Below are 226916 nucleotides of genomic sequence, written 5' to 3' on the forward strand. Positions count from 1 at the left end.
TGATGAGGCCGTGGGCCGTGATCAGCACGTTCCAGAGGTGATAGGCCTGATCGATCGTCGCATCGGGACCGTCCGCGAAGGTGGCCCAATGCTGGAGATACTGAATACCCGGCTCAGCCAGCTCGAGACGCATGAGGCCCGAGATGGCGCCGCCGATGACGCCGGCCATGATCGCGAAGATCAGGTAAAGCGTGCCGATGTCCTTGTGGTTCGTCGACATGAACCAGCGGACGAAGAAGCCCGGCTTGTGATCGGCATCATGATCGCCATGGGCGTGCGCCCCGTGGAAATCGTCTGCGGTTGTGGTGCTCATCTTGGAAGTCCTCAGGATGCAGTCGCGGGCGCCGCAGCGGGCGTCTCGGCGTTGGCGGGAGCAGGAGCGGCGGCGGGTGCTTCGGCGGCAGCGGCAGGCGCGGCTGCGTCACCCGGCATCTGGCCACCCTGTGAGCGGACCCACTGTGCGAACCGCTCGGGGCTCACCGCTTCGATCGAGATCGGCATGAAGCCATGGCGTGCACCGCACAGCTCCGAGCAGACGCCGTAATAGACGCCTTCCTTCTCGATGGTGAAGGTCTTCTCGTTGAGACGACCCGGCACAGCATCTTCCTTCACCCAGAACGCGGGAATCGAGAAGGAGTGGATCACGTCAGCCGCAGTGATGATCGCCTTGATGGGCACGCCGACCGGCAGGACGACGCGATTGTCGACGCCCAGCAGGCGGGGTTCGCCACGCTTGAGCGCTTCTTCGGGCGGCAGCATGTTGGAGACGTATTCGCCGATGCCGAGATCGGGATACTCATAACCCCAGTACCACTGATAGCCGGTCACCTTGAGGGTGATGGCGTTGGCGGGGGCCGGCTTGAACTGCTTGGCCAGCAGGTCGATCGACGGAATGGCGATACCGATGAGGATCAGCACCGGCGCCAGCGTCCAGACGATCTCGATCGCCGTGTTGTGCGAGGTGCGCGAGGGCACCGGGTTGGCGGCGCGACGATAACGCACCACGACCCAGAGCAGCAGCCCCAGCACGAACAGCGAGATAACCGTGATGACCGGCAGCAGAATCACATTGTGCATCCACAGCGCATAATTGCCTGTGGAGGTCACCTGCTTCTGGAAGGTCGTCTCGCCCACGGCAGGCTGACCGATGCCTTCGACCGGCGCGGCATGATCGAACGCCGGCGCGGCGGGAGCTGCGGGCGCAGCGGCGGCGGCCGGTGCGGCTTCCGCAGTCGACGCCGCGGGCGCAGCAGCCTGTTCTGCCTGCCCGAAAGCGGAAGATGGCGCGAGCGTGCTCAGTCCGAGCGCGATCGCCACCATGAAGCCATTGATTCTTCTAGTCATGCGGTCGACCTGCCTTCAATTTCAGGCCGCTAGCGAAAGACATCGACTGCGGCCCCCCTCATTGATCTTGCGGCCCCTATACGCAGCCAGCCTCCCAGCCTCAAGCGCAGAAATTGCCCGAATGCCAGCCGTTGATTGTCAGCCCGTCCGCCGCTATCTGCGCCGCTCTATATAAGAGGTCGGGGAAACATGACAGAATCGGAAGTGCTCGCTGAATTTCGCGCCTGTGACGCGCTGCTCCAGGGGCATTTTCTGCTGTCCTCGGGCAAGCACAGCGCCAACTATCTGCAGTGCGCGCGCGTGCTGATGAATCCCGAGCGCGCCGGCCGCATCGCCGTTGCGATCGCCCAATCTATCCCGCGCGATATTCGCGCCGCCATCGACGTCGTTGTCTCCCCGGCGATGGGCGGCATCATCATCGGCCACGAAATGGGCCGGGCGCTGGGCTGCGATGCGCTGTTTCTCGAGCGGCCGCAGGGCACCTTCCTGTTCCGTCGCGGTTTCTCGCTGACGCCCGGCCAGAAGGTGCTGATGGTCGAGGACGTCGTGACGACCGGCCTCTCCTCCCGCCAGGCCATGGAAGCGGTGCGCGCGGAAGGCGGCGAGGTCATCGCCGAAGCCGCCGTGGTCGATCGCTCGGCCGGCGAGGCCAATCTCGGCGTGCCCTTCTTCCCGCTCGTGAGCCTCAACTTCCCCGTGTACGACGCTGACGATCTGCCGCCCGAACTGGCCGCGATCCCGGCCACCAAGCCGGGCAGCCGGGCATGACAGCAATGGCGGACCAAGGCGGCCGCCACCTGCGCCTGGGCGTCAACATCGATCATGTGGCGACCATCCGCAATGCGCGGGGCGCCTCCTACCCCGATCCGGTCCGCGCCGCCCTGCTCGCGCAGGAAGCCGGCGCTGATGGCATCACCGCACATTTGCGTGAAGATCGCCGGCACATCACGGACAAGGACATTGCGCGCCTGTCCGCCGAGCTGGAGATCCCGTTCAATTTCGAGATGGCGGCGACGCAGGAAATGCTGGAGATCGCGTTGCGCCACAAGCCGCACGCCGTCTGCCTCGTGCCAGAACGTCGCGAGGAGCGCACCACCGAGGGCGGGCTGGACGCGGCCGGGTTGCACAATCACCTCGCGCCCATGGTCGATCGGCTCGGCGAAGCGGGCTGCCGCGTCTCGCTGTTCATCGAGGCCGATCCGCGCCAGGTCGATGCGGCGCTGCGCCTCAAGGTGCCGGTGGTGGAACTGCACACGGGCAAATATTGCGAGGTCGAAGGCCCCGAGCAGGCTGCGGAACTTCGGCGCATCACCGAAATGGCGGCGCTGGCTGCCAAGAACGGCATCGAGCCCCATGCCGGCCATGGCCTGACTTACGAGAATGTCACGCCAATCGCAGCGATTCCGCAGGTCGCGGAACTCAACATCGGCCATTTCCTCATCGGCGAGGCGATCTTCTTGAGCCTGCGCGACAGCGTGGCGCAGATGCGCAAGCTGATGGACGAGGCGCGCGGCCAGGCATGATCGTCGGCCTGGGCTCTGATCTTTGCAATATCGAGCGAATCCAGGCTTCTCTGGACCGGTTCGGAGAGCGATTCGAGCAGCGGGTGTTCACCGACCATGAGATCGCCCGAGCCAATCGACGCCCGTTTACGAAGGCCGGCACATTGGCCAAGCGCTTCGCGGCCAAGGAGGCCTTCAGCAAGGCAGTCGGCACCGGATTCAAGGCCGGCGTCTTCATGAAGGACATTGGCGTCGTCAATCTGCCATCCGGCGCACCGACGCTTGCCCTCACGGGCGGCGCCAAAGCGCGACTGGATGCCTTGACCCCGCCCGGCGCCAGCCTATTTGTTCACCTGACATTGACCGACGATCATCCCTGGGCGCAGGCGTTCGTCATTCTGGAGGCGCGCTTTCCGTGACGGATGAGGCATCGATCAAGGCGCAGGAAACGCGCCGGAAACGCGCTGACAAGAAGACCGATTGGGTCGGCGAGATCAAGAGCATCGTGCTGCTGCTCGCGGCGGTGCTGGCGTTCCACAGCTTCGTGGCCAAGCCTTTCTACATCCCGTCCGAATCGATGATGCCGACCATGTTGGTGGGCGACCGGCTCATTGTTTCCAAATATGCCTATGGCTGGTCCTACGTCTCCCCGACGATTCCCAATCCGGCCGCGATCCTGCGCACCACATTGCTGGGCGGACCGCCCGAGCCCTGGGGTGTCACGCTGCCGTTCATGAACGGGCGCGTTTGGGGCAAGATGCCCGAGCGCGGCGACATCGCGATCGTGACGCCGCAGAACAGCAACGAGGATTATATCAAGCGCGTCATCGGCTTGCCCGGCGATCTGCTGGAAGTGCGGGACGGCGTGGTGATCCTCAACGGCAAGCCGGTCAAGCAGGAGGCCCTGCCCGCCATGCGGATGCCGGTGGACGCCAATAGCCGGTGCGATCCGCGCCAGTTCCCCGGCGCGCTTGAGGCACAGCCGGATGGCACGCAGGTGTGCGTGCTCCCGGTGCTGCGTGAGACGCTGCCCAATGGGCGCAGCTACACGATCATCGACATGGGCACACGCGAGACCGACTGGTACGGCCCGGTGCGCATCCCTGCCGGCCATGTGTTCCTGATGGGCGATAACCGCGACAATAGCGCGGACAGCCGCGTCTCTGCCGCAATGCAGGGCCTTGGCGGCCCTGTGCCGTGGGAATCACTGGGTGGCCGCGCCGAGTTTATCACCTTCTCGCTCGACGGCTCGACGCGGCTCAATCCGGCCACCTGGATCAGCAGCTTCCGCAGTGGCCGGGCAGGGATGTCGCTGCATCCTGAAGAGACAGCAGGTTCGGCGCAGCGCTGAGCGCTTTTGCGGTAAGAGCGGCTCCTCACCGATAGCCGAGATAGCCGCGCACGGCCCGACCGACGCGTTCTTCCAGACCGGGCCTTTCCTGTTCTCCATGCGCGCCAGCCGTGTCGACCATGCCCTTGATGATCGCGAGCATGTCCTGCGCGGCGAACGCCGTGTCGGCTTGGGTTGGAAGATCCGGGCGCTGTAACACGCTGGTAACGATCTCGCGGAGCCGCACGCTCACCGCGTGAATTGCCGGATCGAGCGGCAGCCGGGCCTCCTCGATATCAAGAAGGCGCGCCAAAACGGGGCGCCGGAGTTGATGCGCGACCGCTGCTGCGATCAGCAGAGCCAGCGCCGCCTGCCCCGTCTCGGCCGTTGTCGCCGCCTCCCAATCGGCGATCAGCAGCGCGGTTTCCCGCAAGATCAGCGCGCCGATCAGGGCGTCCTTGCCCGGAAAGTACTGATACAGCGACCCGATGCTGACGCCAGCACGTTCAGCAACGGCATTGGTGGTCAGTCCGCCGAGTCCCTTTTCCTCCAGAATGCGAGCCGTCGCTTCGACGATGGCCTTTACCGTCTCCAAAGAGCGGCTCTGCCGCGGCGATTTTCTGGGGATGGAGCGCTGCTGGGAAGGGATGTTGGTCATGACGTCAATGCGAGTAGCCAATCTTGAGCATTTGCTCGCATTTAGTCCGCGCAGACACAGACTGACAAGGACCTATCATGACCAATGCAAGCCTTTCGTTCGAACCCGCCCTCACCGTCTTCATGCTGGTCAAGACGTCGCCAGAGTGGCTCGGCTTTCCCGTCGATCAGCGTTTCGCGCTGCTGAACGAGCAATTCGCGCCCATTCTGCGCAAGCACGCCGGCAAGGTTGCGCTGCGCTTCTTCGACGTGGAGTTCTACGCGACGCGCGTAACCGACATCTGGATGTGGGATGCGATCGACCACCACGCCTATCAGTTGCTGGTCGAGGACCTGCGGGAAACAGCCTTCTGGGACCGTTATTTCGATATCGTCGAAATTCTGACCGGTGTCGAAAATGCCTATGCCAAGAATTATGGCCGGCCGGTCATTAGCGGATGAGGCGTCTAACAGGATGACGGCCCAGATGCCGGGCCGGGAATGAGATGTGTGAAGCGGGCGCCGGATCGGCGCCCCTTCCCCATCAGGGCTGCGGCATCTCCGGCGCGCCCGGCGGCATCGCGCCCGGGCCACCCGGACCTCCGCCCTGCTGCTGCATCATCTGCTGCATCTGCATCATCTGCTGGGCCTGCATGACCTCGGCACGGGATTTGAACTCAAGCAGCTTGATCTCGAACTGCAAGGGCGTGTTCGGCGGGATGACGCCGCCCGGAGGGGGGCTGTCGCCATAAGCCAGCTCGGCGGGGATCCATGCGCGAATGCTGCCGCCGCGCTTGAGCAGGGTCACCGCCTCCGCAAAGCCGGGGACCAGCGACTGCAGGTCCATCGGCGCGCTCTCATTCTCGTCGAACACCGTGCCATCGGGCAGCGTGCCCTTATAGGCGACGAGCGCAAAATCATCGCGGGTGGGGCTTTCGCCCGACCCTTGCGTTATCATCTGGTAGCGCAGGCCGCTGGAGGTATGACCGAACTGGCGGCTGCCAGCCCAGGCCAGCACCGCCGCAACGGCCAGCACCAGCACGACCGCAAGCCAGAAACGACGAACCGAACCGCGCCGGATGGGCTGCAAGGGAACCGCCGTGACGGACATGGGCCGTGCCTCTTCTTATTGAAACCGGGAGAATCAACAGGGCCGCAAGCGCGGCCCTGAAAGTAACTTAACGGGCGCCGTCGCGCTCGGCGCGCTTGCGCTCCAGCTTGCGGGCACGACGGATGGCCGCAGCCTTTTCGCGCGCACGCTTCTCGGAGGGCTTCTCATAGTGACGACGGAGCTTCATCTCGCGATAAACGCCCTCACGCTGCAGCTTCTTCTTGAGCGCCCGCAGCGCCTGGTCGACGTTGTTGTCGCGCACGATGATTTGCATAAGCTCGTCAGTCTCCAGTTCTATCGCTTGTCCGCAGGGACCGGAGCACACTCCGGACGCGGTATCAATCTGCCTAAAATAACATACGCCGCGACAATCTGCCACGGCGGAACGGGCTGCCCTTATCAGGGTGACCTTACCGGATCAAGACCGGAAAGGCTTGGAAAAGGCCACAATCATTGCGGTGTGGCATTGCGGATGCGGTCCAGGGCAGGTGGGCCGCGATGCGAGTCGCTGGCGATATACACCTCCAGCGCGTCCACATCCACCGGCCCTTCGGCCAGCACCGGCGCCGGCGCGAACAGCCGCAGCCCATCACCGCCCTGCGCGATGAAATTGTTCATGGCGACCCGGTAAGTGCCCTCGTCGCGCAATGCCGCGCCATTCAGCCGGATGTTGAAGACGCGGGCGCCGGCGGGACGGCTGGCGTCGAATTCATAGCTGAATCCCCTGGAAACGCTGAGAATCGACGGGCGATCGCCACGGGTGAACTGCTGCTCCAGCGCGGCACGGATATCTGCGCCCGAGAGCTGCTTGACGAGCATCACATTGCCGAAGGGCTGCGCGGAATAGAGATCACCGAAGCGCACACTGCCATCGGCCAAGGGCGCGATGGGCGCGCGCAATCCGCCGGGATTCATGAGGGCCAGCTGCGCCCCGCCCCGCTCCGGCGCTTGGACGGAGGCCAGCTGCGCATCCGCGATGAAGTTGCCGAGCGTGCTCTGGCCGCTCGCATCGGCGATCTGGGTCAGGCTGCCGGCCAGCTTGCCGACGACTCGGTCGCTCACGCTGGAGGCCGCCGTGCGATAGCGGGCCACGAGATCGGTCAGCTCGGGCTGGGCGACAGGCGCATCCTCGCGCTGCTCCACAAGAAGGTTCTCGGCCCGCTTATCGACCAGCCGATGTGCGGCGACATCATAATCGAGCGTGATGCGGGTGAGCAGCGTGCCATATTGCCCGGCGCTGGTGGCAAGGAAGGGCCGAGCCGGATCGACCGTGCCATAGCGGCAGACATAGGCCTGATGGGTATGGCCGGAAATCACGAGATCGAAAGCAGGATCGAGCCGCGCCATGATCTGCGGCAGCGGTCCGGAAAGCGAGCCGCAATCGCCGGGATCGCCCTCCCCACCCGGATAGCCGCCTTCGTGGATCAGCAGCACCAATATCTCTGCCCCGGCCTGCTTGAGCGCGGCGACATAGCTGTTGGCCGCCTCCGCTTCATCGAGGAAGCGCAGATTGGCGACACCGCTGGGCGCCACGATCGCCGGCGTGCCCTTGAGCGTGACGCCGACGAAACCGATGGTCACCGTCTTGCCGCCAGCGAGGGCAAAGCGCTTGAGGCCATAAGCCGGGAACAAGGTCTGCCCATCGGCCTGCTGCACATTCGCCGCAAGAAAGCCAAAGCGCGCGCCCGGGAAATCGCTCATCACCTGGCAGGGCTGCAATCGTGTAAACTGCGTGCAACCGCCGGTCTGCATCCGCCGCAGCTCGTCCGGCCCGCGATCGAACTCATGATTGCCCACCGAGTTGAAATCAACGCCGACCGTGTTCATCACGCGGATCGTCGGCTCATCGAGGAAATGGCCGGAGATGAGCGGCGACGCGCTGATCATGTCGCCGGCGGAGACCACGGCGCTGTTGGGATTCTCGGCCCGCAGGCGGGAGACGGCCTGCGCAAAGTGGATCGCGCCGCCCGCTGCCGTGCGCGGCGCATCGGCAGCGGCGCCCGGTGGGAGCACGGTCTGTCCGACAGTATCGATATGGCCGTGAAAATCATTGAAGGCGATGATCTGCAGCCGCGCAATGCTGTCGCCAGCCGGGGATGCGGGCCGCTGCGCCGTCTGCGCGCAGGCGCCGAGCAGAAGAAGGCCAAGCGGGAGGCTGGCGCGGATCATCGAGGAAAATTGCATCGTCACTCGTCCATAGCTGGCGAAAAGCGGGTCTCTGTTAGCAGATGCTCCGGGTCATCGCAGTGACAGCGGCACAGGCCGCCGCCTTTCACTCGACAACCCGCCCTCTCCCGCGCATCATCCAAGCCATCGCCCCACGAGACCCAGGAGGGTCCGGCGCAAGGAGAGAGGATCATGGCCACAGCCGCCCAAACACACCCGATGAGCGATGCCGAATGGCAGGCCCGCCAGCAACTGGCCGCTTGCTACCGCATCTTCGCTCATATGGGCTGGGACGAACTGATCTATAATCACATCTCGCTGCGCGTGCCGGGCGAAGAGCAGGCGTTTCTCATCAACCCTTTCGGCCTCCATTATTCGGAGGTCAAGGCATCCAATCTCGTCAAGATCGACATTGACGGCAACACGCTGGATGGCAGCCCGCACCCGGTCAACCGCGCGGGCTTCGTGCAGCACAGCGTCTTCCACCGCCATGTGCCGGACGCGCATTGTATCATCCACACCCACACCACGGCGGGCATGGCCGTCTCGTCTACCCAGGAAGGGCTGCTGGCGACGAACTTCTATGCCGGCTTCCTGGTCGGCAACATCGCCTATCATGATTTCGAGGGCGTAACCGTGCGCACGGAGGAAGGCGCGCGCCTCGTCGCCAATCTGGGCGACAAGCGCTTCATGATCCTGCGCAACCATGGCCTGCTGGTGATGGGCCAGACGTTGCCGGAGGCATTCCTGCGCTATTTCGTATTCGAGCGGGCCTGCGAAATCCAGCTGGCGACCCGGCAGGCGGGCACGCCGCTGATCATCCCAGACGAGGTGCTGGCCGTGCATAAGCGCGACATGTTTTCGGCCATTCCGGCCGAACGGTTCGGGATGCTCGACTTTGCCGCGATGGTGCGCGTGATCGACCGGATCGACCCGAGCTGGCGCGACTGAGCATTGCTCCGGCACGCCGCTGGTGGCAATCAGGGGCGTGTTTCCGGGAAGATTCTCCATGAAGGTATTGGCAATGGCGGCTGCGATCACCCTCGCAAGCGGAACGACGGCGGCTACGGCAGACACTGTGGCGCAGGACGATCCCTTCCTCTGGCTCGAGGACTGGCATGGGGAGAAGTCCATGGCCTGGGTGGAGGCGGAGAATGCGCGCACCGTGAACGTGCTGCAGAACGACCCGAACTACCCCAGCATGGTGAAGGACGCGATCGCCATCGCCACCGCGACCGACCGCATTCCGATGCCGAGCCTGATCGGCGGGCGCATCTATAATTTCTGGCGGGATGCCGCGCATCCGCAGGGCATCTGGCGGCACACCAGCGCCAGCGAGTATGCGCAGGCCAGCCCGCGCTGGACGACCGCGCTCGATCTCGACGCGCTGAGCAAGGCCGAGGCGAAGAAATGGGTGTGGAAAGGCGCCACCTGCCTGGAGCCGGATGAGCGACGCTGCCTGATTTCGCTCTCTGACGGTGGCGAGGATGCCACCGACATTCGCGAGTTCGATCTTGCCACCGGCGCCTTCGTCAAGGGCGGTTTTGCGCTCTCCACATCGAAGCAGGGTGTCGACTGGGTCGATGCCGACACGCTCTTCGCCTCGCGCGACTGGGGCGAAGGCACGCTAACGGCATCGGGCTATCCGTTCGTCGTCAAGACGCTGAAGCGCGGTGCGCCGCTGAGCGATGCCACAGAGGTGTTTCGCGGCGCGAAGGAGGATGTCGGCGTTTGGCCGGCGGTGCTCAACGATGGCGCGGGCAATCGAGCAGTGATTCTGGTGCGCTCGCGGACCTTCTTCGAGAATGATTACATTCTCGTCACGCCGCAGGGCGTGCGCAAACTGCCGCTGCCGGCAAAGTCCACACTCTCGGGCATGATTGCCGGCCGAGTTATCCTCAAGACCAGCGAGCCATGGCGCAGCGGCGGCGTGAACGTGCCGACCGGCAGCGCGGTGGCGATCTCGCTCGATGATCTGCGCGCCGAGCGGACGCTGGTGCCCCAAATATTGTTCGCACCGGGCGCCCGGCAATCGGTCGAGCAGGTCGCCACGACCCGCGACCATGTCATCCTCGCCACCACCGACAATGTGCGTGGCCGCGCCGCCGTGTTGACGCCGACCGCGACGGGCTGGACATCGACTGCGCTGACGCTGCCCGACAATGCCTCCATCGGCATCGCGGCGGCCAGCGACCGGGACAATGCGGCCTATCTCTCCGTCACCGGTTTTCTCCAGCCGACGACACTCTGGCAGATCGATGCCGCCAAGCCGGCGCCGGTGCAGGTGAAGGCCCTGCCTGCCCGCTTCGATGCCAGCGGGCTGGTGGTCGAGCAGTTCGAGGCCAGCTCCACTGACGGAACGAAAATCCCCTATTTCATCGTCCACCGCGAGGGCATGGCGCGCGATGGCAGCACGCCCACGATCATGACGGCTTATGGCGGGTTCGAGGTTTCCTACACGCCGTCCTACTCCGCGCTGATCGGCAAGCTGTGGCTGGAGCGGGGCGGCAGCTTCGTCATCGCCAACATCCGTGGCGGCGGGGAGTTCGGACCAGCCTGGCATCAGGCGGGGCTCAAGACCAAGCGCCAGATCATCTATGATGATTTTGCGGCTGTGGGTCAGGACATCTTCGCGCGCAAGCTCTCAAGCCCCAAGAAGTTCGGCATCTTCGGCGGCTCCAATGGCGGGCTGCTGATGGGCGTGGAGTTCAACCAGCATCCCGAGCTGTGGAATGCGGTGGTCATTCAGGTGCCGCTGCTGGATATGCTGCGCTTCGAGCAGATCGCCGCCGGGCCAAGCTGGGTCGATGAATATGGCAGCGTCTCGGTGCCGGAGGAAAAGGCGTTCCTCAAGACCATCTCGCCCTATCATAATGTGGTGAAGGGCAAGGCCTATCCCGAGCCCTATATCTGGACGACGACCAAGGACGACCGCGTCGGCCCGCAGCACGCTCGCAAGTTCGCGGCGCGGCTCAAGGATTATGGCATCCCCTATCTCTTCTATGAGGACACAGCAGGCGGCCATTCGGGCGATGCGGACATCGAGCAAAGTGCCCGGCTGAAAGCGATGGAAATGGTCTACTTCACCCGCAAGCTCGTCGACGGCAAGTGACGCGGGGCCGATGACCAAGTTCACCGTCAACGACCGCCCGGTCGAGTACAAAATGGACCCGCAGACGCCCTTGCTATGGGCGTTGCGGGACGCCTCCAACCTCACCGGCACCAAATATGGCTGCGGCACGGGCGACTGCGGCGCCTGCACAGTCGACATTGACGGCCTCGCGATCCGCTCCTGCCAGGTCACGATCGCAGCGATGGAAGGCCGGTTCGTCACAACCATCGAGGCGCTGTCGCCCGATCGCAGCCATCCTGTGCAGCAGGCCTGGGCAGCGCAGATGGTGCCGCAATGCGGTTACTGCCAATCCGGCATGATCATGGCGGCCTCCGTGCTGCTGCGCCGGAACAGCAACCCGACCGACGCGCAGATCGACGCGGCGATGACCAATATCTGCCGCTGCGGCACCTATCCGCGCATTCGCGAGGCGATCAAGCAGGCGGGGCGCATCATGCGCGGTGAGGAGCGCGTCGCGGCCGCGCCGGCACCGGGCATCGCGCCGGCAGATGCCGCGCGCCATGTGCCCGCCATGACGCCGCCCAATGACGGGCGCTCGACCGCCGATTGAGCGTCCCGCGGCGAGACAAGCTTTCGCATCGCTGTCAGCAATGTTCAGCATGACGACAGCGGCCTTGTCGTAAACACATCCTTAATGGCGAAGAACCGCCTGCTTTGAGGATGTAACCACGATGAGCCGTCTTTTGACCTTCGGCCTGCTGGCTTCCACCATGCTGGCCACCGCGCCGGTTGCTGCGCAGGAGCGCAGCGCCAACCGGGGCGACTGGATCCGCAACCAGAACCAGCAGCAGCAGCAATCTGCACCGCGGCAGGGTGGCGGCGATCGCCGGCGTGACTGGTCGGGACAGCGCGGTGGACCGTCGCGTGGGGACGGCATGCGCCCGCAGCCGGCTCCGCAGCAGCGCGCGCCCGCTACGGTGACCACGACCCGCGTCGCGCCGTCCGATGCGCCCGGCCCCAATTGGCAGGACCGTCGCGCACCCGACCAGGCCGGACGGCCCGACAGGCCCGAGCAGCGCGAGCGTCCCCGGGATCAGCCGCGCAGCTGGAATGACACCAGCCGGAACAATGCCAACTGGCGTGACGATAGCCGCCAGCAGGCCGAGAACCGCGCCGAATGGGAACGTCGGCGCGAGCAGGCCAATCGGGATGGCAACCGCACCGACTGGCGAGACCGCGACGACGCGCGCCGCTGGGATGGTCGCCGCGACAATGACTGGCGACGCAATGACAGCACCAGCCGGGACCGCGCCGACTGGGAGCGGCAGCGCCTGAACGAGCGCCAACGCTGGGCCGACCAGCGCCGCTGGGACAATCGCTGGCGCAACGACCGGCGCTATGACTGGCAACGCTACCGTACGCAGTATCGCTCGGTCTACAGGATGCCGACCTATTACGCGCCCTATGGCTGGAACTACGGCTACCGCCGCTTTTCGATCGGCATCTACCTGAACGACATGCTGTTTGGGCGGAATTACTGGATCAGCGATCCCTACGAGTACCGCCTGCCGCCCGTCTACGGCTCGCTGCGCTGGGTGCGCTATTATGACGATGCGCTGCTGGTCGACACCCGCGACGGCTATGTCGTCGATGTGATCCACGACTTCTTCTGGTGAGCGGGTCGGAGCCCGCACCAAGCCCTTCCTGAGCGGCCTTCAGGAAAGACTGGGCCGGTTCCCGCTTCGGCAGGGGCCGGTCCTTTTTTGGGTGCGGGCGCACCGCCTCCCCTTGCTAAGCCCGGGATCGGGATGGCAGGAGACAGGCATGAAGCAAAATTGGCCAGATGACGCGGAACTTCCCTCGCAAGCCCGCGCGGAGATCGGCGTCCGCGTGCGCCAGCGCCTCTCCCGCAACCCGATGATCAGCCGGGTGCAGACCGAGCGGGCCGAGATGTTCCTGCGCCACGGGCTGGTGACGCCCAAGGAATGCACCGAGCTGATCGGCAAGATCGATGCCGGGTGCAAACCCTCCAAGCTGTTTTCCGGCACCGAGTCGGGGTACCGCACCAGCAGCAGCTGCAATCTCGACATCTACGATCCACTCGTGGTCGCGGTGACGAAGCGCATCGACGCGCTGATGGGCATCGAAGGCGACTATGGCGAGCTGCTGCAGGGCCAGCGTTATTACGAGTCCCAGCAATATCAGCTGCATTGCGATTATTTCCCCGCGAAGGTGCACTATTGGCCGGCGATGCGGGCGACCGGCGGACAACGCTGCTGGACGGCGATGGCCTATCTGTGCGACGTCCAAGCGGGGGGCGAGACGCAGTTTCCGCGCTTGGGCGTAACGATCCCGCCCCGCACCGGCACGCTGCTCATCTGGAACAATATGACCGCGGACGGCAGCCCCAATTACGATACGCTGCATGCGGCCCTGCCCGTTGCCAAAGGCGCCAAATATGTCGTGACCCGCTGGTATCGCGAGCGCCCGTGGGAACCGCGTAACAAGCCCTGACTCCGCGCTCCGCCACGCGTGGGAACCTCAGACAAATTGCGACACTTATGAGCGAAAGCTGACACAGGCGTTCGCGCGCCATTCAGCCCGTCGAGCCGATAAGGATCAGGCGACCAAGGCCGCAGAACGAGGCGCCTGGCCGGCACTGAAAGGAGTGTCACATGATGAAAAAGTTTCTGCTCGGCGGGCTTGCAGCCCTCACCCTCATCCCCACCACCGCGATGGCCCAGCCCTATCACGCCCAGGACCGGCAGGATGTGCGGGAAGCTCGTCGCGACGTGAACGACGCCCGTCGCGATGTTCGCGATGCCAAGCGTGACCTGCGCGGCGCCCGCTGGGACTATCAGCGCGAGGTGCGCGACTATAATCGAGAGCGCCCGTGGCGCGCGGCCCCGTTCAAATATCAGAGCTTCAAGGCAGGCGTCACCATCCGGCCCGCCTATTACGGCCGCAACTATGTCGTGAATGACTGGCGCCGCTTCCACTGGGATGCCCCCCGTGCGAACCAGGTCTGGGTACGCCATTATGACGACGCACTGCTCGTGAATACGCGCACCGGCAGGGTCGTGAAGGTGATCCACAACGCCTTCCGTTACCGCTGATCACGCTTCCCTTCTCGGGATAAGAATGAAGAGGGCCGCGCCGACATTCGGCGCGGCCCTTTTTATGCGCCTGAGCATGCTTCCCCGCGACGAAACGAGCCGGTCGAGCGTTGTGATGAACAGCGCGCGGCGCTACGCATCCATGCATGCGATCTTCTGATCGACCTTCCCGGAAAGGACTTCCCATGTTCCGCGCCCAGCGCCTTACCCGCAGCCTCTCGTTGCTGCTTGCCGCCACCGCTTTTGCCACGCCCCTGCTGGCCCAGACGCCTGCGGCGCAACCCGCCGGTCAGACCGCCTCGAGCGAGGATCAACGCCTGACCGCGCTGTTCGCCCGCGCCAACGAGGCCACGCTCGCCAACAACCCGCTCGACGCGCTGTTTCGGGGTGATATGCGCCATGCCGACCGCATGGGCGATTATATCAGCGACGCCTATTTCGCGACTGAGCGCAAAATCGCGCAGGACAATCTCGCCGCTCTCCATGCCGTCAACCGCGACCGGCTGAACGCCCAGAACAAGATCGCCTATGATGTGTTCGAGTGGGAAGTGCAGGACAAGCTGACGAAGCTCAGCCCTCCGCTGGTCAACATCAGCGCGGTCATCCCGATCAATCATTTCACGGGGCTGCACACCTTCTACCCGACCCTGTCGTCCGGCAAGGGCGCGGCGCCGTTCAAGACGCTCGCCGACTATGAGAACAACCTCAAGCGCCACAAGGACTATGTGCGCTATCTCGACCGCGCGATCGGCCGCTTCCGCGAGGGCATGGCGAGCGGCGTTGTCGAGACCAAGCTGACCATCGGCAATACGATCTCGCAGCTCGACGCCCTGCTGGCCCAGCCGGTGGACGAGTCGCCCTTCTACCAGCCGGTGAAGGATTTTCCCGAGGACATCGCGCCGGCTGACCGGCAGCGGCTGACCAAGGCTTATCGGGATGCACTGATCAACGAGATCAACCCCGCCCAGAAGCGGCTGCGCGACTTCCTGAAAGCGGACTATCTGCCGGTGGCACGCGAGGGCGTCGGCCTCAGCGCCATGAAGGGTGGCGCGGAGCTTTATGCCGCGCTGGTCAAGAGCATGACGACGCTGCCGCTCACGCCGGATTATATCCACAATCTCGGCCTTTCGGAAGTCGCGCGCATCCGCAGCGAGATGGAGCAGGTGCGGGACGAAGTGGGATTCAAGGGCACCCTCGGCGCCTTCTTCACCCATTTGCGCGAGGCCCCGGAATTTCACCCCAAGTCCCGCGAGTGGATGACGGAAGAATTCTACCGCATCGGCAAGATCGTTGATGAGAAGGTGCCGAGCCAGTTCTCGACGCTGCCCAAGGCCAAGCTGGAAATCCGGCCCTATCCCGAATTCCGCGAGAAGTTCGAGGCTGGCGGTTCCTACGAGAATGGCACGCCCGATGGCACGCGCCCCGGCGTGTTCTACTTCAACGCCTATGACCTGCCCTCCCGCAGCATTCCCGGCATGACGACGCTCTATCTGCACGAAGGCGCGCCGGGCCATCACTTCCAGATCAGCCTCGCGCAGGAAAATGCCAGCCTGCCCGACTTCATCCGCTTCGGCGGCAACACGGCTTATGTTGAAGGCTGGGCGCTGTATGCCGAGACGCTGGGCTATGATTTCGGCCTGTTCAAAGACCCGTATCAGCGCATGGGCCATCTCGACGATGAGATGCTGCGTGCGATGCGGCTGGTGGTGGATACCGGCATCCACGCCAAGGGCTGGACCCGCGATCAGGCCATTGCGTACATGCTCGACAACAGCTCGATGGGGAAGACGGACGCCACCGCCGAGGTCGAGCGATACATCGCCATGCCAGCCCAGGCCCTCTCCTACAAGATCGGCGCGCTGACCATCCAGCGGCTGAAGAAGAAGGCGCAGGCGGCGCTTGGCGACCGGTTCGACGTCAAGGCCTTCCACGATCAGGTGCTGATGACCGGCGCGCTGCCGATGAGCGTGCTGGAGCGCAAGATCGACGACTGGATCGCTCACGCCAAGGCTCGGTAATCAGCCGTGCCCTGAGTGCACCCGGTGGCCCCGCCCAAGCGAGAGCCACCGGGATTGACTCTGACATCGGCCTCAATCACTATTGCAATTCGTTCGCAATAGCATATCCTGCCAGCGTTCATTCTGCTGGAAGGGGTCGCCATGACCAGGGATTTATCCGCTCTTTTCGCCTTTCGGGACCTGCGGTCCTTTCCGTTGACGGCCATGCACCTCATCATGGCCGCGCGGCTGTGCATTATCTACGGCCAGTCAGGCCGTGATCCTGTGCCGGACCTCGCCGTCCGCTTGCGGTCCATGGATGCCGCCCGGCGCGTCATTCTGCTCGTGCGGGGATTGCAGGAGGGCTGGCCCGAACATTTCCTCGTGCATCGACCCTGCGCGATGTCGCTCAGCCCTGACGAGGCGCTGCTTGGCGATCTGGCGCTGACGGCGATCCAGGGCGACGAGGCGGAGGCCACGCGCCTGCTGCGCGAGACGCTGCCCTGCGATGTCACGCATTTCCTCTTTCACCAGACCGTCGCAGCCGTGGCGGCCATCCGGTCCGCGCAATTGCAGCCGCATCGCCCCGAGAACCGATGCGGCTGCTGAACGCGGGGAAAGCTGGAGGGGTAGCTTGCCCCCCGTTCTACCGATTATGCGGCTGCCAGATCCAGCGCCTGGGCAATCAGCTTGCGGCTGTTTGCAATGCCATAGAGCGCGATGAAGCTGCCCATGCGTGGCCCCTGCTGGGCGCCGAGCAAGGTCTCATAGAGTGCCTTGAACCAGTCGCGCAGCTGCTCGAAGCCGTAATGCGGGTCCTTGCCGATCTCGTAGACGATATTCTGGATGTCCTCAGCCGAGGCGTCGTCCGGCAAAGCGGCGAGCTGGGCATCCAGTTCGCGCAGCGCCAGCGCTTCGTTGGACTCCGGCGCGCGGCGCTTGAGCGTGGGGGCGACAAAATCGCGATTATAGGCCAGCGCATTACGCACGAGGCCGGCGACGCGCGGATAGCGCTCCACCGAGGCATTGGGCGCGTAGTTGCGCAGATAGGCCCACACCTGATGCTCGGTCGCATCGGCGCCCATGACGCCGACCAGATTGAGCAGCAGGCCATAGGTCACCGGCAGCGGATCGTCCGTCACCTGTCCGCCATGGACATGGTGGACGGGATTGCCGAGGCGCTTGTCCACGGCCTGCGTGGCATAGGCGGAGCGGAACTGCTCATAATCATCGACCGCGCGCGGAATGACGCCGATGTGCAGCGACTTGGCCGCCTTGGGCTCGCGATAGATATAGAAGGCCAGGCTCTCTTCCGAGCCGTAGGTCAGCCACTGCTCGATGCTGAGGCCATTGCCCTTGGACTTGGAGATCTTCTCTCCCTTTTCGTCCAGAAACATCTCGTAATTAAAGCCCTCGGGCGGGCGTCCGCCGAGCGCCCGAGCGATCTTTGAGCTTTGCGTGACGCTGTCGATCAGATCCTTGCCGGCCATCTCGTAATCGACGCCGAGCGCCACCCAGCGCATCGCCCAGTCGACCTTCCATTGCAGCTTGGCGCCGCCGGAGAGGATGCTCTGTTCGATCGTCTCGCCTTCGTCCTCGAAGCGGACGATCCCGGCATCGGCATCGACCACCTCGACCGGCACCTGCAGCACGATGCCGCTCTTCGCGCTGATCGGCAGCACCGGCGAATAGGTTGCCTGCCGCTCCTTGCGCAGCGTGGGCAGCATGATGTCCATGATCGCCTGATAGTTGCGCAGCACGTTGCGCAGGGCGTCATCGAACTGGCCCCCGCGATACATGTCGGTCGAGGAGACGAACTCATAATCGAACCCGTAGCGATCAAGAAACGCGCGCAGCATCGCATTATTGTGATGCGCGAAGCTCTCATATTTCTCGAACGGATCGGGCACTTGCGTCAGCGGGCGGCCGAGATGTTCGGTCAGCATGGCCTGATTGGGGACGTTGTCCGGCACCTTGCGTAGCCCGTCCATATCATCGCTGAAGGCAATGAGCCGCGTGGGCGCACCGGTCATTTCCTCATATGCGTGGCGGACCATGGTGGTGCGCTGCACCTCATTGAACGTGCCGATATGCGGCAGCCCCGACGGGCCATAGCCGGTCTCGAAGAGCATCGGCGCATCGCCGGGCTTGCCCTGCGGATAGCGCTTGAGCAGCTTGCGCGCTTCTTCATAGGGCCAGGCCTTGGAGACCTTCGCGGCCTCCCGCAGTTGAGCGGCATAATCAGCATCAGTCATGCGGCGAGCCTCTAGCGCCAAGAGCGCGCGCGCAACAACCAAAAAGGCCGGAGAGCAAAAAACAGAAATGCGACGAAACGAAAATTTTACCAATTGGTGTAAGACATCGTGAACGTCCGCCGGAGACGCAAAACCCCTGGGGAGGGGAGAATCGGGTGGGCTTGTGTGGGAGTCTCACCGTGGACCATAAGATCGACCGGCCGCAGCGCGTCTGCGTCCAAGTTCCTGTTATCATAACGACCGTGCTCGACGTGCAGGAGGCCACCTTGGTGGACCTGACCGAAGATGGCGGCCTAATTTCAGGATGCAGCCTGAGCGAAGGCACACGCTTCCAGATCGATTATATGAGCGAGACGATCTATGCCCAGTCCATCTGGCATGAGGTTGACCGCACCGGCTGCCGATTCATTTTCCCGCTAAGGGATGGCGCGCTCTATCAGCATCTCGAACTGGCCCGATCAGCCCTTTTCGCGGAAAGTGCGGCCTTCGCGGATGCCAGCGCTAGCCCAATTCGCGGTTTCGGGCGCCGCCTCGCCTGAATTCGGCCTACCTCAACATTCCTCGCCGACGAGCCGCCGGCCGTGGCGCCGGACCGGGGGGCCGGATTCTGGCTGGAGAATCTTGAGCAGAGCAAGCGCGAGCCTAACTTCCACGAAATCATCACCCTCGCCCGTCACCACGCGCTGAGCCTCTTCGGCAAAGCCGCTCTCGCGCAGATGCTGCGCTGCGGCCTTGCGGGCCAAATCGATGGGGGCAGTCGTCACGGCCGGTCGCCTGAAGGGGCCACCAGCGGGCCATCCGCGCCATAAGGGTGCCAGGGTTGCGACACCCGCCCTTCCCGCGCCTTGAAGAAATACTGGCTGCAGATCAGCCAGCCCTTGAGCGGCCGCAACGGCAGGATGCAGGTGGCCAACACCAGCGGCAGGGTGGTGACCAGATGCATCCACAGCGGCGGGTCGGCTTTTACCTGCAGCACGAGCGCGAAAACGACTGCCGGCACGCAGGCGAAGCAGATTACGAAGAAAGCGGGGCCATCGGCCGGCTCGGCATAATCATATGAGAGCCCGCAGACCTCACAGGAGTCGCGGATCGTCAGGAATCCCTTAAATAGCCGGCCCTGCGCGCAGCGTGGGCAGCGGCCGCGCAACCCGGTGCGCACGGGGTCATGCCGAGGCCCGTTTTCTTGCTCTTGCGTGGTCAGGTTAGACACGGCGATTGCTCCATTTCCTTTGGCAATCAGATAGGCGATATGTAGGCATCATCCTACCATACATAAAGCGGGCGCTTGCCATGCAGAACTGGGTTGCCCTGATCCGCGCCGAGAAATTCCGCGCGGACCATGGACCAAAATATGCGGCCATTGCCGATGCCCTCCGCGGCGCGATCCACTCCGGCGAGTTGCGACCCGGAGAACGCCTCCCCGCGCAGCGCGATCTGGCCGCGCAGCTCGGCGTGGACCTGACGACGGTCACCCGCGCCTACACGCTGGTGCGCGAGGCCGGGCTGATCGAAGGCGCCGGGAAGCTCGGCAGCTTCGTGCGCAATGACATTGCCCTGCCCCGCTTTGGCGAAACCGCGAGCGACCGGGGCATGAATGTGCCACCGCAGCCGGGCTTCAACCTGCTGCCACAGGCGATCCACCATGGCATGGCCAGCCTGCTGCGCGCCGGTCGCCATTCCCCGATCCTCCAGTATCAGCCGAGCCTCGGCAACATCGCGGACCGCGCGCAGGGGGCTGAGCGGCTGGCGGCGCTCGGCTTGCCGAGCGAGGCGGACCAGATCGCCATTACGGCAGGCGCCCAACATGCCCTGCACGGGCTGGTCCACACCATCTTGGAGCCGGGCGACCGCCTGTGCTGTGCGCCGTTCATCTATCCCGGCATGATCGCGCTGGTGCGGCGGCGGGGGCTGGTGCTCACGCCCGTCGATGTCGATGATGATGGGCTGATACCGGATGCGCTGGACGCTGCCCTGCGCGAGGGCGCCCGCGCAGTCTATCTCACGCCCACCAATGACAATCCCACCTGCATCACCATGGGATTGCGGCGCCGGGAGGAGATTGCCGCCGTCATCGTCACCCATGGCGCGACACTGATCGAGGACGACGCCTATGGGCAGCTCTGCCGCGCCGCCCATCCGCCCTGCGCGGCGCTGATCCCGGTGCAAAGCTGGTATATCGCCGGCACGTCCAAGCTCATCTCGCCGGCCTTGCGCGTCGCGCATGTTCGCGCGCCCTCCGCAGAGCAGAATCTGCAACTGGGCGCGGCGCTGGGCGACAGTGCCGTGATGGCGCCGCCGCTGAACGTCGCTCTGGTCAGCCACTGGCTGCGCGAGGGGCTGTTCGGTGCGCTGATCGATGGCGTGCGGGCGGAAGCGGTCACGCGGCACCGGCTCGTGACGCGCCATCTCGGCGGCCTGCCCTACCGGATGCAGCCCGAGGGTTACCATCTCTGGCTGGACCTGCGCGATACCAGCGGACGGGCGCCGGATATCGACGCGCTGATCGGTGTGTTAGGCGGCATGGGCCTTTCTGCCGTGGCCGGCAGTGCGTTCGCCGTTGAAGATGACTCGTCCACGCATATGCGTCTGTCCGTCGGCGGCGCGCTCGACCATGGGGCAATCGAACGTGCGCTGCGGCACCTCCGGGACCGACTGGTGCGCTGAGCCCGACCCCGGCGGGCGGTTATGCGGTAAAATGACCGAACGCGCGTTCCCCTTATGGACCAAGCACGCTATGGCTGCCGGGTGTCCCCATCCGATCCGATCCTGCCGGGCCTGCCACCGGCGCTCCATGCCAGCCATGCCGGCATCTGGCTGACCGATGGCAGCGGCGAGCAGACCATCGGGCTTGGTCGCGGCCAGGCCCTTGCGCGCGCCGCAGATACGCCGCTGCTGCTTGTCAATGCGCCGCTGCTGGGATCGCGATTGGGCTATGCGGATCTCTCTGGCCTCGACCTGCTGGAGCTATTTGCCTTCCTCTTCCCCGCCCAATTCGTGATTCCCACCGTCGCAGGACTGGCCCGGGCCATGGGTCTGGCGCCGCCGGCCAGCGATGCCGAGACGGCCCGGCTCATCCCGCAGATTGCCAGCTCCATGCTCGGCTGGACCGAGCGGGCCGACTGGGCGGAACGTGAAGGCGCCTGGACCAGCCTCAATCAGCTCGAGCGGCTGCGGTGGAGCTGGGCGCCGCTGCTGCGCCCGCGCATTCGTCAACCGGCTGAGGCCGAGCGATGGTTGTTCACGCGCCTGCCGCAATGGGAGGAGCAGGCGCCCCGCCCTGCCCCGCGCCCGGTGACCCTCGGCGAGGCGGATGTGTTGGCGCGCCTGCGCAGCCTCACCGGCAGCGGCGCCGAAACGCGGCAGGGCCAGCGCGATTTCGCCGCCGCCGCGTCCGGCAGCTTCGCGCCCCGGCCGCGTGAAGATACGCCCAATGTCGTGCTCGCTCAGGCCGGCACCGGCATCGGCAAGACGCTCGGCTATCTCGCGCCCGCGACGCTATGGGCCGAGCAATCCGGCGGGACGGTGTGGATCGCCACCTACACCAAGGCCCTGCAACGCCAGCTCGACCGCGAAACCCGGCGCCATTATCCGGACGATGCCGCCTTCCGCCGCCATGTCGTCATCCGTAAGGGCCGGGAGAATTATCTCTGCCTGCTCAACCTGGAAGATGCCCTGCAGGGCGGCTTCGCCGGGCGCGCGGCGGTGCTGGCGCAGTTCGTGGCGCGTTGGGCGGGCTATACGCGCGACGGGGATATGGTCGGGGGCGATCTGCCGGGCTGGCTGATGGCCCTGTTCCGCCGCGCGGGCGCGACAGCGCTCACTGACCGGCGCGGCGAGTGCATCTATGCAGGCTGCCCGCATTTCCGCACCTGCTTCATCGAACGGGCGACCCGCGCCAGCCAGAATGCGGACATTGTGATCGCCAATCACGCGCTGGTGATGATCAACGCTGCGCGCGGGCGGGAAGCCCAAGGCACGCCGACCCGGATCGTCTTCGACGAGGGGCACCATCTGTTCGATGCAGCGGATTCGACCTTCGGCGCGGCACTCACCGGGCGCGAGGCGATCGAGCTGCGGCGCTGGATCATGGGGCCGGAAAGCGAGCGCAAGGGCCGCCGGCGGGGCCTCGCCGCCCGTCTCTCCGATGTCGCAAGCTATGACGAGGAAGGCGCCGAGGCCCTCGACGCCGCACGCGAAGCCGCTCGCGCCCTGCCGGGCGAGGACTGGCTGCGCCGCGTCGTCGAGCATGGCGCCGAGGGAGCGATCGAGGCGGTGCTCGCCGCCGTGCGCGACACCGTCTACGCCCGCGCCGAACGGGACGGACGCGACACCGATCCGGGCTATGGGCTGGAAGTGGACCTGAGCGAAGCGGACGGCGCACTGATCGATGCTGCCACGGATGCCGCGCGCGCGTTGGAGGCGCTGCTGGGGCCGCTCCAGCGGCTGGGCAAGCGCCTCGTCGCCGTCATTGAGCTGGCGCCGGACTGGCTGGATGGCCCGGCACGCGCGCGCATCGATGGCGCGATCTCCGCCCTTGGCTGGCGGTGCGATCTGCTGCGCGCCTGGATTGCGCTCCTGCTGCGCGTCGGCGGGCCGCCCGAGCCGGCCTTTGTCGACTGGCTGGCGGTGGATCGCGTCGAGGGCAAGGAATATGACATCGGCCTGCACCGCCACTGGCTGGACCCGACCAAGCCCCTGGCCGAGACGGTGATGCGGCCGGCCCATGGCGTGCTCGTCACGTCGGCGACACTGCGGGCCGGCGGCGATACCCAGACGGCCGTCGAGCGATCGGGCGCGGTGCATCTGGGGCGCGCGCCTAAATGGTTCGAGGCGGCCAGCCCCTTCGACTATGCGCGGCAGAGCGAAGTGCTGATCGTCACCGACATCAAGCGCGGCGATCTGCCCGCGCTGGCCGGCGCCTATGCCCGGCTGATCGAGGCGGCGGGCGGCGGGACGCTGGGACTGTTTACGGCCATTCGCCGGCTGCGCTCCGTGCAGAAGCGCATTGCCGATCGGCTCGCCCGTGCCGGCCTGCCGCTCTATGCGCAGCACGTCGACCCGTTCGACCCGGCAACCCTGATCGACATGTTCCGGGACGATCCGCGCGCCTCCCTGCTCGGCACGGACGCGCTGCGTGACGGGATCGACGTGCCGGGCGATTCGCTGCGGTTGGTGGTGATGGAAGGCGTGCCCTGGGCCAAACCTTCAGTGCTGCACGCAACGCGGCGGCAGGCCAGTGGTGAGCCGACCGCCTATGATGATCGGCTGGTCCGCGCCCGCCTCGCCCAGGCATTCGGGCGGCTGATCCGCCGGGGTGACGACAGCGGCCAGTTCGTGATGCTCTCCTCGGCCATGCCCAGCCGGTTGTTGAGTGCTTTCCCAGCCGATGTCCCCATCCTGCGCATTCCGCTCGATGAAGCCATCGCTCGCGTGCGCTCACGCCTTGGTTCCTCGGCCGATATCGGGCAGAGACCGCTGGACGGATCTTATGAGACTAGGGTGTCCACCAAGGAATGAAGACGGTTATCGTTCTGCGCCATGCCAAGTCCGACTGGAGCGATGCCGCGCTGCGCGACTTCGACCGCGGGCTGAACGGCCGCGGCGAACGCGCGGCGGCCGTGATGGGCCAATGGGCCGCCGGTCACGGCGTGACCTTCGAGACGATCATGGCATCGCCCGCCGTCCGCGTGACGCAGACATTGGCGCGTTTTCGCGACGCTTATGGCCCCTGCCCCGAACCCATGCGGGACATGCGGCTCTATCTGGCTTCTGCCGGAACCATAGCAGAGGTGCTGAGCGAAACCGCGCCGGACCGGGCCTCGGTTCTGTTGGCCGCCCACAGTCCCGGCCTTGAGGATTTCATCCTGACGGCCAGCGGCCAAGAGCGGCTGGCCGGACTGCGCGCATCCGTCGAAACGAAATTTCCGACCGCCGCCATGGCCGTGCTGACCTTCGATGTGGCGGGCTGGGCGGACCTCGCCAGCGGATTCGCTGATGCGGCGACGCTTGAAGCCTTTGTACGGCCACGCGATCTGGATCCGAGTCTGGGGCCGGATCAGCGCTGATTCGCATCACCGGCAGGCCGCTCAACCGGGGTTGAGCGCCTCCTCGAGATTGTTGCGGATCACCCTCAGCCTTGCGATCACCGTGGAGATGTCCGGCGAGTCCGGCGCGCGCGGGCGGATCGGCTGATCGACGCCCGCCCCCAAAAACAGGTCGTCCATTGCGGTCCGTGCCGGACTGGAGCGCTCGTCGCTCGGTGCCTGCGCAGCGGCTCGCACGACCCGCTCGGCGGGTTGCGCCGCATCTGCCTCATGGAAGGAAGGCGCCGACGCCGCCTTGCGCACGCCGGCCAAGGCCCGCTGCGCACCTGGCACAGTAAAGCCTTCCTCGTTCAACAGTCGATGGATCCGACGCGCAAGTTCCACGTCAGCCGGCCGATAATAGCGGCGATTACCAGAACGCTGGAGCGGACGAAGCTGCGAGAACCGGGTCTCCCAGTAGCGCAAGATATGCTGCGCCACGCCCAGTTCACGAGCAAGCTCTCCAATCGTCAGAAACGCGCCGTCATCTTTGGCCATGCCTTATTCTGCAACGAGATACGCGCGCGGGTCAATCCGCGACCGACCGCACGAGCCCATCACGCGACAGTCAGCCGTGAGATATTCAGGCGCCCGCGACGCGTTCGCGCAGCGTCTGGCTCGGCCGGAAGGTGAGAACCCGACGCGGCGTGATCGGTACCTCGACACCAGTTTTCGGATTGCGCCCGACGCGCTCGTTCTTGTCGCGCAGCACGAACGTCCCGAAACCGGAAATTTTGACATTCTCGCCTTGCTCAAGTGCCTCACTCACAAGATCGAGCACCTGCTCGACAATCTGTGCGGATTCAGACCGCGAGAGGCCGATCTGGCGGTTGAGCCGATCAGCGATCTCAGCGCGGGTCAACGTGTCTTCTGAACTCATTTCGCCCCCAAATAACGAAACCAAGCGCGCCCTGTCCCCCAACAGGCCACATCGCCGTCTCTGCGGCAGAAACTCTTACAATGCAATCGGCAAGAATCGAAACAAGCCGCAGTTATTTCGCGATATTATTGAAAAATAAGATTATCAGAACACGGACTAAAACCGCAGAGCACTCGCGCCCCAGGTGAAGCCGCCGCCCATCGCTTCAAGCACGAGGAGTTCGCCCCGCTTGATGCGCCCGTCCCGCACGGCGGTATCGAGCGCCAACGGGACCGACGCGGCCGAGGTGTTGGCATGCTGATCGACGGTGACGATCACCCGCTCCGCTTCCAGCCCGAGCTTGCGCGCCGTGGCATCGAGAATGCGGGCATTGGCCTGATGCGGCACCACCCAGTCGATATCCTCGACCGCGATATCGGCCGCCTCCAGCACTTCGCGGAGAACCTGCGCAAGGTTGACCACCGCGTGGCGGAAGACGTCCTGCCCCTTCATCCGCAGCTTGCCGACCGTTCCCGTGGTCGAGACGCCGCCATCGGTATGGAGCAGGCAGTTATGCCGGCCATCGGCGTGGAGGCGACTGGCGAGAATGCCCCGACCGGTCTCCTCATCGGTATCCTGCCCGCGCAGCAGCACGGCGCCCGCACCATCGCCGAACAGCACGCAGGTGCCGCGATCTTCCCAGTCGAGCAGCCGGCTCATCGTCTCCGAGCCGATCACCAGCGCGGTCTTTGCCGCGCCGCCACGGATCATGTTGTCCGCGACAGTCAGCGCGTACAGAAAGCCCGAGCATACCGCTGCCACGTCGAATGCGACGCAATCATTGATGCCCAAACCGGTCTGAACGCGCGTGGCCGTCGCCGGGAAGGTCTGATCGGGCGTCGTCGTCGCCAGAATGATGAGATCGACCTCGGTGGCCGGGACATTTGCCGCCTGCAAAGCCTTGCGCGCCGCCTCGACCGCGAGCGTGGAGGTCGTTTCGCCCTCCCCGGCGAGATGGCGAGCATGAATGCCGGTCCGCTCGACGATCCACTCGTCGCTCGTGTCCACTGTCTGCGCCAACTCATGATTGTCGACACGGCGCCGGGGCAGGGCGGACCCGGTCCCTTCGATCACGGACCGCAAGGTCATTTGGCGACCAGTTCCTCTTTTCCAATAGGCCCAACGCGGGCGATGTCCTGCGCGATGCGGGCACTCAAATCTTCCTCCACCAGCCGCGCGGCGACGTGGACGGCATTGGCGATGCCCTTCTCGTCGGCACTGCCGTGGCTCTTCACCACCATGCCGTTGAGGCCGAGGAAGACGGCGCCATTATGATTGTTAGGATCAAGATGCACCTTGAGCAGGTGCAGCGCCGGCTTGGAGAGCAGGAAACCGGCCTTGGAGCGCAACGAGCTGGTAAAGGCACGGCGCAGCACGTCGGTTACGAACCGGGCGGTGCCTTCGGCCGTCTTGAGCGCGATATTGCCGGCAAAGCCCTCGGCGACGATCACATCCGCATCGCCCGAGCCGATCTTGTCTCCCTCGATGAAACCATCGAAGCGGAGCGGCAGGCCAATACCCTTGCGAAGGACCGCAGCGGCATCGCGAATTTCGTCAGTGCCCTTCAAATCCTCGGTGCCGATGTTGAGCAGGCGCACGCGCGGCATCTCGAGATCGAGCACGACACGGGCATAAGCGGCGCCCATGACCGCGAATTCGACGAGATTGCGCGCGTCGCACTCGGTGTTCGCACCGAGATCGAGCATGACGACATCATTGTCGCCCAGCGTGGGCAGGAATGCAGCCAAGGCGGGCCGGTCGATCCCCGGCAGCGTGCGCAGGGCAAGCTTGGCAATCGCCATCAGCGCGCCGGTATTGCCGGCGGAGACGGCAGCCTGCGCCTCGCCGTTCTTCACAGCCTGAATCGCCAAGCCCATCGAGCTCTGGCGTGACTGGCGGATCGCCTGACTGGGCTTGTCGCCCGCGTTCACCACCTTGTCGGTGTGAACGATTTCAGCGGCTTGCGAGAGATTGGGGTGGTTGGCGAGCGCGGCACGAATCCGCGTCTCGTCACCAAAGAGCAGAAATTGCAGCCCTTCATGCCGACGACGCGCCAAGGCAACGCCCGCGATCATCACGCGGACGCCCTCGTCACCGCCCATCGCATCAATCGCGATCCGCGGCGTCTTCACAGCATGATTCCCCGGTCGGGCCTCAGGCGCCGATCGCGATGATTTCGCGGCCGTTATAGTGCCCGCAAGCGGTGCACAGATTGTGGGGGCGCTTCAGCTCACCACAATTGGGGCATTCCTGATAGGATTCCACGCGCAGCGAGTCATGGCTGCGACGCATGCCGCGCTTGGACGGCGAAGTTTTTCTCTTTGGGACAGCCATGAGGGCACCTGTCTAAAAAACGCAAAACATCAATAACGGGTTCGCTTGCCTGGCCGCCTGCAAAGGCGTCTTGGCGGCCACAGAGGACCGCGGCCAACCGAGAGCCGGGCGTTCGCGAGAGTGAGCGCCTATAGCGCTTTTTCCTGATGGTGCAACCGATTCATTGGACAAACTGGGCGCTTGCGGGACCAGACCGGACATTGGGTGATAGGAAGGCCGCATCGCGCCATCAGTCGCGCACGCCCGTGATGCTGTCGCCCACAAAGGGGTTGCTTGCCCGCTCATGCGCAAAGCTGCTGGGCTGGCCATGGCCCGGCACGAAGATGGTCTCACCACCCAGCGGCCAGAGCTTGCGCGTAATCGAGGCGATCAGATCCCCATGATTGCCAAGCGGAAAATCGGTGCGGCCGATGGAGCCCTGAAAGAGGACATCGCCTACAATGGCGAGCTTTGACGGGCCATGATGAAACACGACGTGACCCGGCGTGTGGCCGGGGCAATGGATGACATCCAGCACCAGCTCGCCGACGGTGACCGTGTCCCCATCGACCAGCCAGCGCGTCGGCTCGAACGGCTCGCCGGGTACGCCCCAGCGCTTGCCGTCATCATCCAGCCGCGCGATCCAGAAGCGATCATCCTCATGGGGCCCCTCGATAGGCAGGCCCAATTCCTTGGCGAGCACGCCGGCCTGCCCGCAATGATCGATATGACCGTGCGTCACGAGCAGCTTCTCCAGCGTTACGCTGGCATCCGCCACCGCCTTCTTGAGCCGCGCCAGATCCCCGCCGGGATCGACCAACGCGCCCCGCATGGTTTTGGTGCACCAGATGAGCGAGCAATTCTGCTGGAGCGGCGTCACCGGGATCATCGCGGCGCGCATCGGCGGATTTTGGGGATCGGCAGTCATGAGCCTGATCTGGCAGTCGAACCCGCCCGGCGCAAGGGTTGCGCGGGGCAGCGCCGTTCAGGACGCCAGCATCTCCTCGACCCATGCCGGCACCAGCTGGCTCGCGGGGCCGAGGCGGGATTCGTCGAACCAGGCGCTGCCTTCTGACGGTTCGAGATTCAGCTCCAGCGTGCGCGCGCCGTAGGCCTGCGCCATGCGGACGAACCCGGCGGCCGGATAGACAGCGCCCGACGTGCCGATCGACACGAACAGATCGGCACGGGCCAGCGCCGCTTCGATCCGGGCCATCTGATAAGGCATCTCTCCGAAAAACACGATGTCGGGCCGTAGGTCGCGCGCGCCGCAGATAGGGCACGCCGCTGCAGGCGGGAGAAGACCGGTCCACGGCAGACGATGATCGCAGGCGGCACACAGCGCGCTGTTCAACGCGCCATGCATATGGAGGAGGTTGCGCGAGCCGCCCCTCTCGTGGAGATCATCGACATTCTGCGTGACCAGCAGGAGCTCGCCGTGCCAATGCGCTTCCAGCCGGGCGAGCGCCTCATGCGCGGGATTGGGCTCAACGCGGTCCAACGCGGCGCGACGCATATCATAGAAGCGATGGACCAGCGCAGGATCGCGCGCCAGCGCTTGAGGCGTGCAGACATCCTCGATCCGATGCTGCGCCCAAAGGCCACCCTCCGAGCGGAAGGTCTCCAAGCCGCTTTCTGCCGAGATGCCGGCGCCGGTGAGGATGACGATATTACCACGTTCCGTCATGACGTTTCGGAAAGCCACGGCTTCAGAAAGTCAAAGCGGATCCTTCTCATCTTTTTGCAGCGAGGGAGTTCACCCAGTCCAAGGTCGCTGGACCGTTTTTCAATTCAAGTCGGTGAGGCATAAATCGCGCGAATTCGCTACTTGGCTTTAATATCCCGGGCTGAAACTCAGAGGTTGTTGTGATGATCCCTTTGGACGCGCCATCATCTATCATCAACGCTCCCAGCATTCCTCGGACATCATCGTGTGTCACGCGATGTCCGGGCTTGTAAGCCTTCGTTTGCTCTAGAATTCTTATGGAGCCGTGGCCGCGTTTCACAGCGATCACGTCCCTGCCCTTGTCCCCCTTCTGAGGGGTCAAGGTGACCTCGTCGAAACCTGCTTTTTCATAACAGGCGGCGATGAACTCTTCAAATTTCCTTGGCTCCTGTACGAAACGGAAAAGAAAGTTGGGATCGCGCCCAAGCTCTTCAACAATCGCCAGCCACGGTAATCCGGCAGCACGGATCAAAACGCCTTCGTTGGTTTTGTCGCCACGGAAGATGAGCTCGGCCTGAAGAAGCAATTCCGGCGAGCCCCGCGGACGAATTGCCAACGATGGCCTCGTACCGAGATCCAAGCCCAGACCTAACCCCATCCCTACCATATCAAGACCATGCCCTTTGGTTGCCACTTTGGCAATCCGACATCCCCCAAGGGGAACGCCTCAGCCGGTGGGATGACAAGTGCGTTCGAGTCTGGCATCGGCGCGATGAGACAGATTTGGGGCGAAGGACGCAAGCATCATGACGGCGATCGGCATCTTTGGCGCGCGGGGGCGCATGGGTCAGGCGATCGCGGGGGTTGCTGCGGATGCCGGGATTGCGGTGGCCGGCGGAACGGACAGTCAGCCGGGCGGGACCATCGGCGCAGAAGGCGCGGCGATCACCAGCGACGCGATGGGTCTTGCAGACAGCGCGGACGTGCTGATCGACTTCTCGGTGCCCGGCGCGCTGCAGGCGCATCTCGATGCCTGCGTCGCGGCGGGGAAGCCGCTGCTGATTGGCACGACCGGCCTCGAAGCAGCGCATCACGCCGCCATCGACCGCGCGTCGGCGCACATCGCAGTGCTGCAGACGGGCAATACCTCGCTCGGCGTCAATCTGCTGGCTGCGCTCGTTCGGGAAGCGGCCGCGCGACTGGGCGACGATTGGGACATCGAAATTCTGGAGATGCATCACCGCCACAAGGTGGACGCTCCTTCCGGCACGGCGCTGCTGCTCGGCGAAGCGGCGGCGGCCGGGCGCGGGATCAGCCTTGCCGAGCATAGCGCGCGGGGGCGCGACGGGATCACCGGCGCGCGCAAGGCCGGCGACATCGGTTTTGCGGCGCTGCGCGGGGGATCGGTCGCGGGCGACCATCTTGTGGTGCTGGCCGCCGATCAGGAGCGGATCGAGCTGGGTCACCGGGCCGAAAGTCGCATCATCTTCGCCCGTGGTGCGGTGAAGGCCGCGCAATGGCTGATCGGCAAGGCGCCGGGACGCTATGCCATGACGGATGTGCTGGGGCTGTAGGTCTTGAGCCGCCAGCGCATTCTCAACCGCGACCAGATTTTCACGCTGTTCTCGCGACTGGCGGAACATAATCCCGAGCCGCGCACCGAGCTGGATTATGGCAATGATTTCCAGTTGCTGGTGGCCGTCGTCCTCTCCGCGCAGGCGACCGATGCAGGCGTCAACAAGGCGACACGGCGGCTGTTCGAAACGGTGAAAACGCCGGCGGACATGGTGGCGCTCGGCGAGGAGGCGCTCAAGGAACACATCAAGACCATCGGCCTGTTCAACACCAAGGCCAAGAATGTCATCGCGCTCTCGCAGGCCTTGGTGGAGACCTATGGCGGCGAAGTGCCGCGCGACCGGGACGTGCTGACCACCCTGCCGGGCGTGGGGCGCAAGACAGCCAATGTGGTGATGAACACGGCGTTCGGCGAGGAAACCTTTGCGGTCGACACGCACATCTTCCGGGTCGGCAACCGGACGGGGCTGGCCCCTGGCAAGACGGTTCTTACCGTCGAGAACGGCTTGGAAAAGCGCGTCCCTCAGCCCTTCCGACGTGATGCCCACCATTGGCTGATCCTGCACGGCCGCTATGTCTGCAAAGCCCGTAAGCCCGAATGCTGGCGCTGCATCATCAGCGATGTATGCCTATTCAAAGAAAAGACGCCCGCACCCTGATTTCACCATATAGGTAAATTTTCCCTGTCCTACAGCACCGATTCGGTGGCTTAAGGGCGCTGCGGCGATTCGGCCGCGGCACCTGCCACAGGAAAGACACGGACATGGCCGACCGCTTCGAAACCCAGACCGACACCCTCACCCAGCCGGCGCGCGAGGCCTTTGCCATTACGCCCCACGCCACCAACGAAATCGACCCGCTGCCCAAGGCCATTTATGTTGGAACAGGCGGCGCCATCACCCTGCGCGCGGCGGGATCCAGCACGGACGTGGTGCTCAAGAATGTCGCGTCAGGGCAGATCCTTGACATTCGCGCCCGCTTCATCCGGGCCAGCGGCACGACCGCGGCCGACATTGTGGGCCTTGCCTGATGGTCGGTCCCGGATTTGGATTCGGCGCTGCAGGGTCTGGGCGCCGCCATCGGCCCCTTGGCGTCTCCCCGACGCCCGCCCCCAGTTGGACGAGCAGACCCGCTATGACCGGCGCCGCCAGCCCTCCGCGCGTCGGCGATATGCTCACCGCTCTGGGCGGCATCATCGTGAACGGCGCGGCGACGGGCTGGCAATGGCTGCGCGATGGCGTACCGATCGCAGGCGCCACCGCCAACAGCTATGTGCTGTCCGCAGCCGATACGGGATCGATGATCGGCCCGCGCGAGCTGGCGAACGGGGCCAGCGGCAGTGGGTCGGCCGATGCGGACCCCGTCGGGCCGGTCGCTGCGGCGCTCATCGCGGCGAGTTACAGCGCAGGCTTCACGCTGGCGCAGTTTCCGAGCTACGAAGAGAAGCGGATTTACCAGCGCGCCACAACCAGCGGCGGTGGCCAGGGCAAGGGCACCGGCACGATCCGCGTGCCGCTGTCTGGCACCGTCACCGCCGGCACGGTCGGGGTGCGCATCCGTTCCGCCGATGATGGCACGACGATCCTGCAGGGGCCATGGACCGCCGGCACGATCGCAAGCGGCGCCACCTATGTCGACGTAACCGGCGTGGACGCGCGGCTTGGCTGGTTCTTCGTCGATCTGAAGGGCGCGGATGGCGCTTGGCAGCTCGGCACCGTCAAGGTCGGCATGGGCATGCTGACCGGCTTTGCGGGTCAATCGCTCACCGTGCGGATGCTGGGGCGCCAGGCCACCGATTCGACAGCGACCTTCGCCTCGCTGGGCATCGTGCCAGATCCTAACAGCGCTGTGCTGGCGCGATATGTGGATGGCAACACCTACAATCCCGCCTCCGCCACCATGCCCTGGCAGACGCCGGGCGACATGAGCAATAGCACCGGCCCCAATTCCGTCGGCGTCGGTGAATATCTCAACCGCATGATTGCGCTGACCGGCGTCAACTGTGGCGTTGTCGGCCATGCGGTCGGCGGCACCACTATCGCCAGCTTCTTTAGCGGGCAGAGCAACTGGACGGCGCTCACCGAGGTGATGAACCGGGCCGGCAATGGCTTCGAGGCCTTTGTCTGGGGCCAGGGCCATACCGAGGCCCTCTATGGCATCCCGCCCAAGGCTTATGGTCAGGCCCTGAGCACCCTCTTCAGCCAGCTGACCGCGCTCAACAGCCTGCCATCCTTCGCCCGTCTCGTCTGGACCATCCCCTCCATGGGGTTGCTGCGGAGCTGGGGCACGCCGTGGCAGGTGAGCCGCATCCGCAAAGGCGCGCAGGACTGGTGCGCGGCCAATGGTGCGACGTATGTCCACATGGACGATACGCTGATGAGCGGCGACGGCATCCACCAGACACAAGCCGGCTCGCTGACCATGGCGCGCCACCTGTATCGCGCGCTGCGCAGTTCTTATGGCGCGAGCGCAGGCCTTGGCCCCGCGCCCCTCTCCGCCACCCGATCCGGCACCACCATCACGCTTACGCTGAGCAATGTCGGCCAGAGCGCTCTCGTGCTGAGCGGCACGCCGGGCAACCGCTTGTGGGTGTTCCCGCGCGGCCGGGTGAACCCGATGGCCAACAACGCGACCGACAACCGCTTCCCGGTGGCATCGGTCAGCGCAGTGAACGCCACGACGCTCGCGATCACGCTCGCCAACGATCCCGGCCCCGGACATGAGCTCGACCTCTGGGTCTACTTCCCGAGCGGCCCTGCCAATGCAGCGACCGACACGATCCGCGATGACCGGACCGATGGAGACGGCATCACCACTGGACGCATCGTGCAGGGCAGCACGCTCCCCATCGCCATCGCGGCGCCGACGCCGGGCGGCGCGATCAATGCCCCGCCGAGCGGCTTCATCGCGCCGATCAGCCCGCTCAGCATGGCCGAGACAAGCACGACCTACGCCGCCAGCACCGGGGGCGCGGCGTTCGGCCAGCAGATCACCGGCGGCTCCGCCCGTGGCAGTTACAGCCCGGTCTTCGCGCCGATTACCGTGGAGGGCTTCTTCACCTGCCCGGACCCGCTCCCGGGCGCGATCCAGGTCCTGTTCGGCGGGTTCGGAAGCAACGGCTCCCGCTTTGTCGCCATCGATGGCGCCGGCAAGCTGCGGGTCTGGAGCGGCCTGACCGGCACCACCGTGCTGGCGCCCGGCAAGCGCTACCATGTCGCCTGCCAGGCCGGGCCGGGAGGGCTGGCGCTCTATGTGACCAACGTCACCGATGGCCTTCCCGGCACCCGCGAGAGCTATGCCGCGTTCGGCGAGACGATCGTGCCGGCCGCCTCGGGCTATTCGCTCCGCAACCATAACGGCGAATACGGGCTCACCGGCGGCGCGCTGGATGAATGGGCGGTGTTCAACAGCGAGCGCTACAGTGGCACGAGCTACGCCTGCCCGAGCGGCCCGTTCACCGGCGATGAAGCGGATATCGTCGCGCTCTATCGCTGCGATGGCGACGCAAAGGATGCGGTGACACGATGACCGGCCCGCAACTCGCGCGGAAGCTGGATCAACTGATCGGCAAGGTGGAAAGCCTTGCCGAGACGGTCGACCGGCAGGCGCAGGAAATCGGCCGCGCATCCGAACGGCTTGCGCTGGTCGAGCAGGACACCAAGCGGACCATGGAAGTGATCGAAGCCTGGCGCGCGGCGAAGCTTTGGCTGCGCTGGAGCCGATGGGTGGCGGGTTTCATCGCCTCGATGATCGCCGCGTTCGCGGCCTTCAAGGGCTTGAGCAAATGAACGCGCGGGACACGCTGCTGGGCGGCGCGGTCGGCAGCGCTTTCATCGGCCTCGCCATCATGATCGCGGCGCCGTTCATCGCGCGATGGGAAGGGACACGGACCGACCCTTATCGCGACATTGCCGGCATTTGGACGGTCTGCACCGGCGAGACCCGCGCGCCGATGCGGCGTTACACGCCCTCCGAATGCGCAGCGATGCTGGATCGAACGCTGGCCGCCGACTGGGCGCCCGCGGTGCTGCGCGCCGTGCCAGCGCTCAAGGATCGGCCTTACCAGTTCGCGGCAGCCATCTCGCTCACCTACAATATTGGCGAGGCGGCCTTTGCGCGCTCGACAGTCGCGCGGCGATTCAACGCGGGCGATTGGCCCGGCGGCTGCGATGCGTTCCGGCTCTGGGTGATGGTCGATGAGCGGCGCGTGCAGGGGCTGGTCAACCGGCGGGAGGCAGAGCGCCGGCTCTGCCTGACCAACCTGTGACGCCGCGGGGATGGCCCGCCGCCACCGGCGCGCTCGCCCTGGCTCTTATTCTCGCGCTGGCATGGGGGATGCGTGTAGACCATCTGCGCGAACGCCATGCCGCCGCACTCGCACAGGCTCGTCAGGATTATCGCGCCGCCCAGGCCAAGGCGCAGGCGGATTTCGACGCGCAGGTCGCCGCGCTACGCGTCCACAACAGGAGGCTCAACGATGCTGCCGAACAGAAGAGCGAGGCTCTCACCCTTGTCTATCGCGATCGCGTTGTGCGCCTGCCAGTCGCGCCCGCTGCCTGTGCTTCCAATCGCCCCGGCCTGCCCGCGTCCGGCGATGCCCAGCCTGTTGACCGATCCGGTCGCGATCCCATCCTTCTTGACCGCGCCGACGCCCTGATCTGCGCGACCAATACTGCCCGGTTGGAGGCGGCGCGCGCCTGGGCGCTGGAGATGCAGACCGGGCCGTGACCTTGCGGCCGAGCCTCATTGCGGATTGACCCCCGCGCGGCGAAATCATAGGGAGTTGCGACCTTGCCGGATTAGCACAGTGGTAGTGCAGCGGTTTTGTAAACCGAAGGTCGCGGGTTCAAATCCTGCATCCGGCACCATTTCCTCATGATGTGAGGGTGGATGCAAAACCTCGCCCTATTTCGCCTCAAAGCGCGCGGATGGATGTCCGGCGATCGTCGAGAGCATTCAGGTCGGCGCTCAGGTGCATTGCATCCGAGCGCTCATCGGGATGAAAACTGCGCGACAGTCCAGCAAAAACGCGCTGCTGTTTCGCTCGGTTGAGAGGCGCGTCTGCAGCAGTGTTGGAGACCTCGGGCTTGGTCTCGCCGGCCCACTTGTAGCCGGCAATTCCGTCCATCAATCGAACGACGGAATCCCTCAGCGAACCGGACGCCTGGAGCGCATCGCCCACAGGGTTGGCATAGGAGACGGGGCTCATGGAACGGCGACGCCAACCAACAATCACATCTTTGATCACGTAAAGTCCCCCGTCGACGCCCCGAAGCATTTACAGGCCGGTGCAACCTTCTGCTGCCTTGAGCGTTTACACCCTTTTTTGGGCGGAGCAATTGCCATCCGCGTGGGAAAAATCGCGCGCCGAGCGGCGCTGCGGGCACTCGATTTGAGGCAAAAAATGGATCGTTTGGCGCCGCGATGGAGAGTTCCCTGCGCCAACGGCGTTGAGCGCGGAAGTCCAAACCCCGCCAGAATGGCAGAAATTCTGGGATATGGCACGCTCCGACCGCGCTAGCGTTAGCGCGTCATGCCCAATTGATGACCGCAGAAGCACTGCCACCGGCATGCCTCTGCTCGACCGAAAACCGTATTAAAACGGCACGATGCATTTGACAGCGGGCTCAACTATTTGCACTTTATTTGTCGGAGTAAAACGCGTGATGATGCGCTGAGGCGCCGCAGACAGGCGAAGAGTGAAGGGAGCGGATCATGCGCGAGCACGCGGCCAGCGGAGTCACGCGGCGACGGCTGATGGGAGGCGCGGCTGCCGGGACGCTCGCTTTGCTCGGGTCACCACTCGCCGCGCGCACCGGGGCGCTGGGATTGGGAGCGCAAGCGCCCTTCCCGCTGATCCGCAGCGGCGTGCCGGCTGCGGTGATAATCGATAGCGAGGCCGACACTGCGGTGGGGCATGTCGCCACGCGATTCGCGGAAGATATTGGGCGGGTGTGCGGCACGGCTGCGCGCGTGTCGAAAGGCTATGGGAGCGCGCCTTCCGGCGTGGCTGTCATCATAGGCGTGCTGGGCCAAAGCCGATTGATCGACGGTCTGATCGCTGCCGGAAAGATCGACGTGGGCGATCTCGCGGGGGCCTGGGAAGCCTTTCGGCGAATCGTCGTGGATCATCCGGCCAAGGGGATCGAGCGCGCGCTGGTGATCGTGGGGTCGGATCGGCGCGGCGCCGTGTTCGGCACCTATGATGTCTCCGAGCAGATCGGCGTCTCGCCATGGCACTGGTTTGCCGATGTGCCGGTCAGGCGACGGCCGGACGTGTCGATCGCCGCCACGCCGGTGCGGGATCAGCCCAAGGTGCGCTACCGAGGGTTCTTCATAAACGACGAGGCACCCTGCCTGAGCGGTTGGGCGGAAAAGACATTCGGCGGCTTCAATGCCGCGATGTACGCCCATGTCTTCGAGCTTCTGCTGCGCCTCAAGGGCAATTATCTCTGGCCGGCGATGTGGGCGCCGCGCGCTTTCGCCGCCGACGACTCGCAGAACATGATCCTTGCCGATGAAATGGGCGTGGTGTTGGGCAATTCCCACCACGAGCCGATGCTCCGGGCGCAGGACGAGTGGCACCGCAATCATGAGGGCGGCGTGACCGGCGGACGCTGGGATTACACGACCAACGCCGACAATCTGCGCGAATTCTGGCGCGGCGGGATCGCCCGCATGATGTCGAAAGGGAACGGCGGGCGCTATGAGTCCGTCGTCACCATCGGGATGCGCGGCGATGGCGACGAAGCCATGGCGGAAGGCACCGCGATCCCGCTGCTCGAACAGATCGTGACGGACCAGCGCGCCATTATCGCCCAGGTGACCGGCCAGAGCGCAGACAATATCCTGCAGGTCTGGGCGCTCTACAAGGAAGTGCAGGATTATTACGACCACGGCATGCAGGTGCCCGACGATGTCATCCTGCTGTTCGCCGACGACAATTGGGGCCAAATCCGCCGCCTGCCCGATCCGGCCGCGAAACCCCGCAGCGGCGGCTATGGGGTCTATTATCACTTCGATTATGTGGGCGTGCCGCGCAACTATAAGTGGCTGAACACCAACCAGATCGAGAAGGTCTGGCAGCAGATGGACCTCGCCTATCAGCGCGATGCCCGGGCGATGTGGATCGTCAATGTCGGTGACATCAAGCCCATGGAACATCCGCTAAGCTTCTTCCTGGCGATGGCCTGGAATCCCGAGGCCATGACGCCGCAGGCGCTGGCCGCTTATCCGGCGCGCTGGGCGGCGGCGATCTTCGGCCCCGAACAGGCCGAGGCGATCGGTGCGATGATAACGGCCTACAGCCAATATGCCGCGCGGCGGAAACCCGAACTGATCGATCAGGACAGCTTCCCGCTGGGCGACATCACACCGCGAGCGCTGGACGGCGGCGTGTTCGGGGCGCTGGTCGCTGAGTGGGATGCGCTCGAACGCCGGATGCTCGCCACGCGGACGCGGCTACGCCCCGAGCAGCACGATGCTTATGATCAGCTCCTCGCCTATCCGATCAGCGCGATGGCCAATCTGTATCGGCTCTATTATGGCGCGGCGTGGAACAAGCGGCTGGCGCAGGACAACGACCCGCGCGCCAACCATTTCGCGGACATGGTGGAAACGAGCTACCAGCGCGATGCCGATCTGACCGCACACTATCATACGCTCAATGGCGGCAAGTGGGATGGCATGATGGCGCAGGTGCACATCGGCTATGTCATCTGGCAGCAGCCGACCCAACAGAGCATGCCCAGCATATCGCGGGTCGGCGATGGCACGACGAAGGGCGCCCCCCTCTTCGTCACGCCCCGCCCTGCAGACCCCCGCGTCATCACGATCGCGGCGAACGACTTCTCCCGCGCGCGCCATGCCAAGGGTCTGCGCTGGACCCCCATTGCCCATCTCGGCCAGGGCGGCAGCGCGATGGTGGCTCTGCCGCAAGGCAGGCCGGCGACCACCCCGACCGACGGGGTCGCGCTCGATTATGAGGTGGACGTCCCCCAGGCCGGGACCGGCCAGATCACGGCCTATCTCGTCCCCACGCTGGATACGATGGGACAGGCCGGAGTCGCGCTCGGCGTGTCTCTGGACGATGGCCCGGTCACGGTCTTGCGAGCCGTGCTGGAGCCGACGGGCGGCGCGCAGGACACATCCGCCAAGCAGCGCTGGGCCCAGGCGGTCATCGACAACAGCGTGCGCCTGACCGCCGATCTCGGCCCGGTTCAGGCCGGGCGGCACCGGATCAGCATCTGGCGGATCGACGACAATGTCGTGCTGGAAAAGCTGGTGCTGAGCATGGCCGGCGAAGAGGGCCGCGCGCCCGCTCCGGCATGACCCATGAAAAAGGGCCGGAAATCCGGCCCTCTCTTCATTTCGCTGCGAACGAAACCGGTCAGCCGAAGCTGACCGACACCTTGCGGCGGCGCATCATAATACCCACCAGCGCCAGACCGCCGAGCATCAGCGCCCAGGTCGCAGGCTCAGGAATGGGATTAGAGGCCGGCGGCGTCACAGGCGGATTATAGGCCGCCTCGCTCACCTGCACATAGCCGCCGAACCAGTCGCCCCAGCAATCGGGGCAGGTGTAGTTCGCCTTGAACTGCAGGGTTACCGACCCGGCATCGGCAAAGCCGGAGCCGATCAGCGCGTTGCTCCAGCCCGGCGTCAGATTGCTGGCGATGCTCGTGCCGTTGAGCAAAATGTCCGTGAACTGGAATTTCGGCGAACCGCTCAGAAACAGATCCACCTTGCTGTAGGTGGGCAGATTGAACGTGAATGTCTGGTCCACCGTCGAGAATTGGGAGACCTGGACGCCCCAATAATCGATGCCGGCCCACTGGCCTGCTGGGTTGTTGATCCCGTCGGTAATGGTCGAGGTCGCCAAAGCGGGGACCGACACCAAAGACAATGCGAGCGCCGCAGCGCCAAGCCTCACGTTCATCATGCTGTTCTCTCGAAGAAGATCGGGCTCCGTCCTGGTGCTTCGCTATCGACGATCCGGCCCTGTTGCAGCCATGATAATCGACGCGCATTCACCGAACAACTTCCTTAACCATCAATATCTTAAGGAATGGATAAGGCCTCTCCGCGCAGCGTTCCGTAGCGGCAATCCACCCGTTCGGTATAATTTGTGACAATTTGCGGCTGGACGAAAAATGCGCGCTCACCCATTCATCGGGCATGAACCGCGCATTCCTGCTGCTATCGGGCATCGTCCTGCTGCCATCCTGCACCATGGCTCCCGCTTATGAGCCGAAAAGCGCCTCCGCTCTGGGGGTGCCCGATCAGTGGTCCGTGCCGGCAACGCCGGACCGGGCGGACCTGACCCGCTGGTGGCTGAGCTTCGATGATCCGGTGCTGGGCCAGTTGGTGGAGCAGGCCGCGCAATCCAACCTCGACCTCGCACAGGCGACGGCGCGGCTGCGGCAGGCGCGCGAGGCGCTGGTGATCAGCCGCTCGAGCCTTCTCCCATCGGCCAGCGGCTCGGCCGGTTACCGCCGAACCGAACCGCTGCGGGGCGGCGACAGGACGACGACGCTGCCGGATGGCTCGGTCGTGACCGTCGGCGACGGCGGCACCGACAGCTTCTCGCTGGGGCTGGACGCCAGCTACCAGCTCGATCTCTTCGGCGGCGTGCGCAGCTCCGTGGCGACCAGCCGGGCGCAATATGAAGGCGCGGGCTTCGATTATGCGACCGTGCTGCTCTCGGTGCAGAGCGAGGTCGCGCGCAATTATGTGCTGGCGCGTGCCTATCAGGCGCAGATCGAGAATGCGCGGTCGAGCCTCGCGATCCAGGATGATAATCTGGAGATTGCCGGCTTCCGCGTGCAGGCGGGGCTGGTTTCTTCGCTGGATGCCGAGCAGGCGCGGGCAAGCCGGGCACAGACTGCCGCCAGCGTGCCGCAGATCGAGCAGCAGTATAATGCCGCCGTCTCCCGCATCGGCGTGTTGACCGGGCAGGCACCCGGCGCGCTCAAGGAGATGCTGGCAGCGCCCAAGCCGATCCCCCATGGGCCGGAGGAGATCGCTGCCGGCATCCCCGCCGACGTGCTGCGCCAGCGCCCCGACGTGCGTACCGCCGAGCGAAACCTCGCCGCCACTACCGCGCAGATCGGCGTCTCGCGCGCGCAGCTTTTCCCGGCACTCAGCATCGGCGGTAGCCTCAGCGCGGGCGCCACCAGCATCGGCAGCGTGCTCGATACGATCACCGGCAGCCTGTTTGCGAGCCTCAGCCAGCTCATTTTCGATGGCGGCCGCACCAGCGCCCAGATCCGCTCCGCGCAGGCGGGTGCGGAAGGCGCCTTCGCCAGCTATCGGTCGACCGTGCTGACCGCGCTGGAAGATGTCGAGAACGCGCTGGTTGCGCTGCGCACCGCCGGTGAGCGGGAACGACAGTTCGCCATCGCCTTCGATGCGGCCAACACCTCCGCTTTGCTCGCGCGGGACCAGTATCGCACCGGCCTAACTGACTTCACCACGCTCAACACGCAGGAAGCCTCGCTCATCTCGGCCCGCAACGGCCTGGTGCAAGCCCGCGCCGACAAGGCAACCGCCCTGATCGCTCTTTACACCGCACTGGGTGGCGGGTGGGATTCCACCGTCACGCCGACCGCGCCTCAATGACCGGAAGCACAAGCATGGCAGATCAGCAACTCGATGATTTCCTCGGCGTGAAGCCGCAGCCGGCCTGGCGTCGCCATTTCAAATGGGTCGCCATCGTCGCCGGCGCGCTGCTACTCATTCTGCTCGCCTGGCGCTTCTTCGGCAGCGCGGAGGCGCCCGGCTATGTGACCGCGCCGGTGCAGCGCAGCCACCTCGTCACCACTGTCTCGGCGACCGGCAAGCTGGCGCCGACCAATCAGGTGACGGTCGGCTCGCAGCTCTCCGGACTGGTGGTGCGCGTGCTGGTGGACGTGAACGACCGCGTGACGCAGGGCCAGCCACTCGCCGAAATCGACCCCGAGCAGATCGAAGACCAGATTCGCCAGGGCCGCGCGCAGCTTGCTGCCAATCAGGCGCAGGTGGCGCAGGCCAAGGCAACCCTCTCCGAATCGCAGGCGCAGCTTGCCCGGCTGGAAGAGGTCGCCCGACTTTCCGGCGGACGCGTCCCTTCCAAGACTGAATTGCAGACCGGACGCGCCAATGTGCAGCGCGCGCAGGCTGCGCTGCGGGTGGCCGAGGCCAATGTCGTCGCCAGCCAGGCCGCGCTTTCCCAGAACCAGACACAGCGGGCCCGCGCGATCATCCGCTCGCCCGTGGCGGGCGTCGTGCTCGCTCGTCAGGTCGACCCCGGCCAGACGGTCGCGGCCTCGTTCAACACGCCGACCTTGTTCGTGATCGCCGAGGATCTCTCCAAGATGAAGCTGGAAGTCGCCATTGACGAAGCCGATGTCGGCACGGTCAAGGAGGGCCAGAAGGCGACGTTCATCGTGGATGCCTTCCCTGAGCGGACCTTCCCGGCCGTCATCACCCGTGTCGACATCGGCTCCAATCTCTCGGCCAGCGCGGCCAGCACCTCCTCGACGTCGAGCACGTCCACGAGCGGCACCACGGGTCAGGTTGTCTCCTATGCCGCCGACCTCAGCGTCGATAACGAGAAGCTCGACCTGCGCCCCGGCATGACCGCGACGGCGGACATCGTCACGTCCGACAAGAAGGATGTGCTGCTGGTGCCCAACGCGGCGCTGCGCTTCTCCCCGCAGGCGCAGGGCGGCAGCCAGGCCGGCGGCGGGCAGTCCGGCATCACCGGCGCGCTCTCGATGGGGCCCCGCCGCAGAGGCGGCGGCAATGACCGCAGCGTCACCGTGGGTCGCGGGGCGCAGCAGCAGGTCTATGTGCTGGGCGACGATGGCAAGCCGAAAGCGGTGCAGATCACGACCGGCGACACCGACGGCTTCCATACCGAAGTGCTCTCCGGCGACCTCAAGCCCGGCATGAACGTCATCACCAGCCAGCTCAGCGGGGCCGCCAGCAGTGGCCGATAACGCCTTCATTTCCCTGCGCGGCATCACCAAGGTCTATGGCGAGGGCGCGACGGCGTTCCAGGCGCTCAAGGGCGTCGACCTCGACGTGGCGCAGGGCGATTTCGTGGCGGTCATGGGCCCGTCCGGCTCCGGCAAGTCGACGGCGATGAACATCCTCGGCTGCCTCGATGTGCCGACCTCCGGCGCCTTCATGTTCAAGGGCGTGCATGTCGAGACGCTGGACCGGGATCAGCGGGCACTGCTGCGCCGCAAATATCTCGGCTTCGTCTTTCAGGGCTTCAATCTGCTGGCGCGCACGACGGCGCTCGAAAATGTCGAGCTGCCCCTGCTCTACCGCGGCGATGCCAAGGATGCGCGGCGAGAGGCGGCAATGAGCGCGCTCGAGAAGGTCGGGCTGGACAAATGGTGGGACCATACGCCCGCCGAACTCTCCGGCGGCCAGCAACAGCGCGTCGCCATCGCGCGCGCGATCGTCACCAATCCCGATGTGCTGCTCGCCGACGAGCCCACCGGAAATCTCGATAGCGAGCGCTCGGTGGAGATCATGGAACTGCTGAGCGGCCTTAATCGCGATGCGGGCATCACCGTGCTCATGGTGACGCACGAGCCAGACATGGCCGAGTTCGCCCGCACCATCGTGCATTTCAAGGACGGGCTGGTCGACCGCATCGAGCAGGGCGCCGGCAAGAGGGCGATGCACTGATGCTGGGCACCACCTTCCTCCTCGCGCTCCGCTCGATCCTGCGGCACAAGCTGCGCTCCTTCCTGACGACGCTGGGCATCATCATCGGCGTGGCGGCGGTCGTCACCATGGTGACGCTGGGCAAGGCGACGACAGCCGCCGTGCAGCAGCAGATCGCGGCGCTTGGCACCAACATCCTGCAGGTGCGGCCCGGCCAAGGCTTCGGCCGGGGGGGCGGCGGGCCGCGTCCGCCCGAGTTCGAACCCTCGGACGTAACGGCGATTCAGCAGCAGGTGGCGGGCGTTACCGCGGTCGCACCGCAGGCGCAGGCCAGCGCGACGGCGATCTATGAGGGCGCCAATTGGTCGACGACGATCAACGGCACGACGATGGATTATTTCAAGGTGCAGCCCTGGCCACTAAGTGCCGGGCGCATGTTCACCCCGGCGGAGGAAACCGCCGGCAAGGCCGTGTGCATCATCGGCTCGACCGTGCAACGCAACCTCTTCCGGGGCGACGATGCCATCGGCAAGCGCTTCCGCATTGGCGATGTCAGCTGCGACATCGTCGGCACGCTGAGCACGCGCGGACAGGCCGGCTTCGGCGGCGATCAGGACGATGTCGTCATCATGCCGATCAAGGCCGTGCAGCGGCGCTTTACCGGGACGACGGATATCCGCCTGCTGATGGTGGGCGTCGATCAAGCCTATTCAACCCAGCAGGTGCAGGCCTCCCTCACCGACCTGCTGCGGGACCGGCGGAAGATCACCGGCGGCAAGGAAGATGACTTCAACATTTTCGACACCCGCCAGATTTCCGACACGCTGACCGGCACCACGACGCTGCTCACCCGCATCGTCGCGGCGGTGGCGGGCATCAGCCTTGTGGTCGGCGGCATCGGCATCATGAACATCATGCTCGTCTCCGTGACGGAACGGACCCGCGAAATCGGCATTCGCCTCGCCATCGGCGCGGTGCAGCGCGAGGTGCTGCTGCAGTTTCTTGTGGAGGCGGTGGTGCTCTCCTGCCTCGGCGGCGCGATCGGCCTGCTGTTGGCCCAAATCGCCATCGCGGTGGCGACGCCTTTGATGCAGGTGCCGTGGACGTTCGACGCGCAGATCAACGTCTTTGCCTTCTGCATTTCGGCGCTGATCGGGGTGGTATTCGGCTTCTTCCCCGCCCGGCGGGCGGCGGCCCTGAACCCCATCGACGCGCTTCGGCACGAATAGGGGGTCTAATCCTCCCCCGTTCGTGTCGAGCGAAGTCGAGACACGCCAGCGCTGTCCTAACGTGTCTCGACTTCAGCTTGCAGCTGAAGTTTATCCTGAGCGCCCGCCTGCGGGCAGTCGAAGGGCTCGACACGAGCGGGCAGGCAAAGGCTCACAATTCCGGCAAGCTCTGCGCCATCAATCCCCAGCCCCGCAGAGACTTGTCCCGTGACCGCTCGATCAACGCGTCCGCATCCGCGATGCTGAACGGATGCGCGTCCTTCGCATCCTCCAGCTCCTCCCAACTGATCGGCACCGCAACGGGGGCGCCGGCGCGGGCGCGGGCCGAATAGGGCACCACCGCCGTGCCGCCCCGCTGGTTGCGCAGATAATCGATGAAGATGCGCCCCTTGCGCTTGGCCTTGCTCATCGTGGCGACGAAGCGCTCCGGCTCGGCCATGCTCATCGCCTCTGCGAAGCGATGCGAGAAATCCTTGTGCGTGTCCCAATCATGCCCCGGCGTGAGCGGAACGACCACATGCACGCCCTTGCCGCCGGACAGCATGGCGAAGCTGACCAGCCCGATATCCTCCAGTCGCCGGCGGATATCCCGGGCCGCGCGGATGATCTCGGAGAAATCCAGCGCCTCATCGGGATCGAGATCGAAGATCATCTTGTCAGGATGCTCGACATCGCTGGCCCGCGCGGCCCAGCCGTGGAACTCGATAGTCCCCATCTGCACGCAGGCGAGCAGGCCCTCGCTGTCCTGCACGTAGAGATAATCCTCCGTGCCGCCATCCTTCTCGCGAATGGGCACATGATGCACATGGGCGCCGAACGAACCGCTATCATGCTTCTGGAAAAAGCACTGCTTCGCCCGGCCCTGCGGGCAGCGCACCAGGCTGATCGGCCGGTCCGAGACGAAAGGCAGCATGATCGGCGCGATCGCCGCATAATAATCGGCCAGATCGCCCTTGGTCTGCCCGCTCTCGGGGAAAATCACACGCTCCCGGTTGGAGATCGGCACTTCGCTCTTCGCCTTGGGTGCGGGGGCTTTCTTTTCGGGCGTCACGGCGGTCGCATCCTTGTCGCTGCGCAGCCCCAGGAAGCTGCCATGCCGAACCCGGCCGTCGCCGGTAAATTCCGCAAAGGCCACCTCGGCAACCAGGTCCGGCTTGATCCACTGCGCGCCGCGTGCCTCGGCCCGAGGCACATCGGCCGCCGGGGTCTTGCGCGCGCGCGTGGCGAAGCGGGCCGCGAGATCGTCCATCGTCGCCGCATCGAAGCCGGTGCCGACCTTGCCTTTGTAGACCAGCTCCTCCCCCTCTCGCTGGCCCAGCAGAAGTGAGGCAAACGGGCGCCCCTTGGCGCTGCTGCGGGTCCAGCCGATCAGCACGAACTCCTGCCGCAGCGTACATTTGACCTTGAGCCAGTTGCGGGTCCGCGCGCCGCGATAGGGCGCGTCGATGCGCTTGGAGATAATCCCCTCCCCACCCGCCTTGCACATGGCGGCAAACAGCTTCTCGCCCGCACCAATGACATGATCGGCGACATGCAGCGGCGCCTGTGCCGGGTGGAGCAGCGATTCCAGCCGCTCCTTGCGCTCGATGTTCGAACTGCCGCGCAGGTCCGCGCCCTCGAGGCTCAGCAGATCGAAGGCGAAGAAGCTGAGCGCGGCTTTCCCCTCGTCCTTGAGCGCGGCCTGCAACGTCGAGAAATCGGGGTTACCGCCCTTACCCAGCGCCACGATCTCGCCGTCAATCAGCGCGGGCGGTAGATCCAGCGCGGCAAGGGCATCGGCAATGGGCTGAAACTTGTCCGTCCAGTCGAGGCCGCTGCGCGTAAAGAGCCGTACATCCGCCCCGTTGACGGCTGCGAGTGCACGATAGCCGTCGAACTTGATCTCGTGCATCCACTCATTGCCCGTGGGCACCGCATCGACCAGGGTCGCCAGCTGCACGGACTGGAAATCCGGCCGCTTGGCTTTCGACTGAGCTTTCGACGCCCGGCGCTCAGGCGCCGCCGCCTTCTTGGCAGCCTTGTCATTATGCGCAGCGGCGGCCTCCATCGCTTGGGTAAAGGCCTTGCCCTTCTTGCCGGCCAGCGACTGCGCGCCCGCCGTATCCGCCGCGATCTCCGCCATGGTGCGGTCGGTGAGCACGGATGTCAGTGATTGCTCCACCAGAACGTCGCCGGTGCCGGCGAAGGCGTCGTCGATCTTGCGCAGCAGCCAATTCTCGCGCTTTTCGCCGGGGCGCGGCTTCATCCGCACCAACAGCCATTCGCCCTTCATCCGCTCGCCTTCCAGCCGGAAATGGAGGTGGCCCTTCTCGATATCCTTGGCGCTCTTGCCTTCCACCGGCGCCCAGCTTCCCTTGTCCCACAGCATCACCGTGCCGCCGCCATATTCGCCCTTGGGGATGATGCCCTCGAACGTCGCGTAGGAGAGCGGATGATCCTCCGTGCGCACCGCGAGGCGCTTGTCGTCCGGGTCCACGCTCGGCCCCTTGGTCACCGCCCAGCTCTTGAGCACGCCGTCCACTTCCAGCCGGAAGTCCCAGTGCAGCCGCGTCGCATCATGCTTTTGCACGATGAACAGATTGCCGCCGGGGCTGCGCTCCTGCTTGCCAGCCGGCTCGGGCGTCCGCGTGAAATCGCGCTTGGCGTCATAATCGGCAAGGGGGCTCTTGCGGGGCATCAGCTCTTCTCCTTTTCCTTGTCGAACGCCCTCTCTGCGAGGCGAGGCTCGATCCAGCGCCGCTCCACCAGCCGCAGAAAGGTCAGCATCACCACCGACACGATGCTCGCCACCCAAACCAGCGGCCACTGCGCCGCACCGCACGCAATGCCCACCACGGTCGCCAGCCAGATGTGCGCCGCGGTGGTGAGATTATGGACCTCGCCCTTGCTGAAGACGATGAGGCCGGCCGCGATGATACCGACGAACGTCCCCGTCGCTTCGAAGATACGCAGCGGATCCATGCCCGACTGGCCGGTCGCCAGCTGGCGATAGAGCGAGATCGAGCTCACCGTCATCACCGCCGCGCTGAAGCAGATGAGGCCATGGGTACGAAGCCCGGCAGCGTGTCCGCGCAATTCCCGGTCCAACCCCAACGCCAATCCCAGCAGGGCCGCGATGCCCAGCCGCAGCATCACCTCCCCATCGACCCAATGCAGCGGCGTTCCGGGGTTGAGATCCATGTCAGGCGCTCTTGCGGCGGCTCGACCGTGATGCGGTTGCCCGGCTTCCCGCCGCCTTCGAGGCCGGAGCCTTGACGCTCTTGCTGGCGGTTGCCCGGCTCTTGGCGGGCGCGCTCTTGGTTGTGCCGCCCTTCTTGGCAGCCCCACCATCGCCAACCGACTTCTTGAGCGCAGCCATCAGATCGATGACATTGCTGCCGCCGGGCCGGCTCGCCTCCTCGGCATCCTCGAGAATGCGCTTGCCGCCCTTCGCCTTGCGCTTTTTCTCGATCAGCCCCTCGAGAGCCTCAATGTAGCGATCCTGAAATTCGGCCGGGTGGAACGGCGCGCTTTTCTTGTCGATCAGCGCGGTGGCGAGATCGAGCAGATCGGCCTCCGGCTTGGTGTCTCCGATATCGCGGAAAAAGCCCTGTGCCTTAACCACCTCATCGGCATAGCGCAGCACTTCCATCACCAGCCCGCGCCCGCATGGTTTGATCGAGACGAGTTGCTCGCGCCCACGCACGGATAATTGGCCCAAGCCGACCTTCTTCGCCTGCCGCAAGGCATCGCGCAGGACGACATAGGCCTCCTCGGCGAGATCGTCCGCCGGCACGACATAATAAGGCTTGTCGTAATAGAGCACATCGATCTCGCTCGCGTCGACGAACTGGACAAGGTCCAGCGTCTTGCGGCTCTCGATCTTCACCGCCTCGATTTCCTCGTCATCGAGCAGCACATACTGCCCCTTGGAAACCTCGAAGCCCTTCATGATCTCGTCGCGATCCACCGGCCCAACGCCGGGCGCGACCTTCTCATAGCGGATGCGCTTGCCGCTCGGTTCATGGACCTGATGAAAGGCGATCTTGGCGCCCGAGCGCGTGGCGGAAAAGACTTCCACGGGGATCGAAACGAGCGCCAGCTTGATCTGCCCACGCCAATATGCACGCGCTGCCATGAGATACCTCCGGGAATGAACCCCGCGGCGCGGTGGTTGGTTCCCCGTTTAGCGCTAGGTGGCTTCGACAATTCCAAAGTTGGTAGAATGGCGGCTATCCCATTCCATTTCCCCGAAGCTGCCTTTCCGGACACGACGACATTGCGGCCGGTGTTAGATGGTGGGGCCCTTCTGCTTGGTTACGCCAGACCATCCAGGAGCTTCATCGCAAGCGCTCCGTGTCTTCCGACATTGGAGACGGCTTTCCATCATCTTTCTGACCCGAACTTTAGCGCTGCATTGCGCGTACTTCGAAGGACGGAAAACTGTGAGAACTTGCATGCGGAATTTTGTCGTGGCGAGAAGATATTTGTCGAGTGTTTTCCAATCAATAGCCGATCCGTTCCATCGAGGGGCCCCTGCTTTTGAGAGCGATATAATGTTAGCTCCTTGGTGCATCTGGGCTTCCCACCTATCACCCACCCAATGCTTGCTCGGAGCTGGGCAAACTTTTAGCGCCGCACTAGATGATGACGTGCTCAAGGCTGCAAGGCAGCAAACACCAATAGCAAGACTAGCGTGTTTCATAAGGCATGATTTGGATGGATTGATTGGTGTGTCAATGCCCGTTTCCCAAGCCTTTTCTGACTTGCATCTTCTCCCTGTCTCCGATCGAAGCGGATGCTTTCAGGTCGGACTTTGTCCACATAACTCTACCGCATAACCGTCATGGGGCTATGGTCCACGCCAATGCTGCTGCCAATGGTGCAGCCAGGCAGAGGAAAGTGCCAAACGGCAGGCGCAGGTCGCCGGACAGCGTCCGCCCCTTCAGGCGCAGGATGACGGCCCAGATCAGCCCGCCCATGCTGGCCAGCAGCAAGACGAACGGCAGCAGTTGCCAGCCGAGCCACGCGCCGATCGCGCCAAGCAGTTTGGCATCCCCCAAGCCCAGCCCATCGCGTCCGCGCAGGCGCCGGTAGCTCATGGCCAGCAGGAACAGGCCGATATAGCCGATGGCCGCGCCGATCATGCGATCCGCAAAAGGCGCGGGCACCAGCCAGTCGCCCAGCGTGAGGCCCAGCACCGCGAGCGGCAACGTCAACGCATCCGGCAACCAGAAATGGCGCGCATCCAGCACCGCCAGCGCCAGCAAGATCCACAGCGCCACCGCGACCAGCGCGGCAGCGGGCAGCGGCAGCATCAAGGCGCAGACGCCGCCGATCAGCGCTGCGCCCAGTTCCATCATCATATGCGCCGGATCGATCCGTGCCCCGCAGGTCCGGCATCGCCCGCGCGTCCGCAAGGCGCTGAGCAGCGGGATGAGGTCGATTGCGCCCAATGTGCGCCCGCAGGCATCGCAGGCCGAGCGACCGCGCATCACCGATTCGCCCCGCGGCCAGCGGGTGACGATGGCGCCGAGAAAACTGCCGGCGATGAGACCAAGGCCGCAGCCCAGCGCCACGCGCAACAGATCGGCCCCCAACATCACGCGATCAGAACCGGCCGACGGTCCGCAGCACCTGCTCGCCATTCACCGCCTGAAAGCCGTTGGCGCCCAGCGCCGCGCCGATCAGCGGATCGGTTGTGCGCATGCGCATCGTTGCCTCATAGCTGCCGTCCTGCTTGATCCGCACGAACAGTTGCTCCTGACCGGACTGGCTGACCAGCGGCAGTTCCACCACATCGCCCGCGCACCGCACGGCGCCGGCAAGGCCATTGGCGAGACCCAGCCCGCTCATGATCGCCGGCACGCGCGCGCGCACCCGCCCTTCCGCCTTGGTGCACATGCCGCCGGAGAAGTGGACGGTCATATCCTCGAACTCGACCCGGCTCACCGGCAGCGGCGCCAGCGGTGCGCCGAGCGCGACCGATCCGGTCACATCGTCAACACCGCGCCGGTTGAGCCCCAGCGTGAAGGCCCCGCTGATATCATCGCGGTCACCCAGCCGCCGCACGATGTCGATGCGCACGCGGCCCACGAACAACTGGATGGGACTGAGGAACACATCCACCGTGCCCAGCTGAACACCGCGGATCTGCAACTCCTCGGCGCCTCCCCACCAGATGGGCCCGCGCAGGGATCGGGCGGCGACGCCCATGTCCTTGAGGCCGAACAGCGCGAAAGCGGCATAAAGCGGCCATGTTACCAGCAGCGCGATCAGGAAGATCACGCCGAGCATTATGCGCGCCCGCGTCGTCTGGACCATCGCCATCATGGCTGCGTCTCCTGGAACACGGCCTGTACGGAGACGGTGCCTTCTGCCGCGCCGGGGACGATGCTGATCGTCTGGACCGCAACCCCGTCTGCCTCCAGCCGCGCGATCCATTGCAGCAACGGCCCGACGCGCGCCGAGGCGATATTCACCGACATGCGGCCCTGCCCCTGCTGGTCGGCGCGATCGAGCGTGAAGCCCGCTTCCGCTGCTGTCTGGCCGATGCGTTGATCGACCGCGAGGCGCTCGCCCTGCACGCGCTTTGGCGGCTTCTGGCGCAATTCCGCGACCATGGCCCGCACCGACGCATAGCGATCCAGCGCGGCGCCTTGTCGCTCCCAGCCGGCTGCCAGGCCATCATTGACCGGACGCCAGACGCCCAGCCACAGGAAGATCAGCAACGCCACGATGCCCAGCCCCGCCATGAAGCGACGCTCGGCCAGGCTGTGATTGGCCCACCAGGTCCGCAGCCCCTGCATCAGCGCACCACCGTGATATCGGCGACGATCCGCGCGCCGCGCTGCTGAACGGCGTTGGCGCTAATCCGCCAGCCGGCCTCCTGAATGGCGATCAGCACCTCATTGATCTCCTCGGCCTGATTGGCGGACAGTTGCACCCGCAGCGCGCCATCGCTGCCCTGATTGATGCTGGTGAGCGTGACATTGGCATTCACCTGCATGGCGCTCATCAGCCCGGCGACCGTGCCGGTGAAGCCGCCGCGCCCGCCCCGCGCGCCGAGCAAGGCGGTCACGCGCGCCTCTGCACCGGCCGCATCGGACACCGCAGGATCGACACTTTGCGCGATGGCCACGGTCTGGGCGTCCAGTCGGGAGGCCTCCGCATTCAGCCGAACGATGGTGATGAGCGAGACGATAAGGCTGGCCAGCAGAATGAGCCCGAGCATGATGGCCATGCGCCGCCAGCGATCCTTGCCGAACAAGGCCGGCGCGCGGCGAGCGAAGGCGCCCTGCCGCAGATCCAGCGGCGGCGTCGCCAGCGCCAGCAACAGCGCCTCATCGACATCATCCGGCGGCAGACGGGTCAGCGGCGCCTCGCCGATGATGAGCGGCGCGTGCGGCTCGCTGCCATCGAACGCGCTGTCGCGCCCGCGCACCACGTCCGCGCCGCCAATGGGCGCATGGACAAAGCCATCCTCAGGCGCCGGCAGCAGCAGCGCGGAAGGGACGAGGCTTGCCTGCGCGATGCCATGCTCTGTCGCCCAGTCCACCCAATGCGTCATGGCGCTGCGGCTGGTGACGGCCACGACATGCGGCGCATCGGGATCATCATTGGCGGCAGCGGCTGCGTGAAGCTGGTCGCTATCGCCAATGCTCGCCTCCAGCGCCATCAGCCGCGCGGCGGCGGCGCCTTGCTTTGGCGTCATGCCGGGGCAGGCGATGAAGTGGAGCGTCGTCACATGCGGCGGGAGCACCAGCATGGCGTGGCCGACGGCGGGCTCGGTCTCATTCGCCTGCTCGGGCGGAAACCACTCGGTCCCGCGCCCGCGCCGCACGATCTGCTCGTCCGCCACCCGATACCAGACCGGGGGCGTGTCGCTTTCGCGCGGGAGGACAATGACATAATCGTGCTTCAACTCTCGTCACCCCATTGGCGGCGCATCAGCCGGGCCGGCTGCGTCTCCGCATCGATCAGCACAATCTCACTCACCTGGTCTCCCCCGAGATCCGCCCGTAACGTCGCTTCGAACCAGCGCGTCCTGGCCACGGTCTGGTTCTTCACATCCTCGGGCAACGCAAGCCTGACAAGCTGCGGGAGAGACCAGAAGGCGTTCACGCTGCCATACCCATCCGCAGGGCGCTGCGCCAGCACCTGCCGCGCCTGTTCGAGCCCGAGACCGTCCGGCGCGAGCATGGCCAGCAGCACGGCCTGCCCCGGCAGCAGCGTATTGATGTTGATCGGCGAGAGCCGCGTCGTCGGCAAGGCGCAGACCCACGGGCGGATGCGCTGATAGACCTGCGGCGTCATGGCATTGACCATCAGCAGCTCGCTCGGATCGGCCATTAATGTGTTGGCCGCGCGATAGGGCGGATCGAACCCCGCATAATAATTGTCTTCCGCGCCGCCATTGCCCGGCTCTGAATCGCTGTCGATCCAGTCGGCTGCGGAAATCGCGATCTGGGTGGCGGCATTCTGATCCACGCCGAGCAAACGCATCAGTGCCGCGAACTGAGCGATGCCGACCGGCCGGGCAGCGAGTTGCATGGTGGAGGCATCCCCCTCTACCCCACCTGCCGGCTCCGGCCCCACGACCAGACTGTTGAGATTGAAGCAATTGCCGCGATCCACCAGCTGCACGGTCACCGCGCCGCCGGGCACAGAGATGGTCTGGTCGCGGCCCAGCCAGCCGCCCTGCAAGGTGGTGCGATCCGCATTCACCGCCACAAGGTCGCTCACCAGATTGGCCACCATCTGCTCGCCGGTGAGCAGATAGGCGCGGCCCTGATCGGCCGAGACAATGTTGCGGGTCATCCGGCTCGCCAACGTCAGCCGATCCAGCGCGACCGCCGTGACGACCGAGAGAATGGCCACAAGCAGCAGCACCGTGAGCAGCGCAGCGCCCCGCTCGTGGGCCGGCGTTGCCGCGCTGGCATGAAGGGGGTCAGGGCGCACTGGCAGCCTCCGCCCCCTCAGCCGGCGGCTGATACATGGCAGTGCCGACCGGAAAGCGCAGCGTCACCGGCGCGGCGCCCCGGCGCTCCACGCTGATCTCGACGACGGTCGGCAGTTCGGTCGGCCGGGCGGGCGCCCAGCGGTCCTGCCAGGCGCCATTGCGCGCCCGGTAGCGCAGGCTGAGCGTCGTCACATTCTCGAACAGCACGGATGGGGCCGGCGGCTGCGCGCCATCGAGCGCCGGGTAGCCGATGCGTTCCAGCCGCCCATCCCGCCACCAATATTCGATCTTCTGCAAGGTCGGTCGGCGCAATGTGGCAGGATTGCTCCAGCCCGCGCGCACGAACTGGATCAACGGCTCCTCGCTCTGCGCGGCGCGGCCGAAGAAGGCCGGTGCGAACGTCCCGGCCTCGGTCCGGCTGATCCGCGTCACAGCCTGCGAGAGATCGGCATCGAGCAGGGACACGCCGCGCTGCACATCCGCCAGCGCATCGAGATTGCGGCCGATGGCGGCCTGCCCGTCTACGCTGGTGCGCAGCAGCACGACACCGGCCGTCGCGAGCATGGCGAAGATCATCACCGCCACCAGCAGCTCGATGAGGGTAAAACCCTCCTCGCCCGCATGGGCATGGCCAATGGCGCGCGCGTCAGTCACCGCTGGTCACCTTGCCATCCAGCGTCATGCGCACCGGCAGTTTCTGCCCGTCACGCTCCAGCGCAAAATCAAGCGGCTGATCGGCCTGCCCGACGCTGTCGAACATCACCCGCAGGCGCGTCTGCTGGCCGAGCGCGGCGCGGGTCTCGCCGGACCAGTCATGCGCGGCCAGCGGTCCTTCCGTGATCGGCTCCCACTGCCCCTGCGCCCGCCGCTCGAAACCATAAGCGGTGGTGGAGACCCACAGGGCGACCGGGCGTCCGGCGATGACGGCACTGTCCCGCGCGGCGCGCACACGCCCGGCAAAGCGGTCCACATCGCCCGAAACCCGCCCGCGCGGATCGGCCATGGTGAGGACAACCGCGCCCGAGATCAGCCCGATAATCGCGATGACGACCATCAGCTCAACCAGCGTGAAGCCGGCCGTACCGCGCGTCACAGGCGAAGCAGGGGCCCGCCGCATCATTGCGCCGGCCGCCCGAAGGTGAGGACGGCAGGCGACTGGCCCGGCCCGGCATCCACACGCACCGTCACAATGAGCAGGCGCCCGTCTTCCCCCTTGTCGACCCGCTGAATCCACGGCCATTTGCGGCCGCCATTCTCGGCCACGCCGTTGCTCGCGCCCAGCGCCGGGGGCTGCGGATCGGTCATGCGCTCGATCATGAGGTTGCGCGCGACGATCTGCGCCATGGTGCGGCTGTTGAGATCGACCGAGGTCCGCGCCGAGACGCCTTGCAGGCGCACCAGCGCCAGCGCGGCGAGGCTGAAGATGGCAAGCGCGACCAACATTTCCAGCAAGGTGAAGCCGGCGGATGCGCATGCGCGGCGCGGCATGGGCAAGCCCTGCCGATGACCGGGCGTGCCCCGCCTCATGCCTCAATCTCCCTGACGGACCCGCGCCGGTGCGCTGCCCTTAAAGATCGCTCGAATAGATGTCGGCATTCTCGCCCTCGCCTCCTGTCTGGCCGTCGGCGCCCAGCGAATAGACGTCGAAGGCGCCGCGACGGCCGGGGGCGGCATATTGATAGGGCTTGCCCCAGGGATCGTTCGGCAGCTTCTTGACGTACCCGCCGACGCGATAGCGCTCCGGCTGCGCCAGGCCCGGCGGCGGCGCGGTGAGCGCATTCAGGCCATCGCTGGTGCTGGGATAAGTGAGGTTATCCAGCCGATACTGCTCCAGCGCCGATTCGATGACGGAAATATCGGCCTTGGCCTTGGCGACATTGCTGGTGCCGAGCGCGCCGAACACATTGATCGCCACGATGGTGCCGAGCAGGCCGATGATGACGATCACCACCAGCAGCTCGATGAGCGTGAAGCCCTGCTCGCTCGGCCGCTGCGGCCCCCGCAGGGCCGGCCCGAAGGATCGCGACCGCCGTGCCTTGCGGCGGAGGGAGGAAGCGAGAAAACGCGCGAACTTCATGAGTCAGACTCCGGCACCGGTGAGATTCTGCAGCTGCATGATCGGCAGCAGAATCGAGAGGATGATGATCGCCACGATACCACCCATGAGGATGATGATCAGCGGCTCCAGCATGGAGAGCGCCGCAGCGGTAAAGCTGTCGAACTCGCGCTCCAGATATTCGGCGGCGCGCTCCAGCATCAGGTCGAGCTGGCCGGCGCTTTCGCCGCTGGCCGCGAGATAGACGAGCAGCGGCGGGAATACATCGGCACGGCGCATCGCGGCGGACAGGCTGCCGCCACCGCGCACCGACTCCACGATCTCGCTCGTCGCGGCCCGTAACACGCGGTTGTGGATGGTCGGCACGGTGAGCGAGAGGCCTTCCATCACCGGCAGGCGGCTCTGCACCATCGTCGCCAGCGTGCGGGCCATGCGCGCGGCGTGGAGATCGCGCAGCAGCCGGCCGACGAACGGCACGCCAAGCAGCATCGCATCGGCACGCAGGCGCACATCCTCATTCTTGAGCGCCCGCCAGCCGATCAGGCCGAGCGCCACCAACAGGATGAGGATCGCCCACCACCAACTTGCCAGCATATTCGAGATGCCCATCACGATGCGCGTGAGCAGCGGCAATTGCTGGCCCAGCGTATCGAACTGTTCGACCACCAGCGGCACCACGAAGATCATGAGCGAAATGATGACGATGACCGCGAACGCCGCGAGAACGGTCGGATAAGCCAGCGCCGTCAGCAGCTTGGAGCGCATCACGGCCTGCCGTTCCAGCAAGACCGCCAGCCGCTCGGTAAGCATCGGAAGACTGCCGGAGCGCTCCCCCGCTGCGATCATCGCGCGATAGAGGCCGGGGAAGCTGCGCGGGTCCATGCCCATCGCCTCGCCCAGCGTGCGTCCCTCGACCACGCCCTGATGGACCCGCGAGACGATCTCGCGCACATGGGGCTTCTCGCTCTGCCGGGTGATCGTGCGCAGCGCTTCTTCCAGCGGCGAGACCTGCGCCAGCGTGGAGAGCTGACGCGTGAACAAGGTGAGATCTTTGTTTGAGAGCCGATTGCGCTCGAAGCTGAGCAGGCTGCGCGCCGGCCGGGCCTTGCCTTCGGCCTTGGTACCCGAGGAGCCCCGCCCCTCGCCGATGCGCACCACGAACAGCTTCTTCGCCGCCAGCGCGCTGCGCGCATCGGTGGCGGTTTCCGCGCGGATCAGCCCGCGCTTCTCCCGCCCGGCGCCGTCGATGACGACATAGTCGAACTCAGGCATGGCCGTTCTCAGGCATCACGACTTCAGGCATCGACCGCTTCACGCCGCGAGATGCGGATCGCTTCTTCCGCGCTCGTCTCGCCGCTCAGCACCAGCGCCCGCGCTGCGGAAATCAGATTGGGGGCATTGAGATAGGCGTGGCGGGCAATGCGCGATTCATCGCCGCCCTCGTTGATCATCCGGCGGATCGTCTCATCGACGCGAATGGCCTCAAACACGCCGATGCGGCCCTTATAGCCGCTATTGCCGCACTGGTCGCAGCCGCGCGGGCGATAGATCAACGTGCCCTCGTCAATGCCGAGTAGCGCGCTGACTGACTTGTCCGCCGGCACCTGCTCGCGGCAGTGCGGGCACAGCCGCCGCACCAGCCGCTGGGCGATGACCGCGCGCAGCGTTGAGGCAAGCAGGAATGGCTCCACCTTCATGTCGCGCATCCGGGTGATCGCGCCCACCGCATCATTGGTGTGAACGGTCGAGAGCACGAGGTGACCGGTGAGCGAGGCTTGCACCGCGATCTCCGCCGTCTCCCGGTCGCGAATTTCGCCGACCATCACCACATCGGGGTCCTGGCGCAGAATGGCGCGCAGACCGGCGGCGAAGGTCAGGCCGACCTTGGCATTGACCTGCGTCTGGCCGACACCCTCGATGGCATATTCCACCGGGTCCTCCACCGTGAGGATGTTGCGGCTGCCGTCATTCAGCTGGCGCAGGCCGGCATAGAGCGTGGTCGTCTTGCCGCTGCCGGTCGGGCCGGTGACGAGAATGATGCCGTTCGGCTCCTCCAGCGCGCGACGGAAGACGCCATCGGCCGTGCCGGCCAGCCCGAGCACATCGAGCGAAATGCCGGCATTCTCCTTGTCGAGGATACGCATGACGACGCGCTCGCCCGCCCGGCTGGGCAAGGTCGAGACGCGCACGTCCAGCAGCTTGCCCCCTAGCGTGAGGCCGATGCGGCCATCCTGCGGCACGCGCCGCTCGGCAATGTCCAGCCGCGCCATCACCTTGATGCGGCTGACGACGACCGGCGCGACATGCGGCGGCATCCGCAACGTCTCGGTCAGCACGCCATCCATGCGCATCCGCACGACAAGGCCGGTCTCGTAAGGCTCGATATGAATATCGCTGACGCCCTGCCGGGCCGCTTCGGCGAGAATGCCGTTGATCAGGCGGATCGCCGGGGCGTCGTCGCCGCTGTCGAGGAGATCCTCGGCGGTCGGCAGGTCGCCGGCGATGAAATCGAGATCGTCGCCGCCCATGGCGAGCGAGCCGGCCATCGCCGCTGCCGAGCCTTCCATGGCGTAATGGTTGGAGAGATGCTTGTCGAAATCCTTCTGGCTGACGATCGAGACATCGAAGCTGCGAGCAAGATGCCGGCGCACCTCCACCAGCACGCGCGGATCGGCGCCCTCCCGCATCGCGACGGCAAGGCGGGGCTGCGCGGCATCCGCATCGGCCTTGTCCGCCACCAGCACCACGCCATGCTTGCGCGCGAAGGCATAGGGAATATCGACCGGCAAGGTCTCGTGAACCAGCGGTGCGGGTTCGTCAGATGCCTGCACCGGCACAGCGGGTTCATCCAGTGCCGGCACCGGCAAGGGCGCGCCTTCGGCCTGAGCGGGGCGCTCGGGCTCGCTCATGGCACGTCCGTCGTCTTGACTGCGCCGGGCCGCACGACCTGCTGGGAGCGCACCTCCTGCCCGGTTGTGATCCGCCCGTCGACGACCTGATCGCCGGGCTTGGGCTCGGCGACCGGCGGCGTCGTGCCCAGATATTCGCGCACGAGCTGATCGATGGACGGCTCGACATCCGGGTTGGCGAGCATCTGCTGGCCGCGAATATAGCCATAGCGCTGGGCGGTCATCTTGCGCGCATCGGCGCGACTGCCGAGGATCGTCGGGCGGATGAAGACCATGAGGTTGGTCTTGGCCTTCGCCCGGCTGCGCGACTTGAACAGCTCACCGATCAGGGGAATGTCCCCCAGCAGCGGGATCTTCTCGATCGTCCGGCGCTCATTCTCGTCGAGCAGGCCGCCAATGGCGAGGATATCGCCATTATCGACCAGAACCGTCGTCTCGAACTCGCGCTTGTTGATGATGAGATCGCTGCTGTTGTTGGAGACCGGTCCGGCGACGCTGCTGACCTCCTGCTTGATGAACAGCTTGATCGTCCCTTCCGAGCTGATCTGCGGCGTCACGTCGAGCATGATGCCGACATTCTGCCGCTGCACGGTGCGGAACTTGTTATCGAAATTGGGGCTGAGCGCCTCGCCCGTCGCAACCGGCACTTCCTGCCCGACGAGCATCTTGGCCTGCTGGTTATCGAGCGTGGTGATGTGCGGCGTCGAGAGGATGTTGCTCTCGGTATCCGACTGGACGGCGTTGATGATCGCGCCGAACACGCCGTTGCTGCCCAGTTCCGTCGCGATGCCGCCAAAGCCGCCGCGCGCCGCCGCCAGCGAATCGACGGCCGCGCTCTGGAGCTGATTGGCAAGGCCGCTATTCTCGGTCGTGGTCGTCGTGGTGCGCGTGCCATCGGGCGCCACCACCACCGTTTCCGTCTGGCTCAGATTTCGGGCGGCAAGCGCGCCGGCCAGCGTCAGGATGTTCGGGCTGGCATTGGAATAGTTCGTCGCGGCAAAGCCGGTCGACGTGCTGCCGACAAGGAACTGCACGCCGAGTTGCCGCGCGGCATTGTCGCCGATTTCGACGATGATCGCTTCGACCAGCACCTGATCGCGACGGGTATCGAGCTGGCGGATCACTTCGCCAAGCATCCGCTGCGTGTCGCCATTGGCCGCGACGATCACCGCATTGGCGCCCTCGTAGCGGGTCACGACGGCGGGCCCGCGCCCGATGCCGCCCCCGCTCGAACTGCTCGCCGGTGTGGCGGCGGGGGCCGCGGGTGCGCTGCCAGCCCCGGCGGGCGCGCTGGGCGCATTCGAAGCGGTCGGCGTCTCCGACACCACCCCGGCCTGACCCAGCAGTTGCTGCAGCACCGGCAGCATCTTGTCGGCATCGGCATGCTGCAGCCAGTAGACGCGAATTTCCGTGCCCGAGGCGGCGCGCGCGTCGATATCCCGCACCATCGCGGCGAGGCGCTGCACGGTCGTCGCGTCACCGCGCAGGGCGATGCTGTTGGAACTGTCGATCGCGACGATACTGGCGCGGGAGGGCGCGCCTTCCTCACCGGCGAGCAGACCTTGCAGCGAGGTGGCGATCTCACGCGCGCCGGCATTTTTCAGCGTGATGAGCTGCGTGGTCGATCCATCCGTATCCACCTGCGCGAGCACCTGCCGGATGCGCCGGATATTGTCGGCATAATCCGCCACCACGATGGAGCGGCCGGAGCGGTTGGCGGTGATCGAGCCATCGCGGCTCACCAGCGGGCGCAGCGTTTCCAGCGCCGATTGCGCGTCGATGGAGCGCAGGCGGATGACTTCCGTCACGAACTGGTTGCTGTTAGCGGCCCGGCCCACCTGCCCCGGCTGGCCCGCCGCGCCCTCGACCGGCTGGATGCGGAACGCACCGCCCGCGGCAGGCACGGCGACCAGCCCGTTGGCGCGCAGCGTCGAAAGGAAAATCTCGAAATATTCCGAGCGCGACAGCGGCCGGTCCGTCACGACCGAAACCTTGCCCTGCACCCGATTGTCGATGATGAAGGTGCGCCCGGTCACCCGCGCCGCATCCTGAATGAAGGCGCGCACGTCGGCATCCCGCACATTCAGCGTCAACTGGCCGACCGCCGGCACGGCGAGCAGCAGCGCGATCATAGCGCTGCCGGCGAAACGGCGGAATTTGGGAAGCAGGGTCATTGGCGTTCCGGAAGATTGAGTGAGATGGGCACGGTGGAGGCACCGCGCTCGACCATGAGGGACAGGCGCGCACCGGGCCGGAGCGCCGCCTGCAACTGGGCGATGTCGCCCATGGATGTGACCGGCCGCCCGTTGATCTGCACGATGATGTCGCCGGGCCGGAAGCCGACCTGTGATAGTGCGCCGCTATCGCTGCCGGCGTTGAGGACGATGCCTGTGACTTTCCCGTCCTGATTGCGCGGCGCCATGTTAACCGCCTTCATCACCGAGTCGGGCGTCAACGCCGCGGCAGGCGCCTGCGGGCCGGCGCCGGTCGTCATCTCCGGCGGCATGGCAGGGCCGCCCTCGGCCGGCGGCGCGGGCACCACGGGCGCGTCGCCACCGGACTGATCGATGTAGAGCGTCTCGCCGACACCGCCGCGCTCGATGACGACATGATCGAACTGCACGGCCTTGAGGATGATGCCCGGGGCGATCTGATCGCCCACCGCATAGCTGGCCTGCTCGCCCGCTTCATTGGCGATAATCGCCGAACCCTGGCCCGACGCCTCGTTGAGACGGATGCCGAACAGGCGGAACGGCAGGGACGTGACTTGCTGCACGCCACCGCCCGCGCTCGCGCCGGTGCGGAAGAACGGATCGAAGCCGGCGAACAGGGCGCTCCGCGCATCGGCGGACACGAGCACGGGCTCACGCGCGCGCCAGTCGCCGAACAGGCCAACCGGCGTGCCGAGCGCCCAGAGCAGCCGGGTGATCTGAATAATGAGGACGACGAGCAGCACCGCCTCGATCCATTGACCGAGGCTGGAAGAACCGGCGGGCCGGCCCTGTCGCGCGCGCCGAATGAGATCGGTCCACCGCATCCTAGATTTGATGCCCTCCAGCAAAGCAAGCGCTGCCTATGCGCGGTGTATGACTGATCCGTTTCACCATGGTTACCAAAAAATGACAACCGACGCTGAGATGCGCTGAATGGCCGGTCGGACGCCGTCTACCCCGCAAAAATAATCGCCGTGGAGCGGTTGATCCAGCTCCGCTCCCGTTGCTAGACGCACCGTTCAGCCATGTCGATGCTCGACGCACCTCTTCTTGCCGGTCAGCCGGGCATTCAGCGCCTCCCTCGGCGCGACCTCACGCTGTTCGTGAAGAAGGGTTTTCTCGATTCGGACGAATGCGCAGGGCTGATCGATCGCATCGAAGCCAACCGCCGGCCTTCCACCATCGCCGATGATCTCGGCTACGAAGCCTTCCGCACCAGCGAGACCTGCGATCTGGAGGATAGCGACCCCTTCGTCGCCGCGATCAACGCCAAGCTCGCGGCCTATAGCGGCATCGATCCCGCGCAGGGCGAGCAATTGCAGGGGCAGCGCTACGCCGTGGGTCAGGAATTCAAGGCGCATACCGATTATTTCGAGCCGGGCGGCATGGATTTTGAGCGCTATTGCGGTCGCTCGGGCAACCGCACCTGGACGTTGATGGTCTATCTCAACCAGCCCGCCGCCGGCGGCGCCACGCGCTTCACCCAGGTCGACAAGATGATCCAGCCGGAAACCGGCAAGCTGGTCGCCTGGAACAATCGCCTGCCGGACGGGACAATGAACCCGGCCACCATCCATCACGGCATGAAGGTGCGCTCGGGCGTGAAGTACATCATCACGAAATGGTATCGCGAGCGCATCTGGGCGGGGTAAGCCCGGCGCGGTCCCCATCCCGATCAAGCCCGCGCGCGAAAAAGGGCGACCATGGGGCCGCCCTCCTTCGTTCACGCTATGGGTGCGTCAATCGGATCAGAAATTGACGCTGAACGATGCCTCGACGCTCGTGCCGGGCTTGTAGAGATTGTAGTAGACCCGATTCACGCCGTTATCCTGAAATTCCTTGTACTTGGTGCCTGTGATGTTGCGCACCTCCAGCTTCAGCTCGCTTTCAACCCGGCCGAGCTGGATGCCCTGCCGCGCCACGAAATCGACCGTGAAGCCCGGCTGCTCGACAATGTCCGGCTGGCCGGAGAAGCCGCGCCGCGTCACGCGCTGGCTGGCATAGTTGATGAGGAAGGTCTGCTGCGAAAGGCGCGACGTGTCCTCGAGCCCGATCTGCATGTTGAGCAGGTGATCGGACTGGCCGGTCAGCGACGCGCCATCGCGGAACACGTTGGTCGCGACCTGCGGTGGCACGCCGTAGATCAACACCTGATCGTCCGCCTTCACCTTCAGCTTTGAGCGCGAATAGGTGTAGTTGAGGATCGTCACCACGCGCCGGTCCGGCGCCATGCCCCCCAGCGACCAGTATTTCTGCGTCTCGAACTCGACGCCGTAGAGATTGGCCTTGGGCGCGTTGGCAAAGCTGGTGGTGAAGCTGTTGTCGCCGACGGGCGAGATATAGGTCTCGATCGGGCGGTCGATCTTCTTGTAGAAGCCCGCCAGCGAGATGCGCTGATCCCGCGCGAAATACCATTCGTAGCGCAACTCGGCGTTGAACAATTCGCTATCGACCAGCAGCGGATTGCCCTGGAAGGACGTGTTGGTCTCCGGATCGTAATAGGATTGGAAGATCAACTCGCGGAACTGCGGGCGGGCGATGGTCTTGGAGGCATTGGCGCGCACCTGCATATCGCCGAACGCGTAAGTGAGCGTGGCGGTGGGGAGCCAATAGTCCTTCTTGAGACCCGTCGAGGCATTGGAACTGCTCGGAACGCTGAACACCTGGATCGGCCGCACCGCTTCAAAACCACGCTCGTAGCGAACGCCGGCGTTGAGATCGAGGCCGTCCATGAGCGTCGCCTGGATCTGGCCATAGGCGCCATGCACTTTCATGCGGGCGCGGAAGGCCGGATCGGTCTCGGTCGTCTCGAAGAGCTGGTAGCCGAAATATTTTGCGAGGTCGCCGTCCAGCAACAGATCGGGACGGAGCGCACCAACGCCAGCCGGGAAGCTGCCCGGCGCCTGGATGCGGAAGTCGCGCCGCTCGGAGGTGCGGATCGTCTTCATATAGGCATAGCCCACAGTCGCCCGCACAGTCGACAGCAGCGGGTAGGACAGGTCGATCCCGCCCGAGAGCAGGTTCTCATTTAGGTCCGAGAAGGAGAAGTTGGCCGTACCCACCTGCCCGCTCAGGCGGTTGATGTACTGATCGCCGAACGGATCGATGCTGGTCGGCGCGTTGGTGCGGACATAGGTGAAGCCGAGCTCGTAGGGCGCCTCGCGCTGCGAATTGGCGTAGCTGCCGCGCAGATCGACCTTCAGCTCGCCAAAGCGCAGCTCGCCAACCAACTGGGTGTTGATGAGCTGGCGCTCATACCAGGCGGTATCCTGATTGAGGAAATCGAACCCGGCGGACGCCGCGATCTGGCCGTTGGAGAGCCGCGCCTGCTTGATCGTGTCGCGAATGTAGAGGTTGGTCCAGCGCAGCTTCTGCTCGCCAAATTCCAGGCCAAAGCCGAGCAGGCCGTTGACGACCACGCGGTTGTCGGTCGCGACCGTGTGGAAATCGCTTCCGAGCTGCGACAGGTCCAGGCTGGCGGCTGACTGCTGGAGAATGTCGCGCGTGCGCCACTTGCTGCTCCAGCCGGCGCTGGCAATGACGCCGAGCGTCGACCCGCCAAGATCCAGGCTGGTGCCGGCGCTCAACGCCACGCTGCCGCTCGGCGGCATGTTGAAGTTGCGCTGGACGATGGCGTTCCGGCCGTTTGCGATCTGGCCGATGATGGCTGCCTGATCGACGCCCACGTCGCTGATCTTGGCGCCGCTGGCGAAAAACTGGGCCAGCGCCGGCGGCGTATCGCGCGCGCCATTGTCAAAGCCCGACCAGTCGGTGCGCGAGCCATAATAGGTATAGCCCAGGCGACCCGTGGTCTCGCTGTTGAAGCTGAGCCCGCCCGAGATGCTGAGGAAGGAGTCATCCGGGATCGCGCGGGTCGTGAGGTTGATCACGCCGCCACCGAACTCGCCGGGGAAATTGGCCGAATAGCTCTTCTGCACCAGCGACGAGGCGACGAGGCTGGTCGGGAAGAGATCGAGCGGAACGACGCGCTTGAGCGGCTCCGGGCTCGGCAATGGCGAGCCGTTGAGCAGCGCCAGCGAGTAGCGATCGCCCAGACCGCGCACATAGACATAGCCGTTGCCGACCACGCTAAGCCCGGTCACGCGCCCGAGGGCGCCGGCAATGTCGCCCTCACCGGTGCGGGCAATCGCTTCGGCCGAGAGCAAGGAGACGACGGCGGGTGCCGATCGCTCGATGTTCGCGCCGCGACGGCCGGTGACGATGATGTCGCCGCCGCCGGGAATGGAAACCTCTGCGGCATCGGCGGGTGCAGCCGCCGCTTCGCTCGCGCCGTCGGCGGTCTGCGCGGCATCCATGTCCTGAGCCCAGGCGGCGGATGCGGTCAATGCGGTTGTCACGAGCAGCAGACCCGCGAAACGGAGCGGCGTCACCATCGATAGTCCCCTTAAATCACTGTGGAGAGAGGCGGGCGGGTGCGCTGCGCATCCACCCGCCTCCATTGTCATCTATTGTGTCAGGCGGTCGGCAGCGACGTGCAGGCGCGGGTGGTGTCCGAGCCGTTGTCAAAGGTCGCCGTGCCGGAATTGCAGGTCCAACCCTGGTACCAGCTGTCATTGGCGTCCTTCACCGCGCCGATGTAGTTCACCGCCGTGAAGAAGGAGCCGAGGGTCGTCACGTCGAAGGCGCTGACGCCATTCTCGGTGATGCCGTTGACGAACACGCTCACCAGCGACGGGGTATAGGCTGCGCTATTGTTTGTGCCGGCCTGGAAGATGGCCTGCACGTCAGCCGCCGTCACGCTGTTCTTCCCGAAGAAGGCACCGCTGGACGGGCACTGCATCTGCACCGAGCGGAAAACGGGCGCGCCGGCTTCGTCGGTTGCGGCATCGACCGTGGCAGAAGCCGTCGCCGCCTGGCTGATGCCGAGGCAGGGGAAGTTCGGGCTGATGACGATGCTGTTGACCAGCGTGTAGTCGGCCGCACCACGGATGTAGACTAGCGCGCCGTTGCTGTTGGCCGTCGAACGACCGATGAACGTGGCGTTGGACACCTTGGTGTTCTGGCGCGGCGTGTTGGTGGTGAAGGCATTGTCGCTGTCCGCCTCGATGAACGAGTCGCCGGCGCCGCCGCCAGCGCGGTGGATGCCGAGGACGAACTGGATGTTCGCCTTCACGCCCGTGTCAGTGTCGAGGATGTCGTCCTCAGCGCCCGTCGACACGAAGTGCTTCATATTCACCACGCCACCGAAAGCTTCGACCGCATCGTCCGAGCTGTTGTGGCTCTGGATGTGATCGAGGGTCGTGGCCGAGCCGACACCGCCCAGCGTGAGCGACTGGAGCTCCGAGTTCGCGCCCAGCACATAACCAGAGTAGCGGATCTGGACGTAACGCATCGTACCGCTGTTATCCGCCACGATCTGACCGCCGAAATAGGCCGGGTCAGCCGCGCCCTCGGTCTGACGATAGCAATCATTGGAGCCCGGGGTCGCGCCGCCGATGGCGCAATCGGTGGTCGGCGCACGGCCGAGCAGCACAACGCCGCCCCACTGACCCGACTTGGAGTCGTCATTCAGACCAAGCACATTGTCGCGGCTGGTGAAAATGATCGGCTTTGCGACGGTGCCGACAGCGTTGATCTTGTTGCCGCGATTGACCGCCAGCCAGGAGACGCCGGTGCCGCCATAGACGATCACGCCAGGCTCGATCGTCAGCGTAACCGCGGGGATCGTGCAGCCGGAGGGGACCAGCGCATCCGAAGGACCGCGATCGCAACCGACATCGACTCGCCCGGGGAGCTGATACAGCAGGCCGGCGAGCTTGGGCAAAGTCACGTTCGCACGAATTTGTGCCGGAAGGCTGCAAACGCGCCAGGTGCCCGTGGAGCCCGTGATCGTGCCTGCGTCGGTCAGTCCCTGCGGATCTGCAATCGTGGGGCACCCGGCAGCCGGCGTCACGCTCGTTGTCGGCGTAGGTGTGGGCGTCGGCGACGGGGTGGGTGTCGGGTTGACGATGACATTGCCGCCCGTGCCCGGTGACGCGATATCCTGCGCACCGCAACCGGCGAGCAGCGGCAGGGCTACGCCTGCCAGCATGAAGTTGATAGTCCGATTGATCAGTTTCATCGTCGTCTCCGCTGCCGGATGTTCCGGATTTCGATTGCAGGACGGCCAACGGGAGTAGCGACTCTGTGAAGTCCCCCTTGCGCCCTCGGCGCGGCAGCTAGGCGATGAGTGTGACAGCGGGATGCAATCCCCGCGTCATCCGCGTGACGGATTCATGTCAGTTTTATTGCAGGGGCTTGGGGCAGCGACCGACCACATGGACGAGGCCGCGAAGATCGGCCCAACTTTCGGAAGCGGGAGGACGTACGGCATTGGAGCTGCCGGTGGCGGGCGCGCCGTACCCCTCAATAGAAAAAGGTGCGCAAGACCTGCGTCCGCGCACCTTTTCGGGATGATGTCCGGCCGGAAGCCGGATCGGCCTCAATGCTGATCGAGGCGCGCCAGCAGGGTGCGGGCGACGGCGTGGCTCGAATAGCTGGCGCCATCGGCCAGATCGAGCTGCTCGGCGGGCAGCGACTGAACGCGCATCAGCGCCTCGCGCGCCTCAGCCTTGCGCTGCGTGCGCGCATAGACCGTCGCGATGTTGATGAGCCGCGCGGGATCCGCAGCATCGGTCATGCTGGCCGGCTGCAGCAAGCGCTCGGCTTCGTCCAGATTTCCGGCAGAAATGGCGGTGGCGGCATAGCTGCCCGTGGCGCCGCCGGTCTGAGCGATCGCGCCTGTGCAGCCCAGTGCCGCGAGCGCGGCGCCTCCTGCAATCAAAATCTTGAAATTCATGACAATTCCTCTCGTATCTTTTGAAATCTTACCGAGAGTATTTCAGTTTTATGACTCGCTATCAATATTCGAACAAAAATTTTTAAATTAACAAAATCATAAGGATAGTCATGATTTTTTGTATGTACGTACGAGAGTAACATTTTGTCATAATTCTGTAATATTCATGATTCTGGGCTTTGCAGCGACGCTTGGGCGCGAAACGCCAGAACCGCGCGAAGCAGCGCCCCAAAGAAGTCGGGTCTTCAAAAGCTGTGCGAGAAGGGCTGAGGTGGGGAGCTTCTGTTGCCCGGCGCTCCCCGTGCCGCTGGAATCCGATTCTGTTGCCCGGTTCGGTCCAACCGCGTTCTGTTAGGGTAATGTCAGGCCGTGAGGCCCTCAATTACGCTGCAAGAGCAAGTGCTTCGTTATCGTTGGCACTTATGGGTTTTGAGCCTTGAACGGGTTACTCAGCCCGGGCAAAAACAGCGTTTTTCAACACACGTCGATCCTAGTTCGGCCCCGTCAGGAACAGTTCTTCCTGAAAGGAAGAGCCACTTCTGGTGGAGCCGCCGGGTACCGCCCCCGGGTCCGCTGCGCCTATTACACGCCGCAGTTTATCGCCATAGCCGGACAAGCCGGCAGATCCTCATATAGGGATCAATTCGCGGTTGAGAAGCCCGCAGACGCAAACAGCCCGGCATAATCCCTGTGGACTATGCCGGGCCGGTCGAACCAAACGCTCAGCGAGCGTTCAGATCAATTGGCAATTCACTTGGCCGCGTCGATCGCGTCAGCCTTCTCGTCGCCCATGTTCCGCACGGCATCCGCACGATTTTCAAGACGATCCACGGCGTTTTCCGCGCGGTCTTCAGCAGCGCCGTTCATGTGGTCGCTCGCCTGCTCAAGCTGGTCAGCCTGGTTGTCAATCGCGTCCGCCCGGTTGTCATAGGCATCTTCGACGTTCTGCGCTTCCTTGGAATCGCATGCGGCCAGCGTCAGGGCTACGCCTGCAGCGGCAAGGATCATCATGGGTTTCACGCGTCTGTCTCCTGTTAGGTCCCGCCATCTGTCACGAGACTGCAAACAAAACCCCCGCAGCGACAAAGGTTCCCGGCTCGGCAACCTTTCGTTCACCCCAATGCGACGGACCGATCAGGGCTTCGCCTTCAGAACGTCGCGGATTTCCTTGAGAAGATCGACCTCAGAGGGGCCAGCGGGCGCTGCAACTTCCTCCGCTTTTTTCTTAACGAAGAAGCGGTTGGCCTGCCGCACGATCAGGAAAATGACGAACGCCAGAATGAAGAACTTGATCACCGCCGTGATGAACGAGCCATAAGCGAACACCGGCACCGCCGCAGCCTTCATGGCCTCCAGCGTGGGCTCCGTCCCGTCGGGGACGGCGGCCAGCGGAACGAAGTAGTTGGAGAAATCCAGGCCGCCGAGCAACGCGCCGATGATCGGCATGATGAGATCGTCCGTCACCGAACTGACGATGGCGCCGAAGGCTGCGCCGATGATGACGCCCACGGCGAGATCGAGGACATTGCCCCGTGCGATGAAGGCTTTGAATTCGGTCAGCATCGTGTTTCTCCCCTGCCGTCTGCGGGCTGCTGATGATGGATTTGGATGATGCGGGGCAGCTAAGCCCGTTGCGGGCGGGCAATCAACACCCTATTTAGCGTATCACTCAAGCGATACACCGCCTTATGAGGGGACAGACCGCCATGGCCACGCTTTCATCGCCATTCAAAGCACTGCGCATGTTTCTGCTGCTTGCCTTGCCGCTGGCGCTGGCGGCCTGCGGCATCAATTCGGTGCCCACCGCCGAGGAAAATGCCAAGGCCAAATGGGCTGACGTGCAGGCGGCTTATCAGCGCCGGGCCGATCTTATTCCCAATCTCGTCGCCGTCGCGCGCAATTCCGCGCAGATCGAGCGAGAGACGCTGGAAGGCGTGATCAGTGCCCGCGCGTCCGCGACGCAGGTGCAGGTCACTGCAGATCAACTGAGCGACCCGGCCAAGGTCCAGGCGTTTCAGGCCGCGCAGAACAATGTGAGCGGCGCCCTCTCCCGCCTGCTTGTCACCGTCGAGCGCTATCCCGACCTCAAGAGTCAGGAGCGCTTCGCGGACCTGATGACCCAGCTTGAGGGCACGGAAAACCGCATCAACATCTCGATCCGCGACTATAATCTCGCGGTGCAGGATTATAACACGCGCATCCGCACCTTCCCGGAGATGATCGGCGCCAAGCTGATCCATGGCGCCAAGCCGCTGACGCCCTTCGAGGCCAAGGCCGGCGCTGACACCACGCCGGATGTCGGCGCGATGTTCAACGGCAATTGACCCGTTCCCACCGCCCTGTCGCGCCGGCCATCGTGCCGGCGCTGATGCGCTTTATGCTGGTGCTGGTCGCGCTGCTCATGCTGCGGCCGGATGCGGCGCTTGCCCAGAGCTTTCCCGCGCTGACGGGGCGGGTGGTGGACGGCGCCGACATTCTCGACCCCGCCACAGAGGCAGCCCTTACCCAGCAATCCGAAACGTTGGAAAAAACCACCGGGCGCCAGCTGGTCGTGGCGACCGTGCCGGACCTCAATGGCTATGAGATCAGCGATTATGGCTATCGGCTTGGTCGCGCCTGGGGCATCGGCGAGAAGGACACCAACAGCGGCGTGTTGTTGCTGGTCGCGCCGAACGAGCGCCGGCTGACCATTCAGGTCGGCTATGGTCTGGAGCCGATCCTGACCGATGCGCTATCCGGCCGCATCATCCGCGATGTCATCACGCCGCGCTTCCGCGATGGGGATTTTCCGGGTGGCATCAGCGCGGGCGTCGCCGAGATCGTGCGCATTCTCGAACTGCCGCCCGAAGAACAGCGCAAGCTCGCCTCGGCCGCGGCCGAGCAGGACAAGCGCCAGGCGGGCAAGGGCTTCGGGCCGGCGATCTTCCTCGCAATCTTCATATTGTTCTTCGTCGTGCTGCCCATTTTCGGGCGGTTGCGCGGCGGCCGGCGCTATCGCGGCGGCATCCACCCCATCATCATCTGGGGGGCGGAAGCGGCCATTCGCAGCGCGCTCAACAGTCGCGACAATGATGGCGGCGGCTGGGGTGGCGGCGGTGGCTGGGGCGGCGGTGGCGGATTTTCCGGCGGTGGTGGCAGCTTCGGCGGCGGCGGCGCGAGCGGAGGCTGGTGATGGGCAGGCGGATTTCCATGAGCGAGGCCGATCATCGCATCGTCACCGATGCTGTGGCGAAGGCTGAACTGAAGACAGACGCGGAGATCGTGACCATCGTCGCGCGCCGCTCGGATGCCTATCATGATGTCGGGCTGCACTGGTCCTTGCTGTTCGTGCTGCTGGTGCCGCTGATTGCTGCCGCCTTCCCCGCAGCCTATGAGCGTGCCTTGATCGGCCTGACCGGCGGCTGGCATCATGAGTTGCCGCGACACCTGCTCTACCTGCTGATGTTCGGGCAGATGTGCCTGCACTTCCTCGTGATGCGCTATCTGCTGGCGATCCCAGCGCTGCGGATGCTGGCGACGCCCGGCGCGACCAAATCGCGGCGGGTGCGGCGGCGCGCTCTGCTGCTGTTCCGTACTTCGGCCGAGGCGCGGACCCGCCGCCTTACGGGCATGTTGCTCTACCTCTCGCTGGATGAGCATCGCGCGGAAATCGTGGCAGACGAAGCCATCGCCTCGCGCGTGTCGCCGGAAGTCTGGGGCGAAGCAATGGCTGCGATGATCGACGAAGTGCGCGCCGGGCGCATCGCGCAAGGCATGGCGCTCGCCATCGAGAAGGCCGGCCTCATCCTTGCCGAACATTGCCCCAAGAGCGCCGACAATCCCAATGAGTTGCCGGATCGGCCGATCGAACTGTGAGCGACGCCACCCCTGAAGACGAGTTCCGCTTCCCCGAGGAAGCCATGTGGGAGGGCCGGTTCATTACCGCCAAGAGGCGCGGGCGGTGGGAATATGTCTCGCGCGCTCGCGGCATCCGCGCCGCCGTCATCATCGCCATGGATGAGGGCACGGACGGGCGCCATATTCTGCTGGTCGACCAGTTTCGCGTCCCCCTCGGGCGGCGCTGCATCGAACTGCCCGCCGGGCTGGTGGGCGACGAGTCGGCTGGCGAAGAGCCGGGCCTCGCGGCCGCGCGCGAACTGGAGGAGGAAACCGGCTATCGCGCAGGCCGCATGGAGGATCTGGGCGAATATTGGAGCTCGCCCGGTATGGTTTCGGAAAGTTTCACCCTGTTCCGCGCCTTCGATCTTGAGAAAGTGGGCGACGGCGGCGGCGTTCCCGGCGAGGACATCCGCGTTCACCGCGTCCCGCTCGCCGGCTTCGCCGACTGGATCGCAGGCCGCCGCGCGGAAGGCTATGCGGTGGACGTAAAGCTACTCACGCTGCTCGGCGGCGCGATGATCCGCTGAGGCTGTTCCGCTGCGTTGCGCTGATAGCGATCCTCCCCTACCTAGCCCGCCAACCGGCTGCGAGCGCCGGCGACACCCAACCGGATGCCATTGTTCATGCCCAAGGTCGCCATCAAGATTTGCGGGGTCAAGACCGCCGAAGCTATCGATGCGGCCGTGCGGGGCGGCGCGAGCCATGTCGGCCTTAATTATTTCCCGCCCAGCCCGCGTTATCTCGCGCCCGATCGGGTGAGCCTCATCGCCGCGCGGGTGCCGGCCCATGTGAAGCGGGTGGGTGTTCTTGTGGATCCGAGCGATGATCTGATCGATACACTGGTCGCTGCCGGCGGCATGGAGATTGCCCAGTTGCATGGACGAGAGACGCCGGAACGGGCTGCGGCCATCCGCCAGCGCACCGGGCTGGAGGTCTGGAAAGTCATCTCCGTGAAGACCGCCGGCGATCTCGCGACCGGTGCGGCTTTCGCCGGCGCGGCCGACTTCCTGCTTTACGATGCCAAGACGCCCGACGGCGCGGTGCTGCCCGGCGGCATGGGCCTGCGTTTTGATTGGCGCCTCCTCGCCGGCCATCGCCCGCCCCTGCCCTGGGGCCTCTCGGGCGGGCTGGACGCGGAGAATGTCGCCGATGCCATTCGCCTGACTGGCGCGCCGCTGGTGGATGTCTCTTCCGGCATCGAGAGCGCGCCGGGCGTCAAGGATGTGGCCAAGATCTCTGACTTTTGCCGTGCGGCGCAGGCTGGCTGATTGGATCCCCCTGGCGGTTCGCGGACGCTGTGCGGGATCGAATGCACGTGATTGCGGTTGAGCTTTCATGCCGATGACGACCAACCCCGAATGGCTTCACCTTGCGCTCTATGCGGGCGGTGCGGCGCTGATCCTCATTCTGATCTTCAAAATCCCCTATGTGGGGCGGGCTTTGCGCGCCCTGTTTTCGTTCGCCTTGCTGGCGTTTGCCTTGTTCGTGCTGTTCCAGCAGGCGCCATTCGACCCGTCCCTGTCCCGATTCAGCAGCCGGCTCGGCGTCGACTCTCAGCAAGTCGTGGGCGACGAGGTGCGCATCCGGATGTCGCCCGACGGCCATTTCTGGGCGACAGCGCAAATCAATGGCGTCGACCGGCGGATGCTCATCGATAGCGGCGCCACCGTCACAGCGCTGTCCACGGGGACGGCGGACCTCGCAGGCGTGCCCCGCGGGGCCAGCCTGCTGCCGGTCGTGCTCCAGACGGCGAACGGTACGGTGCAGGCGGAAACGGGCACGGTCGAGCGCCTCGCGATCGGCCCGCTGACAGCCCGAAATCTCAAGGTCGTGATATCCCCCGCGCTGGGTGACATTGACGTGCTGGGGATGAACTTTCTCTCCCAACTGGCCTCCTGGCGCGTGGAGGAGCGAACCCTGATCCTCGTGCCCGCCCCGCCCGCCTGATGGATCAGGACCGAGGGCAAAACGGGCGCCGCTCGCGCAACTGCCCCAAAGGCCAGCCGCCGAATGCGTCAATGCGGTGGACAAGGCCGCGACCTTCTGCAAAGCGGTTGGGAATGATGACACTGCCTGCCATAGCCAGATGCATCGGGACACGATGGCGCTGATCGCTCGACCCTTTCGACGCGACCCGACCCCAGTGACCAAGAGAGACGCACAGTGACTGCTGCAACCACCCTCCCCAATTCCCGCCCCAATTCCTTGCGCGCCCTGCCCGACGAGCGCGGCCATTTTGGCCAGTTCGGTGGCCGTTATGTGGCCGAGACGCTGATGCCGCTCATCCTCGACCTGGAGCGCGAGTATCGCGCCGCCAAGGAAGACCCGGCTTTCGAAGCCGAGTTCAATGGCCTGATGACGCATTATGTCGGCCGCCCCTCGCCGCTCTACTTCGCGGAACGGCTGACCGCTTATTATCGCGAGCGCGCCAAGCCCGGTTTCGGCGCCAAGATCTATTTCAAGCGCGAGGAGCTCAATCACACTGGCGCGCACAAGATCAACAATTGCATCGGCCAGATCCTGCTCGCGATCCGCATGGGCAAGACGCGGATCATCGCCGAGACCGGCGCAGGCCAGCATGGCGTGGCGACGGCGACCGTTTGTGCCCGCTTTGGCCTGCCGTGCACCATCTTCATGGGCGCCAAGGACATCGAGCGGCAGCAGCCCAACGTCTTCCGCATGAAGCTGCTCGGCGCGGAAGTGCGCCCCGTCACCAGCGGATCGCAAAGCCTCAAGGATGCAATGAATGAAGCGCTGCGTGACTGGGTGGCGACGGTGGAGAACACCTTCTACATCATTGGCACCGCCGCAGGTCCGCACCCCTATCCAGAGCTGGTGCGCGACTTTCAGAGCGTGATCGGCAGGGAAACCCGCGAGCAGATGCTGGCTGCCGAAGGGCGCCTGCCCGATCTGCTGATCGCGGCCGTGGGCGGTGGCTCCAACGCCATCGGTATGTTCCACCCGTTCCTCGATGATCCCGATGTAGCGATGGTCGGCACCGAGGCAGCCGGCCACGGCATCGATACGGACAAGCACGCCGCCAGCCTCACCGGCGGCAAGCCCGGCATCCTCCACGGCAACAAGACCTATTTGCTGCAGGACGAGGACGGCCAGATCACCGAGGCGCATTCGATCTCGGCGGGCCTCGATTATCCCGGCATCGGCCCCGAGCACAGCTGGCTGCATGAGAGCGGCCGCGTGCGCTATGTGCCGGTAACGGATGTGGCCGCACTCGACGCGTTCCAGCTCTGCTCGCAGCAGGAAGGCATCATTCCCGCCCTCGAAAGCGCCCACGCGCTCGCGGCGCTGGAGGCGGAAGCCACGGCGATGCCGCAGGACAAGCTGATCGTCGTCAACGTCTCCGGCCGCGGCGACAAGGACATCTTCACCGTCGCCCAGGCGCTGGGAGCGAAGATATGAACCGCCTCACCTCCACCTTCGCCCGCACCCGCTCAGAAGGGCGCGCCGCACTCGTCACCTTCGTCACCGGCGGCGATCCGACGCCTGCTGACACGGCCTCTGTGCTCGATGCATTGGTCGCGGGCGGCGCGGATGTGATCGAGCTGGGGATGCCGTTCACTGATCCCATGGCGGACGGGCAGGCCATTCAGTCCGCCAATCTGCGCGCGCTGGCGGCGGGGATCAGCACGGCGAAGATCTTCGAGATCGCCGCCGCCTTCCGGGCCCGCCATCCGGAGACGCCGCTGGTGTTGATGGGCTATGCCAACCCGATGACCGTACGCGGCGCCGACTGGTTCGCCGCCGAATGCGCCAAGGCGGGCGTCGATGGCGTGATTTGCGTCGACATTCCGCCCGAGGAAGATGCCGAGCTTGGCCCGGCGTTGCGCGGCGCCGGCGTCTCGCTCATCCGCCTTGCGACGCCGACCACGGATGCCGCGCGCCTGCCGGCCGTGCTGGAGGGCGCCTCGGGCTTTCTCTATTATGTGTCCGTCGCCGGCATCACCGGCTTGCAGCAGGCAGCGCAGACCAGCATCGAGTCCGCCGTCGCCAAGCTCAAGGCCGCAACCGATCTGCCCGTGGCCGTTGGCTTCGGCGTGCGCACGCCCGAGCAGGCCGCCGCCATCGGCGCGGTGGCTGAAGGGGTCGTCGTCGGCTCGGCCATCGTCGAGCTGGTCGGCAAGCATGGCGCCCAGGCCGCTGGCCCGGTCCGCGACTTCGTGGCGACCCTGCGCGCCGCGCTCAATCAGAAGGAGAAAGCCGCATGAGCTGGCTGAACCGCGTTCGCAATGCCCTGCCCTTCATCGCCAAGAAGGCCGAGACACCGGACAATCTCTGGCACAAATGCACGAGCTGCGGCCAGATGATCTTCCAGAAGGAATGGGACGAGAATCTCTCGGTGTGCCCGCGTTGCGACCATCATGGCCGGATCGGCCCGCACACCCGCTTCGCGCACATCTTCGATGAGGGCACGATTCACATCCTGCCCGCACCGGTGGTCAAGGAAGACCCGCTCAAGTTCCGCGATTCCAAGCGCTACACTGATCGCCTGAAGGCCGCCCGCGCGCAGACCGGCGACCAGGATGCGCTGATCAATGCCTCCGGCCGGATCGAGGGCCAGCCGGCTGTTGTCGGCGTGCAGAACTTCGCCTTCATGGGCGGCTCGATGGGCACGGCAGTTGGCGCGGCCTTGGTCGCGGGCGTGCAGGAAGCCGTGCGCCAGTCCTGCCCTTATGTGATCTTCACAGCCGCTGGTGGCGCGCGGATGCAGGAGGGCATCCTCTCGCTGATGCAGATGCCCCGCGCCACCGTCGCCGTGCAGCAACTGCGCGCGGCTGGCCTGCCCTACATCGTGGTGCTGACCGATCCAACCACCGGGGGCGTCACCGCCAGCTATGCGATGCTGGGCGACGTGCAGATTGCCGAGCCCAATGCGCTGATCGCCTTCGCCGGTGCCCGCGTGATCGAGAACACCATCCGCGAGAAGCTGCCCGAGGGCTTCCAGCGGGCCGAATATCTGCTCGCACACGGCATGATTGACATGGTGACGCATCGCAAGGAAATGAAGGCGACGCTGGCCAAGACGATCGGCTATCTGACGACGAAGCAAGCGGCATAAAACCACCGATTTCCGTCCCGTCCGCGCCTGCCTGAGGACTCGCCGACCTGCGCAGCAGGGCGGGTCTCCCGGCAAGCAGGCCGGGCGGTACCTGACCCAGAGGCCTTGCGATGGCTGACCACGCCGTTTCCGACCACCCTGCTGTGCAGGCACAACTCGATCGCCTGATGGCGCTTTCGCCCGGCCGTGACGTGCTGGGGCTGGAGCGTATCAGCGAACTCGTCCGCCGGCTGGGCAACCCGCATCTGGAGATGCCGCCGGTCTTCCATGTGGCCGGCACCAACGGCAAGGGATCGACCTGCGCCTATCTGCGCGCGGCGCTGGAAGCGGACGGCAAGAGCGTCCATGTCTTCACCTCCCCCCATCTCGTGCGGTTCAACGAGCGCATTCGCCTCGCCGGTACGTTGATCGACGATGACACGCTCGCCCGCGCGCTGGAGCAGGTGCTCGACATCGGCGGCGATCTGAACGCCAGCTTCTTCGAGATCACCACCGCCGCAGCTTTCATGCTGTTCGCCACCGTGCCGGCGGATGCCTGCGTGATCGAGGTCGGCTTAGGCGGACGGCTGGACGCGACGAACGTGATACAGTCGCCGGTCGCCTGCGGTATCGCCTCGCTGGCGATCGACCATGAGAGCTTCCTGCTCGCGCCGGACCATGACGTGCCGGAAGACCCGCTGAGCCGCATCGCCTTTGAGAAGGCCGGCATCGCCAAGGCCGGGGCGCCATTGGTCACCCAGCATTATCGCCCGGCGATGAACGCCACGATCGCCCGCGTGGCCGACAAGGTGGGTGCCGCGCATCTGCCGCGCGGGCGGAGCTGGGACATCGCCGAATATCAGGGACAGTTGCATTATCGCGACGAAGCCGGGCGCATCGAATTGCCGATGCCCCGCCTCCACGGCGCCCACCAGATTTCCAATATGGGCCTCGCCATTGCGATGCTCCGTCACCAGCAGGCGGTGCCCCTGCCCGAGGCCGCGCTGCGCGCCGCACCGCTCTGGGCGCACTGGCCCGCGCGCATGCAGCGTCTGGAAGGCGGTCCGCTCAACGCGATGCTGCCCGGGCGGACGCTGATGCTCGATGGCGGGCATAATCCCGATGCCGGCAAGGCGCTGGCCGATGCGCTGACGGAAAGCCATCTGGCCGATGAGGGCATCGACCTGATCATCGGCATGCTCTCGAACAAGGACGTCGCCGGCTTCCTCAAGCCGCTCCGCCCCTTGATCCGCTCGATCCGCTCCGTGCCGGTGCCCGGCCATGAGCATCACGGGCCGGAGGTCTTCGCGCAAGTTGCCCGTGCCTGGGAGGTGCCGCATCGTAGCTTCACCACGATCCAGGAGGCGCTGACGGATGTCGCCGCCGGACCGCGACGCACGGTCCTGATGGCGGGTACGCTCTATCTGGCCGGGCAGGTGCTGGTCGCGAACAACCAGCCGCCGGTCTGAGGCGCGTCGCTAATCGTCCTGCGTGCTGGGCTGTCTAACGGACTCCACCACGAAGCCTTTCGTCCACATGATCCAGAGCAGGATCATGCCCGGGATCGCTGCCACGACGGTGAACGCCCAGAAACCGACCCAGCCCAGCCCCTCGGCGAGATAGCCCGAAGGCGTCGAGAGCCATGTCCGGCCGACTGCGGCGAAGGATGAGAGCAAAGCAAACTGCGTCGCGGTATAAGCCAGGCTCGACAGGCCGGACAGATAGGTGACGAACACCGTCAGGCCGATGCCGCTGGTGAAATTCTCCGTCCCCACCGCCAGCGCGAGCATCGGCGTCGAATGTCCGGCCACGGCCAGCGCGCAGAACAGCAGGTTGGAGAGCATCATCATCGCACCGGAGACGAACAAAGCACGCCCCATGCCCAGCCGGGCGATGAACGGTGCGCCCAGCGCCGACCCGGCAATCAGCGCGGCAAAGCCGACGAACTTGTTGACGGTGACATATTCGGTGTCGGTAAAGCCCAGCTCGACGATCATCGGCGCCAGCATCACCTGCCCCATGGCATCGCCGATCTTGTAGATCAGCACGAAGCCCAGGACGAGAAAGGCGCCGTGGCGGGAGAGGAACTCACGGAACGGATTGACGATGGTCTCCTTGAGCCAGTCGCCCATCGCCAGCCCTTCGCGGACCGCGCGGTGCTCCACATAGCGCCCCGGCCCCGCCAGCAGCGCGCCAATCGCTGCCGGGAGCACGCAAAAGGCAGTGATGCCATAGGCGACGGCCCAACCCAGCCCGGCGCCTTCAGTGGAGGCGAGGAAGATCGTCCCAGCGCCGGCCAGCAGATTGCCGGTGCGATAGCCGAACTGGTTCATCGCCGTACCGTGCGGCAGTTCCTGCTCGCTCAGGATTTCGATGCGATAGGCATCGATCACGATGTCCTGCGTGGCGGAGAGGAAGGCGACGGCGATGGCCCAGAGCGCAAAGCGCGCCAGATCGGTCGCCGGATCGCTGGCGCCCAGTTGCCAGATCGCGCCAAACAGCAGCGCCTGAATGAAGAACAGCCACGCGCGCCGCTGCCCGAACAAGCGGGTGAGCACAGGCAGCGGCACCTTGTCGACAAGAGGCGCCCACAGGAATTTGAGCGTGTAGGGGGTCGTCAGGCCGATAGCGAAGCCGATCGTGGACTTGTCGATGCCGACCTTGGAGAGCCAGAAGGTCATGGTCGCCAGCAGCAGCGTCAGCGGAAAGCCGCTCGATATGCCGAGCAGGAACGCGACGAACGGCATGGGCCGCAAATAGGGACGAAAGCTTGGAACGAAGAAGCCGCTCGCCACGACTGCACCGACAATCACGGCGAATATGAGGGTCTGCGACATGCACACTCCGACTGCTTGGGCCTGAACGCGCAGTCTTAGAGCGCTATGCCGGAATTCAAAGCATCGTTTTTGCCGGCGCGCCTCAGCGCAGCCCTCAGTTGCGCTTGAAGAGCTTCAGCCCCGCCGGCAGCCGGCCCGGCGAACGCCCGCCTATCACCCGCTCGCACACGCCAATGGCACGGATAAGATCGCGCGGCAGAAACGGCTTGGAGAGGCATCCCAGCGCAATGTCCTGATCGCGCGCTTCCTCCGGGCAGGTGGCCGTCGCGAACAGCACGGCGATGCCGAGTTCGCGGGCATGGCGGGCCAACTCGACGCCCGAGCGGACACCGGCAAGCCGCACATCGGTCACCACCAGATCGACCGCGCCCTGTTCGAGGATGATCGCCGTCGCTTCCCGGAAGCGATCGACCGTCGCGACCACCTCATAGCCGGCCGTCTGGAGTGTGTGTTCTTCATCGAACGCGAGCAGCGGCTCATCCTCGACGATCAGGATGCGGCGTATTCGCTGCGTCTCCTTCGAGAAAAACATTGCCGCCTCATTCCCGTTGCGCCAAACCGCAGACCGAAAACGGATCGATCCCGGCGCACAAAAACGCTAGGTCGCGCGGCTGCGATTCGCCAGTGCAGCGATGACACAGCCGCCCCAAAAACGGACACAGATTTTGTCGAACACTCGTGGACCTTCCGGACCTCGCCGTCCCCAGCGCCCTGTAGCCGGTGCTACCGATCGTCGAGCCCAGCCGCCCAGAGCGCGCCGGGGCGCAGGCCGCGTCGCGCCGCAGGTGCGCCAGGCCGCCGATGATGGCACCGCGCGAGAGGGCGAGCGCATTGCCAAGCTGATGGCCCGCGCGGGCGTCGCCTCCCGCCGGGATGTCGAGCGGATGATCGCCGAAGGGCGCGTGGCGCTGAACGGCACGCTGGTGGAAACGCCCGCAACGCTGCTCAAGTCGCTGCGCGGCGTGACGGTGGATGGTGTGGCGGTGAAAGAACCCGCACCGGCCCGCATGTTCCTGTTCCACAAACCCGCAGGTCTCCTCACCACCGCCAAAGACCCCGCCGGGCGTCCGACCATTTATGATCGCCTGCCCGCCGACCTGCCGCGCGTGATGCCGGTCGGCCGGCTCGATCTCAACACGGAAGGTCTGCTGCTGCTCACCACCGATGGCGAGCTGAAGCGGCAGCTGGAATTGCCCTCGACCGGTGTCGAGCGCACCTATCGCGCGCGTGCCTTCGGGGAGATCAGCCAGGCCCAGCTTGAAGAACTGATCGAGGGCGTCGAGATTGAGGGGATGCGCTATGGCCGCATCGACGCCAATCTGGAGCGGCGGACCGGGCGCAATCAGTGGATTGAAATGACGCTGACCGAAGGCAAGAACCGCGAAGTGCGGCGCGTGCTCGAACATCTCGGCCTCAAGGTCAGCCGGCTGATCCGGACCCGCTACGGTCCCTTCGTGCTGGGCGATTCCGCGCCGGGTGAAGTGGCCGAGGTGCGCCAGGTCGATCTCATCAAGTTCCGCAAGACGCTCAAATGAGGATCATCTCAGGACAATGGCGGGGCCGCCCCCTGGTGGCGCCAGTCGGCGAGGAAACGCGCCCTACAGCGGATCGCACACGCGAGACACTGTTTTCGATGCTGACCAGCCGGCTTGGTTCGTTCGAAGGGCTGGCGGTGGGCGATTTCTTTGCCGGCTCCGGCGCGCTGGGCTTTGAGGCGCTCTCTCGCGGGGCAGCGACATGCCTGTTCGTCGAGCGCGACCGGGCTGCGATCGCCGCCTTGCGTAAAAATGCCGAAAAGCTGGGACTGGCGCGTCCCGACATCCGCCAGAACGATGTTCTCGCGCTTGGCGCCACGTCAGCGCCGCTGGATGTGATTTTTATGGACCCGCCTTATGGCACCGGCGCGGGTGCCGTCGCCCTGGACAAGCTCGCCCGGCTCGGCTGGGTCGGCCCGAGCACCTGGGTGAGCATCGAGACCGAAAAGCGGGAAGAGATCGCGGTCAAAGGCTTCGATTGCGATGCCGAGCGCGTGGTCGGCAAGGCAAAATTGGTCCTCCTGAGGCCAGCGACCTAGACGGACGCCGACCTCAGCAGAAGCTCAGTTAATTATTGCCCGCCGGGGTTCTTGCACCCGTCCTTCACGGTGCGCGAGCAGACCGGATATTCTGCCGGGGGCTGCGGAGCGGTCTGCTCCACGGGCCGCTGCGGCATCATCTCAACCTGACCACCACCGGGGGGCGGAGGCGGCGGCGTCATCGTGCCGCCGGGTGCAGGGGGCCGCGGGGGAGCCGGCGGCGGCGGCGGCGGGTTCATGCCATCGCCGGGCATGGGGTTACCAGTCGGCGGGGGCATGGTGTCCGTCCCGCCCGGCATCGGCCCGGGTGTGTCGCCCGGCATCGGCGCGGTCGCGGACGGTGGGCCGACCGGCGCGCCACCCGGAGGCGGCATGTCTTGTGCGTGGGCAGCGAAGGCCAGTGCCGAAGCGGCACCGCAGGCGAGAATGGTTGAGAAGCGCATGATCGCATCCTCCTATGAGTGATCGTTCTTGTGGGATGGAAATCCCGCAACGGGACAGCCGTTCCGTGCGAACCATCCGCCGCAGACCGCCGGGGGCGTAATCGGGATGAAGCGGTCGGAACGCACGCCAAGGCCCTTGCCCCCGCCCCACCCGTTCCCTAGTTGTTCGCCTGTGACCGATCCTTTGCCAGCCCCCTCTCCTGCCGACCCGCCTTATATCCAGGGCCTCAATGCGCCGCAGCGCGAGGCCGTGCTGACCACGGAAGGGCCAATTCTGGTTCTGGCCGGCGCGGGCACAGGCAAGACAGCGGCACTGACCGCGCGCCTCGCGCATCTGGTGGCGACCCGCCGCGCATGGCCATCAGAGATCCTGTGCGTCACCTTCACCAACAAGGCCGCCCGCGAGATGCGCGAGCGCGTGGGGCGGATGATCGGCGAGGCGGTCGAGGGCATGCCCTGGCTCGGCACCTTCCACTCCGTCTGCGCCAAGATGCTGCGCCGCCATGCCGAACTGGTCGGGCTGCAGAGCAACTTCACCATTCTCGATACCGACGACCAGTTGCGCCTGATGAAGCAGATCATCGTCGCCGAGGGGATCGATGAGAAGCGCTTCACCGCCCGCGCGCTGGCCGGACTGATCGACAAGTGGAAGAACAAGGGCCTCACCCCCGGTGAAATCGACGCGGGCGAGAGTGAGACCTTCGCCAATGGCAAGGGCGCGGCGATCTATGCGCTGTATCAGGCCCGCCTGCGCGCGCTCAACGCATGCGATTTCGGCGACCTGCTGCTGCACATGCTGACGATCTTCAAGACCGATCGCGTGGTGCTGGAGCAATATCAGCAGCGTTTCCGCTACATCATGGTGGACGAGTATCAGGACACCAACACCAGCCAGTATCTCTGGCTGCGGCTGCTCGCCCAGCAGCGCAAGAATATCTGCTGCGTCGGCGATGATGACCAGAGCATCTATAGCTGGCGCGGCGCGGAAGTGGCCAACATCCTGCGCTTCGAGCGCGATTTTCCCGGCGCCGCGATCATCCGGCTGGAGCAGAATTATCGCTCGACGCCGCACATCCTTGCCGCGGCCTCCGGCGTCATCGCGCAGAATGGCGGGCGGCTCGGCAAGACCTTGTGGACCCAGGAGGCCGATGGCGAGAAGCTGCGCGTCATCGGCGTGTGGGACGGGCCGGAAGAGGCCCGCCGCGTCGGCGAGGAGATCGAGTCGCTGGAGCGGCAGGGCGTCGGCGCCGAGAAGATCGCGATCCTCGTGCGCGCCTCCTTCCAGACTCGCGAGTTCGAGGACCGCTTTATCCAGATCGGCCTGCCCTACCGCATCGTCGGCGGCTTCCGCTTCTACGAGCGCGCCGAAATCCGCGATGCGCTCGCCTATCTGCGCCTCGTCAACCAACCGGCGGATGATCTTGCCTTCGAGCGGATCGTCAATGTCCCCAAGCGCGGCCTTGGCGACAAGGCAGTCGAGAAGGTGCACCGCCTCGCCCGCGCCATGGGGGAGCCGCTCACCAGCGCGGCGGCCCGTATTCTCGACACGGACGAGCTGACCCCGCAGGCGCGGCGCTCGCTGGGACGGTTCATCGGCGATCTCGCCCGCTGGCGCGATCTCGCCAATGCGATGAACCACGCCGATCTCGCGCGTCAGATTCTAGACGAGAGCGGTTACACCGCTGCGCTGCAGGCCGAGCGTACGACGGAGGCCAGCGGGCGACTGGAGAACCTGCAGGAACTCACCCGCGCCATGGAGGAATATGAGACGCTCGGGGCCTTCCTCGAGCATGTCAGCCTCGTCATGGACAATGAGGCGCAGGCGGATGAAGCCAAGGTCACGCTGATGACCATCCACGCCGCCAAGGGACTGGAGTTCGACACCGTGTTCCTGGCGGGCTGGGAGGATGGCCTGTTCCCCTCGCAACGCGCGCTCGATGAGGGCGGCCTTGCCAGCCTGGAGGAAGAGCGTCGGCTGGCTTATGTGGCGATCACCCGTGCCCGCCAGCGCTGCTTGATCCTGCACGCCGCCAACCGGCGGGTCTATGGCCAGTGGACCAGTTCCATCCCCTCCCGCTTCATTGGCGAGTTACCCAAGGAGACGGTGGACGAGGAAAACACCATGTCCGGCGGCGCCAGCCTGTGGCGCGCCAACTGGTCCGAACGGGATGATCCCTTCGCCAATGTCGCGCGCGGCTCAGGACGCGGACCGGGCTGGCAACGCGCTCAAAGCCAGTTCTCGCGTGAGCCGACGCGCCTCGTCGAAGCGCGGCAGAGCGCTGTGAGTCTCGGCAACAAGGGCCGCAGCGACGTCAGCCTCGGCACCCGCGTCTTCCACCAGAAGTTCGGCTATGGGACGGTGACAGGCATTGAGGGCAACAAGCTGGAGATCGATTTCGAGCAGGCCGGCGCCAAGCGGGTTCTGGACAGCTTCATCAGCCTCGCCTGAGGTGCGGCACCTCAGGCGGCGCAATTGTGTTCCTGACGCCGCAGGTGCCCCAGGAAAAATGACAAGCTGCTTTATTTCCTGATGACTCATTAACCCTGTTTTCTTAGGGCGGAGCTGCGACCCGAAGGGCGCTGGTAGCCCCAGTGCTCAAACTCGGCCCGGCGGAGCGTGGGTTCCTGCCGGGCCTTTTTCGTTCCGCCCAAGCGAAGGCGCGCGGCAATCGAAAATCTTTGCCCTGCGCGCGTTTTGGTCCGTTGCGCCGTCGCCAGCCTTGCGCCAAGGAACATGCATGGTCAGCCCATCTTCTCGCGAGCCTGACGGCACCGCCGGGCGCAAGCCACCGACCCATCCCTTTCAGATCGGCGCCTTCCGCGCCTATCTGATGGTGCGCCTGTCGACGATCCTCGCGTCCAACGGCATGGCGCTCATCATCGCATGGGAAGCCTACAACATCGCGCGCCAGACCATGTCGCCCGGGCAGTCGGCGGCGCAGCTGGGACTGATCGGCCTCATCCAGTTCGTCATGGTCTTCATGCTGACGCCCTTTGCGGGGCTCGTCGCGGACAATTATTCGCGCACCCGCATCGCCATGGGCACGCTCTCGCTGCTGCTCTTCTCGGCAGGGATTTTGGCGCTTTCCAGCTATGAAGGGTGGATTAGCCTGCCACTGATTTTCGCCCTCGCCGCGCTGATCGGCTTCGCCCGCGCTTTCCAGGGGCCGGCGCTCGGCTCTTTGGGCCCGAACATCGTCCCCAAGGACCTGCTGCCCCGCGCCATCGCATTCAGCAGCATGTTCTGGCAGGCCGGCAGCATCGTCGGGCCGGCCGTCGCCGGCTATGCCTATGCGTTCAAGCCCTATTTCGCCTACATGTTCAGCAGCGCCCTGTTCGGCGTAGCGGTCATCGGCATGATCTTCGTCGGCAAGGTCCCGCAAGCGGCCCGCCAGCGCGACCGTCATCCCATCGGCCAGATCATCGACGGCCTCACTTATGTGCGGACCAACCGGCTGGTCTTCGGTGCCATCACGCTCGATCTGTTTGCCGTGCTGCTGGCCGGCACCACAGCGCTGCTGCCGGTCTATGCGCGCGATGTGCTCCATATCGGCTCGCAGGGCCTGGGACATCTTGCCGCAGCGCCCGGCATCGGCGCGGGTCTGACGGCGCTGTTCTTCTCGTTCCGGCCGCTGCGCCACAATGTCGGGCTGAAAATGATGCTGTCCGTCGGCATCTTCGGGTTGGCGACCATTGTCTTCGGCCTCACCGCCTTCATGCCGCAGCAGACCGCGATCATCGTCGCCCTGTTCGCCATGGCGACCTGGGGCAGCGCGGACATGTTCTCTGTGTTCGTCCGCCAATCACTCATCCAGCTCCACACCCCCGACGACATGCGCGGCCGGGTGACCAGCGTATCGATGATGACGATTTCCGCCTCGAACGAGCTGGGCGATGCCGAGTCGGGCTTTCTCGCCGCGCTCATCGGGCCGATCGCTGCTGTGATTGCCGGCGGCGTGGGTGCAATCGCCATCACCTTGTGGTGGTCGCGCCTTTTCCCTGAATTGCGGAACGCCCGGACGTTCGATCCGCCCGAGGTTCATTTACGACCTTCCCACGCGGGCGCCACTCCCGCAAAAGAAGGATAGAGTCCGCCCCTTGCAAATCTCTATCGATTAAGTTTTAATTGATCGATCGCCTTATGGAGGATTGCCCATGAAAGTCTCGTCCATTCTCGAAACGATCGGCGGCACGCCGCACATCCGCTTCAACCGCCTGTTTGGCGATGCGAATGTCTGGATCAAGTCCGAGCGCTCCAACCCCGGCGGATCGATCAAGGACCGCATCGCGCTGGCCATGATCGAGGCTGCAGAAAAGGACGGCAGCCTCAAGCCCGGTGGCGTCATCGTCGAGCCCACCTCGGGCAACACCGGCATTGGTCTTGCCATGGTCGCCGCCGTGAAGGGCTACAAGCTCGTCCTCGTCATGCCCGAGAGCATGAGCCTTGAGCGCCGCCGCCTGATGCTGGCCTACGGTGCCAGCTTCGACCTGACCCCGCGTGAAAAGGGCATGAAGGGCGCCATCGAGCGCGCGCTGGAGATCGTCGCGGCTACGCCGGGTGCGTGGATGCCGCAGCAGTTCGAAAATCCGGCCAATATCGATGTTCATGTCCGCACGACGGCGCAGGAAATCTTCAACGATTTCGGCGACGAGCCGCTGGATGCACTGATCACCGGCGTCGGCACGGGCGGGCACATCACCGGCTGCGCGCAGGTGCTCAAGGCAATGTGGCCGGGCCTCAAGGTCTTTGCCGTGGAGCCGACGCTCTCCCCGGTCATCAGCGGCGGCGCGCCCGGCCCGCACCCGATTCAGGGCATCGGCGCCGGTTTCATCCCGGCCAATCTGCACACCGATCTGCTGGACGGCGTGATCCAGGTCGATCCCGCCGATGCCAAGGACTACGCCCGCCGCGCTGCCAGCGAGGAAGGCGTGCTGGTCGGCATCTCCTCCGGCGCGACGCTCGCCGCTATCGCCCAGAAGCTGCCGGACCTGCCCGCCGACGCCAAGGTGCTGGGCTTCAATTACGATACTGGCGAGCGCTATCTCTCGGTGCCGGACTTCCTGCCCGAAGCCGGCTAATCCGGGCCGACCATCCCGTGCCGGCGAGCCGTTAAGACTTGCCGGCCGGATTTTCCCGTTATGGCACGGCCGTCCCTGTGGCCGGTCGGCTGGCCGTGCCGCTCTTGCCTAACGCGGCCTAAAGGCACACATACCGCCCCTCTCCGGCCGCGCATGGCGGCTTTGGCGGAAGGACGTATGGCAACCAACGGTCTGATTGCGCGAAAATCGGCATTCCCGGCGCTCTCTTCGCGCCAGGGCCGACTTGTGCTGGCCGGCCTTCTAGGGCTGATCCTCACCGGCGCTCTGGCGCTGCTCGCCATCGGCAATCGCACCAGCGTTACCGCGCTGTCCGGCAGCGAGGCCGTGAGCACAGCCCTGCCCAAGGCACCGGATAACAGCCCCGTGCCCGTCGTCGAGCCGCTGGTGCTCGACGCCTCCCACCCCGATCAGGCGCGGCAGCTGAACGCGCAGATCCCCTTCTCGACCGCGCCCAATCCTGCCGCGCGCCCCTTCACGTTCAAGGGCGACGCGATGGCGCTGGGTCGGGCAACCGACTGTCTTGCCGCCGCGATGATCTATGAAGCCGGCGACGACGCCAAGGGCCAGCGCGCCGTGGGACAGGTCGTGCTCAACCGCCTGCGCCACCCCGCCTTCCCCAAGACGGTGTGCGGCGTGGTCTTCCAAGGGCAGGAGCGGGCCACCGGCTGCCAGTTTACCTTTACCTGCGATGGTGCCATGGCGCGTCGCCCATCCCCGTCAGCCTGGGATCGCGCCCGGGGCAATGCGGCACGGATGCTCGCAGGCGATGTCTATGCGCCTGTCGGCTACAGCACCCATTATCATACCGACTGGGTGATGCCTTATTGGAGCAAGTCGCTCGACAAGGTCGCGGCGGTCGATACGCACCTGTTCTTCCGCTGGGAGGGCTGGTGGGGCACACCGCCGGCCTTTGCGCGGAGCCTCAGCATCGCTGCCGAGCCCGCCATCGCCAAGCTTGCCGCCTTGTCGCCCGTTCACGCCGATGATGGCGCGCTGGCCGGCACCTTGCCCGGCTCGCTGATCGACGACGCCACCGCACCGGCGTTGCTTGGTGCTGCGGATATCGGCAAGCGCATCGGCCCCGGTCGGCTGGCTGCCATCGAACCCGGCGGCACAGGGTTTGTGATGACACTCGATCCGGGCGGCGACCCAGCCCGCTATGCCGACGCCGCCGCGCGCCTGTGCGCCGGGCGCGCGCAGTGTCGCTTGCTGGCCTGGACGAGCGATAATGCGACGCCGCGCAGCTTCCCGGTCGCGGAAACCAGCCTCGCCTCCATGTCTTTCTCCTATATCCGCATGAAGGACAGCGGCATCGAGCGCACGCTCTACAATTGCGACGAGTTCCGCGACGTGCCGCGCGTCAACTGCATGGTCCGCCGCACGCCGAGCGCACCCGCGCCCAAGCTGCTGGCCGACGAACGAGGTGAAGGCTCGCGGATCAACCTGCCGGACGGCGCGCGCCCCGTTGCCGACATGCAGCGCGGCGAGCTGGTGCCGCTCAAGCCCGGCGACGCCGCGCTGTTCAAGGCGCCGCTGCGGGCTGATGCACCGGCATCTGCAAAGCCCTGAACCTCAGCCATCGACGTGAAAACGGCTCCCTCTCCGGAGAGAGGAAGCCGCTTCTTGATCCCGCAGGATAAGCCCGATCAGGCTGCCGTCAGGAACGCCTCCGGCGGCAGTTCCATCAGCACCTCGGCGCCGCCCTCGATCTTGCGACGCAGTGCGCCGGCTTCCGGCATGATGCGCTCGGCGAAGTAACGCGCCGTCACCAGCTTGGCCTTCATATAGTCGGGATTGCCCGTGCCGGCATTGAGCTGCGCCTGCGCGGCCATCGCCATACGCAGCCACATCATGCCCGTCGCGACGATGCCGGTGATGTGCATATAGGCATAAGCCGCCGCGCCGGCATTGTTCGGGTTCTGCATGGCATTCTGCATCAGCCACATCGTCGCGGCCTGCAGTTGCTGATTGGCCTTCTCCAGCGCCTCAGCAATAGCAGCCGTCTCCGGCACGGCCTTGCCGGCGGCGACATCCTCGGCGACCATCTTGAACAGCGCCTGCACCGCGCGACCGCCATTGGCGGGCAGCTTACGGCCGACCAGATCCATGGCCTGAACGCCATTGGTGCCTTCGTAGATCATGGTGATGCGCGCATCCCGCACCGCCTGCTCCACGCCCCATTCGCGGATGTAGCCATGGCCGCCGAACACCTGTTGCGCGAGGACGGCGACATCGAAGCCCTTGTCCGTGCCATAGCCCTTGATGACCGGGGTGAGCAGCGAGATGATGTCATCCGCCGCCTGACGCTCTTCCTCGGTCGGCGCATATTTGATGAGATCGACCTGCAGCGCGCCCCACAGAACCAGCGCACGCAGGCCCTCGGTGAGCGCCTTGCACTCCATCAGCATGCGGCGGACATCGGGGTGCACGAACAGCGTATCGGCGGGCTTGTCAGGCTCGGCAGCGCCGGTCAGCGCGCGGCCCTGCCGCCGGTCCATCGCATAATGGACTGCCTGCTGATAGGCCAGTTCACCTTGCGCAAGGCCCTGAAGGCCCACGCCCAGTCGCGCCTGGTTCATCATGATGAACATCGCGGCGAGGCCCTTATTCTCCTCGCCGATCATCCAGCCGGTCGCATCGTCATAGTTCATGACGCAGGTCGCGTTGCCGTGAATGCCCATCTTGTGCTCGATGGAGCCGCAGGTGACGGCGTTGTGCGCGCCCAGCGAGCCATCGTCATTGACCATCATCTTGGGGACGAGGAAGAGCGAGATGCCCTTGCTGCCTGCGGGCGCACCCGGCGTCTTGGCCAGCACGAGGTGGATGATGTTCTCGGCCATGCTGTGCTCGCCGGCCGAGATGAAGATCTTGGTGCCGGTGATCTTGTAGCTGCCATCATCCTGCGGCAACGCGCGCGTCTTGATGAGGCCGAGGTCGGTGCCGCAGTGCGGCTCGGTCAGGTTCATGGTGCCGCACCACTGGCCGGAGACCATGTTGGGCACATATTTCTGCTTGAGCGTATCGTCGCCCTTGGCGAGGATCGCGCTGACCGCGGCGCCGGTCAGGCCGTGATACATGTTGAAGCCGTGGTTCGACGCCGTGAAATATTCCTCGGCGGCGATCGCCAGCACGATAGGCAGACCCTGCCCGCCATATTCCTCCGGCGCATGCAGCGTGGTCCAGCCACCCGCGACGAACTGGTCGAAGGCCTCCTGAAAGCCCGGCGGCGTCGTCACCGTGCCATCGTCATTGCGCTTGCAGCCAATCTGGTCGCCGACGGCATTGAGCGGGCTGAGCACCTCGCTGGCAAACTTGCCGCCCTCTTCGAGAATGGCCTGAACGATATCGCTGGTCGCCGAAGCAAAGCCGGGATTGTTCGTCAGACGCTCCAGCCCGACGATCTCGTTGAGGATGAACATGGTGTCGGCGACGGGCGCCTTATAGCTGGGCATTGGCCTCTCCGTGGTAGAAAGTCTTAGTTGAGTTCGCCTGACAGGCGCTGGTTTTCTTCGACGAGCGCGACGAAATTCTTCAACTCTTCAATCGCTTCGTCGATATCCTGCCGCTGCCGCTGGAGCAATCCGATCCGCTCTTCGCATTTGGCGACGGTAAATTCGCGCTGGGTGCGCCGACCGTCGCCGGCATCGTACAGGTCGATCATGTCGCGGATTTCGGCCAGGCTGAATCCCACCCGCTTGCCGCGCAAGATCCAGGCGAGCCGCGCGCGATCGCGGTGGCTGTAGACCCGCGTCAGGCCCTGCCGGCGCGGCGAGATGAGTTCCTCATCCTCGTAAAAGCGCAGAGCGCGCGGCGTCACTTCGAATTCATCGCACAGGTCGGAGATCGAAAACTCTTCCCGCCCGTCCCGTTCCGGCTGGGGAATGCCGGCAATCATCTGGAGCTTCGTCATTGCATCCATCCTTCCATGAAGGTCAGATGCACTGTTTACGTTTACGTCAACGGAAAATCAACCCCTCCGCGCCTGTGCTCAGACGGGACTGAGCGACATATCCGTTACAGCTCAATGGGCGTGCGGCTCGCGATCGATCCACTCGAGCCCGTCATCCGTCACGCGGCGATAGAAGCAACTGACACGGCCCGTGTGGCAGGCCGGCCCTACGGGCTTGACCAGCAGCCAGATCGCGTCCTGATCGCAATCCATCCGCATGTCGACGATGTGGAGTTCGTTGCCGGACTCCTCGCCCTTGCGCCAGAGCTTGCCCCGGCTGCGGGACCAGAAATGGGCAACGCGCGTTTCGATCGTCGCGGCCAGGGCCTGCGCGTTCATATGCGCCAGCATCAGAAATTCGCCGGTATCGACATTGCTCGCCACGGCTGTGATCAACCCATCGCGGTCATAGCGAGGATTGAGCCGCAGCCCTTCCTCCCGATCATCGTCTGTTTTTGCCATGCTGTGCCTATAGGCTGCGCGCGACGGGCTGTCAGCCCCGCGCACGCAGCGCGGCGGCCAGTTATCCAAATCTCGGAGAAGAAAATGGGGCGATCGACGGGATCCGAACCCGCGACCTCTGGTACCACAAACCAGCGCTCTAACCAACTGAGCTACGATCGCCACAGCGTCCATCGACGCTATCGAGAGGCGGCCCATAATGCCCCGGGAGGACCGCCGTCAAGCATAGAGCGCGCCCCTTTCGGGATTAGCACGCTTTTCCCGGCAGACCGGGCATCCTCAGCCTTCATCCGGCTGAAAATCAAAAAGGCCAGGCAGAGCCCGGCCTTTGCCGCCATGGGACGTCGCGTTCCCTGTCGGCGATCCAATCAAGCGGTGCCCCGGCCGGAAAGCGCGGGGCAACGATCGATCGAGTTGATTAGTTGACGGCGTCCTTGAGACCCTTGCCGGCCTTGAACTTCGGCTGGCTGGAAGCCTTGATCGCCATGGTTTCGCCGGTGCGCGGGTTGCGACCGGTCGAGGCCTTGCGCTGCGAAACGGAGAACGTGCCGAAGCCAACGAGGCGAACTTCATCGCCCTTCTTGAGAGCGGCGGTGATCGCGTCGAACACTGCCTCAACAGCCTTGTTCGCATCGGCCTTGGTGAGGCCGCTCTGATCCGCGACCGAACTGATGAGATCCTGCTTGTTCATGCCTTGGGAACCCCCTTCTTGAGAAAACTTGTGGTGGGAATCATGCGACGAAGGCGCGCATAAAGGCTTGCTTCGTCGCAAGTGTCAAAGAGATTTGCGCCTCAAACCCGTTAAAAACCCTGATTTACGCTGTTTTTCACGATGATCGGTCCGGTCCGGGCGACGGACCGGCCCATTTACGACGATCCTTAACCGCCCTTAACTTCAAATCGGGCTGTTTTGGGCATCGGTGTCATGACGATCATCGCGAGACTCAGTGCCGCATCCGCTGCTCATGCTCGGCTGCCGAGCCGATCGGAGGCTGGGCGGCGAGATCATCTTCCTCGGACCAGTCGATCGGTGTCAGCGCCCCGGTGAGAGCGCGAGCAAGCACCTCGTCCACATGGCTCACCGGCACGATTTCAAGGCCTTCCTTGATGTTCGCCGGAATCTCCACCAGGTCCTTCTCATTCTCCTGCGGAATGAGCACGGTCTTGATTCCCCCGCGCAGCGCCGCGAGCAGCTTTTCCTTGAGCCCGCCAATGGGCAGCACCCGGCCGCGCAGCGTCACTTCGCCGGTCATCGCGACATCCTTGTGGACGGGGATGCCGGTCAGCGTCGAGACGATGGACGTCACCATGCCGATACCAGCGCTCGGCCCATCCTTGGGCACGGCGCCTTCGGGAAGGTGGATGTGAATATCCTTGCGGTTGAAGATGCTCGGCTTGATGCCATAAGCTGGGGCGCGCGCCTTCACATAGGAGAAGGCCGCCTGCACCGACTCGGTCATCACGTCGCCGAGCTTGCCGGTCGTCTTGATCTGGCCCTTGCCGGGGACCGTCACCGATTCGATGGTGAGCAGTTCGCCGCCCACTTCCGTCCAGGCAAGGCCCGTGACGGCACCGATCTGGTGCTCTTCCTCGGAAATGCCGTGACGGAATTTCCGCACGCCCGCATAATCGCCGAGATTCTCCGGCGTGATGGTCACGCTGGTTTCCTTGCCCTCGAGGATACGGCGGAGCGCCTTGCGCGCCAGCCGCGCGATCTCGCGCTCCAGCGTCCGCACGCCCGCTTCCCGCGTATAATAGCGAATGAGGTCGCGCAGCGCGGCCTCCTCGATGGCGAATTCGCCTTCTTTCAGCCCATGGGCCTCGATCTGCTTCTCGATCAAATGCCGCTGGGCGATCTCCAGCTTTTCATCCTCGGTGTAGCCCTCCAGCCGGATGATCTCCATGCGGTCGAGCAGCGCCTGCGGAAGATTGAGGCTGTTGGCGGTCGTGACGAACATCACGTCCGACAGATCGAGGTCGATCTCCAGATAATGGTCCTGGAACTTGCTGTTCTGCTCCGGGTCCAGCACCTCGAGCAGCGCCGATGCCGGATCGCCCCGGAAATCCTGGCCGAGCTTGTCGATCTCGTCGAGCAGCACCAGCGGGTTCATCGCCCCGGCCTTTTTGAGGTTGGACGCGATCTTGCCCGGCATGGAGCCGATATAAGTGCGGCGATGGCCGCGAATCTCGGCCTCGTCCCGTACGCCGCCCAGCGACTGGCGCACGAACTCGCGGCCTGTCGCCTTAGCGATCGAGCGGCCCAGCGAGGTCTTGCCGACACCCGGCGGACCGACGAGGCACAGGATCGGCCCTTTCAGCTTGTCAGAGCGCGCCTGCACGGCGAGATATTCGATAATCCGGTCCTTGACCTTGTCGAGCGCGAAGTGATCGGCATCCAGCACTTCCTGCGCCTTCACCAGATCCTTTTTAAGCTTGCTCTTCTTGCCCCACGGCACGCCGAGCAGCGCATCGAGATAATTGCGGACCACCGTCGCTTCGGCCGACATGGGCTGCATGGAGCGCAGCTTCTTCAGCTCGGCTTCCGCCTTGCTGCGCGCTTCCTTGCTCAGGCGTGTCTTCTTGATCTTCTCGGTCAGTTCGGAAAGCTCATCGCCCTCCTCGCCTTCGCCGCCGCCCAGCTCGCGCTGGATCGCCTTGAGCTGTTCGTTGAGATAATATTCGCGCTGGGTCTTCTCCATCTGGCGCTTCACGCGGCCACGGATTTTCTTCTCGACCTGCAACACGCCGAGTTCGCCTTCCATGAAGGCAAACACCATTTCCAGACGCTTGAGCGGATCGCCCTCGACCAGCAGCGACTGCTTGTCGGCAACCTTCACGGCAAGGTTGGCCGCGATGAAATCGGACAGGCGGCCAGCCTCGGTGATCTCGCGCAATTGCGCGGCAGCTTCCGCCGGCAACTTCTTGTTGAGCTTGGCGTAATTCTCGAACTGGTCGGTGACCGAGCGCATCATCGCCTCGACCTCAGCGCCGCCCACGACGATGTCGTCCAACGGCGCAACGGTGGCGACGATGTGATCCTCGGCATCCGTCAACGCGGTCAGGGAAGCGCGCTGCTTGCCTTCCACCAGCACGCGGACATTGCCGTCGGGCAGCTTGAGCATCTGCACGATGCTGGCAATGACGCCCATGTCATAAAGCGCTTCCCGGTCCGGATCGTCCTCGCTCGGGTCGAGCTGCGCGACGAGGAAGATGTCCTTGTCGCCCGCCATCGCCTTTTCAAGCGCCGTCACGCTCTTGTCGCGTCCCACGAACAGGGGCACGATCATCTGCGGGAAAACGACGATATCCCGCAGCGGCAAGAGAGGCAGATCAAGATCCATTGTCACTCCAATCCAGCCAGGGGGCCTTACCCCTGAGCCTGCGAACCGCCTTCGTGCAGAAGGGGCCGCTTCACAACCCGGTCGCTTTTCCCGCGCATCGCGAAAAACGATCAATGCATCATATCGTTCAGCCGCGCGCGCATTTCAACGGCGCGAAAAGCTACTGACTGCCGAACTGGTTAAGCACGGGTAAAAACTATCGCCTTTTTACGCCGATCAGAAGGGCATCTTGAAGCCCGGCGGCAGCGGCAGACCAGCAGTCATCTTGCTCATCTGCTCGTTGGCGGCTTCATCCGCCTTGGCGCGCGCATCATTGAAAGCGGCGACAATCAGGTCTTCCAGCATCGTTTTGTCGGCTGGCACGATCAGGCTCTCATCGACCGAAAGGCCAAGGATGCGCCCCTTGGCGCTCGCCCGCACCTTGACCAGTCCGCCGCCGGAAGCACCCTCGACCTCGATGTTATCGAGTTCAGCCTGCGCCTTCTGCATTTCCTCCTGCACCCGGCTGGCCATGCCGAGAATGTCGTTGAGGTCCTTCATCAGCCTTCACTCCTATATTGCTCATCTTCCGGGTCCACGAGCCGTGCTCCGGGGAATGCTTCCAGCGCGGCAGCCACGATGGGCGCAGCGCTGATCTGGGCAAGCCGCGCTTCCTTGGCGGCCTGCTCCTGCTCGCGCAGGCTTGGCTGGCCGTGGGCATCCGTCGAGCGGACATCCCAGACCTCGCCCGTCACCTCACGCAGCGCCGCCGCTACTTGCCGGGGGAAATCGGCGTCGAGCGGCTGGAGGATGCGGAAGGCCAGTTCCGGCGGAGCATAATGCACAAGGCTCACATAATCATGCAGCTCCGCGCTGAGCCGGGCATGGCGCGCCTTGAGCGCCTCGATCATCGCGGCAAAATCCGTCGGCAGCGCTGGCGTTGCCGCTTCCGACTCCGGCTCAGGCGCGGCTGGCGGCGCGGGCGGCGGCGGAGCGCTTGGGACCGGCTGGGCCGCTTCGCTCAACGTCCCACTGGGCGCAGGGGCCGGCATCGTCGGGCTCGCCTGCCCACCACCGGCACCGTCGCGGATGAGCCGCGCCAGTTCGGCCGGGTCCGGCATGGCTGAGGCGTGGATCAGCCGCAGCAGCGCCATTTCGCAGGCCGCGTGGGGCCGCGCGGCAGCGGCAACCTCGGCATGGCCCTTGAGCAGCAATTGCCACAGCCGGTGCAGCACGGCGAAAGACAATTGCTCTGCCCAACCGGCAATCGCGCCGCGCTCGGCCTCCGGCATGCGGTCGAGGCCGGCACCGCGGCCGGCCTTGGCGGTCGTCGCCGCATGGATGAGGTCGAGCAAGGCATTCACCGTGGCGAGCGGCTCAACGCCGAGCGCTTCCTGCTCGCCCAATGTCGCCAGCACCGCCGGCGCATCGCCATCGAGAATCTGGTCGAACAGCCGCCGCGTCGCGCCGCGATCCGACAGGCCGAGCATTTCGCGAACCTGATCGGCCTGCACGAAGGGCCGGCCATCCTCGCCAACCCCGGCGTGGGCAATCGCCTGATCGAGGATCGACTGGCCATCGCGCGCCGAGCCTTCCGCGGCGGTGGCAATGAGGCGCAGGGCATCGTCCTCGGCAACGACGCCTTCCTTGCCGCAAATCATGCGGAAATTATCGACCAGCAGCTCCACCGGGATGCGCCTCAGGTCGAAGCGCTGGCAGCGGGAGAGCACCGTGATCGGCACCTTGTTCACCTCGGTGGTGGCGAACAGGAACTTCACATGCTCAGGCGGCTCCTCAAGAGTCTTGAGCAACGCATTGAAGGCATTGCGCGAGAGCATGTGCACTTCGTCGATGATGTAGATCTTGAACCGCGCCGAGACGGCCGCGTAGCGCACCGCCTCGATGATCTCGCGCACATCGTCGACACCGGTATGGCTGGCTGCATCCATCTCGATCACATCGATATGGCGCCCCTCGGCAATCGCCTTGCACGGTTCGCATACGCCGCAGGGATCGATCGTCGGCCCGCCCTGCCCGTCCGGCCCGACGCAATTGAGCGCCTTGGCGATCAGTCGCGCGGTGGACGTCTTCCCCACCCCGCGCACGCCGGTCATCAGGAAGGCGTGGGGCAGACGCTCGCGCTTGATCGCATTGGCGAGCGTGCGCACCATCGCTTCCTGGCCGATCAGTTCGGCAAAGGTCTGCGGGCGATAGGCGCGGGCGAGCACGCGGTAGGCCGGTGCATCAGGCGCGGCCAAGGGCGGCCGGGGCGGCTCGCCGAGGTCGAAGCCCGGATCATCTAAGGAATCGGTCATTGCGTTCGTTCTAGCCGTACTCGCGCCGGAAGTTAATGCGCCATCGGGGCGCGGACGGATCGGCGCAGGAAGGGCAGCGCGATGCCAATGAAGATCAGGCCCATGCCGGCAAGATGGTAGCCATGCAGCGGCTCGTCCAGCAGCAGCGCCGCCAGCAGCGCGCCGAACACCGGCTGCAGGTTGATCACCTGACCAGCATCGCCCGCCCCGATCTGCTCCACCGCCAGGTTGAACAGAAAGTAGGCGACCAGCGAGGGCAGCAGGATGACATAGGCCACGCCCGCCGCAACACCCGGCGTCATGATCACCCGCGCGTGCGTCAGCTCATAAGCGGATAGCGGCGCCATGCACAGCACGCCGATAAAGGCAGTGATCGCCAGAAAGCTCAGGCCATGAATCTTGGGCCGCAGGCGCAGAAACACCGTGTAGAGCGACCAGAGCGTGACAGCGCAAAGCACGAGCAGATCGCCCCGGTTGAACACCATGGCGAACAGGGCCGACGGATTGCCTTGCAGGATGATCGTGAGCACGCCGGCAGCGGCCATGATCACACCCGCCACCTGCACGGCGCGGGGCCGATTGCGAAAGAACAGGAAATCGAACAGCAGAACCAGCGCCGGAATGGCTGCCTGGATGAGCAGGCTGTTCGCCGCCGTCGTATATTGCAGGCCGGAATACATGAACGCGTTGAAGCAGCCGACGCCGATCACGCCGAGGAACAGGATGATCTTCCAATTGGCTTTCGCCACGGGCCAGTCCTGCCGCAAATAGCGCCAAGCGACGGGCAGGGCTATCAGGGTCGCGCCGCTCCAGCGCCAGAAGGCCAGCGTGAAGGGCGGCATTTCTTCATGGATCGCCCGCGCGACCACGGAGTTGCCGGACCAGAGCAGCATCACCAGCACCAGCATGAGATAGACGATGGTTCGGGATCTGCCGGCCATGAACTCAGTCCTTTCACGCGCGCCGCTCAGCCACGAAAGCGCGGCCTGCCTATGACGCCATGCCCATGACGCCCTATCCTGCCCCCGGCAAGTCCGCGCGCAGGTTCGCAAGCAGAAGAGCGCTGCAGAACAAGGACATTGCGATGGGAGGTAGGTGGAAGCCGGAACGACCCGCAGCGAATTCGTTGTGGCTGCTTCCGTCAGGACCTGACCAGGTTGGCGAAGACTACGTCCGCCCGACTTCCGCGGCGCATATGGCGGCATGAGGCGGGAAATGCAAGCGGCGCGAGGCCAGCCGTGAGGTCACTTTCCCGTCAATCCCGCCAACGCGGGAATCCAGGAGCGGAAGAGCGGTTCAGCTGGTTCTGGATTCCTTGTTCACGAAGATGACGGAGAACGACGGGAGTGGCCAGCCTGCCCTGCCTCACGCCCCCTGCATGTTCCGGCTCTCGGCGGGAATGTGCACGGTCAGCGTCTCCAGCGCGTCACTCAGCACGATTTGGCAGGAGAGCCGGCTTGTCCGAGTGGTGGAGGCGGCCAGATCGAGCATGTCCTCCTCATCCTCGCTGGCGCGGGGGAGCTTGCTGAAGTGCTCCGCGTCCACGATCACATGGCAGGTGGAGCAGGCCATCTGCCCCTCGCAGGTGCCTTCCAGCGGCTGGCCGGCGGCCTGCGCTACCTCGAGCAGAATGTCGCCCGCGCTGGCCTCCACTTCCTGCACATGTTCGCCATTGGCGCTGATGAAGCGGACTAAGGTCATGCGGGCACTCCCTGTGCGTCGGCGGCCTTATTGAGCAGGCTCGCGGCTTCTTCCAGATCGGCCATGCTGGTGTAGCGCCCCATGCCGATCCGCAAGGAACTGCGCGCCTCTGCATCGCTAAGGCCCATGGCCTTGAGCACATGGCTCGGCCGGCCGGACCCGCTTGCGCAAGCAGACCCGAGGGAAACGGCCACCGTCCGCACGTCCGAGATCAGCCGCGCCGCGTCCAGCCCCGCCCGGCGGAGATTGAGATTGCCATGATAGCGCGCCTCGCCGGTACCATTGAGGTGCCAATCCGCAAACAGCTCCAGCGCGCGCGTCCAGAGCGCTTCGACATGGGCGAGGTCGGCATAGCGGCGCTGCGCCGCCAGTTGCGCGGCCACACCGAAGCCCGCGCACAGCATGGGCGAGAGCGTCCCCGGCCTCACCCCCTGCTCCTGCCCGCCACCATGCATGAGCGGCGGCAGGTCGAGCCCTTCGCGCAGCCACAGAGCGCCCACGCCCTTGGGGCCGTGGATCTTGTGGGCACTGATCGCGATCAGGTCCGCCTGAGGAGTCGCAAGTCGGCCAAAACCCTGCACGGCGTCGCACAATGTCGGCACGCCAGCCGCGCGCGCGATCACGAACAGCCGGTCGAGTGGCTGCACCACGCCGATCTCGTTGTTCGCCTGCATTACCGCAAGCAGGGCGGCTCGCTCGTCGATCGCCGCCTCGGCAATCTCCAGATCGACCAGCCCGTCGGCATTCACCGGCACGATCACCGGCTCGAAACCCTCGCGGCGCAAGGCCATCACCGTATCGAGCACGGCGGCATGTTCGGTCGCCACCGTCACCACCCGCCGCCGGCTGTGCGGAGCGGCCCGCGCGGCGCCGATAATGGCCATGTTCAGCGCCTCCGTCGCGCCGCTTGTGAAGATCAGGCGGCCATCCGCCCGGCCCAGCGCATCAAGGATGCGGCCCCGCGCCAGCTCGACATCCGCCGCCGCAATGCGGCCGATGCGATGCGCGCTGTTCGGATTGCCATAATGATCCATCGCGGCCACCATGGCATCCGCAACCTCCGGCGCCAGCGGCGTGGTGGCTTGGTAATCGAGGTAGATCATCGTCTTGCGTTCCCGTGCGCGATGGCCTGCCACTCAGTGAGAAAATCGTCAATGTCGGCCGCGCACGTGTCATGCCCCATAGTGACACGGATCACCTCGGCGGCCTCAGCCTGCGGCCAGCCCATGGCTGCCAGCACATGGCTGGTGCGCAAGCTGCCCGATGAGCAGGCGCTGCCTGCCGAAACCGCAATCCCGGCCATGTCGAAGCGGATGAGCTGCGCTTGCGCGGACACGCCGGGCATTCGGTAGCTGGCAATGGTCGGCAAGCGCGGGGAAGCGTCCGCCACGATCTCACCGCCGGCTGCGAGAATAGCCGCGTTCATCCGCTCGCGCCAACCGGCGACGTCAGCCAACCAGTCGCGCGGAGCTTCCAGCGCCGCCGCAAAGCCTAGCGCCAGCGGCATGGCCTCGGTGCCGGCGCGGTAGCCCTGCTCCTGTCCGCCGCTCGGCGCCAGCAGCGTCAGATCCCGTACCAGCAGCGCACCAATGCCGATCGGTCCGCCCAGCTTGTGCGCGCTCAGAACGATCAGGTCCGGACCTTTCGGAAGCGGCATCTTCCCAGCCGATTGGCTGCAATCGGCCAGCAGCAGGCCATTTTGCGCGTGGATGCGCTCGGCGAACGCCTCCAGCGGCTGGATCACGCCGGTCTCGCTATTGACCTGCTGGATCGCGATCAGCGTACCCGGCGCAATGGCATCGGGCAGGCACACGATCCCGTCATGATCGACCGGCAGCCGGCGATCCTCCGGGATGTGGCGCAGCACAGCATCATGTTCGCTCGCCCCTGCCAGCAAGGGAGACGCCTTTGCGCGCGTCAACGCGATAGCCAGCGCCTCGCTCGCGCCGGCGGTGAACAGCACATGCCCATCCCAATCGAGCGCCTGCGCCACGCGGCGGCGAGCATCCTCCAGCATGGCGCGCGCCTGTCGACCGGCAGCATGCGGCGACGAGGGATTGGCCCAAGCATCGAACCCGGCCAGCATCGCCGCGCGAGCCTGCGGCAGCAGCGGTGTGGTCGCGGCATGATCGAGATAGATGCGTCGGCTCATCGCCCCTTCCCTACAGGCCCGCCGCGCCGCGGCAAATGGATTTGCCCTCTGGTGCAATCAGCCATGTTGCGGCGCAGCACAGACCTGATATGCGAAGGCATGGATCCCGCCTTCGACATCATCCTCATCCTCATGGCGGTGGCGTTTCTCGCTGCGACCATCGACGCCATGGCGGGCGGCGGCGGCCTCGTCACCATTCCCGCGCTGCTGGCGGCGGGCATCCCGCCCGTGGCTGCGCTGGCGACCAACAAGCTCCAGAGCAGCTTTGGCACCTGCGGCGCCGTCATCGCCTTCGCCCGGCGCGGACATATTGATTTCCGCCGCTTCGCCTTACCGGCGCTGGCGTCATTTATCGGCTCTGCGGGCGGCGCGTTTCTGGTCACCCGGATCGATTCCGGCTTTCTCTCCGCGCTGCTGCCGATGCTGCTGATCGCGATGGTGCTATATTTCCTGCTCTCGCCACGCATGAGCGATGAGGACAGGCACAGCCGCTTCGGCCCGCTCGCGCTCATCGTCACAGCGGCGATCATCGGCGGCTATGACGGCTTTTTCGGGCCCGGCACCGGCTCCTTCTTTACCACCGCGCTGGTCGGACTGTTCGGCCTGGGCCTCATCCGCGCCGTAGCCCATACCAAGCTGCTCAATTTCGCCAGCAATTTCTCTAGCGTCATTGTCTTCATCATCGGCGGGCATGTGCTCTGGATCACCGGCCTTGCCATGGCGGTCGGCAGCATCGCAGGCGGGCAATTCGGCGCCTATCTCGCGATCCGCTTCGGCGCCGGAATCGCGCGGCCCCTGCTGATCGTCATGTCCCTCGCGCTCACCACCAAGCTGCTGCTGGACCCGACGAACCCCTTGACGGCCGCTGCTCTGGGCTGGCTCCGGGGCTGAAGCGGGCGCCCTCAACCAGAAACATTGCGAAAATCGCGCTTCCGCCTATATAAGCGCGCGTCCCGCGTCGTCGGCCAGTCTCGGTCGCCCGCTCCCATTTCAAGTCTCAGGTGCCATGCCCGACGTCATTTTTCCCGGTCCCGAAGGCCGTCTCGAAGGTCGTTTCAGCCCTCCGCCCCGCCCGCGTGCGCCCGTTGCGCTGATCCTGCATCCGCACCCGCAGGGCGGCGGCACGATGAACGATCGCATCACGCAAGCACTCTACAAGACCTTCGTGAAGCGCGGTTTTGCGACGCTGCGGTTCAATTTCCGGGGTGTCGGTCGCTCGCAGGGCGTGTTCGACAATGGCATCGGCGAGCTCTCCGATGCCGCCGCCGCGCTCGACTGGATCCAGAGCTTCCACCAGGAAGCGCAGACGACGTGGATCGCCGGTTTCTCGTTTGGCGCGTGGATCTCCATGCAGCTGCTGATGCGCCGGCCGGAAGTGCGCGGCTTCATCTCCGTCGCGCCGCCGGCGAACATGTACGACTTCTCGTTCCTCGCGCCCTGCCCCGCGTCCGGCATCATCGTGCAGGGTGTGAACGATGAGGTGGTTTCGGCCGCCTCCGTTCAGAAGCTGGTCGACAAGCTGCGCACGCAGAAGGGCATCACCATCCATCATGACGAGATCCGCAACGCCAATCACTTCTTCGAGCATGAGCTCGACCAGCTGATGATGAGCGTCGACAACTATCTCGACATGCGCCTTGCCCCGGATTCGCCGATCCGCTGATGCTGATCCTCGCCGGGACCGTTCGCTTGCCGCCGGAGAACTTGGCCGCAGCGCGTCTGGTGATCGCGCGGATGGTCGCGGCCAGCCGCGCGGAGCCGGGTTGCATCGCCTACAGCTTCGCCGAGGATCTCGAGGCACCCGGTCTTCTGCGCATCTTCGAGGTCTTTCGCGACCGCGAGGCCCAGCAGGCCCATGCCGCGAGCCAGCACATGAAGGACTGGCGCGCCACATGGGAAGACCTCGGCATCGGCGACAAGCAGATCACCCATTATGAGGTTTCGGCCACCTCGGAGGGCTGATACGGGCGGGTGCGTTCACACTGTTGCGGGCGGAGTCCGGCGGCGGCGCTTCAGCACGATCAACATGCCGGCGCTGCCGATCGTGAGCATTCCGATTATCGCCACCGGATCGGGCACATGCCGGAACACGATCCAGCCCAGCACCGTCGCCCACAGCACCTGCAGATACGTGATCGGCGCCAGAGTCGAAGCCGGGGCATGGCGAAAGGCCGCCGTGAACAGATAATGTCCCACCCCGCCCCACAGGCCCAGCGACGCCAGCAGCGCGCCTTCCAGCAGCGTCGGCATCCGCCCCGCCCAGTAGAAGGGCGCCACCGCGCCGAAGACGAGGCTGCCCACGGCGGCACTGTAGAAGAGCAGCGCGAAGGTCTTTTCGGTCGCCGCGAGCGTGCGGGACATCAGCTGATAGGTGCCATTGAGCATGGCGGCGCCCAGAGCGAGCATGACGCCCACGACATCCAGCCCGCCACCCGGCCGTGCAATCAGCACAACGCCGGCGAGCCCCAGCAACACAGCGCCCCAGCCCCGCAGCCCGACCTCTTCCCCGAGCAGCAGCCCCCCGCCCAGCGCGACCAGCGTCGGCGCCAGAAACATGATCGCCGTCGCTTCACCGACCGGCATGCGGGTGAGCGCCAGCGCCATCAGCACGGAGGCACAGGCGAGGCAGCAGCCACGCAGCCAAACGAGCGCGGTGCGCGTCGTGCGCACCATCTCCCGCCCGCCGCGCGGCGCCATGACGACGAGCATCAACAAGAGGTTGCCGATGAAACGCGCCGCCACGATCACCGGCGCCTCGAAATGCGCGGTGAGCACTTTCGTGGTCGTATCCAGCGCCGCGAACAGCAGCAGAGCGGCGGCGCAGAGCAGAATTCCCCGAATCGGTTGAGTGCTGGTCATCTGAATGCTCGTCGGCGACAACGTCCCCGCCGACCATGGCTGGGCACGTCGAAAATCTTGATCGGGGCGATCTGGTCAAAGACAGCCGAACGCCACGCAACCCTTGCCGGGCTCAACCCTGCAGGGCCTCGACCTGCTCGGCCAACTCCAGCCAGCGCTCCTCGGCCGCATCCTTTTGCGCGCGCGCCTTTTCGATCGTCGCGCTCAACTCGGCGAAGCGCTTGGGATTCTTGGCATAGAGATCGGGGTCGGCGAGCGCGGCTTCATCGCGGGCAATCGCCGCCTCGAGCGCCTCGATCTGACCCGGCAACAGATCATAATCCCGCTGGTCCTTGTAGCTGAGCTTCGCCGCCTTGGGCGGCGGTGGCGCCGCCGGCGTATCCGCCTTCGCAGCTGATCGCTTGCCGGCCGCATTGGGCTTTTGGCGCTTGGCTTCCCAGTCCGCATAGCCGCCGGCGATCACATCGATCCGGCCCGAGCCATCCAGTCCCAGCGTCACCGTCACCGTGCGGTCGAGGAAGTCGCGATCATGGCTGACGATCAGCACCGTACCGTCATAATCGGCAATCACTTCCTGCAACAGATCGAGCGTTTCCAAGTCGAGATCGTTAGTCGGCTCGTCCAGCACCAGCAGGTTGGATTCGCGCGCAAACTCCCGCGCCAGCAGCAGGCGCGAACGCTCGCCGCCCGAGAGCGTGCCGATCTTCGCCTCGGCCAGCGAGGGATCGAACAGAAAGTCCTTGAGATAGCCGTGGACATGCTTGCGCACGCCCCGCACATCGATCCAGTCGCCACCCTCGGCCAGCACATCCCGCACCCTTTTGTCCGGCTGCATGAGCGAGCGTTGCTGGTCGATCACGATGCCGTCCAGCGTCTTGGCCAGCGTGATGGTGCCGCTATCGAGCTGCAGATCGCCGGTCAGCAGGCGCAGCAGCGTCGTCTTGCCGGCCCCGTTGCCGCCGACGATGCCGATGCGGTCACCGCGCTGAATACGGATCGAGAAATCCTTGATGACCGCGCGGTCGCCGAACTGCTTGGTGACATGTTCGGCGGTGATGACGCTCTTGGTCTTGGTGTCGTTGGCGGTGACCTCCAGCTTGGCGCCGCCCTGCGGGCCGATCATCGCCGCGCGCTGGGCGCGCATCTCCCAGAGCTTGGCCAGCCGGCCCTGATTGCGCTTGCGCCGCGCCGTGACGCCGCGCTCCAGCCAGTGCGCCTCGATCTTCAGCTTCGCGTCGAGCTTCTCGGCCGCGCGGGCCTCGTCTGCATAGGCCTTTTCCATCCAGGCCTCGAACCCGCCAAAGCCGATCTCCTGCCGCCGCAGGCTGCCCCGGTCGAGCCAGAGCGTGGACCGGGTGAGGCGCGTGAGGAAGGTCCGGTCATGGCTGATCACGATGAACGCGCCATTGAAGCGCGTCAGCCAGTCTTCCAGCCAGGTGATCGCGGCGATATCGAGATGGTTGGTCGGCTCGTCGAGCAACAGGATATCGGGCTCGCTCGCCAGTGCCCGGCAAATCGCCGCCCGCCGGCGCTCGCCGCCCGACGCGGTCGCCGCCGCGCGGGAGAGGTCGATGCCGAGCTGGTCCGCAATCGCTTCCACCTCATGCGCCGCCGGCGCCTTGGCGCCAGACGTGGCGAAATCATGCAGCGTTGCGAAGGCGGAGACGTCCGGGTCCTGCTCCAGCATCACCACATGCCGTCCCGGCACGACCGAGCGCTTGCCTTCATCCGGTTCCACCGTGCCAGCAATCAGCTTGAGTAGCGTCGTCTTGCCGGCGCCGTTGCGGCCGATCAGCGCCAGGCGATCGCGCTCGCCGACATGAATATCCAGACTACGGAACAGCCAGCCGGCGCCCTGGATGAGACCGAGATTCTCGAAGGAAAGAAGTGGCGGGGCCATGGCAAGGCGCTAAAACAGATGCAGGCGGCGGGAGCAAGGGCTGAGGCGCCAGATGAACGGGAAGAAACTCGATGGGTCAGGATGCGTTCAGAAGCTTCAGCCCATTTCTATGGCCATCACACAAAAGGGAAAATGTTCCATGCGTCGTTTGCCAATTCTGCTCGCTGCAACTGCCGCTCTCATGACGCCGGCGATCGTCTCGGCCCAGCCGCAACCGCCGGCACCCCAGGCAGCCAAGGGCCCGCTGCTGAGCCTGAGCGTCAGTGAATCGGTGAACAGCGCGCCGGATATGGCGACCATCAACACCGGCGTGCAGACCCGCGCGATGTCAGCAAAGGATGCGATGGCGCAGAATGCCACCCAGATGGACAAGCTGATCGCTGCGCTTGTGAAGGCTGGCATCGCCCGCAAGGACATCCAGACCAGCGGCATCAACCTCAACCCGCAATATGATTATAGCGACCGCACAGATGGCAAAGGTCCGCGCTTCATCGGCTATGAAGCCAGCAACCAGCTCACCGTCGCAGTCCGCAAGCTGGATAGCGCAGGCGATCTGATCGACTCGCTGGTCGCAGCGGGCGCAACCAACATCAATGGCCCGAGCTTTGGCATTGCCGAGCCGGACAAGCTGCTCGATCAGGCCCGCACCAAGGCGCTAAAAACCGCGCAGGCCCGCGCAAACCTGTATGCGCAGGCGACCGGCTTCCGCACCGCGCGCCTGGTGAGCATCTCCGAAGGTGGCGGTTTCGCGCCGCCGCCGATGCCGATGATGGCTATGCGCGACTCTGCTGCAGCGGCGCCGCAGACCAAGATCGAGCCCGGTGAGATCGCCACCTCGATTTCCCTCAACGTCCAGTATATGCTGGAACCCTGAACGGGGGACAGATGGGACATTCAGCGCTTGTTCAATGCTTGATGGCTAACACGGCATCATGAAACATCTTTCATCCTCTCTTCTGCTCGGCGGGCTGATGGCACTGGCGGCCACCAGCCTCCCGGTTTCGGCGCAGAGCTTTGCGCGGGGCGATGACCAGCGGGCGGCGCGGCGCGCCATGCTCGACGGTGAGGTGATGCCGTTTTCGATCATCAAGCGTCGTGTCGAGCGCGAGATCAGCGACGCCCAATATGTCGGCGTCGCCCCATCCGTTCGCGAAGGCGTGTACCGGATGCAGTTCCTCCAGCAGGATGGCAAGGTCATCTGGGTTGATGTGGACGGCAAGACCGGCAATATCATCGGACGGACGCGCTGATCCGGCCGGATCGCCTGCGCACGCTCCCTCATTCGGAAAGGAAAAGCCATGCGTCTGCTGATCGTCGAAGATGAGCCGACCTTGGGCAAACAGCTCAAGTCCACGCTCGAAGGCGTCGGCTATGCCGTCGACTTGGCGACCGATGGCGAGGACGGCCATTTCCTCGGATCGACCGAGAGCTACGACGCGATTATCCTGGATCTGGGCCTGCCGGAAATCGACGGTCTGACCGTGCTCGACCGCTGGCGCAAGGAAGGCTCGGCGGTGCCCGTGCTTGTGCTGACAGCGCGGGATAGCTGGTCCGACAAGGTGGCCGGGCTCGATGCCGGTGCAGACGATTATCTCGCCAAGCCGTTCCAGAGCGAGGAACTGATCGCCCGCCTGCGCGCGCTCATTCGCCGCTCGTCCGGCAATGCCTCGTCCGAGCTCATCGCCGGCAGCGTGCGGCTGGATACCCGCTCGGGCAAGGTCACGCTGAACGGCGAGCCGGTGAAGCTGACCGCGCAGGAATATAAGCTGCTCTCCTACCTGATGCACCACAAGGGCAAGGTGGTGAGCCGCACCGAACTGATCGAGCATATTTACGATCAGGATTTCGACCGGGATTCCAACACCATCGAAGTGTTCGTCACGCGCATTCGCAAGAAGCTGGGTGCCGATGTGATCTCCACCATCCGCGGTCTTGGCTACAGCCTGGAGGACCCCGCTGGCTGAACCGGCGCCGCAAGACGCGGAGACGGCGCCCGCGCCAGCCTCCAGCCGCAGCACCGGATCGCTCAGCCGCCGCATTCTCGGCATCTCGGCCATCTGGATCGGCCTGCTGTTGCTCGGCGGCGCGCTGGCGCTCGACCGGGTGCTGGTGAGCACCGTCACGCGCACCTTCGATGACGGCTTGTCCTATGTGCTGACCGCCATGATCTCCTCGGCGGAGATCGGCCCGGAAGGCGAAGTGCTGTTCAATCGGCCGCTCGCCGACCAAAGGTTTCTGGAGCCGGCGAGCGGGCTCTATTACCAGATCAGCGGTCAGGGCCATGAAGACTGGCGCTCGCGTTCGCTGTGGGACCGGGCGATCCGCGTCACGCCGGGCATGACCACCAATCCCGGCGAGGGGATGGACAGCAACCAGTTCCCCGATGAGCCGCTGCGCCTGATGGCTCGCACCGTGATCCTGCCGGGCAGCAATACGCGGTGGATTTTCATCGTCGCGCAGGCCCGCGAGGGCCTGGACGCGCAGATCCACGCGCTGCGGGCCACGCTGTTCAACAGCTTCGTCATTCTTGGCGTCGGGCTGATCATATTGGCCGGCTTGCAGGTGTTCTTCGGCCTGCGGCCGCTGCGCCATATCCGCCGCGAAATCGCGCGCATGAGGGATGGCGAGAAAAGCCGCGTAACCGTGCCGCTCCCGCGGGAGGTCCAGCCGCTGGTCGAGGAATTGAACGCGCTGCTCGCCCATAACGAGCAGCAGGCGGAGGAAGCCCGCCGCCACGCCGGCAATCTCGCCCACGCGCTCAAGACGCCGCTGACGGTCGTGATGAACGCCGCGACGGCCCAGTCGCCCGACCTGGCCACGACAGTGGTGCGGGAAACCGGGACGATGCGCCGCCAGATCGACCACCATCTTGCCCGCGCCCGTGCCCTCGGCCGGCGCGGCGCGGCGCAGAGCCGCACATTGGTGTGGCCGAGCCTCGAAGCGGTGGAGCGCGCCGTCGAGCGCCTCTACCCGGATGTCCGCATCGACCGCGACGGCGCGCAGACGGCCGTCGTCCGCGTCGAGCGGCAGGATCTAGACGAGCTGCTCGGCAATCTGGTCGAGAATGCCGCCAAATATGGCGGCGGCAGCGTGTTCGTCACCGTGGTGCAGAGCACGCCCTGGGTCGACATTCTCGTGGAGGACGACGGCATGGGCATTCCCGAGGCCGCGCGCGAACGCATCTTCGATCGCGGCGTGCGGCTGGATAGCGGCAAGCCCGGCACCGGCCTTGGCCTCGCCATCGTGCGCGATGTCGCGGAAATCTACGGTGGCTCTGTCACGCTGGATGAGAGCGAGGACCTAGGCGGCCTGATGGTACGCCTGCGCCTGCCGGCCGGATAAGGCCTCACACGCCGAAGGATTGCAGGATCGGGCACGGCCCTTCTTCGGAACGGGCACAGGTCCGCGCGAGTTGGCGCAGCGAGGCGCGGGCCGCTTCGAGTTGCGCGATCCTTTCATCGAGCTGGACCAGCCGCTCTTCCGCCAGAGCGCGCGCGCGGGCGCGATCCTGCCCCGCGTCCAGCGACAAAAGCGTGCGGATTTCTTCCAGCGTAAAGCCGGCCTGCTGCGCCGCCCGAATGAAGCGCAGCCGCCGGACATCCTCCTCTCTATAGCGCCTTATGCCCCCGGACAGATCATTGCCGGCCTGTTTCTCAGGCGTAGGGAGCAGCCCCTTGCGCTGGTAGAAGCGGATCGTCTCGACCCCCACACCGCCGGCTTTCGCCAGACCCGAAATGCTGATCGCCGCCATGCTTGACTCCGTACCATGGTACAGACCCTATATGGGGTGCATGGACTTCTCAGCAAGGATGAGCGTCAATGCCTGAACCCCGAAACCCGAAGGGCCGCAAGGCTGTCCTCTATCGGATGGTCATGCCGACCCACATCTGCCCCTATGGCCTCAAGGCGCTCCACCTGCTGCGCAGCAAAGGCTATGATGTCGAGGATCGCTGGATCGAAACCCGCGCCCAGCAGGAAGCCTTCAAGGCCGAGCATTATGTGACCACCACGCCGCAGGTGTTCATCGACGGTCAGCGGATCGGTGGCCATGATGACTTGCGCCGCTTCCTGGGCCTCAGCGTCAAGGATCCGAACGCGACGAGCTATACGCCTGTTCTGGTCGTCTTCGCTGTTGCGGCGCTGATCGCGCTGACGATCGATCTGTTGACGGCCGCGCCGCTGCTCAGCCTGCTCACCCTCGAGCGCTTCATCTCCGTGACGATGATCCTGCTGGCGATGCTCAAGCTGCAGGATGTGGATCGGTTCGCGACCATGTTCCTGGGCTATGATCTGCTGGCCCGCAAATGGGTGCCCTATGCCTCAATCTATCCGTTCGCCCAATTGGGCGCCGGCGTGCTGATGCTCGCGGGGGCCCTGCCCTGGCTCTCGGTACCAGTCGCCGCGTTCATCGGCGGCATCGGCGCGGTCTCGATCTACAAGGCTGTCTATGTGGAGAAACGCAGCCTCAAATGTGCCTGCGTTGGCGGCGGGACCAATGTGCCACTCGGCTTCGTCTCGCTGACCGAAGACCTGTTCATGGTCGCCATGGCCCTGTGGATGGGCCTCAATGCCTGGGTGCTGCCCGGCGCGGCGATGTAAAGGCGCGGGAGCCGGGCGCCGCTGATGAGCGCCCGGCCCGAAACGTCTCTTACTTGCCGCGCTTCTTGCGGTGGCTCTCCAGATCGAGAACGTCGTTCTCAAGGCCCTCGGGCAGCAGGCCCAAGCGGCGCGCGACTTCCTGATAGGCCTCGACCTCACCGCCCAGATCGCGGCGGAAGCGGTCCTTATCCAGCTTCTCGTTAGTGGCCATATCCCACAAGCGGCAGCCATCGGGGCTGATCTCGTCGGCCAGAATGATGCGCGAGAAATCGCCATCCCAGATGCGGCCGAACTCCAGCTTGAAGTCGACCAGACGGATGCCGATGCCGGCGAACAAGCCGCTCATGAAGTCGTTTACGCGGATCGCCATGTCGGCGATGTCGTGCATCTCTTCCTGGCTCGCCCAGCCGAAGCAGGCGATATGCTCTTCGGTGATCAGCGGATCGCCGAGCGCATCATCCTTGTAATAATATTCGATGAGCGTGCGGGGCAGCTGCGTGCCCTCCTCAATGCCCAGCCGAGTGGAGAGCGAGCCAGCGGCGACATTGCGCACCACGACCTCGATCGGCACGATCTCGACCTGACGGATGAGCTGCTCGCGCATGTTCAGCCGCTTGATGAAGTGGGTGGGCACGCCGATGTTCGCGAGCAGCGTGAAGACATGCTCGGAAATCCGGTTATTCAGCACGCCCTTGCCGGAGATCGTCCCCTTCTTCTGCGCATTGAAGGCGGTCGCATCGTCCTTGAAATACTGGATCAGCGTGCCGGGCTCGGGACCTTCATAAAGGATCTTCGCCTTGCCCTCATAAATCTGGCGACGACGGGACATGTGCGGGTGCCTACTCATCAGTTGTAAAAATCAAGGCCCCGGCGGCGCGAATCAGCGAGGATCAGCGGACACCGGGGCTCTTCCCCAGCGCATAGCGCAAGGCACATGGCAGTGCAATTTTCAGACGAACCGAGCCGGGCTGGCCTGCTCGGTGCTTGCCGCCCCAGCCGCTGGAACATATAAAGAACAAATGAAACAGGAGACGATTACGGATCGGCTGGCGATCCTTGCGGACGCCGCCAAATATGATGCCTCCTGCGCATCGTCCGGCACGGCCAAGCGCAACAGTCGCGATGGCAAGGGGATCGGCTCGACCGAAGGCATGGGCATCTGCCATGCCTATGCGCCGGACGGGCGCTGCATCTCGCTGCTCAAGATCCTGCTCACCAATCATTGCATTTTCGACTGCCATTATTGCGTCAACCGCAAAAGCTCGAACGTGCGGCGGGCGCGCTTTACGGCGCAGGAAGTGGTCGAGCTGACGCTCAACTTCTACCGGCGCAATTATATCGAGGGCCTGTTCCTCTCCTCGGGCATCATCAAGTCCGCCGACCATACGATGGAGCAGCTGATCGAGGTCGCCCGTGCCTTGCGGGAGGATCATGGCTTCAAGGGCTATATCCACCTCAAGACGATCCCCGAGGCCGATCGCGCGCTGGTCGAGCAAGCGGGCCTGTGGGCGGACCGCGTCTCGATCAATGTCGAACTGCCGACCGAGCGCGGCCTGACCGATCTGGCGCCCGACAAGAATGGCGGGCAGATCGAAGGCGCGATGGCGCGGCTCGGTTCGGCCATGGTGGAGGCGAAGGATGCGCGCAAACGCTTCAAGCATGCGCCGATGTTCGCGCCCGCCGGCCAATCTACCCAGATGATCGTCGGCGCGGATGGCGCCAGCGACACGCAGATCATCGGCCGGGCCAGCGAATTGTACGACCGCCATCGCCTGCGCCGCGTCTATTATTCCGCCTTCAGCCCGATCCCCGATGCCAGCGCCGTTCTGCCGCTCAAGCGACCGCCCCTGATGCGCGAGCATCGGCTTTATCAATCCGACTGGCTGATCCGCTTCTACGGATTTTCGACAAGCGAGGTGCAGACCGCGACGGACGATGACGGGATGCTGGCGCTCGACATCGACCCCAAGCTGGCCTGGGCCTTGCGGCACCGGCAGGATTTTCCGGTCGACATCAATCTGGCCTCGCGCGAAAAGCTCCTGCGCGTGCCGGGACTGGGCACGCGGGCGGTGGCTGCCATCCTGCAAGCCCGCCGCCATCATCGTCTCCGGCTGGATGATCTCGCCCGGCTCACTCGCACGGTCACCAAATTGCGGCCGTTCATTGTCACGGCCGACTGGCGCCCGACTGGCTTGATCGACACGGCAAACCTGCGTGCCCGGCTGGCCCCGCCACCTCGCCAGATGGAACTGTTCAGGTGAAGCCGGCCCCGCTCCTGCGTCAGCCCGCGCTGTTCAATGCCGAGCTGGATGACGCCCATGATTTCGACACATGGCGCGATCTGGCCCGCGCCCTGGTCTTGCAGGGCGTCGGTCCGGAGCATATCCGCTGGGCAGCGGCATCGGACGGCGCGCGGGATTTGTTCGCGTCCAAAGACACGCCTGAGCCTGCTCCATCACCCCGCCCGGTCACGGCCAACAAGCGCTTCATCGAGTTGGCCCGCAAGGTGATCCTGCACAGCTCGGATACACGGTTGGCGCTGCTCTATCGCCTGTTGTGGCGCCTGCAAAGCGACCCGCACCTGCTTGAAAAGACGAGCGATGCCGATGTGCACGCCCTCACGCAGTTGGAGCGGCAGGTGCGCCGCGACATTCACAAGATGAGGGCGTTCGTGCGGTTCCGGCTGGCCCAGGATCCCGATGGAACGGACCGCTACGTGGCCTGGTTCGAGCCGGATCATGCCATCGTGCGCGCCAACGCCCCGTTTTTCCTCAATCGGTTCGCGAGCCAGCGCTGGTCCATCCTGACGCCCGATCTCAGCTTGCACTGGGATGGCGCTCAGCTCGCGGAGGGGCCGGGCGCCGACGCCCGGGATGCCCCCGGCGAAGACGAGATCGAAGGGCTTTGGCAGCGTTATTATGCCTCCATCTTCAACCCCGCGCGGCTCAAGGTGGCGATGATGGTGAAGGAAATGCCCCGGCGATACTGGAAGAACCTGCCGGAAGCCGCGTTGATCCCTGCGTTGATTGCCGGCGCCCAGGCCCGCGAGGCTCAGATGGTCGATCAAGGCGCCGATCCCTTCCAGCGCCCGCCCCCGACGTCCCTCAGTGAGATTGCCGAGGGCATCTCGACCTGTACGGCCTGCTCGATCGGCTGCAACGGCACGCGCGCCGTCGCTGGCGAAGGGCCCGGCAACGCGCGGCTGATGATCGTGGGCGAGCAGCCGGGCGATTTCGAAGAGCAGGAGGGCCGGCCTTTTGTCGGTCCGGCGGGGCAGTTGCTCGACGGGCATCTGGAGACGGCGGGGTTCGATCGTGCCGAAATCCGGCTGACCAACGCCGTCAAACATTTCAAATTCGAGCAACGCGGCAAGCGACGTCTCCACCAAAACCCGACCGCGGGGGAGATCGACCATTGCCGCTGGTGGCTCGATGCCGAAAGACGGATCGTTCAACCAACGATCGTGCTGGCCTTGGGCGCCAGCGCCGGGCGCGCCCTGCTAGGCCGGACACCCAGCATCGCCAAGGAGCGCGGCCGGCCCTATGAGCTCGCGGATGGCAGCCAGCTCTGGCTGAGCGCCCATCCCAGCTATCTGCTGCGCCTGAGCGGAGAGGCGCAAGCGCGAGAACAAAATTTGTTCGCGCGCGATCTGGCGGCGGTCCGCGTGGCGCTGCAAGGTTGAGAGCGCAAGAGACGCGGTGCGACGGCCCCTGATGTTGCGCATAGGCCTGCGGAGATCGCTTGGAATAAAAAGGGAGCGGCAGGCCATCGAACTAACCATCACCCGATCGCAGCGAACGCAAGCACCCAGGGGCGAAATCGGCAACGACGGAGGCGAGGGGCACGCGCCGTCGGCACCAGCGCTCATTTGTAAGTGGCGGAGAGGGTGGGATTCGAACCCACGGTACGGTTGCCCGTACACCGCATTTCGAGTGCGGCGCATTCGACCACTCTGCCACCTCTCCGCAGAGGTTTTCGCGTCGCAGTGCCCAAAGAGAGGGCGCCGCTGCGGTAGTCGAGCGCGCGCTGTTAGCGGATGATCAGGGCTTTGCCAAGCAGTCGGTGCGGGAAAACTTGCACTCGGTGCCGGCGACACTAAATCTGTCTCATGAATCAAGCCCAAGCCCGCAAGTCATTCTCTTCCGTGACGCACATTCCGACGATCAGTGCCGCCCATCGCGTGTCGCACGCGCATTTCGGCATTGGGGAGAAGGTCCGGCACCGCCTGCTGGGGTTTCGCGGGGTTGTGTTCGATATCGATCCGGTCTTTTCCAACAGCGAGGAATGGTATGAGGCCATTCCCGAGGCGATGCGGCCGGAGCGGGACCAGCCTTTCTACCATCTGTTCGCGGACAATGGTGAAGCGACCTATGTCGCTTATGTGAGCCAGCAGAATCTGGTGGCCGACGGAACCGACGAGCCGATCGATCATCCCGCTGTCACCGCCTTGTTCGGCGAGCATCGCGGCGGGCATTATGCGCTCGACCCGAGCTACTGGCACTGAACTGACGGGCGGCGCCTCGCCTGTTGTAGTCGGGGCTATGCCTGTCTTCAGGATTTGATCCGCCACCCCTGCCGTAGCCCGATGTAGCAGACGGCGGCCAGCACGAGGTTGAGCGCCAGCAGGAGCGCCGCGCCCACCGCGATGGGCGAATCGGCCGCGGCGAGGAAGCCATAGCGGAAGCCGGAAATCGCGTAGAAGAACGGATTGACGTGGCTGATCGCTCGCATGATCGGCGAGACATGATCCATCGAGTAGAAGGTGCCGGAGAGCAGCGACAGAGGCGCAACGAGAAAGTTGGTGACGGCAGCGGCATGATCGAACTTTTCCGCCCAGATGCCGGTGAGAATGCCGAGGAAGCCCAGCATCGCCGAGCCGGCAATGCCGAAATAGACGACGGCCCAGAGATGATGCGGGGCCACATGGACGCCAGGCCAGGCCAGCATCGCCAGCCAGATGGCGCCACCGACAAAGGCCGCACGGGTCACCGAGGCCGCGACGAGGGCGAACAGCAGTTCCCCGGCGGAGAAAGGCGGCATGAGATAATCGACGATGGTCCCCTGCAGTTTGCCGGCGAGCACCACGGTGGCGGTATTCTGGAAGCTGTTCTGCACCATCGCCATGATGATGAGGCCGGGCGCCACGAAATCGGCGAAGGGCACGCCCATCACCATCAGGCCGCCACGCCCCAGCGCGACGGTGAAGATGATCAGGAACAACAGGCTGGTAAGCGCCGGCCCCCAGATCGTCTGCAGATGCACCTTGAGGAAGCGGCGGACTTCCTTGAGGTAGAGCGCCTTCATCCCGGACCAGTTGACGCCGTGGATGACGGGAACGCCCGGTTCATGACGAATGAGCGGTTGGGTGTGCGAGGAAGCAGGTTCGGCCATGAAACCGCCCTATCGCGTCCCACCCGCAGCAGCAATGGCGCAGCGATACTGTGCCGCCCGGCTTTGTCGATGACAGGCCGTTTGACCTTTGGGCCATGGATGCCCATATGACCCGATCATTTGAAGGAATAGGCATGTCCTGGACAGACGAACGCATCGATCAGCTCCGGCAGATGTGGGAGCGCGGCATGACTGCGAGCCAGATCGCTGAAGAGCTGGGCGGCGTGAGCCGCAACGCCGTGATCGGCAAGGCGCACCGCCTTGGCCTGCAGTCGCGCCCCTCCCCCGTGAAGGCGGCGGACTCCAGCCGCGCTGCTGCGCCGCAAAGCCGCAAGGCCGCGCCTCCGCCGGCACCCGCCGCACCCAAGGCGGAAGCCGCGCCGGCGCCCGAGCCGCGCATCGCAAAGCCGCAGCCCAAGGCGCCGCCGGTGGTGGAAGCACGGCCGCAGCCGCCCGTCGCGGCCCAGCCTGTTGCCGACGCCCCTCCGCCGCCTCCCCAGCCCCGGATCGTCTCGGTTGGCCCCGGCGGCTTCCTGCGGCAGGGTCCGGGCGAGATGCAGCAGCCGATTCCGCCGGCACCGCCGCGCCGGCTGGTTCCGGCCAAGCCCAGCCCGGAAATCGCAGACAAGACTAGCCTGCTCGATCTCAACGAGAAGATCTGTAAATGGCCGATGGGCCATCCGGGCGAGCCGGACTTCCACTTCTGCGGTGAAAAGGTGAACCCTGGCTTCCCTTATTGCGTGGAACATTGCGGGCGGGCCTATCAGGCGCAGCTGCCGCGTGGCACGCGCCGTCCCCCGCCGCCCATGCCTTATGGCGGCCCACGGGTGCGCTGAGGCATCAAGCGATGACATAAAAAAGGGGCCGGTTTCGGCCCCTTTTCTGTATCTGGCATTCCAGTGCGACGTACACCCTCCCGCCTTATGAAGCGGGAGGGCGCAATCGATCTTAGAAGCGGAAGCTCGCCGTCGCGCGAACGGTGTGATGATCGAACACATCGTTGGTGCGCTGGATGTCGGTGAAGCCAGCCGGCGTAATCACGAACGGGTTCGTCAGCGAGGGCGGCGTGCCTTGGCCGGCGCGAACCGTGTAGCCATCCGTGTTGAAGCGGGTGTAGCGATACTGCACGCCGATCGAGAAGTTCTGGCTCACGCGCTGCTCGATGCCGCCGCCAGCGGTCCAGCCCCACTCGTCCGCGCTTTCGTTGGACTCGGTGAAGGTGTTGAACGTGTTGCTGGTGGCGAAGTTGTTCTTGATCTTGGCGTAGGCGACACCGCCGGTGCCGTAGATCAGCGTGCCGGTGCCGAGTGCCAGACCAGCGCGCAGACGGGCGTTGGCATCCCAGTCAATCCGACGCGACAGGACATAGCTGGCGGGAGTGGTGCTGAAGCCGCTGACCGAGTTACCGATCATCGTGCGACCGCCTTCGATGACAGCGCCGACGACAAAGTTGCCCATCTGCATGTCATAACCGGCATGGACACCCCAAGCGACGCGACGATCCTTGTCACCGGCACAGGAGCCGGGCGTGGCACCAAGCGCGCGGCCACGGCAGAAGCCGGGCGCGAAGGCATTGCCGGGGACAGCCGTAGAAACGGTATCGCCGTAATTGCCATCATTGTTGGTGTCGAAGGTCAGCGTCTCGAGCGTGTCGCGGTCATAATTGGGCTGCCAGGCCATGCCGAGCGAGCCACCGACATACGGACCGGTCCAATCACCCGCGCCATCCTGCGCCAGAGCCGGAGCGGCCAGCAGGCCTGCCATGGCGGTGGTGAGCGAAATGAGAGCGATCTTTTTCATACAATAAATCTCCTGCCTCTGAACTGGCTGGCCGCAATACGTTCACCCCCTCGAATTGGTTTCGCGAACTCGCTCACAAAATTCTGTTAACCACGACACCTGTCTCTTTTTTGTAACGCTTTGCCCGCGAATATTGCTGCCAGATGAACGAAACGGTCGCGATTATTGATTTTGCGTACTTCGTTGCTCGCTGAGCTGTCTGCATCTGCAAGCTATTCTATTGCATTTGGCCGCGGTGCGGCGCTGCGATGATCGATCCGCTAGAGCGCTCGGGGGCCGACATGGTTCCACCACCCGCCGGATAAGATCACGCCGCTTGCGCCCGTGACTCCGCTGGCCCTATAGTTCCCGCATGTCCGACAACCTGTTCGACCAGAACATCGCCCGCACAACCGAAAGCTACGACGCCTCCGCCATTGAGGTGCTGGAGGGGCTGGAGCCGGTGCGTCGCCGCCCCGGCATGTATATCGGCGGCACGGATGAGCGCGCCCTGCACCATCTCGCCTCCGAAGTGCTCGACAACGCGATGGACGAAGCGGTCGCCGGCCACGCCACCCGCATCGAGGTGACGCTGGAGGCGGGCAATCGGCTGACGATCACCGACAATGGCCGCGGCATCCCAGTGGACCCGCACCCCAAATTCCCCGGCAAGTCGGCGCTGGAGGTCATCCTCACCACGCTGCACTCGGGCGGCAAATTCTCGGACAAGGCCTATGCGACGTCGGGCGGCCTGCATGGCGTCGGCATCAGCGTGGTCAACGCGCTGTCCGTCGACACCGAGATCGAGGTGGCGCGTAATCGCGAACTGTTCCGCCAGCGCTTCTCCAAGGGGCACCCTGTGGGTCCGCTGGAGAAGGTGGGTGCGGCGCCCAACCGGCGGGGCACCAGCGTCAGCTTCACCCCGGATGGCGATATTTTCGGCGAGCTGAAATTCAAGCCCTCCCGGCTGCACCGCCTCGCCCGCTCCAAGGCCTATCTCTTTGCCGGTGTGGAAATCCGCTGGAAATGCGATCCGGCTATCATCACGGATGACACCCCCGCCGAGGCGGTGTTCCAGTTCCCCGGCGGCCTTTCCGACCATCTGCGCGAGCAGCTGGGCAATCGCGAATGCGCGACAGCGGAGTTCTTCCGCGGCACGCAGGATTTCCCGGACGGTGTCGGGCGCGTGGAATGGGCCATCGCCTGGCCGCTCTGGTCCGACGGTTCCACCAGCTGGTACTGCAACACCATCCCCACCCCGGACGGCGGCACGCACGAGACCGGGCTGCGCGGCGCGGTCACCAAGGGCATCCGCGCCTTTGGCGAGCTGGTCGGGCAGAAGAAGGCGAAGGACATCCAGACGGACGACATCATGTCCGGCTGCGAGCTGATGCTGAGCGTGTTCATCCGCGATCCGCAATTCCAGAGCCAGACCAAGGACCGGCTGACCAGTCCGGAAGCCGCGCGGCTGGTGGAAGCGGCCATGCGCGACCATTTCGACCATTTCCTCACCGACAATATGGACCGGGGCAAGGCGCTGCTCGGCCATGTGCTGGAGCGGATGGACGAGCGCCTGCGCCGCAAGCAGGAAAAGGAAATCAAGCGCAAGACGGCGACCTCGGGCCGCAAGGTCCGCCTGCCGGGCAAGCTGACAGATTGCTCGTCCGATGACCCCGAGGGCACCGAACTGTTCATCGTGGAAGGCGACAGCGCCGGCGGCAGCGCCAAGCAGGCGCGCGACCGCAAGACGCAGGCGATCCTGCCGATCCGCGGCAAAATCCTGAACGTCGCCTCGGCCACCTCTGCCAAGATCCTCGCCAATCAGGAAATCGCAGACCTGATCCTCGCCATCGGCTGCGGCACCCGCAAGGACTGCAACCCGGACAATCTGCGCTATGAGCGCATCGTCATCATGACCGATGCCGATGTCGATGGCGCACATATCGCCACCTTGCTGATGACCTTCTTCTTCCAGGAGATGCCGGAGCTTGTGCGCCGCGGCCATCTCTACCTCGCCCAGCCGCCGCTCTATCGCCTCGTGGCGGGCGGCAAGAGCTGGTATGCGGCGGACGATGCCGCACTCGCCAAACTGCGCAGCGGCGAGCTCAAAGGCAAGAAGCTGGAGGTCAGCCGCTTCAAGGGCCTGGGCGAGATGAACCCCATGCAGCTGCGCGAGACCACCATGGACCCCAAGAAGCGCAAGATGATCCGCATCACGCTGCCGCAGGAATATGAGGAGCGCGCGGGCGTGAAGGATCTGGTGGACCGGCTGATGGGCACCAATCCCGCGCATCGCTTCGCGTTCATTCAGGAGAATGCCGCGCAGGTCGATGAGGACGTCATCGACGCCTGAGCCGGGCGAACCCACGGAATTTCACGCCTGAAACCGCCCGTAACGGGAGCGTTATCCCGCGCCTCGCGTTTCCCTACCAAGCAGTCGGGAGACATATGTGCGCACTGGAATTTTTGGATCATCGTTGCTGGCGATCGCGCTACTTCTTTCGGGTTGCGATAAAACAAAGGACAATCATGATCAGGCCGGCCTCGCGCTGGAAGACATGCAGTGGAGCGACGAGGCAACCGATCAACTGACCGAAGCGCTGGCCCAGCGCGCCGCCCATGGTCTGGACCAGAAGGATTTCGGCCTCGGCGGCTCGGGTGAAAAGGCCGGCAATGCGGAGCTAACCAAGGCTGCGCTTGCTTATGCACAGGCACTGGCTCGGGGCGCGACTGACCCGACCAAGCTGTATGAAATCTATACCGTCCCCCGCCCCTCGCCCGATCTTCGCGCCGGGCTTGCGCAGGCGTTGCGGGAAGGCAAGGTCGGCGCATGGCTCGCCAGCCTCGCGCCGCAGGATGCAAGCTATCGCAAGCTGTCCGAGACCTATCTCGCGCTGCGCAAGCAAGGCAATGGCGCCAGCACCGAAATTCCGGCAACCAGCGCGCCGCTCAAGCCGGGTGAGAGCGACCCCCGCATCCCGGCCATAGCCCGGCAGCTCGTGGCGACGGGTTATCTCGACAAGGCGAATGCCAGCACGGACACGCGCTACACCCCGGCAATCGGCGCCGCCGTGCGGGCCATGCAGGCGGACTATGGCATCACGGCCGACGGGGTGATCGGGGATGATGCACTGAAGATCATCAACCTGTCAGACGCTGACCGCGCCCGCGCCATCGCGGTGAACATGGAGCGGATGCGCTGGCTCGAGCGCACGCCGCCCGCGACGCGCATCGATGTGAACATCGCGGCGGCCCGGCAGAGCTACTGGCGCGACGGCAAGTTGGCCGATGTGCGCCGGGTGATCGTGGGCGAACCGGACCATGAAACGCCGATGCTCGCATCGCCCATCTATCGCCTCGTCGCCAACCCGACCTGGACCGTGCCCCGCTCTATCGAAGAGAAGGAACTGGCCGGCAAGGGCGCGGACTATCTCCGCCGCAACAACATGGCGCGAAAGGACGGCTGGATCGTCCAGCAGCCCGGGCCGAAGAATTCGCTCGGACTGGTCAAATTCGACATGAAGAACGATCACGCCATCTACCTGCACGACACGCCGGCCAAGCAACTGTTCGATGAAGTACAGCGCCAGCGCAGCCATGGGTGCGTGCGCGTGCAGGATGCGCTAGGCTTTGCCGATATGATCGCGCGGGACGAAGGCGTGACAGCCGAATGGCAAAAGGCACGCGAAACCGGCAAGGAGAGCTTTGTCCCCCTGCCCCGCGAAATCCCGGTGCGGCTGCTCTACCAGACCGTGATCTTCGACGATGCCGGCGAGCCGGTGGTCCGCGACGATCCTTATGGGTGGAACAACCCCGTCGCCGCCGCACTTGGCTTCGGCTCGGGGTCGGAACGGCGGGTGCGGGGCGACCGCGGCGACATCGGGCCGTGAGCCGTGCGGTGCCGGGCGGTTGGCTTAGCCTTCCGCCCGGCGCCGGCCCGGCCGCAGCAGGTAACGCCACACCCCGACGAGATTGATGACGAGCAGCACGATGTTCTGCACGCCGATGCCTTCGCTCTCCGGCTGGAGGAAACCCCAGCCGATAAGCGCCATGGAACTGGTGACGAAAATCACCATCGCCCAGCCCGTCCATAGCCTGCCGAGATTGAGCGACACGATGAGCGCGGCCAGCGTCGCCGCGGCCGCGCCATAATATTGTAAGGCTGTCAGCAAGCCGTCAGACATGCAGGTCAGGCCGCATCGACATGACGACCTTCAGCAAATTCCTCGATGATCTTGGCGCAGAAGGCGTCCAGATCATCCGGCGTGCGGCTGGTGACGAGGCCGTTGTCGACGACCACTTCCTCATCCACCCAATCACCGCCGGCATTTTCGATATCGGTCCTGACGGTGGGGTAAGAGGTGAGCGTGCGCCCCTCGACCACATCGGCTTCGACCAGCAGCCACGGACCGTGGCAGATCACGCCGATGGGTTTGCCAGCCTCGGCGAAGGCGCGAACCAGATCCACGACATCATCATCGCCGCGCAGCTTGTCCGCGCCGACGCTGCCGCCGGGGATGATCAGACCGTCGAAGTCATCGACAGACACATCGGCAACCGCGCGATCGACGGTGTAGCTGCCGCCGGGGTCGAGATCATTATTGTTGGTCTTGGCTTCACCCGTCTCGATGCCGATCACTGTGACGGTGGCGCCCGCCTTGGTCACGGCGTCGCGGGGTTGAACGAATTCGGGCTCTTCCGTGCCGCGCGGCGCGATGAGGATCGCGATGGATTTTCCTTCCAGACTCATGGGGTCTCTGCCTTTCCTTGCGTTTGGGGATATTCCGGACAACGCACCGGCAGGCGTTCCGAGCCCGAAGGACGTGCAAGACAGGCTGAACCGAACCAATCATGCGCCGGCGGCGGAGCAATTCCTCCGCCGCCAGCGCTCTCATTCAGTCTCAGAAGCGGGCGCGAACGCCGCCGTACACCGCGCGGCGCTCGACCGGATAATAGATCGCTGACGCTCCAGTGGCAGCTATCACTGCCGAAATGTCGCCGATGGCCTTCTTGTCGGTGATGTTCCGCACGTCGAGGAACAGGTCGATCCCGCTGGTCAGCGTCGCGCCTGCTGTCAGGCCCAGCAGCGCATAGCCGGGCGTGCGCGTGCTGTTGGCGTAATCGGCAAATGCCCCTTGGGGCACCCATTCGAGATTGGGCGCGACATTGAGCGCCGCCGTCCCGATCCGAACTTCACTGCGCAGTACATTCAGCGGCACCACCGGCAGGCGGTTGTTCTGGAAAACCGCATCGTCGACGAAGTGGAAGTCCGAATATTGCCAGATCTGGCGCAGGCGCAGCCAGGGGGTCGGCGCGAGGCTGACGGCGGCCTCGATGCCACTGTGCCGCGTGCGATCCGCGTTGAAGGTGGCGGCCGGAACGGTGGTGCCATTGGGGGAATATTGCAGCAGCTCATCGCGCAGGGTGGCACGGTAGGCGGTGATATCCCAGCTCACCATGCCCGCCTGCCCGCGGGTGCCGATTTCCGCCGTCCAGGCCGTCTGCGGGGCGATGGCCGCAATGAGCGTGCTGACCGGCGGCGTGCCGACGCTCTGGAAAACCTCCCCGAAGCCCGGGAATTCCGCCGAGCGGCTGTAGTTGGCGAAGAGCTGGATGTCCGGCGTCGGCTCGATGAGCACGCCGAACTTGGGCGAGAATTCATTGAACGCCAACCGCCCGCTTTGCCCCGTGGAGAGCAGGACCGTGCGCTTGCGGAAGCCATCGGCATAAATGCCGCCGGCAATCAGCGTGACGCCCGGCACCGGCTGCAGGCGCGCCTCGCCATAGACATTGGCGGTGCGCGCGGTCTGATCGGCATCGAAGGTCAGCGCGCCGCGTTCCCCATTCACATTCCGATACTGGCGCGCCCGCGTTTCGCCGTGGCGGAACTCGCCGCCCAGCGTGAAGGAGAGAATGCCGGCATCATGGTCCAGCCGGGCGAAGACGCCCCGGTCGGTCGATTTCTGATCGATGACTTCATAGATGGGGTGGAACAGATCCTTCATGTTGAGGAAGGCCCCGACATCGAGCCGGGTCTGCCCCCAATCGAAGCGGGTGCGGTTCTGCAGGCGGATCGAGTCGATATCCCGCCCCTGATCGCCGCTGAAATTGCCTTTTTGCGGATTATTCAGAACATCCGTAGCGGTAAGCGCGCCGGGCAGATCCTGACGGATGCGGTTGAGGCTCGCATAGAAGCGCGTGCTCACAACGTCGGACAGAGCGAGGCCGACATTGCCATGGACGCGCATGCTCTCGCGATGGGCGTGCTGGCGGTCGCCATCCGAGGTATCGGCGCTCATGCCGACCCAATAGTCGGCCGGGCCACTGTTGCCGCCATAGGCCGCCAGCCCCCGGACTGTCTCGAAGCTGCCGGCATCGGCGCGCAAATACAGGCCGGGCGCATCCTTGCCGGTGGGGGTCACGCCATTGATCGCGCCGCCCAGCGTGCCCGAGCCGAAGCGCAGGGCATTGGCGCCGCGATAGACCTCCAGCCGCTCGAAGAAGATCGGGTCCAGTTCCTGAAAGTCGCCATTGTCGTCAGCGAGATTGATCGGCGCGCCATCCTGCAGCAGCGTGATGCCGCGCATGTGGTAGCCGCGCGAGAGGCCCGAGCCGCGAATGGAGAGGCGAACCTCCTGCCCATAGCGCGGCTGGGTGTAGACGCCGGGTGAAAAGGCGAGCGTATCGCGCAGTGAGACGATGGTCTTGTCGGCATAATCCTCGTGCCGGACGACATCGGTGCCGCCCGGCGTGGCGCGGGCGAGCCGCTCGGCATCCTGCGTTTGGGACTGGCCCACAACGATGATGGTGCGCTCGCCATCGGCGGCGGCATCAGCAGCCTCCTCGGCAAAAGCGGGCGTGGCCATGGCGAGCATGGTTGCGAGAGCGATAAAGGACGTTTTCATGATGATGTCTCCCCCCGTTCGGGGTCTGAAATATTGTGGGTCAGGCGATCAGGCGGCGAAGTTCGGCAAGGGCCGCATCTTCGCTATCCTGATCGCTCAGCAGGGATTGCAGGCGCCCGTCGCGACCCATGAGGATGACGAAGGCGCTGTGATCGATGGTGTAATCGCCGCCCTCGAGCGGGATCTTCTGGTAGAAGACCCGGAAGGACTTCGCCGCGTCGGCAATCTGGGTTGGCGAACCGGTGAGGCCGAGAATGGGCGTGCCGAACAGATCGACATAAGCACCCACATCAGCCGGCGTGTCATGGCCGCTGTCGACCGAGACGAAGACGATGCGGAACTTGTCCCCATCGGCCCCCATCGCCTTGCGCAGATGCGCCATGCGGCTGAGGGTGGTCGGGCAAATATCCGGGCAGCGGGTGAAGCCGAAGAAGATCGCATAGGGCGTGCCCTTGAGCGTCTGCGCGGTGACCGGCTTTCCATCCCTGTCGACCAGCGAGAAATGCTGGCCCACATCGGCCGGCGCCCCCGCTATCACTTGCGGCGGACCTTGGGTGACGAACCGCAGGGCCAACAGAATACCAAGGCCAAGGGCAGCGAGCGCCACCAGCAGCCAGAGCCACAAACGAATGCGAGCCAGCCGGCGCGGATCAGTGTCCGCCATGGCTGCCTCCATAAGTGACGGCCTCGACGGCGAACGAGACCTGCACCTTGCCGGCGCGGGCGAAGTCGAGCGTGACGGGAATGGTCTCGCCGCGCACCAGCGGGCGCTTGAGGCCCATGAACATGATATGGAAGCTGCCCGGCTTGAGCGCGACAGAGCCGCCCGCCGCGACCGGCAGGCCATTCTTGAGCGGCCGCATCCGCATGACACCGCCCTCCATGCTCATGCTGTGGATTTCGACGCGGGTGGCGACCGGCGTGCTACCGCCAGTGAGCCGCTCATCCGCACGGGCGCTGTTGGTGATGGTGAGGAAACCGCCACCCGCAGACTGCCCACGCGCGGTTTCCCGCGCCCAGGGTCGATCGATGGTGAGGCCGTCCTTCTTGACGCCCTGCGCGGTGGCAGGTGCCACCAAAGCTGCGGCGAAACCCGCCGCGATCACGATAGGAATTTGCATTGAGAAACACTCCGACATGCCCACGCGTGACGACGCGCCGGCAGGACCGACAAATCAGCTCAGATTGTCAGGCGTAGGCCGGAGGGCCGCGTAGGGGGGGTCGGAGATAGGTCTCATGCCGTGGCAGCCGCAGATCGGGCTGCAGCAGGGCCGTCGCGAAGATGAACGCCAGCGCGGCTTCAAGCACGACCGGATCGGTTGCGGCAAGCGCCTGAGCCGTCAGGCCGCCGAAGGCGCAGGTCTGATCCGATTGGGTCTGCGGCGTCTTGTCCTTGCCCTCGACGGGAATGTGCAGCGTGATCGGCCCCGCCCCGCCGGACGAGCATAGCTCGACGGTGAGCGTCTTACCGCTGACGACCGGCATGAAGCCCGCCGGCATCAGCGCCTTGAACAGCAACGCGAGGCCGAGCAGCGTGGCAGCCCAGCAGCGGTGCGAATGAACAAGGCGGCGCATATGCAACACGGCCGCGCTCCTAATCCCCTCCGCCGCATTTGTCACCCGCGAACGGATAAAACCTCACGGCGCGCAGGCAGGAGCGGATTTTCTAGAACAGATAGCTCAGGCTGTGCAGCGTGAGACCGACCAACCCGCCGACAAGGGTGCCGTTGATACGGATATATTGCAGATCGCGCCCGACCGCATTTTCCAGCCGCCCGGTGATCGTTCGCGCGTCCCAACTGCGCACGGTTTCGGAGACCAGCAGGACGATGCTGTCGCCGTAGCGCGCCGCCGTGCCGACCGCGACGCGCCGGGCGAAACGATTGACCACATGCTTGAGCGCGGGATCGTCGCGGAGCGTTTCGCCAAGCTGGCGCACCACCTCGCCCATCCGCCCGGCGAGCGCTGCCTGCGGATCACGTGCGGCGCGCAGCATGGCCTCGCGAGCGGCTTGCCAGATGCCATCCAGCCAGCGCTGCATGGCCGGGTTAGCGATCATCTCGTCGCGGATGCGGTCGACACGCGCCTGCATCTTGGGATCGGTCTGGAGATCGTCCGCAAGGGTCGCCAGCCCCTCCTCCACCTTGGAGCGCAGACGGTGCTCGGGGTCGTCAGCAGCCTCCTGCAGCAGCCTGTCCAGCCCGTCGATGATCTTGTTGGCCAAGGTCTCGTCGAGCCCCGTGAAGCGCATGATCTTGCCCGAGCGCTCATGCACGATCTGGCGGATGAGCTCGCGATTGGCTTCCAGCGTCCGCGCGCCCCAGCGGATCAGGGCGTCGAGCACCGGCTGGTGGCGCCCGTCCTTCATGGCGGCGGCGAGCAACTGGCCCAGCAGGGGCGCGGCATTGAGTTGGCCGATGCGCTGGACCAGCACGCCCTTGAGCATCCCGCCTAGCCGCTCATCATCCAGCGCTTCCAGAGAATCGGCCAGCAAGCGGGAGGCGCCACGGCGCAGCCGTCCATCGCCGGCGGCCGGCGCCGCCAGCACGCGCCCGGCCGCGCCGGCGACATCCAGCCGGCCCATGCGGCGAGCGACGACGGCGGGCGTGAGGAAATTGTCGCGCAGGAAGACGGCCAGCGTATCGCCGATGCGGTCCTTGTTGCGGGGGATGATCGCAGTGTGCGGGATCGGCAAGCCCAGCGGATGACGGAACAGCGCAGTAACCGCGAACCAGTCGGCCAATCCGCCGACCATGGCCGCTTCCGCAAACGCCCGAACGAAGCCCAAAGCCGGATGCAGGTCCTCGAACCGACGCGCCGACACATAGGCAATCGCCATCACGACCAGCAACCCGGTCGCAATGATGCGCATCTGCCGCACGCCGCTATGGACGGGAACCTTGATCATGCGACGTCTCTAGCCGAGTGCTGCCCCTGGGTCATCCGGCAAGGCATCGCGCAACAGGTCCATCCCCGCACGCGAACCAAGCCGCTGCCGGAAGAAGTCCCGCCAGCGACAAGAGTTCCTGAAACCCCTGCTTATTCGGCTGGCTGAGCGGCCTCGCCCTTGCCGTCATAGGTCAGCACCCGGCGGCGCAGCCACGGGCCGATCCGCTTTTCCACGCCATCAGCGAGGCTGAACGCCGCCGGCACGATCGCGAGGGTGAGCAGCGTCGAGAGGATGAGGCCGCCGATCACGGTGATGCCCATCGGCGAGCGCCAAGCGCCATCACCCGTGAGCGAGAGCGCGGTCGGCACCATGCCGGCGGTCATGGCAACTGTCGTCATCACGATCGGCTGGGCGCGCTTGTGGCCGGCTTCCATGATCGCCTCGAACTTGGGCACGCCCTTGTCCATCTCCTCCAGCGCGAAGTCGATCAGCAGGATCGAGTTCTTGCCGACGATGCCCAGCAGCATGAGCAGGCCGATATAGACCGGCAGCGAGAGCGGCTCGTTCATCACCAGCATCAGCAGCAGGCCACCCAAGGGCGCCAGCGCCAGCGAGCACATGTTCACCAGCGGCGAGATGAATCGCTTGTAGAGCAGCACCAGCACCGCGAAGACCAGCAGCACGCCAGAGGTCACGGCGATGACGAAGTTCTGGATCAACTCCTCCTGCCAGCGATCGCTGCCGACAGCCTGATTGCTCACGCCCTGCGGCAGGTTGCGCATGGTCGGCAGCTTGTTGATCGCCTCCATGACAGGACCCTTGACCGCGCCCTGCGCCAGATCCGCACCGACGAAGATGCGGCGCTGCTGGGCATAACGCTGGATGGAGGTGGGCCCGGAGCCGAAGCTGATCTCGGCGACGCGGCTGAGCGGCACGGTGCCGCCGCCCGCCGTGGGGACAGGCAAGTTCTCGATGTTCGAGAGATCGCGCCGCGCCGATTCCGGCAGCATGACCCGGATGGGCACCTGACGATCGGACAGCGAGAATTTCGCGCTATTCTGGTCGATATCGCCCAGCGTCGCGATGCGGATCGTCTGGCTGAGCGCGGACGTCGTGACGCCAAGTTGCGCCGCCAGATCGAGCCGCGGACGGATGATGAGCTCCGGCCGCTGCATGTCGGCATTGACGCGCGGCGCCACCACACCGGGCAGGCTCTTCATCTCTTCGGCAACCTTCGTCGCCGTCTCTTCCAGAAGCGCCGGGTCAGAGCCGGAGAGCATCACGGAAATATCGCGTCCCGTGCCGAACCCGCCCTGCTGGGACGCGAACGAGACGCGCGCGTCCGCTATTTCCGCGAGGCGAGGCGCCAGTTCGCGCTCGAACTCGATGCTGGTCCGCTTGCGGTCCTTCTTGAGCGTGATGAAGATACGGGCATTGCCTTCGCCGACGTTCGCCATGGCGGTATCGACTTCCGGCTGCTTGTTCAGCAGCTCGGTCACCTGATCGGCAATGGCCTCGCTCTGCCGGAGCGTGGTGCCCGGCACTGCCTCGATGTTGATCCGGCTGAAATCCTGATCGGCATTGGGCTCGAACTGCTTGGGCATCGAGATGAGCAGGATGACGGTCAAGGCGAAGGCTGCCAGACCAAAGCCCATCATCCAGACGCGATGATCGAGGAAGCGTGCGCGAATCCGCCGCCCCAGCCCGCCGCCACGGGCATAAGCCTTGGCCTTGCGATCATCGAGTGCCCAGCCAAGCAGGCTCATATAGCGGTCCATCAGCCAGCCTTCGCCATGCTTCTCCTCGCCATGATGTTCGAGGAAGTAAGCGGCGACCAGCGGCGTGATCATGCGCGCGACGGCAAGGCTGATCAGCACGGCGATGACGACCGTGAAGCCGAAATTCTTGAAGAACTGACCGGTGATGCCGGGCATCAAGGCGACCGGGAAGAACACCGCGACGATGGACATCGTCGTTGCAACCACCGCGAGGCCGATCTCATCCGCCGCGTCGATGGAGGCCTGATAAGCCGTTTTGCCCATGCGCATGTGCCGCACGATGTTCTCGATCTCCACGATCGCATCGTCGACCAGCACGCCGGCCACCAGACCGAGCGCGAGCAGGGACAGGGAGTTCAGGTTGAACCCCATCAAATCCATGAAATAGAAGGTCGGGATCGCCGAGAGCGGAATGGCGATGGCGCTGATCACCGTCGCACGCCAGTCGCGCAGGAAGATGAACACCACGATGACGGCGAGCACCGCACCCTCGATGAGAGCGTGCATCGAGCTGCTATACTGGCTCTTGGTATAGTTCACGCTGTTGAAGCGCTGGTAGAAGCGAATGCCGGGATTTTCCGTCTCAAGCTGCTTCAACACCTTGAGCGTTTCATCGAAGACGCTGACGTCCGATGCGCCCTTGGCGCGCTCGATGGAGAAGTTGACGACCTGCTTGCCGCCGACCTTGGCCAAGCGCTTCTGCTCGCCATATCCATCGGTCACGCTGGCGATGTCCGCCAGCAGGATCGTGCGGCCGTTGCCCAGCGATATCTGGGTCTGGCCGAGGCTGTAGGCATCCTGCGCATTGCCCAGCACGCGCACCGACTGGCGCGAGCCGGCGATCTCCGCCTGGCCGCCCGCCGCGTTGACGTTCACCTGACGCAGCGCCTGATTGACCTGGGACGCCGTGACACCGAGCGACTGCATCTTGGCCGGATCCAGCGTCACGCGGATCTCGCGATCGACGCCGCCGCCGCGCCCGACGCGCGCCATGCCTTCGATGCCGAGCAGGCGCTTGGCCACCGTATCGTCGACGAACCAGCTCAGCTGCTCGATCGTCATGTCCGAAGCCTGGACCGAGAAAAACGCGATCTCGGCGCCGCCGACTTCGACCTTCTGGACGAACGGTTCGAGAATGCCATCGGGCAGATCGCTGCGGATCTGGTCGACCGCGTTCTTCACTTCCTGGGTCGCGACGTTGGAATCGACGCCGATCTGGAACTGGACGAAGGTCTGGCTCGATCCTTCGCTGGCCGTCGACTGGATTTCATCGACGCCATTGATCGACCGCACCGCCGCCTCGACGCGCTGGGTGATCTGTGTCTCGATTTCCGTCGGCGCGGCGCCCGGCTGGCTGATCGTGACGTTGACGGCCGGAAAATCGATGTCCGGATTATCCACGACGGCCATGCGGCTGAACGCAATGATGCCCGCCAGCAGCAGGCCGATGAAGAGCACGATCGGCGGCACCGGATTGCGGATGCTCCAGGCCGATATGTTGCGAAGACTCATCTCGTCTGTCCTGCCAATCTAGCGTGTGACGGCCGCCACAAGCAGCGGCGCCCTGTTAGACGTCGCCTGTTAGACGTCGCCCTGTCAGGCGTCGCCGGTCAGCCGCCAGCCCTTCCGTCCGTTGCACTCTTCGCGAGCCGGGGCTTGACCGTCTCGCCCGGGCTGAGGAAGCCGCCGGCATAGAGCACGACGCGCTCCGAACCATTGAGCCCCTGCACCACCGCGATGCCCCGCGTTGTCACGGCGCCCGTCTTCACCGACCGGCGCTCGACCTTGTTATCCTTGCCGACGACGTAGACATAGCTGCCCTTCGGGTCGCTCTGAATCGCGGACTCCGGCAGGACCGCTGCCGACACGCGCTCCATAGCAATCTCCGCATTAGCGAAACCACCCGGACGCAGCGCGGCATTATAAGGCACGGCGATGCGGACGATGCCCTGGCGCGACGTCTGGTCGATCACCGGCGCGATCTGCCACACGCGGCCCTCGAAGCTCTGCGTCATGCCGACAGGCGTCACGCGTGCTACGGCACCTTCGGACAGCAAGGCCAGCTCATCTTCGGAGAGCAGTGCCTTCATTTCCATTTCGCCCGCGCGCGCGATGCGGAACAGCACGCCACTGCCGCCGGAGACGACCTGACCCGGCTCGACCGAACGCGTGAGCACCAGCCCTGCGGCCGGCGCGCGAATATCCAGCCGCCCGACCTGCGCGCGCATCTGGTTGAGCTGCGCCACCGCCACATTGACCCGGGCCACGGCAGCATCGCGCGTCGCGGTCTTCTGGTCGATGTCAGCGCGGGACACGAACCCGTCGCTCACCAGCGCCTTGGCGCGATCAAGATTGTTCTGGGCCAGCTTGGCGTCGGCCCGAGCGACCTGCACGGACGCTTCGAGCTGGGTAATCTGCTGGGCCTGCACCGATCGCTCGATGGTCGCGAGAATCTGATTCGCGCCGACCCAGTCGCCCGGCTGAACATGAACGGCGACCACGCGGCCACCCTCGCCAACCACGCCGACGGGCATATCCACCCGCGCTGCCAGCGAGCCGGTGGCATTGGCGGTGCGCGTCACGGCTTCCTGCGCGGGCACGGCGACGGTGACGATTGCCACCTGGCTGACCTGCTCGCCCTGATCGCCCGAACCGCCGAAGAATCGATAGGCCAGCATGGCGATGACCGCCAACGCGACCAGCGCGCCAACGACCAGCAGCAGGCGCCGCCGCTTCTGCCGACTCTCGGCCTCTTCCGGGTCCACACTGGACACGCCGTATTTCATGTTCGCTTCATAGTTCATGAGTTTCGCCGCCTAGGCGCCCCTTAGCTCGAACTGTATTACATGAATAAGTCACTATCGACAAGCGGGATTATACCCACCTTCTCGCAGCCGCAACACCCTGGGTTCACTTCGCTTTCTAAGCTGAAGACCTTACAGGACAGCAGCATGAATGAACGCTGAGCAAAAGCGATGCTCGGCGGATGCGCCTGCATGAAATCCGAGTGTCGCGGCGGTGCCGGCTTGTAGACTTCGTCTACTTGCTGTCAAACGAAATTGACCCGCGAAAAGTCTCCACCGTTTGTGAGGCTAGCGCCCCATTTTTCGCTGCGTCTTGCCATAGCGCATCTTGCGCGTACCGGGCTTGCCCTCCGTTGCGCGGCCAAGATAGCGCCCGGCATTGGCGGTGACTTGCTGATCGACGGGGAGCCCCAGTTCCTCGGCTTCCAGCTTGCGGATCTGGTCACGCAGGCGGCCGGCTTCCTCGAACTCGAGGTCGGCGGCAGCGGTGCGCATCTTCTTTTCGAGATCCTCGATATAGGCGCGCAGATTGTGGCCCACCATGTGCGGCGCATCGTCGAGGCCGGTGTCGACGGTCACCTGATCCTTGCTGGCGACATGGGCGATGATGTCGCCGATCTGCTTCTTCACGCTTTCCGGCGTGATGCCATGTTCCAGATTATAGGCGACCTGCTTCTCGCGGCGACGGTTCGTTTCGTTGAGCGCGCGCTCCATCGAGCCTGTCATGCGGTCGGCATAGAGGATCACGCGGCCATCGATGTTGCGCGCGGCGCGGCCGATGGTCTGGATGAGGCTGGTTTCCGAGCGCAGAAAGCCTTCCTTGTCGGCATCGAGAATGGCGACGAGGCCGCATTCGGGAATATCCAGGCCCTCGCGCAGCAGGTTGATGCCCACGAGCACGTCATAGACGCCCAGGCGCAAGTCGCGGATCAGCTCAATGCGCTCCAGCGTCTCGACATCGCTGTGCATGTAGCGGACCTTGAGGCCTGCCTCATGCATGAACTCGGTCAAATCCTCGGCCATGCGCTTGGTGAGCGTGGTCACGAGCGTGCGGTAGCCCTTTTGCGCGGTCAGCTTGGCTTCATGGATCAGGTCGTCCACCTGATCCTCGACCGGCTTGATCTCCACCGGCGGATCGATGAGACCGGTCGGGCGGATGACCTGCTCGGAGAAGGTGCCGCCGGTCTGCTCCATCTCCCAGTTGCCGGGCGTGGCGGAGACGCTGACCGTCTGCGGGCGCATCGCATCCCATTCATTGAAGCGCAGCGGGCGGTTGTCGATGCAGCTCGGCAGGCGGAAGCCATATTCGGCGAGCGTCACCTTGCGGCGATGATCGCCCCGCGCCATCGCGCCGATCTGCGGCACGGTCTGGTGGCTCTCATCCACGAACAGGATCGCGTTTTCCGGCAGATACTCGAACAAAGTCGGCGGCGGCTCACCCGGCAGGCGACCGGTGAGGAAGCGGGAGTAATTCTCGATGCCGGCGCAGGAACCAGTCGCCGCGATCATCTCCAGATCGAAATTGGTGCGCTGCTCCAGCCGCTGCGCCTCCAGCAACTTACCCTCCTCGAGCAGCTCCTTCAGCCGCTCGGTCAGCTCATGGCGGATCGCCTCCATCGCCTGCTTGAGCGTCGGGCCGGGGGTAACGTGGTGCGAATTGGGGAAGACCTTGACGTAATCGAGGCTCGCCGCCTTCTTGCCTGTCAGCGGATCGAACTCCACAATCTCCTCGATCTCGTCGCCGAAGAAGCTGATCCGCCAGGCATTATCCTCATAGTGGCTCGGGAAAATCTCCAGATTGTCGCCGCGCACGCGGAAATTGCCGCGCGCGAAGGCGGCATCGTTGCGCTTATATTGCAGCGCCACAAGCTTGCGGATGATCTCCCGCTGATCGGCGCTCTCGCCCTTCTTGAGGCTGAAGGTCATCGCTGAATAGGTCTCGACCGAACCGATACCGTAAATGCACGAGACGGACGCGACGATGATCACGTCATCGCGCTCCAGCAGCGACCGGGTCGCCGAGTGGCGCATCCGGTCGATCCCCTCGTTCACGCTCGACTCTTTCTCGATGTACGTATCCGAGCGGGGCACATAGGCCTCGGGCTGGTAGTAATCATAATAGCTGACGAAATATTCCACCGCATTGTCAGGGAAGAAGCTCTTGAACTCCCCATAGAGCTGGGCGGCGAGGATCTTGTTGGGCGCCAGCACCAGCGCGGGGCGCTGTACCGCTTCGATCACCTTCGCCATGGTGAAGGTCTTGCCCGACCCGGTGACGCCGAGCAGCACCTGATCCTTCTCGCCAGCCTCGGCCGCCTCGACCAGCTCGGCAATGGCGGTCGGCTGGTCGCCGGCCGGCTGATAATCGCTCACCAGCTTGAAACGCCTGCCGCCCTCCGCCTTCTCCGGGCGTGCCGGACGATGGGGAACGAAGGACTGGTCGGTTTGGGGCTCGGCTAGAGTCGTGCGGATCTGGATCGCCATAGGGGGAATATGGCGATTGTGGCCGCCGGCGGCAATGGGGCGGAAGAACAAAGCGGGATCGACGATGACTGGGCCCGCCATCATGATATGGGGTGAGCATCAGTCAGGCTTTACGGCCGATCCGACCCCCCGCGCCTTATTCTCGGGCTTGCCCCGCGCAGGCGAAACCTCCATCACCGGCCGGACGAGCTTGGACACACAGGTGCCGGGCCTTGCGACGAGGATATGCCCATGCGCGCCGTTTTTCTGATCACCCCTACCCTTCTTGTCCTCTCCGGCTGCGATAGCGGCCCGGATGTTTCGGCGACCAACGCGACGCCCGAGGAAGTGCAGCAGCAAGTGGCGGCTGCCGGCGGCGATGGCGTCATGGTCAGCCCCGGCCGGTGGGAAGGCCAGATGACGGTGCAGGAGATCGAGATGCCCGGTCTGCCGGCCGAAGCGCGTGATCACATGAAGGCGCAGATGGGCGCCGGGCGAAGCTTCACCAGTTGCGTGACCGAGGAGGATGTGAAGGAGCAGAAGGCCTTATTCCCCGGCGAGCACGACAAGAGCTGCAAATATGATCACTTCACGATGAAAAATGGTAAGATTTCCGCGCTACTCAAATGCGATGGCGGCGCGCAGGGCCGCATGGAAATGAAGATGGACGGCGAATATGCCCCCGACCGCTACCGGATGGAAATGGCCTCAAAGGCCCAAGGCGGGGACGCCGCAGGCGAGATGACGATGAAGATGACAGTAGATGCCAAGCGGGTCGGCGCCTGCAAGGGAGACGAGCAGGGCTGACAGCCTCGGTCGCCCTGCGGGCGATAGGGACCCGCCCATGCGAAGCGTTTCAATTCGGGGCGGCAGAACTAGCGTGGAGCGGGACCGGTTAGCACCAGCCGAATTCTACTGTATGGAGCCGCTGGTTCGCGCGGCGTTGAGTCGGGCAAGCGGTCCATCCCGGTGGAGAGGCACCCATGATCGGCTACACGACGGTGGGCACCAATGACCTGCAGCGCGCCATGGCCTTCTATGATGCGCTGTTCGGCAGTGTCGGCATCCGAAGGTTGCTGGAGCTGCCGCATATCGCGGCCTGGGGCGCCAGCTGGAGCAAACCGATGTTTGGCGTCGCCAAGCCCTTCAATGGCGGACCGGCGACCCCCGGCAATGGGGCGATGGTCGCCATGGGCCAGCGCACGCGGGAGAAGGTGCGGCGCCTACATGGCAAGGCCATCGAAATGGGCGGGGTGGATGAAGGCCCGCCTGGTCTGCGTAGTGCCGATGGGAGTCAGGCCTTCTACGCCGCCTATGTGCGTGATCTCGATGGGAACAAGCTCTGTTTCTACTGCGTCGGTCCCGGCGACGGCGATGCGGAGACGGCTGCGCTGGCCGGCTAGATCCGCAAACACACGCGGGCGGACAGAATTTTCCGGGCGACCTGCGCTGCGCTTGTGCTAACGGCGCGCCATGCTGACCATCAATGATATCACCGTGCGGCTGGGGGGCCGTGTCATTCTCGATGCCGCGAGCGCGGCATTGCCGCCCCGGTCGCGGGTCGGCCTGATCGGCCGCAATGGCGCCGGCAAGTCCACCCTGATGAAGACGATCATCGGCGACCTCGACCCCGATGGTGGATCGGTCGACATGCCCCGTGACACGCGGCTGGGCTATATCGCGCAGGAAGCGCCGAGCGGCAGCGCCACGCCGTTCGACACCGTGCTCGCTGCCGATACCGAGCGCGCTGCGCTGCTGGTGGAGAGCGAGACGTGCGAAGACCCGGACCGGCTGGGCGACCTGCACGATCGCCTGATCGCCATCGATGCCTACGCCGCGCCCGCGCGCGCGGGTCGCATCCTCACGGGCCTCGGTTTCGATGAAGAGATGCAGAACCGGCCGCTCGACAGCTTCTCGGGCGGGTGGAAGATGCGTGTCGCGCTGGGCGCCCTGCTCTTCTCCGAGCCGGACCTGCTCCTGCTCGACGAGCCATCCAACCACCTCGACCTCGAAGCGACCCTGTGGCTGGAAAGCTTTCTCAAAGAATATCGCGGCACGGTGCTGGTGATCAGCCACGAGCGCGACCTGCTCAATAATGTGGTGGACCACATCCTGCATCTGGAGGGCGGCAAGATCACCCTTTATCCGGGTGGCTATGACGCGTTCGAGCGGCAGCGCGCCGAGCGGCTCGCCCAGCTCGAATCGGCCCGCGAGAAGCAGGCGGCAGAGCGTGCCAAGCTGCAGGATTATGTCGCGCGCAACAGCGCGCGCGCCAGCACGGCCAAGCAGGCGCAATCGCGGGCCAAGGCCCTGGCCAAGATGCAGCCCATCGCCGCTGCCCTGGAAGACCCCAGCCTCTCTTTCGACTTCCCCGATCCCGAAGCGCTGCGCCCGCCGCTCATCACGCTCGATATGGCGTCGGTCGGCTACAATGAGACCCCGATCCTCCAGCGCCTCAATCTGCGCATCGACCCCGATGACCGCATCGCGCTGCTCGGCAAGAACGGCAACGGCAAGACGACGCTGGCCCGGCTACTGGCCGCGCAATTGCCGGCCATGGACGGCGCGATGAACGCCTCGGGCAAGATGAACGTCGGCTATTTCACCCAATATCAAGTGGAAGAGCTGGATACGGAAGACACCCCGCTGGAGCACATGACCCGGCAGATGAAGGGCGCCACCCCCGGCGCGGTGCGGGCGCAGCTTGGGCGGTTCGGCTTTTCGGGCATAAGGGCGACCCAGAAGGTCGGGTCGCTCTCGGGCGGCGAACGCGCGCGGCTGGCGTTGGCGCTGATCACCCGCCACGCGCCGCACCTGCTGATCCTCGACGAGCCGACCAACCACCTCGACGTCGATAGCCGCGAGGCACTGGTCCAGGCGCTCAACAGCTATTCCGGCGCGGTGGTGATCGTCAGCCACGACCGGCACATGATCGAGCTGGTCGCCGACCGGCTGGTGCTGGTCGATAGCGGACTGGCGCAGCCTTTTGACGGCAGCCTTGAGGATTATACCGACTTCGTGCTCGGGCGCGGTGCCAGTGCCCCGGCGAAGGAGAGCGGGTCCAAGAACGACCGCAAGGCCGATCGTCGCGCGAACGCCCAGGCACGGGAGCGCTACAAGGCGCTGCAGGCGGCTGTGAAGAAGACAGAGAAAGCGCTGGCCGATCTCACCGCCGAGCGCTCGCGGATCGATCTCGCCCTGTTCGATCCGGCAAAGGCTGGCCCGCAGGAAAAGGACCGGACGATGAGCGAACTGATGCAGCGGCGCGCCAAGCTGGACGGCGCCATCGAACAGGCCGAACAGAGCTGGATGGAAGCCAGCGAGGCGCTCGATAGCCTCGACGCGGCCTGACCGGGGCGAGCCTGCCATGACCGCCGCCGCCCGCCTCGACGCCTATCTGACCCGCCTCGGCCTTGAGTCCGCGCCGGCGCCCGATGCCGACGGCCTCGCCATTCTTCAGGCGGCGCAGCGCCGGCGCATCGCGTTCGAGAATCTGGATGTGCGCCTGGGCCGCCCGATCCTGATCGACGGGAACAGCGTGTTCGACAAGCTCGTCACCCGGCGGCGCGGCGGCTATTGCTTCGAGCAGAACCGGCTGTTTGCCGACATGCTGGGCACGCTTGGCCTGCCGGCCAGACCGCTGCTCGCGCGGGTGTTGCTCGGCGCGGCGCCCGGCGACATCCCGCCGCGCACGCATACTCTGTTGCTGCTTGAGATCGAAGGCCAGCCTTGGGTGGCCGATGCCGGATTTGGCGGCAGTTTCGTGCCGCCCCTCCCCTTGCAGGACGGCGCCGAGGCCCCGACGCCCGACGGGGCCAGCCATCGCCTGCGCCGGACCGGCCAGCCCGGCGACGTCCTCGGCGAATGGCTGCTGGAGCGCGCCGGCCCGACGGCCTCCACCGACGGGCGCAGCGTGGAGACCGACGACTGGCAACCGCAATATGCGTTCCACCTCGATCCGGTGGCACCCATCGATCTGGAGCAGTGCAACCACTGGACCTCCACGCGGGCGGCCTCGCGCTTTACGACCCTGCACATTGTCAGCATCGTCCTGCCCGACGGCTTTGCCGCGCTGACCGAGCGGAGTTTCTCGATCGCGCGGGGGTCTAACCGCGAAATCCGAGATATTGCCGCTCCGGAAGAGTATCGGGCAACGCTGGCGGAGGTTTTCGGCCTCACCCTTGCGCCGGATGACGTGGCCGCACTGCCCCTGTTTGCGCCACTTAACAGTTCGAGCGCGGCCGAATAATCGGCGTTACCTCTTACCGATGACGCGGTGCTCCTGCGGAAGCAGGAGCCCAGGGCGGCGGGGGACAGCGGTTGTGCCCTGGGTTCCTGTTTTCACAGGAACACAAGGCGGTTCCTAGGCTTGACCGCGCCTAGCTCAATGATCGCACGATGAAGATCAGCAGCATCCCACCGAGCACGGAGCCGATGAAGCCGACCGGGCGGAAGTTGCCGCTCTTGCCATCCATCAGCCCCGCGAAGAAGCCGCCGATGATGCCACCGCCGATGCCGAGCAGGATCGTGGCGATCCAGCCGAGGTCCACGGCGCCGGGATAGAAGAAGCGCGCGAAGACGCCAACGATGAGGCCGACGACGATATAGCCGATGATCCGGAACATAGATGCATCCTTCCTGCCCGCGGCGTCATGAGCGCGCCGCTGAGCGGTTATTGCGCGGATCGGCCCGCACCGCAACGGCGTCGAGCGCTTGCCTGCGCAGGCCAAAGGCGTATAGCGCGCGGCATCCAAACCGCCTTTCCTTGCCATTTGCCGGGAGTCTCACGCGCGCCATGACCGTGACCATCAAGACCGCCGACCTGATCGAAAGCGTCGCCGATGCGCTTCAATTCATCAGCTACTATCACCCGATGGATTATATCCGCGCGCTGGGCACCGCCTATGAAGCGGAGCAAGGGCCGGCGGCGAAGGACGCCATCGCGCAGATCCTCACCAACAGCCGCATGTGCGCCGAGGGCCATCGCCCGATCTGCCAGGATACTGGCATCGTCAACGTGTTCGTGAAGTGGGGCATGGATTGCCGCCTCGACGACACCAGCAAGTCGCTGCAGGAGGTCGTCGACGAGGGCGTGCGTCGCGCTTATCTCAACCCCGAGAACAAGCTGCGCGCATCCGTGCTGGCCGACCCCGCCTTCACGCGGCGGAATACCAAGGACAACACGCCCTGCGTGCTTCATGTCGAAATGGTGCCGGGCCATCATGTCCATGTCGATGTCGCGGCCAAGGGCGGTGGCAGCGAGAACAAGTCCAAGTTCAAGATGATGAACCCGGCTGACAATATCGTCGACTGGGTGCTTGAAATGCTGCCGCAAATGGGCGCCGGCTGGTGCCCGCCGGGGATGCTCGGCATCGGCATCGGCGGCACGGCCGAGCATTGCGTCCACCTCGCCAAGAAGGCGCTGATGGAGCAGATCGACATGGCGAGCCTCAAGGCGCGCGGGCCGCAGACGGACATCGAGGCGCTGCGCATCGAGATTTTCGACAAGGTGAACGCGCTCGGCATCGGCGCGCAGGGTCTGGGCGGGCTTGCTACGATCCTCGACGTCAAGATCCTCGATGCGCCCTGCCATGCGGCGGGCAAGCCAGTGGCGATGATCCCCAATTGCGCCGCCACGCGCCACGCGCATTTCTCGCTGGATGGCTCCGGCCCCGCCTATTTGGAAGCGCCCAAGCTCGATGAATGGCCCAAGGTGGACTGGAAGCCGAGCGCCGAAGCGATCTGCGTCGATCTCGATGCGCTCACGCCCCAGATGGTGCAGAGCTGGAAGCAGGGCGACCGCCTGCTGCTCAACGGCAAGATGCTCACCGGCCGCGATGCCGCCCACAAGCGCATTCAGGACATGCTGGCCAAGGGCGAGCAACTGCCGGTCGAGTTCAAGGGCCGCGTGATCTATTATGTCGGTCCGGTCGATCCGGTGGGCGAGGAAGTGGTCGGCCCGGCTGGCCCGACGACCGCGACCCGCATGGACAAGTTCATGCGGATGATGCTCGACGAGGGCCTGCTTGCCTGCGTCGGCAAGGCCGAGCGCGGCCCGGCGGCGACCGAGGCGATCAAGGAGGCCAAGAGCGCTTATCTGATGGCGGTCGGCGGCGCGGCCTATCTCGTCGCGCGGGCGATCAAGGGCAGCAAGGTGGTCGGCTTCGAGGATCTAGGCATGGAAGCGATCTACGAGTTTGAGGTGCAGGACTTCCCCGTCACCGTCGCGGTGGATAGCGAAGGCAACAACGTCCACCAGCTCGCGCCGCTCGTCTGGCAGGAGAAGATCGCCCGGGAAGGCCTGCTGGAGAAAGCATGAACCTGACCCGGCATAGGGCGCAGCGTTGATTTCTTCGCCGATCTGGCTGCCGGCGACGCTGCTGGCCGGCCTGCTTCAGGCGTGGCGGACGGCCGTGCAGCGGCGCGTCGGGCAGATGATGTCCGTGAATGCCGCTGGCCTTGTGCGCTATCTCTACGGCCTGCCCTTCGCGGCGGTGCTGATGCTGGGCTATCACGCCCTGCTGCGGGACGGGCTGTTCCCGGCCTTCTCCAGCGCCACCGTCATCTACAGCGCATTGGGCGGACTGGCGCAGATTCTGGCGACGAATCTGCTGCTGATGGCCTTCCATCATCGCAATTTCGTCGTCGGCACCGCCTACTCCAAGACGGAAGCTGCGCAGGGCGCCCTGCTCTCCATCCTGTTGCTCGGCGAGACCCTGAGCCTGCTGGCCTGGATCGGCATCGCCATTGGCGTCGTAGGCGTCATGCTGCTCTCGACCGGCGGCAAGCGGATGAGCGCGGGCGATTTTCTGCGCGCCCTCGGCCAGCCCGCCGCGCGCTACGGCATCGCGTCCGGCTTCTTCTTCGCGCTCACGGCGATTGCCATTCGGCGCGCGACGATGGACGTGGCCACGCCCGACCCCATTTCCGCCGCGCTGACGGTGCTGGTCATCACCGTTGCCCTGCAGACGGTGATGCAGGGCGGCTACCTGCTGTGGCGCGAGCCGGAACAGGTGCGCAGGGTGTTCGAGACATGGCGCGTCTCGGGCCAGGTCGGCTTTCTCTCCGCACTCGGCTCGGCCTGCTGGTTCACCGGCTTTGCGACGGCACCGGTAGCGCTGGTGCGGATCGTCGGCCAGAGCGAGGTCGTCTTCACGCTCAGCTTTGCGCATTTCTATCTGCGCGAGCGCCTGCGCCGGAGCGAAGTGATCGGCCTGCTGCTGGTGGTGAGCGCGGTGGTGCTAGCGCTGCTCGGCGCCCGAGATTAGGGCGGCGCGCCACTAATACCGCACTGCACAACGTCATTTTAACCGCTTGTTCCTAAACCGCCCTTTGAGCGGGAGACAAAAGCGCGTGAACATGACGAACCGGCTGGAAACGACGATCTTGCATGTCGCCGAGCATACCGGCGCGCTCGGCCTGCGCACGCTCGACCTGCAGGTGGACATTGCCGAGCTGGCCGACCGCGTCACCGATCAGGCATCCATGCTCGAAACGCTCGAAGATGCCGCGATCGCGCTCGGCCAGATGGGCGATGACGTAGGCGACAATGCCGATCAGGCCCGCGCGCAGGCCAGCACCGCGCGCAAGGTAGTCGATGATTCGAGCACACAGCTTGCCTCCGCCTCGCAGAATGTGCTGGATCTGATCGATCAGGTCTCCCGCATTCACGAGCGGCTGGACGGGTTCAATCTCGCCCTTGCCAGCGTGAGCGACACCAGCAAGGTGATCAGCGGCATTGCCGGCCAGACCAACCTGCTCGCGCTCAACGCGGCCATCGAGGCCGCCCGCGCCGGCGACGCCGGACGGGGTTTCGCGGTGGTGGCGGCGGAAGTGAAGAAGCTGGCGCAGGAGACGGCCCTCGCCACGCAGCAGATCGAAGGATCGATCCGCGAATTGCGCAACGAAGCGCAGACCATGCTCGATCGAATCGCTCAAGGCGCGGAAAAGGCCAACGGTGCCCACGCCGCCTCGGGCGAGATCGCCGCGCTGGTCGCGCGGTTGCGGGATCTGATCCTCGGCCTCTCCGGCAATAGCGAAGCGGTGTCGGCCAACATTCACGCGATCCTCGGCTCGGTCGGCGAAATCCGCACCGGGCTCTCCGACCTCGCCGATGCTTCCATCGACAATGCCATCGGCCTCCAGCGGCTATCCACGCGCGTCATCGACGTGAGCGAGGACACCAACCAGCTGCTCCAGTATCTCGCCGAAAGCGGTGTCGACATCCCGGATTCGCCTTATATCCGCTTTGCGTCCGAAGCGGCGGCGGCCATGGCCTCTGCCGTCGAGGAGGCCATCGCAGCCGGCGAGATCACGGCCGATCAGATCTTTACGGACGATTATGAGCCGCTGGCGGGCAGCAATCCGCCGCTGTTCAGCCATCCTGCCCAGCCTCTGATCGAGCGGATTGCGGCAGGCTGGCGGGAGGGTGCGCGGCAGCTGCCGGGCCCGGTTGGCTTCAACTGCCTCGACCGCAACGCCTTTTGCGCGCTTGCTCTGTCCATACAGGGCATGGAGCAACCCTCCGCAGCCCTGGAGCCAGCGAGCGATCAGGGCCAGCAGGGGCAGATGCTCAATGCGCCGCACATGCGCGCGCTGGCGCGGAACACGCGACCGTTCACCGTGCGGACGAGTCGCCGCCCGCTGGCGCAGGGCAGAAGCGGGCTGTTCAAGCAGGTGGTGGCGCCGCTCTCCATTGCGGGCCAGCATTGGGGCGTCATCGAACTGATCTATCAGCCGCCGCTGGCTGCGCCGCTCACCATCGCAGCCTGAAGGCTCAGCCGCGTTGGCGCGGCACCAGATGCCAGGCGCACACCGTCGCCATGCCGCCGCAAACCATCAGGGCCAGAGCGAGCGAAGCCGGCTCTCCCGCCGTCACGCGCGAGAAAATCGCCACGATCAGGCCGGCCAGCGCCAGTTGGACGAAGCCCAGCAAGGCCGAGGCCTGACCGATGCTGTGCGGATGGGTGGACAAGGCGCCCGCCTGCGTCTGCGGCTGCACGATGCCCCAACCCATGGTGTAGAGCATCTGCGGGATCACCAGCGCGACCCATATGTGCGGCCACGCAGAGACCGCCAGCAGCATGACCAGCGGCCCGGCCGCCTGGAACAGCACGCCGACCCGCAAGGTGCCATCCACGCCCAGGCGACGGACGAGACGATAGGATAGGAAATTGCCGGCGATGAACCCTGCCGTCGCCAGCGAAAGCATCGCGGCATACCCAGCGGCTGAGACGCCGAGATAGTCGATGATGACTTGCGGCGCGGCGGAAGAAAACAGCAGGATGCCGCTGTAAGCAAAGGCGTTCGCGATGATGTAGGCCATCAACGCGCGCGACCGGGCAAGGCCTGAGAGGGTGCGGAACAAGGCGCGCAGATCAAAGGGGAGCCGCTCTTCGCGCGCCAGCGTTTCCGGCAAGCGCAGGGTCGTCACGACGACCAGCACGCCGCCCATCACGGCCAGTGCCACCAGGGGCGCACGCCAGCCGCCTGTCGCCACCAGAACGCCGCTGATGAGTGGCGCCAGCGCCGGGGTGAACCCCATGATGATGCCGATCAGCGCCAGAGCGCGCGCGGCGTCCTCCCGGCCAAGCTGATCGCGGACCATCGTGCGGGCCAGCAGCACCGCTGCGGCTGCGCCGACGCCCTGCAGCGCACGAGCCGCGAGCAGCATCGGGAAGCTCTCCGCAAATGCACCCAACAGGCCCGCCAGCGTAAATAGCAGCAACCCGCCGATAACAACCGGCCGGCGGCCCAGCGCATCCGCGCACATGCCGCCCAGCAGCTGCGCGATAGCGAAGCTGATCACGAACGCGCTCATCGCCGTCGGCATATGAGTGGGGTCTGCCCCAAGGCCGCTCGCAATAGCCGGCAAGGCGGGCGACACGCCTTCGATGGCGGCCGGCAAGGTCGCCGTCAGCGCGGCCAGCAGCAGGACATGGCCGAGCGGGAGATGCGACGGTGCGGGCGCGCCGGGCGCCGCCTTGGAAGGATGATCGGTCAGAATGGGGGTCCGTTCAACTGTTGCCGGGGCCGTTCAGCTTGCCGAACCGCGCCTCGAAGCCGGCAGTGTCACCGCGCGCAAGGAAGCCGGCTTGCTCCACCCAATTGTCGCGCACGATGCGGCCTTTGAACGTGCCCAGATTGGCATCGACCGTCGCGATGTCCGCCGCGTTCCAGCCGGCGATCTGGTCGAAGCGGGTAATCCCGAGTTCCGTCAGCAGCGCAGCCAGCTTCGGCCCGACGCCCTTGAGCAGGCGCAGATTGTCCGGCGCGCCCACGGCGGCAGGAATGCCGATGGCGTTGGGCGTTGTCGCCGCCGGGGCCGGGGCTGCGAGGGAGTCATCCGGGATCGGTGTCGTCTCGGCTGCGGCCGTCTGCGGCTCAGACTTGCCCTCGAACTTATGCGCGACCTCTTCGGCGATGTTGCGTGCCGCTTCCGTCACCGCGCCCACGGCGGTGGCCGAGGTATCGATATGGTCCGCCGCTCCGAATCGTGACCGGAAAACCCACACCAGCAGAATGATGAGCGCGATTGCGCCGATGATCATGATGATGCCTTGGGACATGCCGACAATCCTCTGTGCCTGACTCTTCGCCCGATCCATAAGGCGGCCTCGGCGGATTTGCCAGCATCACGAGGGCGCGCATTCGGTGCACGTCGCCAAGCCCGTCCCGATGGCCGGCCTTTTCCACATCTTTATTTTTCCGGCCCGCTTTCTGCGCTTGCTTTCCGGCAAGCCCGCGCAGGACCGCGCGTCGCTGCACTGCAGCATAAGCAGACATCGCCCAACCGAGTCATTTCGTCGATGAAATGCGGCCCCGCGATCGCCATTATACCTTGCATCCGCAATCATCTGTGGCACTATCAATAGTGTTAGGGGTCCGGGGGCTACGCTATAGATTGTGCTTCGTGATGTTCTGGATAGCGCGCCAAGGCGCGTAACCCGGCGGAAGTTCCCGCCGACATCCGAATTTGAGGTCTCTCCGGCCAAGGCTTGACGAAACCGAACGAAGCAAGAACATTGGGGGTTGAATCATGGAGTTTCGGGATTTGCAGGCGGAAGGTTTGGCAGAAGCAACGCTGGCCAGCGAGGGCATCATGGAGACTGTGCGGACAGGCGATGCGCCTGAAAAGGCGCCCAAGAAGGCGGCAGCATCGAACACCATCGACGCCCGCCGCTTCGATGTAGTGACCGATTCCACGCGCGATGCCCTGCTGACGGAGTTCGGCAAGGAGACGCTCAAGGATCGCTATCTGCTGCCCGGCGAATCCTATCAGGATCTGTTCGCGCGCGTCGCGGCGGCTTATGCCGACGATGAGGCGCACGCCCAGCGCATCTACGATTATATCTCCAAGCTGTGGTTCATGCCCGCGACGCCCGTGCTCTCCAATGGCGGCACCGGGCGCGGCCTGCCCATCTCCTGCTATCTCAACAGCGTGGATGACAGCCTGGAAGGCATCGTCAACACCTGGAACGAGAATGTCTGGCTCGCCTCGCGCGGCGGCGGCATCGGCACCTATTGGGGCAGCGTCCGCGGCATCGGCGAGCCGGTCGGCCTCAACGGCAAGACCAGCGGCATCATTCCCTTCGTCCGCGTGATGGATTCGCTCACCCTCGCGATCAGCCAGGGCTCGCTGCGGCGCGGCTCGGCGGCCTGCTATCTGGACGTCTCGCACCCGGAGATCGAGGAGTTCCTCGAAATCCGCAAGCCATCGGGCGACTTCAACCGCAAGGCGCTCAACCTGCATCATGGCGTGCTCATCACCGATGAGTTCATGGAAGCGGTGCGCAAGGGCGCCGAGTTCCAGCTACGGAGTCCCAAGGACGGCAGCGTGCGCGCCACCGTCGATGCGCGCTCGCTTTTCCAGAAACTGGTCGAGACGCGGCTGGCGACCGGCGAGCCCTACATCGTCTTCTCGGACACGGTGAACCGGATGATGCCCAAGCATCATCGCGACGTGGGCCTGAAGGTCTCCACCTCCAACCTCTGCTCGGAAATCACCCTGCCGACCGGCAAGGACCAGTTCGGCGAGGATCGCACCGCCGTGTGCTGCCTCTCCTCGCTCAACCTCGAAACCTGGGACGAGTGGAACGGCGACAAGATGTTCATCGAGGACGTCATGCGCTTCCTCGACAATGTGCTGCAGGATTATATCGACCGCGCCCCCGACGAGATGGCCCGCGCCAAATATTCCGCCGGCCGCGAGCGGTCCGTTGGCCTCGGCGTCATGGGCTTCCACAGCTTCCTGCAGGCGCGCGGCATCTCGTTCGAAGGCGCCATGGCCAAGAGCTGGAACCTGCGCATCTTCAAGCATATCAACGCCAAGGCAAACGAGGCCTCGATGGTGCTGGCGCAAGAGCGCGGCCCCTGCCCCGACGCGGCCGATCAGGGCGTGATGGAGCGCTTCTCCTGCAAGATGGCGATCGCCCCCACCGCGTCGATCAGCATCATCTGCGGCGGCACCTCGGCGTGCATCGAGCCGATCCCGGCGAATATCTACACGCACAAGACGCTCTCGGGCAGCTTCATCGTCAAGAACCCCTATCTCGAGAAGATCCTCGCGGCGAAGTCCAAGGATTCGACCAATGTCTGGAACTCGATCCTCGAGAAGGGCGGCAGCGTGCAGCATCTCGACTTCCTGACCCAGGAAGAGAAGGACACGTTCAAGACCAGCTTCGAGATCGACCAGCGCTGGCTGCTCGAGCTGGCCGCCGACCGCGCGCCGTTCATCGATCAGGCGCAGTCCTTGAATCTGTTCATCCCGGCCGACGTGGAGAAGTGGGACCTGCTGATGCTCCACTTCCGCGCCTGGGAGCTGGGCGTGAAGTCGCTCTATTATCTGCGCTCCAAGTCCATCCAGCGCGCCGGCTTCGCGGGCGGCGTGGAGGCGGACAACACAGCCGAGCTCAAGAAGATCGAGCTGGGCGAGTCCACCGATTATGACGAGTGCCTCGCCTGCCAATGATCCCCGGATCATCGGCAAGTTCCGGCTCGGCACTCTCGCCTGCCAGTAAGGAGCGGGCATCGTCCACTCAATCGATCCCATATGGGCCGGAGCGCATGGCGTCTCCGGCCCATATCTTTGGCGGGCGACGCCTCCCCCATGCATTGTCGCCAAATCCTCCAGCAAAGATGGTACGATCTGGCACGCCGCCCTTCAGGCAACCGAGCGCGGGGGGCGTTCGTTCAACGATATTGCGCAACGCGTTCAAGGAGACAGCATATGACCACCCGGACAGCATCGGCTCAATATGAAGGCATGGGCAAGGCCGGCAAAGGCCGCCTCACCACCCAATCCGGCGTGCTCAAGGAGCAGCCCTATGGCTTTGGCACGCGGTTCGGCGATGAGCCCGGCACCAATCCCGAGGAGCTGATCGCGGCGGCCCATGCCGGTTGCTTCACCATGGCGCTCTCCTTCGCGCTGGAGCGCGCCGGCTATGCCGACGGGTCGCTCGACACCAAGGCTTCGGTCAAACTCGAACAGGGCGACGGCGGATTTACGATTACCCGCTCCGACTTGGTGCTGGAAGCCACCGTGCCCGGCATCGACCCCGATGAGTTTGCGCGGATCGCGGAAGAGGCGAAGAAGACCTGCCCGGTCTCGAAGCTGCTCAATGCCGAGGTGACGCTGGAACATCGCCTGAGTTGATCCGGCACGCGAGCGCGCAGCAGAGCAGGTTCTGCGAGCCCTCGGAACGACCTCGCCTTCCAGCCGTTATCTCTGCCAACAAGGGCAGGACGATCAGAAAGGCAAGGACATGACTTTCGCAGGATTTCGCACACCGGCCATCGCACTCGCGGCCGCGACCATGACCCTCGCAGGGTGCAGCGACATGGGCCTTGGCGGCGGCCCCGGCTATGCCTCCAACAATGATGGCTATGTGCTGGGCGCCAATGACCCGATCTATCGCGACGACCGCGGCGGCTACTATTGCCGCAAGCCGGACGGTACGCGCGGCGCGATCATTGGCGGCCTAGCCGGTGGCGTTCTCGGGAACATCATCGCGCCCGGTGGCAGCAAGACGATCGGCACGATCATCGGCGCTGCGGGTGGCGCCGTGGCGGGCCGAGCGATCGAACGCGGCGAGGTGCGCTGCCGCTAAGGCCTCGCCGGCCAACGCAAACGTGCTTCGCAAAATTTCGCAAATCAGGAGAGCATCATGCTGAAAACATTTTTCTATGGAGCGGTCGCCGCCTTCATCGGCTCGAAGCTCAAGAAGATGAACGATGAGGGACGCCTCGAGCCGTATAAGGATCGCGCCCGCAAGCGCGCTCAGGAGCTCAAGGACAAGCTGGCGGAACATCGCCAGACGTCCGAGACGGATACGGCCCGGCAGGGGATCGGCAAATCGCTGTCGTCCGACAAGACGCAAGCCAATGCTTCGGCATCGCCGGATGTTTCGAAGCCCGCAAAGGCCCATCCCTGGCCGGTCGATCCACAGGCTATGCCGAGCTGAGTGACCAGTCCTCCACATGAAACGGGCGCCCGAACGGCGCCCGTTTTGCTTTGTCAGCGCCGCTCGATCAGCCTGTTCAGCTCCACCTGGCGCTGGGCGATCAATTCCGGCACCGCGTCGATTTCCTTCTCCAAGGCATCGCGCAGGCTGCAAATCTGCGCATCGGTGAGATGCTCGATGCCGATATAGCCATTCTGCGCGGACTCGATGGCGCGGATAAGCTCGTCCAGCTTGACCTGCATGGCGCTCGCGTCGCGGTTCTGGGCATTCTGGATCAGGAACACCATGAGAAAGGTCACGATCGTCGTGCCGGTGTTGATGACCAGCTGCCACGTGTCCGACCACTGAAAAATCGGCCCGCTGATCCCCCATATGACGATGATGCTCAAGGCGAGAACGAAGGTGAACGGCTGCCCCGTCCAGCTCGCCATGCGGCTGGCGAAACGGGTGAAAAACATCTCGATCATATTGCGCATTCCAGCAGGGAGGATGCGGCGGATGTGTAACCGGTCGAGGCCGGACTGGCCAGCATGCAGGCACTCAAGCCAAAGTTGCTGCGCCCGCCTGTGCGCCAAGACAGAGCAGCCGAAACGCAGGCTCTAGGCATGAGCCGTCTGGCCGGCTACTCTCCCGCGCATGAAGCTTACTTCCGTCCGCGCGCTTGCCGCCCTCGCCCTGCCCGCAGCCATTTTGTTGAGCAGCTGCGCGACGCCGGAAAGTCGCATTCGCGCAGGGCTCGTCCGCGCGGGCCTCAGCGAGCCTATGGCCGGCTGCATGGCGCGCACCCTTACGGATCGCCTGAGCAATGCGCAGCTTCGCCGGATCGCGACGCTGACCGATGGACGCGGCATCGACCCCAACAGGACGACGGTGAGCGAAATGGTCCGCCACTTGAGCACGTTGGGCGATCCAGAAATCCTGCGGGCGGCTACAGCATCGGCGATTAGCTGCGCAATCTGACGTAACGCACGTCTTCGAGCCAATCCGCCTCGCGAGACCTTGACCGGCGCCGCGCTGGTCCACGCGCAATTAGCATATCCGAACCGTCGATTTTGCAACTTTGCAAATTACGCCCGCGTCGGCTTGGGCTATGGCGCACCCAACCTCTTCTCAGGCTCAGGATACTGCACGCATGAACATCCATGAATATCAGGCCAAGGAACTGCTCGCGAAATTTGGCGCCCCCGTCCCCGCCGGCCATGCCGCGCTGACCGTGGCGGAAGCCGTCGAAGCCGCGAAGTCGCTCCCCGGCCCGCTCTATGTGGTGAAGGCGCAGATTCATGCCGGCGGTCGCGGCAAGGGCAAGTTCAAGGAGCTCGGTCCGGATGCCAAGGGTGGCGTGCGGCTGGCCAAGACGATCGAGGAAGTCGAAGCGCACGCCAAGGACATGCTCGGCAACACGCTGGTGACGATCCAGACCGGTGAGGCCGGCAAGCAGGTCAACCGCCTGTACATCACCGATGGCGTCGACATCGAAAAGGAATTCTACCTCGCCCTGCTCGTGGACCGCGCCAGCGGCCGCATCGCCATGGTCGCTTCGACCGAGGGCGGCATGGACATCGAGGAAGTGGCGCACTCCACGCCCGAGAAGATCCACACCATCACCATCGACCCGGCGACCGGCTTCATGCCGCATCATGGCCGCCGCGTGGCTGCCGCGCTGGAGCTTTCCGGTGATCTCGCCAAGCAGGCCAGCAAGGTCGCCGGCGCGCTGTACAAGGCGTTCCTTGGCACTGATGCCAGCCAGATCGAGATCAACCCGCTCGCCATCGCCGGCGGCAAGATCCAGGTGCTGGACGCCAAGGTCGGCTTCGACGGCAATGCCCTGTTCCGCCACCCGGACCTGATGGAATTGCGCGACGAGACCGAGGAAGACCCCGCCGAGCTGGAAGCGAGCAAGTACGACCTCGCCTACATCAAGCTGGATGGCGACATCGGCTGCATGGTCAACGGCGCGGGCCTTGCCATGGCGACGATGGATATCATCAAGCTCAATGGCATGTTCCCGGCCAACTTCCTCGATGTGGGCGGCGGCGCCTCCAAGGAGAAGGTGACAGCGGCGTTCAAGATCATTCTGAGCGACCCGGCGGTGAAAGGCATTCTGGTCAACATCTTCGGCGGCATCATGCGCTGCGATATCATTGCCGAGGGCATCGTCGCGGCGGCCAAGGAAGTGAACCTCTCGGTGCCGCTGGTCGTACGGCTTGAGGGCACCAATGTGGCGCAGGGCAAGGAAATCCTCGCCAATTCCGGCCTCGCCATCGTGCCGGCCGACGATCTGGGCGATGCTGCCAAGAAGATCGTGGCCGAGGTGAAGGCGCTGGCCTGATGCACGGCGCGGCAGAGGGCGGTTGCCGCTGTGGCAAGCTGCGCTTTCGGGTGACCGGAGCGCCGCTGTTCACGGCGGCCTGCCACTGCCGCGGCTGCCAGCTGATGACGGCGAGCGCTTTCTCGCTGAGTAGCTGCTATCTCTTCACCGGTTTCCAAGTGATCGCCGGCGAGCCGGTGATCGGTGGATTGCACGGGGCAACCCGGCATTTCTTCTGCGATCATTGCCTGAGCTGGGTGTTCACGCGGCCGGACGGCATGGACGAGATCGTCAACGTGCGCACGACCTTGCTGGACGTGCCACCGACGGACCCACCCTTCCTCGAAACCTATACCTCGGAAGCGCTGCCCTGGGCAGTCACGAAAGCCAGACACAGCTTCGAGACCTTCCCGCCCATGGAGCAATTCCAACCCCTCATGGCGGAATTCGCCAGTCTCGCGCACGGTTGACGTTAACGTGAACGTCAACTAATATTTGAATGTCTTAAGGAGAGCGCAGATGAAAATCCTCGTCCCCGTAAAACGGGTGCTCGATTACAATCTCAAGCCGCGCGTGAAGGCGGACGGGTCCGGTGTGGACCTCGCCAACGTCAAGCTCAGCATGAACCCCTTTGACGAGATTGCCGTCGAGGAAGCCATTCGCCTGAAGGAAAAAGGCGTGGCGACCGAGATCGTCGCGGTCTCCATCGGCGAGGCGAAGTCGCAGGAAACACTGCGCACGGCGCTGGCCATGGGCGCGGACCGCGCGATCCTGATCACGCATGAGGGCGTGGCCGAGCCGCTGGCGGTGGCCAAGCTCCTGAAGGCGATTGTCGATGAGGAGCAGCCGGGCCTGGTGATCCTCGGCAAGCAGGCGATCGACGATGACAGCAACCAGACGGGCCAGATGCTCGCTGCACTGCTCGGCTGGGCGCAGGGCACCTTCGCCAGCAAGGTCGAGGTCTCGGGCGACACGGCGAATGTGACGCGCGAAGTGGACGGCGGGCTGGAAACGGTGGCGGTTAAGCTGCCGGCCATCGTGACCACCGACCTGCGCTTGAACGAGCCGCGCTATGCCTCACTGCCCAACATCATGAAGGCCAAGTCCAAGCCGCTCGCGCAGAAGACGCCGGCCGATTACGGCGTGGACATGACGCCGAGGCTGACGACGCTGACGGTGACCGAGCCGGCCAAGCGGCAGGCGGGCGTGAAGGTGAACAGCGTGGATGAGCTGGTCGAGAAGCTGAAGGTGCTTGGGGTCGCCTGAGCGACCGATCACTTTTCCGTTCGTGTCGAGCGAAGTCGAGACACGCCGCGCACAACGCTTCTCGACTTCGCTCGAAGCGAACGGGATGCGGATGAAGGGACAGGATAATGAAGACACTGGTTCTGGTCGAGCATGACAATGCCACCCTCAAGGATGCGACCCTGCCGGTCGTGACCGCCGCCGCCCAGCTTGGCGAGGTCCATCTGCTCGTCGCGGGCAAGGGCTGCGCCGGGGTGGCGGAGCAGGCCGCCAAGATTGCTGGCGTCGCCAAGGTCCATCTCGCCGATGATGCGGCGCTGGAGCACCAGCTCCCCGAGAATGTCGCACCGTTGATCGTGGACCTCATGGGGCATCATGACGCCTTCCTCGCCCCGGCCACGACGACCGGCAAGAACATCGCGCCGCGCGTCGCCGCCTTGCTCGACGTGATGCAGATTTCGGACATCATCGCGGTGGATGGGCCGGACATGTTCACGCGCCCGATCTATGCCGGCAATGCCATCGCGCAGGTGAAGACGAGTGACGCCAAGCTGGTCATCACCGTGCGCGGCACCGCCTTCGACAAGGCGGCGCCCGAGGGCGGATCGGCCCCGGTGGAGGCCGTGTCCGGCACCGGCGACGCTGGCACCGCGCGCTTCGTGTCCGCCGAGGTCGCAGCCTCCGAGCGGCCCGAACTGACGAGCGCCAAGATCATCGTGTCCGGTGGACGTGGCGTGGGCAGCGGCGAGAATTACAAGGCGCTCATCGAGCCGCTGGCCGACAAGCTCGGTGCCGCCGTCGGCGCCTCGCGCGCGGCGGTGGACGCGGGCTTCGTGCCCAATGATTATCAGGTCGGCCAGACCGGCAAGATCGTGGCGCCGGACGTCTACATCGCCGTCGGTATTTCCGGCGCCATCCAGCACCTTGCCGGCATGAAAGACTCCAAGACAATCATCGCCATCAACAAGGACGAGGACGCGCCGATCTTCCAGGTGGCCGACGTCGGACTGGTGGGCGACCTGTTCCAGATCGTGCCGGAGCTGACGAGCAAGCTCTGAGGCGCGGGGTGCATTCGGCAGAATGCGGGAGCGTCGCTATTGGACGCGTCCGGGTTCTGCGGGGCCATGCCGGACTCTGCTAAAGGTTCCTAACCTTGGCGCACAGAAGGGCGTGGACGTGACTTGCGTTGTAGAACGGGAAAGTCAGGGATTGGCGAGCCCCGAACGGCGATGCGCGCCGGCGCTAGCAGATGAAGAAACAAGGTTCGGCAGGCAATTTCGCCCGCTATAGTCGCGCCGATGGCTCTTGACCTTGGACGGCGCCTTGCGCCCATACGCTTCCTCGCTTTTGCGGCGATCCTGCTTGTCAGCCTGCCGCTGCTGCATCCGGTCCTGGGCTGGCGCCATGCCATGATGGCGGGATTCGACGTGGCGGCCGGTATCTTTCTGCTGTCCGTCTGGCCTTTGCTGGCCCGCGCCGGGCCGGATCAGATGCGCCAGTCGGCTGCGCGGAACGATGCCAATCGCACCTTGCTGCTGGGGATCACCGGCGCGGTCTCGCTGGTGGTGCTCGTCGCAATCTTCTCCGAACTTGAGAACAGGCACGATCCCGGCATCGAGGCCATGGCTCTGGTCATCGCGACCCTGGCACTGGCGTGGATCTTCTCGAACATGGTCTACGCCCTCCATTATGCCCATATGTTCTATGTGCGGAGCGAGGGCGACGCGAAGGACGAGGGCGGCGCGGATGCGCGCGGCTTCGACTTTCCCGGCACCAAGGAGCCGACCTATTGGGATTTCGTCTACTTCAGCTTCACGCTGGGCATGACGTTCCAGACCTCGGACGTGGCGGTCACCTCCACCTCGGTCCGGCGCGTCGCGACGATCCACTGCCTCGCCGCCTTTGTCTTCAATCTGGGCGTACTGGCCTTCACGATCAACGTGCTGGGCGGCAGCGGCAACTGAGCCCGTCGCGCCGGCTGCGACACATTGATACAAACTCCGCCGATTGCGACAAAGTCTCGTGACAAGTGGGGGCTATACAGTCCTCATCAGCGTTACTCTCCCACGGCGCTGATACTCTCCCACAGTCCCCGACGGCCCCTCCCTCCCCCAGGGAGGGGCCAAGGACGTTTGGGGGTAAGCGCCCCCCGCTCTCCCACCACAACTAAAATTGCGATTAGTGCTCCTGCGCAGGCAGGAGCCCAGGGCGCAGCCGGATGTCCTTGCCGCCCTAGGCTCCTGCCTGCGCAGGAGCACAAGTTACGCTATTAGAAGTTATGCTTGATGGCGTTGTCAGGCGGCGGTCCAGCCGCCATCCACGCTGATGTTCGCGCCGGTAATGTTGCTCGCGGGATCCGAGCAGAGGAACATCGCGATCGCGGCGACCTGTTCTACCGTCACGAACTCCTTGGTCGGCTGGCCGGCGAGCAGCACATCGTTGATGACCTGCTCGCGCGTCATGTTGCGCGCTTTCATCGTGTCCGGAATCTGGCCCTCGACCAGCGGCGTCCAGACATAGCCAGGCGAGATGCAATTGGCGGTAATGCCGAAGGTCGCCAGTTCCAGCGCGATCGTTTTGGTAAAGCCGGCAAGGCCGTGCTTGGCCGTCACATAAGCCGACTTGAACGGCGAGGCGACGAGGCTATGCGCAGAGGCGGTCTGGATGATCCGGCCCCATTTGCGCTGCTTCATATAGGGCACGGCAAGCCGGGTGGTGTGGAAGGCGGATTCCAGATTGAGCTTGATGATGAGGCTCCACTTGTCGAGCGGGAATTCCTCCACCGGCGCGACATGCTGGGTGCCGGCATTGTTGATGAGGATGTCGACGCCGCCAAAGGCCTCCGCCGCCTGCGCCATCATCGCCTCGATCTCCTCCGGCTTGGTGAGATCATGGCCGGAATAGATCGCCTTCGCGCCGCTCGCCTGTTCCAGGGCCAGCCGCTCCTTCTCGATGGCATCGGCATCGCCAAAGCCGTTGATGACGAGGTTGACGCCCTCGGCCGCCAGCGACTTGGCATAAGCAAGGCCGATGCCCGATGTGGAGCCGGTGATCAGCGCTGTCTTGCCCTTCAAACTCATGCCTGCTTCTCCTTGATCTGACCGGTCAGCGCGAGGTCGAAGGTTGCGCTGCGGCCACTGACGATGTTTTCCGCGATAAGCTGGGTCCCGTGCGAGAGCACGGCGGCGACGGCGGCATCGCCCTGCGCCCAGTGATCCAGCATCGTGCGGCGCGAAAACTCGAAATCGCGCGCGCCGCTGTGCCAGGCGCGCAGGCGGTGGATGAGATGGATGATGTTGACCGATCCTTCCTCGATCATCCCCGCCAGCCGCCGCGCCTCGGATGTTTGGGCGACGTCCTGCGGCAAGCGATCCAGCAGCGCGCGGATCGCCTCATGCTCCCGCCGGGTACGCAGGAAGCGGTCCGTCACCTGCCGGGTGCGGCTGGAATATTGAATATCCTTTTGCCGCGACCAGACATCGCTCATTTCGCGCGGCAGCGGCCCTTCTGCCGGGAAGAGATCGACCTGGAAGATCAGCAGATCACCGGACTGGTGCTCGAGGACATGACTGAGCGGGGTATTGGAGACCAGGCCGCCATCCCAATAATGGCGGCCGTCAATCTCCACCTGCGGCAGGCCCGGCGGCAGGGCACCGGAGGCCATGACATGGCGGGCATCGATCCGGCCGCGCCATTGCGGATCCTGATTGTCGAAATAGACGAAATTGCCGTTCTCGATATCCACTGCGCCAATGGAAAACCGCATGGGACCGTGATTGACCCGGTCCCAGTCGACCAGCCGGTCCAGCGTCTCGCGCAAGGGCGCCGTGTCGTAATAGCTGATCGCTTCCGTCGTTCCGGGCGGTGCCCATAGGGGCTGCAAGAAATGCGGGCGGAAGAAACCTGGTACGCCCCCGAGCAGCACGGCGCCGGCGGCGGCGAGATGTGCGCCCTCGCGCAGATGATCGTCCTCGGGCAGGCAGATGTTCGGCAGGCCGCTGCTGACGAGAGTCCAGAACTCGGTCAGACGGGCCACCCATTGATCGGGCGTGTTGCCGGCGATGATGGCGGCATTGACGGCGCCGATGGAGATGCCCGCGACCCAGTCGATCCCGATGCCCAGCGCCGCCAGCCGCTCGATCACGCCGGCCTGATAAGACCCCAGCGCACCTCCGCCCTGGAGGACCAGTGCGACCTGATCGGGCAAAGGAAGCGGCGCATGGCCGCCGCGGCGACGCGGAGTCGGCATATCCATGGTGCGATGCAATATCCCATTCCCCGGCCGTCCACCAGCGCCGAGCGGGGACCGGATGTCGCGATCCCCACAGAATTGCCGGGGCGTTGGGATAGTTCCTAGCCTTGTTGCATTTCACCGTCGCAGCGGGGAGAATTTCCCGACACATCGACCATGGCGTGATCATGCAAGCACGCGCTGGGGAAGGGACGAGAATGCGGCTCGACGACGAACGGGAAAGCAGCAACTACGAGATCCAGCGTGGCGGCGGGGGCGGTTTCGGCGGCGGGGGCGGCAATCTGCTCGGCATGTTGCTGCCGATGATCGGCAGCCGCTTCGGCTGCGGCGGGGTGGTAATCGCGCTCGCCGTGTTCGCCTTCATCAGCTTCAGCGGCGGCGGGCTGCTGACCGGCGGAGATACCTCCCAGCCGGCGACCGAGCAGGGCGCTCCTACGGGTCAGGAGGGAGAGCTGACACAGATGCAGAGCTTCTCGCTCAAGGTGCTCAACACCACCGAGCGCATCTGGGGCGATCTCTTCCGGCAAAGCGGCCAGACCTACAAGCCCGCCGTGCTCTCCTTCTACGCGCAAAGCGGGCGCTCCGGCTGCGGGGCGGCGCAATCGGCCATGGGACCATTCTACTGCCCGCTCGACGAGAAGATTTACCTCGACACGGATTTTTTCCGGGAACTGCAGCAGCGCTTCGGCGCACCGGGCGACTTCGCCCAGGCCTATGTGATCGCCCATGAAGTCGCGCATCATGTCCAGCATCTGGAGGGCCGGCTGGATGATGTGAACAAAAGGCAGCAGCAGCTGGGCGAAGCACAAGCCAATGCACTGCAGGTCCGCATCGAGTTGCAGGCCGATTGCTACGCAGGGGTGTGGGGACGCCGTACCGGTCTGATGGAAACCGGCGACCTTGAGGAAGGCCTGCGCGCTGCCGCAGCGATCGGCGATGACACGCTGCAAAAGGACGCCGGGCGCCGGCCGGTGCCGGACAGCTTCACCCACGGCACCAGCGCCCAGCGGGTGGCTTGGCTGCGTCGGGGCTACGACTCCGGCGACCCTGCCCAGTGCGACACCTTCAGCGGCGACATCTGATCGTCGAAGCGGGCAGGTGATTCGCGAATGAGGGTGACATTGCATTCGATTGCAATGTTCAGCTAGGAGCAAGGCGCCCTTGTCCATGATCAGAAAATGGCGGGTTTCTTTGAATTTTTTTCGCTTCTTTGAGGCGATCGCCGGTTGATTCCGTCACCTCTCGCGCGCGCGAGATAAAACTCTGCAGCGAGAGGGATGAAGAAGGTTTCCTCTTCGGACAAAATTTTTTCTCTTTTATATCAACGCTGTATACGCAAATTACATTTTTGCATCAGCGAGTTTCGTTTTTCGCACTTGCAGCAAAAAGCGGATGTGCTATTTAGAAACTGCCTTTCAGGCATCCTCTCCTAAGACTCAAGGGGCCGATCTCTCACGAGGTCGGCCCTTTTTTTTTGTATAAAACTGCATTAGGCAGGCCCGTCTCCATCGCTCTTACAAGATTACTTCGGAGAGGGAGCCGCCGGGAAGACCGGCACGGGCGACGGGACAAAGCGGAGGATCGAGCGCTTAGAAGCAGCTCTCCTCCGCTTTTTCGTTTCTGAACATTGCGCGGGACTCTGAACATTGCGCGGGACTATCGAGGCAGCAGTGTCTTGCTGTCATTGGGCAGGCTGCCTTCCGTAAGCGGCTTTGAGTGCGCGGGTAGGGCACAAGGATGCCCCCCGAGCGAAGGCGGCAGCCCGGCACCGTTGACAGCCTCGCGAGAGAACAGAAAGCCCGCGAGCACTGAACCGCGCACGCGCAATCAATGCTAGTCGATCAGTCAGGAAGGCGAGCGGCCAGAACGCCGCTCATCGGCGGCGCGCCCTGCGCAGACATGCAAGCTATCGGGAGCAGAGCCGCTAGTCGTATGATCAATCGTCGCGAGAGACTTTTTCCTGCCGTTCGTGGCGCTCCTGCGCCTCAACGGTCATGGTCGCGATGGGGCGGGCTTCGAGGCGACCGAGCGAGATGGGCTCGCCGGTCACTTCGCAATAGCCATATTCGCCATCGTCGATGCGGCGCAACGCGGCATCGATCTTCGAGATGAGCTTGCGCTGCCGATCGCGGGTGCGCAGCTCGATGGACCAGTCCGTTTCGCTAGAGGCGCGATCGTTGAGATCGGGCTCGCGCAGCGGTTCGCTCTGCAGCGTGGCGAGCGTGCCCTCTGCCTCAGCGAGAATCTGCTTTTTCCAATCGAGCAACCTGCGGCGGAAATATTCCAGCTGCAGCGGCCCCATAAACTCTTCGTCTGCGGAAGGCCGATAGCCTTCGGGAAGATCGATCCCCGAGCCTTTCGAGCCGTTTTTATCCGACGAATCTGCAAGCGAGGCCATTCACTTCTCCGCGTCGATCAAGTCGCCGATTTCCGGCGCTCTCGCGGCGCCTATAGAGCGCAGCCGAGAGTGAAACAAGCACTGTTTCCAGCGCATTGAACGATGACTGAACAACGGCCGAATCCGCCATGAAACGGCGGCCGAACGAGCCGATTATCGCCGCCCTCGCCAGGCTTTGGTGGCGGTGCCGGTCGCGTCCCCATCACTGGGAGATCGCTGGCCGCTTGATCGGCCATGGCGCGCGGGGCATAGGCGGTGCGCCATGCATGATATCAAAGCCATTCGGGACAATCCCGCCGCCTTCGACGCCGCCCTCGCCCGCCGTGGCATGGAGCCGGTCGCCGCCTCCATCGGCGAGGAGGACACGCGCTGGCGCGCCGTCGCGACGCAGGTGCAGGAAGGCCTCGCGCGCCGCAATGAGGCCAGCAAGGCCATCGGCCAGGCGATGGCGAAGGGCGACAAGGAGACAGCCGAGGCGCTGAAGGGCGAGGTCGCGACCCTCAAGACCAGCCTGCCCGAGCTGGAGGCGCAGGAGAAGACGCTGGCGGAGGCCGTGCAGAGCCGTCTTGCCGCCATTCCCAATCTGCCCGCCGCAGACGTGCCCGATGGCGTCGACGAGACTGGCAATGTGGAAGTGCATCGCTGGGGCACGCCGCGCAGCTTCGACTTCACGCCGCAGGACCATGCCGATTTCGGTCCCGCGCTCGGCCTCGATTTCGAGGGTGCGGCTGCCATGTCCGGCGCGCGCTTTGCGGCGCTGCGGGGGCAGATGGCGCGCCTCCACCGGGCGCTGGCGCAGTTCATGCTCGACCGGCAGACGGAGGCCAATGGCTATACCGAGGTCAATCCGCCGCTGCTGGTACGCGATGAGGCGGTGTTCGGCACCGGGCAGTTGCCCAAGTTCGCCGAAGACCTCTTCCGCACCACCACCGGCCACTGGCTGATCCCGACCGCCGAGGTGAGCCTAACCAACCTCGTGCGCGAGCAGATTTTGACCGAGGCCGCGCTGCCGATGCGGTTCACGGCGCTCACGCCCTGCTTCCGCTCGGAGGCGGGATCGGCGGGGCGCGATACGCGTGGGTTCATTCGTCAGCATCAGTTCGAGAAGGTCGAGCTGGTGGCGATCTGCACGCCCGATCAGGCGGCGGCGGAGCATGAGCATATGCTGAAATCCGCCGAGGGCATTCTTGAGGCGCTCGGCCTGCCCTATCGCCGGATGCTGCTCTGCGCCGGGGACATGGGCTTTTCCGCGACCAAGACCTTCGATCTCGAAGTCTGGCTGCCCAGCCAGCAGACCTATCGCGAGATCAGCTCCGTCTCGACCTGCGGCGACTTCCAGGCGCGGCGCATGAATGCGCGCTACCGGCCCGAGGGCGAGAAGGGCACGCGCTTCCTGCACACGCTCAACGGATCGGGTCTCGCCGTAGGGCGGACACTGGTGGCGGTGCTGGAGAATTACCAGAACGCCGACGGCAGCGTGACCGTGCCCGAGGCGTTGCTACCCTATACCGGTGGCCTCACGACGCTGGCGCCCGCCTGATGCGCATTCTGCTCACCAATGATGACGGCGTAAACGCGCCCGGCCTCAAGGTGCTGGAAAAGATCGCCCGCTGCTTCTCAGACGACATCTGGATCGTCGCACCGATGGAGGAGCAATCGGGCGCCGGGCATAGCCTGACACTCTCCCGCCCGCTGCGCCTGCGCCAGCATGGTGAGAAGCATTACAGCGTCTCCGGCACACCCACCGATGCGGTGATGATGGCGGTAGGGCATCTGATGAAGGACCAGAAGCCCGACCTGCTGCTCTCCGGCGTCAATCGCGGCGCCAATCTGGGCGAGGACGTGACCTATTCCGGCACCGTCTCGGCGGCGATGGAAGGCGCGATCTCCGGCGTGCGCTCGATCGCGCTGAGCCAGGTCTACTCGCGCGAGGGGCTGGGCGACAGCATTCCGTTCGAGGCGGCCGAGGCCTGGGGCGAGCGGGTGGTCCGCGCGCTGCTCAAGCAGGATGCGCTGGAACGCACACTCATCAACGTGAACTTCCCGGCCCTGCCCGCCAGCGCGATCAAGGGCATCAAGGTCGCGCGCCAGGGCTTCTACGACATCGACCGCACCCGCATCGTGCCAGGCACCGATCCGCGCGGTTATGATTATTTCTGGTTCGGCCTGCACCACAGCGACTCAGCACCGGAAGCGAGCGACCTCGCGGCGGTGGCGGAGGGTTATGTATCGGTGACGCCGCTGCATTACGACCTGACGCACTATGAATTGCTGACGGCGCTGGAAGCGGGGCTGGCGGGGGTCGTCGAATAACGGCAGTAATCCTCTGAGGAGGAGGGGAGAAGGTTGAACGCGCCAGCGCTTCCGCTTTCCCCACCTCGCCTTGCACCCTGCCCTCCCCGCTGGCACAAGGCCGGTGATGTTCCAGCGCGACGATCCCCGCGTGCCGCCGCGCGCCTTTTTGCGACGGCGCTCGTCCCTGCCGGTCTGGGCCGACCTCGCCTGGCGGGTGGGCGCGATTCTGATCCTCGCGACCTTCGTTCTGATGGTTCACTGGTTCGAGCGGGACGGGCTGCGCGACAATCTCGACGGGGAGGTCAGCTTTGGCGATGTCGTCTACTTCACCGCCGTGACGGTCACCACCGTGGGCTATGGCGACATCGTGCCGGTCACGGACCGCACCCGGCTGTTCGAGAGCATCTTCGTTACCCCGGCGCGCATCTTCGTCTGGCTGATCTTTCTTGGCACGGCCTATCAGTTCGTTTTCCGCAATGTTTGGCACAGGTGGCGCATGTCGCAGATCCAGAAGTCCCTCACCAACCACATCATCGTCGCCGGCTTCGGCACGAGCGGTTCCGAGGCGGTGCGGGAGCTGGTGGCGCGCGGCACCGACCCACGCTGCATCGTCGTCATCGAGCGCAGCGACGAATCACTGGCGCTGGCCGAGGCTGCTGGCTGCAACATCCTGAAAGGGGATGCGACGCGCGACCAGACTTTGATGGACGTGCGCGTTCAAGAAGCGCAGGCCATGATCGTCTCGGCCGGACGCGACGACACCTCGATCCTCGTGACGCTGACGGCTCGCCACCTCGCGCCCGATATTCCGTTGAGTGTCGTCGTGCGGGCGCCGGATAATGAGTCGCTGGCCCGCCAGGCGGGTGCGACGACGGTCATCAATCCGGTCAGTTTCGCCGGACTGCTGCTCGCCGGTTCGTGCCAAGGCGCTCATATCGCCGATTATATGGCCGATCTTGCCGCATCGGGCGGGCGCGTGCAGCTGCGCGAGCGCCGCGTCACGCAGGCCGAGGTGGGCGAACCGCTGAGCGCGATCCAGACCGGCCTGGGCGTGCGGCTCTACCGGGCCGGGCGCGCTTATGGTTTCTGGGAGCCAGAGGCCGCGATGCTCTATGCTGGTGACATGATCATCGAGATCATTCCCAACGACGGCGAAACACCGCCCAGCCCTAGCCCGGCGTAACGGCGCAGATGGACCGCGCGGGACGACTCGCCTTTTGCTTGCCGGCGCCCTATATGCGCGCGCAATCATGGCATTGAAAATTCCCGACGCGCCCAAGGTGGGCATGGTCTCGCTCGGCTGCCCCAAGGCGCTGGTCGATTCAGAACGTATCCTCACCAAGCTGAGGAGCGATGGTTACGCCTTGTCCCCGGACTATGATGGCGCGGACGTGGTGCTGGTGAATACCTGCGGCTTCCTCGACAGCGCCAAGGAAGAAAGCCTCGAGGCAATTGGCGAGGCCATTGCCGAGAACGGTCGCGTGATCGTGACCGGCTGCATGGGCAATGAGGCCGAGCTGATCCGCGCCCGCTTCCCGCAGGTGCTGGCGATCACCGGTGCGCATCAATATGAGGATGTGGTCAATGCGGTGCACGATGCCGCGCCGCCCGTCCCCAATGCTTTTGTCGATCTGGTGCCCGAGGGCGGCCTCAAGCTCACCCCGCGCCATTATGGCTATGTGAAGATCAGCGAGGGCTGCAACCACAGCTGCGCCTTCTGCATCATCCCCGACCTGCGCGGGAAGCTCGCCAGCCGGCGGATCGATGCGGTGCTGCGCGAGGCGGAGAAGCTGGTCGCGGCGGGCACGAAGGAACTGCTGATCATCAGCCAGGACACCTCTGCTTATGGCGTGGACGTGCGCCATGAGGAGCGGCTGTGGAAGGGCGAACCGGTGCGCACCCATATGACCGACCTTGCCCGCGCACTCGGCGGCCTGCGCACGCCACAGGGCGAGCAGCCCTGGGTGCGGCTGCATTATGTCTACCCCTATCCGCATGTCGACGCGGTGATCCCGCTGATGGCGGAAGGGTTGCTGACGCCCTATCTCGACATCCCCTTCCAGCACGCCGCGCCCAATGTGCTGCGCGCCATGAAGCGCCCCGCCAACGAGGCGAAGGTGCTGGAGCGCCTGCGCGGCTGGCGGGAAATCTGCCCCGATATCGCAATCCGCTCCAGCTTCGTCGTCGGCTTCCCCGGCGAGACGGAAGCGGACTTCCAGTATCTGCTCGACTGGCTGGAGGAAGCGCGGCTCGACCGCGTCGGCGCCTTCCGCTTCGAGCCGGTGGAAGGCGCGCAGGCCAATGCCCTGCCTGACCATGTGCCAGACGACGTGAAGGAAGAGCGCTTCCAGCGGATCATGGACGCCTGCGCGCGGATTTCAGCAGCGAAGCTGGCGACCAAGATCGGCCGCACGTTGCCTGTGATTATCGACGAGGTTGGCGAACCGGATGAGGACGGCAACGTCGGGGCGACCGGCCGCAGCCAGGCTGACGCGCCGGAGATCGACGGGCATGTCTATCTGCGCGATGTGGATCCGGGGCTGTCGGCGGGTGATTTCGTCTCGGTCGAGATTGAGGATGCGGATGAGCACGACCTGTTTGGCGTGCCGATTTCGGTCTGACCAAGCTTTCCAGCCTCCCGTTCGTGTTGAGCGAAGTCGAGACACGCCGGCGCTGGTTTATCGTGTCTCGACTTCGCTCGACACGAACGGAAGGTGGTTCTGAAGGTTACTGCGCCGCCGCGAAGGCCCCCTTCCAGGCCGGTTTCACCGCGCCCAGCACGGCCGCATCCACCGGCACTTCGATCTCGTAGATCCCTTCCGCATAGGGCCCGGCCTCATAAGGCATGATCACGAAGTGAAGGCGGTTGAGCGCGCCGCCACCTGAGGTCGCGGCAATGATCGTCTGCTTGGTTGGATCGACACATTGGTCGAATTCGGGGATCGGGCTGCCCTCCCCGCTGCCGACGGGCTCTCCGCGCCGCTTGGCGCGCTCGGCGTCCAAAGCCCCGCAGAAGCGGTCTTTAACGGCGCGGCCTAGCGCAGCAATGTCGAACAGGTCGCTGGCTTCCAGCGCCTTATTCCCGGCCTTGTCCCAGTAGAGAACCTTGACCAGTGGCATGCCGTGGGCGCCGCCCGTATAGCTATAGCCTTCGCTGCGCAGAACGAGCAGCGTCGGCACGTCGGCCGCCACGGACCAGTCCTCGGTGTAGCTATAGCCACGGAAGGGATAGCCGGCTTCCTTCGCGGAGGCTTCTTCTGCCCGGATGCCGTCCTCCGTTTCCTTGCGCTGCTTCTCCGCGCTCTCCTGCAGCATGGCATCGAGCGGGGCGATGGCCGCCGCCGCGGCGGGCCAGCTGACGCGAAATTCAGATTCGCCCTTGGTGAACGCCACCGACTTGCCCCCCACCGCATTGGCCTGCATCGCATTGGCGGGCTCGGCTGCGTTAACCGCATTCTCGACCGGCGCCTGCATATTGTTGGCGACGGTCTCATTGCCGCAGGCGGCCAGCGCGATGCAAAGGCTGAGCAGAGTGGCGGTCTTGATGGGGGCCATGGGGCAATCCTTTCACGAATGGGGCGAGCCTAACGGATCAGCCGGCGCTTGCCGAGGCCCCTTGCGCACTCTAACCCTGCATTATGACGGACCCAGCCGATCTCGTGCGCCCCGACACGGGCCAGACCGCCCATCTCATCCATCTCATCGATGCCGCCAGCCATGAGCAATGGCTCGCCGGACGGACCGAGCGGGAACGCGCCGCGCTCGTGGCGCAGAATTACCAGCCAAAGGCCTATGCCCACGCCATCATGCCCGGGGAAAAGCCCGATGGTTGGAGCGTGGTGACATATGTCGCCAAAGTCGACTCGCTCTCCAGCTGGTGCCTCGCCAAACTGCCGGGCGTGCTGCCCGCGGGAACCTATCGCCTGGCCGAGCGGGAGCCGGGCCCGGCCATCTTCGGCTGGATGACGGCGCAATATCGCTTCGAGCGCTACAAGGCGAAGCCGGCGGCCAACGGACCATGCGTTCTGCTCACCGGCCAGCCCAGCGCCATTGACGGTGCGGCCGCGCAGGCCCGCGCGACGGCGCTTGTGCGCGATATGGTCAATACGCCGACGGCCGAGATGGGGCCGGACGAGATCGAGGCGCAGGCGCGCGCGGTCACCGAGCGCCATGGCGCGACCATGACCGTGACGCGGGGCGATGCGCTCGAATCGGGCTATCCGATGATCCACGCCGTCGGCCGCGCGGCGGACCGGGCCAATGCGCCCCGGCTGATCGAGCTGGTCTGGGGCCGCGAGGAGCATCCCCGCGTCGCGCTGGTCGGCAAGGGCATTACCTTCGATACCGGTGGGCTCGATATCAAGCCGGCCTCCGGAATGCGCCTGATGAAGAAGGACATGGGCGGCGCGGCCCATGCGCTGGCCCTGGCGGATCTGGTGATGGGTGCGGGCCTGCCGGTGCGCTTGCACCTGCTACTGCCGGTCGCCGAGAACGCCATCGCTGGCAATGCCTTCCGCCCCGGCGATGTGCTGCGCAGCCGCAAGGGCCTGACCGTGGAGATCGGCAATACCGATGCGGAGGGACGGCTGGTGCTCGGCGACGCGCTGACGCGGGCCGGGGAAGACAAGCCCGAACTCATCATCGACTTCGCCACGCTGACCGGTGCGGCCCGGGTCGCGCTCGGCCCGGACCTGCCTGCGCTCTTCACCAATGATGATGCGCTGGCGGCCACGCTGGCCAGCTGTGGCAGCGACGTGGATGATCCCCTCTGGCGCCTGCCCCTTTGGGCGCCCTACAACGACCTGTTCAAGAGCGACATTGCGGACCTCTCCAACAGTGGCGAAACGCCGTTTGCCGGCGCCTCGACGGCGGCGCTGTTCCTCCAGCGCTTCGTGCCGGACAAGACCCTGTGGGTGCATTTCGATACCTTCGCCTGGCGGCCGACCGCCAAACCGGGCCGACCCAAGGGGGGCGAGGCCCTCGGCCTGCGCGCGACCTTTGCCATGCTGCAAAAGCGCTACGGACAGTCGGGGGATTGAGCGATCGGGGCGTCTGCGCCGGGGGCCGGGATGCACCGTTGCGGTCGGGTATCCCTTGACCTTTCGGCCTGTTTTGCCGCAGGGGGCGCCGATGAAACAGACCATCGCCGGGACTAGCGTGGCGTCGTCGCCCGAACGCAAGAGCGTGAAGCTGGACGGGACATCCCGCAGCTACGATCCGCGCGTGCGCGCGATCCGGCCCGATCTGGCCGATGTGGCCCTCGCCGATCTGTATTTCGCGCCGCATTATGCCGCGCCGGTGCCGCGCAGCTGCGTTGTAGCCGCCACGATGCTGCGCGCCGCACCGGACGTCGCCGCAAGCGCCGTGAGCGAGCTGCTCTATGGCGAGAGCTTTCACATGCTCGATGCCCGCGCCGGCTGGGCCTGGGGCTATTGCGGCCATGACCATTATGTCGGCTATGTGCCGCTGGACGCGCTGGGCGAACCTGTCGAGGCCAGCCATGTCGCACGCGGCCTCGCGCCGGTGTTCGCGGCGGCCGATATCAAGTCACCGGTGCAGATGCTCCTGCCCGCCGGTGCCAAACTGGCCGGTACGGCGCAGGGCGATTTTCTCGCCATCGATGCCGGGTTCGTTCATCAGCGGCACGTCCGCACCCTCGCGGATGTCGAGAGCGACTGGGTTGCCGTCGCGGAGCGCCACTTGGGCGCGCCCTATATATGGGGTGGCCGGGGCCTTGGGCTCGATTGCTCGGGGCTGGCGCAGATCGCTCTGGCTGCCTGTGGGATAAACGCACCGCGCGACACCGACCAGCAGGCCGAGGCCGTCGGCGAGGCGCTGGGCGACAATGCGGCGCTCCGACGAGGCGACATCATCTTCTTCCCCGGCCATGTGGGGCTGATGGTGGATGGCGAGCGCCTGATCCATGCCAATGCCCACGCGATGGCCGTGACCATCGAGCCGCTGAACGATGTCGTCGCGCGGCTCCGCGACACGCATGAGCAGCCGGTGACAGGCCGGCGCAGGATTACGACATGACAAAGATTTTCATTGATGGCGCCGCCGGCACCACCGGCATCCAGATCCGGGACCGGCTGGAGGGGCGCAGCGAATTCGATCTCATTACGCTGGGCGATGCCGCCCGCAAGGACGATGGCGCGCGCGCCGAGGCGATCAACACCGCCGATATCGTCATCCTCTGCCTGCCGGACGATGCTGCGCGCCAGTCCGTGCAGATGATCGCCAATGATCGCACGCGGGTGATCGACGCCTCGACGGCGCATCGCGTGGCCGATGGCTGGGTGTATGGCATGCCGGAAATCTCCGGCCATGATACCGTCGCGAAAGCCCGCTTCGTGAGCAATCCCGGCTGCTATTCGACCGGCTTCATCGCGCTCGTGGCGCCGCTGGTGAAAGCCGGCATCATCCCCGCCGAGACGCAGCTCACATGCAACGCCGCCTCAGGCTATTCTGGCGGCGGCAAGGCCATGATCGCTGAATACGAAGGCACTGACGGCGCGCCGAGTGCCTTCCGCACCTATGCGCTCGGCCTTGGGCACAAGCATGTGCCCGAAATGCAGGCCCGCTGCGGCCTGACGCATCGCCCGCTGTTCGCGCCGGCTGTCGTGCCGGTCTATTCCGGCATGATCGTGGACGTCCCGCTGCATCGCGATCTGTTGGTCAGTGGCGCGGATGCCGGCACCATGCGCGCAGCGCTGGCCGAGCATTATGCAGGCTCGCCGATCATCAGCGTGGCGGATGATTATGAGGCGGCGACGCTCCCCATCGAGTTGCTGCGGGACAAGGACATCATGCGCCTGTTCGTCTTTGCGGATGAAAGCAGCGCGCAGATCCGACTGGTCGCGGCGCTCGACAACCTCGGCAAGGGCGCATCCGGTGCGGCCGTGCAGAACCTCAACCTGATGGCGGGCCTGCCGGAGACGACGGGGCTGCGCCTTTAGGCAACGGCCAGCGGATTTCCGTTCCCGTTCGTATCGAGCGAAGTCGAGACACTTTGCCACTGTGCTTGACGTGTCTCGACTTCGCTCGACACGAACGGCAGGTGGACTGGGCGCACCCCTTTGCACCCCGCCACCGACTTCCTATCTTTGAGGCAACACACCCCTCCTCGAAAGGACGCCCCCTCATGAGCGCGACTGCTACGCTGGCCGGCGGCTGCTTCTGGTGCACAGAAGCGGTCTATCAAAATCTCGCGGGCGTCGAGTCCGTCGAGAGCGGCTATATCGGCGGCAGTAAGCCCAACCCCACTTATGAGGAGGTCTGCTCGGGCAGCACGGGCCATGCCGAGGCAATCCGCATCACTTATGATCCGGCCGTGATCGGCTATGGCGATCTGCTCGACATCTTCTTTGCCACGCATGACCCGACGACAATGAATCGGCAGGGAAATGACATCGGCACCCAATATCGCTCGGCGATCTTCCCCCATGATGCCGAGCAGGAGGCCGCGGCACGCGCTGCCATGGAACGGGCACAGGCGGACTGGCCGAGCCCTATCGTCACAACGATCGAGCCGCTGGCCACCTGGTATCCAGCCGAGGATTATCACCAGCAATATTGGGATCGGGTTGGCGACCGGAACCCTTATTGCATGGCGGTGATCCCACCCAAGCTGCAGAAGCTGCGCAAGGGCTTCGCCGACCGCCTGCGAAACTGAGGGGAAACGGTGGCCATTCCGGCGCAGCAGTCTTGCGCGACGACGTGAAGCCGCTCAGACAAGGCACCTGTCCCTGATGGACATTGGAGAGGCTGCCATGGTTCGACCTGCCCTGCTAATCGCCGCGAGCGTGCTTGGACCGCTCACCCTGCAGGGCTGCGTCGCCCGCACGGCCTATAAGGTGGCCAAGGCGCCGGTCGATGCCGGTGCGAAAATGGCTGACTGGGCAACGGTCAGCGGCGACGAAGCGGATCGGGAACGGGGTCGCGAACTTCGGCGCAAATGCAAGGCGCGCTACGACCCTTATTATTGCGAATGAGGCAGGAGGGCGGGAGGGCAGGACTAGCCGCCCTCCCCCGCGATTTCCAAAAACTCAGCTTTCCCAGACGCGGCTGACGGCGACGCGCGCATCCCGCGGAATGTAGCGCGGGCGAGACGGCCGGGGCGCCGGGCGGGAGGCACGAATGGCCGTCGCCGCCATCAGCGGCGCACAAAAGAAGCGCAGGGCCAGCGACACGAAGCCGATGAAGCTGAGGAGCGCGACGCCCGTGCCAAGCAGCCCGGTGGCAAACAGGCACAGCACTGCCACGGCGAGTGACGCGCACCCTGCGATCGTCTCTGGCCGGGTCGCCGCGAAAGGCGATTCGTCGGCCAGTCCGGCGAACTTGGGCGTGCGCCGCCAGGCGAGCGGGCGATTGGAGAGGCCGGCAATGCCTGCGACCAGCACGACATAGCTGAGCGAGGCGCGGGCGATCTCGCCCCACACCATGGCGCCAGTGTCATAGCAGCCGGACAGGCGATAGCGATGCACGAGCCGCACCCACCATGTCGCCGCACCGATGAGCATCAGCAGACCGGCGATGGACGGCACCTTGACCGGCTCCATAGCGCCGATGGCCAGCCCAACGACCATGGCAAGCATGCCGCCCACGCTGACGACGAGCGCGGCCAGCGTCTGCAGAGGCGCGAGGCAGCGCACGACTTCCAGCAATTTTGTCCAGCCTGGCAGCGGCGCGGCAAAGGGCGCCGGCAGGAACAGACGCCAGTGACGACGCAGCTGCTGCACCGGACCCGCTGTCCACCGGAAGCGCTGCTTCTTGTAATCGTCGAAGGTCTCGGGGATCAGCCCGCGCCCGAAGGTCTCGCCGAAATACAGGCCCTCATAGCCGACCTTGCGCAGGCGCACGGAGACTTCCGAATCTTCCGTGAGGCACCATTCCGCCCAGCCGCCGGCTTTCACCAGCGCATCCTCGCGCATCAGGCACATCGTACCGATGGTGAAGGCACCGCCATATTCGCTCACGCCGGGGTAATCGACCTTGTTGACCGGCATATATTCCCAATAGCAGGCGCTCAGATAGTCATTGCCCTCATAGTCACGATAGTCGTGCGGCGTCTGGATATAGCCGAGCTTCGGATCGGCGAAGAACGGCAGCAAGCGCGAGAGGAAGTCGTTGCGGGAATAATAATCGGCGTCGATCACGCCGATGATCTGCGCATCTGAGGCGGTCTGCTCGAGCAGGAAATTGAGCGCGCCGGCCTTGGCGCCGGGCAGCGGATCGACGTGGAAAAAACGGAAGCACTCCTTGCCGAGCTTCGCGTTGAGGCGCGCGCAATGGGCTTCCAAGGGCCTCCAAAGAGCTTCGTCCTTCGTATTATTATCGCAGACCAGCACTTCGAAATTATCATAATCCTGCGCGGCGAGACGGTTCATCGTCTCGATCACGATCTCGGGCGGTTCGGCATAGCAGGCGAGGTGCAGCGAGACCTTGAGATGCGCGGCTGCGGGATCTGACGACGGAATCGCCACCGGCAGGCGCCAGCGCTCATGCGTCAGCACCGCTTCGCGCGCCACGCTGGCGATGAGATTGGCGAGGAAGGCGAACAGCGTCAGCCCGAGCGCGGCGAAGGCCAGCACCATCAGCAACGGCGGCAGGCCGGCTTCGAGAATGAACAAGGTGCCCCATAGGCTCGTCATCACGCTGCCAAGCCCGGCGCCAGTCAGCCAGAGGATGCCCGGCATGCTGAACCGCACGAGATAATAGCGCGCGATCGCGACCAGCGTGATCGTGGCAAGGAAGATGGGGATGACCGAGCCGATCTGCCAGGTCACCAGCGCCGTGGCGAAAAGCGCGCCGAACGAGGCGCCCAAAAACTCGTGCACTTCCTCGGAAACCGGCCGAGAAATACGATGCGGCGCAGAAACGGCACGAAGTGTCAAAAGTGCAGCCGCAAGTGTAAAAAATGCAACGAAGATCAACGAAGAATCGAGATCAACTCTGGATAAGGCGATCAATTATTCAGTCCTCCGTTTACTGCCGACACGCCAACTGGATTTGCCGCGTCCGTGCATAACGCATGGATTTGACAATCGAGCCTTCACGAACTCTTCAAAAACCGCAAACCAGCCAGCGGCAAACCGTGCATGAGCCGCCGCTGCCTGCCACAGTTGCGAGATTCGCGAGGATGGCCAGCGGTCGATCGCCCCCGCCCGCCCCGCATATTTTCGACCGACTCACTGCCTAGGCCGACCTCACGCCGCCGCGCGACGCAGACGATCGTTGATGGCAAGACCGAGCCCTTCAGACGGGATCGGCGCCACCGAAATGCGCGCCGCTGCGCTCTCGTCTGCTTCGTGCAGAGCGGCGAACAGATGCGCGGCGGCTTCGACCAGATCACCGCTCGGGCTGAGGTTGCGCTGGGATGGTCCCGGACCAAAACCGATGTGGAAGCTGCCCGGCGCAGGCTCCGTGCAGTTGAGCATCAAGGGTTTGGATGGCGCATAATGGCTTTCGAGTTGGCCGGGCGCGGTAATCCCTGCACTGGCTGCGGGTGCGCGCACCGGTCGTCCGGTGATCGCTTCCAGGCGCTCCGGGGTCACGGGGCCGGGCCGCAGCAGGATGATCGCATCGTCGAGCGGCTCGACGATGGTCGATTCCACGCCATCGCTGGCTGGCCCGGCATCGAGGATGAACGGGATACGCCCTCCGAGGCTGGCCAGCACATGGCTGGCACGGGTCGGACTGATCGCGCCGGAGCGATTGGCCGAGGGGGCGGCCAACGGCACGCCCGCCGCGCCGATGAGCGCGCGCATTGCCGGATGCGATGGCAGCCGCACCGCCAGCGTGGGAAGACCGGCGCTGGCAAGCCCGGCGACGGGACTATCGGGCAGGCGCGGCAGGACCATGGTCAGCGCGCCTGGCCAGAATGCCTCGGCCAGCGCCTGTGCCATGGCGTTGAACGACACCAGCTGGCGCGCCATCGCAACATCGCTGACATGGACGATCAGGGGATTGAAGGACGGGCGGCCCTTGGCCTCATAGATGCGCGCCACGGCGAGATCGTTGGTCGCATCAGCGGCGAGACCGTAAACCGTCTCGGTGGGCACGGCGACCGGTTCGCCGGCCATGATCAGCGCGGCGGCTTCCGCCAGCCCGGCGCTGTCATAGGCGCGAATACGCGTTTCGAGGGACCGGGTGGCGCGGGACATGTGCGGCCTATAGCCGCGCCGCGTGACACATTGAAGCGGCATGATAGCGTGGCGGCGAAAGGGCGGAGACCGGTGCCGCCGGCCTTCGCGTCTTGACCTCGCGGGAACGGCCCGCCACGGCTCAATCCATGATGACCGAGGGAAATGCCATGTCCACACCGTCCATGGACGATGCGCTCGCGCGGATCGCCGCCGCGCTCGAACGGCTTGCGCCGAATGCCGCCGCCACCCCGGATCTGGAGGCCCATCCGGCCTATCGATGGGATGGGAAGACGCTGGTGCCCATCGAGGGCTTCGAACCGATCGACTATGCCCTGCTGACCGGCATCGAAGCGCAGAAAGAGGCTTGCCTTGAGAATACCCGTCGCCTCGCGCGGGGCCATGCGGCGCACGACATTCTGCTGTGGGGTGCGCGGGGCACGGGCAAGTCGGCCACGGTCGCCGCCTGTGTCGGCCAGGTCCAGAAGGAAGGACTTCCACTCGCGATGGTCGAGATCGCCACGGACGATCTGCGCAGCCTCGCAACGCTGTTCTCGCTGCTGCGCGCCGCGCGCCGGCCGATCGTCCTCTATATCGACGACCTTGGTTTCGACGGTGACTTCGGCGCCGATGCGCGAGCGCTGCGCTCGCTGCTGCAGGGTGGCGCCAGTGCGCGCGGGAGCCATGTGCGGCTCTATGCGACATCCAACCGGCGCCACATCGTGCCGCGCTCGATGGGCGAGCAGGATGACCCGATCAACCCCCGCGACGTCGTGGACGACCGGATGGCCCTTTCGGATCGGTTCGGCTTGTCGCTCGGCTTCCATGCGCTCGATCAGGATGCCTATGTCGCCATCGTGCGCCGCTATGCCGCCCGTTATGAACTGGATGTCGATCCACTGGCCGCAATCCAGTGGGCAACCCAGCGCGGCAGCCGCTCAGGCCGGGTCGCCTGGCAATATGTGGTGGAACTGGCCGGGCGAGCGGGCATTACGCTCGACCGCTGAGCGATGGTGCCGAGACCACGATGAAAACTGTGCTCCTGCGAAAGCAGGAGTCTAGGGCGGGTCTCCTCTTCGGCTGCTCCCTGGGCTCCTGCTTTCGCAGGAGCACGGGGCTTAATCAATTCTGCGAAAGGCTCAGGAGGCGGGCGCGCGCTCCGGCGTCGGCGCGGCGGCCGGTCTTGCGGAATTGCTCACACGCCAGATGATCCCGCCGACATCGTCACTGACCAGCACCGATCCATCGGCGGCCACGAGCACGTCGACCGGGCGACCCTGCGCCTGCCCGTCCTTGTTGAGGAAGCCGGTGAGAAGATCGACAAGCTTGCCCTGCGGCCGGCCGCGATCGTCAAAGGCGACATAGGAAACCTTGTAGCCGCTGGGCGGTTTGCGGTTCCAACTGCCATGCAGGGCCACGAAGGCCCCCTGATTGAACGGCGCGCCAAGCGCGGACCCCGGCGTGAAGGCCAGGCCCAGTGGCGCCGTGTGCGTGCCGAGACCAAAGGCCGGGCGGCGGGTATATTCGCGCAGATCATCGCGCTGCGGCTGCACGCGCCGGTCGACATAGCCGCCCCAGTAATTCCACGGCCAGCCGTAGAAGGCCGCGAATTCCACGTCGGTCATGTAATCCGGCACCAGGTCCGAGCCCAGCATGTCCCGCTCGTTGACGACCGCCCAGAGCGAGCCGGTCCACGGGTTCCACGCCAGATCGGTGGGGTTGCGCAGGCCGCTGGCGAAGATATTCGCCTCGCCCTTGCGCGGATCGATCTCCAGAATGGCGGCGCGATAATCCTCCGCGTCCAGCCCGTTCTCGGCGATATTGCTGTTCGAGCCGACGCCGACATAGAGTTTGCCGTCCGGGCTCGCTGCAAGGCTGCGCGTCCAGTGATTATTGGGCGCATTGGCGGGAAGATTGGCGACCTTGCGGCCTTCTACGCTGATCCGCGTTTCGCCCAGCTTGTAGGGGAAGGCCATCAGGCTATCGGTGTTCGCGACGTAGAGCGTCTCGTCGATCAGCGCCATGCCATAGGGCGAGTTCAGCCCTTCCAGCAGAACATGCCGCTGCTCGGCAATGCCGTCGCCATTGGTATCGCGCAGCAGCGTGATGCGATTGGCGGACACGCCACCAGCGCCGGCAAAGCCGATCAGCTTGCCCATGATCCAATCCTGGATGCCGCCGGCTTTGCGGGGCGGGCTGTTGGTCTCCGCCACCAGAATGTCGCCATTGGGCAGGCGCAACATCTGGCGTGGGTGATCGAGACCGGCCGCAAAACGCTGCACGACGAGACCACGTGCGGCCACCGGCGCGGCGCCATCGGCCCAGCCGACTGGCTTGGCGATCATGACGGTGGGGAGGATCTGCTTGCGCGCCGGCGTGAACTCGGGCTCACGCCCTTCGAGCGCGGTTTCCGGCAGGCGCGCGACATCGGGGCGCGACAGATAATAGAACACGCCACCCGCGATGAGGATCAGCGCGGCGAGTGTCAGCAGGATGATCTTTTTCATGGCGACGATCTTACGGCTGCGCCCGCCTTGACGCAACAAGCCGAGCGGCCATGCGCGCCCTTATCTGCGCGGATCAGCCCCGGCCCTTCAGCCAGATCGCGACAGCCACGATCACCCCCAGCGCAAGCCCGGCCAGAATGCCGATCGAGGGCTGCCCGGTCGCGATGCCGACGATCGTACCAAGGAGAATGAGGCCAGCCAGCGGCGCACCGCCGCCCATGGGTGATTTGTCGCCTGAAGAATTCGGATCGGTCATGTCACGCCCATGCCATGTCCCGCGCCGCGATGCCAGCCGAACAAGCCGGCGGTCTTCGTCGTGCCGTAACTGGACAGATTGCTCCCGCGCGGGACTTGGTTAAGCCGTGCTTAGGCAGCGTGGGGCGTCCGGCACGGATAGAGGGCGAAGCTGGCACGGTCCGTGAATGGATACAGCTGGACCAGAATGACTTGATTTTGCGGGGGCAAGGGATCCGAATTTTGAATGCATCTTCCGATCATGGTCGACCGTCGGAGTTACGACGACGCCACCGCATTGATGCGCATTTTCGGCGATCACGCGGGCGTTGAAGCGGCCCAGCGCGCAGATCGCAGCCGCGATGTCGGCAACCACATCCGCTTCTGCCACTGGAGAGAGGTGGAGCGCGTCCTGTTTCTTCTCCAGGTCCAACATTGCGTGGGAACCGTCCATTGACAGCCGCGTTGAGGGAATGATGCGGCTCCCCGCAATTGCCGCTATCATCTCTCCCGGCTCATCCCTCAGTCCCCCCTAACGATGAGCCGGGAGAGAAACCCTCAAACAAGTCCCGCCTTGGCCCGCTCTTCCGCGACGAGTTCCTTGCGCGAGAGCTTGCCGACCAATGTGCGCGGCAGGCTCTCACGAATTTCGACCGCGCAGACGCGCTCATGCTTGCCGAGCTGCGGATTGAGCCAGTCCTTGAGACGCTCGCCGTCGATGTCGTCCTCCACCTCCGGCCGCAAGGTCACGAACGCCTTGGGCACCTCGCCGCGATAATCATCGGGAATGCCAATCACGAGCGCCTCGCGAACCGCGGGATGGCGATACAGCACGTCCTCGACCTGGCTGGGGAAGACCTTGAAGCCACCGACCGCGATCATGTCCTTGATGCGGTCGACCACGCGGAAATAGCCGTCTTCATCGATCGTGCCGACGTCACCGGTGCGCAGGAAGCCATCGACGAAGACCTCCCGATCGGCATCCGGATTCTGCCAATAGCCTTGCATTCTTTGCGGGCCGTCAAAGGCGATCTCACCCGGTTCCCCCGGCGGGGCAAGCCGGGACGGGTCTTCCCGGTCAAGCAGGCGCACGCGCGTGCCGGGAATGGGCTGGCCGATCGAGCCGGTCTTGCCCGGCCCATCATAGGGATTGGCCGAGACGACCCCGCTGCTCTCCGTCAGCCCATAGCCTTCGACCAGCCGCGCGCCGGTGGTCGCCATGAACCGCTCCTTGAGTGGCAGTGGCAGCGGCGCGCCACCGGAAATACAGACGCGCAGGGAAGAGAGGTCCGCTTTGGCGAGATAGGGGCTGTCCAGCAGAGCCTGGAACATGGTCGGCACCCCGGGCAGCGAGGTGACGCGGGTCCGCTGGATCGCCGCGATGACCTGCCGCGCATCGAACCGCGGAAGAATGACGATCTCGCCACCGCGAACGACCGTGCGATTGAGCACCGCAGTGTTGGCGAACACATGGAAGAAGGGCAGCGCACCCAGAATGCGGTCCTCAAGGGCATGCCAGGGATCGAGCAGGTCGATCTGCCGCGCATTGGCCGAGAGGTTCTGGTGGGTGAGCATCGCGCCTTTAGGCCGCCCGGTGGTGCCGCCGGTATATTGCAGCAAGGCAAGGTCACGCAGCGGATCGATCGACGGCAGACTGGAGGGATCATCGCCCAGCAGCGATCCGAACGAGAGAATGCGCGGATCGGACGGGACATGGTCGTCCGCCGACCGCTTGAACAGGCGGTAGAGCAGCGATTTGCCCAGCGGCAGGCCACCGGCGACGGAGCCGACCACCAGCCGGTCAATGCAGGAGCAATCCAGCACGGCGCAGGCATTGCCAAACAGGGGTTTGGCGGAGATGGTCACCAGCAGGGTCGTCCCGCTGTCCTCGGCCTGATGCGCCAGCTCCTCGACCGTATAAAGCGGCGAGAAATTGACCGCGATGGCGCCGGCCATCATCGCGCCATAATAGGCCACGACGTAGTGCGGGACGTTGGGGAGGTAGAGGCCGACCCGATCGCCGGGCTGGACGCCAAGGCCGATCAGCCCGGCCGCGAAGCGCCGTGCATTGCGGTAGCACTCGGCATAGCTGAACTTGCGCCCGTAAAAATCAAGCATCGGGCGGCTGCCGTCCTGCTCCACGGCAGATCGCAGCATCTCCGGCAGCGATAGCGGGGCAAAGTCCTGCGCCCACGCAACGGGGTGATCATAATGGTCCTGCCAGGCGGGTTTTTCGCTCTCCATACGGAGAGGCTATGCGATCCCGCGTGGCAAGGCAACGCCATGCCGGGCGACGCTACGTCGCCCGGATGAATGCTTTCGATCACAGTGCAAATTCGACCCCGAACGCCCCGAATCGGGGCGCAAAATCAGTCTTCGCGGGGGCGGCTCGCGAACAAAGCGGCTTCCTCCGCCAGCATCGTTTCAGACGCGCGGCGCTGTGCGTCCTCGCGCTCCTGACGCAGTTCGGCGATCAGCGCCTCACGGTCGCCATCGAGACGGTTGTCGGTCGGCGCTTCGATGCCGGCCTTCTTGGCCGCCTTGGCCACCAGCGCGTCCAGCTCACGCTGCGAGCACAGGCCCAGCGTCACCGGATCCTTGGGCTGGATGTTGCTGATGTTCCAGTGGGTCCGCTCGCGGATCGCCTGGATGGTCGTGCGCGTCGTGCCGATCAGCTTGCCGATCGCGCCGTCCGAAACCTCGGGATGGTGGCGCAGAATCCATGCGATGCCGTCCGGCTTGTCCTGACGCTTGGAAACCGGCGTGTAGCGCGGCCCCTTGGTGCGGCGGACCGGGTCCGGCCCCTTGAGCATCTGCAGCTTGTAATCGGGGTTCTGCTCGCCCTTGTGGATTTCCTCCACCGAGATTTCATGCGCACGAACCGGATCGCGGCCGGTATATTTCGTGCCGGCGGTATCGTCCGCGATCGCCTGCACCTCGAGAATGTGCAAACCGCAGAATTCCGCAATCTGCTCAAAGCTGAGCGCAGTGTTGTCGACCAGCCAGCTGGCTGTGGCGTGGGGCATGAGCGGCTGTGCCACGGGACAAGTCCTTCTGTGCAAAATAGAAGGGCCACCCCTCACGGGATGGCCTCGATGGTCGCACAGATAAGCTATTCCGGCTGGATCGGCAAGCGCTCGCGCGCGTCACGGCGCCCAAGGGGGCGAAAGACCGTTCGGCCTGTACAACGGGCTCAGGCCGCGTGTGCCAACGCCGGGGCGTCGAGCCAGTGCAAGCTCTCGAGGAACTGCTCTGCACTGCGCCGCCAGGTGAAGCCCCGCGCATGCGCCGTGCAGGCCGACGGAGAAAGCTCCAGCGCCTGCGTCATGGCGCGCGCGAGATCCTCATCCATCGCGCCGGTCTGTGCTGTCAGCACGTCGACCGGGCCGGTGACCGGATAAGCCGCCACGGGCGTACCACACGCCAGTGCCTCGATCATCACCAGCCCGAAGGTGTCGGTGCGACTGGGGAAGACGAAGACATCGGCAGCCCGATAGGCCGAGACAAGCGCCTCGCCGCTCAACATGCCGAGGAAATGAACGGCAGGATGTCGCGCCTCCAGCGACGCGCGCGCAGGCCCATCGCCCACCACGACCTTGCTGCCGGGCGTATCGAGCGCAAGGAAGGCCTCGATATTCTTCTCCACGGCGACGCGGCCAACGTGAAGAAGGATTGGCCTCGGCAAGCCGGCAAGCGCGGGATGCCCATCCCCTAGCGGCGAGAATTGCGTGAGATCGACGCCGCGCCCCCAGTGATGCGTGTGGCGGATGCCGGCGCGATGCAGTTCGGCGCGCACTGACGGCGTCGCCGTGAGCACCGCCTGCGCCGCCCCATGAAACCAGCGGAAATAGGGCCAGAACCAGTCCGCCGACAGGCCCGTGCGCCGCTCGACATAATCGGGGAAATTGGTGTGGAACGCCGTGGTGAACGGGCGGTCATGCCGCAGGCACCAGCGCCGCGCGGCCAGACACAGTGGGCCTTCGGTCGCGAGATGGATCGCATCCGGGCCGAACGCCGCGATCATGCGGGCGATCGCTCCCGGCGCAGGCATCGCTAGCCGAATTTCTGGATAGGTGGGGCAAGGTAGCGTGTGAAAGCGATCGGGCGCGATCACCTCGACCGTGTGCCCCATGGCGATGAGTTCTGCGCGGACCGCCTGAAGCGTTCGCACGACGCCATTGACCTGGGGCGCCCAGGCATCGGTGACGATGAGGATGCGCCGGCCGGCCTTCGCAGGCCCATAACCGCTCAAGCGGCGACCTCCAGATCATCCGCGGCAGCGCTCAGGGTGCGTGCCGCCATCACCTCGGCCCAGTGCAGGATTTCCATCCGCCCATCATGATGCTCGACAAGCGCCGTGCATCCCTCCACCCAGTCGCCATCATTATAATAAGTGATCTCGCCGAACTGGCGGATTTCCGCCGTGTGGATGTGCCCGCAGACGACGCCATTGACACGCCGTCGTCCCGCCTCATGCGCAACGATCTCCTCGAAACGCGTGATGAACGCCACCGCATTCTTGACCTTGTGCTTGGCGATCTTCGAGAGCGTCCAATAAGGCAGGCCCAGCCAGCGGCGGACCTGATTGACGCGGCGATTGAGCGCCATCAGCGCGGTGTAAGCGGCGTCCCCCACGAAGGCGAGCCAGCGATGGGCGAGCATGACCGTGTCGAACTCATCGCCATGCAGCACCAGCAGCTTGCGGCCCTCTACGGTCGTGTGGATCATCTTGCGGCGGATCTCGACGCCGCCAAAGCTCATGCCGGTGAACTGGCGAAAAATCTCGTCATGATTGCCGGGGATATAGATGACGCGCGTGCCGCGCCGCGCCCGCTTCATCACGCGCCAGACCACATCGTTATGGGCGGTCGGCCAGTAGACCCGCTTCTTGAGCTGCCAGCCATCGACGATGTCGCCAACGAGGTACAGCGTGTCGCTGTCCACATTGTCGAGAAAATCGACCAACATCTCCGCATTGCACCCTTTGGTGCCGAGATGGATGTCGCTGATCCAGATCGTGCGGTAGTGGGCGCGCGGATGACCGCTGCGGACAGCCCGCTCCTGCGCGATTGAGCTGATGGCGTTCATGGCTTTCTCGACCCCCGGGGACACCATTTCCCCAAGCGCGCTCTAGCCGAACAATGTGACAGTTTTTCTGGGAATATGACGGATTTGCGTCACTCGGCAACTCTTCACCGCACCTTCAGGACGATCTTGCCAAAGTGCTCGCCCGCTTCCATCAGCGCGTGCGCTTGCGCTGCTTCGCCAAGCGGGAAGACGCGGTCCAGTGCGGGACGCAGCGCACCCTCCTCCGCCATCGACCAGACCGTGCGGCGGATCTCATCGACGAGCAGGCCCTTGAAGCCCGCGGTCCGCGCCCGCAATGTGGACCCGGTGAGCGTCAGGCGGCGCATCATGATTTTGGGAATGAACAGGTCGGCCTTGGCCCCCCCCAGCACTGCGATGGAGACATGCCGGCCGTCCTCCGCCAGGCACTCCAGGTTGCGCGGAAGATAATCGCCGCCCACCATGTCCAGCACCGCCGTCACGCCCTTGCCATCCGTGATGCGCTTTACCGCCTCGACGAAGTCCTCGCTGCGATAATTGATCGTATGGCCAGCGCCCCATTCCAGCGCGGCGCGGCACTTCTCGTCACTGCCACAGGTGACGATCGTCGTGATCTCGAACAGCCGGCATAGAGCCACGGCCATGGTGCCGATGCCGCTCGTCCCACCATGGATGAGCACGCTGTCGCCGTTCACGATGTAGGCGCGCTCGAAGAGATTGTGCCAGACCGTCATCAGCGTCTCAGGAATTCCGGCCGCTTCTTCCATCGAGAGCGCCGGCGGAATGGCGAGGCATTGGGCATAGTCGGCGCAGGCATATTCGGCATAACCGCCGCCCGCGACCAGCGAGCAGACGCGCTCGCCGATCACGTCGGGGCCTATCCCCTCACCCACCGCTACAATGGTTCCGGCCACTTCCAGCCCCGGCAGCGGGGAGGCGCCGGGCGGAGGCGGATAGCTGCCTTGCCGCTGCAGAACGTCCGGGCGATTGACGCCTGCCGCCGCGACCGCAATGAGCACTTCGCCTTGCGCGGGCACCGGCAGGGGAACCTGAACCTCGGTCAGCACATCCGGCCCGCCTGGCTCCCGAATAGCAATGGCGCGCATGGTCTCGGGCAGGTTCGTCACCTTGGCTTGCTCCCCCTGGCTGGCCGTGATCGGCCCTACGTCTAGAGTCCGGTGCGAAAAAGACCAGCCCGGAAAGCAACATAGGCGGATTGGGACCGCCCCTTCCGGCATGCCGAGGCTTCTGCCAACCCCGGTTGACTTGCGCGGACTTTGGCGCAAGCATGTCGCCATGGATTTCGACGACGCCTCACCCCGGGCGCGGCCCGGCGACCTGATTGCACAGCTGATCCGCGAAGATTTGGATCGGCTTTCGGTCGATGAGCTCGATGAACGCATCAGCCTTCTTTCAGCCGAAATCGAGCGCACCCGCGCCAAGAAATCGAGCGCGGTTCACCATAAGGCAAGCGCTGAGGCGCTATTCAAGAAATGAGGAGAGCGGAGGCAGGATCGCCTTCTGGCGCATATCGGCCTCCGGCAAATCGGTGGATGACAGAGCGGCCCTTGAAGGCGGCTCGCGGCGTGCCGACATTGACCCTAACGCGACCCTCTCTCGGGCCGCAGGAGTAGAACGATATGCCCTCTTTCGCGTCCGCCCTCGAAACAACTCTGCACAATGCCCTGGCGCATGCCACGGAGCGCGCGCACGAATATGCGACGCTCGAGCATCTGCTGCTGGCGCTGATTGACGATGAACATGCCGCAAAGGTCATGCAGGCCTGTGGCGTGGATCTTGGTGAGCTTGGCGACACGGTCACCCATTATCTCGATACCGAACTGGAGAGCCTGAAGGTCTCCGGCGGCGTCGACCCCTCTCCGACCAGCGGGTTTCAGCGCGTCGTCCAGCGCGCGATCCTGCACGTCCAATCTTCTGGCAAGGAAGAAGTGACCGGTGCCAATGTGCTGGTGGCTTTGTTCTCCGAGCGGGAGAGCTATGCCGTCTATTTCCTGCAGCAGCAGGACATGAGCCGCCTCGACGCGGTTTCCTATCTCTCGCACGGCGTCGGTAAGGGCGCTGCCTCGCCGGAGCCGGCCAAGCCAGCCCAGGCCGAGGAAGAGAAGAAGCCGGAGGCCAAGAAGAAGGAAGGCGCGCTCGACCAGTTCACCGTCAATCTCAACGAGAAGGCGAAGGAAGGAAAGGTCGATCCGCTGATCGGCCGCGATTCCGAGGTGGATCGGACGATCCAGATCCTGTGCCGGCGTTCCAAGAACAACCCGCTCTATGTGGGTGATCCGGGCGTGGGCAAAACGGCCATTGCCGAGGGTCTGGCGCGCAAGATCGTCAATGGCGAAGTGCCAGACGTGCTCAAGGAAGCGGTGATCTACTCGCTCGACATGGGCGCACTGCTCGCCGGCACGCGCTATCGCGGCGACTTCGAGGAGCGGCTGAAGGCCGTCGTTACCGAACTGGAAAAAATGCCGCACGCGGTGCTGTTCATCGACGAGATCCACACGGTGATCGGCGCCGGCGCGACGTCAGGCGGAGCCATGGATGCCTCGAACCTCCTGAAGCCTGCGCTGTCGGGTGGCGCGATCCGCTGCATCGGCTCGACGACCTACAAGGAGTTCCGCAATCACTTCGAGAAGGACCGCGCGTTGCTGCGTCGCTTCCAGAAGATCGATGTGAACGAGCCAACGGTGGATGATACCGTCAAGATCCTCATGGGCCTGCGTTCGGCCTTCGAGGATCACCACTCGGTCAAATACACGCCCGATGCCATCAAGGCGGCGGTGGAGCTGTCAGCGCGGTATATCAATGATCGCAAGCTGCCGGACAAGGCGATCGACGTGATCGACGAAGTCGGCGCGATGCAGATGCTTGTGCCGCCCTCGCGTCGCAAGAAGATGATCACGCCCAAGGAGATCGAGGCTGTGATCGCCACGATGGCGCGCATCCCGCCCAAGACCGTGTCGAGCGACGACAAGAGCGTGCTGGAAACCCTCCAGACCGATCTCAAGCGTGTCGTCTTCGGGCAGGACAAGGCCATCGAGGTGCTCAGCTCCGCGATCAAGCTGTCGCGCGCCGGCCTACGCGATCCGGACAAGCCGATCGGCAACTATCTCTTCTCCGGCCCTACCGGCGTCGGCAAGACAGAGGTCGCCCGCCAGCTCGCCACGCTGCTCGGCATCCCGCTCCAGCGCTTCGACATGTCGGAATATATGGAGCGGCATTCGGTCAGCCGCCTGATCGGCGCGCCTCCGGGCTATGTCGGCTATGATCAGGGCGGCCTGCTTACCGATGCTATCGACCAGAACCCGCATTGCGTGCTGCTGCTGGACGAGATCGAAAAGGCCCATCCGGACCTGTTCAACATCCTGCTGCAGGTGATGGACAACGGGCGCCTGACCGATCACCACGGCAAGACCGTCGACTTCCGCAACGTGATCCTGATCATGACGACCAATGCCGGCGCGTCCGACATGGCGAAGGAATCGATCGGGTTCGGGGAATCGACGCGCGAAGATGTGCAGGAGGAAGCCGTGAAGAAGCTCTTCACGCCGGAATTCCGCAACCGCCTCGATGCCATCGTGCCCTTCGGCTATCTGCCGTCCGAGGTTGTCGCCCGCGTGGTCGACAAGTTCATCCTGCAACTCGAGCTTCAACTGGCCGATCGCGATGTCCACATCACGCTCGACGACGAAGCCCGCAACTGGCTCACCGCCCGCGGTTACGACAAGCTGTACGGTGCCCGTCCGATGGGTCGGCTCATGCAGGAGAAGATCAAGCAGCCCCTCGCCGAGGAACTGCTGTTCGGCAAGCTCGTGCACGGTGGCGAGGTTCATGTCCGCCTCAAGGACGACGCTCTCACCTTCGAGATCACGCCTGCAGCACCCAAGCGCAGCAAGGGGAGTGCTACGCGCAAGGCAAAGAGCGGCCCTTCCGAGGTCTCAGAGCCAAAGAGCTGAACGCCATCGACGGCACAGTTCATATAATCTCGACCGGCCCCGGGCAGTTGCTCGGGGCCGGCTTGTTTTCAGGATATCCGCATCACCATGAGAATGGCTGGGATCGCTCAGGCATGATCAGGCGTTGAAACCCACCGTGCAGCCAACTGTCGTCCTTATTCATGGCTTTGCTGGATTTGCGGTGATGAACCGGCCCCTCGCTGCCATGCTTCGCAGCACCGGCTATCAGCCCGTCGATCTGAGTTACGACAGTTGGCGGCTGGACCTCGATGGCATCTGCAAACTACTCGGCCCACGCTTGGAAGAAATCGATACAGCGGGCAGCCCGGATCAGCCTCTCCACATCGTCTGCCATTCCATGGGCGGACTGGTCGCCCGCGCGCTCATCAAAGCGCGGCGCCCGGCACGGCTGGGCCGGGTCGTCATGTTGGGAACCCCTAATGCTGGCAGCGAAATAGCCGACACATTGCACCGTTATGCTCTGCTGCGTCCGATCCTCGGCAGGGCCGCCCCGGCTCTGGTCACGCAGCGCCCCGCAGAGATCACTGCAATGCTGGGTGACATTGATTATCCGCTAGGCATCATCGCCGGCGACCGCCCGATGATGCGCTATGGCGCGTCACGCCTTCTGCCCGGGCCGAGCGACGGCAAGGTCAGCGTGGCCTCGACCAGATTGAAGAACGCGACGGACCACATCGTCCTCCCGCTCTCCCATATGCTGCTACCCTATCACCCGGCAGCTCATGCCCAGATAAAGCATTTTCTGAGCGAAGGACGCTTCGCTCGTGAGGCAGGGCTTTGACGAAACCCTAAATTTCGTTCATGATACGTTCCAGTCACTGGGGAGACGATCATGAGCCAAATTCAATTCTACACCAACCCGATGTCGCGTGGGCAAATTGTCCGCTGGATGCTGGAAGAAGTCGGCGTCCCGTACGAAACCCACCTGCTCGACTACCAGACCGAGATGAAAGGCCCGGCCTATCTGGCCATCAATCCGATGGGAAAGGTGCCCGCCGTGGTGTACGAAGGAGCGGTCGTCACAGAATGCGCCGCGATTTGCGCCTGGCTGGCGGATCGCTTTCCCGAAGCAGCGCTGGCCCCACCCCTGCCCGATCGTGCCGATTATTATCGCTGGATGTTCTTTGCGGCGGGACCGCTAGAGGCGGCTGTGACGAACCGTGCACTGGGTTTCGTCGCTGAGCCTGGTCGGGAAAGGACTTTGGGCTATGGCAGCTTCGAGCAGACAATCGACACCTTGGAAAGCGCGCTCCGGGGGAAGACGTTTATTTGCGGAGAGATGTTCACGGCAGCCGATGTTTATGTCGGATCGCATATCGTCTGGGGGCTGCAGTTCGGCACCATCCCTTCCCGGCCGATTTTCTCGGACTATGTCGCGCGCCTTGAGAGCCGACCCGCCTATGTGCGCGCGAAGGAAATCGACAATGCGCTTATCGCGCAGGCGCAGTCGGGCAAAGCTTAGTCCAGACTCAGTTCCGGTGCACTCACTCGGGCTGGCCTAATAAGAAAAAGGGCCGGGAGGATGTCTCCCAGCCCTTCTTGTACAAGAAAAGAACCCGGCGAGATCAGTCGCGATTGCCGAGGAACTGCAGCAGGAACGTAAACATGTTCACGAAGTCCAGATACAGGCTCAGCGCGCCCATGATGACGGCCTTGCCCATCATGTCGGACCCGGCAACCTGGAAATACAGGCTCTTAAGGCGCTGCGTATCATAGGCAGTCAGGCCGGCAAAGATCAGGACACCAAGGATGCTGATGACCAGCTGAAGCGCCGTCGACTGCACGAAGATATTGATGACCATGGCGACGAGAATACCGACCACGCCCATGATCAGGAACGTGCCGAAACCGGAGAGGTCCTTCTTAGTCGTATAGCCGTACAGGCTCAGGCCCACGAAAGCCGCTGCCGTGGCGAAAAATGTCTGCGCAATCGAGACACCCGTGAACACCAGGAAGATCGACGACATGGAGAGGCCCATGACGACTGCAAATGCCCAATACAGCGCTTGCGCGGTGCTCGTCTGCAGCTTGTTGATGCCGAAGCTCAGCACCATCACGAAGGCCATCGGGGCCAGCATGATTACCCACCGCAGCGGGGTCACCAGCACCTGAGCTGCGAAGCCGGAGCTTGCAAACAACAGCGCAACGATACCCGTGACCAGCACGCCGCTGGCCATGTAATTGTAGATCGAGAGCATGTAGGAGCGCAGGCCTGCGTCATAAGCAACCTCGCTCGCATGCGTGGAAGCACCACCGTAGCCCGTAGCGGACGACCGGGGATCTGGCCAATTCGCCATTTTATCATCTCCTCTTTCCGGCAACAGCGCCGGACTATCAGCGCACAATATCGGGCTATGCCCTTAGATTTCAAGTGAAACCGGTCCGCGAGGCTTATCATGCCTGCTGTATCGCCCGCTCTCGATGCGCGCCCATAGACGCAAGCTGACAGCCCAACGCTCTTTCACACAAAAAAAGGGGCCGGATAAGCCGGCCCCTTCCTTGTTCGTCCCGCCGAAGCGGAAAGTTCTTAGTTGCCCGAACCCGGACCGTAGGTGATTTCCACGCGACGGTTCTGGAGTTCACGCACACCGTCGGCCGTGTCGACACGCGGACGCGTCTCACCGAAGGCCTGCGTCGAGATGACGCCGTCGGAGATGCCGCGCGAGGTGAGGTAGCCACGGACCGAAGCGTTACGACGCTCGGAAAGGCCCATGTTGTAGCGCGGCGAGCCCGAACGGTCAGCGTGACCAGCGAGCATGACCTGCGCACTACCGCAGTTCGCATAAGCCGAAACCGCGTTGTCGAGGATCGAGGCAGCATCCGGCGTAACGTCGGCGCTATCCCACTCGAAGAACACGATGTACGGCCCCGGCTGGCACTGCGCGACCGGCGGAGGCGGCGGAGGCGGAGGCGGCGGGGGAGGCGGCGGCGGGGGCGGCGGGGGAGGCGGCGGCGGAGCCGGCTCTTCACCACCGAAGTTGAACACCAGGCCAGCCAGGATGCTGTGGCTGCGAACCTCAGTTTCCAGCGGCGTGCCAGCGGTGTTGATCAGGTCGATGTTGCTGTGGTTGAAGAAGCGATACTTCAGCGACAGATCGACATTGTTGCTCACCGGATAACGGACGCCAGCGATTGCCTGCCAGGCGAAGCCCGTGTCGGAATCGCGCGTGTCGGGCAGCGAGATCTTGGACCGCGCAACGCCGACGCCGCCGCCGACGAAGCCCTGCAGGCCATCATCGGGACCGAAGTCGAGCATACCGTTCAGCATGATGCTGTCCACGCGAGCCTGGCCGCCGGGCAGAGCCGTCGTCAGGTTCGAGTAGGTGGTGTTCTTGTTCATCGCCTTCTTGTGCGAATATTCGGCTTCCAGGCGGAACGCGCCGAAGTCGTAACCCACATAACCCGCGGCGTCGTAACCGACCTTGTGCGGGGTGTTGGCCGTGACGCCAGTGGTCGCTGCCACACCGGCAACGGTGCCGGCGTCATACGTGGTGTCAGAGTCCTCGACGATGATCGCGCCAACGTCGCCGCCCAGATACCAGGCGCCGTCCTTGGCGAGCGATGGTGATGCCATCGCGGTCGAAGCGAGCGCTATGGCGAGGCCAAGCTTCCGCATATCATTCCCCTTTCAGGTTGATCGTAAAATGCTGCTCGACGTTTTTAGGAGTGCGCCGCAAAGGTTTCAAGCGCACAATCGCATGATGTTGCCTAAATGCCGCATTGTGGTCAGCTAATGTTGGCCCTGCAGGAAATATTGCCTGTCGCGTCCGCATGTTGGGAACCGACAACGTCTTTGTGCTTTATGCGTGGTTACGATGCGATGAGACCGTGCGCCCTCAGGGTATCAAGCACTGAAATGATCGCCTCTCTCGCCTGCGAATCGACGGGCGCCCCCCCGGATGGATTCGCGATTGCAGGCCGCCTGCTGCCAATCACTTTCTCGCCATCAACATAGAAACCGTCAGTCCGCAGACCTTCTTCCCGCCAGTCGCCGGCCTGGAATCTCACGCCACTTTGCGTATCCCGCTTCCAGCAATGCAAGCCCTCGAACGGCGCGAGGAAGCGCCATCCAGCCGCAGTCCACGCAGCAATCATCCGCTCGCGCCCTGCCCATTCGCCTGTCGCCCCACTCCCGACGAGCCAGCATGCACCCAGATCGGGCGCGGCGGGAGGCGCTGACAGGCTCGCGCTTTCCACCACTCGCCCGATTGCGATGTCGATGAGCGACAAGGCCTCATTATGGGTAAGTTCCTTTTGCGCCTGCCCAGCAGAGAGCAGCGGCAAGCCAAATCGATCGGTTTGAGCCATAGATCGTCGTCCTTCTGATGTGGGAAGTCGCGCGCGCAGACGCGGATAAGACAGGGCTAGGGAATGACGAGCGCTCGCCCCGCTCCCCAGCTTCCCATCTGCCTCACTTCGATCTGCACGCCAGCCGAGGCCGCGGTCGCGAGATCGGCCGCAACGTCACTCGCCGCGTAGACGCAGGACGGGAGCGTCGTTTCCCATCGCCGCAATGTCACTCCGTCTGCGACGACACTGACCGCATAAGCCTCCCGCTCCTCCCCGAGGGGCGCATCCACGCCGTCGATCCATGCCGAGCCAAGCCGGCTTCTGCGAACCCAACTGATCTCAACATCACCACCGGCCAAAGTCGTGCGCCGCCCATGCACCGGCGAAAGGGGCATCAATGCATGGCCCTCGATCAAAAGCCTGTCCTGCGCGGGTGTACCATCACCGCTGCCGATCGCCCTCAGAGTCAGCGTCGTTCCAACCGCGCTTTGCTCGACCGAGATCGGCGCCAGCCGCTCGGGGTCGATCAGCACGAACCGTTCGCCCGCATCGTGCCCAGTCATGGCCCATTCGGTGCCCATGCGCCCGCGAACGAGCCGTGACAGACGATAATGCCCCGGCGCGATGACGTCCGCCTGACCAAATTGCAGCGGTTCCTTTCCAATCTGGCAGATGTTCGCGCCGCCGAGCAGAAGATCGTCCCCCACCCCGGTCAACACATCACCGGGATCGTCGAGAATGATCTCAATGCTGCTGGAAAGGTCGATCCGCCACGGCGCGCCCGGAGGCAGCGCGCCACCAGTGCGGCCCATCACGGCGCGCGGCGCTGTGCTGCCAATGGGCTCGGCAATCTCCAGCACCGGATCATAGCGAAAGAGGGCCGCGCGCCGCCACCCGGCATTTGTACCGCACGCCGCTGCCGCAAGGACGGGGCTCGTGGAAATCGTAGTCCCGTCACCCGGCAACTCCACAATCGTCAGACTGGTCGGCCCCTGGACGAGGTCAGGCTGACGGACCGGCTCCCCGGAGGCCCCTGCGCCTGCGATGGCCCGCGTGCCGCTCTCAAAAGCCTGCAAGCTGAGCCTGACGGCCATGTCATCCCATTCCGTCGTCTCGACGAGCCACTGCCCCGGCTCGCCCGCGACCGTCACAAGATCGCCCGGACCAAGGTCCAGCGCGCTCCAACCAGTGCCGATATTGACGCTTCGGCGCCGCCGGAGCGCATTGCGCAACTTCCGGTCGGCCAGGCGCCGGGCATCGTCCGCGCCCATCGCGGCCGGCAAGTCGATTTCCTCGCTGCGCATCCCCGGCCCCGCCCGCAACGCGGTCTGCAAGCCAAGCTGATAGTCGCGAGCCGGGTCGTGGTGACGGATCGCCAGCCGGGCAGCCACCGTCTCGATCGGTGTGCGGACATATTGAGGCTCGGCTTGCTTCTCGCCGTCTATGCTGCGCACGGCGGCTGCCCGATCGATGGCTTGGCCCGTCACCATCCCACTGTTCAACGCAAGCGCCCCCTCGCGCTCTGTCCATCGCACGTCGTGGAGTGAGACGATGTCGCGCATCGCTTCCTCCACTGTCCCTTCCGCCGCGAAGCCCAGCAGACGCGCTGGATCGCCGTCTCCGGCATGACTGACGGTGCGCCCGGCAAGGTCGGAGGCAATCGCCGGCAGGGCCACTGGTTCGGCATCAGCGATCACTTCGAACGTCAGCGAGGGAATCCGGTTGCCGAAGTCCGCCAGCTGCAGCCCTTCGAACGCGACGTAAGCACAGCCGCGATAAGCAGGACATTGCGTCACGCCCACTGCGGACGCAACCAGCGGGTCCACCATCTGGTCCGGCCCGCCCAGATACAGCCGAAATGCCGTGAGCGGCGATTTGAAATCCCCCACTGCACCACGAAGCAGATTGCCGTCCGCCCAGATGCGCCCGATGCCGAGAATAGGCCGTGAGGAAAGCGCAACAGCCAGGCTCGCGGAATAACTGTAAGTCGTGACGCTTGGGCTGCCCTTGCCTCCACCGCTGGTCGATTTGCTCTCCTGAAGGTCCGTGGCCCAGATCACCGTCCCCGCGACACGGATCGTTCCGTGGATGCGCGGGATCGCCGCGCCGTAACGAGATGTCTGGACCTGAAGGTCGCTCAGCCGGGGCCCCGTCCGCCCGCCGGGTCGAAAAATCAGCGCGTCGACAGACCGCCCGGCGAGCGCGCCGACCGCGCCGCCAACCGCCGCGCCCACAGCGCCGAACGTTCCGCCAAGGGCACTGCCCACGGCGGTGAGAACCAATGTCGCCATGCGCTACTCCTGAAATTGCCACGCACCCAGCACCGGCCAGGGCGACGGCCCCGGCATCAGCACTACCTTGCCCAGTCCGGCATGAGCATGGACATGACCGCCCCGCGTCACGATCATCAGATGCAACTGCATCGGACCGCTATCGACCAGCAGCACGGCGCCTTCGCCCAGCTCCGGCGCCGGCGAGAGGCCGCATGCCGCGAGGTTCTGCACTGCCCTCGCCTGCCCCATCCCCCTCAGCTTATAGGTCGGGAGCGTGGGAACGCGGACTCCGGCCCGCCGCGCCGCCAGCGCAACCAAGCCCACACAGTCCACCCCCGTCTCTACGCTGCGCCCGTGCAGCCGAAAGCGCACACCGACCAAGGCCAAGCCCTCGGCCGCCATTCGTTCGCCCACGTCCATCACTCAGCTCCCCGGATAGCGCGTCAGCAGGTCCATGCCGGGCAGATGCGGCTCCCCGCGGAAATTGACAGCATTGCCGAACCGCCCCGCACAGGTCGCAAGGCGCTTGTCGCACCCCTGCGTCAACAGCGCGCGCGTGCCTGCTGCCACCGGAAACACCGGCGGTTCTGCCAAGAAAACGCCCCCCGCCTCCTGATCGACAATGGTCTGCAGGAGGCCGCAATTGGGCCCCTCCAGCCAGCGCAACGAGCCGAAGGGATACACCCCAGCCAGCAGGCCACCGCACGCAACGCGGTCATCCGCCACGGCACCAACCGCGACGATCTGCTGATGCCGTCGCAAATCGATCCGGCAATCCGCATCCCCCAGCGTCGCCCGGCAGGTGGCGCTGGTCACCGGCGCGACCGGTCGCTCAAGCGCCGAAGCAAGCGTGGACCGCAGGCTCACCGAATAAGCGCCGCCGCGCCGCTCGATGCTTCCCAGTTCGCCGCGCGCAAGTTCCAGCCAGAGCACCCCGGGTTCGGTCCATTCGGTGAGATGCAGGAGCAGTGTCGCGCCGTCCCAGCGCCCGGCATCGAGATCGACCTCGCTGATGGCCGCGCTGCTAATGGCGCCCTGCAAGTCCGTCAGGTCCGGGTCGCTGCCACCCTGCACGATGGCGCTCGGCGTGATCCCGGGTGCTGCCGCATAATGCAGGCCATGCGCCCGCAGGCCCCGATCATGGCTAGTCAGGCCGATGGTCACGCCATCCCGCCGCTCCAGTCGCCAGCAGAAAGCAAGCGCGCAGAGCGGCTTGCTCAGGATCGCTGCAGTGCTCACTCGCGCACCTCCAAGAGCGGGACGGACGGGACAATCGCCGCCGCAAACGTCTCTCGGTCGATGTCCAGCCGGTCTTCGGCGAAGCGCACGGGCACGTCGAAGACAAAGCCCGCCGTCACCACCGCGCCCTCGGACGGCGGGTCATCGAACGCGACCTCCCCCATACCTGGATGAGACCAGCCGGCAAACCGCTCCACCCCGTCCACCGCAACCCTGATGCTCCCTGCCATGGGCCGCGTGATCCGTCGTTGCTGGGGATCATCCACCCCGTAATTCTTGCGCAACTGGAAGCTCGTCGTCACGCCATCGCCCGTTCCGATCCACTGATCGAACGGCCCCGGCGCGACGCCGAACGGGCCGGACGTATGGTCGAACGGATCACGAAACCGAAACCCTCGCGCTGCACCGCGTCGAGCCCGAAAAAAGGCGATGAGCGTCGCGATATCCGCCTCGGATCGCACGCCCGGTCCCGCATCGAACTGCAGCCGCGCGTCGGCCCATTGCGTGCTGCGCTGCTCATGGCCGGACACGCTCTCCACGATCCGTGTCGAGAAAGCCGGTGCCACCTGCGCGCGATTGCCAATGTCGAGCGGAAAGGCGAGGTCGTCGAAATGCTGCACGTCCGCATCTCCTGAAAGCTGGAAATAGGTAAAGCCGTCCCGCGCGACCTGGGGTAGCGCCCAGATAAAGGTAGCGGCATGGCCGCGCGCCCGCGCACCATCTGCCGCTGTGGCAATGCGGTCCCAACCGGTCTGCATTGACTCATCGGTGGAGCCAGCCGGCAAAAATCCGGCGAAATAGTGCTGCGCGTCTGGCGGATAGCCCAGGCGCGCGTCCATCGCGGCGCGCCCTGCGGCTGAGCGGGCGGTTCGCCCCTCGGTCACCCAGTCATAATCTTCGATCTGCAACCGGTCGAAAGCCGGCGCGGCCCAGCCTGTCGGAACGTTCGCGCGTTTGAGCTCCGGCGCCTCAGGGTCCAGCACGCTCGGCAGATAGACAAGCAGAAGAAGCTCGGCGCCCGGCGTCTCCGCGCGCACGGCATCCGCCACGCCCGCCGTCGAAGCGGCCAGCAGAGCGCCAGCCGCATCCAGCAAAGCGATCTGCCCGCTGTCGAGCGTATCGCGAACCGTCGGAATTTCCACGGCGGCACTCCCGAACGCAGCGCGGGCAGCATCGTCATACAGGCAGGGTCGCCCATCCGACATCACCCACCACCAGGGCTCACCGATCTGGAAACGCACCGCTAGCCCGGCATCCCGCGCGATGCCCGCAAAGGCCCGCGCCACCGAACGCAAATAGTCGTTAGCCGCAGCATTGGCTGGCGAAAGCAGGGCGGAGGGCGGCGTCCACCCTGTCAGCGCGGGCGCTCCGTCCCACGCCCGCTGCTTCCACTCAGATGGGCAATAGGCATCGAACAACTCATAAGCGAGCGACAGGATCAGCCCAAACCCCAGCGCCTTGCAGCGCGCAGCGAAGTCCTCGTGCCAGCGCCGGCATGGCGTCGCCAGCGCACCGCCCGCCAGCGTCACGCGAAAATCGCTGCCATCAGGGGCGAGCCGCATATAGTGGCTCATCCCGACATAATGATTGATCGCGCCGCGATAGCCCAGCGCCAGCACCTGCCGCAGCAAGCGCTCAGGCGTCTGATTGTACGCATCATCATAGCCGCTGGCGATCGACAGCCCATGCTCCGGCAGCATCGGATCGCCCATGGCGATGATCGATCCTGCCCCCTCGCAAACCATCTCGCTGACCTCCACCCAGCCTTCGCGGGCGTCAGGAAAGGTCGTCTCTCCCTCGTCATAATCGGTCTGGACGATGGAGATGAACAGGCGGTCAATATCCCGCGCATCCACCGGGTCCGCATCGGCCGGCAAGGCAAAGCCACCGACCAACGCGCCGAAGTCGAGGGTGACGACCGCGTCCTCCGGACTGCCTTCCGCATAGTTCCAGAGCCGCACATACCAGGCCCGCGCATTGCCGGCCGCGTCCCGCCCCTCAAGCGTCAACGTCGGGCCCTGAATGGCATCGAGCGGCTTGACCCCAGCACTCCGCCAGCGGAACCGCAAGGTGCAGCCACGATAATCCCGTCGCGTCTCATAACGGAGCAGCGGATGGTCCCGTACATCAGCCGATTCCCAGATCAGCCCGGCAAGGTCGCCCGAGCCATGGAACACCGCATCGACGCGCAATCCATCATCCCCGACCGTCACGACGGAGGCCGTCATCGGCCGGGGGAAATTGACGGTCCAGAAAGGTGGCGAGAAGCGCTTGACGACGCTGCTCTCCTGATTGCGCCTCTCGGTCGCCAGCCAGTAGGCCATAAGGATTGTCCTCTGCCAATATTGAGCGCAGCCACTGGGACGGGCGTTCCCCCGGCACCCGTTTGTATCGAGCCCTTCGACCGCCCGCAGGCGGGCGCTCAGGGTAAACTTCAGCCTCTCGGCTCAAGTCGAGACACAGTCATGGACGCGAAAAACGCCTAATCCCCGAGCGCCCCACGCACCGCCCGCGCCACCTGACGCGCACTGCGCGCCAGCGCGCGCGGCGCGTCCTGCCCGCTGCCATTGACGGTGATCGAGACGCGCACGTCTCGTCCGCCCTGGCCACCGACGCCGGACACAATCTGGCCGCTGTTCGTCGGGACGAACACTTCCGGCCCGCGCTCGCCAACGAGATAGGCCCGCCCCGGCGCCACCGGGCCGCCCGTTGCCCGGCCGGGCAACCCAAGCGCACCGGTGAGGAGGCTCGTTCCCAACCCCAAAAGCCCGGAAGAGCCTCCGCCGCCGAGGATCGCCTCCAAGCCGTTACGAACCGCCGAACGGGCGATCTGGTCCATGACGGACAGCGCGATCTTGCCGAGATCTTCAAAGCCGATCCGCCCCGTCCGCACAGCACGCAGCAGCCCCGCCTCGATGGTGCGGCTCGCTCGTTCCGCGCCTGCGCTCAGTCAATCCAGCTCGTCCCGCAGACCGCTGGCATCTTCGCGCAAGCGGGCCATGTCGCTGCCCATCGGCGCGAACAGGCTTTGCATATCCTCATCCATCGGGATGCCTTTCCATCATCTTGGCCAGTCCAGATCGGTCGAACGGCGCGACCTGGGGGCCGCCCAGATCGCGCAACACCGCCAAGGCGTCGGCCAGCTCGGCCGGTGTGGCCCGCCAGAACTCGTCGGGGCGCCAGCCGAGCAACAGCCCGGCCTGCCCGGCCAGGGTGCGCGCGACCTCCGCAAAGCAGGCCGACGTCATGCCCCGCCAGCCACGACCTGCCGCATGATTGCCCGAAGCGCCGGCAAGGCCACGCCCACCCCTTGCGCGATCAGCGCGTCGCCCAGATCGGCTCGGGCCATCGCCTCGGGTCGATCCGCAAGGCAGTGCCACAACAGAGCTTCCATCTCGGCGAGGCCGAGCCGCCCGTCCGCCGCGCGCTCGACCAGCGCAAGCAACGGCCCGGTCTCGCGCTCGGCAGCGACCAACGCCGCAAAGCTCGGGCGCACCGTCAGGCCGTGCTCGCCGACCATCAGCGCGGCTTCCCCGCGCGCCTCATTCGCGACCGCCCCGCTCATAGTGCGCTCACGGCGCCTGAGCTTTCCAGCGCGAGCGTATAGGTGCGCTCGCCATTATAGTCGCCGGCATAGTCCAGCCGCGTGACCAGAAACCGCCCACGCAGCTTCTCGCCACTCTCGAAGCTCAGTTCATAATCGTCGATGGCACCGGCCAGCGCATGATTGCGCAGCCGGGTTTCCGCCGCCGATCCGGTAAAGATGCCGGAGCCTGACACACTCACGGAGCGCACCCCCGCGCCCGGCAGAAGGTCGCGCCAGCCGCCGGAATCCTTGGAGGTGACATTCACCGCCTCACCATTGACGGAAAGCTGCGTAGCGCGCAGCCCCGCCACCGTCGCATAGCTCACCGGCGAACTTCCGTTGCCGATCTTGAGCAGAAACGCGCTGCCCTTCTCCACTGCCATCGCCTTGATCCTTTCTGTATCCGCATCCCCGCTCGCACCGAGCGAAGGCGAGATGCGGGCTTCAATTCAGCCGCGCCGCCCGCACGGCATAGTCGGCGCTCGCTCGCCACTCGGTGCGGCTGCGCAGGATGCGTGATCTCTCGAACCGCAAGCTGGTGATCCGCCAGTCGCCCAGATCGCCATCGACCCCCGCGAGCACGGCATCCACGCGCGCAAGCACGGCGGTCACCCGCGCCAGATCATCGCCACGAACGACCAGCTGGATGGGCAAGCGGAGCGCCAGACCCGTCACATCCCGCGCGCCCCAGCCGGTCGACACCGTCTCGCCGACCAGAAGCCAGGGCGGGCTTGCCTTGATCGGCTCGCCATTGCTCACGAGGTTGACCAGCGCCATCAGGTCCGCATCGTTGCGGAGCGCGGCGATCACCGCCCCCCTCACTGCCATCTCGCCGCTCATGCGAGGTGCACCTGACGCCAGGGTCGCAACAGGGCGACGACCGATGCCGGCAGGTCTCCCTCCAGCCCGTCGCGTCGCGCATACCACTCGCCCGCCAGCCGAACGACGGCGTGCTGAAGCGCATCGGGCACATTGTCCGTGGCAAGGGCAAGCCCGGCACGATAGGTCACGCGAACCCGCCCGGCCGATCCCGGATTGAGGATGCGCACCCACCCCGCCCCCTGCCCATCGATATCGATGGCATAGGCCGTAACCGGCAGGACGAACGCCGCGCCATCCGCCGGCAGTCCTTCAATGCTGCTGATCGCGCTGACCGGCGCCATCGTCAGCCGACCCCATGCGCCGCTGGCGCCGCGCACTTCGGTCACAGCTCTCTCGATCAGCATCTGGCCGAGATATTGCTCGGCCGCCTCGCTCGCCGCGCACAGCAGATCGGTGAGCGCAGCATCATCGTCGCTAAGGCTGATGCCCAGATACTGCTTCAGGTCTTCGAGCGGCACCGCGAGCGGCCCGCCCTTCTCGATTGTCACGGTCATGATCGCAGCCATCCTTCAAGCATGAGAAAAAGGCGCCATGCCGGCGGGGAGAGACCGGCATGGCGCCCCTCATTGGTTCGCCGATCAGGGCCTCGTTAGGAGGCGGCGAACTTCATGAGCTTGATGGCCTCGCTGTTGGCGACCGCGCCGCCGATCCGCTTCACTGCGTAGAAGTGGACGAACGGCTTGTTGGTGAAGGGATCGCGCAGGATGCTCGTCTCGCTGCGCTCGGCGATCACATAGCCATTGGCGAAGTTGCCGAAGGCGATGGAAAGGCTGTTGGCGGCGATGTCGGGCATGTCCTCGGCCTCGATCACCGGATACCCAAGCAGCGTCGCAGGCTGGCCCGCGATCATGCTCGGCTGCCACAGGAACGCGCCGTCACTGGTCTTGAACTTGCGGATCGTCGCCAGCGTCGCGGCATTCATCACGAATACCGCACCCTGCCGATAGGGCGCCCGTAGCGACTGGACGAGGTCGATCAGCCGATCCTGCGGATTGCTGGCACTAAAGCCGCCCGCTGCGCCCGATGCGACATATTGCAGCGACCCGAACGGGCGGACGCTGTCCGCCTGATTGGTGGTGGCATAGGTCAGGAAGCCCTTGGGCTTGCTCGTCCCGTCGCCATTGACGAATGCCGCGCCTTCGGCTCGTCCAAACTCGCGGGCGATTTCCTCGGCGAGCCAGCTCTCCACATCGAACTGGGCATCGTCCAGCATCGCCTGGCTGGCCGACGGATTGGCGTAAAGGTCGCCGGAGGGCGGCGCGATTTCCTGGAAGGTGGGGGTCGCCGTCTCGGGCCGCGCTGCCGTCTCGGCCGCCCAGCCGGATACGACACCGCCGGTCGTCACAAGCTTGCGGTATCCCGCCGACCCCGTACGCACCACATTGGCCACCGCGCGGATCGGGGAAATCGACTTGAGCGCCGCGTCGATCATCTGGTCGATCTCGCGCGGCACCGCATAGCCACCGCTGCCGCCGCTCGCGCCCGAGAAGCTCTTCAGCTCCACGCCGGCCTCGATGCCGCGCCGCAGATAGCGGTCGGTAAAGGCCGCGCGCGCCGGGTCGACATCGCTGCCCTTGGCGCCATCCAGCGGCGGCCGACCGGCCAGCGCCATCGCCCGCTCGGCCTGCTTGCGCAGCGCTTCGTCAAAGGCGTCCATCCGGGCTTCCATGCCCGTCAGCCGGTCTGCCTGCAGGATCGCGTCGAAGCTCTCCTCAAGGCTTTTGGTTTCCACGTCCTGCATTGCGTCATTCTCCTGCGGTCAAAAACAAAAAAGGGGCCGCAGTCGGCCCCTCGAACATCCAGAAAATCGGCGCGCGCTGTCAGCCAGCCTCCACCGCGTGAACCCGCGCCAGCGGCTGCATCGGGTGAGTCACCAGGCTCACCTCGACCAGATCGAGTGCATCGAGCCGGCGGGGCTGATGACCCTGCGCCGACACCACGCGATAGCCGAAGGACAATCCCTCAATCCGGCGATCGCGCAGCAGCGCCTTCGCCTGTTCCGCTGTCGGCCCGGCCGCACTAATCGTGCCGATCACCCGCAACCCGCGTGCATCCTCCGCGACATGATCGATCCGCCCGATCACCGCGCCCGCGCGATGCTGCCAGAGCAGCGGCAGCGCTGTCGCCGCACGGCGCGAGAGGCTGGCCGAGAAGGCGCCCGGCGCGATGACATCGCCGCCCTGATCAATCTTGTCGAAGATCGCCGCATAACCTGCGAACCGCACGGTCCCGGCGCTCATGCGCGCGTGGCGTCCAGCCCCAGCATCGCGCGCTTTTCCTCAGTCGAAAGGAAATCTGCCCTCTCGATCCGGTCCCACAGCAGCATCCTGTCCTCGGCGAGCGCGGGCAAGCGGTTGAGATCGACCTCCAGCACCAGTTCGGGCCAGAAGTCGCGCAGCCCCTGCCCGAGCGCGCCAAGCAGTTTGGCCAGCAGCGGCAGGACGCTTTGCCGCCACAGCGCCTTATTGGCCTCCCGATAATTCGAGTAGGTGCTGTCCCCCGGCATCCCAATCAGCACGGGAGGCACACCGAAGGCGAGCGCGATGTCCCGCGCCGCCGCTGCCTTTAGCGCCACGAAATCCATGTCGTGCGGGGAAAGGCTCATCGACTGCCAGTTCAGCCCGCCCTCCAGCAGCATCGGCCGCCCCGCATTGTCCGCACCCTGAAATGCGCCTTCCAGTTCGGCCTTCAACCGGGCGAACTGCTCGGGCGCGAGCACGCTGCCATCGCCCGGCGCATAAATGAGGGCGCCGGATGGCCGCGCCGCATTGTCGAGAAGCGCCTTGTTCCACTGCGTCGCCGCATTGTGGATCGCCACCGCACCCGCTGCAGCGCCCAGGCAGCCTAGCCCATAATGATCGTCTGCGGGGTTGATCGCTTTGACGTGGATGACCGCGGTCCGCCCCGCCGCATCCTCGCTGGCATAGCGCATCTCGCTATCGCCCGCCCGGTAACGATAGCCCACAGGCCAACCGGCACGATCCTGCTCGATTGTCACCCGTTCGGGGCGCAGGGCATAGAGGGTCGCGGGCAGACCATCGGCGCCATGGCCAATCTGTGCGTAACCATTGCCATGCAGCAGCACATGCGCGGCGAGCATCTCGATGAGACTTTGCCCCGCCACGCGCCGCTGCACGAGCGCCAGAGCCGCTTGCGCATCCCCCTCCTTGGCAGCCAACGCGTGCAACGCCGCGCTTCCCGCCGCCTCTGCCACCAGCCGCACCGCACGCTGCGCCACCGGGTTGGCAATCACTGCCGCCTTGAGCTGCACCTCATAACTTTGCGGCCAGTCGCCCGCTCCTGCCCAGCCAAGCCCCAGCCAGGCGCGCGCCAGCGGCGGCCGCGCCGGTGTCGACGCGGCTTTTCGTCCAAACCATTTCACCTGATCGTCTCCTCGCTTGCGCACGAAAAAGCCGCCAGCGTCGGGGCTGGCGGCTGCAAGATTCACTTATCGGTCGCGACGGTCGATGCGCGGCAACGCCCCCGATCGCGCAGGAATGGATCAGGCCGCGATCAAGCCCGACCCCACACCTTTGACGGCGGCAGACGTCCGGTCAGACACCTCCAGTTTCTCGTAAATCCGCCGCATATAGGTATCGACCGTTCCCGGCGATATCTGGAGGATGTCGGCAATCACCGTGTTGCTCTTGCCGCGCGCCACCCAATGCAGGATCTCCTTTTCCCGCGCAGAGAGTTGCCGTTCCCGCCCCGTTTCCTCCGCAAAAAGGCCGCAGATCCGCAAATGCGCCGCTTGCGCCGCAAAATGCAACTGGGTCATCCGCTCTTCGCTCAGGTCCGCACCCCGCGCGATTCTCCCAAGGCCAACAACACCATTGCGATTACCGGGCCCATAGCAGGGCAAGGAGAAGCCATCGGTGAAATCAATTTGCCGCATGGCCTCCAGAAACTGGCGCTCCTCTACCGTGAGTTCGGTATTCCCCCATACCTCATGCCACCGGATGGGTACGCCTGCTGCAAGCGCCGCGCGCGGCACGATATCCAGCCGCTGGAAATCGAACGAGCAATAGAGCGCCACCTCCTTCTTGGAGAAGCCATGTTGCAGCGGCAGGGTCGCCGGCATGTTGGTGCCGATTTTCACCCAATAATAGCTGACCGCGCCGAAACCGTTGCGCGCATAATAACGCGTCATCCCGCGCCACAGCAGCGGGAGGCTGGATGCCTCGGCAATCTTCTCCAAAATGTCGTTCACCCGTGGAAGCTCCTGGGGACAGCTTCATGGGACGATCATGCTGTGCCTGCTTGCAACCAATAGCAAGCACTTCCGTATCGTTCCCGAAACGGGGTGAAGCGACAAGCTAGAGTGATCGCACCCGCGCCTGCAGATTGGCCTTCAAAAGCAGTTCGGTCAGGCACCAGACAAGGGCATCCGCACGGTCAGGCGATCGCCCCGGCCCCTCGTAACGCCCATTGATCAACAAGCCGCACAACTGGTCCTCCAGTATCGCAAAGGGTCGGGCATGGCGGACCCGACCAGCCTCATAGGCGGCGGCAATCGGCTCGGCTCGCGCCACTTTGCCCTGCGCCGCGTGAACGAGGCGGACCGGCAGGGCCATGTCGGCTCCGCGCAGCACGGTACGCACCATCTCGCCGCCATTATTCGCTTCCGCCACGATGCGGTCTGCCGCCCAGCGCTCCGCGGCGTGCGCTACAGCCTGTGCCCAGCGTTGCGGGCTCGCCTGCTCGACGCTCGCATCCTCCAGCACGATTGCCTCGCCGGCCTGATCGATTCCTGCGACAATGATCCCGCAGGCGTCGCCTCCCGCGCTCGCTGGCGGATCGACGCCCACCGCGACACGCGCCAACTCTGCACGCTCAGGCACAAGGCCGGCTAAACGGCACGTCTCAATGAGCGCCCGCGTCCACAGCGCGCCTTCGTGATCAAGCAACAATTCCCCGTCCAGTTCCTGTCGCCCCAGCCGCGTGCCGCCGAAATTGCGTTCCATCTCCGCGAGGAAGCTCTGCGGAAGCGCACCTCGATTGTCCTGCGTGCTGCCCCGCGTCACCACCACGCGCGGATCGGCTGCCAGACGTCGGACCAGTGGCACGGCGCGCGGCGTGGTGGTCGCGACAATGGCCGGTCGATTGCCCAGACGCAGCCCCATCGCCAGATTGTCCCACGCCGCTTCTCCGCGCGGCCACTTCCCGATCTCGTCCGCCCAGGCATGGCTGTGCTGCGGTCCGCGCAACGTTTCCGGGTCCGCAGCGCCGTAGAGCATGGCGCACGCCCCACCCGGCCAGCGCAACTGGCGCTTGGCAGGAAACCATTTCGGTTCAATGCCCTGCGTCGCGATGGCAAGCAGCCCGCTCTCACCTTCCACCATCACAGCTCGCGCTTCATGCAGGCTCGCCCCAACCAAAGCGATCCGCGCGGTGGGATCGCCCTCGGCCACCCTTCGTACCCATTCGGCACCAGCCCGCGTCTTACCGAAGCCCCGCCCCGCCATGATCATCCAGGTGAACCAGTCGCCCGGCGGCGGCAATTGCGCAGGCCGCGCCCGAAAGCGCCAAGCCTGCATCAAGCGCCGCCGTTGCAAGAGTGACAGGTTCCGCAAGAATTGCTGCCGCAGCGTGGGCGCCAGCCTGGCCAGGCGATCGATCATCGACAGCCTGTCATCATTCACCTGCCGGCTCCCCGGCATTCTCCTCTATATCGTCCTCCGCGAGGAACCGCTCGCAAATGGCCTCCAGTTCGGCATCCAGCGCGTCCACATCTTCCGGGTCATCGCCAGCGCCACTTGCCGCTTCGGTTTCGCGCCGCCAGGATTCCACCTCCTGCCGATGGGCTGTCAGCAATCGCACGGCCACCGTCAGCGGATAGCTGTGGATGGTCCGCACCTGCTTGACCGCCTTGGTTTCGCCATCGATAACCGTTTCGGTTCGCATCGTCCCGTCGATCGATTGGCGCATAAGATGCAATTCGAGGTCGGAATAGCCCTGCTCCAGAGCCTCCTTCCAGGCTCGGGCGAATTCGGGGTCACGCCCCTTGAGCGCATAGGCCGTGCATCGATGCATTGAGGCCGCCTGCGCCGCTGCACTGACATTGGATGTCTCGGCGAGCACCGCAAGAAACTGGCGGCGGCGCTGGATCGTCCAGCGCGGGCGCCGGGGACGCGACATGTGCGGTCGCGGCGCGCCGATCGGGCGTTGCGTCATGAACACCATCCTGTTGAGAGAGGTCTTCGCAATGTGCCGCATGACGAGGTGGCCGGCTCTGTCAGAGCGGCCCGCTCGAGCGATTCGAATTGCGATGATGCCTTCTTTTAACCAGAGAGCGTCACGATGTCAACAATAAATAACCTAAATGGTCATTTTTACTTCCGGCGATACCGGAAGTACCAGACCTCATGCCCTTGCCTGCGAGCCTTGGCCTCATAGCGGGTTTCGGGCCAGCCGCCCGGACGGTTGAGGAAATCGCGCGGGCTATCGCACAGCCAGTCGAAGTCCTCGCGGTCCCGCATCACCATCAGCGCCCAGCGCAGGTAGATCGGATGATCGGTCCCGAACCGGAACTCGCCGCCCGGTTTCAGCTTGGCGGCGATCATGTCGACCGGCCCCTTGTTCATCATCCGCCGCTTGGCATGGCGCGCCTTTGGCCATGGGTCCGGGTGGAGCAGATACACGAAGCTGAGCGCCCCATCGGGGATGCGCGCCAGCACTTCGAGGGCATTGCCCATATGCAGCCGGACATTGCCGAGATGCTGGTCCCGCACATGCCCCAGCGCGCCGACGACGCCGTTGAGGAAGGGCTCGCAGCCGATGAAGCCATGGTCCGGCAGCATATCGGCGCGGTAGGCCAGATGCTCGCCGCTGCCGAAACCGATCTCGAAGTGCAGCGGTCGCTCACCAAAGGCGGTCGGGCCGAACAAGCGCTCGGCGGTGATCTCGCCCTCCTCGGGCACGCTGATCGCCGGCAGCAGCTCATCGACAAGGGCCTGCTGCCCCTGCCGCAGCTTATGGCCGGATTGGCGGCCATAGAGCCGGTTGAGCGTGGTGGGATCGCCTGATTTGTGCGCAGTCATGCGCGTGCGCCTAGATCATTTTGTCGCTGGAGGAAACGGGGGACGGCGCGCCCCGTGCCTGCTTTCATCCGCCCGCGCAGCACCCACAAAAAACGGCGCGAAGCAAGCCTCGCGCCGTTCCCTATCTCTTAGAACGCAAAGGAGCGCCCTGGCTCAGCCCAGCGCGGCCTTGAGGTCCTCGACCAGATCGGTCTTTTCCCAGGGGAAGAAGTCGCCTTCCGCCTTGCGGCCGAAATGGCCGTAAGCTGCGGTCTTGCGATAGATCGGCTTGTTAAGCCCCAGATGCGTGCGGATGCCGCGCGGAGTCAGGCCGCCCAGCTTCTCGATCTTGCCGATCGCCGCCTCGATCTTGTCGTCGCCCACCGTGCCGGTGCCGTGCGTATCGACATAGAGCGAGAGCGGCTTGGACACGCCGATGGCATAAGCCAGCTGGATCGTGCACTTGCTGGCCAGGCCCGCCGCCACGATGTTCTTGGCGAGATAACGCGTGATGTAGGCCGCCGAACGGTCAACCTTGGTCGGGTCCTTGCCGGAGAACGCGCCGCCGCCATGCGGAGCCGCGCCACCATAAGTGTCCACGATGATCTTGCGGCCGGTCAGGCCGGCGTCGCCGTCCGGGCCGCCGATCTCGAAGCTGCCGGTCGGGTTGATGTGATACTCGGTCTCGTCGCTCAGCAGCGCGGCGGGCAACACGTCGGCGACCACCTTCTTCACATAGGCCTTGAGCTCGGCTTCCTTTTCGCCGGCATCATAGCCCTTGGCATGCTGGGTGGAGACGACGATAGCGGTGCAGGCGACCGGCTTGCCGTTCTCGAAGCGCAATGTAACCTGGCTCTTGGTGTCCGGCTCCAGGAAGGGCGCGGCGCCTGAGTGGCGGTCGGCGGCCATGCGCTCGAGGATCTTGTGGCTGTAATCCAGCGTCGCCGGCATCAGGTCCGGCGTCTCATTGCAGGCATAGCCGAACATGATGCCTTGGTCGCCGGCGCCCTCATCCTTGTTGCCGCTCGCATCCACGCCCTGCGCGATATGTTCGCTCTGGCCGTGGAGATTATTCTCGAAGCGCAGCGTCTCCCAGTGGAAGCCCTCCTGCTCATAGCCAATGTCCTTGACCGTCTGGCGGACCGTGCGTTCGATTTCCTCCAGCGCGCCCGGCGCCCACTGGCCATTCTCGTACACGCCCTTGCAGCGGATCTCGCCGGCCAGCACCACCAGCTGCGTCGTCGTCAGCGTCTCGCAGGCGATGCGCGCCTCGGGGTCTTTGGAAAGAAACAGGTCGACGATCGAATCGCTGATCTGGTCGGAAACCTTGTCCGGGTGCCCCTCGGAAACCGATTCAGACGTGAAGAGATAGCTGGAACGCATGGGAGATCGTGACCTTTCTTCTAGCGGCTCTCGTGGCGGAAGTTCGGGGCCGCAGTTCATATAAAGAAATGTTTATGTTGCGCGCTCCTTAGCGAGTGCGCCGGGCGATAGCAACGCCGCTTACGAGCAGCAGCACGGCCAGACCGACCGGCAGCAGGTTGCCCAGCCGCGCAAACAAGGTGGGCGCAAGCGGCGCGGGCAGGGGGGCCTCAAAAGCACCCGCCTGCTGGAAGGGGATGGACCGGACGACACGCCCGGCGGGGTCGACCAGCGCCGAAATGCCGGTGGGGGTCGAGCGGATCACCGACAGCCCCTCCTCGATCGCTCGCAGCCGTGCCTGCGCCAGATGCTGCGGCGGGCCCCAGCTACCGAACCACGCATCATTGGACGGGTTGAACAGGAAATCGGGACGATTGGCCCGGTCGACCACCTGCCCGGAGAAGATGATCTCGTAGCAGATCTGCACGGCCATCCGCAGCTTGCCGCGCGCCTGTCCGCCATCCGGCGTCGCGGGCAGATCGAGCGTTCGCGGCCCCGGTCCGGGCCAGAAGTCGACGCTGCCCGGTACGAGCCGCGAGAGGCCGATCGCCTCCAGCACTGGCCGCATGGGAAGATATTCGCCATAAGGAACGAGGTGCGCCTTGTCATAGCGCCCATGCAGGTCCCCGCGCGCGTCCAGCACCCACAGGCTGTTATTGGCGCCCTCCAGAACCTGCGTATCCACCACGCCGCCCTGCTCGTGGAAATGATATTTGTCGCCGCCGAGCATCAGCAGATCGTCCATCCCCAGCAGCGAGGCGATCCGCCCGCGCCAGCGTGGTTCCATATCCAGCACCGCTGGTACGGCTGCCTCCGGCCAGAAGATCAACGCAGGCTTGCCGGACCGCAGCATGGTCAGCTCCGCCAAACGGCGGAAGTTCAAGATTTCAAGATTGGCGTCGTACTTCTCGTTCTGATTAATATTGGGCTGCACCACATGGATATTGGCAAGGTCGCCAGACTGGCCGTTTGCGCCGATATAGCTCGCCCGCAGCAGCCCCAGCCCAGCCACCAGCGCCAGGCCGACGATCATGATACCTGCCGGCCGCCATTGCCGGTGCGCCAGCCACCACAAGGCCGCCGCTGCGAGCATGGCGACCAGACCAAGACCATAAGTGCCGATGGCGATGGCCGTCTGCTCCACGCCGGTGCCCAGCCAGATCACCCCGAGCGGGTTCCAGGCAAAACCCGTGAACAAACTCGCGCGCAGATATTCGGTCAGCAACCAGGTCGTAGCGAGAAACAGGGCGAAGACCTGCGGCCGGCCACGCCCGAGCGTCCAGCCGATCAGGGCGGCCATCGCCGGATAAACCGCCAGATACACCGAGAGCAGGCCAACCGCTGGATAGCCCAGCCAGGCCGGCATCGAATCCTGAAAGGTGAAGGCATGGGCAATCCAGTTGAGCCCAAGCATGAAATGCCCGAGGCCGAACAGATAGCCGATCCGTCCTGCGCTCTTGCGGTCCGGCGCCGCCCAGATCAGTTGCATCACCAGCGCGAGCATGATGAGCGTCACCGGCCACAGCCCGAGCGGCGCGAAGCCAGTGGCGGAGAGCAGCCCGGCAAGCAGGGCCGTCACCCCCGGCCTGCGCGCCAAGAAAGCGGCACCGGGCCGGGAAAGCGCGTGGAGGCGTGTCACGCCATCACACCAGATACTTGACCAGCACGAACCCGCCGACGCCCAAAGCGCCGACAATCGCCGTGATCAGCCCGAAGTGCCGGTCGATAAAGGCCTTCATCGGCTCTCCGAACTTCCACAGCAAACCTGCGACCAGGAAGAAGCGCGCAGCCCGCGAAATGATGCTCGCGATCACCAGCACATAAAGGGGCATCCCGGTGGCGCCCGCCGCGATGGTGATCACCTTGAAAGGCAGCGGCGTGAAGCCGGCCAGCAGCACGATCAACCAGCCTTGCTCGTTGAAGCGTTGCGCGAAATGCTCGAATTCCGCCGTCAGACCATAAAAATCGAGGATCGCCCGCCCGATCGTATCGAACAGGAACATACCAATGACATAACCGAGCAGCGCGCCAAGCACGGACGCCACGGTGCAGATCAACGCGTATTGAAAAGCCTTGTGAGGCTTGGAAAGGCACATCGGCCCCAGCAGCACGTCCGGCGGAATCGGGAAGAAGCTGCTTTCCATGAAGCTGATGCCGAACAGCCAGCGCGGCGCGGTGCGATGCCCGGCCTTCTCGAGAGTCCATTCATAGATGCGACGCAGCATTGGCGCTCCCCGGCGGTGTCAGGCTGCCTGCGCCTGCCCGCCCCCGCTGCGTTCGTCAAGCACTGCCCACCGCAAGGCAGGCGGCGAACATCAGCAAACCGGCGAAGCGGTTGGAGCGAAATTTGACGAGCGGGTCATTGCCATCCTCGCGCAAGGTCCCGACCTGCCAGCCGAACTGCACCGCCAGAGGCGCCAGGGCCATGAGGGAGAGCCAGCTCGGCACGACTTGCCAGAGCGCGCCGCCCCACAGGAGCAGGGACAGGACAAAGCAAAGCCCCACGCCCACCCGCACATGCCGACCCATCGCCAAGGCGCTGGAGCGGATGCCGACCAGCGCGTCATCCTCCTTGTCCTGCAGGGCATAGATGGTGTCATAGGCGATCACCCAGAAGAAGGCGCCGCCATAGAGCAACAGGCCTGCCGCGTTCATGCCCCCGCTGATCTCGACCCAGCCGACTAGGGCGGCCCAGGTGAACACCAGCCCCAGCCAAGCCTGCGGCCACCAGGTAATGCGCTTCATGAACGGATAGGCCGCGACCAGCGCAAGGCTCGCCAGCGCCACGACCTGCGCCTGCCAGCGCAATTGCAGCAGCACGATCAACCCGATGAAGCACAGGATGAGCAACCACGCCCAAGCCGCCTTCAGCGACACAGCGCCGCTGGCGATGGGCCGATTGGCGGTCCGCGCCACCTTCGCGTCGAGGTCGCGGTCCACGATATCATTGTAGACACAGCCAGCGCCCCGCATCGCGATGCTGCCAATCAGGAACCAGAGCAGCATCGTCCAGCGCTCGGGCACCCCACCGGCAAGCGCTATCGCCCAGGCGCCGGGCCAGAACAGCAGCCACCAGCCGATCGGCCGGTCGAACCGCGCCAGCAGCGCATAGGGCCGTGCCGCAGCCGGGAGCAGGCGCAAGAAACCCTGCGCTTCGGTATCCGGCACATATTGCGGCTCGCTGCGCTCCATCGCCTTGCTAGTCCCTGTTGCCTTGATGGTCGCCCCACCCCTGCGCCAGGAGCGACCATCCGATCAACCCCTCGTCGAGCCGGACCTCCTCTTCCGCCACCTCCTGGCGGCCTCTGCCCACGTGCCTTGAGCGGCCACCGTTCGTTTCGAGCGAAGTCGAGACACACCCCTCGACCTACGCCATGCTGTCGAGGGTCTCGACTTCGCTCGACACGAACGGAATTGAGGCGTTGCCGAGTCAACGGACGATGCACTAGGGCAATGCTCATGCCCGCCACTCCCGCCTGGCCACCCAAATCTACGCCGCGCCTGTTCGTCGAGACGGCGCTCGGCGAGCAGGTTGCCGTGCCGGTCGAGGGCAACAGCGCTCATTATCTGATTTCAGTGATGCGCCTCCGCGAGGGCGACACCGTCCTTCTCTTCGATGGCCGCTCGGGCGAATGGAGCGCCACCGCCGAGCAGGTCCGCAAGCGCGATCTCGTCCTGCGCTGCGCGGCGCAGACGCGGTCGCCAGAGAGCGTGCCGGACTTCTGGCTCTGTGTCGCCCCGATCAAGAAGGGCCGGATCGATCTGGTCGCCGAAAAGGCCTGCGAACTGGGCGTCGCGCGGCTCGTCCCGGTGCGCACCGAGCGCAGCATCGTCGACAAGGTCAACGGCGAGCGGTTGCACGCCCATTTGGTCGAGGCCGCAGAGCAATGCGGCCGCACCGCGCTGCCGGAACTGGCCGACCTCACCACCCTCCCCGCCCTGCTCGCCGACTGGCCGGCTGACCGCGCCCTGTTCTTCGCGGACGAGACGGGCGGCGAGCCGATGACCACGAGCTTTGCGGCGAACAGCGGCCCGGCCGCCCTGCTCATCGGGCCGGAAGGCGGCTTCACCGAGAAGGAGCGCGCGCTGATCCGCGCGCATGCGGCCGCCCGCCCCATCTCCCTTGGCCCGCGAATCCTCCGCGCCGAGACCGCCGCCATCGCCGCCACGGCCTGCTGGATGGCGCTCAACGGTGACTGGACAAGTTTCGAATCGAAATGAATTTGCGCGGGCGCGGCAAACCTCTTATGGGCGCGCCGATGCAGGGCGAGGACCGGATCAGGCAATGAGTACACGCAAGGAAACGGCGGGCGAAGATCCGATCATCGAGTCTCGCAGCCAGCTCATCAGCCTGTTCCAGGATGGCGAAAAGCCTGCAGATCGCTGGAAAATCGGCACCGAGCACGAGAAGTTCGTCTACCGCCTCGCAGACCACCGCGCCCCCTCTTATGATGAGCCCGGCGGCATTCGCGATCTGCTCGATGGCCTGCGCACGTTCGGTTGGGAACCGGTCGAGGAAGGCGGCAAGGTCATCGCGCTCTCGGGCAGCGATGGCACAATCAGCCTTGAGCCTGCCGGCCAGCTCGAACTCTCCGGCGCCCCGCTCGACAATCTCCACCAGACCTGCGCCGAAACCGGACGGCATCTGGAACAGGTCAAGGCCGTCGGCGACAAGCTCGGCCTCGGCTTCCTCGGCCTTGGCATGTGGCCGGACAAGACACGTGCTGAACTGCCGATCATGCCCAAGGGCCGCTATGGCATCATGCTGCAGCACATGCCGCGCGTCGGAAGCATGGGCTTGGACATGATGCTGCGCACCTGCACCATTCAGGTCAATCTGGATTATTCCAGCGAAGCGCGCATGGTGAAGATGTTTCGCACCAGCCTCGCGCTCCAGCCGCTGGCGACGGCCCTGTTCGCCAATTCGCCGTTCACGGAGGGCAAGCCCAACGGCTACCTCTCCTATCGCAGCCACATCTGGTCGGACACCGATCCGCATCGCACCGGCATGCTGCCCTTCGTGTTCGAGGATGGCTTCGGTTACGAGCGCTACGCCGACTACGCACTCGACGTACCGATGTACTTCGTCTTCCGCGACGGCAAATATATCGACGCCGCCGGCCAGAGCTTCCGCGACTTCCTCGATGGCAAGCTGCCCGCCCTCCCCGGCGAGCGACCGACCATGGGCGACTGGGAGGATCACCTCTCCACCGCCTTCCCGGAAGTGCGCATGAAGAGCTTCCTCGAAATGCGCGGCGCCGATGGTGGCCCGTGGAACCGCATCTGCGCCCTGCCGGCCCTGTGGGTCGGCCTGCTTTATGATGACGGCGCGCTCGATGCCGCCTGGGATATGGTGAAGGACTGGACGATGGAGGAGCGCGAGACCCTCCGCACCGAAGTCCCCCGCCTCGCCCTTGGCGCGCCCGTCCCCGGCGGCCGCACCCTGCAGGACATCGCCGGCGAGGTCCTCGCCATCGCCCGCGCCGGCCTCACCGCCCGCGCCCGCCTCAACAGCATCGGCGAAAATGAAGGCGGTTACCTCTCCGCGCTGGACGAAGTCGCCGCCACCGGCCGCACCCACGCCGAGCGCCTGCTGGATCGCTACAATGGCGCATGGGGGGGCGACATCACGAAGGTCTACGGCGAAGAGAGTTTTTGAGGGGGGTCAGTTTAAAACCCCCGAGCGCTCATTCTCACCCCCGTCATTCCCGCGAACGCGGGAATCCAGATCGGCGTTGGGTCTAAGCGATAGCGCGCAACTGGATTCCCGCGTTCGCGGGAATGACGAAATCAAAACCGAACCCTCACCCCTCCCTGGGCATCCGGTTCCACGCATCCAGTGCCGCAATTTTGTAAGCCTCGGCCAGCGTCGGATAATTGAACGTGTTCTCGATAAAATAATCGATCGTGCCTTTGAGGTTCAGCACCGCCTGGCCGATGTGGATCAGCTCCGTTGCGCCCTCGCCGATGATGTGCACGCCAAGCAGCCGCCGCGTCTTGAGCGAGAAGATCATCTTCATCAGCCCTGAATCCAGCCCCATGATGTGCCCGCGCGAGGTTTCACGAAAGCGCGCGATCCCGCATTCATAGGGAATCTTTTTCGCCTTCACGTCCTGCTCACTCATGCCGACCGTGGAAATCTCCGGCACCGCGTAGATGCCATAAGGGAAATAGGCCGGCGCCGGCGGCATCGGCAGATCGAAGGCATGGCACGCCGCGATCCGTCCCTGCTCCATCGAGGTCGAGGCAAGGCTGGGAAAGCCGATCACGTCGCCCGCCGCGTAGATGTGCGGCACATCGGTCTGGAAGGTCTTGGGATCCACCTTCAGCCGGCCGCGATTGTCCACCGCCAGTCCGCAATGCTCCAGCCCGAGCGTATGCGTCGCACCCACCCGCCCGGCCGCGAACAGCATCATCTCGGAGCGGATCGCGCGCCCGTCTTCCAGCGTGGTGACGACGGCTCCGCTCGCATCCTTGGCCACGTTGGTGACCTTGGCGCCCAGCCGGATGGTCATGCCCCGGTCGCGCAGCTGATGGATGAATTCCTCGATGATCTCCCGGTCGATGAAGTCCAGGAATGTCTCGCGCGGCTCGATGAGCGTCACCGCCACATCCAGCGCTGAGAAGATCGTCGCATATTCGATGCCGATGACGCCCGCGCCGATCACCACCAGCGAGCGCGGCACGCGCGGCGCCTCGATCAGCACGTCACTGTCCAGCACGATATCGTCATCGAACGGGATATTATCCGGCCGGAACGGCGCAGTGCCGACCGCAATCAGGATCCGCTCGCCGCGCACCCGCAATTCGCTTTCGTCCGGCGCAGTGACCAGCAAGGTGTGCGGATCGGTAAAACGAGCAAACCCCTCCAGCGTGCGCACGCCATTGCGCTGGAACTGGTGCTCAAGCACGTCCACCTCATGCTCCAGCGTCTTGTCGATCCGGTGATCGAGATCGCTGCCGCCAATGTCCTTCTTCACCCGGTAGGAGCGGCCGTAGAAGCCGCGCTCGCGCCAGCCGGTCAGATTGAGCACGGTCTCCCGCAGCGTCTTGGAAGGAATGGTGCCGGTGTGCACGGACACGCCGCCGACACGCTTGCGCCCTTCCACCACCAGCACCGATTTACCGAGCTTGGCGGCCTGCACCGCTGCCCGGCGCCCGGCCGGCCCACTGCCGATCACGACGAGATCATAAACATCCATAATGGCGCCCCCCGCTGCCTGACAGGCTGCCTGCCTGTCCAACCGCCTTCCAAGGGACATCCTCTCGAAGCGATGATGGTGGTGCATTTCCGGCGCCTTTGCAATGTTCTCTCCAAGGCGGCAGGGCCTAGCCTCAAATGGCTTAGATTTGATTTACCATCACTCCGTCTCCGGCGTCTCCTCGTGAGCGCCGTGGCCGCGCAGTGCAATCCACGTCGTCCTGACCTCCGGGGACTTACTTCTCCGCCCCATGCCCCCTATACTGAAGACCGGCCTTGAACCGGCGGTGTTATATCGCAATATTACACCCCAAGGAGACCCAGATGGCGACCAGCGCGACGACGACCCAGGACAAGCTCGATCTCACCCCACCCGAGGTGGTGCCCAATGTGACGGCTGAACGCGCTGCCGGCCTCGTGCCGCTGGAAGATGAGAAGAAGAGCAAGCTCGACGAAAAGGTCGATGCCTTTGTCGAGGAACTGGCCGCGCTCGACGCCAATTCCCCCGAGTTCGGCGCCAAGGTCGATCAGATCACCAACATGGGCCGCAAGGAGATTGCGGAAGCTGCCGGCCACTCCAACCGCTTCCTCGATCGCCCGGTGCGCGCCATGGACGCGGACAGCAATGTCGGCACCGACCTTGCCGAGTTGCGCCGTGTCATCGAGGATCTCGATCCCGGCAAGCGCGGCAATCTGCTCGCGCCGCGCAAGCTCTTCGGCATCATCCCGTTCGGCAACAAGATGCGCAACTATTTCGACAGCTACAAGTCGAGCCAGACGCACATCAACTCGATCCTCGGCAGCCTCGCCAGCGGCAAGGACACGCTGATCAAGGATAATGCCGCCATCGATGTCGAGCGGCAGAACATGTGGGCGACCATGGGCCGGCTGGAGCAGATGATCCACATCGCCAAGGCCATGGACGCGCGGCTCGAGCAAAAGGCCTTCGAGCTGGAGACGACCGATCCGGCCAAGAGCAAGGCCATCAAGGAGAGCGCGCTGTTCTACGTGCGCCAGCGCACCCAGGACCTGCTGACGCAAATGGCGGTCACCGTGCAGGGCTATCTGGCGCTGGATCTGGTTAAGAAGAACAATGTCGAGCTGGTGAAGGGCGTAGACCGTGCGAGCACGACCACCGTCTCTGCCTTGCGCACGGCAGTGACCGTGGCGCAGGCACTGGCCGGGCAGAAGCTGGTCCTCGATCAGATCACCGCGCTTAACACGACGACGGCCAACCTCATCGATTCGACGGGCGAACTGCTCAAGACCCAGTCGGCGCAAATCCATGAGCAGGCGGCCAGCAGCACAATCCCGCTGGAGACGCTGCAGCGCGCTTTCCAGAATATCTACGACACCATGGACAATATCGACACCTTCAAGCTGAAAGCGCTGGAGAATATGAAGACGACGGTGAACACGCTCAGCACTGAAGTCGAGAAGTCGAAAGGCTATATTGCGCGCGCGGAGGGTCAGGCCCGCGCGCAGGCAGCGGTGACCAGCGGCCAGTCTCCGCTGACGGCAATCGAGTAACAGGGCCGCCATGCCCAGCGAAGTCGACGAAATCGTCCAGCGCGCCAATGAGTTGATTGCGCGGACCAGCGAGCGCTACCGCCATACCGGTCGCAAGATCGCCCGGATGCAGCGCGACTGGACGCGGCGGCTCAAGCGCATGATCCTCGCGGTCGCTGCCGTGCTGGTGGGCGCGGCGATTGCCGGGTTCGTGCTGGGTGGCATCGGCACCACGGGCGTTCTGCTGGTCATGGGCCTGCTCATCGCCTGCCTCGCTTTCGCGTTCATCTCCACCGAGCCCCGCGTCATGGAGCCGGAACGGCTCGCGCAGGCGGACCTCAAGACGCTTCCGCAAAAGACCGAGATCTGGCTCGACAATCAGCGTCGCGCGCTCCCGGCGCCCGCCATCCCCATCGTCAACGCCATCGGCAACCGGCTGGAGACCCTGGCACCTCAGCTCGCCAAGCTCGACCCCCGCGAGCCTGCCGCCGTCGAGGTCCGGCGCCTGCTCAGCGACCATCTGCCGGAGCTGGTTACCGGCTATCAGTCGATTCCCGAACCGCTGCGTCATGTCCCTCGCAACGGCCGCGTGCCGGACGCGCAACTGGTCGAGGGCCTCTCCGTCATCGAGCAGGAGATCGCGCATGTGACGGCCCAGCTCGCCGATGGCGATCTCGACAAGCTCGCGGTTCATAACCGCTATCTTGAGCTTAAATATCAGGAAGCCCGCCAACTCGGCGAATAACGCCGGTCGCTCCGCGCCACGCCCGCTATGAGGCGGTTTTTGCGACAGAAAAAGCCTGTTCAGACTTGAACAGCCGTCTCGGCTTGCTACATTGGATGTGCGGGCCGGGCCCCTCTGGCGAGCAACGACGTTCCCCCTGCGTCAGCTCGTGATGTCGGACCGCATCGGGTGACACCGGTGCGACGTCTGGCACCCCCATGCAGACAAGATCATCGCCCGGTTGTCACCCGAGTTTTGGAAACCTTCCAACGGAGTGGCATATGTCCAAGCATATCTTCAGTCTCCTTGATCGGCACCAGAAGCTCGATGAAGCCCTGCGCTTTGAACAGCGGCAGCGCGCGCCGGATTTCGGAAAGCTGCAGCGACTCAAGCGCCTCAAGCTGGCGGTCAAGGACCGGCTGGCCTTGATGGCGCGCCGGCGCCACCTCGTGCCGAGCGACTGATCTCCCTCGATTGTCGCGAAATGCAGTCGCGGCGCCCGGCGTTTATGCGCGTCGGGCGTCCTTTTTTTGAGCCAGCGGCACGCGCTGGCTCTGGCCGAGCCACAGCTTCACGGTCAGCTCGCCGCCCGCCAGCGTATCCACCTGCTCCAGCGCGACCCCCGCCGCGGCGAACCATGCCCTAATCTGCTCATCGGAAAAGCCCAGCCGGCTATGGGCGTCGCGCGTTCGCAATTCCTCCCGCTCATGCGGCGCGAAATCGACGATCAGCAGCCGCCCGCCCGGCCGCAAGGTGCGCGCGATCTCGGCGATGACCCGCTCGGGCGCCTGCGCATAATGCAGCACCTGATGTAAAATCGCCGTGTCGGCCGATCCATCCTCGATGGGCAAGGCACTGAAATCGCCGGCCAGAAAATGCACCCGGTCGGCGATGTCGCGCGGCAGCTTCCCGCGCGCCAGCCGCAGCATTTCGGCACTGCGATCGATCGCCAGCACCTGCTCGGACTGCGCGGCGAACAGGGTCGCGATCCGCCCCGTCCCCGTGCCCACATCGAGCAAGCGGCCAAGCTCGTGCGTCTTGAGCATCGCCAGCATGGCCGCTTCCACATCGGCCTCCGGCACATAGAGCGAGCGCTGGGCGTCCCATTCCTCGGCATGGCTCGCGAAATAATCCTCGGCCGCGCGCGCCCGCTCCGCCCGAACGGCCGTAAGGCGCGCCTGATCCGCTTCGATCCACAGCCGCTCGCTTGCTGAGGGTGCTGCCGCGTCAAGCAGGGCCAGCAATGCCGGCGTCTCCTGTCCCCCGCACAGACGCAGGAACACCCAACTGCCTTCCTTCCGGCGTTCCGCCAGCCCGGCCTCCACCAATATGCGGACATGCCGGGAGACGCGGGGCTGGCTCTGCCCGACGACGAGCGCGACTTCGCCCACCGCCAGTTCCATCTCACGCAGAAGATGCACGATCCGCAGTCTCGTGGGATCGGCAAGAGCGCGGAAAAGATCGAGTTGTCCCAGCATCGCCCGGCTGTCTGCGGCATCCGCGGAGGCAGTTCAAGCCATAGCTTTCATCGCTGGTTAATGGGCATCATTACCAAGGGATTGCGCTGGCGCTCACAAATCGATACGAATCGCTCCGCAGGCAAAGGGGGGGGACCCCTTCCACAGCTTCTGCTCGGTTTGAATTCATCAAGGGGTTTGCCCATGACCAAGACTATTGCCATCTCGCTTGTTCTGGCTGCTTCGCTCGGCCTCGCCGCGTGCTCCAAGTCCGAGACCAACGAAGCCGTCAACAACACCGTGAACATGTCGAACGACGTGGAAAACGCTGCCGACAACACCATGAACGCCGCGGGCAACGCGATGGACAACATGGCGAACGGTGCCAGCAACGTCGCCAACAACGCGATGTAATCCACGGCTTTGCCGTAAGAATTCGAAAAGGGCTGCCGGCGATCCGGCGGCCCTTTTTATTGCGCGCTCGCCTTAGCGGAACACCCATTGGCGGTTGAGCGTGAAGACCAGCACCGGCGTGACCACGCCCATCAAGGGGATCGGCGACCAGAGCGGCAGCATCAGCCGTTCCACGCACAGCCAGACCCAGAAGGCGTTGAGCGCCAGACTGAGCAGCGAAACGATCGCAAAGCGCACCGCCTGCGCCACCGGACGATCCCGGCTACCATGCCCCCGAAATGTGAAGCGGCCATGCAGCACATAGCCTGTAGCTACCGCCACCAGATAGCCGCAGACATTCGCGAGTTGCGGGTGGACGCCCAGCAATTGCGCCAGAACCCAGTAGACGCCAGCCTGCAGCGCCGTGACGAAGCCGCCGGTCAGCGCATAGCGCACGAGTTGTCCACCGATCATCAGCTACACGCACTTTCAGCCGACCGGCGTTTCGATTCACTCATGTGTGATTTGCCCCGTTGCGCTTTTGATGCACATGGCTAAGCCCTAGGCCGTGAACTCGGCAGCGGCAATGGTCGCGGTTCCCCATTGGGTAAGACCGCAGGCGTATCGGGACGACGAGGCCGCCCTGCCTGTTCCTGCACATATGGCTATCGGGCGCTGAACCATGCGGATTGACAGTTCTGCCACTCAAAGCGGGTGGACATCGCGCGCGAGCCGGCTGTGGCGCGCCATAGAGGGGTTCGCGCAGCGTGAATGGCGCTGGCTGATCGTCATCGCTTGGCTGATCATCGCGGCCTATTTCCTGAATCGCTCCGCGGATGCCATTCGCTTCCTCTCCCTTGGCGATACCGACGATAATATGCGGTATCTGCAGGTGAGGGACTGGCTGGCCGGGCAGAGTTGGTGGGATTTGCGGCAGCACCGCATGGCGCCGCCCGATGGCGCCAATATCCACTGGAGCCGGCTGGTCGATCTGCCCATCGCCGCCCTCATCCTCTTCTTCAGCCTGTTCACCGATCGCGCGCGCGCCGAGGAACTGGCGGTTGGCGTCGAGCCACTGCTCCCGTTGCTGCTGCTGATGCTCGCCCTTGCCTTCATCGCCCGGCGCTTATCGGATCGTGGCCAAGGCCAGGGCTGGTTCATCGCGATGCTGCTGCCGCTGGGCGCCGGCATGGGCCTCTCCATGTTCATGCCGCTGCGCATAGATCATCATGGCTGGCAGTTGGCGCTCACGGCGACCGCGCTTGCGGGCCTTGTCGATCGCAAGTGGACGCGCGGCGGTGTCGTCACCGGCGTCGCCAGCGCTCTCTCCGTGGTCATCGGCATGGAAATGCTGGTATATCTCGTCGGGGCCGGCGCGCTCATTGCCTTGCGGTGGATTTTCAAGGAAGGCGCTGCCCGCCGCGTCCGCCCCTATGCGCTTGGCCTCGGCGGTACGACGGCGCTCGGCTACGCGCTGTTCGCCAGCAACGCCAATCGCGCGCCGGTATGCGATGCCATCTCACCGGTCTGGGCCAGCGTACTCGTGCTGACGGCGGGCGTTCTTTACGGCCTCACCCTCCTGCCCCTCCGCGGCTGGCTGCAGCGCCTGGGCGCCGCGGCCCTTGGGGGAGGGGCCGTTCTCGCTTTTGCATGGCTGAGCTGGCCCAATTGCGTGACGGACCTCTACGGCATCTCGCCTGAACTCCAGAAGAGCTGGCTGGTCTACATCCGCGAGGCCAAGCCGATCTATGTGCAAGCACAATCGAGCTGGGTGCCGATGATCAGCCTGCCGGTGACGGGTCTGCTCTGTGGCCTGATCGGTTGCTGGGCCGCCCGCCGCGATTCGGAGCGGATGTGGGCCTGGGCCACGGTCACGCTGATGATCGCCTTCGCCATCGCGCTCACCTTCTGGCAAATCCGCGCCGGCCCTGCCGCGCAGCTTCTGGCCATTCCCCCGGTCGCCTGGGCCGGCTGGGCGATCATCGTCACCCTGCTCACCGGCTCGTGGCTCCGGCGATTGCTGGCCGTGCCGGCCGCGCTCGTCCTCATCTGGGCGAGCAGCGTCTATTTCCTCTATCCCATCGTTTCAAAGGCCTTTGCCCAGGCGCCCAAGCCGGAAAACCAGGCGAACACCGCGCCCTCGATTCGCAACCAGGCGTCCCCCTCGGCGAAGAACGCCTCAGCCAACAGCGCCAGCGCCGCACCGGCGTCCAATCTGTCCGCGGTCTCAAAACCCGCCACGAAGCCGCTCACCGGCACGCATCGACCGGAAGTGCGCTGCCGCACCCAGCCTGCGCTGCAACCGCTCGACCAGATCGCGCCTGCGACGATCTTCACCCTCGTCGATCTGGGGCCGCGCCTCATCGCGATTACGCACCACACGGTCATTGCCGGCCCCTATCACCGCAATCAGGAAGCCATTCTCGACGTGCACCACGCCTTCGATGGGTCGCCCGAGACATTTCGCAAGATCGCGCAGAAGCGCGGCGCGACCTATCTGCTCTACTGTCCCGGCTTCCCGGAAGGGACGATCTACCAGCGCCGCAGCCCCAAGGGCTTCTATGCACGGCTGGCGCGTGGCGAGACATTCCCCTTCCTGACGCCGGTCACCGTCAAGGCGCCGAGCGAGTTGCCCTACCGGCTCTACCGGATCACGCCGCTGGCGGCGCAGGCCTCTTCCGCAACCGCGTCACCGCCGCGCGGCGAAAAAGTCCCGCAAAAGGCGCGCTGAGCTGTCCTCGCCGATGCCGGGAAAGATCTCCGGACGGTGATGGCATTGAGGCTGCGCAAAGACCCGCGCACCATGCTCGACACCACCGCCCTTGGGATCGGCCGCGCCATAATAAAGCCGGGCGATCCGGGCATGGGCAATGGCCCCCGCGCACATGGGGCAGGGTTCGAGCGTCACCCACAGGTCGCAATCGCCAAGCCGGTCCTGCCCGAGATGTGCGCAGGCAGCGCGGATCGCGACGATCTCGGCATGCGCCGTGGGATCGCGATCGCGCCGGTTGCGATTCTCGCCCTGCCCGATCACCGCGCCATTCCGCATTATCACAGCGCCGATCGGCACTTCCCCCGCGTCCGCAGCGCGGCGCGCACAGTCCAGCGCCAGACGCATCGGCTCGGGCAGGGGAAAAGCGCTCGACATGATCGCAGCTAGTGGCTCATCCGCCCTTCCCTGTCGAGGCCAGTCCTGCTAGGCCGCGCGCAAGGACAGGGTCGTTTTGCGGGAAACCGCCTTGACGATTCGTCCCCCGCCTTGTATCGGCGCCGCTTTCCGAACGACCAAGTATCAGGATCGATTGACATGTCGCGCATCTGCGAACTGACCGGCCGGGGCCGCCAAGTGGGCCACAACGTGTCCCACGCCAATAACAAGACCAAGCGCGTGTTTCTGCCCAACCTGCAGAATGTGACGCTCATCTCCGACACGCTGGAGCGTGGCGTGAAGCTGCGGGTTTCGACCCACGGCCTGCGCTCGGTCGAGCATAACGGTGGTCTGGACAACTGGCTGCTCAAGACCTCTGACGAAAAGCTCTCGCTGCGCGTGCGTCGCCTGAAGCGTGAGATCGTCAAGAAGGTAGCCGTCAAGGCTGCCTGAACGCGCTGGCCGATCCATTCGGCCAGACACAGAGATTGAAAGGGGCGGCCTCAGCAGGCCGCCTTTTTCTGTGCCTGTAATTCAGGGTCGCAGCCCCTCCCCGATCCAGTCGGCCGGCAAGGCGAAGCGCAGCAGCAAGGTGCGCTGCAGGGCAAAGCGGTTATTGTCGGAAACGACCCACAGGATCGGCTGACCCGCCTCCCAGCCCAGCGCCAGCCCCTCGAAATTATCCGCCAACCCGGGCGGCTCCAGCCGGGCCACGACCGTACCGGAAAGCTCGGCGCCATCCTTGAATGCTGGCAATCGCACAAGGCTCAGCCGGGCCGTAAAGCCGTGTGCCAGCGTCAGCCGTCGATTGAGAACCAGCAGCCGGTCTCCGCCAAGCCACAGCGCATCCGTCGGCCGGTAACCGGCGGGCGCGTGATAGCGAAGCTGCAGCGGCGGTGGTGTCTCCCGCGCGACCGGATCGCCCTGCCACAGCAGCGCTTCGAACGCACCGGAGCGGTCCTGCGCCATTTCGGCAATGGCGAGAAACCGCCCATCGCCCAACCGCACCAGCGATTCGATGCTGCCCGTCGAGGGCCAATGTCTGATTTCCGCAGGGGCGACGCAGGCTTCGACATGGCGAAACCGGGGCGCATAGCGGCAGATTCGCTGAAGATGCTCGAACCCCACCCAGGAGCGCCCCGACACCGGGTCATGCGCGAGGCTCTCCGAATCCATCTTCCAACGCGGCCAGTCCTGCTCGACCGCCCAGCGCGGCAGGGACTGGACCTTGCCAACGCCCGGCCGCCCCGGCCGCATGTTCTCAAACAATTCCCCCGAATCGGTCAGCCCGGTCAGATTGCCGTCAGCACGCACCATCAGCGCGGAAATGCCGCCGAAGACCTCACGCGGGCTGGTCAGGGACCAGGCGCCCGTCAGGCGGAGCGGCCCGAAGGCCGTGGCGTCCGCTGCGGCCGACCTTAGCGCCAGTGGCTCGGCCTTGATGAGCAGCGGCCCATTCTCAAGACCCGGAGAAAGCGCCGGGTGGCGGCCATTCATCAGCAGAATGAAGAGGGCGAGAATGAGCAGGATGCGCCGCATGGCCTTGCTCCTAGCGCCCCCTGGGGCAGCGCGCCAGCCAAGCGACGTCAGGTCGGCAAAGCTGAACCTTGCCTAAAATGTCCATTCAGCTTTGGCTCAACGGATGGGGTCTAAACAGACATCATGACGGACAAGGCGTGGCCACCGTGCCGCAAGATGCCCGCCAAAGGATTTGAAGGAGCAAGACCATGACTGCACGCAAGTTCCTCAGCATCACGGCGGCCGCCACCATGGTCGCAACGTCCTTCGGCGTCACGGCTCCGGCCATGGCCCGTGACCATTATCGCGACTATCGCGGCGATTATGGCCGTGACTATCGCTACAACGACCGCGACTATCGTGATTACCGCGATGCCCGTTATTCTGACCGCCGCAACTATCGCTACGATAACCGCTGCCGGGACAATGGCACGGGCGGCACGATCATCGGCGCCCTTGCCGGTGGCCTGCTCGGCCATGAGGTCGCCGGTCGCCGTGGCGACAAGACCGCAGGCGTGATCATCGGCGGCGCCGTCGGCGCGATTGCCGGCCGCGCGATCGACAAGGCCGACAGCCGCTGCTGAGCAGCCTGACAGCCACGCTTCTGCCTCCCAGGCAAATGGAAAGGCCGGCCCCGCGAGGGACCGGCCTTTCTTTTCAGTCGCGTCACCTGAGCGGTGGCGCTCTTAGTGCACGAAGCGCGCGACCACGTCGCGATAGGAGCGGCTCACCTTCACCTGGCTGCCGGATTCAAGGATCAGGAAGCACTCGCCGTTGGTATGCGGCTTGACCTGACGAACCTGCGACAGGTTGACGATGGTCGAGCGATGGATGCGCTGGAAATTGCGCGGGTCCAGCCGCTTTTCGAGATCCTTCATCGTCTCACGCAGGATCAGCGAGTTATCCGCGGTGTAGATGCACATATAATCGCCGGCCGCGTCGATCCGCTCGATGGTATCGACATCGATGCGGAAGATCTGCCCGCGATCCTTGATGTTGATAAGCTTCTCATAACGGCTCGATGAGGGCGCCTCATTGTCCGCAGGCATTTCGGACACCGCGTCCGGAGCCACCTCGGCCAGCACTTCGCGCAGGCGACCGGCTTCCTCCACCTGCTTCTTCTCGTGCAGGCGGGTCCGGGCACGGTCGAGCGCATCGGCAAGGCGCTGCTCTTCCACCGGCTTCATCAGATAATCGATCGCCTTGGCCTCAAAGGCTCGCAGCGCGTGATCGGAATAAGCCGTCACGAAGATGAAGAGCGGCGGCTCGACCTCCATCACCCCCTGGACCACAGAGAAGCCGTCAAAGCCGGGCATTTGGATATCGAGGAAAACGAGATCGGGCTTGTGTGTCTTGATCGCGCGGATCGCTTCGCGACCGTTGGTGCACGTCTCCACAATCTCAACGTCGGGATGAGCCTCCAGGCGGAGCTTCAGCCCCTGAATGGCGAGGCTTTCATCGTCGACGAGAATGGTGCGTATGGTCATGCGGCTACCCTTGATGGTTCGGCGGTAATGAACGGCATCTCGATGATGACGCTGTAGCCCCCCTCGGGTGGTGAACGCGTTTCCATATTCTGGCGTTCCCCGAACGCCTGAACCAATCGGTCACGAATGTTGGCAAGGCCCACACCCGTACCCTTCGTCATGCGCTGATCGCTCCCATTCAAGCCGGGACCGGTGTCCGAAACGACGATCCGCACGTTTTCGCCGACAGGCTGCGCTGTGACCACGATATCCGCGCCCTCCTCCTGGGGGGTTACGGCATATTTAATGGCGTTCTCGACCAAAGGTTGCAGCAGCAGCGAAGGAAGTCGCGCCGATGCCACTGCTGGATGGATGTCGAAAATCGGGCGCAGACGATCCTCGAAGCGCATTTTCTCGATTTCGAGATACAGCTTGAGCGTCTCGACCTCCTGCTCCAGCGTCACCTGCGCCGTCGGCTCGTTGATGAGCGTGTAGCGCAGGAAGGCCGACAGCCGCGAGAGCATGGCATTGGCCCGCTCCGTCTGCTTGAGCAGCACCAGCGTGGAAATGCTGTTGAGCGTGTTGAACAGGAAATGCGGATTGAGCTGGTAGCGCAGCATGGCGAGCTGGGCACTGCTGGCCTGGCTCTCCAGCAACTGCAACTGGTCGGCCTGCTCTTCTACCGTGATGTAGAAATTAATCGCGTAATAAAGCGCCGACCACGCCCCCAGCAGCGTGAAATTGAGGTAAAAGGCTCCCAGGAACAGCTTGAGGCTGGAGCCATCGCCCGACTGGTTGAGCGTGGTGAACACCCAGGCATCGATAAAGGCCGATGTTCCGCCCGCAACGATCGCGATGACGATCGAGGCCGTCCAGGTAACGATGGGCGTCTGCCGTAGCAGGAAGCGATAGCCGACCGCCATCAGCAGCGTCAGCGAATAGCCGGTGATCGTCGAGATCAGCACCGGCACCAGAAAGGACATCGGCTGGCCATTGGCGATGCCGGAGACCGCGCGCAGCAGGAAGGCGCCGGTCCATCCGACCGCCTGCAAGGTCCAGAACGCCTTGTTCTTATCCTCAAAGAACGGGCGACGGCGGATGACGAGCACGGATGTCATCGGCGGGCTCAACGCGCGGCGCCCATCGCGCGCAGGGGCGCGGCTGTGCAGTCCGGCTCCTCGTCGGCCGCGGCCGGCGCCTCGATCCAGCACAGATCCTGATAGTCGAGCAGCCGGCCATCGGCTGCCTGCAAGCGCACCTCGCGGACCGGCTGCCGGTCGCGGCTGTCCGCCAGAATACGCCGTGCGGGCTGCACTGGCTCCCAGCGCTCTCCCCACTGGCGCAGCGCAATCATGACCGGCATCAAGGCTTTGCCTTTCTCGGTAAGGCCGTAAGCGACACGGCGCTTGTCATTGGCGACCGGCTCACGGGTGAGGATGCCCCTCGTAACCAGCTTACCCAACCGATTGGACAAGATGTTGCGGGCGATGCCGAGCGCACATTGGAAATCCTCGAAATAAACGATGCCGCTGAAGCAGGCGCGCAGGATCATGAACGACCACCGCTCGCCCATCGTTTCGAGCGCGGCCGGCAGGGCGCAGCCCTCAAATGCATCAAGACCCTTGCGTTCAGCCATGGCCAGCGACGCTAGCGCATTCGGCGCGCCGCGCCAAATGGCGAGTGCGCTCGACTGTGCCTTCGTCGCACGGATCGGGCGGAGCGTGGCGTTGAGGGGACAACTTCCCCCTCCCCGGCCGCTGCAGCGCGAGTTTTTTGTTGCGCTGCACGGGGTCCGCCCACCATGTTGCGCGACGATGTTGCGTCAATATGAACTGGTCGAGAGGGTCAAAGGCTATGACCCGGATGCCGATGAGGCCCTGATCAACCGCGCCTATGTGTTTTCGGTCGCCAAGCATGGCACGCAAAAACGCGCCAGTGGCGATCCCTACTTCAGTCATCCGATTGAAGTGGCAGGCATTCTGACCGATCTGTTCCTGGACGATAAGACCATCGTCACCGCCCTGCTGCACGATACGATCGAGGATACGCTCACCACCACGGCGGAGATCGAGCGCCTGTTCGGGCAGGACGTTGCCCGACTGGTCGATGGCGTGACCAAGCTCAGCAAGATCGAAGCGCAGAGCGAAAGCCAGCGGGCCGCCGAGAATCTGCGCAAGTTTCTCCTCGCCATGTCGGATGATATTCGCGTGCTGCTCGTCAAGCTGGCGGACCGGCTGCACAATATGCGCACGTTGCACTTCATCAGGAATGAGGAAAAGCGCCGCCGCATCGCCCGCGAGACGATGGATATCTACGCGCCGCTCGCCGAGCGCATCGGCATGTACGAGTTCATGCGCGAGATGCAGCTCCTTGCCTTTCAGCAGCTTGAGCCCGATGCCTATGACAGCGTCACCAAGCGTCTCGCCCTGCTCAAGGAAGGTGGCGAGAGCAAGGTTGCCCGCATCTCGACGCAGCTGCAAAATATGCTCACCTCGGCGGGCATGCACGTCACGGTCTCCGGCCGGGAAAAGCATCCCTACTCGATCTGGCGAAAGACGCAGGAGCGCCACATCAGCTTCGAGCAGCTGACGGACATCATGGCATTCCGCGTCGTCACCGACAGCACGGACGATTGCTACCGCGCCCTGGGCCTGATCCATCAGCGCTTCAAGATGGTGCCCGGGCGGTTCAAGGATTACATCTCCACGCCAAAGCGCAACGGCTATCAGTCGCTGCATACCACCGTGATCCACGAGGAGAATGCCCGCATCGAGGTGCAGATTCGCTCGGAGCGGATGCATCAGGATAGCGAGTTCGGCCTTGCCGCCCACTGGGCCTACAAGCAGTCCGGCGCGCGCCCCGACGGGCAGGCCGGCTGGCTGCGCGATCTCGTCGAAATCCTCGAGCAGAGCCATGACGCGGAGGAGTTGCTCGAGCACACCCGCATGGCGATGTATCAGGATCGGATCTTCGCCTTCACCCCCAAGGGAGAGCTGCAACAGCTGCCCAAGGGATCGACGCCCGTCGATTTTGCCTATGCCGTCCACACCACGCTCGGCAACCAGACCGTCGGCGCGAAGATCAATGGGCGCGTCATGCCGCTGCGCACGCAGCTTGAGAATGGCGACCAGGTCGAGATCCTCAAGTCCGATGCGCAGGAGCCGCAGCCCGGCTGGCTCAGCTTCGCGATCACCGGCAAGGCCCGCGCAGCGATCCGCCGGTTCATCCGCCAGAAACAGCGCACCGAGACGATCGCGCTGGGCGAGAAGCTCTACGAGGAGATCGTGCTGCGCCTGCCGGTGGAAATTGGCGACAAGGCGGAGAAAGCGGCGATCAAGCGGCTCAAGCTGGAAGACAAGGCCGCGCTGATGATCGCCATCGCAACCAACCGTATCTCGGACGAGGAGGTGATGAACGCCCTAGTGCCCGGCAGTGCGGAGGACGCACCCGGCGCGGCGCGGCGGCGCAAGAAGCAGGCGCAGGCGGTCTCGATCATCGGCCTGACGCCCGGCATCGCCTTCACCCTATCAGAATGCTGTCATCCCGTTCCGGGCGACCGCATCGTCGGCCTGCGGCGGCCGGGCGAACCGATCGAGGTGCATACCATCGATTGCCTCGTGCTGGAGACCGGTCAGGATGCCGACTGGGTGGACCTCAGCTGGGACAGCGAAGCCAAGGGTGGCACGGCGCGGCTGTCGGTCATCCTGAAGAACCAGCCTGGCGCTCTGGCGACGGTGGCCAACATCTTCGCGGTCAACAAGGCCAACATCCTCAACCTGCAACTGGTGAACCGCGAAGGCCCGTTCCACACCGATCTCATCGATCTTGAGGTGGAAGATGCGAGCCACGTCGCCCGAATTCTCTCGGCGTTGCGGGCCGTGGACGCCGTGGTGCAGGCGGATCGGATCTAGCGGCGGCGGGCGGCAGCGCCTTGCAAACGATCATCCCGCTTTTCCACGCGCGTTAATCCTTGCTGCAAAACAGTGCCAATGTCGGACAGCGCCCGGAAGGGCCAGGAAACTATCCTTAACGACCTCGCCCCTTTTTGCCGCGGGCTCTACATGCTCGGTCATCAGGAAGCCTCCGTTGGAACGAAGGCAGGCCTGCCAAAGGAAACGAGCCGAGAACGCTCAGTCGGGAAGTTCGATACATGCGTAAGATCCTCATCGCATCGCTGGTGACCTGTGCTGCTTTTGCCGTTCAGCCGGCTCAGGCTGCGCTTGTCAGCTCTGCCGCAAGCTGCTCCGCATCGGACATTGGCCTCACCGCGAGTTCGAGCTTCAGCTGCGTCGGCTTCTACAATGGTAATCTGGCCAGTCAGGCCACCACGGGA

General features: G+C 64.9%; 221 protein-coding genes, 3 tRNA genes, 2 other RNA genes and 2 pseudogenes (2 of these 228 only partly in view). 105 read left to right on the plus strand and 123 right to left on the minus strand.

Features of this window, described 5'->3' with window-relative positions; genetic code table 11:
• Together ctaD and coxB are read right to left on the minus strand one after the other, a co-directional pair.
• A protein-coding gene (ctaD, locus tag M2332_RS05390) for a cytochrome c oxidase subunit I (RefSeq protein WP_181560188.1) crosses the window boundary here: on the minus strand, window positions 1–313 show its 5' portion. Its footprint begins 1358 nt before the window's first position; the window shows 313 of its 1671 coding nt (coding positions 1–313); it begins with the start codon at window positions 311–313; its stop codon lies off the left edge, out of view.
• 11 nt (window positions 314–324) lie between these two features.
• On the minus strand, window positions 325–1344 hold the full coding sequence (gene coxB / locus M2332_RS05395; RefSeq protein WP_181560189.1) for a cytochrome c oxidase subunit II: 1020 nt from the start codon (window positions 1342–1344) through the stop codon (window positions 325–327).
• A gap of 189 nt (window positions 1345–1533) precedes the next feature.
• Between coxB and pyrE the strand changes: the two genes are divergently transcribed.
• The 4 genes from pyrE to lepB are packed head-to-tail and all read left to right on the plus strand — an operon-like array spanning window position 1534 to window position 4197.
• Window positions 1534–2112, plus strand: a complete 579-nt coding sequence (gene pyrE / locus M2332_RS05400) for an orotate phosphoribosyltransferase (RefSeq protein ID WP_264573260.1) — start codon at window positions 1534–1536, stop codon at window positions 2110–2112.
• Window positions 2113–2117: 5 nt separating this feature from the next.
• Window positions 2118–2867 carry a pyridoxine 5'-phosphate synthase gene (locus M2332_RS05405; RefSeq protein ID WP_264573261.1) on the plus strand — a complete coding sequence of 250 codons (750 nt, stop codon included), beginning with the start codon at window positions 2118–2120 and terminating at the stop codon, window positions 2865–2867.
• A complete protein-coding gene (gene acpS / locus M2332_RS05410; protein WP_264573262.1) occupies window positions 2864–3265 on the plus strand; it encodes a holo-ACP synthase in 402 nt (133 codons plus the stop codon). Before M2332_RS05405 ends, acpS begins: the two co-directional genes overlap by 4 nt.
• Before the next feature lie 14 nt (window positions 3266–3279).
• Window positions 3280–4197, plus strand: coding sequence for a signal peptidase I (gene lepB / locus M2332_RS05415; RefSeq protein WP_264574899.1), 918 nt, complete (start codon window positions 3280–3282; stop codon window positions 4195–4197).
• A 25-nt stretch (window positions 4198–4222) separates the two neighbouring features.
• Here lepB and M2332_RS05420 read toward each other — a convergent pair whose 3' ends face one another.
• Window positions 4223–4834, minus strand: a complete 612-nt coding sequence (locus tag M2332_RS05420) for a TetR/AcrR family transcriptional regulator (protein ID WP_264573263.1) — start codon at window positions 4832–4834, stop codon at window positions 4223–4225.
• 77 nt (window positions 4835–4911) lie between these two features.
• Here M2332_RS05420 and M2332_RS05425 point away from each other — a divergent pair, with 77 nt between their 5' ends.
• Window positions 4912–5274, plus strand: a complete 363-nt coding sequence (locus M2332_RS05425; protein ID WP_264573264.1) for a darcynin family protein — start codon at window positions 4912–4914, stop codon at window positions 5272–5274.
• 82 nt (window positions 5275–5356) lie between these two features.
• Here M2332_RS05425 and M2332_RS05430 read toward each other — a convergent pair whose 3' ends face one another.
• From M2332_RS05430 to M2332_RS05440, 3 genes are all read right to left on the minus strand, one after another.
• The gene (locus M2332_RS05430) at window positions 5357–5923 is read right to left on the minus strand and encodes an FKBP-type peptidyl-prolyl cis-trans isomerase (RefSeq protein WP_264573265.1); all 567 of its coding nucleotides are present in this window, start codon (window positions 5921–5923) and stop codon (window positions 5357–5359) included.
• 67 nt (window positions 5924–5990) lie between these two features.
• The gene (gene rpsU / locus M2332_RS05435) at window positions 5991–6197 is read right to left on the minus strand and encodes a 30S ribosomal protein S21 (RefSeq protein ID WP_181560196.1); all 207 of its coding nucleotides are present in this window, start codon (window positions 6195–6197) and stop codon (window positions 5991–5993) included.
• Window positions 6198–6373: 176 nt separating this feature from the next.
• Complete coding sequence (locus tag M2332_RS05440) at window positions 6374–8107, minus strand: bifunctional metallophosphatase/5'-nucleotidase (RefSeq protein ID WP_264573266.1); 1734 nt, start codon at window positions 8105–8107, stop codon at window positions 6374–6376.
• Between the two features lie 174 nt (window positions 8108–8281).
• Between M2332_RS05440 and M2332_RS05445 the strand changes: the two genes are divergently transcribed.
• The 8 genes from M2332_RS05445 to M2332_RS05480 all read left to right on the plus strand — a co-directional run bounded on the left by M2332_RS05445 (window position 8282) and on the right by M2332_RS05480 (window position 16884).
• Window positions 8282–9040 carry a class II aldolase/adducin family protein gene (locus M2332_RS05445; RefSeq protein ID WP_264573267.1) on the plus strand — a complete coding sequence of 253 codons (759 nt, stop codon included), beginning with the start codon at window positions 8282–8284 and terminating at the stop codon, window positions 9038–9040.
• Between the two features lie 58 nt (window positions 9041–9098).
• Window positions 9099–11201 (plus strand): prolyl oligopeptidase family serine peptidase, encoded by a 2103-nt coding sequence (locus M2332_RS05450; RefSeq protein WP_264573268.1) that lies wholly within the window; start codon window positions 9099–9101, stop codon window positions 11199–11201.
• Between the two features lie 10 nt (window positions 11202–11211).
• Window positions 11212–11772 (plus strand): (2Fe-2S)-binding protein, encoded by a 561-nt coding sequence (locus M2332_RS05455; protein ID WP_181560199.1) that lies wholly within the window; start codon window positions 11212–11214, stop codon window positions 11770–11772.
• Window positions 11773–11893: 121 nt separating this feature from the next.
• Window positions 11894–12838 carry an RcnB family protein gene (locus M2332_RS05460; RefSeq protein WP_264573269.1) on the plus strand — a complete coding sequence of 315 codons (945 nt, stop codon included), beginning with the start codon at window positions 11894–11896 and terminating at the stop codon, window positions 12836–12838.
• Between the two features lie 148 nt (window positions 12839–12986).
• The gene (locus M2332_RS05465) at window positions 12987–13676 is read left to right on the plus strand and encodes a 2OG-Fe(II) oxygenase (RefSeq protein WP_264573270.1); all 690 of its coding nucleotides are present in this window, start codon (window positions 12987–12989) and stop codon (window positions 13674–13676) included.
• A gap of 161 nt (window positions 13677–13837) precedes the next feature.
• Window positions 13838–14278 carry an RcnB family protein gene (locus tag M2332_RS05470; RefSeq protein ID WP_264573271.1) on the plus strand — a complete coding sequence of 147 codons (441 nt, stop codon included), beginning with the start codon at window positions 13838–13840 and terminating at the stop codon, window positions 14276–14278.
• 185 nt (window positions 14279–14463) lie between these two features.
• On the plus strand, window positions 14464–16296 hold the full coding sequence (locus tag M2332_RS05475; protein ID WP_264573272.1) for a DUF885 domain-containing protein: 1833 nt from the start codon (window positions 14464–14466) through the stop codon (window positions 16294–16296).
• Window positions 16297–16437: 141 nt separating this feature from the next.
• Complete coding sequence (locus M2332_RS05480) at window positions 16438–16884, plus strand: hypothetical protein (protein ID WP_264573273.1); 447 nt, start codon at window positions 16438–16440, stop codon at window positions 16882–16884.
• A 44-nt stretch (window positions 16885–16928) separates the two neighbouring features.
• Here the strand turns inward: M2332_RS05480 and M2332_RS05485 are convergent, their stop codons facing one another.
• Window positions 16929–18530, minus strand: a complete 1602-nt coding sequence (locus M2332_RS05485; protein ID WP_264573274.1) for a lysine--tRNA ligase — start codon at window positions 18528–18530, stop codon at window positions 16929–16931.
• A gap of 179 nt (window positions 18531–18709) precedes the next feature.
• Here M2332_RS05485 and M2332_RS05490 point away from each other — a divergent pair, with 179 nt between their 5' ends.
• Window positions 18710–19069: a PilZ domain-containing protein gene (locus M2332_RS05490; RefSeq protein WP_264573275.1), complete on the plus strand. Its 360-nt coding sequence runs from the start codon at window positions 18710–18712 to the stop codon at window positions 19067–19069.
• Window positions 19070–19081: 12 nt separating this feature from the next.
• Here M2332_RS05490 and M2332_RS05495 read toward each other — a convergent pair whose 3' ends face one another.
• A complete protein-coding gene (locus tag M2332_RS05495) occupies window positions 19082–19294 on the minus strand; it encodes a hypothetical protein (protein WP_264573276.1) in 213 nt (70 codons plus the stop codon).
• Window positions 19291–19731: a DUF983 domain-containing protein gene (locus tag M2332_RS05500; RefSeq protein ID WP_413715978.1), complete on the minus strand. Its 441-nt coding sequence runs from the start codon at window positions 19729–19731 to the stop codon at window positions 19291–19293. The genes M2332_RS05495 and M2332_RS05500 overlap by 4 nt, the downstream gene beginning before the upstream one ends.
• Before the next feature lie 89 nt (window positions 19732–19820).
• On the opposite strand from M2332_RS05500, the gene M2332_RS05505 reads away from it, so the two are divergent.
• The 3 genes from M2332_RS05505 to M2332_RS05515 are packed head-to-tail and all read left to right on the plus strand — an operon-like array spanning window position 19821 to window position 24595.
• Entirely contained in the window at window positions 19821–21194 is a 1374-nt protein-coding gene (locus M2332_RS05505; protein WP_264573278.1) for a PLP-dependent aminotransferase family protein, read from the plus strand.
• A gap of 54 nt (window positions 21195–21248) precedes the next feature.
• Window positions 21249–24047 carry an ATP-dependent DNA helicase gene (locus tag M2332_RS05510; protein WP_264573279.1) on the plus strand — a complete coding sequence of 933 codons (2799 nt, stop codon included), beginning with the start codon at window positions 21249–21251 and terminating at the stop codon, window positions 24045–24047.
• Entirely contained in the window at window positions 24044–24595 is a 552-nt protein-coding gene (locus M2332_RS05515; RefSeq protein ID WP_264573280.1) for a SixA phosphatase family protein, read from the plus strand. The genes M2332_RS05510 and M2332_RS05515 overlap by 4 nt, the downstream gene beginning before the upstream one ends.
• A 285-nt stretch (window positions 24596–24880) precedes the next feature.
• Here the strand turns inward: M2332_RS05515 and M2332_RS05520 are convergent.
• The 8 genes and pseudogenes from M2332_RS05520 to M2332_RS05555 all read right to left on the minus strand — a co-directional run.
• Window positions 24881–25111, minus strand: a pseudogene (locus M2332_RS05520) (MerR family transcriptional regulator); the annotation flags it as partial.
• A gap of 85 nt (window positions 25112–25196) precedes the next feature.
• On the minus strand, window positions 25197–25493 hold the full coding sequence (locus tag M2332_RS05525) for an integration host factor subunit alpha (protein WP_264570883.1): 297 nt from the start codon (window positions 25491–25493) through the stop codon (window positions 25197–25199).
• 156 nt (window positions 25494–25649) lie between these two features.
• Entirely contained in the window at window positions 25650–26621 is a 972-nt protein-coding gene (locus tag M2332_RS05530; protein WP_319801478.1) for a beta-ketoacyl-ACP synthase III, read from the minus strand.
• Window positions 26618–27664, minus strand: a complete 1047-nt coding sequence (plsX, locus tag M2332_RS05535) for a phosphate acyltransferase PlsX (RefSeq protein WP_181560212.1) — start codon at window positions 27662–27664, stop codon at window positions 26618–26620. Before plsX ends, M2332_RS05530 begins: the two co-directional genes overlap by 4 nt.
• Window positions 27665–27686: 22 nt before the next feature.
• Window positions 27687–27866: a 50S ribosomal protein L32 gene (gene rpmF / locus M2332_RS05540; protein WP_264570885.1), complete on the minus strand. Its 180-nt coding sequence runs from the start codon at window positions 27864–27866 to the stop codon at window positions 27687–27689.
• A gap of 229 nt (window positions 27867–28095) precedes the next feature.
• Window positions 28096–28773, minus strand: coding sequence for an MBL fold metallo-hydrolase (locus tag M2332_RS05545; RefSeq protein ID WP_319801479.1), 678 nt, complete (start codon window positions 28771–28773; stop codon window positions 28096–28098).
• A gap of 57 nt (window positions 28774–28830) precedes the next feature.
• Entirely contained in the window at window positions 28831–29532 is a 702-nt protein-coding gene (locus M2332_RS05550; protein ID WP_264573281.1) for an NAD-dependent deacylase, read from the minus strand.
• 46 nt (window positions 29533–29578) lie between these two features.
• Window positions 29579–30178: a restriction endonuclease gene (locus tag M2332_RS05555; protein ID WP_264573282.1), complete on the minus strand. Its 600-nt coding sequence runs from the start codon at window positions 30176–30178 to the stop codon at window positions 29579–29581.
• Between the two features lie 139 nt (window positions 30179–30317).
• On the opposite strand from M2332_RS05555, the gene dapB reads away from it, so the two are divergent.
• The 8 genes from dapB (at window position 30318) to M2332_RS05595 (ending at window position 35954) form a co-directional block, all read left to right on the plus strand.
• Window positions 30318–31085 carry a 4-hydroxy-tetrahydrodipicolinate reductase gene (gene dapB / locus M2332_RS05560; RefSeq protein WP_264573283.1) on the plus strand — a complete coding sequence of 256 codons (768 nt, stop codon included), beginning with the start codon at window positions 30318–30320 and terminating at the stop codon, window positions 31083–31085.
• Between the two features lie 3 nt (window positions 31086–31088).
• Window positions 31089–31745, plus strand: a complete 657-nt coding sequence (gene nth / locus M2332_RS05565; protein ID WP_264573284.1) for an endonuclease III — start codon at window positions 31089–31091, stop codon at window positions 31743–31745.
• Window positions 31746–31849: 104 nt separating this feature from the next.
• Window positions 31850–32116 (plus strand): spike base protein, RCAP_Rcc01079 family, encoded by a 267-nt coding sequence (locus M2332_RS05570; protein ID WP_264573285.1) that lies wholly within the window; start codon window positions 31850–31852, stop codon window positions 32114–32116.
• A 104-nt stretch (window positions 32117–32220) separates the two neighbouring features.
• Entirely contained in the window at window positions 32221–34614 is a 2394-nt protein-coding gene (locus M2332_RS05575) for a sialate O-acetylesterase (RefSeq protein ID WP_264573286.1), read from the plus strand.
• The gene (locus tag M2332_RS05580) at window positions 34611–34874 is read left to right on the plus strand and encodes a hypothetical protein (protein WP_264573287.1); all 264 of its coding nucleotides are present in this window, start codon (window positions 34611–34613) and stop codon (window positions 34872–34874) included. The genes M2332_RS05575 and M2332_RS05580 overlap by 4 nt, the downstream gene beginning before the upstream one ends.
• Window positions 34871–35353 carry a lysozyme gene (locus M2332_RS05585; protein WP_264573288.1) on the plus strand — a complete coding sequence of 161 codons (483 nt, stop codon included), beginning with the start codon at window positions 34871–34873 and terminating at the stop codon, window positions 35351–35353. Before M2332_RS05580 ends, M2332_RS05585 begins: the two co-directional genes overlap by 4 nt.
• Window positions 35350–35814 (plus strand): hypothetical protein, encoded by a 465-nt coding sequence (locus tag M2332_RS05590; RefSeq protein WP_264573289.1) that lies wholly within the window; start codon window positions 35350–35352, stop codon window positions 35812–35814. Before M2332_RS05585 ends, M2332_RS05590 begins: the two co-directional genes overlap by 4 nt.
• Window positions 35815–35879: 65 nt before the next feature.
• Window positions 35880–35954: transfer RNA gene (locus tag M2332_RS05595), tRNA-Thr, on the plus strand.
• Between the two features lie 47 nt (window positions 35955–36001).
• Here M2332_RS05595 and M2332_RS05600 read toward each other — a convergent pair.
• Window positions 36002–36334 carry a hypothetical protein gene (locus tag M2332_RS05600; protein ID WP_264573290.1) on the minus strand — a complete coding sequence of 111 codons (333 nt, stop codon included), beginning with the start codon at window positions 36332–36334 and terminating at the stop codon, window positions 36002–36004.
• A gap of 467 nt (window positions 36335–36801) precedes the next feature.
• On the opposite strand from M2332_RS05600, the gene M2332_RS05605 reads away from it, so the two are divergent.
• The gene (locus M2332_RS05605) at window positions 36802–39417 is read left to right on the plus strand and encodes a glycosyl hydrolase 115 family protein (RefSeq protein WP_264573291.1); all 2616 of its coding nucleotides are present in this window, start codon (window positions 36802–36804) and stop codon (window positions 39415–39417) included.
• Between the two features lie 58 nt (window positions 39418–39475).
• Here the strand turns inward: M2332_RS05605 and M2332_RS16645 are convergent.
• Window positions 39476–39571, minus strand: a pseudogene (locus M2332_RS16645) (PEPxxWA-CTERM sorting domain-containing protein); the annotation flags it as partial.
• A 692-nt stretch (window positions 39572–40263) separates the two neighbouring features.
• Here M2332_RS16645 and M2332_RS05615 point away from each other — a divergent pair.
• From M2332_RS05615 to M2332_RS05630, 4 genes are read left to right on the plus strand one after another with little or no spacing between them, the layout of a single operon-like run.
• Window positions 40264–41706 carry an efflux transporter outer membrane subunit gene (locus tag M2332_RS05615; RefSeq protein ID WP_264573293.1) on the plus strand — a complete coding sequence of 481 codons (1443 nt, stop codon included), beginning with the start codon at window positions 40264–40266 and terminating at the stop codon, window positions 41704–41706.
• A gap of 14 nt (window positions 41707–41720) precedes the next feature.
• On the plus strand, window positions 41721–43067 hold the full coding sequence (locus tag M2332_RS05620; protein ID WP_264573294.1) for an efflux RND transporter periplasmic adaptor subunit: 1347 nt from the start codon (window positions 41721–41723) through the stop codon (window positions 43065–43067).
• The gene (locus M2332_RS05625; protein ID WP_264570898.1) at window positions 43057–43770 is read left to right on the plus strand and encodes an ABC transporter ATP-binding protein; all 714 of its coding nucleotides are present in this window, start codon (window positions 43057–43059) and stop codon (window positions 43768–43770) included. The genes M2332_RS05620 and M2332_RS05625 overlap by 11 nt, the downstream gene beginning before the upstream one ends.
• A complete protein-coding gene (locus tag M2332_RS05630) occupies window positions 43770–44978 on the plus strand; it encodes an ABC transporter permease (protein WP_264573295.1) in 1209 nt (402 codons plus the stop codon). The genes M2332_RS05625 and M2332_RS05630 overlap by 1 nt, the downstream gene beginning before the upstream one ends.
• Window positions 44979–45129: 151 nt before the next feature.
• On the opposite strand, the gene ligD is transcribed toward M2332_RS05630, so the two are convergent.
• The 16 genes from ligD to M2332_RS05710 form a co-directional block, all read right to left on the minus strand.
• Window positions 45130–47655: a DNA ligase D gene (gene ligD / locus M2332_RS05635; protein WP_264573296.1), complete on the minus strand. Its 2526-nt coding sequence runs from the start codon at window positions 47653–47655 to the stop codon at window positions 45130–45132.
• Entirely contained in the window at window positions 47655–48158 is a 504-nt protein-coding gene (locus M2332_RS05640) for an MgtC/SapB family protein (RefSeq protein WP_264573297.1), read from the minus strand. The genes ligD and M2332_RS05640 overlap by 1 nt, the downstream gene beginning before the upstream one ends.
• Before the next feature lies 1 nt (window position 48159).
• Complete coding sequence (locus tag M2332_RS05645; RefSeq protein WP_264573298.1) at window positions 48160–49095, minus strand: Ku protein; 936 nt, start codon at window positions 49093–49095, stop codon at window positions 48160–48162.
• Between the two features lie 706 nt (window positions 49096–49801).
• Window positions 49802–50560, minus strand: coding sequence for a prepilin peptidase (locus M2332_RS05650; protein WP_264573299.1), 759 nt, complete (start codon window positions 50558–50560; stop codon window positions 49802–49804).
• Window positions 50561–50567: 7 nt separating this feature from the next.
• Window positions 50568–51290 (minus strand): type II secretion system protein N, encoded by a 723-nt coding sequence (gene gspN / locus M2332_RS05655; protein WP_264573300.1) that lies wholly within the window; start codon window positions 51288–51290, stop codon window positions 50568–50570.
• The gene (locus M2332_RS05660) at window positions 51287–51766 is read right to left on the minus strand and encodes a type II secretion system protein M (RefSeq protein ID WP_264573301.1); all 480 of its coding nucleotides are present in this window, start codon (window positions 51764–51766) and stop codon (window positions 51287–51289) included. Before M2332_RS05660 ends, gspN begins: the two co-directional genes overlap by 4 nt.
• Window positions 51766–52881 (minus strand): type II secretion system protein GspL, encoded by a 1116-nt coding sequence (gene gspL / locus M2332_RS05665; RefSeq protein WP_264573302.1) that lies wholly within the window; start codon window positions 52879–52881, stop codon window positions 51766–51768. Before gspL ends, M2332_RS05660 begins: the two co-directional genes overlap by 1 nt.
• Window positions 52878–53918, minus strand: a complete 1041-nt coding sequence (gspK, locus tag M2332_RS05670; RefSeq protein ID WP_264573303.1) for a type II secretion system minor pseudopilin GspK — start codon at window positions 53916–53918, stop codon at window positions 52878–52880. The genes gspL and gspK overlap by 4 nt, the downstream gene beginning before the upstream one ends.
• The gene (gene gspJ / locus M2332_RS05675) at window positions 53908–54573 is read right to left on the minus strand and encodes a type II secretion system minor pseudopilin GspJ (protein WP_264573304.1); all 666 of its coding nucleotides are present in this window, start codon (window positions 54571–54573) and stop codon (window positions 53908–53910) included. The genes gspK and gspJ overlap by 11 nt, the downstream gene beginning before the upstream one ends.
• Window positions 54566–55039, minus strand: a complete 474-nt coding sequence (locus tag M2332_RS05680; RefSeq protein ID WP_264573305.1) for a GspH/FimT family pseudopilin — start codon at window positions 55037–55039, stop codon at window positions 54566–54568. Before M2332_RS05680 ends, gspJ begins: the two co-directional genes overlap by 8 nt.
• A complete protein-coding gene (gspI, locus tag M2332_RS05685; RefSeq protein WP_413715516.1) occupies window positions 55036–55446 on the minus strand; it encodes a type II secretion system minor pseudopilin GspI in 411 nt (136 codons plus the stop codon). The genes M2332_RS05680 and gspI overlap by 4 nt, the downstream gene beginning before the upstream one ends.
• Before the next feature lie 40 nt (window positions 55447–55486).
• Complete coding sequence (gene gspG / locus M2332_RS05690; RefSeq protein WP_181560238.1) at window positions 55487–55996, minus strand: type II secretion system major pseudopilin GspG; 510 nt, start codon at window positions 55994–55996, stop codon at window positions 55487–55489.
• Window positions 55997–55999: 3 nt separating this feature from the next.
• Complete coding sequence (gene gspF, locus M2332_RS05695) at window positions 56000–57247, minus strand: type II secretion system inner membrane protein GspF (RefSeq protein WP_264573306.1); 1248 nt, start codon at window positions 57245–57247, stop codon at window positions 56000–56002.
• A 23-nt stretch (window positions 57248–57270) separates the two neighbouring features.
• Entirely contained in the window at window positions 57271–58884 is a 1614-nt protein-coding gene (gene gspE / locus M2332_RS05700) for a type II secretion system ATPase GspE (RefSeq protein ID WP_264573307.1), read from the minus strand.
• Window positions 58881–61058 carry a type II secretion system secretin GspD gene (gene gspD / locus M2332_RS05705; RefSeq protein ID WP_264573308.1) on the minus strand — a complete coding sequence of 726 codons (2178 nt, stop codon included), beginning with the start codon at window positions 61056–61058 and terminating at the stop codon, window positions 58881–58883. Before gspD ends, gspE begins: the two co-directional genes overlap by 4 nt.
• Window positions 61055–61921: a type II secretion system protein N gene (locus M2332_RS05710; protein ID WP_264573309.1), complete on the minus strand. Its 867-nt coding sequence runs from the start codon at window positions 61919–61921 to the stop codon at window positions 61055–61057. Before M2332_RS05710 ends, gspD begins: the two co-directional genes overlap by 4 nt.
• A gap of 201 nt (window positions 61922–62122) precedes the next feature.
• On the opposite strand from M2332_RS05710, the gene M2332_RS05715 reads away from it, so the two are divergent.
• Window positions 62123–62749, plus strand: coding sequence for a prolyl hydroxylase family protein (locus tag M2332_RS05715; protein ID WP_181560242.1), 627 nt, complete (start codon window positions 62123–62125; stop codon window positions 62747–62749).
• A 96-nt stretch (window positions 62750–62845) separates the two neighbouring features.
• On the opposite strand, the gene M2332_RS05720 is transcribed toward M2332_RS05715, so the two are convergent.
• The 6 genes from M2332_RS05720 to mscL all read right to left on the minus strand — a co-directional run bounded on the left by M2332_RS05720 (window position 62846) and on the right by mscL (window position 69459).
• Window positions 62846–65491, minus strand: coding sequence for a TonB-dependent receptor domain-containing protein (locus M2332_RS05720; RefSeq protein ID WP_264573310.1), 2646 nt, complete (start codon window positions 65489–65491; stop codon window positions 62846–62848).
• Window positions 65492–65571: 80 nt separating this feature from the next.
• A complete protein-coding gene (locus tag M2332_RS05725; protein ID WP_264573311.1) occupies window positions 65572–67179 on the minus strand; it encodes a hypothetical protein in 1608 nt (535 codons plus the stop codon).
• 360 nt (window positions 67180–67539) lie between these two features.
• Window positions 67540–67896, minus strand: a complete 357-nt coding sequence (locus M2332_RS05730) for a tetratricopeptide repeat protein (RefSeq protein ID WP_181560245.1) — start codon at window positions 67894–67896, stop codon at window positions 67540–67542.
• Between the two features lie 270 nt (window positions 67897–68166).
• Window positions 68167–68557, minus strand: a transfer-messenger RNA (tmRNA) gene (ssrA, locus tag M2332_RS05735).
• A gap of 89 nt (window positions 68558–68646) precedes the next feature.
• Entirely contained in the window at window positions 68647–68907 is a 261-nt protein-coding gene (locus tag M2332_RS05740) for a hypothetical protein (protein ID WP_264572283.1), read from the minus strand.
• Between the two features lie 123 nt (window positions 68908–69030).
• Window positions 69031–69459 (minus strand): large conductance mechanosensitive channel protein MscL, encoded by a 429-nt coding sequence (gene mscL, locus M2332_RS05745; protein WP_264573312.1) that lies wholly within the window; start codon window positions 69457–69459, stop codon window positions 69031–69033.
• 143 nt (window positions 69460–69602) lie between these two features.
• On the opposite strand from mscL, the gene M2332_RS05750 reads away from it, so the two are divergent.
• The 10 genes from M2332_RS05750 (at window position 69603) to M2332_RS05795 (ending at window position 78300) form a co-directional block, all read left to right on the plus strand.
• Window positions 69603–70220 carry a LemA family protein gene (locus tag M2332_RS05750; RefSeq protein WP_181560247.1) on the plus strand — a complete coding sequence of 206 codons (618 nt, stop codon included), beginning with the start codon at window positions 69603–69605 and terminating at the stop codon, window positions 70218–70220.
• 44 nt (window positions 70221–70264) lie between these two features.
• The gene (locus M2332_RS05755) at window positions 70265–71068 is read left to right on the plus strand and encodes a TPM domain-containing protein (RefSeq protein ID WP_264574903.1); all 804 of its coding nucleotides are present in this window, start codon (window positions 70265–70267) and stop codon (window positions 71066–71068) included.
• 17 nt (window positions 71069–71085) lie between these two features.
• Window positions 71086–71751 carry a TPM domain-containing protein gene (locus tag M2332_RS05760; protein ID WP_264573313.1) on the plus strand — a complete coding sequence of 222 codons (666 nt, stop codon included), beginning with the start codon at window positions 71086–71088 and terminating at the stop codon, window positions 71749–71751.
• Between the two features lie 44 nt (window positions 71752–71795).
• Window positions 71796–72302, plus strand: coding sequence for an NUDIX hydrolase (locus M2332_RS05765; RefSeq protein WP_264574904.1), 507 nt, complete (start codon window positions 71796–71798; stop codon window positions 72300–72302).
• Window positions 72303–72398: 96 nt separating this feature from the next.
• Window positions 72399–73043, plus strand: coding sequence for a phosphoribosylanthranilate isomerase (locus M2332_RS05770; protein WP_264573314.1), 645 nt, complete (start codon window positions 72399–72401; stop codon window positions 73041–73043).
• Window positions 73044–73110: 67 nt separating this feature from the next.
• Window positions 73111–73722 carry a TIGR02281 family clan AA aspartic protease gene (locus M2332_RS05775; protein WP_264573315.1) on the plus strand — a complete coding sequence of 204 codons (612 nt, stop codon included), beginning with the start codon at window positions 73111–73113 and terminating at the stop codon, window positions 73720–73722.
• Window positions 73723–73938: 216 nt separating this feature from the next.
• Window positions 73939–75195, plus strand: coding sequence for a tryptophan synthase subunit beta (gene trpB, locus M2332_RS05780; RefSeq protein WP_264573316.1), 1257 nt, complete (start codon window positions 73939–73941; stop codon window positions 75193–75195).
• Window positions 75192–76001 carry a tryptophan synthase subunit alpha gene (gene trpA / locus M2332_RS05785; protein WP_264573317.1) on the plus strand — a complete coding sequence of 270 codons (810 nt, stop codon included), beginning with the start codon at window positions 75192–75194 and terminating at the stop codon, window positions 75999–76001. The genes trpB and trpA overlap by 4 nt, the downstream gene beginning before the upstream one ends.
• Window positions 75998–76852: an acetyl-CoA carboxylase, carboxyltransferase subunit beta gene (gene accD, locus M2332_RS05790; protein WP_264573318.1), complete on the plus strand. Its 855-nt coding sequence runs from the start codon at window positions 75998–76000 to the stop codon at window positions 76850–76852. The genes trpA and accD overlap by 4 nt, the downstream gene beginning before the upstream one ends.
• 110 nt (window positions 76853–76962) lie before the next feature.
• Window positions 76963–78300: a bifunctional folylpolyglutamate synthase/dihydrofolate synthase gene (locus M2332_RS05795; RefSeq protein WP_264573319.1), complete on the plus strand. Its 1338-nt coding sequence runs from the start codon at window positions 76963–76965 to the stop codon at window positions 78298–78300.
• Window positions 78301–78309: 9 nt separating this feature from the next.
• On the opposite strand, the gene M2332_RS05800 is transcribed toward M2332_RS05795, so the two are convergent.
• Window positions 78310–79668, minus strand: coding sequence for an AmpG family muropeptide MFS transporter (locus tag M2332_RS05800; protein WP_264570926.1), 1359 nt, complete (start codon window positions 79666–79668; stop codon window positions 78310–78312).
• 94 nt (window positions 79669–79762) lie between these two features.
• A complete protein-coding gene (locus tag M2332_RS05805) occupies window positions 79763–80200 on the minus strand; it encodes a response regulator (protein ID WP_181560256.1) in 438 nt (145 codons plus the stop codon).
• Between the two features lie 100 nt (window positions 80201–80300).
• Between M2332_RS05805 and M2332_RS05810 the strand changes: the two genes are divergently transcribed.
• Window positions 80301–81203, plus strand: coding sequence for a pseudouridine synthase (locus tag M2332_RS05810; protein ID WP_264570927.1), 903 nt, complete (start codon window positions 80301–80303; stop codon window positions 81201–81203).
• The gene (gene rsmD / locus M2332_RS05815) at window positions 81200–81742 is read left to right on the plus strand and encodes a 16S rRNA (guanine(966)-N(2))-methyltransferase RsmD (RefSeq protein WP_264570928.1); all 543 of its coding nucleotides are present in this window, start codon (window positions 81200–81202) and stop codon (window positions 81740–81742) included. The genes M2332_RS05810 and rsmD overlap by 4 nt, the downstream gene beginning before the upstream one ends.
• A gap of 32 nt (window positions 81743–81774) precedes the next feature.
• Here rsmD and M2332_RS05820 read toward each other — a convergent pair whose 3' ends face one another.
• Window positions 81775–82185, minus strand: a complete 411-nt coding sequence (locus M2332_RS05820; RefSeq protein WP_264573320.1) for a hypothetical protein — start codon at window positions 82183–82185, stop codon at window positions 81775–81777.
• Window positions 82186–82291: 106 nt separating this feature from the next.
• On the opposite strand from M2332_RS05820, the gene M2332_RS05825 reads away from it, so the two are divergent.
• The 4 genes from M2332_RS05825 to M2332_RS05840 all read left to right on the plus strand — a co-directional run bounded on the left by M2332_RS05825 (window position 82292) and on the right by M2332_RS05840 (window position 88854).
• Entirely contained in the window at window positions 82292–84634 is a 2343-nt protein-coding gene (locus M2332_RS05825; protein WP_264573321.1) for an ATP-dependent helicase, read from the plus strand.
• Window positions 84635–84923: 289 nt separating this feature from the next.
• Entirely contained in the window at window positions 84924–86273 is a 1350-nt protein-coding gene (locus tag M2332_RS05830; protein ID WP_264573322.1) for an MFS transporter, read from the plus strand.
• A gap of 67 nt (window positions 86274–86340) precedes the next feature.
• Window positions 86341–87264 carry a cysteine synthase A gene (gene cysK, locus M2332_RS05835; RefSeq protein WP_264573323.1) on the plus strand — a complete coding sequence of 308 codons (924 nt, stop codon included), beginning with the start codon at window positions 86341–86343 and terminating at the stop codon, window positions 87262–87264.
• 177 nt (window positions 87265–87441) lie between these two features.
• On the plus strand, window positions 87442–88854 hold the full coding sequence (locus tag M2332_RS05840; RefSeq protein ID WP_264573324.1) for a cell wall hydrolase: 1413 nt from the start codon (window positions 87442–87444) through the stop codon (window positions 88852–88854).
• A 77-nt stretch (window positions 88855–88931) separates the two neighbouring features.
• Here M2332_RS05840 and M2332_RS05845 read toward each other — a convergent pair whose 3' ends face one another.
• From M2332_RS05845 to M2332_RS05905, 13 genes are all read right to left on the minus strand, one after another.
• Window positions 88932–90737, minus strand: a complete 1806-nt coding sequence (locus M2332_RS05845; protein WP_264573325.1) for an acyl-CoA dehydrogenase C-terminal domain-containing protein — start codon at window positions 90735–90737, stop codon at window positions 88932–88934.
• A gap of 23 nt (window positions 90738–90760) precedes the next feature.
• Window positions 90761–91195: a MerR family transcriptional regulator gene (locus M2332_RS05850; protein ID WP_181560264.1), complete on the minus strand. Its 435-nt coding sequence runs from the start codon at window positions 91193–91195 to the stop codon at window positions 90761–90763.
• Window positions 91196–91306: 111 nt separating this feature from the next.
• Complete coding sequence (hisI, locus tag M2332_RS05855; RefSeq protein ID WP_264573326.1) at window positions 91307–91696, minus strand: phosphoribosyl-AMP cyclohydrolase; 390 nt, start codon at window positions 91694–91696, stop codon at window positions 91307–91309.
• Window positions 91697–91781: 85 nt separating this feature from the next.
• Window positions 91782–91858, minus strand: a tRNA-His gene (locus tag M2332_RS05860).
• A gap of 256 nt (window positions 91859–92114) precedes the next feature.
• Window positions 92115–92387: an HU family DNA-binding protein gene (locus M2332_RS05865; protein ID WP_181560266.1), complete on the minus strand. Its 273-nt coding sequence runs from the start codon at window positions 92385–92387 to the stop codon at window positions 92115–92117.
• Between the two features lie 253 nt (window positions 92388–92640).
• Window positions 92641–95037: an endopeptidase La gene (lon, locus tag M2332_RS05870; RefSeq protein ID WP_181560267.1), complete on the minus strand. Its 2397-nt coding sequence runs from the start codon at window positions 95035–95037 to the stop codon at window positions 92641–92643.
• Window positions 95038–95253: 216 nt separating this feature from the next.
• Window positions 95254–95577, minus strand: a complete 324-nt coding sequence (locus tag M2332_RS05875) for a YbaB/EbfC family nucleoid-associated protein (RefSeq protein ID WP_264570937.1) — start codon at window positions 95575–95577, stop codon at window positions 95254–95256.
• Window positions 95577–97331: a DNA polymerase III subunit gamma/tau gene (locus M2332_RS05880; protein ID WP_264573327.1), complete on the minus strand. Its 1755-nt coding sequence runs from the start codon at window positions 97329–97331 to the stop codon at window positions 95577–95579. The genes M2332_RS05875 and M2332_RS05880 overlap by 1 nt, the downstream gene beginning before the upstream one ends.
• 32 nt (window positions 97332–97363) lie before the next feature.
• The gene (locus M2332_RS05885; RefSeq protein ID WP_264573328.1) at window positions 97364–98272 is read right to left on the minus strand and encodes a DMT family transporter; all 909 of its coding nucleotides are present in this window, start codon (window positions 98270–98272) and stop codon (window positions 97364–97366) included.
• A gap of 150 nt (window positions 98273–98422) precedes the next feature.
• An RNA gene (ffs, locus tag M2332_RS05890) (signal recognition particle sRNA small type) lies at window positions 98423–98520 on the minus strand.
• 176 nt (window positions 98521–98696) lie between these two features.
• Window positions 98697–99032, minus strand: a complete 336-nt coding sequence (locus M2332_RS05895) for a 2Fe-2S iron-sulfur cluster-binding protein (protein ID WP_264573329.1) — start codon at window positions 99030–99032, stop codon at window positions 98697–98699.
• Window positions 99029–100135, minus strand: coding sequence for a cysteine desulfurase family protein (locus M2332_RS05900; RefSeq protein WP_264573330.1), 1107 nt, complete (start codon window positions 100133–100135; stop codon window positions 99029–99031). The genes M2332_RS05895 and M2332_RS05900 overlap by 4 nt, the downstream gene beginning before the upstream one ends.
• Window positions 100132–101184: a cysteine desulfurase family protein gene (locus M2332_RS05905; RefSeq protein ID WP_264573331.1), complete on the minus strand. Its 1053-nt coding sequence runs from the start codon at window positions 101182–101184 to the stop codon at window positions 100132–100134. The genes M2332_RS05900 and M2332_RS05905 overlap by 4 nt, the downstream gene beginning before the upstream one ends.
• Window positions 101185–101283: 99 nt before the next feature.
• Here M2332_RS05905 and M2332_RS05910 point away from each other — a divergent pair, with 99 nt between their 5' ends.
• From M2332_RS05910 to M2332_RS05920, 3 genes are all read left to right on the plus strand, one after another.
• A complete protein-coding gene (locus M2332_RS05910) occupies window positions 101284–102075 on the plus strand; it encodes a TSUP family transporter (protein ID WP_264573332.1) in 792 nt (263 codons plus the stop codon).
• A gap of 115 nt (window positions 102076–102190) precedes the next feature.
• Complete coding sequence (locus tag M2332_RS05915) at window positions 102191–102847, plus strand: alpha/beta hydrolase (RefSeq protein ID WP_181560275.1); 657 nt, start codon at window positions 102191–102193, stop codon at window positions 102845–102847.
• On the plus strand, window positions 102847–103146 hold the full coding sequence (locus M2332_RS05920) for a putative quinol monooxygenase (protein WP_264573333.1): 300 nt from the start codon (window positions 102847–102849) through the stop codon (window positions 103144–103146). Before M2332_RS05915 ends, M2332_RS05920 begins: the two co-directional genes overlap by 1 nt.
• 15 nt (window positions 103147–103161) lie before the next feature.
• Here the strand turns inward: M2332_RS05920 and M2332_RS05925 are convergent, their stop codons facing one another.
• The gene (locus M2332_RS05925) at window positions 103162–104043 is read right to left on the minus strand and encodes a DMT family transporter (RefSeq protein WP_264573334.1); all 882 of its coding nucleotides are present in this window, start codon (window positions 104041–104043) and stop codon (window positions 103162–103164) included.
• 112 nt (window positions 104044–104155) lie between these two features.
• Entirely contained in the window at window positions 104156–105943 is a 1788-nt protein-coding gene (locus M2332_RS05930) for an ABC-F family ATP-binding cassette domain-containing protein (RefSeq protein ID WP_264573335.1), read from the minus strand.
• A gap of 139 nt (window positions 105944–106082) precedes the next feature.
• Here M2332_RS05930 and M2332_RS05935 point away from each other — a divergent pair, with 139 nt between their 5' ends.
• The 4 genes from M2332_RS05935 (at window position 106083) to M2332_RS05950 (ending at window position 109285) form a co-directional block, all read left to right on the plus strand.
• On the plus strand, window positions 106083–106817 hold the full coding sequence (locus tag M2332_RS05935) for an SIMPL domain-containing protein (protein ID WP_264573336.1): 735 nt from the start codon (window positions 106083–106085) through the stop codon (window positions 106815–106817).
• A gap of 58 nt (window positions 106818–106875) precedes the next feature.
• Window positions 106876–107193 (plus strand): hypothetical protein, encoded by a 318-nt coding sequence (locus tag M2332_RS05940; protein ID WP_181560280.1) that lies wholly within the window; start codon window positions 106876–106878, stop codon window positions 107191–107193.
• Between the two features lie 48 nt (window positions 107194–107241).
• Window positions 107242–107907, plus strand: coding sequence for a response regulator transcription factor (locus tag M2332_RS05945; RefSeq protein ID WP_181560281.1), 666 nt, complete (start codon window positions 107242–107244; stop codon window positions 107905–107907).
• Between the two features lie 73 nt (window positions 107908–107980).
• Entirely contained in the window at window positions 107981–109285 is a 1305-nt protein-coding gene (locus M2332_RS05950; RefSeq protein WP_181561478.1) for a sensor histidine kinase, read from the plus strand.
• Window positions 109286–109289: 4 nt separating this feature from the next.
• Here the strand turns inward: M2332_RS05950 and M2332_RS05955 are convergent, their stop codons facing one another.
• Complete coding sequence (locus M2332_RS05955) at window positions 109290–109694, minus strand: MerR family transcriptional regulator (protein WP_264573337.1); 405 nt, start codon at window positions 109692–109694, stop codon at window positions 109290–109292.
• A gap of 68 nt (window positions 109695–109762) precedes the next feature.
• Between M2332_RS05955 and M2332_RS05960 the strand changes: the two genes are divergently transcribed.
• The gene (locus tag M2332_RS05960) at window positions 109763–110542 is read left to right on the plus strand and encodes a glutaredoxin (protein WP_264573338.1); all 780 of its coding nucleotides are present in this window, start codon (window positions 109763–109765) and stop codon (window positions 110540–110542) included.
• 49 nt (window positions 110543–110591) lie between these two features.
• On the opposite strand, the gene purC is transcribed toward M2332_RS05960, so the two are convergent.
• On the minus strand, window positions 110592–111371 hold the full coding sequence (purC, locus tag M2332_RS05965) for a phosphoribosylaminoimidazolesuccinocarboxamide synthase (protein WP_181560284.1): 780 nt from the start codon (window positions 111369–111371) through the stop codon (window positions 110592–110594).
• Window positions 111372–111561: 190 nt separating this feature from the next.
• Between purC and M2332_RS05970 the strand changes: the two genes are divergently transcribed.
• Window positions 111562–112803 (plus strand): putative DNA modification/repair radical SAM protein, encoded by a 1242-nt coding sequence (locus tag M2332_RS05970; RefSeq protein WP_264573339.1) that lies wholly within the window; start codon window positions 111562–111564, stop codon window positions 112801–112803.
• On the plus strand, window positions 112800–114224 hold the full coding sequence (locus M2332_RS05975; RefSeq protein ID WP_413715942.1) for a UdgX family uracil-DNA binding protein: 1425 nt from the start codon (window positions 112800–112802) through the stop codon (window positions 114222–114224). Before M2332_RS05970 ends, M2332_RS05975 begins: the two co-directional genes overlap by 4 nt.
• Before the next feature lie 193 nt (window positions 114225–114417).
• On the opposite strand, the gene M2332_RS05980 is transcribed toward M2332_RS05975, so the two are convergent.
• A tRNA-Ser gene (locus M2332_RS05980) sits at window positions 114418–114507 on the minus strand.
• A 143-nt stretch (window positions 114508–114650) separates the two neighbouring features.
• Between M2332_RS05980 and hspQ the strand changes: the two genes are divergently transcribed.
• Complete coding sequence (hspQ, locus tag M2332_RS05985; RefSeq protein ID WP_264571004.1) at window positions 114651–115046, plus strand: heat shock protein HspQ; 396 nt, start codon at window positions 114651–114653, stop codon at window positions 115044–115046.
• Between the two features lie 47 nt (window positions 115047–115093).
• On the opposite strand, the gene M2332_RS05990 is transcribed toward hspQ, so the two are convergent.
• A complete protein-coding gene (locus tag M2332_RS05990) occupies window positions 115094–115933 on the minus strand; it encodes an ABC transporter permease (protein WP_181560303.1) in 840 nt (279 codons plus the stop codon).
• Window positions 115934–116067: 134 nt separating this feature from the next.
• On the opposite strand from M2332_RS05990, the gene M2332_RS05995 reads away from it, so the two are divergent.
• Window positions 116068–116769 (plus strand): GcrA family cell cycle regulator, encoded by a 702-nt coding sequence (locus tag M2332_RS05995; RefSeq protein WP_264573340.1) that lies wholly within the window; start codon window positions 116068–116070, stop codon window positions 116767–116769.
• A gap of 112 nt (window positions 116770–116881) precedes the next feature.
• Here M2332_RS05995 and M2332_RS06000 read toward each other — a convergent pair whose 3' ends face one another.
• On the minus strand, window positions 116882–117733 hold the full coding sequence (locus tag M2332_RS06000) for an outer membrane protein (RefSeq protein ID WP_264571006.1): 852 nt from the start codon (window positions 117731–117733) through the stop codon (window positions 116882–116884).
• A gap of 352 nt (window positions 117734–118085) precedes the next feature.
• Here M2332_RS06000 and parE point away from each other — a divergent pair, with 352 nt between their 5' ends.
• Both parE and M2332_RS06010 read left to right on the plus strand, forming a co-directional pair.
• Window positions 118086–120065 carry a DNA topoisomerase IV subunit B gene (parE, locus tag M2332_RS06005; protein ID WP_264573341.1) on the plus strand — a complete coding sequence of 660 codons (1980 nt, stop codon included), beginning with the start codon at window positions 118086–118088 and terminating at the stop codon, window positions 120063–120065.
• Between the two features lie 97 nt (window positions 120066–120162).
• On the plus strand, window positions 120163–121602 hold the full coding sequence (locus M2332_RS06010; protein WP_264573342.1) for a L,D-transpeptidase family protein: 1440 nt from the start codon (window positions 120163–120165) through the stop codon (window positions 121600–121602).
• A gap of 24 nt (window positions 121603–121626) precedes the next feature.
• Here the strand turns inward: M2332_RS06010 and M2332_RS06015 are convergent, their stop codons facing one another.
• The 10 genes from M2332_RS06015 to uvrB form a co-directional block, all read right to left on the minus strand.
• Window positions 121627–121896, minus strand: coding sequence for a hypothetical protein (locus M2332_RS06015; protein ID WP_181560308.1), 270 nt, complete (start codon window positions 121894–121896; stop codon window positions 121627–121629).
• Window positions 121897–121901: 5 nt separating this feature from the next.
• A complete protein-coding gene (locus M2332_RS06020; RefSeq protein ID WP_264573343.1) occupies window positions 121902–122462 on the minus strand; it encodes a type 1 glutamine amidotransferase domain-containing protein in 561 nt (186 codons plus the stop codon).
• 151 nt (window positions 122463–122613) lie between these two features.
• A complete protein-coding gene (locus M2332_RS06025; protein WP_264573344.1) occupies window positions 122614–124617 on the minus strand; it encodes a TonB-dependent receptor family protein in 2004 nt (667 codons plus the stop codon).
• A 40-nt stretch (window positions 124618–124657) separates the two neighbouring features.
• On the minus strand, window positions 124658–125281 hold the full coding sequence (locus M2332_RS06030; RefSeq protein WP_264573345.1) for an SCO family protein: 624 nt from the start codon (window positions 125279–125281) through the stop codon (window positions 124658–124660).
• Entirely contained in the window at window positions 125268–125738 is a 471-nt protein-coding gene (locus tag M2332_RS06035) for a copper chaperone PCu(A)C (RefSeq protein WP_264573346.1), read from the minus strand. Before M2332_RS06035 ends, M2332_RS06030 begins: the two co-directional genes overlap by 14 nt.
• Before the next feature lie 67 nt (window positions 125739–125805).
• Window positions 125806–126192, minus strand: coding sequence for a DUF2946 family protein (locus M2332_RS06040; protein ID WP_413715979.1), 387 nt, complete (start codon window positions 126190–126192; stop codon window positions 125806–125808).
• A 91-nt stretch (window positions 126193–126283) separates the two neighbouring features.
• Window positions 126284–127525, minus strand: a complete 1242-nt coding sequence (locus M2332_RS06045) for a DUF445 domain-containing protein (protein WP_264573347.1) — start codon at window positions 127523–127525, stop codon at window positions 126284–126286.
• 131 nt (window positions 127526–127656) lie between these two features.
• On the minus strand, window positions 127657–130797 hold the full coding sequence (locus M2332_RS06050) for an efflux RND transporter permease subunit (protein WP_264573348.1): 3141 nt from the start codon (window positions 130795–130797) through the stop codon (window positions 127657–127659).
• 98 nt (window positions 130798–130895) lie between these two features.
• On the minus strand, window positions 130896–132089 hold the full coding sequence (locus M2332_RS06055) for an efflux RND transporter periplasmic adaptor subunit (protein ID WP_264573349.1): 1194 nt from the start codon (window positions 132087–132089) through the stop codon (window positions 130896–130898).
• A gap of 288 nt (window positions 132090–132377) precedes the next feature.
• Window positions 132378–134573 carry an excinuclease ABC subunit UvrB gene (gene uvrB, locus M2332_RS06060; RefSeq protein ID WP_264574907.1) on the minus strand — a complete coding sequence of 732 codons (2196 nt, stop codon included), beginning with the start codon at window positions 134571–134573 and terminating at the stop codon, window positions 132378–132380.
• Window positions 134574–134804: 231 nt separating this feature from the next.
• Here uvrB and M2332_RS06065 point away from each other — a divergent pair, with 231 nt between their 5' ends.
• The 4 genes from M2332_RS06065 (at window position 134805) to M2332_RS06080 (ending at window position 138801) form a co-directional block, all read left to right on the plus strand.
• Window positions 134805–135359, plus strand: coding sequence for a DUF3617 domain-containing protein (locus tag M2332_RS06065; protein ID WP_264573350.1), 555 nt, complete (start codon window positions 134805–134807; stop codon window positions 135357–135359).
• A 176-nt stretch (window positions 135360–135535) separates the two neighbouring features.
• Window positions 135536–135955 (plus strand): VOC family protein, encoded by a 420-nt coding sequence (locus M2332_RS06070; RefSeq protein ID WP_264573351.1) that lies wholly within the window; start codon window positions 135536–135538, stop codon window positions 135953–135955.
• Window positions 135956–136025: 70 nt separating this feature from the next.
• A complete protein-coding gene (locus tag M2332_RS06075; RefSeq protein WP_264573352.1) occupies window positions 136026–137903 on the plus strand; it encodes an ABC-F family ATP-binding cassette domain-containing protein in 1878 nt (625 codons plus the stop codon).
• A 16-nt stretch (window positions 137904–137919) separates the two neighbouring features.
• Complete coding sequence (locus tag M2332_RS06080) at window positions 137920–138801, plus strand: arylamine N-acetyltransferase family protein (protein ID WP_264573353.1); 882 nt, start codon at window positions 137920–137922, stop codon at window positions 138799–138801.
• 130 nt (window positions 138802–138931) lie between these two features.
• On the opposite strand, the gene M2332_RS06085 is transcribed toward M2332_RS06080, so the two are convergent.
• Complete coding sequence (locus M2332_RS06085; protein WP_264573354.1) at window positions 138932–139177, minus strand: GlsB/YeaQ/YmgE family stress response membrane protein; 246 nt, start codon at window positions 139175–139177, stop codon at window positions 138932–138934.
• Window positions 139178–139347: 170 nt separating this feature from the next.
• Here M2332_RS06085 and M2332_RS06090 point away from each other — a divergent pair, with 170 nt between their 5' ends.
• The 3 genes from M2332_RS06090 to M2332_RS06100 all read left to right on the plus strand — a co-directional run bounded on the left by M2332_RS06090 (window position 139348) and on the right by M2332_RS06100 (window position 143324).
• Window positions 139348–140871 (plus strand): fumarate hydratase, encoded by a 1524-nt coding sequence (locus M2332_RS06090; RefSeq protein WP_264573355.1) that lies wholly within the window; start codon window positions 139348–139350, stop codon window positions 140869–140871.
• A 25-nt stretch (window positions 140872–140896) separates the two neighbouring features.
• Complete coding sequence (locus M2332_RS06095; protein ID WP_264573356.1) at window positions 140897–141820, plus strand: EamA family transporter; 924 nt, start codon at window positions 140897–140899, stop codon at window positions 141818–141820.
• A gap of 91 nt (window positions 141821–141911) precedes the next feature.
• A complete protein-coding gene (locus tag M2332_RS06100) occupies window positions 141912–143324 on the plus strand; it encodes a methyl-accepting chemotaxis protein (protein ID WP_264573357.1) in 1413 nt (470 codons plus the stop codon).
• Window positions 143325–143328: 4 nt separating this feature from the next.
• On the opposite strand, the gene M2332_RS06105 is transcribed toward M2332_RS06100, so the two are convergent.
• Both M2332_RS06105 and M2332_RS06110 read right to left on the minus strand, forming a co-directional pair.
• On the minus strand, window positions 143329–144558 hold the full coding sequence (locus M2332_RS06105) for a Bcr/CflA family efflux MFS transporter (protein ID WP_319801496.1): 1230 nt from the start codon (window positions 144556–144558) through the stop codon (window positions 143329–143331).
• A gap of 10 nt (window positions 144559–144568) precedes the next feature.
• On the minus strand, window positions 144569–145120 hold the full coding sequence (locus tag M2332_RS06110) for a hypothetical protein (protein ID WP_264573358.1): 552 nt from the start codon (window positions 145118–145120) through the stop codon (window positions 144569–144571).
• Window positions 145121–145653: 533 nt separating this feature from the next.
• Here M2332_RS06110 and M2332_RS06115 point away from each other — a divergent pair.
• The 4 genes from M2332_RS06115 to M2332_RS06130 all read left to right on the plus strand — a co-directional run bounded on the left by M2332_RS06115 (window position 145654) and on the right by M2332_RS06130 (window position 149014).
• Window positions 145654–147522: a ribonucleoside-diphosphate reductase subunit alpha gene (locus M2332_RS06115; RefSeq protein ID WP_264574909.1), complete on the plus strand. Its 1869-nt coding sequence runs from the start codon at window positions 145654–145656 to the stop codon at window positions 147520–147522.
• A 258-nt stretch (window positions 147523–147780) separates the two neighbouring features.
• Window positions 147781–148206 (plus strand): OsmC family protein, encoded by a 426-nt coding sequence (locus M2332_RS06120; RefSeq protein WP_264571026.1) that lies wholly within the window; start codon window positions 147781–147783, stop codon window positions 148204–148206.
• A gap of 109 nt (window positions 148207–148315) precedes the next feature.
• Window positions 148316–148660: a glycine zipper 2TM domain-containing protein gene (locus M2332_RS06125; protein WP_181560327.1), complete on the plus strand. Its 345-nt coding sequence runs from the start codon at window positions 148316–148318 to the stop codon at window positions 148658–148660.
• Window positions 148661–148717: 57 nt separating this feature from the next.
• Window positions 148718–149014, plus strand: a complete 297-nt coding sequence (locus M2332_RS06130) for a hypothetical protein (RefSeq protein ID WP_264573359.1) — start codon at window positions 148718–148720, stop codon at window positions 149012–149014.
• Window positions 149015–149067: 53 nt separating this feature from the next.
• On the opposite strand, the gene M2332_RS06135 is transcribed toward M2332_RS06130, so the two are convergent.
• Window positions 149068–149478, minus strand: coding sequence for a low affinity iron permease family protein (locus tag M2332_RS06135; protein ID WP_181561484.1), 411 nt, complete (start codon window positions 149476–149478; stop codon window positions 149068–149070).
• Window positions 149479–149650: 172 nt separating this feature from the next.
• Here M2332_RS06135 and M2332_RS06140 point away from each other — a divergent pair, with 172 nt between their 5' ends.
• The 6 genes from M2332_RS06140 to M2332_RS06165 all read left to right on the plus strand — a co-directional run bounded on the left by M2332_RS06140 (window position 149651) and on the right by M2332_RS06165 (window position 154531).
• Entirely contained in the window at window positions 149651–149974 is a 324-nt protein-coding gene (locus M2332_RS06140) for a hypothetical protein (protein ID WP_181560329.1), read from the plus strand.
• A gap of 172 nt (window positions 149975–150146) precedes the next feature.
• A complete protein-coding gene (gene sucC, locus M2332_RS06145; RefSeq protein ID WP_181560330.1) occupies window positions 150147–151343 on the plus strand; it encodes an ADP-forming succinate--CoA ligase subunit beta in 1197 nt (398 codons plus the stop codon).
• Complete coding sequence (locus M2332_RS06150) at window positions 151343–151792, plus strand: GFA family protein (protein ID WP_264573361.1); 450 nt, start codon at window positions 151343–151345, stop codon at window positions 151790–151792. Before sucC ends, M2332_RS06150 begins: the two co-directional genes overlap by 1 nt.
• Before the next feature lie 49 nt (window positions 151793–151841).
• Window positions 151842–152588: an electron transfer flavoprotein subunit beta/FixA family protein gene (locus tag M2332_RS06155; RefSeq protein WP_264573362.1), complete on the plus strand. Its 747-nt coding sequence runs from the start codon at window positions 151842–151844 to the stop codon at window positions 152586–152588.
• Window positions 152589–152695: 107 nt separating this feature from the next.
• Window positions 152696–153625 carry an electron transfer flavoprotein subunit alpha/FixB family protein gene (locus M2332_RS06160; protein ID WP_264573363.1) on the plus strand — a complete coding sequence of 310 codons (930 nt, stop codon included), beginning with the start codon at window positions 152696–152698 and terminating at the stop codon, window positions 153623–153625.
• Between the two features lie 240 nt (window positions 153626–153865).
• Window positions 153866–154531, plus strand: coding sequence for a DUF1345 domain-containing protein (locus M2332_RS06165; protein WP_264573364.1), 666 nt, complete (start codon window positions 153866–153868; stop codon window positions 154529–154531).
• A gap of 330 nt (window positions 154532–154861) precedes the next feature.
• Here M2332_RS06165 and M2332_RS06170 read toward each other — a convergent pair whose 3' ends face one another.
• Together M2332_RS06170 and M2332_RS06175 are read right to left on the minus strand one after the other, a co-directional pair.
• Window positions 154862–155647 (minus strand): 3-hydroxybutyrate dehydrogenase, encoded by a 786-nt coding sequence (locus tag M2332_RS06170; protein WP_181560335.1) that lies wholly within the window; start codon window positions 155645–155647, stop codon window positions 154862–154864.
• On the minus strand, window positions 155644–156822 hold the full coding sequence (locus M2332_RS06175) for a patatin-like phospholipase family protein (RefSeq protein ID WP_264573365.1): 1179 nt from the start codon (window positions 156820–156822) through the stop codon (window positions 155644–155646). Before M2332_RS06175 ends, M2332_RS06170 begins: the two co-directional genes overlap by 4 nt.
• Before the next feature lie 194 nt (window positions 156823–157016).
• Between M2332_RS06175 and M2332_RS06180 the strand changes: the two genes are divergently transcribed.
• Window positions 157017–157901: a neutral zinc metallopeptidase gene (locus tag M2332_RS06180; RefSeq protein WP_264574910.1), complete on the plus strand. Its 885-nt coding sequence runs from the start codon at window positions 157017–157019 to the stop codon at window positions 157899–157901.
• Window positions 157902–158755: 854 nt separating this feature from the next.
• Here the strand turns inward: M2332_RS06180 and dksA are convergent.
• Entirely contained in the window at window positions 158756–159217 is a 462-nt protein-coding gene (dksA, locus tag M2332_RS06185) for an RNA polymerase-binding protein DksA (protein ID WP_181560338.1), read from the minus strand.
• Window positions 159218–159479: 262 nt separating this feature from the next.
• On the opposite strand from dksA, the gene serS reads away from it, so the two are divergent.
• The 4 genes from serS (at window position 159480) to rimO (ending at window position 164133) form a co-directional block, all read left to right on the plus strand.
• Complete coding sequence (gene serS / locus M2332_RS06190) at window positions 159480–160757, plus strand: serine--tRNA ligase (RefSeq protein WP_264573366.1); 1278 nt, start codon at window positions 159480–159482, stop codon at window positions 160755–160757.
• Window positions 160757–161530 carry a 5'/3'-nucleotidase SurE gene (gene surE, locus M2332_RS06195; protein WP_264573367.1) on the plus strand — a complete coding sequence of 258 codons (774 nt, stop codon included), beginning with the start codon at window positions 160757–160759 and terminating at the stop codon, window positions 161528–161530. The genes serS and surE overlap by 1 nt, the downstream gene beginning before the upstream one ends.
• Before the next feature lie 106 nt (window positions 161531–161636).
• A complete protein-coding gene (locus M2332_RS06200; protein WP_264573368.1) occupies window positions 161637–162695 on the plus strand; it encodes a potassium channel family protein in 1059 nt (352 codons plus the stop codon).
• 67 nt (window positions 162696–162762) lie between these two features.
• A complete protein-coding gene (gene rimO / locus M2332_RS06205) occupies window positions 162763–164133 on the plus strand; it encodes a 30S ribosomal protein S12 methylthiotransferase RimO (protein ID WP_264573369.1) in 1371 nt (456 codons plus the stop codon).
• Window positions 164134–164239: 106 nt separating this feature from the next.
• Here the strand turns inward: rimO and M2332_RS06210 are convergent, their stop codons facing one another.
• Complete coding sequence (locus M2332_RS06210) at window positions 164240–165067, minus strand: DUF3298 and DUF4163 domain-containing protein (protein ID WP_264573370.1); 828 nt, start codon at window positions 165065–165067, stop codon at window positions 164240–164242.
• Between the two features lie 83 nt (window positions 165068–165150).
• Between M2332_RS06210 and M2332_RS06215 the strand changes: the two genes are divergently transcribed.
• From M2332_RS06215 to M2332_RS06235, 5 genes are all read left to right on the plus strand, one after another.
• On the plus strand, window positions 165151–166551 hold the full coding sequence (locus tag M2332_RS06215) for a leucyl aminopeptidase family protein (RefSeq protein WP_264573371.1): 1401 nt from the start codon (window positions 165151–165153) through the stop codon (window positions 166549–166551).
• A gap of 91 nt (window positions 166552–166642) precedes the next feature.
• The gene (locus tag M2332_RS06220; RefSeq protein ID WP_264573372.1) at window positions 166643–167548 is read left to right on the plus strand and encodes a C40 family peptidase; all 906 of its coding nucleotides are present in this window, start codon (window positions 166643–166645) and stop codon (window positions 167546–167548) included.
• The gene (gene argC / locus M2332_RS06225) at window positions 167545–168471 is read left to right on the plus strand and encodes an N-acetyl-gamma-glutamyl-phosphate reductase (RefSeq protein ID WP_264573373.1); all 927 of its coding nucleotides are present in this window, start codon (window positions 167545–167547) and stop codon (window positions 168469–168471) included. Before M2332_RS06220 ends, argC begins: the two co-directional genes overlap by 4 nt.
• 185 nt (window positions 168472–168656) lie before the next feature.
• On the plus strand, window positions 168657–169187 hold the full coding sequence (msrA, locus tag M2332_RS06230; RefSeq protein WP_264573374.1) for a peptide-methionine (S)-S-oxide reductase MsrA: 531 nt from the start codon (window positions 168657–168659) through the stop codon (window positions 169185–169187).
• Window positions 169188–169284: 97 nt separating this feature from the next.
• Complete coding sequence (locus M2332_RS06235) at window positions 169285–169506, plus strand: hypothetical protein (protein ID WP_264571045.1); 222 nt, start codon at window positions 169285–169287, stop codon at window positions 169504–169506.
• A 54-nt stretch (window positions 169507–169560) separates the two neighbouring features.
• Here the strand turns inward: M2332_RS06235 and M2332_RS06240 are convergent, their stop codons facing one another.
• The gene (locus tag M2332_RS06240) at window positions 169561–171351 is read right to left on the minus strand and encodes a glycosyltransferase (RefSeq protein ID WP_264573375.1); all 1791 of its coding nucleotides are present in this window, start codon (window positions 171349–171351) and stop codon (window positions 169561–169563) included.
• 369 nt (window positions 171352–171720) lie between these two features.
• A complete protein-coding gene (locus M2332_RS06245) occupies window positions 171721–172677 on the minus strand; it encodes an L-threonylcarbamoyladenylate synthase (RefSeq protein WP_264573376.1) in 957 nt (318 codons plus the stop codon).
• Window positions 172678–172841: 164 nt separating this feature from the next.
• Between M2332_RS06245 and M2332_RS06250 the strand changes: the two genes are divergently transcribed.
• A complete protein-coding gene (locus M2332_RS06250; protein WP_264574911.1) occupies window positions 172842–173663 on the plus strand; it encodes an ATP-binding protein in 822 nt (273 codons plus the stop codon).
• Window positions 173664–173795: 132 nt separating this feature from the next.
• Here the strand turns inward: M2332_RS06250 and M2332_RS06255 are convergent, their stop codons facing one another.
• Together M2332_RS06255 and M2332_RS06260 are read right to left on the minus strand one after the other, a co-directional pair.
• Window positions 173796–175163, minus strand: a complete 1368-nt coding sequence (locus M2332_RS06255) for a PQQ-dependent sugar dehydrogenase (protein WP_264573377.1) — start codon at window positions 175161–175163, stop codon at window positions 173796–173798.
• A 73-nt stretch (window positions 175164–175236) separates the two neighbouring features.
• Complete coding sequence (locus tag M2332_RS06260; protein ID WP_264573378.1) at window positions 175237–175419, minus strand: hypothetical protein; 183 nt, start codon at window positions 175417–175419, stop codon at window positions 175237–175239.
• Between the two features lie 240 nt (window positions 175420–175659).
• Here M2332_RS06260 and M2332_RS06265 point away from each other — a divergent pair, with 240 nt between their 5' ends.
• A complete protein-coding gene (locus M2332_RS06265) occupies window positions 175660–175854 on the plus strand; it encodes a hypothetical protein (protein ID WP_264573379.1) in 195 nt (64 codons plus the stop codon).
• Window positions 175855–175955: 101 nt separating this feature from the next.
• On the opposite strand, the gene M2332_RS06270 is transcribed toward M2332_RS06265, so the two are convergent.
• The 5 genes from M2332_RS06270 to M2332_RS06290 all read right to left on the minus strand — a co-directional run bounded on the left by M2332_RS06270 (window position 175956) and on the right by M2332_RS06290 (window position 181570).
• A complete protein-coding gene (locus tag M2332_RS06270) occupies window positions 175956–177641 on the minus strand; it encodes a long-chain-fatty-acid--CoA ligase (RefSeq protein WP_264573380.1) in 1686 nt (561 codons plus the stop codon).
• Between the two features lie 125 nt (window positions 177642–177766).
• The gene (locus tag M2332_RS06275; RefSeq protein ID WP_181561486.1) at window positions 177767–178423 is read right to left on the minus strand and encodes a DUF1013 domain-containing protein; all 657 of its coding nucleotides are present in this window, start codon (window positions 178421–178423) and stop codon (window positions 177767–177769) included.
• A 167-nt stretch (window positions 178424–178590) separates the two neighbouring features.
• Window positions 178591–179649, minus strand: a complete 1059-nt coding sequence (locus M2332_RS06280; protein ID WP_264573381.1) for a glycosyltransferase family 4 protein — start codon at window positions 179647–179649, stop codon at window positions 178591–178593.
• Entirely contained in the window at window positions 179646–180485 is an 840-nt protein-coding gene (locus M2332_RS06285; protein WP_264573382.1) for a UDP-2,3-diacylglucosamine diphosphatase, read from the minus strand. Before M2332_RS06285 ends, M2332_RS06280 begins: the two co-directional genes overlap by 4 nt.
• Window positions 180486–180589: 104 nt before the next feature.
• Complete coding sequence (locus M2332_RS06290) at window positions 180590–181570, minus strand: NAD(P)H-quinone oxidoreductase (protein WP_264574912.1); 981 nt, start codon at window positions 181568–181570, stop codon at window positions 180590–180592.
• A 190-nt stretch (window positions 181571–181760) separates the two neighbouring features.
• Between M2332_RS06290 and M2332_RS06295 the strand changes: the two genes are divergently transcribed.
• The 4 genes from M2332_RS06295 to M2332_RS06310 all read left to right on the plus strand — a co-directional run bounded on the left by M2332_RS06295 (window position 181761) and on the right by M2332_RS06310 (window position 185918).
• Window positions 181761–181961 (plus strand): DUF1192 domain-containing protein, encoded by a 201-nt coding sequence (locus tag M2332_RS06295; protein ID WP_181560355.1) that lies wholly within the window; start codon window positions 181761–181763, stop codon window positions 181959–181961.
• A gap of 143 nt (window positions 181962–182104) precedes the next feature.
• Entirely contained in the window at window positions 182105–184435 is a 2331-nt protein-coding gene (gene clpA / locus M2332_RS06300) for an ATP-dependent Clp protease ATP-binding subunit ClpA (RefSeq protein WP_181560356.1), read from the plus strand.
• Between the two features lie 184 nt (window positions 184436–184619).
• Window positions 184620–185237 (plus strand): lipase family alpha/beta hydrolase, encoded by a 618-nt coding sequence (locus M2332_RS06305; protein ID WP_413715943.1) that lies wholly within the window; start codon window positions 184620–184622, stop codon window positions 185235–185237.
• Between the two features lie 51 nt (window positions 185238–185288).
• Window positions 185289–185918, plus strand: a complete 630-nt coding sequence (locus tag M2332_RS06310) for a glutathione S-transferase family protein (protein WP_264571053.1) — start codon at window positions 185289–185291, stop codon at window positions 185916–185918.
• Between the two features lie 103 nt (window positions 185919–186021).
• Here M2332_RS06310 and M2332_RS06315 read toward each other — a convergent pair whose 3' ends face one another.
• The 24 genes from M2332_RS06315 to ubiA all read right to left on the minus strand — a co-directional run bounded on the left by M2332_RS06315 (window position 186022) and on the right by ubiA (window position 208359).
• Window positions 186022–186753 carry a Bax inhibitor-1/YccA family protein gene (locus M2332_RS06315; RefSeq protein ID WP_264571054.1) on the minus strand — a complete coding sequence of 244 codons (732 nt, stop codon included), beginning with the start codon at window positions 186751–186753 and terminating at the stop codon, window positions 186022–186024.
• Window positions 186754–186983: 230 nt separating this feature from the next.
• The gene (locus M2332_RS06320) at window positions 186984–188072 is read right to left on the minus strand and encodes an OmpA family protein (protein WP_264573383.1); all 1089 of its coding nucleotides are present in this window, start codon (window positions 188070–188072) and stop codon (window positions 186984–186986) included.
• A 194-nt stretch (window positions 188073–188266) separates the two neighbouring features.
• On the minus strand, window positions 188267–188764 hold the full coding sequence (locus M2332_RS06325; RefSeq protein ID WP_264573384.1) for a DUF2793 domain-containing protein: 498 nt from the start codon (window positions 188762–188764) through the stop codon (window positions 188267–188269).
• Between the two features lie 56 nt (window positions 188765–188820).
• Window positions 188821–191037, minus strand: a complete 2217-nt coding sequence (locus M2332_RS06330; RefSeq protein ID WP_264573385.1) for a phage tail protein — start codon at window positions 191035–191037, stop codon at window positions 188821–188823.
• Between the two features lie 3 nt (window positions 191038–191040).
• Window positions 191041–191439: a peptidoglycan endopeptidase gene (locus M2332_RS06335; RefSeq protein WP_264573386.1), complete on the minus strand. Its 399-nt coding sequence runs from the start codon at window positions 191437–191439 to the stop codon at window positions 191041–191043.
• 3 nt (window positions 191440–191442) lie between these two features.
• The gene (locus M2332_RS06340) at window positions 191443–192258 is read right to left on the minus strand and encodes a DUF2163 domain-containing protein (protein WP_264573387.1); all 816 of its coding nucleotides are present in this window, start codon (window positions 192256–192258) and stop codon (window positions 191443–191445) included.
• On the minus strand, window positions 192255–194582 hold the full coding sequence (locus M2332_RS06345; RefSeq protein WP_264573388.1) for a DUF2460 domain-containing protein: 2328 nt from the start codon (window positions 194580–194582) through the stop codon (window positions 192255–192257). Before M2332_RS06345 ends, M2332_RS06340 begins: the two co-directional genes overlap by 4 nt.
• A 158-nt stretch (window positions 194583–194740) precedes the next feature.
• A complete protein-coding gene (locus tag M2332_RS06350) occupies window positions 194741–195151 on the minus strand; it encodes a tail tape measure protein (RefSeq protein ID WP_413715944.1) in 411 nt (136 codons plus the stop codon).
• Window positions 195152–195296: 145 nt separating this feature from the next.
• A complete protein-coding gene (locus M2332_RS06355) occupies window positions 195297–195506 on the minus strand; it encodes a phage tail assembly chaperone (protein WP_264573389.1) in 210 nt (69 codons plus the stop codon).
• Window positions 195503–195823: a gene transfer agent family protein gene (locus tag M2332_RS06360; protein WP_264573390.1), complete on the minus strand. Its 321-nt coding sequence runs from the start codon at window positions 195821–195823 to the stop codon at window positions 195503–195505. Before M2332_RS06360 ends, M2332_RS06355 begins: the two co-directional genes overlap by 4 nt.
• Window positions 195820–196227, minus strand: coding sequence for a phage major tail protein, TP901-1 family (locus M2332_RS06365; RefSeq protein WP_264573391.1), 408 nt, complete (start codon window positions 196225–196227; stop codon window positions 195820–195822). Before M2332_RS06365 ends, M2332_RS06360 begins: the two co-directional genes overlap by 4 nt.
• 61 nt (window positions 196228–196288) lie before the next feature.
• Window positions 196289–196672, minus strand: a complete 384-nt coding sequence (locus tag M2332_RS06370) for a DUF3168 domain-containing protein (protein WP_264573392.1) — start codon at window positions 196670–196672, stop codon at window positions 196289–196291.
• 8 nt (window positions 196673–196680) lie between these two features.
• Window positions 196681–197220: a head-tail connector protein gene (locus M2332_RS06375; protein ID WP_264573393.1), complete on the minus strand. Its 540-nt coding sequence runs from the start codon at window positions 197218–197220 to the stop codon at window positions 196681–196683.
• Window positions 197221–197315: 95 nt separating this feature from the next.
• Window positions 197316–198467, minus strand: coding sequence for a phage major capsid protein (locus tag M2332_RS06380; protein ID WP_264573394.1), 1152 nt, complete (start codon window positions 198465–198467; stop codon window positions 197316–197318).
• A 79-nt stretch (window positions 198468–198546) separates the two neighbouring features.
• Entirely contained in the window at window positions 198547–198966 is a 420-nt protein-coding gene (locus tag M2332_RS06385) for an HK97 family phage prohead protease (protein ID WP_264573395.1), read from the minus strand.
• On the minus strand, window positions 198963–200108 hold the full coding sequence (locus M2332_RS06390) for a phage portal protein (protein WP_264574914.1): 1146 nt from the start codon (window positions 200106–200108) through the stop codon (window positions 198963–198965). Before M2332_RS06390 ends, M2332_RS06385 begins: the two co-directional genes overlap by 4 nt.
• Before the next feature lie 120 nt (window positions 200109–200228).
• Window positions 200229–200936 (minus strand): helix-turn-helix transcriptional regulator, encoded by a 708-nt coding sequence (locus M2332_RS06395; protein ID WP_264573396.1) that lies wholly within the window; start codon window positions 200934–200936, stop codon window positions 200229–200231.
• Window positions 200937–201042: 106 nt separating this feature from the next.
• Window positions 201043–202347, minus strand: a complete 1305-nt coding sequence (locus M2332_RS06400; RefSeq protein WP_413715980.1) for a DNA-packaging protein — start codon at window positions 202345–202347, stop codon at window positions 201043–201045.
• Window positions 202348–202360: 13 nt separating this feature from the next.
• On the minus strand, window positions 202361–202900 hold the full coding sequence (locus M2332_RS06405) for a hypothetical protein (protein WP_264573398.1): 540 nt from the start codon (window positions 202898–202900) through the stop codon (window positions 202361–202363).
• A 158-nt stretch (window positions 202901–203058) separates the two neighbouring features.
• On the minus strand, window positions 203059–203766 hold the full coding sequence (gene trmB, locus M2332_RS06410; RefSeq protein ID WP_181560376.1) for a tRNA (guanine(46)-N(7))-methyltransferase TrmB: 708 nt from the start codon (window positions 203764–203766) through the stop codon (window positions 203059–203061).
• 153 nt (window positions 203767–203919) lie between these two features.
• Window positions 203920–205128 carry a methionine adenosyltransferase gene (gene metK / locus M2332_RS06415; RefSeq protein WP_181560377.1) on the minus strand — a complete coding sequence of 403 codons (1209 nt, stop codon included), beginning with the start codon at window positions 205126–205128 and terminating at the stop codon, window positions 203920–203922.
• Window positions 205129–205216: 88 nt separating this feature from the next.
• Window positions 205217–206764, minus strand: a complete 1548-nt coding sequence (lnt, locus tag M2332_RS06420) for an apolipoprotein N-acyltransferase (RefSeq protein ID WP_264573399.1) — start codon at window positions 206762–206764, stop codon at window positions 205217–205219.
• Between the two features lie 46 nt (window positions 206765–206810).
• A complete protein-coding gene (locus M2332_RS06425) occupies window positions 206811–207392 on the minus strand; it encodes a YqaA family protein (RefSeq protein ID WP_264573400.1) in 582 nt (193 codons plus the stop codon).
• Window positions 207393–207447: 55 nt separating this feature from the next.
• Window positions 207448–208359 carry a 4-hydroxybenzoate octaprenyltransferase gene (ubiA, locus tag M2332_RS06430; protein WP_264573401.1) on the minus strand — a complete coding sequence of 304 codons (912 nt, stop codon included), beginning with the start codon at window positions 208357–208359 and terminating at the stop codon, window positions 207448–207450.
• Window positions 208360–208626: 267 nt separating this feature from the next.
• On the opposite strand from ubiA, the gene M2332_RS06435 reads away from it, so the two are divergent.
• Together M2332_RS06435 and M2332_RS06440 are read left to right on the plus strand one after the other, a co-directional pair.
• Entirely contained in the window at window positions 208627–209388 is a 762-nt protein-coding gene (locus tag M2332_RS06435; protein WP_264573402.1) for a 16S rRNA (uracil(1498)-N(3))-methyltransferase, read from the plus strand.
• Window positions 209389–209452: 64 nt separating this feature from the next.
• On the plus strand, window positions 209453–210826 hold the full coding sequence (locus tag M2332_RS06440) for a glutamate--cysteine ligase (protein ID WP_264573403.1): 1374 nt from the start codon (window positions 209453–209455) through the stop codon (window positions 210824–210826).
• A 145-nt stretch (window positions 210827–210971) separates the two neighbouring features.
• Here M2332_RS06440 and sthA read toward each other — a convergent pair whose 3' ends face one another.
• Window positions 210972–212369 (minus strand): Si-specific NAD(P)(+) transhydrogenase, encoded by a 1398-nt coding sequence (sthA, locus tag M2332_RS06445; RefSeq protein WP_264573404.1) that lies wholly within the window; start codon window positions 212367–212369, stop codon window positions 210972–210974.
• A gap of 323 nt (window positions 212370–212692) precedes the next feature.
• Here sthA and M2332_RS06450 point away from each other — a divergent pair, with 323 nt between their 5' ends.
• The 3 genes from M2332_RS06450 (at window position 212693) to M2332_RS06460 (ending at window position 215065) form a co-directional block, all read left to right on the plus strand.
• Window positions 212693–213898, plus strand: coding sequence for a toxic anion resistance protein (locus M2332_RS06450; protein ID WP_264573405.1), 1206 nt, complete (start codon window positions 212693–212695; stop codon window positions 213896–213898).
• Window positions 213899–213908: 10 nt separating this feature from the next.
• Window positions 213909–214622 carry a hypothetical protein gene (locus M2332_RS06455; protein ID WP_264573406.1) on the plus strand — a complete coding sequence of 238 codons (714 nt, stop codon included), beginning with the start codon at window positions 213909–213911 and terminating at the stop codon, window positions 214620–214622.
• Between the two features lie 260 nt (window positions 214623–214882).
• On the plus strand, window positions 214883–215065 hold the full coding sequence (locus M2332_RS06460) for a DUF465 domain-containing protein (protein WP_181560385.1): 183 nt from the start codon (window positions 214883–214885) through the stop codon (window positions 215063–215065).
• Window positions 215066–215107: 42 nt separating this feature from the next.
• Here the strand turns inward: M2332_RS06460 and M2332_RS06465 are convergent, their stop codons facing one another.
• Window positions 215108–216079 (minus strand): ArsR/SmtB family transcription factor, encoded by a 972-nt coding sequence (locus tag M2332_RS06465; protein ID WP_264573407.1) that lies wholly within the window; start codon window positions 216077–216079, stop codon window positions 215108–215110.
• 183 nt (window positions 216080–216262) lie between these two features.
• On the opposite strand from M2332_RS06465, the gene M2332_RS06470 reads away from it, so the two are divergent.
• On the plus strand, window positions 216263–216472 hold the full coding sequence (locus M2332_RS06470; RefSeq protein ID WP_181560387.1) for a circumsporozoite protein: 210 nt from the start codon (window positions 216263–216265) through the stop codon (window positions 216470–216472).
• Window positions 216473–216544: 72 nt separating this feature from the next.
• On the opposite strand, the gene M2332_RS06475 is transcribed toward M2332_RS06470, so the two are convergent.
• Entirely contained in the window at window positions 216545–216925 is a 381-nt protein-coding gene (locus tag M2332_RS06475) for a GtrA family protein (protein ID WP_181560388.1), read from the minus strand.
• Between the two features lie 208 nt (window positions 216926–217133).
• On the opposite strand from M2332_RS06475, the gene M2332_RS06480 reads away from it, so the two are divergent.
• Complete coding sequence (locus M2332_RS06480) at window positions 217134–219182, plus strand: hypothetical protein (protein WP_264573408.1); 2049 nt, start codon at window positions 217134–217136, stop codon at window positions 219180–219182.
• Here the strand turns inward: M2332_RS06480 and M2332_RS06485 are convergent.
• A complete protein-coding gene (locus M2332_RS06485; protein ID WP_264573409.1) occupies window positions 219141–219599 on the minus strand; it encodes a nucleoside deaminase in 459 nt (152 codons plus the stop codon). The two genes, M2332_RS06480 and M2332_RS06485, sit on opposite strands and share 42 nt — an antisense overlap.
• A 159-nt stretch (window positions 219600–219758) precedes the next feature.
• Here M2332_RS06485 and rpmB point away from each other — a divergent pair, with 159 nt between their 5' ends.
• Complete coding sequence (rpmB, locus tag M2332_RS06490) at window positions 219759–220052, plus strand: 50S ribosomal protein L28 (RefSeq protein ID WP_181560391.1); 294 nt, start codon at window positions 219759–219761, stop codon at window positions 220050–220052.
• Window positions 220053–220133: 81 nt separating this feature from the next.
• Here the strand turns inward: rpmB and M2332_RS06495 are convergent, their stop codons facing one another.
• The gene (locus tag M2332_RS06495) at window positions 220134–221138 is read right to left on the minus strand and encodes an esterase-like activity of phytase family protein (RefSeq protein WP_264573410.1); all 1005 of its coding nucleotides are present in this window, start codon (window positions 221136–221138) and stop codon (window positions 220134–220136) included.
• A gap of 188 nt (window positions 221139–221326) precedes the next feature.
• On the opposite strand from M2332_RS06495, the gene M2332_RS06500 reads away from it, so the two are divergent.
• Entirely contained in the window at window positions 221327–221701 is a 375-nt protein-coding gene (locus tag M2332_RS06500) for a glycine zipper 2TM domain-containing protein (RefSeq protein ID WP_181560393.1), read from the plus strand.
• Window positions 221702–221803: 102 nt separating this feature from the next.
• On the opposite strand, the gene M2332_RS06505 is transcribed toward M2332_RS06500, so the two are convergent.
• Genes M2332_RS06505 through M2332_RS06515 form a run of 3 tightly spaced genes read right to left on the minus strand, consistent with a single transcriptional unit; the run spans window position 221804 to window position 224219 of the window.
• Window positions 221804–222604, minus strand: coding sequence for a LytR/AlgR family response regulator transcription factor (locus tag M2332_RS06505; RefSeq protein WP_181560394.1), 801 nt, complete (start codon window positions 222602–222604; stop codon window positions 221804–221806).
• Window positions 222601–223701, minus strand: coding sequence for a sensor histidine kinase (locus tag M2332_RS06510; RefSeq protein ID WP_181560395.1), 1101 nt, complete (start codon window positions 223699–223701; stop codon window positions 222601–222603). Before M2332_RS06510 ends, M2332_RS06505 begins: the two co-directional genes overlap by 4 nt.
• 8 nt (window positions 223702–223709) lie before the next feature.
• Window positions 223710–224219, minus strand: a complete 510-nt coding sequence (locus M2332_RS06515; RefSeq protein WP_264573411.1) for a winged helix-turn-helix transcriptional regulator — start codon at window positions 224217–224219, stop codon at window positions 223710–223712.
• 178 nt (window positions 224220–224397) lie between these two features.
• On the opposite strand from M2332_RS06515, the gene M2332_RS06520 reads away from it, so the two are divergent.
• Together M2332_RS06520 and M2332_RS06525 are read left to right on the plus strand one after the other, a co-directional pair.
• Window positions 224398–226494, plus strand: a complete 2097-nt coding sequence (locus tag M2332_RS06520; RefSeq protein ID WP_264573412.1) for a RelA/SpoT family protein — start codon at window positions 224398–224400, stop codon at window positions 226492–226494.
• Between the two features lie 239 nt (window positions 226495–226733).
• Window positions 226734–226916, plus strand: partial view of a PEPxxWA-CTERM sorting domain-containing protein gene (locus tag M2332_RS06525; RefSeq protein ID WP_264573413.1) — the beginning only. Its footprint extends 417 nt past the window's final position; 183 of the gene's 600 nt are visible here — the first part of the coding sequence; the start codon lies at window positions 226734–226736; its stop codon lies beyond the right edge, outside the window.

The sequence above is a fragment of the Sphingobium sp. B11D3A genome (assembly GCF_025961695.1).
Taxonomy (GTDB): Bacteria; Pseudomonadota; Alphaproteobacteria; order Sphingomonadales; family Sphingomonadaceae; genus Sphingobium.

Coding starts and splice junctions, on each gene's coding strand:
- coxB (WP_181560189.1), bottom strand. CDS start 1,344: ATGACTAGAAGAATCAATGGCTTCATGGTGGCGATCGCGCTCGGACTG.
- pyrE (WP_264573260.1), top strand. CDS start 1,534: ATGACAGAATCGGAAGTGCTCGCTGAATTTCGCGCCTGTGACGCGCTG.
- M2332_RS05405 (WP_264573261.1), top strand. CDS start 2,118: ATGGCGGACCAAGGCGGCCGCCACCTGCGCCTGGGCGTCAACATCGAT.
- acpS (WP_264573262.1), top strand. CDS start 2,864: ATGATCGTCGGCCTGGGCTCTGATCTTTGCAATATCGAGCGAATCCAG.
- M2332_RS05420 (WP_264573263.1), bottom strand. CDS start 4,834: ATGACCAACATCCCTTCCCAGCAGCGCTCCATCCCCAGAAAATCGCCG.
- M2332_RS05425 (WP_264573264.1), top strand. CDS start 4,912: ATGACCAATGCAAGCCTTTCGTTCGAACCCGCCCTCACCGTCTTCATG.
- M2332_RS05430 (WP_264573265.1), bottom strand. CDS start 5,923: ATGTCCGTCACGGCGGTTCCCTTGCAGCCCATCCGGCGCGGTTCGGTT.
- rpsU (WP_181560196.1), bottom strand. CDS start 6,197: ATGCAAATCATCGTGCGCGACAACAACGTCGACCAGGCGCTGCGGGCG.
- M2332_RS05440 (WP_264573266.1), bottom strand. CDS start 8,107: ATGCAATTTTCCTCGATGATCCGCGCCAGCCTCCCGCTTGGCCTTCTT.
- M2332_RS05445 (WP_264573267.1), top strand. CDS start 8,282: ATGGCCACAGCCGCCCAAACACACCCGATGAGCGATGCCGAATGGCAG.
- M2332_RS05450 (WP_264573268.1), top strand. CDS start 9,099: ATGAAGGTATTGGCAATGGCGGCTGCGATCACCCTCGCAAGCGGAACG.
- M2332_RS05455 (WP_181560199.1), top strand. CDS start 11,212: ATGACCAAGTTCACCGTCAACGACCGCCCGGTCGAGTACAAAATGGAC.
- M2332_RS05460 (WP_264573269.1), top strand. CDS start 11,894: ATGAGCCGTCTTTTGACCTTCGGCCTGCTGGCTTCCACCATGCTGGCC.
- M2332_RS05465 (WP_264573270.1), top strand. CDS start 12,987: ATGAAGCAAAATTGGCCAGATGACGCGGAACTTCCCTCGCAAGCCCGC.
- M2332_RS05470 (WP_264573271.1), top strand. CDS start 13,838: ATGATGAAAAAGTTTCTGCTCGGCGGGCTTGCAGCCCTCACCCTCATC.
- M2332_RS05475 (WP_264573272.1), top strand. CDS start 14,464: ATGTTCCGCGCCCAGCGCCTTACCCGCAGCCTCTCGTTGCTGCTTGCC.
- M2332_RS05480 (WP_264573273.1), top strand. CDS start 16,438: ATGACCAGGGATTTATCCGCTCTTTTCGCCTTTCGGGACCTGCGGTCC.
- M2332_RS05485 (WP_264573274.1), bottom strand. CDS start 18,530: ATGACTGATGCTGATTATGCCGCTCAACTGCGGGAGGCCGCGAAGGTC.
- M2332_RS05505 (WP_264573278.1), top strand. CDS start 19,821: ATGCAGAACTGGGTTGCCCTGATCCGCGCCGAGAAATTCCGCGCGGAC.
- M2332_RS05510 (WP_264573279.1), top strand. CDS start 21,249: ATGGACCAAGCACGCTATGGCTGCCGGGTGTCCCCATCCGATCCGATC.
- M2332_RS05515 (WP_264573280.1), top strand. CDS start 24,044: ATGAAGACGGTTATCGTTCTGCGCCATGCCAAGTCCGACTGGAGCGAT.
- M2332_RS05525 (WP_264570883.1), bottom strand. CDS start 25,493: ATGAGTTCAGAAGACACGTTGACCCGCGCTGAGATCGCTGATCGGCTC.
- M2332_RS05530 (WP_319801478.1), bottom strand. CDS start 26,621: ATGACCTTGCGGTCCGTGATCGAAGGGACCGGGTCCGCCCTGCCCCGG.
- rpmF (WP_264570885.1), bottom strand. CDS start 27,866: ATGGCTGTCCCAAAGAGAAAAACTTCGCCGTCCAAGCGCGGCATGCGT.
- M2332_RS05545 (WP_319801479.1), bottom strand. CDS start 28,773: ATGACTGCCGATCCCCAAAATCCGCCGATGCGCGCCGCGATGATCCCG.
- M2332_RS05550 (WP_264573281.1), bottom strand. CDS start 29,532: ATGACGGAACGTGGTAATATCGTCATCCTCACCGGCGCCGGCATCTCG.
- M2332_RS05555 (WP_264573282.1), bottom strand. CDS start 30,178: ATGGTAGGGATGGGGTTAGGTCTGGGCTTGGATCTCGGTACGAGGCCA.
- dapB (WP_264573283.1), top strand. CDS start 30,318: ATGACGGCGATCGGCATCTTTGGCGCGCGGGGGCGCATGGGTCAGGCG.
- M2332_RS05570 (WP_264573285.1), top strand. CDS start 31,850: ATGGCCGACCGCTTCGAAACCCAGACCGACACCCTCACCCAGCCGGCG.
- M2332_RS05575 (WP_264573286.1), top strand. CDS start 32,221: ATGACCGGCGCCGCCAGCCCTCCGCGCGTCGGCGATATGCTCACCGCT.
- M2332_RS05580 (WP_264573287.1), top strand. CDS start 34,611: ATGACCGGCCCGCAACTCGCGCGGAAGCTGGATCAACTGATCGGCAAG.
- M2332_RS05585 (WP_264573288.1), top strand. CDS start 34,871: ATGAACGCGCGGGACACGCTGCTGGGCGGCGCGGTCGGCAGCGCTTTC.
- M2332_RS05605 (WP_264573291.1), top strand. CDS start 36,802: ATGCGCGAGCACGCGGCCAGCGGAGTCACGCGGCGACGGCTGATGGGA.
- M2332_RS05615 (WP_264573293.1), top strand. CDS start 40,264: ATGAACCGCGCATTCCTGCTGCTATCGGGCATCGTCCTGCTGCCATCC.
- M2332_RS05620 (WP_264573294.1), top strand. CDS start 41,721: ATGGCAGATCAGCAACTCGATGATTTCCTCGGCGTGAAGCCGCAGCCG.
- M2332_RS05630 (WP_264573295.1), top strand. CDS start 43,770: ATGCTGGGCACCACCTTCCTCCTCGCGCTCCGCTCGATCCTGCGGCAC.
- ligD (WP_264573296.1), bottom strand. CDS start 47,655: ATGCCCCGCAAGAGCCCCCTTGCCGATTATGACGCCAAGCGCGATTTC.
- M2332_RS05640 (WP_264573297.1), bottom strand. CDS start 48,158: ATGGATCTCAACCCCGGAACGCCGCTGCATTGGGTCGATGGGGAGGTG.
- M2332_RS05645 (WP_264573298.1), bottom strand. CDS start 49,095: ATGGCAGCGCGTGCATATTGGCGTGGGCAGATCAAGCTGGCGCTCGTT.
- M2332_RS05650 (WP_264573299.1), bottom strand. CDS start 50,560: ATGTTGGGGGCCGATCTGTTGCGCGTGGCGCTGGGCTGCGGCCTTGGT.
- gspN (WP_264573300.1), bottom strand. CDS start 51,290: ATGATGGCGATGGTCCAGACGACGCGGGCGCGCATAATGCTCGGCGTG.
- M2332_RS05660 (WP_264573301.1), bottom strand. CDS start 51,766: ATGCAGGGGCTGCGGACCTGGTGGGCCAATCACAGCCTGGCCGAGCGT.
- M2332_RS05680 (WP_264573305.1), bottom strand. CDS start 55,039: ATGATGCGGCGGGCCCCTGCTTCGCCTGTGACGCGCGGTACGGCCGGC.
- gspI (WP_413715516.1), bottom strand. CDS start 55,446: ATGAGGCGGGGCACGCCCGGTCATCGGCAGGGCTTGCCCATGCCGCGC.
- gspG (WP_181560238.1), bottom strand. CDS start 55,996: ATGAAGTTCGCGCGTTTTCTCGCTTCCTCCCTCCGCCGCAAGGCACGG.
- gspF (WP_264573306.1), bottom strand. CDS start 57,247: ATGCCTGAGTTCGACTATGTCGTCATCGACGGCGCCGGGCGGGAGAAG.
- gspE (WP_264573307.1), bottom strand. CDS start 58,884: ATGAGCGAGCCCGAGCGCCCCGCTCAGGCCGAAGGCGCGCCCTTGCCG.
- gspD (WP_264573308.1), bottom strand. CDS start 61,058: ATGACCCTGCTTCCCAAATTCCGCCGTTTCGCCGGCAGCGCTATGATC.
- M2332_RS05710 (WP_264573309.1), bottom strand. CDS start 61,921: ATGCGGTGGACCGATCTCATTCGGCGCGCGCGACAGGGCCGGCCCGCC.
- M2332_RS05715 (WP_181560242.1), top strand. CDS start 62,123: ATGTCGATGCTCGACGCACCTCTTCTTGCCGGTCAGCCGGGCATTCAG.
- M2332_RS05720 (WP_264573310.1), bottom strand. CDS start 65,491: ATGGTGACGCCGCTCCGTTTCGCGGGTCTGCTGCTCGTGACAACCGCA.
- M2332_RS05725 (WP_264573311.1), bottom strand. CDS start 67,179: ATGAAACTGATCAATCGGACTATCAACTTCATGCTGGCAGGCGTAGCC.
- M2332_RS05730 (WP_181560245.1), bottom strand. CDS start 67,896: ATGAATTTCAAGATTTTGATTGCAGGAGGCGCCGCGCTCGCGGCACTG.
- M2332_RS05740 (WP_264572283.1), bottom strand. CDS start 68,907: ATGATGATCCTTGCCGCTGCAGGCGTAGCCCTGACGCTGGCCGCATGC.
- mscL (WP_264573312.1), bottom strand. CDS start 69,459: ATGCTGACCGAATTCAAAGCCTTCATCGCACGGGGCAATGTCCTCGAT.
- M2332_RS05750 (WP_181560247.1), top strand. CDS start 69,603: ATGGCCACGCTTTCATCGCCATTCAAAGCACTGCGCATGTTTCTGCTG.
- M2332_RS05755 (WP_264574903.1), top strand. CDS start 70,265: ATGCGCTTTATGCTGGTGCTGGTCGCGCTGCTCATGCTGCGGCCGGAT.
- M2332_RS05760 (WP_264573313.1), top strand. CDS start 71,086: ATGAGCGAGGCCGATCATCGCATCGTCACCGATGCTGTGGCGAAGGCT.
- M2332_RS05765 (WP_264574904.1), top strand. CDS start 71,796: ATGTGGGAGGGCCGGTTCATTACCGCCAAGAGGCGCGGGCGGTGGGAA.
- M2332_RS05770 (WP_264573314.1), top strand. CDS start 72,399: ATGCCCAAGGTCGCCATCAAGATTTGCGGGGTCAAGACCGCCGAAGCT.
- M2332_RS05775 (WP_264573315.1), top strand. CDS start 73,111: ATGCCGATGACGACCAACCCCGAATGGCTTCACCTTGCGCTCTATGCG.
- trpA (WP_264573317.1), top strand. CDS start 75,192: ATGAACCGCCTCACCTCCACCTTCGCCCGCACCCGCTCAGAAGGGCGC.
- accD (WP_264573318.1), top strand. CDS start 75,998: ATGAGCTGGCTGAACCGCGTTCGCAATGCCCTGCCCTTCATCGCCAAG.
- M2332_RS05795 (WP_264573319.1), top strand. CDS start 76,963: ATGGCTGACCACGCCGTTTCCGACCACCCTGCTGTGCAGGCACAACTC.
- M2332_RS05800 (WP_264570926.1), bottom strand. CDS start 79,668: ATGTCGCAGACCCTCATATTCGCCGTGATTGTCGGTGCAGTCGTGGCG.
- M2332_RS05805 (WP_181560256.1), bottom strand. CDS start 80,200: ATGTTTTTCTCGAAGGAGACGCAGCGAATACGCCGCATCCTGATCGTC.
- M2332_RS05810 (WP_264570927.1), top strand. CDS start 80,301: ATGACACAGCCGCCCCAAAAACGGACACAGATTTTGTCGAACACTCGT.
- rsmD (WP_264570928.1), top strand. CDS start 81,200: ATGAGGATCATCTCAGGACAATGGCGGGGCCGCCCCCTGGTGGCGCCA.
- M2332_RS05820 (WP_264573320.1), bottom strand. CDS start 82,185: ATGCGCTTCTCAACCATTCTCGCCTGCGGTGCCGCTTCGGCACTGGCC.
- M2332_RS05825 (WP_264573321.1), top strand. CDS start 82,292: ATGAAGCGGTCGGAACGCACGCCAAGGCCCTTGCCCCCGCCCCACCCG.
- M2332_RS05830 (WP_264573322.1), top strand. CDS start 84,924: ATGGTCAGCCCATCTTCTCGCGAGCCTGACGGCACCGCCGGGCGCAAG.
- cysK (WP_264573323.1), top strand. CDS start 86,341: ATGAAAGTCTCGTCCATTCTCGAAACGATCGGCGGCACGCCGCACATC.
- M2332_RS05840 (WP_264573324.1), top strand. CDS start 87,442: ATGGCAACCAACGGTCTGATTGCGCGAAAATCGGCATTCCCGGCGCTC.
- M2332_RS05845 (WP_264573325.1), bottom strand. CDS start 90,737: ATGCCCAGCTATAAGGCGCCCGTCGCCGACACCATGTTCATCCTCAAC.
- M2332_RS05850 (WP_181560264.1), bottom strand. CDS start 91,195: ATGACGAAGCTCCAGATGATTGCCGGCATTCCCCAGCCGGAACGGGAC.
- hisI (WP_264573326.1), bottom strand. CDS start 91,696: ATGGCAAAAACAGACGATGATCGGGAGGAAGGGCTGCGGCTCAATCCT.
- M2332_RS05865 (WP_181560266.1), bottom strand. CDS start 92,387: ATGAACAAGCAGGATCTCATCAGTTCGGTCGCGGATCAGAGCGGCCTC.
- lon (WP_181560267.1), bottom strand. CDS start 95,037: ATGGATCTTGATCTGCCTCTCTTGCCGCTGCGGGATATCGTCGTTTTC.
- M2332_RS05875 (WP_264570937.1), bottom strand. CDS start 95,577: ATGAAGGACCTCAACGACATTCTCGGCATGGCCAGCCGGGTGCAGGAG.
- M2332_RS05880 (WP_264573327.1), bottom strand. CDS start 97,331: ATGACCGATTCCTTAGATGATCCGGGCTTCGACCTCGGCGAGCCGCCC.
- M2332_RS05885 (WP_264573328.1), bottom strand. CDS start 98,272: ATGGCCGGCAGATCCCGAACCATCGTCTATCTCATGCTGGTGCTGGTG.
- M2332_RS05895 (WP_264573329.1), bottom strand. CDS start 99,032: ATGACCTTAGTCCGCTTCATCAGCGCCAATGGCGAACATGTGCAGGAA.
- M2332_RS05900 (WP_264573330.1), bottom strand. CDS start 100,135: ATGATCTACCTCGATTACCAAGCCACCACGCCGCTGGCGCCGGAGGTT.
- M2332_RS05905 (WP_264573331.1), bottom strand. CDS start 101,184: ATGAGCCGACGCATCTATCTCGATCATGCCGCGACCACACCGCTGCTG.
- M2332_RS05910 (WP_264573332.1), top strand. CDS start 101,284: ATGGATCCCGCCTTCGACATCATCCTCATCCTCATGGCGGTGGCGTTT.
- M2332_RS05915 (WP_181560275.1), top strand. CDS start 102,191: ATGCCCGACGTCATTTTTCCCGGTCCCGAAGGCCGTCTCGAAGGTCGT.
- M2332_RS05920 (WP_264573333.1), top strand. CDS start 102,847: ATGCTGATCCTCGCCGGGACCGTTCGCTTGCCGCCGGAGAACTTGGCC.
- M2332_RS05925 (WP_264573334.1), bottom strand. CDS start 104,043: ATGACCAGCACTCAACCGATTCGGGGAATTCTGCTCTGCGCCGCCGCT.
- M2332_RS05930 (WP_264573335.1), bottom strand. CDS start 105,943: ATGGCCCCGCCACTTCTTTCCTTCGAGAATCTCGGTCTCATCCAGGGC.
- M2332_RS05935 (WP_264573336.1), top strand. CDS start 106,083: ATGCGTCGTTTGCCAATTCTGCTCGCTGCAACTGCCGCTCTCATGACG.
- M2332_RS05940 (WP_181560280.1), top strand. CDS start 106,876: ATGAAACATCTTTCATCCTCTCTTCTGCTCGGCGGGCTGATGGCACTG.
- M2332_RS05945 (WP_181560281.1), top strand. CDS start 107,242: ATGCGTCTGCTGATCGTCGAAGATGAGCCGACCTTGGGCAAACAGCTC.
- M2332_RS05955 (WP_264573337.1), bottom strand. CDS start 109,694: ATGGCGGCGATCAGCATTTCGGGTCTGGCGAAAGCCGGCGGTGTGGGG.
- M2332_RS05960 (WP_264573338.1), top strand. CDS start 109,763: ATGCCTGAACCCCGAAACCCGAAGGGCCGCAAGGCTGTCCTCTATCGG.
- purC (WP_181560284.1), bottom strand. CDS start 111,371: ATGTCCCGTCGTCGCCAGATTTATGAGGGCAAGGCGAAGATCCTTTAT.
- M2332_RS05970 (WP_264573339.1), top strand. CDS start 111,562: ATGAAACAGGAGACGATTACGGATCGGCTGGCGATCCTTGCGGACGCC.
- hspQ (WP_264571004.1), top strand. CDS start 114,651: ATGAATCAAGCCCAAGCCCGCAAGTCATTCTCTTCCGTGACGCACATT.
- M2332_RS05990 (WP_181560303.1), bottom strand. CDS start 115,933: ATGGCCGAACCTGCTTCCTCGCACACCCAACCGCTCATTCGTCATGAA.
- M2332_RS05995 (WP_264573340.1), top strand. CDS start 116,068: ATGTCCTGGACAGACGAACGCATCGATCAGCTCCGGCAGATGTGGGAG.
- M2332_RS06000 (WP_264571006.1), bottom strand. CDS start 117,733: ATGAAAAAGATCGCTCTCATTTCGCTCACCACCGCCATGGCAGGCCTG.
- parE (WP_264573341.1), top strand. CDS start 118,086: ATGTCCGACAACCTGTTCGACCAGAACATCGCCCGCACAACCGAAAGC.
- M2332_RS06015 (WP_181560308.1), bottom strand. CDS start 121,896: ATGTCTGACGGCTTGCTGACAGCCTTACAATATTATGGCGCGGCCGCG.
- M2332_RS06020 (WP_264573343.1), bottom strand. CDS start 122,462: ATGAGTCTGGAAGGAAAATCCATCGCGATCCTCATCGCGCCGCGCGGC.
- M2332_RS06025 (WP_264573344.1), bottom strand. CDS start 124,617: ATGAAAACGTCCTTTATCGCTCTCGCAACCATGCTCGCCATGGCCACG.
- M2332_RS06030 (WP_264573345.1), bottom strand. CDS start 125,281: ATGGCGGACACTGATCCGCGCCGGCTGGCTCGCATTCGTTTGTGGCTC.
- M2332_RS06035 (WP_264573346.1), bottom strand. CDS start 125,738: ATGCAAATTCCTATCGTGATCGCGGCGGGTTTCGCCGCAGCTTTGGTG.
- M2332_RS06040 (WP_413715979.1), bottom strand. CDS start 126,192: ATGCGCCGCCTTGTTCATTCGCACCGCTGCTGGGCTGCCACGCTGCTC.
- M2332_RS06045 (WP_264573347.1), bottom strand. CDS start 127,525: ATGATCAAGGTTCCCGTCCATAGCGGCGTGCGGCAGATGCGCATCATT.
- M2332_RS06050 (WP_264573348.1), bottom strand. CDS start 130,797: ATGAGTCTTCGCAACATATCGGCCTGGAGCATCCGCAATCCGGTGCCG.
- M2332_RS06055 (WP_264573349.1), bottom strand. CDS start 132,089: ATGAACTATGAAGCGAACATGAAATACGGCGTGTCCAGTGTGGACCCG.
- uvrB (WP_264574907.1), bottom strand. CDS start 134,573: ATGGCGATCCAGATCCGCACGACTCTAGCCGAGCCCCAAACCGACCAG.
- M2332_RS06065 (WP_264573350.1), top strand. CDS start 134,805: ATGCGCGCCGTTTTTCTGATCACCCCTACCCTTCTTGTCCTCTCCGGC.
- M2332_RS06070 (WP_264573351.1), top strand. CDS start 135,536: ATGATCGGCTACACGACGGTGGGCACCAATGACCTGCAGCGCGCCATG.
- M2332_RS06075 (WP_264573352.1), top strand. CDS start 136,026: ATGCTGACCATCAATGATATCACCGTGCGGCTGGGGGGCCGTGTCATT.
- M2332_RS06080 (WP_264573353.1), top strand. CDS start 137,920: ATGACCGCCGCCGCCCGCCTCGACGCCTATCTGACCCGCCTCGGCCTT.
- M2332_RS06085 (WP_264573354.1), bottom strand. CDS start 139,177: ATGTTCCGGATCATCGGCTATATCGTCGTCGGCCTCATCGTTGGCGTC.
- M2332_RS06090 (WP_264573355.1), top strand. CDS start 139,348: ATGACCGTGACCATCAAGACCGCCGACCTGATCGAAAGCGTCGCCGAT.
- M2332_RS06100 (WP_264573357.1), top strand. CDS start 141,912: ATGACGAACCGGCTGGAAACGACGATCTTGCATGTCGCCGAGCATACC.
- M2332_RS06110 (WP_264573358.1), bottom strand. CDS start 145,120: ATGTCCCAAGGCATCATCATGATCATCGGCGCAATCGCGCTCATCATT.
- M2332_RS06115 (WP_264574909.1), top strand. CDS start 145,654: ATGGAGACTGTGCGGACAGGCGATGCGCCTGAAAAGGCGCCCAAGAAG.
- M2332_RS06120 (WP_264571026.1), top strand. CDS start 147,781: ATGACCACCCGGACAGCATCGGCTCAATATGAAGGCATGGGCAAGGCC.
- M2332_RS06125 (WP_181560327.1), top strand. CDS start 148,316: ATGACTTTCGCAGGATTTCGCACACCGGCCATCGCACTCGCGGCCGCG.
- M2332_RS06130 (WP_264573359.1), top strand. CDS start 148,718: ATGCTGAAAACATTTTTCTATGGAGCGGTCGCCGCCTTCATCGGCTCG.
- M2332_RS06140 (WP_181560329.1), top strand. CDS start 149,651: ATGAAGCTTACTTCCGTCCGCGCGCTTGCCGCCCTCGCCCTGCCCGCA.
- sucC (WP_181560330.1), top strand. CDS start 150,147: ATGAACATCCATGAATATCAGGCCAAGGAACTGCTCGCGAAATTTGGC.
- M2332_RS06150 (WP_264573361.1), top strand. CDS start 151,343: ATGCACGGCGCGGCAGAGGGCGGTTGCCGCTGTGGCAAGCTGCGCTTT.
- M2332_RS06155 (WP_264573362.1), top strand. CDS start 151,842: ATGAAAATCCTCGTCCCCGTAAAACGGGTGCTCGATTACAATCTCAAG.
- M2332_RS06160 (WP_264573363.1), top strand. CDS start 152,696: ATGAAGACACTGGTTCTGGTCGAGCATGACAATGCCACCCTCAAGGAT.
- M2332_RS06165 (WP_264573364.1), top strand. CDS start 153,866: ATGGCTCTTGACCTTGGACGGCGCCTTGCGCCCATACGCTTCCTCGCT.
- M2332_RS06170 (WP_181560335.1), bottom strand. CDS start 155,647: ATGAGTTTGAAGGGCAAGACAGCGCTGATCACCGGCTCCACATCGGGC.
- M2332_RS06175 (WP_264573365.1), bottom strand. CDS start 156,822: ATGGATATGCCGACTCCGCGTCGCCGCGGCGGCCATGCGCCGCTTCCT.
- M2332_RS06180 (WP_264574910.1), top strand. CDS start 157,017: ATGCGGCTCGACGACGAACGGGAAAGCAGCAACTACGAGATCCAGCGT.
- dksA (WP_181560338.1), bottom strand. CDS start 159,217: ATGGCCTCGCTTGCAGATTCGTCGGATAAAAACGGCTCGAAAGGCTCG.
- serS (WP_264573366.1), top strand. CDS start 159,480: ATGCATGATATCAAAGCCATTCGGGACAATCCCGCCGCCTTCGACGCC.
- surE (WP_264573367.1), top strand. CDS start 160,757: ATGCGCATTCTGCTCACCAATGATGACGGCGTAAACGCGCCCGGCCTC.
- M2332_RS06200 (WP_264573368.1), top strand. CDS start 161,637: ATGTTCCAGCGCGACGATCCCCGCGTGCCGCCGCGCGCCTTTTTGCGA.
- rimO (WP_264573369.1), top strand. CDS start 162,763: ATGGCATTGAAAATTCCCGACGCGCCCAAGGTGGGCATGGTCTCGCTC.
- M2332_RS06210 (WP_264573370.1), bottom strand. CDS start 165,067: ATGGCCCCCATCAAGACCGCCACTCTGCTCAGCCTTTGCATCGCGCTG.
- M2332_RS06215 (WP_264573371.1), top strand. CDS start 165,151: ATGACGGACCCAGCCGATCTCGTGCGCCCCGACACGGGCCAGACCGCC.
- M2332_RS06220 (WP_264573372.1), top strand. CDS start 166,643: ATGAAACAGACCATCGCCGGGACTAGCGTGGCGTCGTCGCCCGAACGC.
- argC (WP_264573373.1), top strand. CDS start 167,545: ATGACAAAGATTTTCATTGATGGCGCCGCCGGCACCACCGGCATCCAG.
- msrA (WP_264573374.1), top strand. CDS start 168,657: ATGAGCGCGACTGCTACGCTGGCCGGCGGCTGCTTCTGGTGCACAGAA.
- M2332_RS06235 (WP_264571045.1), top strand. CDS start 169,285: ATGGTTCGACCTGCCCTGCTAATCGCCGCGAGCGTGCTTGGACCGCTC.
- M2332_RS06245 (WP_264573376.1), bottom strand. CDS start 172,677: ATGTCCCGCGCCACCCGGTCCCTCGAAACGCGTATTCGCGCCTATGAC.
- M2332_RS06250 (WP_264574911.1), top strand. CDS start 172,842: ATGGACGATGCGCTCGCGCGGATCGCCGCCGCGCTCGAACGGCTTGCG.
- M2332_RS06255 (WP_264573377.1), bottom strand. CDS start 175,163: ATGAAAAAGATCATCCTGCTGACACTCGCCGCGCTGATCCTCATCGCG.
- M2332_RS06260 (WP_264573378.1), bottom strand. CDS start 175,419: ATGACCGATCCGAATTCTTCAGGCGACAAATCACCCATGGGCGGCGGT.
- M2332_RS06265 (WP_264573379.1), top strand. CDS start 175,660: ATGGTCGACCGTCGGAGTTACGACGACGCCACCGCATTGATGCGCATT.
- M2332_RS06270 (WP_264573380.1), bottom strand. CDS start 177,641: ATGGAGAGCGAAAAACCCGCCTGGCAGGACCATTATGATCACCCCGTT.
- M2332_RS06275 (WP_181561486.1), bottom strand. CDS start 178,423: ATGCCCCACGCCACAGCCAGCTGGCTGGTCGACAACACTGCGCTCAGC.
- M2332_RS06285 (WP_264573382.1), bottom strand. CDS start 180,485: ATGAACGCCATCAGCTCAATCGCGCAGGAGCGGGCTGTCCGCAGCGGT.
- M2332_RS06290 (WP_264574912.1), bottom strand. CDS start 181,570: ATGCGCGCCATTGCTATTCGGGAGCCAGGCGGGCCGGATGTGCTGACC.
- M2332_RS06295 (WP_181560355.1), top strand. CDS start 181,761: ATGGATTTCGACGACGCCTCACCCCGGGCGCGGCCCGGCGACCTGATT.
- clpA (WP_181560356.1), top strand. CDS start 182,105: ATGCCCTCTTTCGCGTCCGCCCTCGAAACAACTCTGCACAATGCCCTG.
- M2332_RS06305 (WP_413715943.1), top strand. CDS start 184,620: ATGAACCGGCCCCTCGCTGCCATGCTTCGCAGCACCGGCTATCAGCCC.
- M2332_RS06310 (WP_264571053.1), top strand. CDS start 185,289: ATGAGCCAAATTCAATTCTACACCAACCCGATGTCGCGTGGGCAAATT.
- M2332_RS06315 (WP_264571054.1), bottom strand. CDS start 186,753: ATGGCGAATTGGCCAGATCCCCGGTCGTCCGCTACGGGCTACGGTGGT.
- M2332_RS06320 (WP_264573383.1), bottom strand. CDS start 188,072: ATGCGGAAGCTTGGCCTCGCCATAGCGCTCGCTTCGACCGCGATGGCA.
- M2332_RS06325 (WP_264573384.1), bottom strand. CDS start 188,764: ATGGCTCAAACCGATCGATTTGGCTTGCCGCTGCTCTCTGCTGGGCAG.
- M2332_RS06330 (WP_264573385.1), bottom strand. CDS start 191,037: ATGGCGACATTGGTTCTCACCGCCGTGGGCAGTGCCCTTGGCGGAACG.
- M2332_RS06335 (WP_264573386.1), bottom strand. CDS start 191,439: ATGGACGTGGGCGAACGAATGGCGGCCGAGGGCTTGGCCTTGGTCGGT.
- M2332_RS06345 (WP_264573388.1), bottom strand. CDS start 194,582: ATGGCCTACTGGCTGGCGACCGAGAGGCGCAATCAGGAGAGCAGCGTC.
- M2332_RS06355 (WP_264573389.1), bottom strand. CDS start 195,506: ATGACGTCGGCCTGCTTTGCGGAGGTCGCGCGCACCCTGGCCGGGCAG.
- M2332_RS06360 (WP_264573390.1), bottom strand. CDS start 195,823: ATGAGCGGGGCGGTCGCGAATGAGGCGCGCGGGGAAGCCGCGCTGATG.
- M2332_RS06365 (WP_264573391.1), bottom strand. CDS start 196,227: ATGGCAGTGGAGAAGGGCAGCGCGTTTCTGCTCAAGATCGGCAACGGA.
- M2332_RS06370 (WP_264573392.1), bottom strand. CDS start 196,672: ATGGCAGTGAGGGGGGCGGTGATCGCCGCGCTCCGCAACGATGCGGAC.
- M2332_RS06375 (WP_264573393.1), bottom strand. CDS start 197,220: ATGACCGTGACAATCGAGAAGGGCGGGCCGCTCGCGGTGCCGCTCGAA.
- M2332_RS06380 (WP_264573394.1), bottom strand. CDS start 198,467: ATGCAGGACGTGGAAACCAAAAGCCTTGAGGAGAGCTTCGACGCGATC.
- M2332_RS06385 (WP_264573395.1), bottom strand. CDS start 198,966: ATGAGCGCCGGGACCGTGCGGTTCGCAGGTTATGCGGCGATCTTCGAC.
- M2332_RS06400 (WP_413715980.1), bottom strand. CDS start 202,347: ATGATCGATCGCCTGGCCAGGCTGGCGCCCACGCTGCGGCAGCAATTC.
- M2332_RS06405 (WP_264573398.1), bottom strand. CDS start 202,900: ATGACGCAACGCCCGATCGGCGCGCCGCGACCGCACATGTCGCGTCCC.
- trmB (WP_181560376.1), bottom strand. CDS start 203,766: ATGACTGCGCACAAATCAGGCGATCCCACCACGCTCAACCGGCTCTAT.
- metK (WP_181560377.1), bottom strand. CDS start 205,128: ATGCGTTCCAGCTATCTCTTCACGTCTGAATCGGTTTCCGAGGGGCAC.
- M2332_RS06425 (WP_264573400.1), bottom strand. CDS start 207,392: ATGCTGCGTCGCATCTATGAATGGACTCTCGAGAAGGCCGGGCATCGC.
- ubiA (WP_264573401.1), bottom strand. CDS start 208,359: ATGGAGCGCAGCGAGCCGCAATATGTGCCGGATACCGAAGCGCAGGGT.
- M2332_RS06435 (WP_264573402.1), top strand. CDS start 208,627: ATGCCCGCCACTCCCGCCTGGCCACCCAAATCTACGCCGCGCCTGTTC.
- M2332_RS06440 (WP_264573403.1), top strand. CDS start 209,453: ATGAGTACACGCAAGGAAACGGCGGGCGAAGATCCGATCATCGAGTCT.
- sthA (WP_264573404.1), bottom strand. CDS start 212,369: ATGGATGTTTATGATCTCGTCGTGATCGGCAGTGGGCCGGCCGGGCGC.
- M2332_RS06450 (WP_264573405.1), top strand. CDS start 212,693: ATGGCGACCAGCGCGACGACGACCCAGGACAAGCTCGATCTCACCCCA.
- M2332_RS06455 (WP_264573406.1), top strand. CDS start 213,909: ATGCCCAGCGAAGTCGACGAAATCGTCCAGCGCGCCAATGAGTTGATT.
- M2332_RS06460 (WP_181560385.1), top strand. CDS start 214,883: ATGTCCAAGCATATCTTCAGTCTCCTTGATCGGCACCAGAAGCTCGAT.
- M2332_RS06465 (WP_264573407.1), bottom strand. CDS start 216,079: ATGCTGGGACAACTCGATCTTTTCCGCGCTCTTGCCGATCCCACGAGA.
- M2332_RS06470 (WP_181560387.1), top strand. CDS start 216,263: ATGACCAAGACTATTGCCATCTCGCTTGTTCTGGCTGCTTCGCTCGGC.
- M2332_RS06475 (WP_181560388.1), bottom strand. CDS start 216,925: ATGATCGGTGGACAACTCGTGCGCTATGCGCTGACCGGCGGCTTCGTC.
- M2332_RS06480 (WP_264573408.1), top strand. CDS start 217,134: ATGCGGATTGACAGTTCTGCCACTCAAAGCGGGTGGACATCGCGCGCG.
- M2332_RS06485 (WP_264573409.1), bottom strand. CDS start 219,599: ATGTCGAGCGCTTTTCCCCTGCCCGAGCCGATGCGTCTGGCGCTGGAC.
- rpmB (WP_181560391.1), top strand. CDS start 219,759: ATGTCGCGCATCTGCGAACTGACCGGCCGGGGCCGCCAAGTGGGCCAC.
- M2332_RS06495 (WP_264573410.1), bottom strand. CDS start 221,138: ATGCGGCGCATCCTGCTCATTCTCGCCCTCTTCATTCTGCTGATGAAT.
- M2332_RS06500 (WP_181560393.1), top strand. CDS start 221,327: ATGACTGCACGCAAGTTCCTCAGCATCACGGCGGCCGCCACCATGGTC.
- M2332_RS06505 (WP_181560394.1), bottom strand. CDS start 222,604: ATGACCATACGCACCATTCTCGTCGACGATGAAAGCCTCGCCATTCAG.
- M2332_RS06510 (WP_181560395.1), bottom strand. CDS start 223,701: ATGACATCCGTGCTCGTCATCCGCCGTCGCCCGTTCTTTGAGGATAAG.
- M2332_RS06515 (WP_264573411.1), bottom strand. CDS start 224,219: ATGGCTGAACGCAAGGGTCTTGATGCATTTGAGGGCTGCGCCCTGCCG.
- M2332_RS06520 (WP_264573412.1), top strand. CDS start 224,398: ATGTTGCGTCAATATGAACTGGTCGAGAGGGTCAAAGGCTATGACCCG.